This is a genomic window from Enterobacter sp. ECC-249, assembly GCF_043965265.1.
Lineage (GTDB): Bacteria > Pseudomonadota > Gammaproteobacteria > Enterobacterales > Enterobacteriaceae > Enterobacter > Enterobacter quasiroggenkampii.
The window spans coordinates 223,149-453,834 of sequence record NZ_CP143660.1 but is presented as its reverse complement, the minus strand read 5'-3'; the positions used below and the strand labels follow the sequence as shown (position 1 = coordinate 453,834).

Annotated in this window: 191 protein-coding genes, 10 tRNA genes, 6 rRNA genes, 1 pseudogene and 1 riboswitch (1 of these 209 running past the window's edge); of the genes and pseudogenes, 126 read left to right on the top strand and 82 right to left on the bottom strand. The window is 56.6% G+C overall.

Going from position 1 to position 230,686, the window contains the following annotated elements; all coding sequences use genetic code 11:
• On the top strand, window positions 1–1,086 hold the 3' end of the coding sequence (locus tag V1587_RS02235) for a bifunctional aspartate kinase/homoserine dehydrogenase II (protein ID WP_395314494.1). It extends 1,347 nt beyond the left edge of the window; only the last 1,086 of its 2,433 coding nucleotides appear in the window; its start codon lies beyond the left edge, outside the window; its stop codon occupies window positions 1,084–1,086.
• A gap of 55 nt (window positions 1,087–1,141) precedes the next feature.
• Here the strand turns inward: V1587_RS02235 and argH are convergent, their stop codons facing one another.
• The 3 genes from argH to argC form a co-directional block, all read right to left on the bottom strand.
• Complete coding sequence (gene argH, locus V1587_RS02230; RefSeq protein ID WP_371899669.1) at window positions 1,142–2,515, bottom strand: argininosuccinate lyase; 1,374 nt, start codon at window positions 2,513–2,515, stop codon at window positions 1,142–1,144.
• Window positions 2,516–2,620: 105 nt separating this feature from the next.
• On the bottom strand, window positions 2,621–3,397 hold the full coding sequence (argB, locus tag V1587_RS02225; protein WP_090420882.1) for an acetylglutamate kinase: 777 nt from the start codon (window positions 3,395–3,397) through the stop codon (window positions 2,621–2,623).
• Window positions 3,398–3,403: 6 nt separating this feature from the next.
• On the bottom strand, window positions 3,404–4,408 hold the full coding sequence (gene argC, locus V1587_RS02220; RefSeq protein ID WP_371899670.1) for an N-acetyl-gamma-glutamyl-phosphate reductase: 1,005 nt from the start codon (window positions 4,406–4,408) through the stop codon (window positions 3,404–3,406).
• Between the two features lie 88 nt (window positions 4,409–4,496).
• On the opposite strand from argC, the gene argE reads away from it, so the two are divergent.
• The 3 genes from argE to katG all read left to right on the top strand — a co-directional run bounded on the left by argE (window position 4,497) and on the right by katG (window position 9,192).
• On the top strand, window positions 4,497–5,648 hold the full coding sequence (argE, locus tag V1587_RS02215; RefSeq protein WP_023309677.1) for an acetylornithine deacetylase: 1,152 nt from the start codon (window positions 4,497–4,499) through the stop codon (window positions 5,646–5,648).
• Window positions 5,649–5,912: 264 nt separating this feature from the next.
• Window positions 5,913–6,803: a methylenetetrahydrofolate reductase gene (metF, locus tag V1587_RS02210; RefSeq protein ID WP_010436968.1), complete on the top strand. Its 891-nt coding sequence runs from the start codon at window positions 5,913–5,915 to the stop codon at window positions 6,801–6,803.
• A 208-nt stretch (window positions 6,804–7,011) separates the two neighbouring features.
• Entirely contained in the window at window positions 7,012–9,192 is a 2,181-nt protein-coding gene (katG, locus tag V1587_RS02205) for a catalase/peroxidase HPI (protein WP_371899671.1), read from the top strand.
• A gap of 91 nt (window positions 9,193–9,283) precedes the next feature.
• Here katG and V1587_RS02200 read toward each other — a convergent pair whose 3' ends face one another.
• From V1587_RS02200 to ppc, 4 genes are all read right to left on the bottom strand, one after another.
• Window positions 9,284–10,387, bottom strand: coding sequence for a glycerol dehydrogenase (locus V1587_RS02200; RefSeq protein ID WP_371899672.1), 1,104 nt, complete (start codon window positions 10,385–10,387; stop codon window positions 9,284–9,286).
• 12 nt (window positions 10,388–10,399) lie between these two features.
• Window positions 10,400–11,062 carry a fructose-6-phosphate aldolase gene (fsa, locus tag V1587_RS02195; RefSeq protein WP_371899673.1) on the bottom strand — a complete coding sequence of 221 codons (663 nt, stop codon included), beginning with the start codon at window positions 11,060–11,062 and terminating at the stop codon, window positions 10,400–10,402.
• Between the two features lie 128 nt (window positions 11,063–11,190).
• Entirely contained in the window at window positions 11,191–11,955 is a 765-nt protein-coding gene (locus V1587_RS02190) for a helix-turn-helix transcriptional regulator (RefSeq protein ID WP_371899678.1), read from the bottom strand.
• Between the two features lie 103 nt (window positions 11,956–12,058).
• The gene (gene ppc / locus V1587_RS02185; RefSeq protein WP_371899674.1) at window positions 12,059–14,710 is read right to left on the bottom strand and encodes a phosphoenolpyruvate carboxylase; all 2,652 of its coding nucleotides are present in this window, start codon (window positions 14,708–14,710) and stop codon (window positions 12,059–12,061) included.
• A 487-nt stretch (window positions 14,711–15,197) separates the two neighbouring features.
• On the opposite strand from ppc, the gene oxyR reads away from it, so the two are divergent.
• Complete coding sequence (gene oxyR / locus V1587_RS02180; RefSeq protein ID WP_133295340.1) at window positions 15,198–16,115, top strand: DNA-binding transcriptional regulator OxyR; 918 nt, start codon at window positions 15,198–15,200, stop codon at window positions 16,113–16,115.
• Here oxyR and sthA read toward each other — a convergent pair.
• The gene (gene sthA / locus V1587_RS02175) at window positions 16,098–17,498 is read right to left on the bottom strand and encodes a Si-specific NAD(P)(+) transhydrogenase (protein WP_008501785.1); all 1,401 of its coding nucleotides are present in this window, start codon (window positions 17,496–17,498) and stop codon (window positions 16,098–16,100) included. The genes oxyR and sthA overlap by 18 nt on opposite strands.
• A gap of 196 nt (window positions 17,499–17,694) precedes the next feature.
• On the opposite strand from sthA, the gene fabR reads away from it, so the two are divergent.
• Both fabR and V1587_RS02165 read left to right on the top strand, forming a co-directional pair.
• Window positions 17,695–18,333 carry an HTH-type transcriptional repressor FabR gene (fabR, locus tag V1587_RS02170; RefSeq protein ID WP_008501784.1) on the top strand — a complete coding sequence of 213 codons (639 nt, stop codon included), beginning with the start codon at window positions 17,695–17,697 and terminating at the stop codon, window positions 18,331–18,333.
• 9 nt (window positions 18,334–18,342) lie between these two features.
• A complete protein-coding gene (locus V1587_RS02165; protein ID WP_008501783.1) occupies window positions 18,343–18,702 on the top strand; it encodes a YijD family membrane protein in 360 nt (119 codons plus the stop codon).
• A gap of 90 nt (window positions 18,703–18,792) precedes the next feature.
• Here V1587_RS02165 and trmA read toward each other — a convergent pair whose 3' ends face one another.
• Window positions 18,793–19,893 carry a tRNA (uridine(54)-C5)-methyltransferase TrmA gene (trmA, locus tag V1587_RS02160; protein ID WP_371899675.1) on the bottom strand — a complete coding sequence of 367 codons (1,101 nt, stop codon included), beginning with the start codon at window positions 19,891–19,893 and terminating at the stop codon, window positions 18,793–18,795.
• Between the two features lie 104 nt (window positions 19,894–19,997).
• Window positions 19,998–20,174: riboswitch (cobalamin riboswitch) on the top strand.
• Window positions 20,175–20,239: 65 nt separating this feature from the next.
• On the opposite strand from trmA, the gene btuB reads away from it, so the two are divergent.
• From btuB to V1587_RS02115, 9 genes are all read left to right on the top strand, one after another.
• Window positions 20,240–22,087, top strand: a complete 1,848-nt coding sequence (gene btuB / locus V1587_RS02155) for a TonB-dependent vitamin B12 receptor BtuB (protein WP_371899676.1) — start codon at window positions 20,240–20,242, stop codon at window positions 22,085–22,087.
• The gene (gene murI, locus V1587_RS02150) at window positions 22,032–22,883 is read left to right on the top strand and encodes a glutamate racemase (protein WP_371899677.1); all 852 of its coding nucleotides are present in this window, start codon (window positions 22,032–22,034) and stop codon (window positions 22,881–22,883) included. Before btuB ends, murI begins: the two co-directional genes overlap by 56 nt.
• Window positions 22,884–23,266: 383 nt before the next feature.
• Window positions 23,267–24,806, top strand: a 16S ribosomal RNA gene (locus tag V1587_RS02145).
• Between the two features lie 69 nt (window positions 24,807–24,875).
• A tRNA-Ile gene (locus V1587_RS02140) sits at window positions 24,876–24,952 on the top strand.
• Window positions 24,953–24,995: 43 nt separating this feature from the next.
• Window positions 24,996–25,071 (top strand) — tRNA-Ala (locus V1587_RS02135).
• 171 nt (window positions 25,072–25,242) lie between these two features.
• A 23S ribosomal RNA gene (locus tag V1587_RS02130) occupies window positions 25,243–28,147 on the top strand.
• Between the two features lie 70 nt (window positions 28,148–28,217).
• Window positions 28,218–28,333: ribosomal RNA gene (gene rrf / locus V1587_RS02125) — 5S ribosomal RNA — on the top strand.
• The 16S, 23S and 5S rRNA genes sit together here with 4 tRNA genes alongside, the layout of an rRNA operon.
• A 56-nt stretch (window positions 28,334–28,389) precedes the next feature.
• Window positions 28,390–28,466 (top strand) — tRNA-Asp (locus V1587_RS02120).
• Window positions 28,467–28,518: 52 nt separating this feature from the next.
• Window positions 28,519–28,594, top strand: a tRNA-Trp gene (locus V1587_RS02115).
• 98 nt (window positions 28,595–28,692) lie between these two features.
• Here V1587_RS02115 and hdfR read toward each other — a convergent pair.
• Complete coding sequence (hdfR, locus tag V1587_RS02110; RefSeq protein WP_094935534.1) at window positions 28,693–29,514, bottom strand: HTH-type transcriptional regulator HdfR; 822 nt, start codon at window positions 29,512–29,514, stop codon at window positions 28,693–28,695.
• 118 nt (window positions 29,515–29,632) lie between these two features.
• Between hdfR and V1587_RS02105 the strand changes: the two genes are divergently transcribed.
• Complete coding sequence (locus tag V1587_RS02105) at window positions 29,633–29,971, top strand: DUF413 domain-containing protein (RefSeq protein WP_023309658.1); 339 nt, start codon at window positions 29,633–29,635, stop codon at window positions 29,969–29,971.
• Between the two features lie 30 nt (window positions 29,972–30,001).
• Here V1587_RS02105 and V1587_RS02100 read toward each other — a convergent pair whose 3' ends face one another.
• The gene (locus tag V1587_RS02100) at window positions 30,002–31,522 is read right to left on the bottom strand and encodes a YifB family Mg chelatase-like AAA ATPase (RefSeq protein ID WP_371899679.1); all 1,521 of its coding nucleotides are present in this window, start codon (window positions 31,520–31,522) and stop codon (window positions 30,002–30,004) included.
• A 342-nt stretch (window positions 31,523–31,864) separates the two neighbouring features.
• Here V1587_RS02100 and ilvL point away from each other — a divergent pair, with 342 nt between their 5' ends.
• The 7 genes from ilvL (at window position 31,865) to ilvA (ending at window position 38,415) form a co-directional block, all read left to right on the top strand.
• Window positions 31,865–31,963, top strand: coding sequence for an ilv operon leader peptide (ilvL, locus tag V1587_RS02095; RefSeq protein ID WP_001311244.1), 99 nt, complete (start codon window positions 31,865–31,867; stop codon window positions 31,961–31,963).
• Between the two features lie 86 nt (window positions 31,964–32,049).
• Window positions 32,050–32,100 (top strand): peptide IlvX, encoded by a 51-nt coding sequence (gene ilvX, locus V1587_RS02090; protein ID WP_166792073.1) that lies wholly within the window; start codon window positions 32,050–32,052, stop codon window positions 32,098–32,100.
• 2 nt (window positions 32,101–32,102) lie between these two features.
• Window positions 32,103–33,749, top strand: coding sequence for an acetolactate synthase 2 catalytic subunit (gene ilvG / locus V1587_RS02085; protein WP_371899680.1), 1,647 nt, complete (start codon window positions 32,103–32,105; stop codon window positions 33,747–33,749).
• Window positions 33,746–34,009: an acetolactate synthase 2 small subunit gene (gene ilvM / locus V1587_RS02080; RefSeq protein WP_006179206.1), complete on the top strand. Its 264-nt coding sequence runs from the start codon at window positions 33,746–33,748 to the stop codon at window positions 34,007–34,009. The genes ilvG and ilvM overlap by 4 nt, the downstream gene beginning before the upstream one ends.
• 18 nt (window positions 34,010–34,027) lie before the next feature.
• Complete coding sequence (gene ilvE, locus V1587_RS02075) at window positions 34,028–34,957, top strand: branched-chain-amino-acid transaminase (protein WP_023309654.1); 930 nt, start codon at window positions 34,028–34,030, stop codon at window positions 34,955–34,957.
• A 60-nt stretch (window positions 34,958–35,017) separates the two neighbouring features.
• Window positions 35,018–36,868 (top strand): dihydroxy-acid dehydratase, encoded by a 1,851-nt coding sequence (gene ilvD / locus V1587_RS02070; RefSeq protein WP_371899681.1) that lies wholly within the window; start codon window positions 35,018–35,020, stop codon window positions 36,866–36,868.
• Window positions 36,869–36,870: 2 nt separating this feature from the next.
• Entirely contained in the window at window positions 36,871–38,415 is a 1,545-nt protein-coding gene (gene ilvA, locus V1587_RS02065; protein WP_025912232.1) for a threonine ammonia-lyase, biosynthetic, read from the top strand.
• 45 nt (window positions 38,416–38,460) lie between these two features.
• On the opposite strand, the gene ilvY is transcribed toward ilvA, so the two are convergent.
• A complete protein-coding gene (ilvY, locus tag V1587_RS02060; RefSeq protein WP_008501572.1) occupies window positions 38,461–39,351 on the bottom strand; it encodes an HTH-type transcriptional activator IlvY in 891 nt (296 codons plus the stop codon).
• A gap of 152 nt (window positions 39,352–39,503) precedes the next feature.
• Between ilvY and ilvC the strand changes: the two genes are divergently transcribed.
• Window positions 39,504–40,979: a ketol-acid reductoisomerase gene (ilvC, locus tag V1587_RS02055; RefSeq protein WP_021242831.1), complete on the top strand. Its 1,476-nt coding sequence runs from the start codon at window positions 39,504–39,506 to the stop codon at window positions 40,977–40,979.
• A 93-nt stretch (window positions 40,980–41,072) separates the two neighbouring features.
• Here ilvC and ppiC (V1587_RS02050) read toward each other — a convergent pair whose 3' ends face one another.
• Complete coding sequence (ppiC, locus tag V1587_RS02050; protein ID WP_008501570.1) at window positions 41,073–41,354, bottom strand: peptidylprolyl isomerase PpiC; 282 nt, start codon at window positions 41,352–41,354, stop codon at window positions 41,073–41,075.
• 50 nt (window positions 41,355–41,404) lie between these two features.
• Window positions 41,405–41,686, bottom strand: coding sequence for a peptidylprolyl isomerase PpiC (ppiC, locus tag V1587_RS02045; RefSeq protein WP_109846499.1), 282 nt, complete (start codon window positions 41,684–41,686; stop codon window positions 41,405–41,407).
• A 112-nt stretch (window positions 41,687–41,798) separates the two neighbouring features.
• Between ppiC (V1587_RS02045) and rep the strand changes: the two genes are divergently transcribed.
• Complete coding sequence (gene rep, locus V1587_RS02040; RefSeq protein ID WP_371899682.1) at window positions 41,799–43,823, top strand: DNA helicase Rep; 2,025 nt, start codon at window positions 41,799–41,801, stop codon at window positions 43,821–43,823.
• 57 nt (window positions 43,824–43,880) lie between these two features.
• On the opposite strand, the gene gppA is transcribed toward rep, so the two are convergent.
• Entirely contained in the window at window positions 43,881–45,365 is a 1,485-nt protein-coding gene (gene gppA, locus V1587_RS02035; protein ID WP_371899683.1) for a guanosine-5'-triphosphate,3'-diphosphate diphosphatase, read from the bottom strand.
• A 6-nt stretch (window positions 45,366–45,371) separates the two neighbouring features.
• Window positions 45,372–46,640: an ATP-dependent RNA helicase RhlB gene (rhlB, locus tag V1587_RS02030; RefSeq protein ID WP_021242834.1), complete on the bottom strand. Its 1,269-nt coding sequence runs from the start codon at window positions 46,638–46,640 to the stop codon at window positions 45,372–45,374.
• Window positions 46,641–46,784: 144 nt separating this feature from the next.
• On the opposite strand from rhlB, the gene trxA reads away from it, so the two are divergent.
• The 17 genes from trxA (at window position 46,785) to V1587_RS01945 (ending at window position 61,944) form a co-directional block, all read left to right on the top strand.
• The gene (gene trxA, locus V1587_RS02025) at window positions 46,785–47,114 is read left to right on the top strand and encodes a thioredoxin TrxA (protein ID WP_006179218.1); all 330 of its coding nucleotides are present in this window, start codon (window positions 46,785–46,787) and stop codon (window positions 47,112–47,114) included.
• A 345-nt stretch (window positions 47,115–47,459) separates the two neighbouring features.
• Window positions 47,460–48,719, top strand: a complete 1,260-nt coding sequence (gene rho / locus V1587_RS02020; RefSeq protein ID WP_008501566.1) for a transcription termination factor Rho — start codon at window positions 47,460–47,462, stop codon at window positions 48,717–48,719.
• A 241-nt stretch (window positions 48,720–48,960) separates the two neighbouring features.
• A complete protein-coding gene (wecA, locus tag V1587_RS02015) occupies window positions 48,961–50,064 on the top strand; it encodes a UDP-N-acetylglucosamine--undecaprenyl-phosphate N-acetylglucosaminephosphotransferase (RefSeq protein ID WP_029739567.1) in 1,104 nt (367 codons plus the stop codon).
• 13 nt (window positions 50,065–50,077) lie between these two features.
• Window positions 50,078–51,124, top strand: a complete 1,047-nt coding sequence (gene wzzE / locus V1587_RS02010) for an ECA polysaccharide chain length modulation protein (RefSeq protein WP_371899684.1) — start codon at window positions 50,078–50,080, stop codon at window positions 51,122–51,124.
• A gap of 56 nt (window positions 51,125–51,180) precedes the next feature.
• Window positions 51,181–52,311, top strand: coding sequence for a non-hydrolyzing UDP-N-acetylglucosamine 2-epimerase (gene wecB / locus V1587_RS02005; RefSeq protein ID WP_371899685.1), 1,131 nt, complete (start codon window positions 51,181–51,183; stop codon window positions 52,309–52,311).
• A complete protein-coding gene (gene wecC, locus V1587_RS02000) occupies window positions 52,308–53,570 on the top strand; it encodes a UDP-N-acetyl-D-mannosamine dehydrogenase (protein WP_371899686.1) in 1,263 nt (420 codons plus the stop codon). The genes wecB and wecC overlap by 4 nt, the downstream gene beginning before the upstream one ends.
• Window positions 53,567–54,244, top strand: a complete 678-nt coding sequence (rffC, locus tag V1587_RS01995; protein ID WP_371899687.1) for a dTDP-4-amino-4,6-dideoxy-D-galactose acyltransferase — start codon at window positions 53,567–53,569, stop codon at window positions 54,242–54,244. The genes wecC and rffC overlap by 4 nt, the downstream gene beginning before the upstream one ends.
• A 4-nt stretch (window positions 54,245–54,248) precedes the next feature.
• Window positions 54,249–55,379, top strand: coding sequence for a dTDP-4-amino-4,6-dideoxygalactose transaminase (rffA, locus tag V1587_RS01990; RefSeq protein WP_371899688.1), 1,131 nt, complete (start codon window positions 54,249–54,251; stop codon window positions 55,377–55,379).
• Window position 55,380: 1 nt separating this feature from the next.
• A complete protein-coding gene (gene wzxE / locus V1587_RS01985) occupies window positions 55,381–56,631 on the top strand; it encodes a lipid III flippase WzxE (protein ID WP_371899689.1) in 1,251 nt (416 codons plus the stop codon).
• Window positions 56,628–57,707: a TDP-N-acetylfucosamine:lipid II N-acetylfucosaminyltransferase gene (locus V1587_RS01980; RefSeq protein WP_371899690.1), complete on the top strand. Its 1,080-nt coding sequence runs from the start codon at window positions 56,628–56,630 to the stop codon at window positions 57,705–57,707. The genes wzxE and V1587_RS01980 overlap by 4 nt, the downstream gene beginning before the upstream one ends.
• Window positions 57,704–59,056 (top strand): ECA oligosaccharide polymerase, encoded by a 1,353-nt coding sequence (gene wzyE, locus V1587_RS01975; RefSeq protein ID WP_371899691.1) that lies wholly within the window; start codon window positions 57,704–57,706, stop codon window positions 59,054–59,056. Before V1587_RS01980 ends, wzyE begins: the two co-directional genes overlap by 4 nt.
• A gap of 12 nt (window positions 59,057–59,068) precedes the next feature.
• Complete coding sequence (wecG, locus tag V1587_RS01970) at window positions 59,069–59,809, top strand: lipopolysaccharide N-acetylmannosaminouronosyltransferase (RefSeq protein ID WP_395314493.1); 741 nt, start codon at window positions 59,069–59,071, stop codon at window positions 59,807–59,809.
• 197 nt (window positions 59,810–60,006) lie between these two features.
• Window positions 60,007–61,392 (top strand): amino acid permease, encoded by a 1,386-nt coding sequence (locus V1587_RS01965; protein ID WP_395314492.1) that lies wholly within the window; start codon window positions 60,007–60,009, stop codon window positions 61,390–61,392.
• 102 nt (window positions 61,393–61,494) lie between these two features.
• Window positions 61,495–61,571 (top strand) — tRNA-Arg (locus tag V1587_RS01960).
• A gap of 67 nt (window positions 61,572–61,638) precedes the next feature.
• Window positions 61,639–61,714, top strand: a tRNA-His gene (locus V1587_RS01955).
• A gap of 22 nt (window positions 61,715–61,736) precedes the next feature.
• A tRNA-Leu gene (locus V1587_RS01950) sits at window positions 61,737–61,822 on the top strand.
• Window positions 61,823–61,867: 45 nt separating this feature from the next.
• Window positions 61,868–61,944, top strand: a tRNA-Pro gene (locus V1587_RS01945).
• A gap of 507 nt (window positions 61,945–62,451) precedes the next feature.
• Here the strand turns inward: V1587_RS01945 and V1587_RS01940 are convergent.
• The 5 genes from V1587_RS01940 to hemC all read right to left on the bottom strand — a co-directional run bounded on the left by V1587_RS01940 (window position 62,452) and on the right by hemC (window position 67,926).
• Window positions 62,452–63,663, bottom strand: a complete 1,212-nt coding sequence (locus V1587_RS01940) for an MFS transporter (protein ID WP_371899694.1) — start codon at window positions 63,661–63,663, stop codon at window positions 62,452–62,454.
• A gap of 171 nt (window positions 63,664–63,834) precedes the next feature.
• On the bottom strand, window positions 63,835–65,034 hold the full coding sequence (gene hemY / locus V1587_RS01935; RefSeq protein ID WP_008501551.1) for a protoheme IX biogenesis protein HemY: 1,200 nt from the start codon (window positions 65,032–65,034) through the stop codon (window positions 63,835–63,837).
• A gap of 2 nt (window positions 65,035–65,036) precedes the next feature.
• Window positions 65,037–66,227, bottom strand: a complete 1,191-nt coding sequence (gene hemX / locus V1587_RS01930) for a uroporphyrinogen-III C-methyltransferase (RefSeq protein ID WP_371899695.1) — start codon at window positions 66,225–66,227, stop codon at window positions 65,037–65,039.
• Window positions 66,228–66,247: 20 nt separating this feature from the next.
• A complete protein-coding gene (gene hemD / locus V1587_RS01925; RefSeq protein WP_371899696.1) occupies window positions 66,248–66,988 on the bottom strand; it encodes a uroporphyrinogen-III synthase in 741 nt (246 codons plus the stop codon).
• On the bottom strand, window positions 66,985–67,926 hold the full coding sequence (gene hemC / locus V1587_RS01920; protein ID WP_032667978.1) for a hydroxymethylbilane synthase: 942 nt from the start codon (window positions 67,924–67,926) through the stop codon (window positions 66,985–66,987). Before hemC ends, hemD begins: the two co-directional genes overlap by 4 nt.
• A 350-nt stretch (window positions 67,927–68,276) precedes the next feature.
• Between hemC and cyaA the strand changes: the two genes are divergently transcribed.
• On the top strand, window positions 68,277–70,820 hold the full coding sequence (gene cyaA, locus V1587_RS01915) for a class I adenylate cyclase (protein ID WP_024907978.1): 2,544 nt from the start codon (window positions 68,277–68,279) through the stop codon (window positions 70,818–70,820).
• A gap of 136 nt (window positions 70,821–70,956) precedes the next feature.
• Here the strand turns inward: cyaA and cyaY are convergent, their stop codons facing one another.
• A complete protein-coding gene (gene cyaY / locus V1587_RS01910) occupies window positions 70,957–71,277 on the bottom strand; it encodes an iron donor protein CyaY (RefSeq protein WP_048989629.1) in 321 nt (106 codons plus the stop codon).
• Window positions 71,278–71,412: 135 nt separating this feature from the next.
• Between cyaY and V1587_RS01905 the strand changes: the two genes are divergently transcribed.
• The 8 genes from V1587_RS01905 to corA all read left to right on the top strand — a co-directional run bounded on the left by V1587_RS01905 (window position 71,413) and on the right by corA (window position 78,342).
• On the top strand, window positions 71,413–71,616 hold the full coding sequence (locus V1587_RS01905) for a lipoprotein (protein WP_024907980.1): 204 nt from the start codon (window positions 71,413–71,415) through the stop codon (window positions 71,614–71,616).
• A gap of 35 nt (window positions 71,617–71,651) precedes the next feature.
• Entirely contained in the window at window positions 71,652–72,476 is an 825-nt protein-coding gene (dapF, locus tag V1587_RS01900) for a diaminopimelate epimerase (RefSeq protein WP_108091171.1), read from the top strand.
• Window positions 72,473–73,180: a DUF484 domain-containing protein gene (locus V1587_RS01895; protein ID WP_032646075.1), complete on the top strand. Its 708-nt coding sequence runs from the start codon at window positions 72,473–72,475 to the stop codon at window positions 73,178–73,180. Before dapF ends, V1587_RS01895 begins: the two co-directional genes overlap by 4 nt.
• Window positions 73,177–74,079: a tyrosine recombinase XerC gene (xerC, locus tag V1587_RS01890; RefSeq protein ID WP_371899697.1), complete on the top strand. Its 903-nt coding sequence runs from the start codon at window positions 73,177–73,179 to the stop codon at window positions 74,077–74,079. Before V1587_RS01895 ends, xerC begins: the two co-directional genes overlap by 4 nt.
• Window positions 74,079–74,795, top strand: coding sequence for a 5-amino-6-(5-phospho-D-ribitylamino)uracil phosphatase YigB (gene yigB / locus V1587_RS01885; RefSeq protein WP_371899698.1), 717 nt, complete (start codon window positions 74,079–74,081; stop codon window positions 74,793–74,795). Before xerC ends, yigB begins: the two co-directional genes overlap by 1 nt.
• A gap of 76 nt (window positions 74,796–74,871) precedes the next feature.
• Entirely contained in the window at window positions 74,872–77,034 is a 2,163-nt protein-coding gene (gene uvrD, locus V1587_RS01880; protein ID WP_032646073.1) for a DNA helicase II, read from the top strand.
• A gap of 149 nt (window positions 77,035–77,183) precedes the next feature.
• Complete coding sequence (gene ysgD, locus V1587_RS01875) at window positions 77,184–77,240, top strand: YsgD/CorL family protein (RefSeq protein ID WP_212743980.1); 57 nt, start codon at window positions 77,184–77,186, stop codon at window positions 77,238–77,240.
• Between the two features lie 151 nt (window positions 77,241–77,391).
• Window positions 77,392–78,342: a magnesium/cobalt transporter CorA gene (gene corA, locus V1587_RS01870; RefSeq protein WP_371899699.1), complete on the top strand. Its 951-nt coding sequence runs from the start codon at window positions 77,392–77,394 to the stop codon at window positions 78,340–78,342.
• 84 nt (window positions 78,343–78,426) lie between these two features.
• Here corA and rarD read toward each other — a convergent pair whose 3' ends face one another.
• Window positions 78,427–79,323 (bottom strand): EamA family transporter RarD, encoded by an 897-nt coding sequence (gene rarD, locus V1587_RS01865; RefSeq protein WP_045909225.1) that lies wholly within the window; start codon window positions 79,321–79,323, stop codon window positions 78,427–78,429.
• Between the two features lie 51 nt (window positions 79,324–79,374).
• Window positions 79,375–79,842 carry an acyl-CoA thioesterase YigI gene (yigI, locus tag V1587_RS01860; RefSeq protein ID WP_008501538.1) on the bottom strand — a complete coding sequence of 156 codons (468 nt, stop codon included), beginning with the start codon at window positions 79,840–79,842 and terminating at the stop codon, window positions 79,375–79,377.
• A 163-nt stretch (window positions 79,843–80,005) separates the two neighbouring features.
• On the opposite strand from yigI, the gene pldA reads away from it, so the two are divergent.
• The 3 genes from pldA (at window position 80,006) to rhtC (ending at window position 83,477) form a co-directional block, all read left to right on the top strand.
• The gene (gene pldA, locus V1587_RS01855) at window positions 80,006–80,875 is read left to right on the top strand and encodes a phospholipase A (protein WP_133295316.1); all 870 of its coding nucleotides are present in this window, start codon (window positions 80,006–80,008) and stop codon (window positions 80,873–80,875) included.
• A 90-nt stretch (window positions 80,876–80,965) separates the two neighbouring features.
• The gene (gene recQ / locus V1587_RS01850) at window positions 80,966–82,795 is read left to right on the top strand and encodes an ATP-dependent DNA helicase RecQ (protein WP_029741834.1); all 1,830 of its coding nucleotides are present in this window, start codon (window positions 80,966–80,968) and stop codon (window positions 82,793–82,795) included.
• Window positions 82,796–82,856: 61 nt separating this feature from the next.
• Window positions 82,857–83,477 carry a threonine export protein RhtC gene (gene rhtC, locus V1587_RS01845; RefSeq protein ID WP_025757538.1) on the top strand — a complete coding sequence of 207 codons (621 nt, stop codon included), beginning with the start codon at window positions 82,857–82,859 and terminating at the stop codon, window positions 83,475–83,477.
• Here rhtC and rhtB read toward each other — a convergent pair.
• Window positions 83,474–84,094, bottom strand: coding sequence for a homoserine/homoserine lactone efflux protein (gene rhtB / locus V1587_RS01840; RefSeq protein WP_111963537.1), 621 nt, complete (start codon window positions 84,092–84,094; stop codon window positions 83,474–83,476). The two genes, rhtC and rhtB, sit on opposite strands and share 4 nt — an antisense overlap.
• Window positions 84,095–84,204: 110 nt before the next feature.
• Between rhtB and pldB the strand changes: the two genes are divergently transcribed.
• From pldB to V1587_RS01825, 3 genes are all read left to right on the top strand, one after another.
• Window positions 84,205–85,197: a lysophospholipase L2 gene (pldB, locus tag V1587_RS01835; protein WP_371899700.1), complete on the top strand. Its 993-nt coding sequence runs from the start codon at window positions 84,205–84,207 to the stop codon at window positions 85,195–85,197.
• 31 nt (window positions 85,198–85,228) lie between these two features.
• Window positions 85,229–86,029 (top strand): sugar/pyridoxal phosphate phosphatase YigL, encoded by an 801-nt coding sequence (gene yigL, locus V1587_RS01830; protein WP_021242854.1) that lies wholly within the window; start codon window positions 85,229–85,231, stop codon window positions 86,027–86,029.
• Between the two features lie 82 nt (window positions 86,030–86,111).
• Window positions 86,112–87,011: a carboxylate/amino acid/amine transporter gene (locus V1587_RS01825; protein WP_008501530.1), complete on the top strand. Its 900-nt coding sequence runs from the start codon at window positions 86,112–86,114 to the stop codon at window positions 87,009–87,011.
• Here V1587_RS01825 and metR read toward each other — a convergent pair.
• Window positions 86,899–87,852, bottom strand: coding sequence for an HTH-type transcriptional regulator MetR (gene metR, locus V1587_RS01820; protein ID WP_024907993.1), 954 nt, complete (start codon window positions 87,850–87,852; stop codon window positions 86,899–86,901). The genes V1587_RS01825 and metR overlap by 113 nt on opposite strands.
• A gap of 115 nt (window positions 87,853–87,967) precedes the next feature.
• Here metR and metE point away from each other — a divergent pair, with 115 nt between their 5' ends.
• Entirely contained in the window at window positions 87,968–90,229 is a 2,262-nt protein-coding gene (gene metE / locus V1587_RS01815; RefSeq protein WP_371899701.1) for a 5-methyltetrahydropteroyltriglutamate--homocysteine S-methyltransferase, read from the top strand.
• 48 nt (window positions 90,230–90,277) lie between these two features.
• Here the strand turns inward: metE and V1587_RS01810 are convergent, their stop codons facing one another.
• Entirely contained in the window at window positions 90,278–91,084 is an 807-nt protein-coding gene (locus V1587_RS01810) for a dienelactone hydrolase family protein (protein ID WP_371899702.1), read from the bottom strand.
• 255 nt (window positions 91,085–91,339) lie between these two features.
• Here V1587_RS01810 and udp point away from each other — a divergent pair, with 255 nt between their 5' ends.
• The 9 genes from udp to tatD all read left to right on the top strand — a co-directional run bounded on the left by udp (window position 91,340) and on the right by tatD (window position 99,251).
• On the top strand, window positions 91,340–92,101 hold the full coding sequence (gene udp, locus V1587_RS01805; RefSeq protein ID WP_003860792.1) for a uridine phosphorylase: 762 nt from the start codon (window positions 91,340–91,342) through the stop codon (window positions 92,099–92,101).
• A gap of 140 nt (window positions 92,102–92,241) precedes the next feature.
• Window positions 92,242–93,699, top strand: coding sequence for a DNA recombination protein RmuC (rmuC, locus tag V1587_RS01800; protein WP_371899703.1), 1,458 nt, complete (start codon window positions 92,242–92,244; stop codon window positions 93,697–93,699).
• A 66-nt stretch (window positions 93,700–93,765) separates the two neighbouring features.
• Window positions 93,766–94,521, top strand: a complete 756-nt coding sequence (gene ubiE, locus V1587_RS01795) for a bifunctional demethylmenaquinone methyltransferase/2-methoxy-6-polyprenyl-1,4-benzoquinol methylase UbiE (protein WP_371899704.1) — start codon at window positions 93,766–93,768, stop codon at window positions 94,519–94,521.
• 13 nt (window positions 94,522–94,534) lie between these two features.
• A complete protein-coding gene (gene ubiJ, locus V1587_RS01790; RefSeq protein ID WP_371899705.1) occupies window positions 94,535–95,140 on the top strand; it encodes a ubiquinone biosynthesis protein UbiJ in 606 nt (201 codons plus the stop codon).
• Window positions 95,137–96,777, top strand: a complete 1,641-nt coding sequence (gene ubiB / locus V1587_RS01785; RefSeq protein ID WP_032641455.1) for a ubiquinone biosynthesis regulatory protein kinase UbiB — start codon at window positions 95,137–95,139, stop codon at window positions 96,775–96,777. The genes ubiJ and ubiB overlap by 4 nt, the downstream gene beginning before the upstream one ends.
• A gap of 76 nt (window positions 96,778–96,853) precedes the next feature.
• Complete coding sequence (gene tatA / locus V1587_RS01780; RefSeq protein ID WP_024908000.1) at window positions 96,854–97,108, top strand: Sec-independent protein translocase subunit TatA; 255 nt, start codon at window positions 96,854–96,856, stop codon at window positions 97,106–97,108.
• A 3-nt stretch (window positions 97,109–97,111) separates the two neighbouring features.
• Window positions 97,112–97,654 carry a Sec-independent protein translocase protein TatB gene (gene tatB / locus V1587_RS01775; protein ID WP_371899706.1) on the top strand — a complete coding sequence of 181 codons (543 nt, stop codon included), beginning with the start codon at window positions 97,112–97,114 and terminating at the stop codon, window positions 97,652–97,654.
• A 2-nt stretch (window positions 97,655–97,656) separates the two neighbouring features.
• Window positions 97,657–98,427, top strand: a complete 771-nt coding sequence (gene tatC, locus V1587_RS01770; protein ID WP_371899707.1) for a Sec-independent protein translocase subunit TatC — start codon at window positions 97,657–97,659, stop codon at window positions 98,425–98,427.
• A gap of 41 nt (window positions 98,428–98,468) precedes the next feature.
• Window positions 98,469–99,251 carry a 3'-5' ssDNA/RNA exonuclease TatD gene (gene tatD / locus V1587_RS01765; protein ID WP_371899708.1) on the top strand — a complete coding sequence of 261 codons (783 nt, stop codon included), beginning with the start codon at window positions 98,469–98,471 and terminating at the stop codon, window positions 99,249–99,251.
• Here tatD and rfaH read toward each other — a convergent pair.
• Window positions 99,248–99,739, bottom strand: coding sequence for a transcription/translation regulatory transformer protein RfaH (gene rfaH, locus V1587_RS01760; protein ID WP_371899709.1), 492 nt, complete (start codon window positions 99,737–99,739; stop codon window positions 99,248–99,250). The genes tatD and rfaH overlap by 4 nt on opposite strands.
• 173 nt (window positions 99,740–99,912) lie before the next feature.
• Here rfaH and ubiD point away from each other — a divergent pair, with 173 nt between their 5' ends.
• The gene (ubiD, locus tag V1587_RS01755) at window positions 99,913–101,403 is read left to right on the top strand and encodes a 4-hydroxy-3-polyprenylbenzoate decarboxylase (RefSeq protein WP_181899778.1); all 1,491 of its coding nucleotides are present in this window, start codon (window positions 99,913–99,915) and stop codon (window positions 101,401–101,403) included.
• Window positions 101,404–101,445: 42 nt separating this feature from the next.
• Complete coding sequence (gene fre / locus V1587_RS01750; protein ID WP_008501516.1) at window positions 101,446–102,147, top strand: NAD(P)H-flavin reductase; 702 nt, start codon at window positions 101,446–101,448, stop codon at window positions 102,145–102,147.
• 161 nt (window positions 102,148–102,308) lie between these two features.
• Here the strand turns inward: fre and fadA are convergent, their stop codons facing one another.
• Both fadA and fadB read right to left on the bottom strand, forming a co-directional pair.
• Window positions 102,309–103,472 (bottom strand): acetyl-CoA C-acyltransferase FadA, encoded by a 1,164-nt coding sequence (fadA, locus tag V1587_RS01745; protein WP_008501515.1) that lies wholly within the window; start codon window positions 103,470–103,472, stop codon window positions 102,309–102,311.
• 9 nt (window positions 103,473–103,481) lie between these two features.
• Window positions 103,482–105,671 carry a fatty acid oxidation complex subunit alpha FadB gene (fadB, locus tag V1587_RS01740; protein ID WP_371899710.1) on the bottom strand — a complete coding sequence of 730 codons (2,190 nt, stop codon included), beginning with the start codon at window positions 105,669–105,671 and terminating at the stop codon, window positions 103,482–103,484.
• Between the two features lie 189 nt (window positions 105,672–105,860).
• Here fadB and pepQ point away from each other — a divergent pair, with 189 nt between their 5' ends.
• The 12 genes from pepQ to V1587_RS01680 all read left to right on the top strand — a co-directional run bounded on the left by pepQ (window position 105,861) and on the right by V1587_RS01680 (window position 118,396).
• Entirely contained in the window at window positions 105,861–107,192 is a 1,332-nt protein-coding gene (gene pepQ / locus V1587_RS01735) for a Xaa-Pro dipeptidase (protein WP_371899713.1), read from the top strand.
• Window positions 107,192–107,806, top strand: coding sequence for an IMPACT family protein (locus V1587_RS01730; RefSeq protein ID WP_371899711.1), 615 nt, complete (start codon window positions 107,192–107,194; stop codon window positions 107,804–107,806). The genes pepQ and V1587_RS01730 overlap by 1 nt, the downstream gene beginning before the upstream one ends.
• A gap of 39 nt (window positions 107,807–107,845) precedes the next feature.
• Window positions 107,846–109,297: a Trk system potassium transporter TrkH gene (gene trkH / locus V1587_RS01725; RefSeq protein ID WP_023309600.1), complete on the top strand. Its 1,452-nt coding sequence runs from the start codon at window positions 107,846–107,848 to the stop codon at window positions 109,295–109,297.
• A gap of 10 nt (window positions 109,298–109,307) precedes the next feature.
• Window positions 109,308–109,853, top strand: a complete 546-nt coding sequence (gene hemG, locus V1587_RS01720) for a menaquinone-dependent protoporphyrinogen IX dehydrogenase (protein WP_395314491.1) — start codon at window positions 109,308–109,310, stop codon at window positions 109,851–109,853.
• Between the two features lie 353 nt (window positions 109,854–110,206).
• A 16S ribosomal RNA gene (locus V1587_RS01715) occupies window positions 110,207–111,746 on the top strand.
• Window positions 111,747–111,815: 69 nt separating this feature from the next.
• Window positions 111,816–111,892, top strand: a tRNA-Ile gene (locus V1587_RS01710).
• A gap of 43 nt (window positions 111,893–111,935) precedes the next feature.
• Window positions 111,936–112,011: transfer RNA gene (locus tag V1587_RS01705), tRNA-Ala, on the top strand.
• Window positions 112,012–112,182: 171 nt separating this feature from the next.
• Window positions 112,183–115,087 (top strand): 23S ribosomal RNA (locus tag V1587_RS01700).
• 72 nt (window positions 115,088–115,159) lie between these two features.
• Window positions 115,160–115,275, top strand: a 5S ribosomal RNA gene (rrf, locus tag V1587_RS01695).
• Between the two features lie 124 nt (window positions 115,276–115,399).
• Window positions 115,400–116,428, top strand: coding sequence for a UDP-N-acetylmuramate dehydrogenase (gene murB, locus V1587_RS01690; protein WP_371899041.1), 1,029 nt, complete (start codon window positions 115,400–115,402; stop codon window positions 116,426–116,428).
• Window positions 116,425–117,387 carry a bifunctional biotin--[acetyl-CoA-carboxylase] ligase/biotin operon repressor BirA gene (gene birA, locus V1587_RS01685; RefSeq protein WP_371898954.1) on the top strand — a complete coding sequence of 321 codons (963 nt, stop codon included), beginning with the start codon at window positions 116,425–116,427 and terminating at the stop codon, window positions 117,385–117,387. Before murB ends, birA begins: the two co-directional genes overlap by 4 nt.
• A gap of 16 nt (window positions 117,388–117,403) precedes the next feature.
• Window positions 117,404–118,396, top strand: coding sequence for a glycosyl hydrolase family 8 (locus tag V1587_RS01680; protein ID WP_371899042.1), 993 nt, complete (start codon window positions 117,404–117,406; stop codon window positions 118,394–118,396).
• Window positions 118,397–118,456: 60 nt separating this feature from the next.
• Here V1587_RS01680 and bcsG read toward each other — a convergent pair whose 3' ends face one another.
• From bcsG to bcsE, 3 genes are read right to left on the bottom strand one after another with little or no spacing between them, the layout of a single operon-like run.
• Window positions 118,457–120,136: a cellulose biosynthesis protein BcsG gene (bcsG, locus tag V1587_RS01675; protein WP_371898955.1), complete on the bottom strand. Its 1,680-nt coding sequence runs from the start codon at window positions 120,134–120,136 to the stop codon at window positions 118,457–118,459.
• Entirely contained in the window at window positions 120,129–120,326 is a 198-nt protein-coding gene (gene bcsF / locus V1587_RS01670) for a cellulose biosynthesis protein BcsF (protein ID WP_024908822.1), read from the bottom strand. Before bcsF ends, bcsG begins: the two co-directional genes overlap by 8 nt.
• A complete protein-coding gene (gene bcsE / locus V1587_RS01665; protein WP_371898956.1) occupies window positions 120,320–121,882 on the bottom strand; it encodes a cellulose biosynthesis c-di-GMP-binding protein BcsE in 1,563 nt (520 codons plus the stop codon). The genes bcsF and bcsE overlap by 7 nt, the downstream gene beginning before the upstream one ends.
• A gap of 175 nt (window positions 121,883–122,057) precedes the next feature.
• Here bcsE and bcsR point away from each other — a divergent pair, with 175 nt between their 5' ends.
• The 9 genes from bcsR (at window position 122,058) to V1587_RS01620 (ending at window position 137,923) form a co-directional block, all read left to right on the top strand.
• Entirely contained in the window at window positions 122,058–122,246 is a 189-nt protein-coding gene (bcsR, locus tag V1587_RS01660) for a cellulose biosynthesis protein BcsR (RefSeq protein ID WP_348957984.1), read from the top strand.
• A gap of 11 nt (window positions 122,247–122,257) precedes the next feature.
• Complete coding sequence (gene bcsQ / locus V1587_RS01655; protein WP_024908825.1) at window positions 122,258–123,010, top strand: cellulose biosynthesis protein BcsQ; 753 nt, start codon at window positions 122,258–122,260, stop codon at window positions 123,008–123,010.
• Window positions 123,007–125,622, top strand: a complete 2,616-nt coding sequence (gene bcsA / locus V1587_RS01650; protein WP_371898957.1) for a UDP-forming cellulose synthase catalytic subunit — start codon at window positions 123,007–123,009, stop codon at window positions 125,620–125,622. Before bcsQ ends, bcsA begins: the two co-directional genes overlap by 4 nt.
• Before the next feature lie 10 nt (window positions 125,623–125,632).
• On the top strand, window positions 125,633–128,053 hold the full coding sequence (gene bcsB / locus V1587_RS01645; RefSeq protein WP_371898958.1) for a cellulose biosynthesis cyclic di-GMP-binding regulatory protein BcsB: 2,421 nt from the start codon (window positions 125,633–125,635) through the stop codon (window positions 128,051–128,053).
• A gap of 6 nt (window positions 128,054–128,059) precedes the next feature.
• Window positions 128,060–129,166 carry a cellulose synthase complex periplasmic endoglucanase BcsZ gene (gene bcsZ / locus V1587_RS01640; RefSeq protein ID WP_371899043.1) on the top strand — a complete coding sequence of 369 codons (1,107 nt, stop codon included), beginning with the start codon at window positions 128,060–128,062 and terminating at the stop codon, window positions 129,164–129,166.
• On the top strand, window positions 129,148–132,630 hold the full coding sequence (bcsC, locus tag V1587_RS01635) for a cellulose synthase complex outer membrane protein BcsC (protein ID WP_395314490.1): 3,483 nt from the start codon (window positions 129,148–129,150) through the stop codon (window positions 132,628–132,630). Before bcsZ ends, bcsC begins: the two co-directional genes overlap by 19 nt.
• 119 nt (window positions 132,631–132,749) lie before the next feature.
• Entirely contained in the window at window positions 132,750–134,756 is a 2,007-nt protein-coding gene (hmsP, locus tag V1587_RS01630) for a biofilm formation regulator HmsP (protein WP_371898960.1), read from the top strand.
• A 159-nt stretch (window positions 134,757–134,915) separates the two neighbouring features.
• Window positions 134,916–136,202 carry a dicarboxylate/amino acid:cation symporter gene (locus tag V1587_RS01625; RefSeq protein ID WP_045909063.1) on the top strand — a complete coding sequence of 429 codons (1,287 nt, stop codon included), beginning with the start codon at window positions 134,916–134,918 and terminating at the stop codon, window positions 136,200–136,202.
• A 227-nt stretch (window positions 136,203–136,429) separates the two neighbouring features.
• Complete coding sequence (locus V1587_RS01620; protein ID WP_371898961.1) at window positions 136,430–137,923, top strand: M16 family metallopeptidase; 1,494 nt, start codon at window positions 136,430–136,432, stop codon at window positions 137,921–137,923.
• A gap of 87 nt (window positions 137,924–138,010) precedes the next feature.
• Here V1587_RS01620 and V1587_RS01615 read toward each other — a convergent pair whose 3' ends face one another.
• Window positions 138,011–138,940 (bottom strand): sugar kinase, encoded by a 930-nt coding sequence (locus V1587_RS01615; protein WP_371898962.1) that lies wholly within the window; start codon window positions 138,938–138,940, stop codon window positions 138,011–138,013.
• Between the two features lie 229 nt (window positions 138,941–139,169).
• Between V1587_RS01615 and pdeH the strand changes: the two genes are divergently transcribed.
• Window positions 139,170–139,943: a cyclic-guanylate-specific phosphodiesterase gene (gene pdeH / locus V1587_RS01610; protein ID WP_371898963.1), complete on the top strand. Its 774-nt coding sequence runs from the start codon at window positions 139,170–139,172 to the stop codon at window positions 139,941–139,943.
• Between the two features lie 65 nt (window positions 139,944–140,008).
• Window positions 140,009–142,051 (top strand): AsmA family protein, encoded by a 2,043-nt coding sequence (locus V1587_RS01605; protein WP_371898964.1) that lies wholly within the window; start codon window positions 140,009–140,011, stop codon window positions 142,049–142,051.
• 93 nt (window positions 142,052–142,144) lie between these two features.
• Here V1587_RS01605 and V1587_RS01600 read toward each other — a convergent pair whose 3' ends face one another.
• The 3 genes from V1587_RS01600 to V1587_RS01590 all read right to left on the bottom strand — a co-directional run bounded on the left by V1587_RS01600 (window position 142,145) and on the right by V1587_RS01590 (window position 145,705).
• Window positions 142,145–143,467 (bottom strand): MFS transporter, encoded by a 1,323-nt coding sequence (locus V1587_RS01600; protein WP_371898965.1) that lies wholly within the window; start codon window positions 143,465–143,467, stop codon window positions 142,145–142,147.
• A 260-nt stretch (window positions 143,468–143,727) separates the two neighbouring features.
• On the bottom strand, window positions 143,728–144,753 hold the full coding sequence (yhjD, locus tag V1587_RS01595) for an inner membrane protein YhjD (RefSeq protein WP_371898966.1): 1,026 nt from the start codon (window positions 144,751–144,753) through the stop codon (window positions 143,728–143,730).
• 52 nt (window positions 144,754–144,805) lie between these two features.
• On the bottom strand, window positions 144,806–145,705 hold the full coding sequence (locus V1587_RS01590) for a LysR family transcriptional regulator (protein ID WP_371898967.1): 900 nt from the start codon (window positions 145,703–145,705) through the stop codon (window positions 144,806–144,808).
• 119 nt (window positions 145,706–145,824) lie between these two features.
• Here V1587_RS01590 and V1587_RS01585 point away from each other — a divergent pair, with 119 nt between their 5' ends.
• Window positions 145,825–146,583 carry an SDR family NAD(P)-dependent oxidoreductase gene (locus V1587_RS01585; RefSeq protein WP_371899044.1) on the top strand — a complete coding sequence of 253 codons (759 nt, stop codon included), beginning with the start codon at window positions 145,825–145,827 and terminating at the stop codon, window positions 146,581–146,583.
• A gap of 86 nt (window positions 146,584–146,669) precedes the next feature.
• Here V1587_RS01585 and V1587_RS01580 read toward each other — a convergent pair.
• Window positions 146,670–146,768: pseudogene (locus V1587_RS01580) on the bottom strand (lysozyme); the annotation flags it as partial.
• Window positions 146,769–146,839: 71 nt separating this feature from the next.
• On the bottom strand, window positions 146,840–147,379 hold the full coding sequence (locus V1587_RS01575; RefSeq protein ID WP_371898968.1) for a GNAT family N-acetyltransferase: 540 nt from the start codon (window positions 147,377–147,379) through the stop codon (window positions 146,840–146,842).
• A 148-nt stretch (window positions 147,380–147,527) separates the two neighbouring features.
• On the opposite strand from V1587_RS01575, the gene V1587_RS01570 reads away from it, so the two are divergent.
• On the top strand, window positions 147,528–149,117 hold the full coding sequence (locus V1587_RS01570) for an STY4199 family HEPN domain-containing protein (protein ID WP_371898969.1): 1,590 nt from the start codon (window positions 147,528–147,530) through the stop codon (window positions 149,115–149,117).
• A 124-nt stretch (window positions 149,118–149,241) separates the two neighbouring features.
• On the opposite strand, the gene V1587_RS01565 is transcribed toward V1587_RS01570, so the two are convergent.
• The 4 genes from V1587_RS01565 to V1587_RS01550 all read right to left on the bottom strand — a co-directional run bounded on the left by V1587_RS01565 (window position 149,242) and on the right by V1587_RS01550 (window position 154,674).
• Window positions 149,242–150,891, bottom strand: coding sequence for an alpha,alpha-trehalase (locus V1587_RS01565; RefSeq protein WP_371898970.1), 1,650 nt, complete (start codon window positions 150,889–150,891; stop codon window positions 149,242–149,244).
• Between the two features lie 199 nt (window positions 150,892–151,090).
• A complete protein-coding gene (locus V1587_RS01560; RefSeq protein WP_371898971.1) occupies window positions 151,091–152,272 on the bottom strand; it encodes a glycoside hydrolase family 5 protein in 1,182 nt (393 codons plus the stop codon).
• 135 nt (window positions 152,273–152,407) lie between these two features.
• Complete coding sequence (gene gorA, locus V1587_RS01555; RefSeq protein ID WP_371898972.1) at window positions 152,408–153,760, bottom strand: glutathione-disulfide reductase; 1,353 nt, start codon at window positions 153,758–153,760, stop codon at window positions 152,408–152,410.
• Window positions 153,761–153,831: 71 nt separating this feature from the next.
• Window positions 153,832–154,674 carry a 23S rRNA (adenine(2030)-N(6))-methyltransferase RlmJ gene (locus V1587_RS01550; protein WP_032640380.1) on the bottom strand — a complete coding sequence of 281 codons (843 nt, stop codon included), beginning with the start codon at window positions 154,672–154,674 and terminating at the stop codon, window positions 153,832–153,834.
• A gap of 207 nt (window positions 154,675–154,881) precedes the next feature.
• On the opposite strand from V1587_RS01550, the gene prlC reads away from it, so the two are divergent.
• Window positions 154,882–156,924 carry an oligopeptidase A gene (gene prlC / locus V1587_RS01545; RefSeq protein WP_371898973.1) on the top strand — a complete coding sequence of 681 codons (2,043 nt, stop codon included), beginning with the start codon at window positions 154,882–154,884 and terminating at the stop codon, window positions 156,922–156,924.
• 7 nt (window positions 156,925–156,931) lie between these two features.
• The gene (gene rsmJ / locus V1587_RS01540; RefSeq protein WP_371898974.1) at window positions 156,932–157,684 is read left to right on the top strand and encodes a 16S rRNA (guanine(1516)-N(2))-methyltransferase RsmJ; all 753 of its coding nucleotides are present in this window, start codon (window positions 156,932–156,934) and stop codon (window positions 157,682–157,684) included.
• A gap of 133 nt (window positions 157,685–157,817) precedes the next feature.
• Here the strand turns inward: rsmJ and uspA are convergent, their stop codons facing one another.
• Complete coding sequence (gene uspA, locus V1587_RS01535) at window positions 157,818–158,255, bottom strand: universal stress protein UspA (protein ID WP_003861223.1); 438 nt, start codon at window positions 158,253–158,255, stop codon at window positions 157,818–157,820.
• Between the two features lie 283 nt (window positions 158,256–158,538).
• On the opposite strand from uspA, the gene uspB reads away from it, so the two are divergent.
• Window positions 158,539–158,874 (top strand): universal stress protein UspB, encoded by a 336-nt coding sequence (uspB, locus tag V1587_RS01530; protein ID WP_003861224.1) that lies wholly within the window; start codon window positions 158,539–158,541, stop codon window positions 158,872–158,874.
• Between the two features lie 43 nt (window positions 158,875–158,917).
• Here uspB and V1587_RS01525 read toward each other — a convergent pair whose 3' ends face one another.
• A complete protein-coding gene (locus tag V1587_RS01525; RefSeq protein WP_371898975.1) occupies window positions 158,918–159,325 on the bottom strand; it encodes a hypothetical protein in 408 nt (135 codons plus the stop codon).
• Window positions 159,326–159,506: 181 nt separating this feature from the next.
• Window positions 159,507–161,006 carry an inorganic phosphate transporter PitA gene (pitA, locus tag V1587_RS01520; RefSeq protein WP_008503116.1) on the bottom strand — a complete coding sequence of 500 codons (1,500 nt, stop codon included), beginning with the start codon at window positions 161,004–161,006 and terminating at the stop codon, window positions 159,507–159,509.
• 228 nt (window positions 161,007–161,234) lie between these two features.
• Here pitA and V1587_RS01515 point away from each other — a divergent pair, with 228 nt between their 5' ends.
• Window positions 161,235–162,431 carry an NAD(P)/FAD-dependent oxidoreductase gene (locus V1587_RS01515; RefSeq protein ID WP_371898976.1) on the top strand — a complete coding sequence of 399 codons (1,197 nt, stop codon included), beginning with the start codon at window positions 161,235–161,237 and terminating at the stop codon, window positions 162,429–162,431.
• Between the two features lie 32 nt (window positions 162,432–162,463).
• Here V1587_RS01515 and V1587_RS01510 read toward each other — a convergent pair whose 3' ends face one another.
• Window positions 162,464–163,402: an NAD(P)-dependent oxidoreductase gene (locus V1587_RS01510; protein ID WP_395314585.1), complete on the bottom strand. Its 939-nt coding sequence runs from the start codon at window positions 163,400–163,402 to the stop codon at window positions 162,464–162,466.
• Window positions 163,402–164,094: an RraA family protein gene (locus tag V1587_RS01505; protein ID WP_371898977.1), complete on the bottom strand. Its 693-nt coding sequence runs from the start codon at window positions 164,092–164,094 to the stop codon at window positions 163,402–163,404. Before V1587_RS01505 ends, V1587_RS01510 begins: the two co-directional genes overlap by 1 nt.
• Before the next feature lie 169 nt (window positions 164,095–164,263).
• Between V1587_RS01505 and V1587_RS01500 the strand changes: the two genes are divergently transcribed.
• Complete coding sequence (locus tag V1587_RS01500) at window positions 164,264–165,001, top strand: IclR family transcriptional regulator (protein WP_111963718.1); 738 nt, start codon at window positions 164,264–164,266, stop codon at window positions 164,999–165,001.
• Between the two features lie 37 nt (window positions 165,002–165,038).
• Here the strand turns inward: V1587_RS01500 and V1587_RS01495 are convergent, their stop codons facing one another.
• Complete coding sequence (locus tag V1587_RS01495; protein ID WP_371898978.1) at window positions 165,039–166,373, bottom strand: MFS transporter; 1,335 nt, start codon at window positions 166,371–166,373, stop codon at window positions 165,039–165,041.
• Window positions 166,374–166,687: 314 nt separating this feature from the next.
• Here V1587_RS01495 and V1587_RS01490 point away from each other — a divergent pair, with 314 nt between their 5' ends.
• Window positions 166,688–167,086: a potassium channel family protein gene (locus tag V1587_RS01490; RefSeq protein ID WP_023309546.1), complete on the top strand. Its 399-nt coding sequence runs from the start codon at window positions 166,688–166,690 to the stop codon at window positions 167,084–167,086.
• Between the two features lie 167 nt (window positions 167,087–167,253).
• Window positions 167,254–168,279 (top strand): TerC/Alx family metal homeostasis membrane protein, encoded by a 1,026-nt coding sequence (locus V1587_RS01485; RefSeq protein ID WP_008503109.1) that lies wholly within the window; start codon window positions 167,254–167,256, stop codon window positions 168,277–168,279.
• A gap of 95 nt (window positions 168,280–168,374) precedes the next feature.
• Here the strand turns inward: V1587_RS01485 and V1587_RS01480 are convergent, their stop codons facing one another.
• Window positions 168,375–169,037: an HAD family hydrolase gene (locus V1587_RS01480; protein WP_014885577.1), complete on the bottom strand. Its 663-nt coding sequence runs from the start codon at window positions 169,035–169,037 to the stop codon at window positions 168,375–168,377.
• 239 nt (window positions 169,038–169,276) lie between these two features.
• On the opposite strand from V1587_RS01480, the gene V1587_RS01475 reads away from it, so the two are divergent.
• Window positions 169,277–169,804 carry an NlpC/P60 family protein gene (locus V1587_RS01475; RefSeq protein WP_371898979.1) on the top strand — a complete coding sequence of 176 codons (528 nt, stop codon included), beginning with the start codon at window positions 169,277–169,279 and terminating at the stop codon, window positions 169,802–169,804.
• A gap of 5 nt (window positions 169,805–169,809) precedes the next feature.
• On the opposite strand, the gene V1587_RS01470 is transcribed toward V1587_RS01475, so the two are convergent.
• Together V1587_RS01470 and V1587_RS01465 are read right to left on the bottom strand one after the other, a co-directional pair.
• Window positions 169,810–170,604, bottom strand: coding sequence for an SDR family NAD(P)-dependent oxidoreductase (locus tag V1587_RS01470; RefSeq protein WP_371899046.1), 795 nt, complete (start codon window positions 170,602–170,604; stop codon window positions 169,810–169,812).
• Window positions 170,605–170,636: 32 nt separating this feature from the next.
• Window positions 170,637–171,518 carry a LysR family transcriptional regulator gene (locus V1587_RS01465; RefSeq protein ID WP_371898980.1) on the bottom strand — a complete coding sequence of 294 codons (882 nt, stop codon included), beginning with the start codon at window positions 171,516–171,518 and terminating at the stop codon, window positions 170,637–170,639.
• A gap of 99 nt (window positions 171,519–171,617) precedes the next feature.
• Between V1587_RS01465 and V1587_RS01460 the strand changes: the two genes are divergently transcribed.
• The 8 genes from V1587_RS01460 to arnF all read left to right on the top strand — a co-directional run bounded on the left by V1587_RS01460 (window position 171,618) and on the right by arnF (window position 179,953).
• Window positions 171,618–172,124, top strand: a complete 507-nt coding sequence (locus V1587_RS01460) for a phenolic acid decarboxylase (protein ID WP_371898981.1) — start codon at window positions 171,618–171,620, stop codon at window positions 172,122–172,124.
• A 453-nt stretch (window positions 172,125–172,577) separates the two neighbouring features.
• Window positions 172,578–173,717, top strand: a complete 1,140-nt coding sequence (arnB, locus tag V1587_RS01455) for a UDP-4-amino-4-deoxy-L-arabinose aminotransferase (protein ID WP_371898982.1) — start codon at window positions 172,578–172,580, stop codon at window positions 173,715–173,717.
• A gap of 1 nt (window position 173,718) precedes the next feature.
• Complete coding sequence (gene arnC, locus V1587_RS01450) at window positions 173,719–174,702, top strand: undecaprenyl-phosphate 4-deoxy-4-formamido-L-arabinose transferase (protein WP_371899047.1); 984 nt, start codon at window positions 173,719–173,721, stop codon at window positions 174,700–174,702.
• Window positions 174,699–176,681, top strand: coding sequence for a bifunctional UDP-4-amino-4-deoxy-L-arabinose formyltransferase/UDP-glucuronic acid oxidase ArnA (arnA, locus tag V1587_RS01445; RefSeq protein WP_371898983.1), 1,983 nt, complete (start codon window positions 174,699–174,701; stop codon window positions 176,679–176,681). Before arnC ends, arnA begins: the two co-directional genes overlap by 4 nt.
• A complete protein-coding gene (gene arnD, locus V1587_RS01440; RefSeq protein ID WP_371898984.1) occupies window positions 176,678–177,580 on the top strand; it encodes a 4-deoxy-4-formamido-L-arabinose-phosphoundecaprenol deformylase in 903 nt (300 codons plus the stop codon). The genes arnA and arnD overlap by 4 nt, the downstream gene beginning before the upstream one ends.
• Entirely contained in the window at window positions 177,577–179,232 is a 1,656-nt protein-coding gene (gene arnT, locus V1587_RS01435; RefSeq protein WP_371898985.1) for a lipid IV(A) 4-amino-4-deoxy-L-arabinosyltransferase, read from the top strand. The genes arnD and arnT overlap by 4 nt, the downstream gene beginning before the upstream one ends.
• Window positions 179,232–179,567: a 4-amino-4-deoxy-L-arabinose-phosphoundecaprenol flippase subunit ArnE gene (gene arnE / locus V1587_RS01430; RefSeq protein WP_371899048.1), complete on the top strand. Its 336-nt coding sequence runs from the start codon at window positions 179,232–179,234 to the stop codon at window positions 179,565–179,567. The genes arnT and arnE overlap by 1 nt, the downstream gene beginning before the upstream one ends.
• On the top strand, window positions 179,564–179,953 hold the full coding sequence (arnF, locus tag V1587_RS01425; RefSeq protein WP_371898986.1) for a 4-amino-4-deoxy-L-arabinose-phosphoundecaprenol flippase subunit ArnF: 390 nt from the start codon (window positions 179,564–179,566) through the stop codon (window positions 179,951–179,953). The genes arnE and arnF overlap by 4 nt, the downstream gene beginning before the upstream one ends.
• Here arnF and acpT read toward each other — a convergent pair.
• The 20 genes from acpT to V1587_RS01325 all read right to left on the bottom strand — a co-directional run bounded on the left by acpT (window position 179,901) and on the right by V1587_RS01325 (window position 196,992).
• A complete protein-coding gene (gene acpT, locus V1587_RS01420) occupies window positions 179,901–180,518 on the bottom strand; it encodes a 4'-phosphopantetheinyl transferase AcpT (RefSeq protein ID WP_371898987.1) in 618 nt (205 codons plus the stop codon). The genes arnF and acpT overlap by 53 nt on opposite strands.
• A 2-nt stretch (window positions 180,519–180,520) precedes the next feature.
• On the bottom strand, window positions 180,521–181,750 hold the full coding sequence (locus V1587_RS01415; RefSeq protein ID WP_371898988.1) for a beta-ketoacyl-ACP synthase: 1,230 nt from the start codon (window positions 181,748–181,750) through the stop codon (window positions 180,521–180,523).
• On the bottom strand, window positions 181,747–182,478 hold the full coding sequence (locus tag V1587_RS01410; RefSeq protein ID WP_371898989.1) for a 3-ketoacyl-ACP reductase FabG2: 732 nt from the start codon (window positions 182,476–182,478) through the stop codon (window positions 181,747–181,749). The genes V1587_RS01415 and V1587_RS01410 overlap by 4 nt, the downstream gene beginning before the upstream one ends.
• A complete protein-coding gene (locus tag V1587_RS01405; RefSeq protein ID WP_371898990.1) occupies window positions 182,475–182,948 on the bottom strand; it encodes a 3-hydroxy-fatty acyl-ACP dehydratase in 474 nt (157 codons plus the stop codon). The genes V1587_RS01410 and V1587_RS01405 overlap by 4 nt, the downstream gene beginning before the upstream one ends.
• Window positions 182,945–184,114 carry a beta-ketoacyl-[acyl-carrier-protein] synthase family protein gene (locus tag V1587_RS01400; protein ID WP_371898991.1) on the bottom strand — a complete coding sequence of 390 codons (1,170 nt, stop codon included), beginning with the start codon at window positions 184,112–184,114 and terminating at the stop codon, window positions 182,945–182,947. The genes V1587_RS01405 and V1587_RS01400 overlap by 4 nt, the downstream gene beginning before the upstream one ends.
• A 1-nt stretch (window position 184,115) precedes the next feature.
• Window positions 184,116–184,694, bottom strand: coding sequence for a DUF3261 domain-containing protein (locus V1587_RS01395; RefSeq protein ID WP_371898992.1), 579 nt, complete (start codon window positions 184,692–184,694; stop codon window positions 184,116–184,118).
• Window positions 184,691–187,015, bottom strand: coding sequence for an MMPL family transporter (locus tag V1587_RS01390; RefSeq protein WP_371898993.1), 2,325 nt, complete (start codon window positions 187,013–187,015; stop codon window positions 184,691–184,693). The genes V1587_RS01395 and V1587_RS01390 overlap by 4 nt, the downstream gene beginning before the upstream one ends.
• Window positions 186,984–187,589, bottom strand: coding sequence for an outer membrane lipoprotein carrier protein LolA (locus V1587_RS01385; protein ID WP_008503088.1), 606 nt, complete (start codon window positions 187,587–187,589; stop codon window positions 186,984–186,986). Before V1587_RS01385 ends, V1587_RS01390 begins: the two co-directional genes overlap by 32 nt.
• Window positions 187,586–188,008 carry a thioesterase family protein gene (locus tag V1587_RS01380; RefSeq protein WP_008503087.1) on the bottom strand — a complete coding sequence of 141 codons (423 nt, stop codon included), beginning with the start codon at window positions 188,006–188,008 and terminating at the stop codon, window positions 187,586–187,588. Before V1587_RS01380 ends, V1587_RS01385 begins: the two co-directional genes overlap by 4 nt.
• A gap of 3 nt (window positions 188,009–188,011) precedes the next feature.
• Window positions 188,012–189,703, bottom strand: coding sequence for a glycosyltransferase (locus tag V1587_RS01375; protein ID WP_371898994.1), 1,692 nt, complete (start codon window positions 189,701–189,703; stop codon window positions 188,012–188,014).
• Complete coding sequence (locus V1587_RS01370; RefSeq protein ID WP_371898995.1) at window positions 189,694–190,047, bottom strand: hydroxymyristoyl-ACP dehydratase; 354 nt, start codon at window positions 190,045–190,047, stop codon at window positions 189,694–189,696. The genes V1587_RS01375 and V1587_RS01370 overlap by 10 nt, the downstream gene beginning before the upstream one ends.
• Complete coding sequence (locus V1587_RS01365) at window positions 190,034–191,395, bottom strand: AMP-dependent synthetase (RefSeq protein ID WP_371898996.1); 1,362 nt, start codon at window positions 191,393–191,395, stop codon at window positions 190,034–190,036. The genes V1587_RS01370 and V1587_RS01365 overlap by 14 nt, the downstream gene beginning before the upstream one ends.
• Window positions 191,388–191,927 (bottom strand): hypothetical protein, encoded by a 540-nt coding sequence (locus tag V1587_RS01360; RefSeq protein WP_371899049.1) that lies wholly within the window; start codon window positions 191,925–191,927, stop codon window positions 191,388–191,390. The genes V1587_RS01365 and V1587_RS01360 overlap by 8 nt, the downstream gene beginning before the upstream one ends.
• Window positions 191,928–191,981: 54 nt before the next feature.
• Window positions 191,982–192,233, bottom strand: a complete 252-nt coding sequence (locus V1587_RS01355; RefSeq protein WP_024908875.1) for an acyl carrier protein — start codon at window positions 192,231–192,233, stop codon at window positions 191,982–191,984.
• A gap of 10 nt (window positions 192,234–192,243) precedes the next feature.
• On the bottom strand, window positions 192,244–192,501 hold the full coding sequence (locus V1587_RS01350; RefSeq protein ID WP_008503081.1) for a phosphopantetheine-binding protein: 258 nt from the start codon (window positions 192,499–192,501) through the stop codon (window positions 192,244–192,246).
• On the bottom strand, window positions 192,482–193,297 hold the full coding sequence (locus V1587_RS01345; RefSeq protein WP_371898997.1) for a lysophospholipid acyltransferase family protein: 816 nt from the start codon (window positions 193,295–193,297) through the stop codon (window positions 192,482–192,484). Before V1587_RS01345 ends, V1587_RS01350 begins: the two co-directional genes overlap by 20 nt.
• Window positions 193,294–194,016, bottom strand: a complete 723-nt coding sequence (locus V1587_RS01340; RefSeq protein WP_371898998.1) for a beta-ketoacyl synthase chain length factor — start codon at window positions 194,014–194,016, stop codon at window positions 193,294–193,296. Before V1587_RS01340 ends, V1587_RS01345 begins: the two co-directional genes overlap by 4 nt.
• Before the next feature lie 68 nt (window positions 194,017–194,084).
• On the bottom strand, window positions 194,085–195,149 hold the full coding sequence (locus V1587_RS01335) for a methyltransferase (RefSeq protein WP_371898999.1): 1,065 nt from the start codon (window positions 195,147–195,149) through the stop codon (window positions 194,085–194,087).
• Between the two features lie 67 nt (window positions 195,150–195,216).
• The gene (locus V1587_RS01330) at window positions 195,217–195,606 is read right to left on the bottom strand and encodes a hypothetical protein (RefSeq protein WP_371899000.1); all 390 of its coding nucleotides are present in this window, start codon (window positions 195,604–195,606) and stop codon (window positions 195,217–195,219) included.
• 336 nt (window positions 195,607–195,942) lie between these two features.
• Window positions 195,943–196,992 (bottom strand): AI-2E family transporter, encoded by a 1,050-nt coding sequence (locus V1587_RS01325; RefSeq protein ID WP_045909021.1) that lies wholly within the window; start codon window positions 196,990–196,992, stop codon window positions 195,943–195,945.
• A gap of 145 nt (window positions 196,993–197,137) precedes the next feature.
• Between V1587_RS01325 and V1587_RS01320 the strand changes: the two genes are divergently transcribed.
• Window positions 197,138–198,355 carry an MFS transporter gene (locus V1587_RS01320; protein WP_371899001.1) on the top strand — a complete coding sequence of 406 codons (1,218 nt, stop codon included), beginning with the start codon at window positions 197,138–197,140 and terminating at the stop codon, window positions 198,353–198,355.
• 4 nt (window positions 198,356–198,359) lie between these two features.
• On the opposite strand, the gene V1587_RS01315 is transcribed toward V1587_RS01320, so the two are convergent.
• Together V1587_RS01315 and V1587_RS01310 are read right to left on the bottom strand one after the other, a co-directional pair.
• A complete protein-coding gene (locus V1587_RS01315) occupies window positions 198,360–198,917 on the bottom strand; it encodes a DcrB family lipoprotein (RefSeq protein WP_371899002.1) in 558 nt (185 codons plus the stop codon).
• 72 nt (window positions 198,918–198,989) lie between these two features.
• Complete coding sequence (locus V1587_RS01310; RefSeq protein ID WP_008503072.1) at window positions 198,990–199,655, bottom strand: 7-cyano-7-deazaguanine/7-aminomethyl-7-deazaguanine transporter; 666 nt, start codon at window positions 199,653–199,655, stop codon at window positions 198,990–198,992.
• Between the two features lie 167 nt (window positions 199,656–199,822).
• Between V1587_RS01310 and tusA the strand changes: the two genes are divergently transcribed.
• Window positions 199,823–200,065 (top strand): sulfurtransferase TusA, encoded by a 243-nt coding sequence (gene tusA, locus V1587_RS01305; RefSeq protein ID WP_371899003.1) that lies wholly within the window; start codon window positions 199,823–199,825, stop codon window positions 200,063–200,065.
• Between the two features lie 540 nt (window positions 200,066–200,605).
• On the opposite strand, the gene V1587_RS01300 is transcribed toward tusA, so the two are convergent.
• Window positions 200,606–201,199 carry a YhgN family NAAT transporter gene (locus V1587_RS01300; protein ID WP_032614883.1) on the bottom strand — a complete coding sequence of 198 codons (594 nt, stop codon included), beginning with the start codon at window positions 201,197–201,199 and terminating at the stop codon, window positions 200,606–200,608.
• 179 nt (window positions 201,200–201,378) lie between these two features.
• On the opposite strand from V1587_RS01300, the gene asd reads away from it, so the two are divergent.
• The 6 genes from asd (at window position 201,379) to glgP (ending at window position 212,099) form a co-directional block, all read left to right on the top strand.
• On the top strand, window positions 201,379–202,482 hold the full coding sequence (gene asd / locus V1587_RS01295) for an aspartate-semialdehyde dehydrogenase (RefSeq protein ID WP_024908885.1): 1,104 nt from the start codon (window positions 201,379–201,381) through the stop codon (window positions 202,480–202,482).
• Window positions 202,483–202,730: 248 nt separating this feature from the next.
• Window positions 202,731–204,917 (top strand): 1,4-alpha-glucan branching enzyme, encoded by a 2,187-nt coding sequence (glgB, locus tag V1587_RS01290; RefSeq protein ID WP_371899004.1) that lies wholly within the window; start codon window positions 202,731–202,733, stop codon window positions 204,915–204,917.
• Complete coding sequence (gene glgX, locus V1587_RS01285) at window positions 204,914–206,887, top strand: glycogen debranching protein GlgX (protein ID WP_371899005.1); 1,974 nt, start codon at window positions 204,914–204,916, stop codon at window positions 206,885–206,887. Before glgB ends, glgX begins: the two co-directional genes overlap by 4 nt.
• 17 nt (window positions 206,888–206,904) lie before the next feature.
• Complete coding sequence (glgC, locus tag V1587_RS01280; RefSeq protein ID WP_008503066.1) at window positions 206,905–208,200, top strand: glucose-1-phosphate adenylyltransferase; 1,296 nt, start codon at window positions 206,905–206,907, stop codon at window positions 208,198–208,200.
• The gene (gene glgA / locus V1587_RS01275) at window positions 208,200–209,633 is read left to right on the top strand and encodes a glycogen synthase GlgA (protein ID WP_008503065.1); all 1,434 of its coding nucleotides are present in this window, start codon (window positions 208,200–208,202) and stop codon (window positions 209,631–209,633) included. The genes glgC and glgA overlap by 1 nt, the downstream gene beginning before the upstream one ends.
• 18 nt (window positions 209,634–209,651) lie before the next feature.
• Window positions 209,652–212,099, top strand: a complete 2,448-nt coding sequence (gene glgP / locus V1587_RS01270) for a glycogen phosphorylase (RefSeq protein ID WP_371899006.1) — start codon at window positions 209,652–209,654, stop codon at window positions 212,097–212,099.
• A gap of 95 nt (window positions 212,100–212,194) precedes the next feature.
• Here the strand turns inward: glgP and glpD are convergent, their stop codons facing one another.
• The gene (glpD, locus tag V1587_RS01265; RefSeq protein WP_371899007.1) at window positions 212,195–213,703 is read right to left on the bottom strand and encodes a glycerol-3-phosphate dehydrogenase; all 1,509 of its coding nucleotides are present in this window, start codon (window positions 213,701–213,703) and stop codon (window positions 212,195–212,197) included.
• Window positions 213,704–213,953: 250 nt separating this feature from the next.
• Here glpD and glpE point away from each other — a divergent pair, with 250 nt between their 5' ends.
• From glpE to V1587_RS01250, 3 genes are read left to right on the top strand one after another with little or no spacing between them, the layout of a single operon-like run.
• Entirely contained in the window at window positions 213,954–214,286 is a 333-nt protein-coding gene (gene glpE / locus V1587_RS01260; protein ID WP_006177908.1) for a thiosulfate sulfurtransferase GlpE, read from the top strand.
• Between the two features lie 47 nt (window positions 214,287–214,333).
• Complete coding sequence (glpG, locus tag V1587_RS01255; protein WP_371899008.1) at window positions 214,334–215,164, top strand: rhomboid family intramembrane serine protease GlpG; 831 nt, start codon at window positions 214,334–214,336, stop codon at window positions 215,162–215,164.
• A gap of 16 nt (window positions 215,165–215,180) precedes the next feature.
• Complete coding sequence (locus V1587_RS01250; protein ID WP_008503060.1) at window positions 215,181–215,939, top strand: DeoR/GlpR family transcriptional regulator; 759 nt, start codon at window positions 215,181–215,183, stop codon at window positions 215,937–215,939.
• Between the two features lie 81 nt (window positions 215,940–216,020).
• Here the strand turns inward: V1587_RS01250 and malT are convergent, their stop codons facing one another.
• Window positions 216,021–218,726 carry an HTH-type transcriptional regulator MalT gene (malT, locus tag V1587_RS01245; protein WP_045909015.1) on the bottom strand — a complete coding sequence of 902 codons (2,706 nt, stop codon included), beginning with the start codon at window positions 218,724–218,726 and terminating at the stop codon, window positions 216,021–216,023.
• Window positions 218,727–219,311: 585 nt separating this feature from the next.
• On the opposite strand from malT, the gene malP reads away from it, so the two are divergent.
• Window positions 219,312–221,705, top strand: a complete 2,394-nt coding sequence (gene malP, locus V1587_RS01240) for a maltodextrin phosphorylase (protein ID WP_371899009.1) — start codon at window positions 219,312–219,314, stop codon at window positions 221,703–221,705.
• A gap of 9 nt (window positions 221,706–221,714) precedes the next feature.
• Entirely contained in the window at window positions 221,715–223,793 is a 2,079-nt protein-coding gene (gene malQ, locus V1587_RS01235; protein ID WP_371899010.1) for a 4-alpha-glucanotransferase, read from the top strand.
• Between the two features lie 87 nt (window positions 223,794–223,880).
• Here the strand turns inward: malQ and gntT are convergent, their stop codons facing one another.
• From gntT to gntX, 3 genes are all read right to left on the bottom strand, one after another.
• Window positions 223,881–225,197 (bottom strand): gluconate transporter, encoded by a 1,317-nt coding sequence (gene gntT / locus V1587_RS01230; RefSeq protein WP_024907902.1) that lies wholly within the window; start codon window positions 225,195–225,197, stop codon window positions 223,881–223,883.
• A gap of 363 nt (window positions 225,198–225,560) precedes the next feature.
• Complete coding sequence (nfuA, locus tag V1587_RS01225) at window positions 225,561–226,136, bottom strand: Fe-S biogenesis protein NfuA (protein WP_008503055.1); 576 nt, start codon at window positions 226,134–226,136, stop codon at window positions 225,561–225,563.
• 61 nt (window positions 226,137–226,197) lie between these two features.
• Window positions 226,198–226,881 (bottom strand): DNA utilization protein GntX, encoded by a 684-nt coding sequence (gene gntX / locus V1587_RS01220; protein ID WP_371899011.1) that lies wholly within the window; start codon window positions 226,879–226,881, stop codon window positions 226,198–226,200.
• A gap of 36 nt (window positions 226,882–226,917) precedes the next feature.
• Between gntX and bioH the strand changes: the two genes are divergently transcribed.
• Window positions 226,918–227,691 carry a pimeloyl-ACP methyl ester esterase BioH gene (gene bioH, locus V1587_RS01215; protein WP_371899012.1) on the top strand — a complete coding sequence of 258 codons (774 nt, stop codon included), beginning with the start codon at window positions 226,918–226,920 and terminating at the stop codon, window positions 227,689–227,691.
• A gap of 111 nt (window positions 227,692–227,802) precedes the next feature.
• Window positions 227,803–228,072 carry a YdgH/BhsA/McbA-like domain containing protein gene (locus tag V1587_RS01210; RefSeq protein WP_023309499.1) on the top strand — a complete coding sequence of 90 codons (270 nt, stop codon included), beginning with the start codon at window positions 227,803–227,805 and terminating at the stop codon, window positions 228,070–228,072.
• A gap of 33 nt (window positions 228,073–228,105) precedes the next feature.
• On the opposite strand, the gene feoC is transcribed toward V1587_RS01210, so the two are convergent.
• Complete coding sequence (gene feoC, locus V1587_RS01205) at window positions 228,106–228,342, bottom strand: [Fe-S]-dependent transcriptional repressor FeoC (protein WP_047743474.1); 237 nt, start codon at window positions 228,340–228,342, stop codon at window positions 228,106–228,108.
• 12 nt (window positions 228,343–228,354) lie between these two features.
• Window positions 228,355–230,673: a Fe(2+) transporter permease subunit FeoB gene (gene feoB / locus V1587_RS01200; protein WP_371899013.1), complete on the bottom strand. Its 2,319-nt coding sequence runs from the start codon at window positions 230,671–230,673 to the stop codon at window positions 228,355–228,357.
• Window positions 230,674–230,686 lie beyond the last annotated feature (13 nt).

Below are 230,686 nucleotides of genomic sequence, written 5' to 3'. Positions count from 1 at the left end.
ACCTCCCTGTTCCGCGCGGAAAAACGCATCGGCCTGGTGTTGTTCGGGAAAGGCAACATCGGTTCCCGCTGGCTGGAGCTGTTTGCCCGCGAACAGGTGACGCTCTCGGCGCGCACCGGGTTTGAATTCATTCTCGCTGGCGTGGTGGACAGCCGCCGCAGCCTGCTGAACTACGAAGGGCTGGACGCCAGCCGCGCGCTTGCCTTCTTTAATGATGAAGCCGTCGAGCAGGATGAAGAGTCGCTGTTCCTGTGGATGCGCGCGCACCCTTACGATGACCTGGTGGTGCTGGACGTGACCGCCAGCGAACAGCTTGCCGATCAGTACCTTGATTTCGCCAGCCACGGTTTCCACGTCATCAGCGCCAACAAGCTGGCGGGAGCAAGCAGCACCGACAAATATCGTCAAATCCACGACGCGTTCGAAAAAACGGGGCGCCACTGGCTCTATAACGCCACCGTGGGTGCAGGCCTGCCGGTAAACCACACCGTGCGCGACCTGATTGAAAGCGGCGACAGCATTCTGGCGCTGAGCGGTATCTTCTCCGGTACGCTCTCCTGGCTGTTCCTGCAGTTTGACGGCACCGTACCGTTCACCGAACTGGTGGATCAGGCTTGGCAGCAGGGCTTAACCGAGCCCGACCCGCGCGTTGACCTCTCCGGTAAAGACGTGATGCGCAAGCTGGTGATCCTGGCGCGTGAAGCCGGTTACGACATTGAACCGGATTCCGTACGCGTAGAATCGCTGGTGCCTGCCGGCTGTGAAGAAGGTTCTGTGGACCATTTCTTTGAAAATGGTGAAGAGCTGAACGAGCAGATGGTACAGCGTCTGGAGGCGGCGAACGAGATGGGGCTGGTACTGCGCTATGTGGCGCGTTTCGAGGCTAACGGAAAAGCGCGAGTCGGCGTCGAGGCGGTGCGTCCTGAACATCCACTGGCGGCACTGCTGCCGTGTGATAACGTCTTCGCCATCGAAAGCCGCTGGTATCGCGATAACCCGCTGGTGATCCGCGGTCCTGGCGCGGGCCGCGATGTCACCGCTGGAGCCATTCAGTCCGACATCAACCGTCTGGCTAAGCTGCTGTAATCTCTCACACTAACCCTCTCCCCGCACAGTGGGAGAGGGCACCAGTCAGGACAGATTAAACCAAACGGTTTTTCGCATCCGCAATCGCCTGCGCCACCTGCTTCGGCGACACGCCGCCTTTCGCGGCACGTTTATCCAGGCAGGACTGCAGCGCAAGAATCGGATACACATCATCTCCGATAACCGCGCTAAACTTCTGCAGGTCGGCCAGCGCCAGATCTTCCAGCGGTTTACCATGACGAATAGCTTCCACCACCGCTTCACCCACAATGTGGTGCGCTTCGCGGAAAGGTACGCCTTTCGCCACAAGATAATCCGCCAGTTCGGTAGAGTTCGCATAGCCCTGCTGCGCCGCTTCCTGACAGCGCGGGCGCTTCACCTGAATGCCGTCCAGCACCAGCGCGCCCATATGCAGACAGTCCAGCCAGGTGTCGAGCGCGTCGAACAGCCCCTCTTTGTCTTCCTGCATGTCTTTGTTATACGCCAGCGGCAGCCCTTTCAGGGTCATCATCATGCCGGTCAGCGCGCCCTGCACGCGGCCACATTTGCCGCGGATCAGCTCCAGGGCGTCCGGGTTTTTCTTCTGCGGCATCAGGGATGAGCCTGAGGTCACGCGGTCGGACAGCTCGACGAAGCCCGCTTCGCCAGAGTTAAAGAAGATCAGGTCTTCCGCAAAGCGCGACAGGTGCACCATCCCGATAGAAGCATTAGAGAGCAGCTCCAGCACGTGGTCGCGGTCAGAGACGCTGTCCAGGCTGTTACGGGTGGCGGAGGCAAAGCCCAGCCAGCCTGCCAGCTGTTCGCGGTCGATTTCATACGCCGTGCCGGCCAGCGCGCCGCTGCCCAGCGGGCTGACGTCCAGACGCTTCAGGGTATCCTGCAGACGGCTTTCGTCACGCGCCAGCATCTCAACGTAGGCCAGACACCAGTGCGCGAAGGTCACCGGCTGGGCGCGCTGCAGGTGGGTATAACCCGGCATCACCGCGTCCTGGTTGTTCTGCGCGGTTTCCACCAGCGCGGTCTGCAGCTGACGGTTGGCCGCCAGCAGTTCGCCGACGGTATCTTTACACCACAGCTTCAGGTCGGTGGCGACCTGGTCGTTACGGCTGCGCCCGGTGTGCAGCTTTTTACCCAACTGGCCGACTTTGTCGATAAGTTTGCCTTCCACCCAGCTGTGAATATCTTCGGCATCGCTCTGCAGAATTTGCTGCGGATCCAGACGCACTTCTTCCAGCAGATTGTTCAGCGCCTCTTCCAGCTGCAGCTGTTCCTCTGGGGTCAATACGCCCACCGTCACCAGCGCTTTGGACCAGGCCACAGAGCCGACAATATCCTGTTCGGCCAGGCGGTAGTCGAAGCGCAAAGAGTCGTTGAACTGTTTGAACCGCTGATCCGCTGCCTGTGTAAAACGCCCACCCCAAAGTGCCATAACGAATTTCCTTAATGATGATATTTTTGCCCGGTAAGCGTAGCGCCACCGGGCCTACAAAATTCACGTAGGCCGGATAAGCGAAGCGCCATCCGGCACAGAATCTTAAGCCAGAATACGCGTGCCAATCGGCGTGCCGTTAAACAGCGCCGGCAGTTGCTCCGCGTGACGCCAGGAGGCGATATCCACCGGGCGGCCCAGCGTGCGTGCGGCATCCAGCGCGGCGTTTACTTTGACGATCATGCCGTCGGTGATGATGCCCTGCGCAATCAGCTGCTCGGCTTTCTCAGCCGTCATTTCCGCAATGCGTTGGCCTTTGCCGTCCAGAATGCCGCTCACGTCGGAGAGCAGGATCAGGTCCGCGCCCAGCGTTGCCGCCAGCGCGGTTGCCGCCTGGTCAGCGTTGACGTTCATCAGCTCGCCCTCTTCGGTCACCCCGATAGAGCTCACCACCGGCAGGAATCCTCCTTCCAGCAGCGTATTAATCAGCTTAGGCGAACCTGGCTGCGCCAGTCCAACGTGGCCGAGCTCTTCGTCGAGCTGGGTCACTTTTACGCTGTCGCCATCGCCCAGATAGAGGCCAACGGACGCAATGTGGTGTTTTTTCGCCCACGCCAGCAGCGTTTTGTTCGCCGTACCCGCAAGCGCGCCGGTAATGATGTCAATCTGGTCAGCAGGCGTCACGCGCAGGCCGTTCTTCTTTTTCACCGGCAGGTTGAGCCCTTTCATCAGCTCATCCACCACGCAGCCACCGCCGTGCACAATCACCAGCGGACGTTGATGTGATTCGCGATAGTTCACCAGCGCGGTAAACAGACGCTCCAGCGCTTCTTCGCTGTCCAGCAGTACACCACCGAGTTTGATAATTAATGGGTTCATCATCACACCTTAAATAAGAGCCTGCGTTTCAGGGAAGCCGAAACGAATATTTGCACACTGCATTGCCTGTGCGGCAGCGCCTTTCAGTAAGTTATCTTCTGCGGCCACCACGATGAGATGCTCACCCTGAACGGCAAAACCGATGTCGCAGAACGGCAGACCAACCACGTTTTTCAGCGCCGGCACGCCTTTGTCGTACAGGCGCACCAGCGGTTTATCCGCATACGCCTGGGTGAAGACCTCTTTCACCTGCTCTTTGGTCACGCCCGGTTTCAGGCGGCAGGTAATGGTTTCGAGGATCCCACGCGGGAAGCTGCCCAGGTGCGGGGTGAAAATCACCTCGGCGCCCAGATGCGTTGTGATTTCAGGGTGATGACGATGATTAAACACGCCATACGGCTGAAGGCTCACTTCGCAGAAGCTGTTGGAGATAGCGGCCTTGCGACCTGCACCGCTCACGCCGCTGGTGGCGTTGATCACCGGCCACTGGCTCAGATCCAGCAGGCCTGCGTCGATCAGCGGCTTCAGGGCAAGCTGCGCCGCCGTCGGGTAGCAGCCCGGAACGGCAATCAGGTCCGCTTCTTTTAGTTTGTCTGCGCTCCACTCCGCCAGGCCGTACACTGCTTTTTCCAGCAGCTCCGGATGCTGATGGGTGAAACCGTAATATTTTTCGTAAAACGCGCCGTCGTTCACGCGGAACGCGCCGGAAAGGTCGAAGACCACGCAGCCAGCCGCCAGGAACTGCGGCGCCAGGTCGTGGCTAACCTCGTGCGCGGTGGCTAAAAACACCACGTCAACGCCGTCGGTAAACTCGCTGATGTCAGACATGGGCTGCAGCGGCAGATCGACCATGCCCTTAAGCTGCGGATGCAAATCGGAAATTAACTTTCCTGCATCATTGCTTTGCGCTGACACGGTCAAAGCGGTTATGGTCATATGTGGATGGCGATTCACGTAGCTTACAAGCTCTGCGCCCGCATAACCGCTAGCGCCTACAATCAGCGTATTCAACATCGGGTTCCTTTATGCTCAACGTTAGTGTATTTTTATTCACATTTATTGCATGAATATTGATACTATCACGACCTAAGGTGTGTCAACAATGAAAATGAACTTACCGCCATTTATCGAGATCTACCGCGCCCTGATTGCCACACCGTCCATCAGCGCAACGGAAGAAGCGCTGGATCAGAGCAATGAGTCTTTAATCAATCTGCTGGCGGGCTGGTTCAGCGATCTTGGGTTCAACGTTGAGGTTCAGCCCGTCCCCGGAACACGTCACAAATTTAACCTGCTTGCCAGTACCGGAACCGGTGCGGGCGGCCTGCTGCTGGCCGGTCATACCGATACCGTGCCGTTTGACGATGGCCGCTGGACGCGCGATCCGTTCACCCTGACCGAGCACGACAACAAGCTCTACGGTCTGGGCACCGCCGACATGAAAGGCTTCTTCGCCTTTATCCTCGACGCGCTGCGTGACGTGGACGTGACGAAACTGAAAAAACCGCTCTACATTCTGGCGACCGCCGATGAAGAGACCAGCATGGCGGGCGCGCGCTACTTCTCTGAAAACACGTCGATTCGCCCGGATTGCGCGATCATCGGCGAGCCGACGTCTCTACAGCCGATTCGCGCGCACAAAGGCCATATCTCTACCGCCGTGCGCGTGCTGGGGCAGTCCGGCCACTCCAGCGATCCCGCGCGCGGGGTGAACGCCATTGAGCTGATGCATGACGCCATCGGCCGCATTATGACCTTGCGCGACGATCTGAAAGAGCGCTATCACTACGACGCGTTCACCGTGCCGTATCCAACGCTAAACCTCGGCAGCCTGCACGGCGGTGATGCCTCCAACCGCATCTGCGCCTGCTGCGAACTGCATATGGACATCCGCCCGCTGCCGGGCATGACCCTAAGCGATCTCGATGGCCTGCTGAATGAAGCTCTGGCCCCGGTGAGCGAGCGCTGGCCGGGTCGCCTGACGGTCTCTGAACTGCATCCGCCGATTCCGGGTTACGAATGCCCACCGGACCATCAGCTGGTTGAAGTGGTGGAAAAGCTGCTGGGTGAGAAAACCGACGTGGTGAACTACTGCACCGAAGCGCCGTTTATCCAGACCCTGTGTCCGACGCTGGTCCTTGGCCCTGGCTCCATCAACCAGGCGCACCAGCCGGATGAATATCTGGAAACCCGCTTCATCAAGCCAACCCGCGAACTGATTACACAGGTTGTGCATCACTTCTGCTGGCATTAAACCCGCACCGTACATCCCATAGGGGAGAGGACTGCGCGATGCGGTTTTTTCCCCTTTACCCAATCGGGTGTTCGGTCCTGGGGGAGGGGATGTCTCACTCCCCATCATGAACTTTCTTCATCTTTCCTGAGCAAACCTCACCGTTATTGTTGATTATTTATGTTGACGTCCCTCCGCTTTTCCGTCATTTTTACATCTGGACGTCTAAACGTATAGAAGTTCACAACACAACAGATAACGACATGCGATTGATAGAGGTAAGGTATGAGCTTTTTTCACGCCAACCAGCGGGAAGCACTGAATCAGAGCCTGGCCGAAGTAAACGGCCAGATTAACGTCTCTTTTGAATTTTTCCCGCCGCGCACCAGTGAAATGGAGCAAACCCTGTGGAGCTCTATCGATCGTCTCAGCAGCCTGAAACCGAAGTTCGTCTCCGTGACTTATGGTGCTAACTCGGGTGAGCGTGACCGTACGCACAGCATCATTAAAGGCATTAAAGATCGTACCGGTCTGGAAGCTGCGCCTCATCTCACCTGTATCGACGCGACACGCGACGAGCTGCGGGCTATCGCCCAGGATTACTGGAATAACGGCATCCGTCATATCGTCGCACTGCGCGGTGACCTGCCGCCGGGCAGCGGTAAGCCGGACATGTATGCCGCCGATCTGGTCGCGCTGCTGAAAGACGTGGCGGATTTTGATATCTCCGTTGCCGCTTATCCAGAGGTGCATCCGGAAGCGAAAAGCGCCCAGGCGGATCTGCTTAACCTCAAGCGTAAAGTGGACGCCGGCGCGAACCGCGCCATTACCCAGTTCTTCTTTGATGTGGAAAGCTACCTGCGCTTTCGCGACCGCTGCGTCTCCGCGGGCATCGACGTTGAAATTATCCCGGGTATTCTGCCGGTCTCTAACTTCAAACAGGCGAAGAAATTTGCCGATATGACCAATGTGCGTATTCCTCTGTGGATGTCTAAAATGTACGAGGGGCTGGACGATGACCCGGAAACACGCAAGCTGGTGGGCGCAAATATCGCGATGGACATGGTGAAGATCTTAAGTCGTGAAGGGGTGAAGGATTTCCACTTCTACACGCTGAACCGTGCAGAGATGAGTTACGCCATATGCCATACGCTCGGCGTTAGACCAGGCGTGTAACAAAAAGAGCCCTCTTCGGAGGGTTTTTTGATTTATAAGGGTTTTATTTTCCTGCCATATCAGCAATGCTGCCTTTGACGTACAAAACTCATGTATTTTCCATGGGAAATTAAACGGATTTAACTATCGAATCTGTGGGTTATCTCAACTATACCTTATCAACAAGGGCGTATATCGTAACGGTAACACTGTAAAAGGGAGCATAGCGATGAGCACGTCAGACGAGACCAATAAAGCGGCATCAGTCGGCAAATGCCCGTTCCATCAGGGCGGCGTCGATCACAGCGCGGGCGCAGGTACAGGCAGCCGCGACTGGTGGCCAAAACAACTCCGCATCGATCTTCTTAACCAACATTCCAATCGTTCGAACCCACTGGGTGAAGACTTTGACTACCGCAAAGAATTTAGCAAGCTTGATTACGCCGCGCTGAAAGGCGATCTCAAAGCACTTTTAACCGACTCCCAACCGTGGTGGCCTGCCGACTGGGGCAGCTATGCGGGCCTGTTTATTCGTATGGCCTGGCACGGCGCGGGTACCTATCGCTCCGTTGACGGACGCGGTGGGGCTGGACGCGGTCAACAGCGCTTTGCGCCGCTGAACTCCTGGCCGGATAACGTGAGCCTGGATAAGGCGCGCCGTCTGCTGTGGCCAATCAAGCAAAAATACGGACAAAAAATTTCCTGGGCCGATCTGTTTATCCTCGCGGGTAACGTGGCGCTGGAGAACTCCGGCTTCCGTACCTTTGGTTTTGGCGCCGGGCGTGAAGACGTCTGGGAACCAGACCTGGACGTGAACTGGGGTGATGAAAAAGCCTGGCTGACCCACCGTGACCCGGAGGCGCTGGCGAAGCGTCCGCTGGCCGCCACCGAAATGGGCCTGATCTACGTCAACCCCGAAGGGCCAAACGCCAGCGGTGAACCTCTTTCTGCTGCGGCGGCAATTCGCGCGACCTTCGGCAACATGGGGATGAACGACGAAGAGACCGTTGCGCTGATCGCGGGCGGCCACACCCTCGGCAAAACCCATGGCGCAGGTGAAGCCACGCATGTCGGCACCGACCCGGAAGCCTCACCGATTGAAGCGCAGGGCCTGGGCTGGGCGAGCACGCACGGCACAGGGGTTGGTGCAGATGCCATTACCTCCGGTCTGGAAGTCATCTGGTCGCAAACCCCGACCCAGTGGAGCAACTACTTCTTCGAGAACCTGTTCAAATATGAATGGGTGCAGACCCGCAGCCCGGCGGGTGCGATTCAGTTTGAAGCCGTGGATGCGCCGGAAATCATGCCCGATCCGTTCGATCCGTCGAAAAAACGCAAACCTACCATGCTGGTCACCGACCTGACGCTGCGTTTTGACCCGGAATTCGAGAAAATTTCCCGCCGCTTCCTGAACGATCCGCAGGCCTTCAACGAGGCCTTCGCCCGTGCCTGGTTCAAGCTGACCCATCGTGATATGGGGCCAAAAGCGCGGTACATCGGCCCTGAAGTGCCGAAAGAAGATCTGATCTGGCAGGACCCGCTGCCGCAGGCGGTGTTCAATCCGTCGAAAGAAGACATTGAAAGCCTGAAGGCGGAGATTGCTGCATCTGGCCTCACCGTGAGCGAACTGGTTTCCGTTGCCTGGGCGTCGGCTTCAACCTTCCGCGGTGGCGATAAGCGCGGCGGCGCCAACGGCGCGCGTCTGGCGCTGGCGCCTCAGCGCGACTGGGATGTGAACGCCGCGGCGGTTCGCGCGTTACCGGCTCTGGAAGCTATCCAGCGCACTACCAACAAAGCCTCTCTGGCCGATATCATCGTGCTGGCGGGTGTCGTGGGCGTTGAGCAGGCGGCGAAAGCGGCAGGCGTTTACGTTAACGTTCCGTTTACGCCAGGGCGTGTGGATGCGCGTCAGGATCAGACGGATATCGAGATGTTTAATCTGCTCGAACCGATTGCCGATGGCTTCCGCAACTACCGTGCGCAGGTGGATGTGTCCACCACGGAGTCACTGCTGGTTGATAAAGCCCAGCAGCTGACGCTGACCGCGCCGGAGCTGACGGTGCTGATTGGTGGCCTGCGCGTGCTGGGTGCAAACTTTGATGGCAGCAAGAACGGCGTGTTCACCAACCGCGAAGGCGTGCTGAGCAATGATTTCTTCGTGAATCTGCTGGATATGAACACGCAGTGGAAGGCAACCGACGAATCTAATGAGCTGTTTGCCGGAAGCGATCGTGCCAGCGGTGAAGTGAAATATACCGCCACCCGCGCCGATCTGGTCTTCGGTTCTAACGCCGTCCTCCGCGCGCTGGCAGAGGTTTATGCCAGCGATGATGCGCACGAGAAGTTTGTCCGCGACTTCGTTGCCGCATGGGCGAAGGTGATGGATCTGGACCGGTTTGACCTGCAGTAACCGTTGTGCCGGGTGGCGGCTACGCCTTACCCGGCCTACAAATCAAAGTGCCATGCAGGCCGGGTAAGCGCAGCGCCACCCGGCTTTTTTATTACTCCCACTCCTGCAGGAATCGCTGTCCATACTGGTCGGCCACCAGCAGCGCCGCATAGACCTGATCGGGCGTGACGCCGCCGGGCATGTTGTGGATGGTTTCTCCTTCCGCACAGGACGCTTCGGCGATCAGACGTATTTTCGCCGGGATATCCTCTTTTATGTTCAGCTGTGCCAGCGTGATCGGCAGCCCTACGCTGTGGCAAAGCGCGGCGACGGTCTCTATTTCTTCAACCGGCGCGTTTTCCAGCACCAGCTGCGTCAGCGTGCCAAACGCCACTTTTTCACCGTGATAGAAGTGATGCGCATCCGGTACCGCCGTCATACCGTTATGAATAGCGTGTGCCGCCGCCAGACCACCGCTTTCAAAGCCTACGCCGCTGAGATAGGTATTGGCTTCGATAATGCGTTCCAGCGCCGGGGTAACCACATGCTGTTCCGCGGCCAGCATGGCTTTTTCACCCTCTTCAACCAGCGTGTTGTAGCACAGCTCGGCCAGCGCGAGTGCAGCCTGCGTACATTTGCCGCCCGCCATGGTGGTCGCGCCGCTGCGCGAGCAGGCGCGTGCTTCAAACCACGTCGCCAGCGCATCGCCAATCCCGGCAGCCAGCAGGCGTGCCGGCGCACCCGCAACCACTTTTGTATCGACGATAACCATGTTCGGGTTGTGCGGCAGCATCAGGTAGCGATCGAACTCACCGCTGTCGGTATAAATGACGGAAAGGGCGCTGCACGGCGCATCGGTGGAGGCAATGGTTGGGGCAATAGCGACGGGGACGTCCATAAAATGGGCCAGCGCTTTGGCGGTATCCAGCGTTTTACCGCCGCCAATGCCCAGCACCGCCATACAGTCGGCGCTGTCGGCCAGTTTTTTCAGTCTATCGATTTCATTTTGTGAACATTCGCCACCAAACGGCGCGATTTCGGCATGCAGTTCGGCTTTTTTAAAACTCTGACGCAGGGTCTCTTCGGCAAAACCCAGCACAAATTTATCGCCAACAACCAGCCAGCGATTGGCCAGGGGTTTCAGATAGTCGCCGAGACGGGTAAGCACATCAGCGCCCTGGATATATTTTCCCGGCGATTGAATGATACGGTCCATAACAGTTCTCCCTTAGAGGTTGAGGTTACCAAACGCGTTTTTCCAGTCCTGCTCGAACCTCTCTATGGCTGACTCTACCGCTGGCGTGCCGAGCATTTGTTGCGCTACGTCTAAGGGAAGCGTGATTGCCTCGCATCCCGCCAACAGGCAGTCCAGCGCCTGACGCGGCGTTTTGAAGCTGGCGGCCAGAACCCTGCTTTCCGGCGCGTGCAGTTCCAGCAGGGATTGCAGCTCCTGGACCATGCGAATGCCGTCCCCGCCCTGAGCGTCAACGCGGTTTACATACGGCGCGACATATTTCGCCCCTGCGAGTGCGGCGAGCAAGCCCTGCGCCGCGCTGTAAACGGCGGTTCCCAGCGTGGTTATCCCCTCTTTTTTCAATGCTTTAATCGCGATGAGCCCTTGAGCCGTCACCGGGATTTTCACCACAATGTCCGGGATGGCGTTACTCAGACGTTTGGCTTCCGCCACCATGCCTTCTGCATCGCGGCTCATGGTTTGAGCAAACAGCGTGCCTTCCGGTCCGATGGCTTTTTGCAGACGCGGCAGCACGTCCCAGATGGATTCACGGCTGGCGGCGATGATGCTCGGGTTGGTGGTGACGCCCGCAACAGGAAAGATGCGGGCCAGACGTTCAACTTCCGCCACGTTGGCGGTATCCAGATACAGTTCCATTATTTTTCCTTAAGTCAGAAAGGTTGAATAAAGGATAAGACGCGGGCAGGCAGGGCGGATACAGGCCAATTTTGCCAAATACTGGATAAATGTAATGTCCTTAGCGAAGTGCGAGAGCGATCACAATGCTATTTTTTGGCGATCAGTTCGCTGTGATACTGGCGACGATATTCGGAGGGGGAACGTTCGGTGTGCTTGCGAAAAAGGCGGCAGAAGTAGTTGCTGTCCGTAAATCCGCAGCGTGCCGAAATATCCTTAATTTTTAAATCGTACCCCTTGAGCAGCTGGCGCGCGTGTTCCAGACGCGTCTGTGTCAGGTATTCATTGAACCCAACATTTCCGGTCTTCTGAAAAAGGTGAGAGAGATAGTTAGGGGAAATGTAAAACGCCTCGGCAACGGAATCCCGGGTCAGCGCTGAGACATGATGTTCATCAATAAAGCGACGAACGGCTTCGAAGAGAGCGCGACTGCGGCTATCAGTGTGGATCTCGCTGCCAAGAAGATCCTGGCAGTGGCTGAGCAGGCTTAATACCACCAGTCTGGCGGTATCCTGCTCGGTCGGCTGCATGTGCAGTTCGTTGAGCGTTTGTAGGAGAAACGCGCCCGTCCGGGGGCCTCGCCTGGCGACCTGCTGCTGTTGTAAAAGGACGTTATTCCGATGGCGCTGAAGCGTCAGTTGCTGTTTGCCGAAGCTTATTCTGAGAGAGTGCGAAGAATGAAGCGGGACGTGCCCGGATGTGGAAAAGAATGCCTCGCAGCGGGTTTCCAGGATAACCGAGAGACAAGGTGACGTTCCGGTATTCTTCCCGGCAGGCGCGACAAAATACACCTGACGCAGCGGCGTTGTACCGTTGATCAGGTCAGTCAGGATGCGGGTGATGTCGTATTGCATGGTGTGAATACCGAGGTATTGCCCGGCGGCGCTGGCGCTTGCCGGGCCTACGAAAAGCATATTGTAGGCCGGGTAAGCGTAAGCGCCACCCGGCAAAAACCGATTAGCCGGTGTTACGCATACCCGCCGCAACGCCTGCAATCGTTACCATCAACGCCTGTTCAACCCGCGGATCCGGCTCTTTACCTTCTTCTTCCGCCTGACGCGAACGGTGCAGCAGCTCTGCCTGCAGGACGTTCAGCGGGTCGGTGTAGATGTTACGCAGCTGAATAGACTCGGCAATCCACGGCAGGTCCGCCATCAGATGTGAGTCGTTGGCGATGTCCAGTACCACTTTGATGTCGCCTTCCAGCAGTTCGCGCAGCTCTTTACCCAGCGCCCACAGCTCTGGTTTCACCAGACGCTGGTCGTAGTATTCCGCCAGCCACAGGTCAGCTTTCGAGAAGACCATCTCCAGCATGCCCAGACGGGTAGAGAAGAACGGCCAGTCGCGGCACATGGTTTCCAGTTCGCTCTGTTTACCGTCTTCCACCACTTTTTGCAGCGCGGCACCGGCACCCAGCCAGGCGGGCAGCATCAAACGGTTCTGAGTCCAGGCGAAGATCCACGGAATCGCGCGCAGAGACTCTACGCCACCGGTTGGGCGACGCTTCGCAGGTCGTGAGCCCAGCGGCAGTTTACCCAGCTCCTGCTCAGGCGTGGCCGAGCGGAAGTAAGGAACGAAGTCTTTGTTTTCACGCACGTAGCCGCGGTATAGATCGCAGGAGATATCAGACAATTCGTCCATGATATGGCACCAGGATGCTTTCGGCTCCGGCGGTGGCAACAGGTTTGCTTCCAGGATCGCGCTGGTATAGAGCGACAGGCTGCTGATGGTCACTTCCGGCAGGCCGTACTTGAAGCGGATCATTTCGCCCTGCTCGGTGACGCGCAGGCCGCCTTTCAGGCTTCCCGGCGGCTGTGACAGCAGCGCTGCGTGAGCAGGTGCGCCGCCACGACCAATCGAGCCACCGCGTCCGTGGAACAGGGTAAGCTCAATACCGGCTTTTTCACAGGTTTTGATCAGTGCGTCCTGCGCCTGATACTGCGCCCAGGACGCCGCCATCACGCCTGCATCTTTCGCGGAGTCGGAATAGCCAATCATCACCATCTGCTTGCCCTGAATAAAGCCGCGGTACCAGTCGATATTCAGCAGCTGGGTCATGACGTCGTTGGCGTTGTTCAGGTCGTCGAGGGTCTCAAACAGCGGGGCGACCGGCAGAGCGTAGTCGATTCCCGCTTCTTTTAGCAGAAGGTGAACGCCCAGTACGTCGGACGGGGTCTTCGCCATAGAGATCACATAGGCGGCGACCGATCCTTTCGGTGCGTCCACGATCGCTTTACAGGTGTTGAGCACTTCGCGGGTTTCGTTGCTTGGCTCCCAGTTGCGTGGCAGCAGAGGGCGCTTTGAGTTCAGCTCGCGGATCAGGAAGGCCTGTTTGTCGGCTTCGGACCAGCTTTCATAATCGCCAATGCCGAGATAGCGGGTCAGCTCGCCCAGGGCTTCGGTATGACGGGTACTTTCCTGACGTACGTCGATACGCACCAGCGGCACGCCGAAGCATTTCACGCGGCGCAGGGTGTCGAGCAGTTCGCCGTTGGCGATGATGCCCATCCCGCAGGCCTGGAGTGATTTATAACAGGCGTATAGCGGCTCCCAGAGCTGTTCGTTCTGGCTGAGCAGGCCTTCTGGTTTTGGCAGGCGCTGGCCTTTCAGGCGCGCTTCCAGCCAGGCCTGAGTGGCCATCAGCTGACCACGCAGTTTCTTCATCAGGAAACGGTACGGCTCGCTGGCGCCTTCTTCGCCGGCCAGCGCGCGCAGTTCCGGCGTCGCTTCAACCATCGACAGCTCTGAGATCAGCACCTGAATGTCTTTCAGGAACAGGTCGGTCGCTTTCCAGCGGCTCAGCAGCAGGACGTGACGGGTAATTTCCGCGGTCACGTTCGGGTTACCGTCGCGGTCTCCGCCCATCCAGGAGGTGAAGCGAACCGGAACAAAGTCGACCGGCAGACGGTAGCCGAGGTTCTCTTCCAGCTGTTCGTTCAGCTCGCGCAGGTAGTTCGGCACCCCTTCCCACAGGCTGTTTTCCACCACCGCAAAGCCCCATTTGGCTTCGTCGACCGGGCTTGGACGATGCTTACGAATTTCATCGGTGTGCCAGGACTGGGCAATCAGCTGGCGCAGACGGCGCATCAGCTGGTTGCGTTCGTAGTCGGCAATGTCTTTGTTATCCAACTGCTTCAGACAGTTGTTCACTTCCACCATTTTGTGGATCAGGGTGCGACGGGTAATTTCGGTGGGGTGTGCGGTCAGCACCAGCTCCAGCGAAAGCGATTCCACCGCTTTTTTGATGGTGGCTTCGTTGAGGTCCGGCTGGTCTTTCAGTTTACGAAGGGTGCGGGCAATGACTTCCGGGTTGCTGGCCGCTTCGCCATTTGGCGAAATGCTGTGGTATTGCTCTGCGGTATTAGCCAGATTCAGGAACTGACTGAATGCGCGTGCAACGGGCAGCAGCTCATCGTTAGAGAGGTTCTGCAAGGTGGTGAGCAGCTCCTGACGACTGGCCTCGTTTCCGGCACGAGACGATTTGGACAGCTTGCGGATGGTTTCAACGCGGTCGAGGATGTTCTCCCCCAACGCATCTTTGATGGTATCTCCAAGCACTTTGCCGAGCATACTGACATTACTACGCAACGCGGAATATTGTTCGTTCATAAAAACCCAGTCACCCCATCATTTTTGTTTATGCCCAGGCGAAAATTTTCTGGACATTATTTTGTCATCTCCCTTTATAAAGCCACGTAAAACCCCCGTCGTCAATTGCTGCGAAAACGGTTCAGCAAACGAATAAATGAGGGCAATTTACGAAATTTAATTCGCATTGCGCCAGATAAGAGATGCTTATGAAAATCTTCAGGGGAAAGAGATTAATCACTAAAAATGGCAACTGCGTTTGCCATTTTGCTTTTATCTCCGGTTTTATACGCAAAAAAAAAGCGGACCACGGGGTCCGCAAAAGTTCACGTTGGCTTTAGTTGTTCGAGTTTTGAGAGAAACTCGTTGACGGTGCGGGGACGTCAAGGGTCAAACACGTGCCGCCTCGTCTATGTGGTGTATTATTCAACAGAATGCTTGATAGGGATAATCGTTCGTTGCTATGCTATCTATCGCCATGAACTATCGTGGCGACGGAGGATGAATAATGAATATTCGTGATCTTGAATACCTGGTAGCGTTAGCCGAGCATCGTCACTTTCGCCGCGCGGCAGATTCCTGCCACGTCAGCCAGCCCACGCTGAGCGGCCAGATCCGCAAGCTGGAAGACGAACTGGGCGTGATGCTGCTGGAGCGCACCAGCCGTAAGGTTCTGTTCACACAGGCAGGTCTTCTGCTGGTGGATCAGGCGCGTACCGTGCTGCGCGAGGTCAAAGTGCTTAAGGAAATGGCAAGCCAGCAGGGGGAGGCCATGTCCGGCCCGCTGCATATTGGCCTGATCCCAACCGTTGGCCCGTACCTGTTGCCGCACATCATTCCGATGCTGCACCAGACGTTCCCGAAACTCGAAATGTACCTGCACGAAGCGCAAACCCATCAGCTGCTGGCGCAGCTGGACAGCGGCAAGCTCGACTGCGCTATTCTGGCACTGGTAAAAGAGAGTGAAGCTTTTATTGAAGTGCCGCTGTTCGATGAGCCAATGATGCTGGCGATCTACGAAGATCACCCTTGGGCGAACCGCGATCGCGTGCCGATGGCCGATTTGGCCGGTGAAAAGCTGCTGATGCTGGAAGATGGCCATTGCCTGCGCGATCAGGCGATGGGCTTCTGCTTTGAAGCGGGTGCGGATGAGGATACCCATTTCCGCGCAACCAGCCTGGAAACGCTGCGTAATATGGTGGCGGCGGGAAGCGGTATCACGCTGCTGCCTGCGCTGGCGGTGCCGCACGAGCGTAAACGTGATGGCGTGGTCTATTTGCCGTGCATTAAGCCAGAGCCGCGTCGCACTATCGGCCTGGTGTATCGCCCGGGTTCACCGCTGCGCAGCCGCTATGAGCAGCTGGCAGAGGCCATCCGTGGTTCGATGGATGGCCATTTCGACAGCGCGTTAAAACAGGCGGTTTAAGCCGTTCAGCGCAGCTACCCGATAGGCTTCCGCCATGGTCGGGTAGTTAAAGGTGGTGTTAACGAAGTACTCAATGGTGTTACCACCGCCTTTCTGCTCCATTATCGCCTGGCCGATATGAATGATTTCCGCCGCGCGTTCACCAAAGCAGTGAATTCCGAGGATCTCTTTCGTCTCGCGATGGAACAGGATTTTCAGCGTTCCCACGCTCATCCCCACGATTTGCGCCCGCGCCAGATGTTTAAACTGCGCACGACCCACCTCGTAAGGCACTTTCATTGACGTCAGCTGCTGCTCGGTTTTGCCGACTGAACTGATTTCCGGGATGGTATAGATGCCCGTCGGAATATCTTCGATCAGGTGCGCCGTCGCTTCGCCTTTTACCAGCGCCTGTGCGGCTATGCGTCCCTGATCGTAAGCGGCTGAGGCCAGGCTTGGGTAGCCAATCACGTCGCCGACCGCGTAAACGTGCGGCAGGGCGGTCTGATACATGCTGTTGACCTTCAGCTGGCCGCGGCTGTCGGTTTCAAGCCCGATATTTTCCAGCTGCAGGGAATCGGTGTTGCCGGTACGGCCGTTGGCGTAGAGCAGGCAGTCTGCTTTCAGCTTCTTGCCGGACTTCAGGTGCATGATCACCCCGTCGTCACAGCCTTCGATTTTTTCGTACTCTTCGTTGTGGCGAATCACCACGCCGCTGTTCCAGAAGTGGTAGGAGAGGGAGTCCGACATCTCCTGATCGAGGAACGCCAGCAGGCGGTCACGAGTGTTGATCAGGTCAACTTTGACGTCCATTCCGCGGAAGATTGACGCATATTCGCAACCAATGACCCCCGCGCCATAGATAATGACGTGGCGGGGTTCATGGTGCAGGCTCAGAATCGAGTCGCTGTCGTAGACGCGCGGGTGCGAGAAGTCCACGTCTGCCGGATGGTACGGACGTGAGCCGCAGGCGATCACAAATTTTTCAGCCGTGATGGTTTCAACCGAACCGTCGTGGCATTCGAGTGCCAGGGTGTGTTCATCCACAAAATGCGCGTTGCCCTGCAAAATTTCACAGTGGTTACGCTCATAAAATCCCTGACGCATGCGTGTCTGCTGGTTAATAACGGTATCCGCGTGATTCAGGATGTCGGCAAAGGATGAACGAAGAAGTCGGGAGTGGTCGCTGTAAAGAGGGTTCTGGTTAAATTCGATAATGCGGCTAACGGCGTGGCGGAGGGCTTTCGAAGGGATGGTGCCCCAGTGGGTGCAACCGCCGCCGACATTATGGTAGCGCTCGATGACCGCTACTCTGGCTCCCTGTTTCACCAGACCCATAGCAGCACCTTCGCCGCCGGGGCCGGAACCAATAACTATTGCGTCGTAATCGTAGGAATGTGGCATGGCAAGGCTTACCTGTTCTTATACATAAAAGCAACAGAATCATAACATCATTGCCAGGGTAACCCAATTATCGTTGTGCTTTTTTCCGGCAGTGGAGCACAAACCGCACGTAAACAATCATTCACAAAGCCAGGCAAACAGATTAATTTTATTCTCTGGTATAGTGCCATCAGGCCTTTGGAAGGATTCAACTATCGTGATGGGCGTAAGAGCACAACAAAAAGAGAAAACCCGGCGTTCGCTGGTGGAAGCCGCATTCAGTCAACTGAGTGCTGAGCGGAGTTTTGCCAGTTTGAGCCTGCGCGAAGTCGCACGCGAGGCCGGGATTGCGCCAACGTCCTTCTATCGTCATTTCCGTGATGTGGATGAACTGGGACTGACTATGGTGGACGAGAGCGGTCTGATGCTGCGTCAGCTGATGCGCCAGGCGCGTCAGCGTATCGCCAAGGGGGGCAGCGTGATCCGCACCTCCGTGTCGACATTTATGGAGTTTATCGGCAATAACCCTAACGCGTTTCGTCTGCTTCTGCGCGAACGTTCGGGCACATCGGCAGCGTTCCGTGCCGCCGTCGCGCGTGAAATTCAGCACTTCATCGCGGAACTTGCCGACTATCTTGAACTCGAAAACCATATGCCGCGTGCCTTTACTGAAGCACAGGCTGAGGCGATGGTGACGATAGTGTTCAGCGCGGGTGCCGAAGCGCTGGATGTCAGCATTGAACAACGCAAGCAGCTTGAAGAGCGACTGGTATTGCAGCTCAGGATGATCTCCAAAGGCGCGTACTACTGGTATCGCCGTGAACAAGAGAAACTGGCACATCAAACCGAAGAGTGAAGGTGAGTAATGAAACAGTCAGGTCAGGATAAAGGGACGCTGTTGCTGGCATTGATCGCTGGCTTATCCATTAATGGTACGTTCGCCGCTATTTTTAGCTCCATCGTGCCGTTTTCGATTTTCCCGCTTATTGCGCTGGTGCTGACGGTTTACTGCCTGCATCAACGCTACCTGAACCGCACCATGCCGGTGGGGTTACCGGGGCTGGCCGCTGCCTGCTTTATTCTGGGCGTATTGCTTTATAGCACGGTGGTTCGCGCGGAATATCCGGATATCGGCTCTAACTTCTTCCCTGCGGTACTGTCTGTGGCGCTGGTGTTCTGGATTGGCTCGCGCATGCGTAGTCGTAAAAGCCAGTTGCCAGAGTAAAGAGTTTTGTCATTGTAGGCCGGATAAGCGAAGCGCCATCCGGCTTTTTTTGGCAGGTGGCGCTTCGCTTTCCTGCCCTACAAGGCCACATTACTTCGCCGTGAGCAGTACGCCGCACTCCATATGGTGCGTATACGGGAACTGATCGAACAGCGCCAGACGTTCAACCTTGTGCGTCTGGCCTAATGTTTCGAGGTTCTTGCACAGCGTCTCCGGGTTACAGGAGATGTACAAAATACGCGGGTACGCCTGCACCATCTTCTCGGTTTCGCTGTCCAGGCCACTGCGCGGCGGGTCGACAAAAATTGTCTCGCACTGGTAGCTCTTGAGATCGATCCCTTCCAGGCGGTTAAACTGGCGTACGCCATTCATGGCCTGCGTGAACTCTTCTGCGGCCATACGAATGATCTGCACGTTGTCGATATGGTTAGCGGCAATATTGTACTGCGCGGCGGCAACCGACGGTTTGGCGATTTCCGTTGCCAGAACGCGGTCGAAGTTACGCGCCAGCGCCAGCGAGAAGTTGCCGTTACCGCAGTAGAGCTCGAGCAGATCGCCCGTTGATCCTTCCGTCGCGTTCAGCGCCCACTCCAGCATCTGCACGTTCATCGCAGCATTCGGCTGGGTAAAGCTGTTCTCGACCTGACGATAAACCATCTCTTTGCCCGCTACCGGCAGACGCTCGTCGATGTAGTCCTGATCCAGCATGATTTTGGTTTTTGTCGCGCGGCCAATCAGATGAACGTTGATGTTCTGCGCGCGCAGCGCATCGCGCAGCGCTTCTGCCTGCTCGCGCCACTCGTCGTTCAGGGCTTTGTGGTACAGCAGAGAGACAATCGCCTGATTGCTTTGCGTGGTCAGGTAGTCAACCTGGAACAGCTTGTTACGCAGCACCGGATTGTTGCGCACGCCGTCCATTATCAGCGTCATCAACTGGTTGATAAGCTCACTCGCTGCCGGGAAGCTGTCCACGCGAATACGGGACTTCGTCTGCTGATCGAAAATGATGTGATACAGGTCGTCGCCGTCGTGCCAGATGCGGAACTCGGCGCGCATGCGGTAGTGACTGACAGGGGAGCGGAACACCTCGGGAACGGGCGCGTTGAAAGGCGTCATCATACTTTGCAGGCGGACGACTTTCTCTGCCAGCTGCGCGTCGTACTGTTCTGTAGGGAGGTGTTCTGGGGTCATGATGCGTCCTGAGTGATAAAGAATTACGCGGGGATTGTAGGCATTGTTCAGGGGATGTCCAGATTTAATGGGCAATAGCTGTCTGGACATCCATACGTGTCTAATTGTAGCATTCTGTTTCCGGTCTCCTGAGAGTGAAAAGGGAATCCAGTGTAAATCTGGAGCTGACGCGCAGCGGTAAAGACTGGCGGGATGAGCGTTGTAGACACTGTGAAAATGGGAAGTCTTCATCCTTATATAGCCACCTAGCCCGAAGACCTGCCGGGATCACGTCGCATTTGGTTTCATCATCGCGTGCTATCGATGAGGCCTGCGGCATCCTTCTTATATTGTGGATGCTTTAACAATGATTAAAAAAGTATCGCTGTTGACGGCGTTGTCCGTCACGGCATTTTCGGGCTGGGCGCAAGATAGCGCAGACTCGTTGGTGGTGACGGCAAATCGTTTTGAACAACCTGAAAAAACTATCCTGGCTGCAAACACGGTTGTTACGCGTGCCGATATTGACCGTTGGCAATCAACCTCGGTCCTGGATGTTATGCGTCGCCTGCCCGGTGTGGATACGGCGCAAAATGGCGGGATGGGGCAACTCTCTTCTCTCTTTATCCGTGGCACCAACTCCAGCCACGTCCTGATCCTTGTTGATGGGATCCGCCTTAACCAGGCGGGCGTTACGGGGTCGTCCGATCTCAGCCAGTTCCCAATCTCTCTGGTGCAGCGTATCGAATATGTTCGTGGACCGCGTTCGGCGGTATATGGCTCGGACGCTATCGGCGGAGTCGTAAACATTATTACCACTCGCGCAAAGGACGGTACCACGCTGAATGCAGGTGTCGGGTCGCACGGTTACCAGAATTATGGCGGCAGTAGCCAGCAAACATTGGGCGACAGCACGCGCGTCACGCTTGCGGGTGATTACACCTATACCAAAGGGTTTGATGTGGTTGCGGACGGCAATAATGGTGGCCTTGCCCAGACCGATCGCGACGGCTTTATGAATAAAACGCTCTACGGTGCACTGGAACACGCATTCTCGGAGCAGTGGAGCGGTTTTGTTCGCGGCTTTGGCTACAGCAACCGTACGGCCTACGACGGTTACTACAGCTCATTTACCCCTGACGTACTGGTCGATACCCGCCAGCTCTATAGTCAGACCTGGGATGCAGGATTGCGCTTCAACGATGACATCTTCCATTCACAACTGCTCACCAGCTATAGCCACAGCAAGGACTATAACTACGATCCAAATTTGGGGCGCTACGATTCGACAGCCACGCTGGATGAAATCAAACAGTACAACGTCCAGTGGCTTAACTCCGTTGATGTTGGCCATGGGAACATTGGCGCGGGCGTTGACTGGCAGAAGCAGAGCACCGAACCGGGTACAAACTACGTGACTAACGGCTACGACCTGCGTAACACCGGCGTCTACCTGACCGGGCTGCAGCAGTTTGGTGACTTCACCCTGGAAGGGGCGGTTCGCAGCGATGACAACTCTCAGTTCGGTCGCCATGGCACCTGGCAAAGTAGTGCGGCCTGGGAGTTCGTGGAGGGTTACCGCTTCGTTGCGTCTTATGGTACGGCCTATAAAGCACCGAATTTGGGTCAGCTCTATGGTTTCTATGGCAATGACCATCTTGATCCAGAAGAGAGCAAGCAGTGGGAAGGTGCGTTTGAAGGCCTGACGGCTGGCGTGAGCTGGCGCGTATCCGGCTACCGTAATGACGTTGATAATCTCATCGACTTCGATAATAACCTCCAGCAATATTACAACGTCGGTAAAGCACGCATTAAAGGTGTGGAAGCGACAGCATCATTTGATACGGGCCCGTTGACGCATACCGTTGGCTACGACTATGTGGATGCCCGCAATGCCGCAACCAACGAACTTCTGGACCGTCGTGCTAAACAGCAGGTGAAATATCAGCTCGATACGCAGATCTATGATTTCGACTGGAGCCTGACTTATCACTATCTCGGTACGCGTTACGACACCGACTTTGGCACTTATCCGTCTGAGAAAGTAAAAATGGGTGGTGTAAGCCTGTGGGATGTCGCAGTTTCGTATCCTGTCACCTCACACCTTACAGTTCGTGGTAAAATAGCCAACCTGTTCGATAAAGATTACGAGACAGTTTATGGCTACCAAACTGCAGGACGGGAATACACCTTGTCTGGCAGCTACACCTTCTAATCCGCGTCCCACCGTGCTGGTGTTTGATTCCGGCGTCGGTGGGCTTTCGGTCTATGATGAGATTCGGCATCTCCTGCCGGATCTCCATTACATCTACGCCTTCGATAACGTCGCTTTCCCGTATGGGGAAAAGAGCGAAGATTTTATTGTTGAGCGCGTGGTGGAAATCGTCACCGCGGTACAAAAGCGCTATCCCCTTGCGCTAGCCGTCATCGCCTGTAACACGGCGAGCACCGTTTCTCTTCCCGCCCTGCGTGAAAAATTCCAGTTCCCGGTTGTGGGCGTCGTCCCTGCAATAAAGCCTGCCGCGCGTCTGACAGCGAACGGCATTGTGGGCTTGCTGGCCACGCGAGGCACGGTAAAGCGTCCTTATACCCGCGAGCTGATCGACCGCTTTGCCAACGAATGCCAGATTGCGATGCTGGGTTCGGCTGAGCTGGTGGAGATGGCGGAAGCGAAGCTGCATGGCAAGGCGGTATCACTCGACGAGCTGCGTCGTATTCTTCGTCCGTGGCTGCGGATGCCCGAACCCCCGGATACCGTTGTGCTGGGCTGTACCCACTTCCCGCTACTCCAGGAAGAGCTATTAGAGGTACTGCCGGAGGGGACGCGTCTGGTGGATTCCGGAGCGGCTATTGCCCGTCGTACGGCATGGTTGCTGGAGCATGAAGCCCCGGATGCGAAATCTACCGATGCGAATATCGCGTTTTGTATGGCTATCACGAAAGAGACTGAGCAACTTTTACCCGTTTTACACCGTTATGGCTTTGAAACGCTCGAAAAACTGGCGCTGTAGCACGGTTTTGAGCAAAAAAGAGACGGTTGAAAGTTTTTTTTAAAAGAGGGGTTGTCAACGTCTGAGAACTCCCTATAATGCGCCTCCACTGACACGGAACAACGGCTTACAGGCCGCCGGGTTAGCGGGGTTCAGAGATGAACGCCAGCAGAGAAAAGCGAAAATAATCACTTGACTCTGAATGAGGAAAACGTAATATACGTGACCTCGCAACGGTGAGCTTAACGCCGCGTTGCAACTGCTCTTTAACAATTTATCAGACAATCTGTGTGGGCACTCAAAGTGACATGGATTCTTAATGTCTTCGGACAATAAATGAATACCAAGTCTCTGAGTGAACATACGTAATTCATTACGAAGTTTAATTCACGAGCATCAAACTTAAATTGAAGAGTTTGATCATGGCTCAGATTGAACGCTGGCGGCAGGCCTAACACATGCAAGTCGAGCGGTAGCACAGAGAGCTTGCTCTCGGGTGACGAGCGGCGGACGGGTGAGTAATGTCTGGGAAACTGCCTGATGGAGGGGGATAACTACTGGAAACGGTAGCTAATACCGCATAACGTCGCAAGACCAAAGAGGGGGACCTTCGGGCCTCTTGCCATCAGATGTGCCCAGATGGGATTAGCTAGTAGGTGGGGTAACGGCTCACCTAGGCGACGATCCCTAGCTGGTCTGAGAGGATGACCAGCCACACTGGAACTGAGACACGGTCCAGACTCCTACGGGAGGCAGCAGTGGGGAATATTGCACAATGGGCGCAAGCCTGATGCAGCCATGCCGCGTGTATGAAGAAGGCCTTCGGGTTGTAAAGTACTTTCAGCGGGGAGGAAGGTGTTGAGGTTAATAACCTCAGCAATTGACGTTACCCGCAGAAGAAGCACCGGCTAACTCCGTGCCAGCAGCCGCGGTAATACGGAGGGTGCAAGCGTTAATCGGAATTACTGGGCGTAAAGCGCACGCAGGCGGTCTGTCAAGTCGGATGTGAAATCCCCGGGCTCAACCTGGGAACTGCATTCGAAACTGGCAGGCTAGAGTCTTGTAGAGGGGGGTAGAATTCCAGGTGTAGCGGTGAAATGCGTAGAGATCTGGAGGAATACCGGTGGCGAAGGCGGCCCCCTGGACAAAGACTGACGCTCAGGTGCGAAAGCGTGGGGAGCAAACAGGATTAGATACCCTGGTAGTCCACGCCGTAAACGATGTCGACTTGGAGGTTGTGCCCTTGAGGCGTGGCTTCCGGAGCTAACGCGTTAAGTCGACCGCCTGGGGAGTACGGCCGCAAGGTTAAAACTCAAATGAATTGACGGGGGCCCGCACAAGCGGTGGAGCATGTGGTTTAATTCGATGCAACGCGAAGAACCTTACCTACTCTTGACATCCAGAGAACTTTCCAGAGATGGATTGGTGCCTTCGGGAACTCTGAGACAGGTGCTGCATGGCTGTCGTCAGCTCGTGTTGTGAAATGTTGGGTTAAGTCCCGCAACGAGCGCAACCCTTATCCTTTGTTGCCAGCGGTCCGGCCGGGAACTCAAAGGAGACTGCCAGTGATAAACTGGAGGAAGGTGGGGATGACGTCAAGTCATCATGGCCCTTACGAGTAGGGCTACACACGTGCTACAATGGCGCATACAAAGAGAAGCGACCTCGCGAGAGCAAGCGGACCTCATAAAGTGCGTCGTAGTCCGGATTGGAGTCTGCAACTCGACTCCATGAAGTCGGAATCGCTAGTAATCGTAGATCAGAATGCTACGGTGAATACGTTCCCGGGCCTTGTACACACCGCCCGTCACACCATGGGAGTGGGTTGCAAAAGAAGTAGGTAGCTTAACCTTCGGGAGGGCGCTTACCACTTTGTGATTCATGACTGGGGTGAAGTCGTAACAAGGTAACCGTAGGGGAACCTGCGGTTGGATCACCTCCTTACCTTAAAGAACCTGCCTTTGCAGTGCTCACACAGATTGTCTGATGAAAAACAGCAGTAAAAATCTCTGCAGGCTTGTAGCTCAGGTGGTTAGAGCGCACCCCTGATAAGGGTGAGGTCGGTGGTTCAAGTCCACTCAGGCCTACCAAACTCCTTTTAAAGGATGAGCGGTACAGAGATTGCAAAACGATGGGGCTATAGCTCAGCTGGGAGAGCGCCTGCTTTGCACGCAGGAGGTCTGCGGTTCGATCCCGCATAGCTCCACCATCTTTTACTGCGAACACAAGAAAACTTCAGAGTGAACCTGAAAAGGTGCACTGCGAAGTTTTGCTCTTTAAAAATCTGGATCAAGCTGAAAATTGAAACGACACATCTTTAAGGTGTGTTCGAGTCTCTCAAATTTTCGCAATCATGAAGTGAAACATCTTCGGGTTGTGAGGTTAAGCGACTAAGCGTACACGGTGGATGCCCTGGCAGTCAGAGGCGATGAAGGACGTGCTAATCTGCGAAAAGCGCCGGCGAGGTGATATGAACCTTTGACCCGGCGATGTCCGAATGGGGAAACCCAGTGTGATTCGTCACACTATCGTTAACTGAATACATAGGTTAACGAGGCGAACCGGGGGAACTGAAACATCTAAGTACCCCGAGGAAAAGAAATCAACCGAGATTCCCCCAGTAGCGGCGAGCGAACGGGGAGCAGCCCAGAGTCTGAATCAGCTTGTGTGTTAGTGGAAGCGTCTGGAAAGTCGCACGGTACAGGGTGACAGTCCCGTACACGAAAGCACACAGGTTGTGAACTCGAAGAGTAGGGCGGGACACGTGGTATCCTGTCTGAATATGGGGGGACCATCCTCCAAGGCTAAATACTCCTGACTGACCGATAGTGAACCAGTACCGTGAGGGAAAGGCGAAAAGAACCCCGGCGAGGGGAGTGAAAAAGAACCTGAAACCGTGTACGTACAAGCAGTGGGAGCACCTTCGTGGTGTGACTGCGTACCTTTTGTATAATGGGTCAGCGACTTATATTCTGTAGCAAGGTTAACCGTATAGGGGAGCCGAAGGGAAACCGAGTCTTAACTGGGCGTTAAGTTGCAGGGTATAGACCCGAAACCCGGTGATCTAGCCATGGGCAGGTTGAAGGTTGGGTAACACTAACTGGAGGACCGAACCGACTAATGTTGAAAAATTAGCGGATGACTTGTGGCTGGGGGTGAAAGGCCAATCAAACCGGGAGATAGCTGGTTCTCCCCGAAAGCTATTTAGGTAGCGCCTCGTGAACTCATCTTCGGGGGTAGAGCACTGTTTCGGCTAGGGGGCCATCCCGGCTTACCAACCCGATGCAAACTACGAATACCGAAGAATGTTATCACGGGAGACACACGGCGGGTGCTAACGTCCGTCGTGAAGAGGGAAACAACCCAGACCGCCAGCTAAGGTCCCAAAGTCATGGTTAAGTGGGAAACGATGTGGGAAGGCACAGACAGCCAGGATGTTGGCTTAGAAGCAGCCATCATTTAAAGAAAGCGTAATAGCTCACTGGTCGAGTCGGCCTGCGCGGAAGATGTAACGGGGCTAAACCATGCACCGAAGCTGCGGCAGCGACACTATGTGTTGTTGGGTAGGGGAGCGTTCTGTAAGCCGTTGAAGGTGGCCTGTGAGGGTTGCTGGAGGTATCAGAAGTGCGAATGCTGACATAAGTAACGATAAAGCGGGTGAAAAGCCCGCTCGCCGGAAGACCAAGGGTTCCTGTCCAACGTTAATCGGGGCAGGGTGAGTCGACCCCTAAGGCGAGGCCGAAAGGCGTAGTCGATGGGAAACAGGTTAATATTCCTGTACTTGGTGTTACTGCGAAGGGGGGACGGAGAAGGCTATGTTAGCCGGGCGACGGTTGTCCCGGTTTAAGCATGTAGGCGGAGGTTCCAGGTAAATCCGGTACCTTTTTAACGCTGAGGTGTGATGACGAGGCACTACGGTGCTGAAGTAACAAATGCCCTGCTTCCAGGAAAAGCCTCTAAGCATCAGGTAACATCAAATCGTACCCCAAACCGACACAGGTGGTCAGGTAGAGAATACCAAGGCGCTTGAGAGAACTCGGGTGAAGGAACTAGGCAAAATGGTGCCGTAACTTCGGGAGAAGGCACGCTGATATGTAGGTGAAGCCCCTGCGGGTGGAGCTGAAATCAGTCGAAGATACCAGCTGGCTGCAACTGTTTATTAAAAACACAGCACTGTGCAAACACGAAAGTGGACGTATACGGTGTGACGCCTGCCCGGTGCCGGAAGGTTAATTGATGGGGTTAGCGGCAACGCGAAGCTCTTGATCGAAGCCCCGGTAAACGGCGGCCGTAACTATAACGGTCCTAAGGTAGCGAAATTCCTTGTCGGGTAAGTTCCGACCTGCACGAATGGCGTAATGATGGCCAGGCTGTCTCCACCCGAGACTCAGTGAAATTGAACTCGCTGTGAAGATGCAGTGTACCCGCGGCAAGACGGAAAGACCCCGTGAACCTTTACTATAGCTTGACACTGAACACTGGTCCTTGATGTGTAGGATAGGTGGGAGGCTTTGAAGCGTGGACGCCAGTCTGCGTGGAGCCATCCTTGAAATACCACCCTTTAATGGCTGGTGTTCTAACGTAGACCCGTAATCCGGGTTGCGGACAGTGTCTGGTGGGTAGTTTGACTGGGGCGGTCTCCTCCCAAAGAGTAACGGAGGAGCACGAAGGTTAGCTAATCCTGGTCGGACATCAGGAGGTTAGTGCAATGGCATAAGCTAGCTTGACTGCGAGAGTGACGGCTCGAGCAGGTGCGAAAGCAGGTCATAGTGATCCGGTGGTTCTGAATGGAAGGGCCATCGCTCAACGGATAAAAGGTACTCCGGGGATAACAGGCTGATACCGCCCAAGAGTTCATATCGACGGCGGTGTTTGGCACCTCGATGTCGGCTCATCACATCCTGGGGCTGAAGTAGGTCCCAAGGGTATGGCTGTTCGCCATTTAAAGTGGTACGCGAGCTGGGTTTAGAACGTCGTGAGACAGTTCGGTCCCTATCTGCCGTGGGCGCTGGAGAATTGAGGGGGGCTGCTCCTAGTACGAGAGGACCGGAGTGGACGCATCACTGGTGTTCGGGTTGTCATGCCAATGGCACTGCCCGGTAGCTAAATGCGGAAAAGATAAGTGCTGAAAGCATCTAAGCACGAAACTTGCCCCGAGATGAGTTCTCCCTGACCCTTTAAGGGTCCTGAAGGAACGTTGAAGACGACGACGTTGATAGGTCGGGTGTGTAAGCGCAGCGATGCGTTGAGCTAACCGATACTAATGAACCGTGAGGCTTAACCTTACAACGCCGAAGGTGTTTCGGCGAAGAGACAGACAATCAATTTCAGCCTGATACAGATTAACAGAATTTGCCTGGCGGCTTTAGCGCGGTGGTCCCACCTGACCCCATGCCGAACTCAGAAGTGAAACGCCGTAGCGCCGATGGTAGTGTGGGGTCTCCCCATGTGAGAGTAGGGAACTGCCAGGCATCAAATTAAGTAGTAAGCCGGTGCATTAATCCGGTGGTTACAAGCAGTCTTCGGTGGAGCGGTAGTTCAGTCGGTTAGAATACCTGCCTGTCACGCAGGGGGTCGCGGGTTCGAGTCCCGTCCGTTCCGCCACTTATTAAGACATTAAGCCTGCCTTATTGGCAGGCTTAATGGCAAAAACTTTAGGGGCGTAGCTCAGTTGGTAGAGCACCGGTCTCCAAAACCGGGTGTCGCGAGTTCGAGTCTCTCCGCCCCTGCCATATAGAATCCTTTGCTTCGGCAAAGGATTTTTTTTTGCCTGAAACACGGCAGAAACGCTCTTCTTAATTTTCAGCCAGCATCCCTGCTGGCTGGTGTATTAATCCATTACATTGATTTTTAGAAGATCTTTTATCTGCGATTGCTTATCACTGTTTTGCAGCCAAATCGCATACAGCGGCCTGGTAAGCGTGGTGGAATCCATCACGGTGTGTAGCCCCGCTTTAGCGTCTGCCCAGCGAACAGGTAACCAGGTACAACCTTTCAGCAGGGACAGCTGCTGACAGGCGATCTCTGCCGAGCTGGTCGTTAACTGCGGAACATCATCAGGGGCAATCAACCCCGTCTCATGCTGCTGAAAATCCGGCCCCCACTCAAGGCGTAAATAGGTCAGGTCTGCCTTCATCATCGAAGGTTCAGACGCATAAAGTGCCAGACCAAACTGTCCCACTATCTGGCTGCTAAATTCGTCCATCTTGGGGGCTTCGGTTGTGATCAGAAGATCAAGCTGACGCTCATGAAGCTGCTTAACCAGCGACTGCCGTTGTGCAATTCTGGCCTCAAATTGCAGGTGCCCATGTGAATGATATAGCCGGGTAAGCCACTGACTTAGCATGCATTCCCACAGAGAAGCGCTGGCCCCTATCGAGAACTCATTATGCCTCGAAGTATGTGCCACCTCTTTACGTGCCGCCTGCCAGGTATTCATCAGCGTTTCTGCGTACGGCAGCAGTTTCTCGCCGGCAGGCGTTAAGCGAATATTGTTACGATGGCGGGTAAAAAGATTCACACCCAATTGATTTTCCAGCTGTCGAATACGAAAACTGACGGCTGACTGCGTCAGGTAAAGGGCTTCAGCTGCTCGCCCAAAGTGGCGTGTTCTGCTCACTTCAAGGAAAGTTTTAAGCAATTCCGTATCCACATCTTTCTCCGCAAAATTATTTGTCGTTATGATTTAAATGTTTTGTTTTACACTCTGTCAAGCGTAACTAATACTCCGCGCCATAAATAGCTCGGCCAAAGAATTAGGAGCGTGTAGGATGGCGGAAAGCTTTACGACGACTAATCGTTTTTTCGACAATAAACATTATCCGCGCGGGTTCTCTCGTCACGGCGATTTCACCATCAAAGAAGCTCAACTGCTTGAGCGCCATGGTTATGCCTTTAACGAGCTGGATCTGGGTAAGCGTGAACCTGCAACCGAAGACGAAAAACAGTTTGTTTCTGTTTGCCGTGGTGAGCGTGAGCCGGAGTCTGAAGCGGAACGTGTATGGATCAAGTACATGGCGCGCATTAAGCGTCCAAAGCGCTTCCATACGCTGTCTGGCGGCAAGCCGCAGATGGAAGGTGCAGAAGACTACACCGAGTCTGATGACTAAAATGAAAAGAAGGGGCTACGGCCCCTTTTTTTATGCCAGCAATTTCTGCAAATGCAGCAGTAAACGATCGATAGCGCGGTAGCTCAGCGCCTCCTGCAAATGTTTCCTCTCAATGTCAGTGCACCCCTCCACGTCAGCAATGGTTCTGGCCACTTTCAACAAACGCTGCCACGCACGTATGGACAGCCCGAACCGCGTCAACGTCTCCTCCAGCCATCCCGCATCCTCAACGTTAAGAGAACAAAACTGCCGGATCCCGGCATTATCCAGCCGTGCATTCAGCCTGTTCTGACGAGCGTACTGCCTCGTCTGGGCCGCAATCACCCGCTTGCGTACCTCCGCTGAGCTTTCACCCGTTATGCCCGTTTGCCTGAGCAGACCCGGAGGAGGAAGCGGGATTTCGAGAGATAAATCGAAACGGTCGAGGAACGGGCCGGATAACTTACCCAGATAGCGCAACGTCTGCTCTGGCGTACAGCGGTTATGGTTTCCCTGGTAGTGACCCGTCGGGCTGGGGTTCATCGCAGCGACCAGCTGAAACTGCGCGGGATAGCTTATTTTGGCCCGCGCGCGTGAGATATGTATCTCACCGGATTCAACAGGTTCTCTCAGCGCATCCAACACGCGGCGCTCAAACTCGGGCAGCTCATCAAGAAACAGAATGCCATTGTGTGCCAGTGAGATCTCACCCGGCCCGGGGATAGACCCGCCGCCGACCATTGCCGTCAGTGAAGCGCTATGATGTGGGGAACGAAAAGGACGGCGGCGCCACTGTTTTTGCAACGATGCAGAACTGATGAGGCTATATATGGCGGCGCTTTCCAGCGCTTCATGGTTATTGAGCGGTGGAAGCAACCCACTCAGCCTGCTCGCCAGCATCGTTTTCCCCGTACCTGGCGGACCAATCAACAGAAGATTGTGTCCACCTGCGGCCGTAATCTCCAGCGCCCGCTTCCCTTGCTCCTGCCCCATAATCTCGCTGAGATCCTCCGGAACGTCGGCTAAAACCTCGTCACACTCCTCAGGTTCGGACAGTTCATGTCGTCCTTCCAGCCAGGCACAAACTTCCTGTAAATGCCCGGCGATGAGACACCCCTTTTCGGCGATAAGACTCACTTCTGATGCGTTTTCATTGGCCACAATGATTTGCCGCCCTGCACGTATGGCTTCCAGCGCTCCCGATATCGCACCGGGAACGCCTCTTAACGCGCCTGTGAGCGCGAGTTCACCCACGAACTCATATGAGCCTAGCCGTGTCGTATTAAGCTGCTCAGAAGCCGCCAGAAGGGCAATTGCGATAGGCAAATCGTATCGTCCCCCCTCTTTAGGCAGATCGGCGGGCGCAAGGTTGATAGTGATCTTCTTCGCGGGGAAGGTATAACCGCTATTTATTATTGCGCTGCGAACGCGGTCCCTGGCTTCTTTAACCGTCGTTTCAGGTAACCCGACAAGCGTGAGTCCGGGTAGCCCGTTACTCAAATGAACCTCGACGGAAATAAGCGGTGCCTTTACCCCGAGAGCCGCACGCGTATAAACAACTGACAGTGACATTTACACTACCTCCTGGTGTGACTATGCCAGCGCCTGTTTTTTCTGTTTAGCGTCTTTTTGCGGATTTACGCCGCCTGTTCAGAGATTTTAAGCGCACACTGAAACCCTTGCATAACCGTGGAAGCCTCCTCGCAGAACGTAAAAAGCCCCCGTTTTGACGATAAGAACTGCTGTAAAAAAATGAAAAATATTCATTTTCTAATTTCCGTATATAAAACAACGGTTTTAAGAAATATGATTCGCTGCCTAATCAAATCCGTCATAAATAAATCTTGTGTTTGATTTAAAAACTGTGATAACTCTTTAGGTATTCCTTCGAACAAGATGCAAAAAGAACTGAAAATGACAGCCCTTCTACGAGTGATTAGCCTGGTCGTGATTAGCGTGGTGGTGATTATTATCCCACCGTGCGGGGCTGCACTTGGACGAGGAAAGGCTTAGAAATCAAGCCTTAACGAACTAAGACCCCCGCACCGAAAGGTCCGGGGGTTTTTTTATGACTAAAAAACGTAAATGAGGAGCAGAGAATGACGACTAGCACAAAATTCTGTTTCTCCCGATTTATGACGGGGAACTAACTATGAATGGGGCACAGTGGGTAGTACATGCGTTGCGCGCGCAGGGAGTCGAAACAGTATTCGGTTATCCGGGTGGCGCAATTATGCCGATTTACGATGCACTGTATGACGGCGGCGTGGAACATCTCTTGTGCCGACACGAGCAGGGCGCAGCGATGGCAGCCATCGGCTATGCCCGAGCGACGGGTAAAACCGGCGTGTGTATGGCGACTTCAGGCCCGGGCGCAACTAATCTCATCACCGGCCTGGCTGACGCGCTGCTGGATTCCGTTCCCGTTGTCGCCATCACCGGGCAGGTGGCGTCTCCGTTCATCGGAACCGATGCTTTCCAGGAAGTGGACGTCCTCGGTTTATCGCTGGCCTGCACCAAACACAGCTTCCTCGTCCAGTCTCTGGAAGAGCTGCCGCGCGTAATGGCAGAAGCATTCGAAGTGGCAAGCTCCGGCCGTCCTGGTCCGGTTCTGGTAGACATCCCGAAAGATATCCAGGTGGCAGTTGGCGATCTGGAACCGCACTTCTCTACCGTTGAAAGCGACGATGCGTTTCCGGATGCGGAAGTTGAAGAGGCCCGTCAGATGATGGCGCAGGCGAAACAGCCGATGCTGTATGTCGGCGGTGGCGTAGGCATGGCACAGGCCGTTCCAGCCCTGCGTGAATTTATCGCAACAACGCAAATGCCAGCGACCTGCACGCTGAAAGGTCTCGGTGCTGTCGACGCGGATTACCCATATTATCTGGGCATGCTGGGGATGCACGGCACCAAAGCGGCAAACCTGGCGGTGCAGGAGTGCGACTTGCTCATCGCCGTAGGGGCCCGTTTTGACGACCGCGTCACCGGCAAGCTGAATACCTTTGCGCCGAACGCCAAAGTCATCCATATGGATATCGACCCGGCGGAGATGAACAAGCTGCGCCAGGCGCATGTCGCCTTGCAGGGCGATCTCAACGCGCTGTTACCGGCATTGCAGCAGCCGCTGGATATCAACGCATGGCGTCAGCACACCGCAGATATGCGCGCCGAGCACGCCTGGCGTTACGACCATCCCGGCGAGGCCATCTACGCGCCGCTGCTGTTGAAGCAGTTGTCAGACCGTAAACCGGCTGACAGCGTCGTCACCACCGACGTCGGTCAACACCAGATGTGGTCCGCGCAGCACATGACCTACACGCGCCCGGAAAACTTCATCACCTCCAGCGGGTTAGGGACGATGGGCTTCGGTCTGCCTGCCGCCGTTGGCGCGCAGGTTGCCCGCCCGAACGATACCGTTATCTGTATCTCCGGTGACGGCTCCTTCATGATGAACGTTCAGGAGCTCGGCACCGTTAAGCGCAAGCAGTTACCGCTGAAAATCGTATTGCTCGACAACCAGCGTTTAGGGATGGTTCGCCAGTGGCAACAGCTGTTCTTCCAGGAGCGCTATAGCGAAACGACGCTCACCGATAACCCCGATTTCCTCACGCTGGCCAGCGCCTTCGGTATCCCTGGCCAGCACATCACCCGTAAAGATCAGGTTGAAGCGGCACTCGACACCATGCTGAACAGCGATGGGCCTTACCTGCTTCATGTCTCAATCGATGAACTCGAGAACGTCTGGCCGCTGGTGCCGCCTGGTGCCAGTAACTCACAAATGATGGAGAAATTATCATGATGCAGCATCAGGTCGCCGTACAGGCTCGCTTCAACCCGGAAACCTTAGAGCGCGTTTTGCGTGTGGTGCGTCATCGTGGCTTTCAGATTTGCTCTATGAATATGGAGACGGCCACTGACGCCCAAAACATCAGTATCGAATTAACCGTTGCCAGCCCGCGGTCGGTCGACTTACTGTTTAGTCAGTTATCAAAGCTGGTAGACGTTGCCCATGTTGCCATCTGCCAGAGCACAACCACATCACAACAAATCCGCGCTTAAGCGCGACAGGACGAAAAAATGACGACAAAAAAAGCTGATTACATTTGGTTCAACGGTGAGATGGTTCGCTGGGAGGACGCGAAGGTCCACGTGATGTCCCACGCGCTGCACTACGGTACCTCCGTATTTGAAGGCATCCGCTGCTACGATTCTCACAAAGGGCCAGTGGTGTTCCGCCATCGCGAACACATGCAGCGTCTGCATGACTCAGCCAAAATTTATCGTTTTCCGGTTTCCCAGAGCGTCGACGAGCTGATGGAAGCCTGCCGCGACGTGATTCGCAAGAACAACCTGACCAGCGCTTATATCCGTCCGCTGGTCTTCGTGGGCGACGTCGGTATGGGCGTTAACCCGCCCGCTGGCTATACCACAGATGTGATCATTGCCGCGTTCCCGTGGGGTGCCTACCTGGGTGCAGAAGCCCTGGAGCAGGGGATCGACGCAATGGTCTCTTCCTGGAACCGCGTGGCGCCAAACACCATCCCGACCGCCGCTAAAGCAGGTGGTAACTACCTCTCTTCACTGCTGGTGGGTAGCGAAGCGCGCCGTCACGGCTATCAGGAAGGTATCGCCCTGGACGTGAACGGCTACATCTCTGAAGGTGCGGGCGAAAACCTGTTTGAAGTGAAAGACGGTATCCTGTTCACGCCGCCGTTCACCTCTTCCGCGCTGCCGGGCATCACCCGCGACGCCATCATCAAGCTGGCGAAAGATCTGGGTATCGAAGTGCGCGAGCAGGTGCTGTCCCGCGAATCCCTGTATCTGGCGGATGAAGTGTTTATGTCCGGTACGGCGGCTGAAATCACGCCGGTGCGCAGCGTAGACGGTATCCAGGTGGGCGAAGGCCGCTGTGGCCCGGTCACCAAACGTATTCAGCAAGCGTTCTTTGGCCTCTTCACCGGCGAAACAGAAGATAAATACGGCTGGTTGGATCAGGTTAATCACTAAGCATAAATTTGGGACGGCACGCACCGTCCCATTAAATAGTCAGACGGGAGTAAATAAAGCATGCCTAAGTATCGTTCAGCCACCACCACCCACGGCCGTAATATGGCGGGTGCCCGCGCACTGTGGCGCGCCACCGGAATGACCGACGCCGATTTTGGCAAGCCGATTATCGCCGTGGTGAACTCCTTCACCCAGTTCGTACCAGGCCACGTGCACCTGCGCGATCTCGGTAAGCTGGTTGCCGAGCAAATCGAAGCCTCTGGCGGCGTGGCGAAAGAGTTCAACACCATTGCGGTGGATGACGGTATCGCGATGGGCCACGGGGGCATGCTCTATTCACTGCCGTCGCGCGAGCTGATCGCCGATTCGGTGGAGTACATGGTTAACGCCCACTGCGCCGATGCGATGGTCTGCATCTCCAACTGCGACAAAATCACCCCGGGGATGCTGATGGCCTCCCTGCGCCTGAATATTCCGGTGATCTTCGTCTCCGGTGGCCCAATGGAAGCGGGGAAAACCAAGCTCTCCGACAAAATCATCAAGCTCGACCTGGTCGATGCGATGATTCAGGGCGCGGACCCGAAGGTTTCTGACGAGCAGAGCGACCAGGTGGAACGCTCCGCGTGCCCGACCTGTGGCTCCTGTTCCGGGATGTTCACGGCGAACTCCATGAACTGCCTGACCGAAGCGCTGGGCCTGTCCCAGCCGGGCAACGGCTCGCTGCTGGCGACCCACGCCGACCGTAAGCAGCTGTTCCTCAACGCCGGTAAGCGCATCGTTGAGCTGACCAAACGCTACTACGAGCAGGACGACGCCAGCGCGCTGCCGCGCAGCATCGCCAGCAAAGCGGCGTTCGAGAACGCCATGACCCTGGATATTGCTATGGGCGGTTCCACCAACACCGTTCTGCACCTGCTGGCAGCCGCGCAGGAAGCCGAAATCGACTTCACCATGAGCGACATCGACAAGCTTTCCCGTAAAGTGCCGCAGCTGTGTAAGGTCGCGCCGAGTACCCAGAAGTACCATATGGAAGACGTGCACCGTGCCGGTGGCGTAATCGGTATTCTGGGCGAGCTGGACCGCGCCGGGCTGCTGAACCGTGACGTGAAAAACGTGCTTGGCCTGACGCTGCCTGAGTCGCTGGACCAGTACGACGTAATGCTGACCAAAAACGACGCGGTGAAAAAGATGTTCCGCGCTGGCCCTGCCGGTATTCGTACCACCCAGGCGTTCTCGCAGGATTGCCGCTGGGATACCCTGGACGATGACCGCGCCGAAGGCTGCATCCGCTCGCTGGAACACGCCTATAGCAAAGACGGCGGTCTGGCCGTGCTGTACGGAAACTTTGCGGAAAACGGCTGCATCGTGAAGACCGCTGGCGTGGACGACAGCATCCTGAAATTCACCGGCCCGGCGAAAGTGTACGAAAGCCAGGATGAAGCGGTAGACGCTATCCTGGGCGGTAAAGTGGTGGAAGGCGACGTGGTGGTCATCCGTTATGAAGGGCCAAAAGGCGGCCCGGGCATGCAGGAGATGCTCTACCCAACCACCTTCCTGAAATCGATGGGCCTCGGTAAAGCCTGCGCGCTGATCACCGACGGGCGTTTCTCCGGCGGGACTTCCGGTCTCTCCATCGGTCACGTTTCGCCGGAAGCGGCAAGCGGCGGCAACATTGCCATCATCGAAGACGGCGACCTGATCGAAATCGACATTCCGAATCGCGGCATTCAGCTCAAGCTGAGCGACCAGGAGATCGCGGCCCGTCGTGAAGCGCAGGAAGCGCGCGGCGACAAAGCCTGGACGCCGAAAGATCGTCAGCGTGAAGTCTCCTTCGCCCTGCGCGCCTACGCGAGCCTTGCCACCAGTGCAGATAAAGGCGCGGTGCGCGATAAATCGAAACTTGGGGGCTAACGATGGCCGAGTCGCAACCCTTATCCGCCGCCCCCGAGGGGGCGGAATATCTCCGGGCGGTGCTGCGCGCGCCGGTCTATGAAGCCGTGCAGGTCACACCCCTGCAGAAAATGGAAAAACTCTCTTCGCGCCTCGACAACGTTATCCTGGTGAAGCGTGAAGACAGGCAGCCGGTGCACAGCTTTAAGCTGCGCGGCGCCTACGCGATGATGGCTGGCCTGACCGACGAGCAAAAAGCGCGCGGCGTGATTACCGCCTCGGCGGGCAACCACGCGCAGGGCGTGGCGTTCTCGTCTGCTCGCCTGGGTCTGAAAGCGCTGATCGTGATGCCGGTTGCTACCGCGGATATTAAAGTCGACGCGGTGCGCGGGTTCGGCGGCGAAGTACTGCTTCACGGCGCCAATTTTGACGAAGCGAAAGCCAAAGCGATCGAGCTGGCGCAGCAGCAGGGTTTCACCTGGGTGCCGCCGTTCGACCATCCGATGGTGATTGCCGGGCAGGGCACGCTGGCGCTGGAATTGCTGCAGCAGGATGCCCATCTCGACCGCGTCTTCGTCCCGGTGGGCGGCGGTGGCTTAGCCGCAGGCGTGGCGGTGCTGATCAAACAGCTGATGCCGCAGATCAAAGTCATTGCCGTGGAGGCGGAAGATTCGGCCTGTCTGAAAGCGGCGCTGGATGCCGGTCATCCGGTCGACCTGCCGCGCGTCGGGCTGTTTGCCGAGGGCGTGGCGGTGAAGCGCATTGGTGATGAGACCTTCCGCCTGTGCCGGGAATATCTCGACGATATCGTCACCGTGGACAGCGATGCTATCTGCGCGGCGATGAAAGATCTGTTCGAAGACGTTCGTGCGGTGGCGGAACCGTCCGGCGCGCTGGCGCTGGCGGGGATGAAAAAATACATCGCGCAGCACAACATTCGCGGCGAGCGTCTGGCGCACGTGCTTTCCGGTGCCAACGTGAACTTCCACGGTCTGCGCTACGTGTCCGAGCGCTGCGAGCTGGGCGAACAGCGGGAAGCGCTATTGGCGGTGACCATTCCGGAAGAGAAGGGCAGCTTCCTGAAGTTCTGTCAGCTGCTGGGCGGCCGTTCGGTGACGGAGTTTAACTACCGTTTTGCCGATGCCAAAGACGCCTGCATTTTTGTCGGCGTGCGTCTGAGCCGTGGCGTGGAGGAGCGCAAAGAGATCCTCAGCCTGCTGCATGAGGGCGGCTACAGCGTGGTCGATCTCTCTGACGATGAGATGGCGAAGCTGCACGTGCGCTACATGGTCGGCGGGCGTCCATCGAAGCCGCTCAGGGAACGCCTGTTCAGCTTCGAGTTCCCGGAATCGCCAGGCGCGCTGCTCAAGTTCCTGCATACGCTGGGCACGCACTGGAACATCTCTCTGTTCCACTACCGCAGCCACGGCACCGACTACGGACGCGTGCTGGCGGCGTTTGAACTGGGTGAACATGAGCCAGATTTCGAAACGCGGCTGAACGAGCTGGGCTATGAGTGTCACGACGAAACCCATAACCCGGCGTTCCGTTTCTTCCTCGCGGGCTAAGGGTTGAACTGCGTGTAGGCCGGGTAAGCGCAGCGCCACCCGGCTTCAGTGGTTCGGCAATATCGTCCAGAACGCATCAATAAGCGGCTCATGAAGCCGCTTTTTTTGTGCGCATACGCCAAGCTCAAACGGCGTTTTCTCGTCGCTGCGCTCCAGTATCATCACGCGATTGCGCACCGGTTCCGGGCTATTTTCCAGCACCACTTCCGGCAGTAGCGCCACGCCGCAGCCGAGCGCCACCATCGACACCATCGCCTCATGGCCGCTGACGGTGGCGTAAATCGACGGGTTGCTGATTTTCTGTCGACGGAACCACAGCTCAATGCGACGTCGCACCGGCCCCTGATCGGCCATGATAAACGGTACCGTTGACCAGTCCGGTTTTTCCACCGACACCTGATTACGCACCGGGCAGGGCAGCGCTGGGGCAATCAGCACCACCGCTAGATTCTCCAGCATCGAGAACGCCACCGCGCCAGGCAGAGTTTCGGGCTTCCCGGCAATGGCGAGATCCGCTTCGCCCGTCACCACTTTTTCCATTGCGTCGGCGGCGTCGCCGGTAGTGAGCTTAATTTCAACCGACGGATGCGCCGCGCGGAAGCGGTCAAGGATGGGCGGCAGATGGCTGTAGGCGGCGGTCACGGAGCAGAAAATATGCAGCTCGCCGGAGAGTGACGGCCCCTGCTGATCGATAGAGTGCCGCAGCTGCTGGTACTGCAACAGCGTCTGCTGGGCAAAAATGCGCAGCTCTTCGCCCGCTTCCGTGAGGGTGACGGTGCGGTTATCGCGCACGAACAGCGGCTGGCCGAGGTCTTCCTCAAGGCGCTGGATTTGGCGCGACAGCGTGGAAGGGCTAACGTGCATCGCCCGCGCGCTGCGGCCAAAATGACGGCTTTCCGCCAGGTGAAGAAACATTTTCAGATCGCGTAAATCCACCGATTCCACTCCCTCGTTTTATATTGCAAAAATTGCAATGTGACGTTGTGAATATATCAATTTCCGCAATAAATTTCCTGTTGTAATGTGGGTTCATTCTCGCTGAAACGCGAACCGAACAATAAGACACACAACATCACGAGGTATCACCCATGGCTAACTACTTTAATACACTGAACTTGCGCCAGCAGCTGGCGCAGCTGGGCAAATGCCGCTTCATGGCGCGCGACGAATTTGCCGATGGCGCGAGCTACCTTCAGGGTAAAAAAGTGGTCATCGTCGGCTGTGGCGCACAGGGTCTGAACCAGGGCCTGAACATGCGTGACTCCGGTCTGGATATCTCCTACGCTCTGCGCAAAGAAGCGATTGCCGAGAAGCGTGCTTCCTGGCGTAAAGCGACCGAAAACGGCTTCAAAGTGGGTACCTACGAAGAGCTGATCCCGCAGGCGGATCTGGTGGTTAACCTGACGCCAGACAAGCAGCACTCAGACGTTGTGCGTTCCGTACAGCCGCTGATGAAAGACGGTGCCGCGCTGGGTTACTCCCACGGCTTTAACATCGTTGAAGTGGGCGAGCAGATCCGTAAAGACATCACCGTGGTGATGGTGGCGCCGAAGTGCCCGGGTACCGAAGTTCGTGAAGAGTACAAGCGTGGTTTCGGCGTGCCGACCCTGATTGCGGTTCACCCGGAAAACGATCCGAAAGGCGAAGGTATGGCGATTGCCAAAGCATGGGCAGCGGCGACCGGCGGCCACCGTGCGGGCGTTCTGGAATCGTCCTTCGTTGCGGAAGTGAAATCTGACCTGATGGGTGAGCAGACCATCCTGTGCGGCATGCTGCAGGCCGGTTCTCTGCTGTGCTTCGACAAGCTGGTGGAAGAGGGTACCGACCCGGCATACGCGGAAAAACTGATTCAGTTCGGCTGGGAAACCATCACCGAAGCGCTGAAGCAGGGCGGTATTACGCTGATGATGGACCGTCTGTCCAACCCGGCAAAACTGCGTGCTTACGCGCTGTCTGAACAGCTGAAAACCATCATGGCACCGCTGTTCCAGAAACACATGGACGACATCATCTCCGGCGAGTTCTCTTCCGGCATGATGGCGGACTGGGCGAACGACGATAAGAAACTGCTGACCTGGCGTGAAGAGACCGGTAAAACCGCATTCGAAACCGCGCCGCAGTATGAAGGTAAAATCGGCGAGCAGGAGTACTTCGATAAAGGCGTCCTGATGATCGCGATGGTGAAAGCAGGCGTTGAGCTGGCGTTCGAAACCATGGTGGATTCCGGCATCATCGAAGAGTCTGCGTACTACGAATCACTGCACGAGCTGCCGCTGATTGCGAACACCATCGCCCGTAAGCGTCTGTACGAAATGAACGTAGTTATCTCTGATACCGCAGAATACGGTAACTACCTGTTCTCTTACGCCTGCGTACCGCTGCTGAAAGAGTTTATGACTACTCTGCAGACGGGCGATCTGGGTAAAGCGATTGCCGAAGGTGCCGTGGATAACGCGCAGCTGCGCGATGTGAACGAAGCGATTCGCAGCCACCAGATCGAGAAAGTGGGCCATAAACTGCGTGGCTACATGACCGATATGAAGCGTATCGCGGTAGCGGGCTAACACCAGGTGCGGGCTGATGCCCTCACCCCGACCCTCTCCCACGGGGAGAGGGTGCAAACATTAAAGGCCTTCTCTTAGAGAAGGCCTTGCTGTTTATTTCCGATACAGCACTTTAATCACGTGGTAGCCGAACTGCGTGTGCAGCGGGCCGGTTGGCTCCAGCACCGGGCAGGAGAAGACCACTTTATCGAACGCCGGTACCATCTGACCCTGGCGGAATTCACCCAGATCGCCGCCGCGTTTGCCTGACGGACAGATGGAGTGCTTCTTCGCCAGTTTGCCGAAGTCGGCGCCGTTTTTGATCTGCTCCAGAAGGTCCAGAGCCAGTTTCTCTTCTTTAACAAGAATATGCAGTGCTGCTGCTGTTTTTGCCATGATCGTGCCTTGAATAGGTTGAGATAAATCGGGGCGCAATATACCACGCGTCAGCGGCGATAAAGCACCTTAATGATATGGTAGCCAAATTTGGTTTTTACCGGGCCGCAGGGCTTCAGAAGCGGGCAGCTAAAGACCGCCTGATCGAACGGGCCGACCATCGCACCTTGTTGAAACTCGCCGAGATCCCCGCCATTGCGACCGGATGGGCATTTAGAGTAGCGCTTTGCCAGATGATCAAAGCTGATGCCGCGCTCCAGCTTGGCCAGGATCTCCTGGGCCAGTTTCTCTTCTTTTACCAGAATATGCAGGGCTGCTGCGGTCTTTTTCATGGTTCTGCTCTACGGGTTAAACGCGATTTCTCCACTTTATCATTAGCCGGTAAATCTGCGCCCGGCTTTCTGCTACAATCCACACCCCGTTCGAAGATTGAGCAACACTCCCATGCGTTTAAACCCTGGACAACAACAAGCGGTCGAATTCGTTACTGGACCATGCCTGGTGCTGGCAGGGGCCGGTTCGGGTAAAACCCGCGTGATCACCAACAAAATCGCCCATCTGATCCACAACTGCGGGTATCAGGCGCGTCATATTGCGGCGGTCACCTTTACCAATAAAGCGGCGCGCGAGATGAAAGAGCGCGTCGGTCAGACGCTGGGGCGAAAAGAAGCGCGCGGCCTGATGATCTCCACCTTCCACACGCTGGGGCTGGATATCATCAAGCGCGAGTATGCGGCGCTGGGAATGAAGTCTAACTTCTCGCTCTTCGATGACACCGATCAGGTGGCGCTGCTCAAAGAGCTCACCGAGGGGTTGATCGAAGATGACAAGGTGCTGTTGCAGCAGCTGATCTCGACGATCTCGAACTGGAAAAACGATCTGATGACGCCGGCCCAGGCCGCGGCGATCGCCAAAGGCGAACGGGATCGGATCTTCGCCCACTGCTACGGTCTGTACGATGCACATATGAAAGCGTGTAACGTGCTGGACTTTGATGACCTGATCCTGCTGCCCACGCTGCTGCTGCAGCGCAATGAAGAGGTGCGCGAGCGCTGGCAGAACAAAATCCGCTACCTGCTGGTGGATGAATATCAGGACACCAACACCAGCCAGTACGAGCTGGTGAAGCTGCTGGTGGGGCAGCGCGCGCGTTTCACCGTGGTAGGTGATGACGACCAGTCAATTTACTCCTGGCGCGGTGCGCGTCCACAAAACCTGGTGCTGCTGAGCAAAGATTTCCCCGCCCTGCAGGTGATAAAGCTGGAGCAGAACTATCGCTCCTCCGGGCGTATCCTGAAGGCGGCAAATATCCTGATTGCCAATAACCCGCACGTATTTGAGAAGCGTCTCTTCTCCGAACTGGGCTACGGCACGGAGCTGAAAGTGCTCAGCGCCAACAATGAGGATCATGAAGCGGAGCGCGTGACGGGCGAACTCATCGCTCACCACTTCGTCAACAAAACCGCATATAAGGATTATGCGATCCTCTATCGCGGCAATCACCAGTCGCGCGTCTTTGAAAAGATGCTGATGCAAAACCGCATTCCGTACAAAATCTCGGGCGGCACGTCGTTCTTCTCACGGCCAGAAATCAAAGATCTGCTGGCCTATCTGCGCGTGCTCACCAACCCGGATGACGACAGCGCGTTTCTGCGCATCGTGAATACGCCTAAACGCGAGATTGGCCCGGCGACGCTGCAAAAGCTCGGCGAGTGGGCGATGACGCGCAACAAAAGTATGTTTACCGCCAGCTTCGACATGGGGCTAAGCCAGACGTTAACCGGTCGCGGCTATGATTCGCTAACGCGATTCACCCACTGGCTCGGCGAAGTGCAGCGTCTCGCGGAGCGCGAGCCGGTGGCGGCAGTGCGCGATCTCATTCACGGCATCGATTATGAGTCCTGGCTGTACGAAACTTCGGCCAGCCCGAAAGCGGCTGAGATGCGCATGAAAAACGTTAACCAGCTCTTCAGCTGGATGACCGAAATGCTTGAGGGCTCTGAAATCGACGAGCCGATGACCCTGACGCAGGTGGTTACTCGCTTTACCCTGCGCGACATGATGGAGCGCGGCGAGAGCGAAGAAGAGGCCGATCAGGTACAGCTGATGACGCTGCACGCGTCAAAAGGTCTGGAGTTCCCGTATGTCTATCTGGTCGGTATGGAAGAGGGGTTGTTACCGCATCAGAGCAGCATTGATGAAGACAACGTCGACGAGGAGCGCCGTCTGGCCTACGTGGGGATCACCCGCGCGCAGAAAGAGCTGACGTTCACGCTGTGTAAAGAGCGCCGTCAGTATGGCGAACTGGTCCGCCCGGAGCCGAGTCGTTTCCTGCTGGAGCTGCCGCAGGATGACCTGATCTGGGAACAGGAGCGCAAAGTGATTACTGCAGAAGAGCGGATGCACAAGGGGCAGGCTAACGTGGCGAACATTCGCGCCATGCTGGCAAAAGCCAAAGAGAAAGGATAAGTCCGAAGGGCTTGTAGGCCGGGTAAGCACAGCGCCACCCGGCATTTTTTCACAATGTTATTTTACTTCCAGCACCCAGTGCACATAGCTCTGCCACTGGCACTCCTGCTCGATCATCTCAGCCCCAAGCGGGTGACGTTCAATCCAGTTTTCCGGCAGCGTCAGCGACAGTTTTTCGTCATCGGCCACCAGGCCGATCGCAGGCAGCAAATCATCGCGACGGCGGCTGGCAAACAGGATCGCAAGACGCAGCAGGCGGCACAGATGCTCGGCCACGCGCGGCGGTACGGCGTTTTGCTGATGCAAAGACGAGAGATCGACGGCATTGGTCTGGTTCAGCAGCAGCGTGGCCAGCAATTTTTTCTGCGCGGGCGTATAGCCCGGTAAATCCAGGTTGCGCACCAGATACGCTGCATGAGCAGGAGCCTGCTTGAAATCAATGCTCAGCCCCACTTCATGTAGCGCACAGGCGCTCAGCAGTAAATCGCGGCTCAGTGGTTCAAGATCCCAGACGTTAGCGACCCGATCGGCGAAGCGTGACGCCAGCTGCGAGACGCGTCCTGCCTGATCGATATCAACCAGAAAACGACGCTGCACGTTGCGCAGGGTACGGCTGCGGATGTCCTGATCGACCGACAGATGCAGCATCCCGTAGACCAGACCTTCGCGCAGCGCGCCGCCGGCCAGGGTCATACATTGAATATTCAGCTCGGTGAAAATGGCGATCAGAATGGCCAGCCCGCTCGGGAAGACCAGCGCACGTTCCAGCGTCAGGCCTTCAATTTCCAGCTCTTCCAGGCGTCCGCACTGAATGGCGCGCTGTTTTAGCTGCTGAAGCTTGGCAAGCGTAATCCGCTCGTCCATTCCCTGCGCCATCATGATTTCCTGCAGGGCCTGCACGGTCCCGGACGCTCCCACGCAGACTTTCCAGCCGTGATAGCGCAGCTCGTCCATCACCGGGCGTAACACCTCGCGCGCGGCGTTTTCTGCCTCGTCGAAGTTCTCTTTCCCCAGATTACGATCGGTAAAGTAGCGCTCAAGCCAGGTCACGCAGCCCATCGACAGGCTGAACAGCGACGTTGCCTGCGCGCCGGTGCCGGTCACCAGTTCGGTACTGGCACCGCCGATATCCACCACCAGGCGGCGATCGTCACCCCCTGTGGTGTGTGCAACTCCCTGATAAATCAGGCGAGCTTCTTCTTCACCGCTGATAACCTGAACCGGACAACCGAGAATTTCCTGCGCTCTGGCAATAAAATCCACGGCGTTAACCGCCAGGCGAAGTGTCGCAGTGGCGACGACGGTGATTTGGGCATGCGGGATATCCTGCAGACGCTCGGCAAAGAGTCGCAGACACTGCCAGCCACGTTCCATGGCTTCAGGTGAGAGGTGATTGTCGCTGCTCAGGCCCGCCGCGAGGCGGACCTTGCGCTTAATGCGCGTCAGCGTTTGTATGCTTCCCGCCACCTCGCGCACAACCAGCATATGAAAACTATTCGAACCGAGATCAATTGCCGCATAAAGCGAGGTGGAGCTGAGCATATTTTCTTAACCTGAACGACGACGATTACGCGGTGCGCCGCCTGAACGACGCGGTCCATTGCCGGAGCGTGGGCGTGTTAGACGCTTAGGCGGCGGCAGTTCGCTTAACAGCGCTTCCGGATTGTATTTGCTCTGCGGAATAGAGTGACCGATATAAGTCTCAATGGCTGGAAGATTCAGCGCATACTCTTCACACGCAAGGCTAATCGAGTGACCGCTTGCGCCCGCACGACCGGTACGACCGATACGGTGTACGTAGTCTTCGCAGTCGTCTGGCAGATCGTAGTTAAAGACGTGCGTCACGGCCGGAATGTGTAAACCACGAGCCGCCACGTCGGTTGCGACCAGAATATCGAGATCGCCACGGGTAAATTCTTCAAGAATGCGCAGGCGTTTTTTCTGCGCCACGTCGCCGGTCAACAGGCCAACACGGTGACCGTCTGCAGCCAGATGGCCCCAGATGTCTTCACAACGGTGTTTAGTGTTCGCGAAGATAATGGCGCGATCTGGCCACTCTTCTTCAATCAGCGTTTGCAGCAGACGCATCTTCTCTTCATTGGAAGGATAGAAGAGCTCTTCTTTAATGCGGTGACCCGTTTTCTGCTCCGGTTCCACTTCCACGTACTCAGCGTTGTTCATCTGTTCGAACGCCAGTTCGCGCACGCGGTAGGAGAGGGTTGCAGAGAACAGCATATTCAGGCGCTGGTTAGCCGGAGGCATACGGCGGAACAGCCAGCGGATGTCTTTAATGAAGCCCAAATCGTACATGCGATCAGCTTCATCGAGTACCACAACCTGGATTGCGCCGAGGTTAATGTGGTTCTGTTTGGCGTAATCGATAAGACGGCCGGTGGTACCGATCAGGATATCCACACCGCTTTCCAGCACTTTCAGCTGTTTATCGTAGCCGTCGCCGCCATAGGCCAGGCCCAGCTTCAGGCCGGTAGCCTGCGCCAGGGGTTCAGCGTCTGCGTGGATCTGTACCGCCAGTTCTCGCGTCGGGGCCATAATTAGCGCGCGCGGCTGGTTAACTTTGCGGTCTGCAATCGCTGGGTGAGAAAGTAAATAATGAAACGTTGACGTTAAAAACGCCATCGTTTTGCCGGTACCGGTTTGCGCCTGCCCGGCAACATCGCGACCGGCCAGCGTTAGCGGCAGCGCGAGGGCCTGAATGGGCGTGCAGTTATGAAACCCTTTATTTTCAAGGGCTTCAATCACCTTCGGGTGCAGCGCGAAGTCGGAAAACTTCTGTTCTGTTAAATGTGTTTTGCTCATAGTGTGGTAGAATATCAGCTTACTATTGCTTTACGAAAGCGTATCCGGTGAAATAAAGTCAACCTTTAGTTGGTTAATGCGACATCAACACGTCGTTGGTGGAGACAAAACCAACGTACCAGGCTTATTCCTGTGGAGTTATATATGAGCGATAAAATTATTCACCTGACTGACGACAGTTTTGACACGGACGTACTTAAGGCTGACGGGCTGATCCTCGTCGATTTCTGGGCTGAATGGTGTGGTCCTTGCAAAATGATCGCCCCGATTCTGGATGAGATCGCCGACGAATATCAGGGCAAACTGACCGTTGCCAAGCTGAACATCGACCAGAACCCGGGCACCGCACCAAAATACGGTATCCGTGGCATTCCGACCCTGCTGCTGTTCAAAAACGGCGAAGTGGCGGCGACCAAAGTGGGCGCGCTGTCCAAAGGTCAACTGAAAGAGTTCCTGGACGCTAACCTGGCGTAAGGTTTCTCCGCTGTGCGTTCAGAGCTCCCGGCTAAATGATGTGGAACTCTGGACGCCCGGCTTAAGTCGTGCTAAGTTAGCTATGACTTCGTTTTAAACATATCTTGTTGTTTGAATCTTGTTTTACCCGATACTTCCCGTTGTTAACATGAACAGTGCGTGAAGTGGCTAAATTCCGGGCTTGTCACTCAATCCGTCTTGTCGTTTCAGTTCTGCGTTCTTTCCCTGTGACCAGACAGCGAACAGACATGAGTTGATGGCCGCTAAACAGGCATGGATGACCCTGCCATACCATTCACAACATTAAGTTCGAGAATCACCCCGAGTTTAAGAACCCACACCATTATGAATCTTACCGAATTAAAGAATACGCCGGTTTCTGAGCTGATCACTCTCGGCGAAAATATGGGGCTGGAAAACCAGGCTCGTATGCGCAAGCAGGACATCATTTTCGCCATCCTGAAGCAGCACGCTAAGAGTGGCGAAGATATCTTTGGCGACGGTGTGCTGGAGATATTGCAAGACGGATTTGGTTTCCTCCGCTCTGCAGACAGCTCCTACCTCGCCGGCCCTGACGACATCTACGTATCCCCCAGCCAAATCCGCCGTTTCAACCTCCGCACTGGTGACACCATTTCAGGTAAGATTCGTCCTCCTAAAGAGGGTGAACGCTACTTTGCGCTGTTGAAAGTCAATGAAGTTAACTTCGACAAACCGGAAAACTCGCGTAATAAGATCCTCTTTGAGAACTTAACGCCGCTGCACGCGAACTCTCGCCTGCGTATGGAGCGTGGTAACGGTTCTACTGAAGACTTAACCGCGCGTGTTCTGGATCTGGCATCACCAATTGGTCGCGGCCAGCGTGGTCTGATTGTGGCACCGCCAAAAGCGGGTAAAACCATGCTGCTGCAGAACATCGCGCAGAGCATCGCCTATAACCACCCAGACTGCGTGCTGATGGTGCTGCTGATTGACGAACGTCCGGAAGAAGTGACCGAGATGCAGCGTCTGGTTAAAGGTGAAGTGGTTGCTTCTACCTTCGACGAGCCAGCATCTCGCCACGTTCAGGTTGCGGAAATGGTTATCGAGAAGGCGAAGCGCCTGGTAGAGCACAAGAAAGACGTGATCATCCTGCTTGACTCCATCACCCGTCTGGCGCGTGCCTACAACACCGTGGTTCCGGCGTCTGGTAAAGTGCTGACCGGTGGTGTGGATGCTAACGCCCTGCATCGTCCGAAACGCTTCTTCGGTGCTGCACGTAACGTGGAAGAGGGCGGCAGCCTGACCATCATCGCAACGGCGCTGATCGATACCGGTTCTAAAATGGACGAAGTGATTTACGAAGAATTTAAAGGTACAGGTAACATGGAACTGCACCTTTCCCGTAAAATCGCTGAAAAACGCGTCTTCCCGGCTATCGATTACAACCGTTCCGGTACCCGTAAAGAAGAGCTGCTCACCACGCAGGAAGAGCTGCAGAAAATGTGGATCCTGCGCAAAATCATCCATCCAATGGGTGAAATTGACGCGATGGAGTTCCTCATTAATAAACTGGCAATGACCAAAACCAACGACGATTTCTTCGACATGATGAAACGCTCGTAACGCAAATAAAGCCAGCGAACGCCACGTTTTTACGTGGCGTTTTCCTTTTATGGACTATACGCTAGTACCACCAACTCTCAATTTTGACTGGTCAGTGCGACAATAAGATAATTCGCACAGTAAAAACATTAATAGCTTGAATAATAAACAAATGGAATTGTAAGAGGTTTGCTTTATAACTTCAGGCTCGGCGCCTTGATGGTTATACTTCCTTGACTAACATTTGTTGAGAACATCCATTGTGAACCTACTTGATACGTTTACTGAACTAACCAGTATTTTCTTGTTTACCACCTGCTTTTTGTTTCTGGCACGTAAGGTGGCGAAATATCTGGGGTTAGTGGATAAACCCAACTTCCGTAAGCGTCATCAAGGTATGATTCCTTTGGTCGGGGGTATCTCTGTTTTCGCGGGGATCTGCTTCACGTTTGCCATCGCGGATTACTATATTCCACATGCCAGGCTGTACCTGACCTGTGCGACGGTGCTTGTGGTGGTTGGCGCTCTTGACGACCGTTATGACATTAGCGTCAAAATCCGCGCCTTCGTTCAGGCTGCAGTGGCTATCGCTATGATGGTATTCGCTAAGCTGCATTTGAGTAGCCTGGGCTATATTTTTGGCTCGTGGGAGATGGAACTCGGTCCGTTCGGCTATTTCCTGACACTTTTTGCCGTGTGGGTGGCGATTAACGCATTCAACATGGTTGACGGTATTGATGGTTTGCTGGGTGGCCTGTCCTGCGTCTCATTTGCCGCAATTGGTTTCATTTTATGGTTCGATGGGCAATATAGCCTTGCTATGTGGTGTTTTGCCATGATTGCGGCCATCCTGCCTTATATCCTGTTAAATCTCGGCGCATTGGGCCGACGCTATAAAGTATTCATGGGTGATGCGGGTAGCACGCTTATCGGCTTTACTATCATTTGGATCTTGCTGGAAACCACTCAGGGTGATGTACACCCCATTAGCCCGGTAACGGCATTATGGATTATCGCTATCCCGTTAATGGATATGGTTGCGATCATGTATCGCCGCCTGCGTAAAGGGATGAGTCCTTTCTCTGCTGACCGTCAGCACATTCATCATTTGATCATGCGAGCCGGATTCACTTCCCGGCAGGCATTTGTGCTTATTACGCTGGCTGCTGCTATTCTAGCGGGGATTGGCGTAACGGCAGAATATACACATTTTGTGCCTGAATGGGCTATGTTGGTATTGTTCTTGCTAGCTTTTTCTCTCTACGGCTACTGCATCAAGCGCGCATGGAAGGTAGCACGCTTTATTAAACGAATTAAACGCAGGATGCGTCGTAACAGTGGCAAACATACAACATTAACTAAGTAAAACCGGGACTATGATGACTCAACCGTTGGCGGGAGCGAAATCAGTGGTAACAGAGAATGAGCTGGATATTCGGGGTTTGTTTCGCGTGTTATGGACAGGCAAACTTTGGATTGCGGGGATCGCGCTGGGGTTTGCACTGTTAGCGCTGGCCTATACGTTCTTTGCAAAACAAGAGTGGAGCGCCACGGCAATCACGGACAAACCAACGGTTAACATGCTCGGGGGATACTATTCCCAGCAGCAATTCCTGCGAAACCTGGATATCAAAGCCAGTCTTGCCACACCTGACCAGGCCTCCGTTATGGATGAAGCCTATAAAGAGTTTGTGATGCAGCTGGCTTCGTGGGATACCCGCCGCGACTTCTGGTCCCAGACGGATTACTACAAGCAGCGCCGGGTTGATAATACTAAAGCCGATGCCGCCCTGCTGGACGATCTGATTAATAATATTCAGTTTATGCCGGGCGACGCGCTGCGTAACGTGAATGACAGCGTCAAGTTAATTGCAGAAACTGCGCCGGATGCCAACAACCTGCTGCGTCAGTATGTCGCGTTTGCCAGCCAGCGTGCCGCAAGCCATCTTAACGAAGAGCTTAAAGGTGCCTGGGCGGCTCGTACCATCCAGATGAAAGCACAGGTGAAACGTCAGGAAGAGGTGGCGAATACCATTTTCGGTCGTCGCGTGCATAACATTGAGCAGGCGCTGAAAATTGCGGAACAGCACAATATTTCCCGCACTGAGACGGACGTGCCAGCCGATGAGCTGCCTGATTCAGAGATGTTCCTTCTTGGCCGCCCCATGCTGCAGGCGCGTCTGGAAAACCTGAAGGCCGTTGGGCCTGATTTTGACCTCGATTACGATCAAAATCGCGCGATGCTAAATACGCTTAATGTTGGCCCATCCCTGGACCCGCGTTTTCAGACCTATCGTTATTTGCGAACGCCTGAAGAACCTGTAAAACGCGACAGTCCGCGCCGCGCATTCCTGATGATCATGTGGGGGATTGTAGGCGCACTCGTTGGTGCTGGCGTGGCGTTAACGCGTCGTCGTACAAACTAAGAATGCCTTTTACGATGAAGGCTGCGGCCTTCATCGCCTAATCGAAGAGAATCGATGTGAAAGTACTTACCGTATTTGGCACCAGGCCGGAGGCCATTAAGATGGCGCCTCTGGTTCATGCGCTGGCCAGCGATCCTGATATTGAAGCGAAAGTCTGCGTCACGGCCCAGCACCGTGAGATGCTCGACCAGGTTTTAACGCTCTTTTCCATTCTCCCGGATTACGACCTCAATATAATGAAACCGGGGCAAGGGTTGACGGAAATAACCTGCCGCATACTGCAAGATCTCAAGCCGATCCTGGAGTCATTTAAGCCCGACGTCGTGCTGGTACACGGTGACACCACCACTACCGTGGCGACAAGCCTGGCCGCGTTTTACCAGCGAATTCCCGTGGGGCATATTGAGGCGGGTCTGCGTACCGGCAATCTTTATTCGCCGTGGCCGGAAGAGGCCAACCGCACGTTAACGGGCCATCTGGCGATGTACCACTTTGCGCCAACGGAAAACTCTCGTCAGAACCTGCTGCGTGAAAATATCGCCGATAACAAAATCTTTGTGACCGGCAATACGGTCATTGACGCATTAATTTGGGTACGTGACCGCGTCCTGGCAAACAGCGATCTGCAGAAAGAGCTCGCCGCCCGTTATCCGTTCCTTCACAACGGCAAAAAAACCATTCTGGTTACTGGCCACCGTCGCGAAAGCTTTGGCCGGGGTTTTGAGCAAATATGCCACGCGCTGGCTGAAATCGCCGCGCAGAACGACGATGTGCAAATTGTCTATCCAGTACACCTTAACCCTAACGTCAGCGAGCCGGTTAACCGGATCCTGGGCCATGTCGAGAATGTCCTTCTGATTGAACCTCAGGACTACATGCCATTTGTCTGGCTGATGAACCACGCCTGGCTGATCCTCACCGATTCCGGCGGAATTCAGGAAGAAGCGCCATCTCTCGGCAAACCGGTGCTGGTGATGCGTGAAACGACCGAACGTCCGGAAGCCGTCAAGGCCGGTACGGTGCGTCTGGTCGGCACCAACGCGCAGCTCATCGTCGAAGAGGTCACGCGCCTTCTGCATGACGATGAAGCGTATCAGGCGATGAGCCGGGCCCATAATCCGTATGGAGACGGGCAGGCTTGTGGTCGTATTTTGCATGCACTTAAACACAATCGGGTATCGCTATGAGTTTTACTACCATCTCTGTCATTGGTCTTGGCTACATTGGCTTGCCTACTGCAGCCGCGTTTGCCTCTCGTCAGAAACAGGTTGTCGGTGTGGATATCAACGCACGGGCGGTAGAAACCATTAACCGTGGCGAGATTCATATTGTTGAGCCCGATCTTGACCGCGTGGTGAAAGAGGCGGTAGAAGGAGGCTTCCTGCGTGCCAGCACGAAGCCAATTGAAGCAGATGCCTACCTGATTGCCGTCCCCACCCCGTTTAAAGGCGACCATGAGCCCGACATGGTCTACGTCGAGGCGGCGGCGAAATCCATTGCCCCTGTGCTGAAGAAAGGGGCGCTGGTGATTCTGGAATCGACCTCTCCCGTCGGTGCTACCGAGCAGATGGCACAGTGGCTGGCCGACGCGCGCCCTGATTTAAGCTTCCCGCAGCAGGCGGGTGAGCAGGCGGATATCAATATCGCCTACTGCCCGGAGCGCGTGCTACCGGGCCAGGTTATGGTCGAACTGATTAAAAACGACCGCGTCATTGGCGGTATGACGCCCGTCTGTTCCGAACGCGCCAGCGCGCTGTACAAGATTTTCCTGGAAGGTGAGTGCGTGGTGACCAACTCCCGCACCGCCGAGATGTGCAAGCTGACGGAGAACAGCTTCCGCGACGTTAATATCGCTTTTGCGAACGAACTGTCGCTGATCTGTGCCGATCAGGGGATTAACGTCTGGGAGCTGATTAGCCTGGCGAATCGCCATCCGCGCGTCAACATACTCCAGCCTGGCCCGGGCGTGGGAGGTCACTGTATCGCCGTCGATCCGTGGTTTATCGTGGCGCAAAATCCGGCGCAGGCGCGTCTGATTCGCACCGCGCGTGAGGTGAACGACAGCAAGCCTCACTGGGTGCTCAACCAGGTTAAAGCGACGGTAGCAGATTGCCTGGCAGAGAGCGGAAAGCGCGCCAGCGAGCTGAAAATTGCCTGCTTTGGTCTGGCATTTAAACCCAATATTGACGATCTGCGTGAAAGCCCGGCGATGGAAATTGCTGAGATGATTGCCGAATGGCACAAGGGTGAAACGCTGGTGGTTGAGCCGAATATCCATGAATTGCCGGCAAAACTGGCGGGACACTGCACGTTGACGGCGCTGGACGACGCGCTGGCGACGGCGGACGTGCTGGTGCTGCTGGTAGATCATAAAGAGTTTATAGCAACGTCCGGTGATGCTGTTCGTCAGCAGTATATTGTGGATACCAAAGGTGTCTGGCGTTGAATAGCCTGAATGGGGTGCTTGAGTCCCTGCAGTGGGAGAGTACCTTTTTCGGCCTGCCGTCGGCCATCGTGCGTCTGCGCGATAACGCGCCGGTGCTGGCTGAATCGGATTTTATCGCCTGGCAACGGGTGCAGGCTAAGATCCCGGCTGAGCGTGCCGATCTGCTTGACGCGCTCCAGCAACATGGCTTTCAGCTGGTTGAAGGTGAGGTAGACCTTTCCATTACCCTTACCCGACACGATGCGTCCGGCGCGGAAATTGCAACGGATCAGGACATCCCCGTGCTGCGTAAGATGGCGGCCCAGGCATTTGCGCAGAGCCGCTTTCGTGCGCCCTGGTATGCACCTGACGACAGCGGACGTTTCTATGCCCAGTGGATAGAGAACGCGGTCAAAGGCACTTTTGACCACGTCTGCCTGGTTTTCCGTGCAGGGGACGGTCAAGTCCAGGGGTTCGTCTCGCTGCGTAAGCTCAACGAGCGCGAGGCGCGTATTGGCTTATTAGCCGGGCGCGGCATGGGTGAGAAACTCATGCAGGCGGCGCTGCACTGGGCGCAACAGCAACAGCTTGTGACGCTGCGGGTAGCGACCCAACTGGGCAACACCGCCGCGCTTAAACGTTATATTGCGAGTGGTGCCAACATCGACGCCACCGCCTACTGGTTATACAGGTGACAAGATGATTCCATTTAACGCACCACCCGTTGTCGGAACTGAACTCGACTATATGCAGTCTGCCATGGGCAGCGGCAAACTCTGCGGTGACGGCGGTTATACCCGCCGCTGTCAGCAGTGGATGGAACAGCGTTTTCGCAGCGCCAAAGTGCTGCTGACCCCGTCCTGTACTGCATCGCTGGAAATGGCGGCCCTGCTGCTGGATATCCAGCCCGGCGATGAAGTGATCATGCCAAGCTACACCTTCGTTTCCACCGCGAACGCGTTTGTTCTGCGCGGGGCGAAAATCGTCTTTGTGGATATCCGCCCGGATACCATGAACATCGATGAGACGCTGATTGAAGCGGCGATCACCGATAAAACACGCGCGATCGTGCCGGTTCACTATGCGGGCGTGGCCTGTGAAATGGACACCATCATGGCCATCGCCAAAAAATATAATCTGTTCGTGGTGGAAGATGCCGCGCAGGGCGTGATGTCCACCTACAAGGGACGCGCGCTGGGCACCATCGGCCATATCGGCTGCTTTAGCTTCCACGAAACTAAAAACTACACGGCGGGTGGAGAAGGTGGCGCGACGCTGATTAACGACCGGGCGCTCGTGGAGCGTGCGGAAGTGATCCGCGAAAAAGGCACCAACCGCAGCCAGTTCTTCCGGGGCCAGGTAGATAAATACACCTGGCGCGATATCGGCTCCAGCTATCTGATGGCGGATCTCCAGGCCGCGTACCTGTGGGCGCAGCTGGAAGCCGCGGAGCGTATCAACCTGCAGCGTCTCTCCCTGTGGCAAACCTATTACGATGCGCTTGAGCCTCTGGCCAAAGCCGGGCGTATTGAGCTGCCAACCATTCCGGCAGATTGCGTCCACAACGCGCACATGTTCTACATCAAGCTGCGTGACAACGACGACCGCAGCGAGCTCATCGCCTGGCTGAAAGAAGCCGAAATTATGGCGGTGTTCCACTATATCCCGCTGCACTCCAGCCCGGCGGGCGAAGCGTTTGGGGTGTTCGCGGGTGAAGACCGTTACACCACAAAAGAAAGTGAGCGTTTGCTGCGTCTGCCACTGTTCTACAACCTCGCGCCAGTTAACCAGCGTACGGTGATTAATACCCTTCTGAGTTATTTCGGCTGATATGTCTCTGGCAAAAGCATCGGTGTGGACCGCCGCGTCCACGCTTGTAAAAATTGGCGCCGGGCTGCTGGTCGTCAAGCTGCTGGCCGTCTCATTTGGCCCCTCTGGCGTGGGGCTGGCGGGGAATTTCCGCCAGCTTGTCACCGTCCTTGGGGTGCTGGCAGGTGCCGGTATCTTCAACGGCGTGACCAAATACGTTGCGCAGCATCACGATGATGCAGCTCAGCTGCGCAGGGTAGTGGGTACCTCCTCGGCGATGGTCACGGGTTTTTCGACCCTGATGGCGATTATCTTTCTGCTGGCGGCGGTGCCCATCAGCCAGGGATTGTTCGGGCACACCCATTATCAGGGGCTGGTGCGTCTGGTCGCGTTGGTTCAGATGGGTATTGCCTGGGCTAACCTGCTGCTGGCGCTGATGAAAGGGTTTCGTGATGCTGCCGGGAATGCGCTTGCCTTAATCCTGGGCAGCGTTATCGGCGTGATTGCCTATTATTTCTGCTATCGCCTGGGTGGCTATGAAGGCGCACTGCTGGGGCTGGCGCTGGTCCCGGCGCTGGTTGTTGTGCCTGCGGCGCTTATGCTGATGCGTCGGGGCGTCATCCCGCTGAGCTACCTGAAGCCGCAATGGGATAAAGTGCTTGCCAGCCAGTTGGGTAAATTTACCCTGATGGCGCTCATCACCTCCGTCACGCTGCCGGTGGCCTACGTGATGATGCGAAACCTGCTGGCGGCGCATTATAGCTGGGATGAAGTCGGGATCTGGCAGGGCGTAAGCAGCATTTCCGACGCCTACCTCCAGTTTATTACGGCTTCCTTTAGCGTTTATTTGCTGCCAACATTATCGCGTCTGACGTCCAGGCAGGATATTACCCGCGAGATTTTCCGATCGCTGCGCTTTGTGTTGCCAGCCGTCGCGGCGGCCAGTTTTACCGTCTGGTTATTGCGCGATGTCGCCATCTGGCTGTTGTTTTCGGCGAAGTTCACCGCCATGCGCGATCTCTTTGCCTGGCAGTTGGTGGGTGATGTGCTGAAAGTGGGTGCTTACGTTTTCGGCTATCTGGTGATAGCAAAAGCGTCCCTGCGGCTGTATATCCTGGCGGAAATAAGCCAGTTTGCGTTGCTGACAGCATTTTCACACTGGCTGATACCCGCACACGGTGCGCTGGGGGCGGCTCAGGCCTACATGGCAACCTATATCGTTTATTTCGCCGCCTGTTGCGGCGTATTTTTATTGTGGCGTAAACGCGCATGACTGCACTGATTCACATCCTGGGATCGGATATCCCACACCATAACCAGACCGTTTTGCGGTTCTTCAACGACGAGCTGGCATCGGGTAATCCTGATGCGCGTGAGTTTATGGTTGCAGGTCAGGATAAGGGCCTGAGCGAGGCGTTTCCGGCGCTGACGATTCGCTTCTGGCCGGATAAGGCCGCGCTGGCGAAGGCGGTCGTTGCCGAAGCCAAAGCGGATCGTAAGCAACGTTTCTTTTTCCACGGACAGTTCAATACCGGCCTGTGGCTGGCACTGCTCAGCGGGGGGATTAAACCCTCCCAGTGCAGCTGGCATATCTGGGGAGCCGATCTCTATGAAGTCTCCCGCGGCTGGAAATTCCGTCTTTTCTATCCGCTGCGCCGCATGGCGCAGGGGCGCGTGGGCTGTGTGTTTGCCACCCGCGGCGATCTCAACTACTTTGCTAAACAGCACCCGAACGTGCGCGGAGAACTCCTCTATTTCCCAACACGCATGGATCCGGCGCTGAACGCCATGGCGAATGATACGGTGCGTGAAGGCAAGCTGACGATCCTGGTGGGGAATTCTGGCGATCGCAGTAACGAACACGTCACGGCGCTCAGGACGGTGCATCAGCAGTTTGGCGACACGGTGAACGTGGTAGTGCCGATGGGCTATCCTGCCAACAACGACGCCTATATTGCTGAAGTTCGCCAACAGGGGCTTGCGCTGTTTAGCGCTGAAAATTTGCACATCCTCAGCGATAAGCTGGAATTTGATGAATATCTTGCGCTGCTGAGAAAATGCGATCTCGGCTATTTCATTTTTGCCCGACAGCAGGGAATTGGCACGCTGTGTCTGCTGATTCAGGCGGGGATACCGTGCGTGCTCAACCGCGACAACCCGTTCTGGCAGGACATGGCCGAACAGAATATTCCGGTGCTGTTTACCTCAGACACCCTGAACGTCGAGGTGGTACGTGAAGCTCAGCGCCAGCTCACGCTGGTGGATAAAAACAGCATCGATTTTTTCAGCCCGAATTACCTCACGCCGTGGCACCGCGCGCTGCGTATCGCTTCAGGAGACAAAGCATGAGTCAGTTGCAATTCAGCGGCTTACTGGTTGTCTGGCTTCTGAGCACCCTGTTTATCGCCACGCTCACCTGGTTTGAATTCCGCCGCGTGCGCTTCAACTTTAACGTCTTCTTCTCGTTATTGTTTCTGCTGACGTTCTTTTTCGGCTTCCCGCTCACCAGCATTCTGGTCTTCCGTTTTGACGTGAGCGTCGCGCCGCCGGAAATTCTGCTCCAGGCGCTTCTGGCGGCGACCTGCTTCTACGCGGTTTACTACGTCACCTATAAAACGCGTCTGCGTTCAGCGCAGGCCGCAGCCCCGCGTCGGGCGCTCTTTACCATGAATCGGGTGGAAACCCACCTGACATGGGTGATGCTGATGACCATCGCCCTGGTCAGCGTCAGTATCTTCTTCATGCATAACGGCTTTCTGCTGTTTAAGCTCCATTCCTATAGCCAGATTTTTTCGGCCGAAGTCTCGGGCGTGGCGCTTAAGCGTTTCTTCTACTTTTTCATTCCGGCGATGCTGGTGATCTTCTTCCTGCGCCAGGACAGCAAAGCGTGGCTGTTCTTCCTGGTCAGTACCGTCGCGTTTGGCATCCTGACCTACATGATTGTGGGCGGGACGCGCGCGAACATTATCATCGCCTTCGCCATCTTTCTGTTTATCGGCATCATCCGCGGCTGGATCTCGCTGTGGATGCTGGTTGCAGCAGGCGTGTTTGGCATCGTGGGGATGTTCTGGCTGGCGCTGAAGCGCTACGGGATGAACGTGGCGGGTGATGAGGCGTTTTACACGTTCCTCTACCTGACGCGCGATACCTTCTCGCCGTGGGAAAACCTGGCGTTACTGCTGCAAAACTACGACAAGATTGATTTCCAGGGTCTGGCGCCGATTGTTCGCGACTTCTACGTCTTTATCCCTTCCTGGCTATGGCCGGACCGGCCCGGCGTGGTGCTTAACACGGCGAATTACTTTACCTGGGAAGTGCTGAACAATCATTCAGGCCTGGCAATCTCCCCAACGCTGATCGGTTCCCTGGTGGTGATGGGGGGGGCGTGGTTCATTTTGCCCGGTGCGGTTGCCGTGGGGCTGATTATCAAGTGGTTCGACTGGCTTTACCTGCGCGGCAATGAAGAGACAAACCGCTATAAAGCCGCCATTTTGCACAGTTTCTGCTTTGGTGCCATTTTCAATATGATCGTGCTGGCGCGCGAAGGGCTGGATTCGTTCGTTTCGCGCGTGGTGTTCTTCATGGTTGTTTTCGGCCTCTGCCTGTTACTGGCCAAACTGCTGTACTGGCTGTTTGACAGCGCAGGGCTTGTGCACAAGCGCGAGCGGCAAGGCAGCACAACGCTGTCACAAGTCTGAGTAAGGATAGTAATGACTGATAAAATTTCTGCACCGCGCTATGCGCTACGTGGCCTGCAGCTTATTGGCTGGCGCGACATGCAGCACGCGCTGGACTTTCTGTTCGCCGACGGCCAGATGAAATCCGGTACGCTGGTGGCTATCAACGCGGAAAAAATGCTGGCGGTTCAGGACAATGCGGAAGTCAAAAGCCTGATTGAAGCGGCTGAATTTAAATACGCGGACGGGATCAGCGTGGTCCGCTCGATCCGTAAAAAGTATCCTGACGCTAATGTATCCCGCGTGGCGGGGGCCGATCTCTGGGAGCAGCTTATGGCCCGCGCAGGTGCGCAGGGCACGCCCGTGTTCCTGATTGGCGGAAAGCCGGAGATACTGGCCCAGACGAAGGAGAAACTGCGTCGTCAATGGAATGTTAATATCGTCGGCAGCCAGGATGGTTACTTTAAACCGGAAGATCGGCAGGCTCTGTTTGAGCGCGTTCGTGACAGCGGGGCGAAAATTGTCACCGTGGCGATGGGGTCCCCGCGCCAGGAGATCCTGATGCGTGACTGCCGTCTGGTCTGTCCGGATGCCCTCTACATGGGCGTCGGCGGCACGTACGACGTCTTTACCGGCCACGTTAAGCGTGCGCCCAGGGTCTGGCAAAATCTGGGGCTGGAGTGGCTGTACCGCCTGCTATCGCAACCGACGCGCATTAAACGACAGATCCGTCTGCTTCGCTACCTCGCCTGGCATTACACCGGGAAAATGTAATCAAAATGTAGCGCGATATGCTATTCGCGCTGCAACTCGCCTGCAAAACTGCTGATAATCTGTGCAATGCATTCATTTTTTTAATGCATCGTTTGCCATTTGGCAGATTTTAAGAAACCATTCGCTCCGTATTTTAGTACCCCTAAAAAACAATACCCGGTCTTAAGCCGGGAAACAGCAAACACAATCGAGGATCTATGGCAGAGAAAAAACCGGAGCTACAGCGTGGGCTGGAAGCTCGTCATATTGAACTGATAGCGCTGGGCGGCACTATCGGCGTGGGCCTGTTTATGGGCTCCGCAAGCACGCTCAAGTGGGCAGGCCCTTCCGTATTACTGGCGTATATTATCGCCGGGCTGTTTGTTTTCTTCATTATGCGTTCCATGGGCGAAATGCTCTTCCTGGAGCCGGTAACCGGCTCTTTCGCCGTTTACGCGCACCGTTATATGAGCCCGTTCTTCGGCTACCTGACGGCCTGGTCATACTGGTTTATGTGGATGGCGGTGGGTATCTCAGAGATCACCGCGATAGGGGTCTACGTCCAGTTCTGGTTCCCGGACATGGCCCAGTGGATACCCGCGCTCATTGCCGTGGGGCTGGTGGCGCTGGCAAACCTGGCTGCCGTGCGCCTGTACGGTGAAATAGAGTTCTGGTTCGCAATGATTAAAGTCACCACGATTATCGTAATGATTGTCGTCGGCCTGGGCGTAATTTTCTTCGGCTTTGGCAACGGCGGACACGCGATTGGCTTCGGCAATCTGACCGAAAACGGCGGCTTCTTCGCCGGCGGCTGGAAGGGCTTCCTGACGGCGCTGTGTATCGTTGTGGCCTCGTATCAGGGCGTGGAGCTGATCGGTATTACCGCCGGTGAAGCGAAAAACCCGCAGGTCACGCTGCGTAGCGCGGTAGGCAAAGTGCTGTGGCGTATCCTGATTTTCTATGTGGGCGCGATCTTCGTCATCGTGACCATCTTCCCGTGGAACGAAATTGGCTCGACCGGTAGCCCGTTTGTCTTAACCTTCGCCAAAATTGGTATCACGGCGGCGGCGGGTATCATCAACTTTGTGGTCCTGACTGCAGCGTTGTCAGGCTGTAACAGCGGGATGTACAGCTGCGGACGTATGCTCTATGCGCTCTCGAAGAACAACCAGCTGCCTGCGGCGATGAGCAAAGTCTCACGTGCCGGCGTGCCGGTGTCGGGTGTGGCGGTCTCCATTGTGATCCTGCTGATTGGCTCTTGCCTGAATTACATCATTCCTAACCCGCAGCGGGTGTTCGTTTACGTCTACAGTGCCAGCGTCCTGCCGGGCATGGTGCCGTGGTTCGTTATCCTCATCAGCCAGCTGCGTTTCCGTCATGCGCATAAAAAGGCGATTGAAAGCCATCCGTTCCGATCAATTCTGTTCCCCTATGCGAACTATTTGACGATGGCGTTTCTGATTTGCGTATTAATCGGCATGTACTTTAATGAAGATACCCGCATGTCGCTGTTTGTCGGGGTGATCTTCCTTGCGGCTGTAACGGCTGCATATAAGCTTTTTGGCCTGGGCCGCCGTGCCACCACGCAGAAAGTGGAGGAATAAGCGGCAAAATGTGCAAACCATAACCAAACGCGCATTTTTTTCAAAAAAGCACTAGACAGCGGGGACGGAGGTACGTAATATCCAGCCCCGCAACGGCGCTAAGCGCCCGTAGCTCAGCTGGATAGAGCGCTGCCCTCCGGAGGCAGAGGTCTCAGGTTCGAATCCTGTCGGGCGCGCCATTTTAGTCCCGGCGCTAGAGCTGCGGTGGTCTGAGAAGTAGTCAGTACCGCGTGAAAGAATACAGTGGTGGCTATAGCTCAGTTGGTAGAGCCCTGGATTGTGATTCCAGTTGTCGTGGGTTCGAATCCCATTAGCCACCCCATTATTTGAAAGAGTTGTGAATTGCGAAGGTGGCGGAATTGGTAGACGCGCTAGCTTCAGGTGTTAGTGTCCTTTGGATGTGGGGGTTCGAGTCCCCCCCCTCGCACCACGACTTTTTAAATGAATTGAACTAAAAATTCAAAAAGCAGTACATCGGCGAGTAGCGCAGCTTGGTAGCGCAACTGGTTTGGGACCAGTGGGTCGGAGGTTCGAATCCTCTCTCGCCGACCAATTTTGAACCCCGCTTCGGCGGGGTTTTTTGTTTTCTGTTGTTCCTCATCTCTGTAGCCATTCTCCGACAGCGTCCTTTTTCTTTGTCGCAATCCAACGACACACAACTCATTGAAAATTAAATAAATAACAATTTATGGGTTTTGCTGTCTCCATCTGGCGACATATTCCTGCCTTTTCCCGATACGTTGTAGAGCTTAAGACGGCGCTTAACAGCATATTTTCCTTTTATCTTAAAATGTTGCGTCATGTAAAACTTCTGGGTGTTATGTTGGCACGTTACGTGCAATAATATGCGTGTAGATGCTCATTCCATCTCTTATGTTCGCCTTAGTGCCTCATAAACTCAGGAATGACGCAGAGCCATTTACGGTGCTTATCGTCCACTGACAGATGTCGCTTCGGCCTCATCAGACACCATGGACACAACGTTGAGTGAAGCACCAAATATGTTGTCTTACAGACCTGTTTTAACGCCTGCTTTTATAGCAGGCGTTTTTTTATGTCTTATTCCCGATACAGGCGCATGATCAGGGCAACCATTAGCAGGGCTGATGCAGAGACAGCATAGAGCGCCTGTACTGAGCCAAACCCTGAAGCCACCGCCGCTGCAATGCCGGTGAAAAGAGAGGCGCTGAGCGTTTGCCAGCGCCAGGCTTTCCCACTGGCTGAAGCGGTTTGCGTGAGATGAAAGCTACTGAGTACCCCAAACGTCCCGGCTGCGAAGAGAATATTCGAGGCCAGATGCGCGATAAAGATCGTCCCCAGCGCACATGCCGTCCACCCGGACAAAAATGGCAGCATGCCATAAGCGGTCAGAAAGATGCTGAGGCAAATGATTATTTGCGGCGTATGAGCCGCAACGCGCGTCAGGCTCTCTTTTTTTAGCAGCAGGGGGCCGCAAAGCTGTCCCATGCTCCTCGCGAAAAGCAGCGGCAGAGCAAGACCCGCCGCATCCTGAGGACGGAGCTGCTGGGCAAGCGCCGGAAGCAGCGCCATGGCCGGTGAGCCGACGGCAGCCAGCGCCGGCAGGATGAGCAGGCTGCGTTTCTGCCGAACGGTCAACGCCTGCCAGCGTAATGTTGCAGAAATTCCCTTTTCCATAGTGGTGGAGCCTGGTGCCGGAGAAAAGCGGCGTCCAGCCAGCCATAGCATAAGCAGTGACGAGAGAAAGCTGGCGGCATCAATAGCCAGCAGGGTAAACACGGATGCCTTTTGAAACAGCACCACGCCCAGGCCGGTCCCTAACAACACCTGAGAAGCAAAAATCACATTTTCCAGACAGGTTGCAGCGGGCAGCTCTGCTTCGCTCAGTCCGCGCTTAAAGAGCAACGTCAACGCGGGCCAGCTCATCCCGCTGAGCAGCGCCTCGGTGGATTGTACGGCGAGTAACGCGGTAACGCTGTGGTAACCCACGCCAAGCAGGGGAAAGAGCAGGGCAAGCAGGCCCAGCCCTTCGGTCAGTATCAGCAGGGATATTGGAGAACAGCGTGAGCACAGCTTTTCGCCGATCGTACTGCCGATAAATCCAGGTACCGTAGCGAAAAGAAAAGCAAGGGTTAGCAGGGCGGGCGGAGCTGACCATGCTAACAGCAAGCCGAAGACCACAACCTGGGTTAAGCCATTCCCCAGCGAAGAAAAGATAAAAGCACAGGCAAGCAGGCGTAGCCAGCGGTGGCAGCGCAGCGCTTCAATAAGCGCATATAAAAGAGAGTTCATGACGATTTCCTTTCAAAAACGATTTAGTCCACGCTGCAGAAAATGCGCGTGTGTGAAAAAAGTTAATGAAAAGACATCGTTACATTGGCGGGTTCGTTTGCAGATGCGGGTGTAAAGAATGTAGCAGGAGAAAGGCGATAAAAAAAGGAGGCCATTCGGCCTCCTGATTAATTACTGCTGCGTACCGTTATTTTGCAGCGTCAGCAACAGCCCATCACGCCGCATGGCGGCCGCCTCTTCCGGCTTATGCTGCTTGTCCAGCGTATCGGCAAGCCATGCGTAGTCAAACGCGTCCGGACGCTGCTTCAGCGCCGCGCGGAAGGCGAGGCTCGCCTCCTGCCATTCGCCGTGCTTCATCAGCGATTGACCGAGCGTGCTCCACAGCAGCGGGCGGTCACCGACGGTTTTAATCTGCTGACGCAGCACTTTTTCGATTTGCTCAGGATTATTGGTTTTCAGGCGCGGGATCACCATCACCAGACGATCGTCGTACTGGCGCTTCAGACCGTCGAGGAGGATCTCCTGTGCGGTATCGTGATCGTCGCATTCAATCAGGTGTTCCGCCATCGCTACCTGCAGAGGAACCTGCTGGCGCGTTTTACGGCTCTGATTCTTCCACCACGTTTTCAGACCGTCGCTGCCCAGGTCGGCGCGCGCCTGATCCATCAGGCCAATCCATGCCAGACGCTGAAGCTCGTCACGATGTTCATCGTCGCCTACCTCGGCTTTCGCCATTGACGGAATGATGTCCAGCAGTGAACCCCAGGCACCGGTACGAATATACGCCTGCTCGGCAAGACGCAGCACTTCCGGATGACGTGGCGCGACTTCCAGCAGACGGTCGATACCGTGGCGAGCCGCGTGATTCTCATTACGTGCCAGCTGCAGACGAACGCGCGTAATTTCTACCGGAATCGGGTCGCCATGAGCCAGCTCTGCCGCCCGCTCCAGATGCTGATTGGCGCGGGCTTCGTCACCGCGCTGCTGCGCCGCTTCGGCAGCGAGCAGATAGTTCACCACCGGCTGTTCGGCGTGGTCGGCGTTTTTCGACATCAGCTTTTCAACCTGCTGATAGTCACCCTCGGCAAGCTTAAGCAGCGCCTGCTCGGTCTGCTTACGGGCGCGGCGGCGCTTACGGCCAACGAACCAGCCGCGGGTGTGGGCACCGGTACGGAAAATACGGCGCAGGATCCACTCGATCGCAAACAGCACCACCACGCCGAGGATCAGAATGATCGTCAGGCCCGTTACGCTGGTTTCAATGTTGTAGTTATCGGTCTGGATCAGGACGTAACCCTGATGGCCCGCAAGCATGGGTCCCAGCACGATCCCAGCGATCAGCAGGATGAAGAGTAAGAGGACTTTTAGCATCATTACTCTCCCTGCGGTGCGCTTTCAGGCGCAGGAGCCGGAGCCGCTCCGCTCGTCTGCTCTGCCGGTACGCCCGGCTGCGCCAGAAGGTTACGTACGCGCGTCTGCATCAGTTTCTCCAGAATCGGCTGGCTGGCCAGCTTATCCGGCACGTTCATGGTGATGTTCTGCTGGCTCAGCTTATCAATGTCTTCGAGGAAGGCGGTGGTCGTCGCATCGTCGGTGTTGTAGTAGGCGCGTACCCACGTTGAGACGTTATCCAGCGCCTGTTTGTAGGTCTCTTCCTGATGACGCGGCACGGCCTGAGCAGCGACCAGCAGGCGGGAACGAATGTTCTCACGCAGATAGATGTCCTGGTTCGGTGCGAGCAGCGGTACGGCAGTTTCGTCGCGACGGCGGACAGTGATAAAGCTGTCCATAAAGTTCTGCCAGCTTTTCTGCAGGTTTATGCGCCATTCGCTCAGGGAGCTGGAAAGCTCGGTACCGTCGGAATCCATCGGGGAGTCGTCGTCGTTATTATCCGCCAGCTGCAGGTTATCAATCTGATTCGAAAGCTGGTTCACCTTGAGGATAATGCCGTCGTAATCCACCTGCGAAACGGCAGAGAGGCTGGCGATATCTTCGGTAATCGCGCGACGGGCGGTGATAAGGCTTGGATCGTTCATGTCTGCCAGACTCGCATCGGCGCTTTTCAGCAGCGCGGCGGCGGTGGTGACGTCCTGATCGCTCCAGAGCTTACGTCCGGCGAGCTTCACCAGAAAGTCAGCCTGCGAGAGCAGCCAGGTTTTGGCATCGGTGCCGGAAATGGTAGCGACTTTCTGCTGAACTTCGCCCAGCTGTTTGGTCAGCTCTTCCTGTTTGCTGTTCGCTTCGGCAAGCGCGGCGGCCTGCTGCTTAACCACGGCTTCCAGCTCGGTTTTCTGCGTCTCCTGCGCTTTTTGCAGGGCAGTGAGCTGATTCACCAGCGCATCGCTGGTGGACGTCTGGTTAGCGCCCTGTTGCTTCACCAGCCCGTACAGGCCAACCCCCGCAGCCAGCGCAATGGCGATGGCAATCGCACTCAGCGCGAGGCTCGTTTTGTTGCTGCCGTTTTTCTTCTCAGCGGTTTTCTCTGTCGTCTCTGGCTGTGGCGTCGTCTCCACAGTCTCCCTGGTCTCTTCAACCACGGCGGAGGATTTGTCGTGTTCCGTCATTATGGCTTCCCATTTGAGAGTTATTGTAATGCGCGCAGCAGCGCATCGTTGTCGGCGTTATCAGCGATCCGAATATCCTGCCAGCCCAGTTCCCGGGCCTGGTTCGCCAGACGCTCACTGACGACCAGAAGCCGACAGCGGAGTAACCAGTTTTCGCGATACCAAAGCGGTATCAGCGACCAAAGCTGTTGTAACATTTCACCGCTGGTGACCACCAGCGTATTAATGCCGCGCGCGTGCCAGCGCATCGCCTCTTCCGCGCCATCGTAGTGTTTTGCACAACGCTGATAGCACTCAATGAACGTCACGTCTGCACCACGTTCACGCAGCGTTTCACCCAGCAGCTCGCGACCACCGTTACCGCGCAAAATGAGCGCACGCTTTCCGGCAATGGTTTGTAATTCAGGTAATTGTAGCAAGACTTCACTGATTTCCCGATCTAACGGGTAACGAACGTCCGCGCTGCTTACGGTATGCAGCGCCAGTGCCGTTGTGCGGCCAATCGCGAAATAGCCGGGGACAACTGGCCAGGCCAAACCCTGCTGTTGCAGCTGCGCGTTGGCAAATTCCACGGCATGTTGCGACAGCGCAAACAGCAGGTCGCCGTCCTGAAGGGTATTCATCTGGTCGGCGAGCGCAGAGAGCTCCCGACCGGGGGAGAATTCAATGAGCGGAAAACTCCAGGCCACCTGCCCCAGTGCGCGCAGACGGCTCACTAATTGCTCTCCTGCGGGAGAAGGGCGGGTGACGAGAATACTCATGCAGGGGGTTCTCCGTTGTAAACGTCAGCCAGAATCTCGCGGGCGCCGTTATCCAGCAGCTCTTCAGCCAGCGACACGCCAAGCTGCTCGGCATCTTGCGCTTTACCGCGACGTTCGCCGCGCACCATCTGCGAACCGTCCGGGGCGCCCACCAGCGCGCGCAGCCACAGTTCACCTTCTGTTAATTCAGCATAGCTGCCAATCGGAACCTGACATCCTCCTTCGAGGCGGGTATTCATCGCACGCTCGGCTTTTACGCGGATAGCGGTCTCGTCATGGTTTAGCGGTGCGAGCAGTTCGCGGGTACGCGCATCGTCCAGGCGGCACTCGATGCCGACGGCACCCTGTCCCACGGCCGGGAGCGACAGCTCTGGCGGCAACGCCTCGCGAATGCGCGACTCAAGCCCCAGACGCTTAAGGCCGGCAACGGCGAGGATAATGGCATCGTAATCGCCGTTATCCAGCTTGCCCAGACGCGTGCCGACGTTACCGCGCAGCGAGCGAATGATCAGGTCAGGGCGACGTTCCGCCAGCTGACACTGACGGCGTAAACTGGACGTGCCAACCACGCTACCTTCTGGCAGCGCGTCGAGGGAGTCATAGTGGTTAGAGACAAATGCATCGCGCGGATCTTCGCGCTCGCAGATGGTCACCAGCCCCAGCCCTTCCGGGAACTCAACGGGCACGTCTTTCATCGAATGTACGGCGATATCGGCGCGGTTCTCAAGCAATGCCAGTTCCAGTTCTTTGACAAACAGGCCTTTGCCGCCCACTTTCGCCAGGGGCGTATCGAGGATCACGTCACCGCGGGTGACCATCGGCACCAGCTCGACGCGCAATCCACTGTGGCAGGCTTCAAGGCGCTGCTTCACATAATGTGCCTGCCAGAGCGCGAGAGGGCTTTGGCGTGTGGCAATTCTCAAAACATTGTCTAACATGCTTGTTACCGTCATTATCAATCGCTAACCATCCTAACATTGTTGACTCTGGGATGGCAGTTTTACGGTTGATGAAGCGTGAGAGGGACAAGGCGGCGTATTCGTCAGCCATAGCCGTATTCAGGAATTTACACGTACAGAACGGTGCTACACTTGTATGTAGTGCATCTTTCTTTACGGTCAACCGGCAAGGTGTTAAATTGATCACGTTTTAGACCATTTTTTCGTCGGTACCACCAAAAATGATAAGGGCGAAAAAGGGTAACGGTTATCTTTTTGAAATACTGCGGGTCCGCTGTCATTCGTGTTTTGAATAGCTTGCGACACCCGGAAACATCAGGCGATACGTCTTGTACCTCTATATTGAGACTCTGAAACAGAGACTGGATGCCATAAATCAACTGCGTGTGGATCGCGCGCTTGCTGCCATGGGCCCTGCTTTCCAGCAGGTATACAGTCTGCTGCCGACATTATTGCACTATCACCACCCGCTGATGCCTGGCTACCTTGATGGTAACGTTCCCCAGGGCATTTGCCTTTTCACGCCTGATGAAACCCAACAGCATTATCTGAACGAGCTGGAACTCTACCGCGGCATGCCGCCACAGGAGTCCCCAAAAGGTGAACTGCCGATTACCGGCGTTTATTCAATGGGGAGCACCTCATCGGTAGGGCAAAGCTGTTCTTCGGACCTGGACATCTGGGTCTGCCATCAGTCCTGGCTCGATAACGAAGAGCGTCAGCTGCTGCAGCGTAAATGCAGCCTGCTGGAGAGCTGGGCGGCATCGCTCGGCGTGGAAGTGAGCTTCTTCCTGATTGATGAAAACCGTTTCCGCCATAACGAAAGCGGCAGTCTGGGTGGTGAGGACTGCGGCTCGACCCAGCACATCCTGTTACTGGATGAATTTTACCGTACTGCTGTGCGTCTGGCCGGGAAGCGTATTCTGTGGAATATGGTCCCGTGCGAAGAAGAAGAGCACTACGATGACTACGTCATGTCGCTTTACGCGCAGGGCGTACTGACGCCAAACGAATGGTTGGACCTCGGCGGTCTCAGCTCTCTATCTGCGGAAGAGTACTTCGGCGCAAGCCTCTGGCAGCTCTATAAGAGTATCGACTCGCCGTACAAAGCGGTGCTGAAAACGCTGCTGCTGGAAGCCTATTCCTGGGAATACCCGACGCCGCGCCTGCTGGCGAAAGATATCAAGCAGCGCCTGCACGACGGGGAAATCGTCTCCTTCGGGCTGGACGCCTACTGCATGATGCTGGAGCGCGTGACCGAATACTTGAAAGCCATTGATGACACCACGCGTCTTGACCTGGTGCGTCGATGTTTCTATCTCAAAGTCTGTGAGAAATTGAGCCGCGAGCGCGCCTGCGTTGGCTGGCGTCGTGAAGTGGTCAGTCAGTTAGTTAAAGAGTGGGGATGGGACGAAGCGCGCCTGTCTATGCTCGACAACCGGGCCAACTGGAAAATCGATCAGGTGCGTGAAGCGCACAACGAACTGCTCGATGCGATGATGCAAAGCTACCGTAACCTGATCCGCTTTGCGCGCCGTAACAACCTCAGCGTTTCCGCCAGCCCGCAGGACATCGGGGTATTGACCCGTAAGCTGTACGCCGCGTTTGAAGCGCTGCCGGGTAAAGTCACCCTGGTTAACCCGCAGATTTCGCCCGACCTGTCAGAACCGAACCTGACCTTTATCTACGTACCGCCGGGCCGCGCGAACCGCACCGGGTGGTATCTGTACAACCGTGCGCCAAGCATGGATTCAATCATCAGCCATCAGCCGCTGGAATATAACCGCTATCTGAACAAGCTGGTGGCCTGGGCCTGGTTTAACGGCCTGCTGACCTCGCGCACGCGCCTGTTTATCAAAGGCAACGAGGTGGTCGATCTCGCTAAGCTGCAGGAGATGGTTGCGGATGTGTCGCACCACTTCCCGCTGCGTCTGCCTGCCCCAACGCCGAAAGCGCTCTACAGCCCGTGCGAGATTCGCCATCTGGCGATCATCGTCAACCTGGAATACGACCCGACGGCGGCCTTCCGCAATCAGGTGGTCCATTTTGACTTCCGCAAGCTGGACGTCTTCAGCTTTGGCGAGCAGCAAAACTGCCTGGTCGGCAGCGTGGACCTGCTCTACCGCAACTCGTGGAACGAAGTGCGTACCCTGCACTTCAACGGCGAGCAGGCGATGATCGAGGCGCTGAAAACCATTCTCGGCAAGATGCACCAGGATGCCGCGCCGCCGGACAGCGTGGAAGTGTTCTGCTACAGCCAGCATCTGCGTGGGTTGATTCGTACCCGCGTGCAGCAGCTGGTCTCGGAATGTATCGAGCTGCGTCTCTCCAGTACCCGTCAGGAAACCGGGCGCTTTAAAGCGCTGCGCGTCTCCGGCCAGACCTGGGGCCTGTTCTTCGAACGCCTGAACGTGTCGGTACAGAAGCTGGAAAACGCCATCGAATTCTACGGCGCGATTTCACACAACAAGCTGCATGGCCTGTCGGTGCAGGTGGAAACCAACCACGTTAAGCTCCCGCAGGTGGTGGACGGCTTTGCCAGCGAAGGGATTATTCAGTTCTTCTTTGAAGAGTCGGGCGACGATGCCGGGTTCAACATCTACATTCTGGATGAGACCAACCGCGCCGAGGTGTATCACCATTGTGAAGGCAGTAAAGAGGAGCTGGTGCGCGACGTCAGCCGCTTCTACTCCTCTTCGCATGACCGTTTCACCTACGGCTCAAGCTTTATCAACTTTAACCTGCCGCAGTTCTACCAGATTGTGAACGTCGACGGTCGTACGCAGGTGATCCCGTTCCGTACACAGGCCGTCACGCCTGCCGCGCCTGCCAATCAGGACACCGCGCCGCTGTTGCAGCAGTATTTCTCCTGAGTCTTTTCGCCGGGTGGCGCTAACGCTTACCCGGCCTACGGTCAGTGTCGCTGTTGCCTGGTGGCTAATGCTTACCCGGCTCACGGTTCGAGCCGTTGTAGGCCCGGTAAGGCGTAGCCGCCACCGGGCGACAAAACTACCTGAAACTCACCGCCTCACCCGCCTGCGCGGTCGCCGCCTGTTCCAGCAGATCCCAGAATGTTACGCCGCTGCGGTCGCAAACCCATTCCCCGTCTTTCAGATCGAAATGATAGCCGCCCTGTTTCGCAGCCAGCCAGACCTGGTGAAGCGGCTCCTGGCGGTTAATAATAATTTTGCTGCCATTTTCGAAGCTCAGGGTCAGAATACCGCCGTTGATTTCACAATCGATATCGCTGTCGCCGTCCCAGTCGTCAATACGCTCTTCGATGGTCATCCACAGGTTGTCGGCAAGGCGATGGAATTCACTGTCGTTCATGGTTTTGTTCCTGTTTTTCGTGATGCCGGCAGTATAACCCTAAATAATTCCCGTTGCAGGAAAGCGGCAAACTCTTGCTTTTGTGTCTTCTCCTGCGATGATAGAAACAGATTTGAACTTACGGGCAACTTTATAATGAAAAACGCTTTCCGAACGCTTGCCGTTCTCATCACGCTGTTTAGCCTGACTGGCTGCGGACTGAAGGGACCACTGTACTTCCCACCTGCGGATAAAACAGCACCGCCGCCGACGAAACCGGTTAACAGCGGCATTGAGTCTACCACGCCAAATACTAACGACCGTGGCGACAACGGTGGCCCGACTCAGGTTAATCTCTGACGACAACGTTCTGTACCCGCGCAATGGAGCAAATGATGCAGTTCTCTAAAATGCATGGCCTTGGCAACGATTTTATGGTCGTCGACGCGGTAACGCAGAATGTGTTTTTCTCCCCGGAACTGATCCGTCGCCTTGCGGATCGGCATCTGGGCGTGGGGTTCGATCAGCTGCTGGTGGTTGAGCCGCCGTACGATCCCGACCTCGATTTCCACTACCGTATTTTTAACGCGGACGGCAGCGAAGTTAACCAGTGCGGCAACGGCGCGCGCTGTTTTGCCCGCTTTGTCCGCCTGAAAGGGCTGACCAACAAACGTGATATTCGCGTCAGCACGGCCAATGGTCGCATGGTGCTCAGCGTCACCGATGATGAGCTGGTGCGCGTGAATATGGGCGAGCCTAACTTCGAGCCCTCCGCCGTGCCGTTTCGCGCAAACAAAGCGGAAAAGACCTATATTATGCGTGCGGCCGAGCAGACAGTATTGTGCGGCGTCGTCTCAATGGGTAACCCACACTGCGTGATTCAGGTAGATGATGTGGAAACCGCCGCGGTCGAAACGCTCGGCCCGGTGCTGGAAAGCCACGAACGTTTCCCGGAGCGCGCGAACATCGGCTTTATGCAGGTGGTAAAGCGCGAGCACATTCGCCTGCGGGTTTACGAGCGCGGCGCGGGCGAGACTCAGGCCTGCGGAAGCGGTGCCTGTGCGGCGGTGGCCGTGGGCATCTCTCAGGGGTTACTGGCAGAAGAGGTTCGCGTGGAATTACCGGGCGGTCGGCTTGATATCGCCTGGAAAGGACCGGGTCATCCACTGTATATGACTGGCCCGGCGGCACATGTCTATGACGGGTTTATCCATCTATGAAACAACCAGGGGAAGAACTGCAGGAAACAGTGACGGAACTGGACGACAGAGCTGTTGTTGATTATCTGCTGCGCAATCCTGAGTTTTTTATTCGCAATGCACGCGTCGTCGAAGAGATGCGCGTGCCGCATCCGGTTCGCGGGACCGTGTCGCTGGTGGAATGGCACATGGCGCGCGCGCGCAACCATATCAATCAGCTTGAAGAGAATATGACGCTGCTGATGGAGCAGGCCAGCACCAACGAAAGCCTGTTCTATCGTCTGCTGCATCTGCAGGCGCGTCTGGCGTCGGCGCACAGCCTTGACGAGTTCCTCAGCCGCTTCCACCGCTGGGCGCGCGAGCTGGGGCTGGCGGGCGCAACGATTCGTCTTTTCCCTGACCGCTGGCGCATCGGCGCGCCGTCGGGATTTACCCATCTGGCACTGAGCCGTCAGGCGTTTGAACCGCTGCGCATACAGCGTCTGGGCCATGAACACCACTATCTGGGGCCGCTTAATGGACCTGAGCTGCTGGTGGTGTTGCCGGAGGCCAAAGCGATTGGCTCGGTGGCGATGTCGCTGATGGGGCGCGATGGCGATCTGGGCGTCATCTTATTTACCAGCCGCGACGCGCATCACTATGAGCAGGGGCAAGCCACGCACCTGCTGCAGGAGATCGCCCTGATGCTGCCCGAGCTGCTGGAGCGCTGGATTGAGCGCGTATGACGGACGGACTGCTCGCCACTGACGTCTCGCGCTTTCTGCGCTATCTGGGCGTGGAGCGTCAGCTTAGCCCCATTACTCTGCTCAACTACCAGCGTCAGCTTGATGCCATCATGCAGATTGCCGACGAAATCGGCCTGAAAAGCTGGCAACAATGTGACGCTGCGACGGTACGCGGGTTCGTCGTGCGTAGCCGTAAAAAAAATCTCAGCCCGGCGAGCCTGGCGCTCAGGCTCTCAGCGCTGCGCAGCTTCTTCGACTGGCTGGTCAGCCAGGGGGGCTTAAAAGCCAACCCGGCAAAAGGGATCGCCACGCCGAAAGCGCCGCGCCATCTGCCTAAAAATATCGACGTTGACGACGTAAACCGCCTGCTGGATATCGACCTTAACGATCCGCTGGCCGTGCGCGACCGCGCGATGCTGGAGGTGATGTACGGCGCAGGCCTGCGTCTTTCTGAACTCGTCAACCTTGACCTCAAGCATCTCGATCTGGAATCGGGTGAAGTGTGGGTGATGGGTAAGGGCAGCAAAGAGCGCCGCCTGCCGATTGGCCGCAACGCGATCTCCTGGATTGAGCACTGGCTTGACCTGCGCGGGCTGTTTGGCACCGAAGAGGATGCGCTGTTCCTGTCGAAACTCGGCAAGCGGATCTCGGCGCGTAACGTGCAGAAGCGCTTTGCGGAGTGGGGCATTAAGCAGGGGCTGAACAGCCACGTGCATCCGCACAAGCTGCGCCACTCCTTTGCAACACATATGCTGGAATCGAGCGGCGATCTGCGCGGCGTGCAGGAACTGCTTGGCCACGCGAACCTGTCGACCACACAAATTTATACCCACTTAGACTTCCAACACCTTGCCTCGGTGTATGACGCGGCGCATCCACGCGCCAAACGGGGGAAATAATGCGTTTTTACCGCCCACTCGGTCAGATCTCAGCCCTGACGTTTGACCTTGATGACACTCTTTATGACAACCGCGAGGTGATCCTGCGTACCGAGCAGGAGTCGCTGGCGTTTGTGCAGAACTACCATCCCGCGCTGAAGGCGATACAGAACAAGGACTTCCAGAAGCTGCGCCAGTCCCTGCGGGAGACCGAGCCGGACATTTACCACGACGTGACCGAATGGCGTCGTCGCGCGGTTGAGCAGGCGATGCTGAACGCGGGTCTGAGCGCGCAGGATGCCGCCATTGGGGCGGAAGCGGCCATGGAAAACTTCGCTAAATGGCGCAGCCGTATCGACGTGCCGCAGGAAACCCACGACACGCTGGCGAAGCTTGCCGAAAAGTGGCCGCTGGTGGCCATCACCAACGGCAATGCCCAGCCGGAGCTGTTTGGCCTGAGCGATTACTTTGAATTTGTGCTGCGTGCGGGTCCTCACGGGCGCGCGAAGCCGTTCAGCGACATGTACCATCTGGCGGCAGATAAGCTTAACCTGCCGCTGGGTGAGATCCTGCACGTGGGGGATGACCTGACCACGGACGTGGCGGGCGCTATCCGCTGCGGCATGCAGGCCTGCTGGATCAAGCCGGAAAACGCTGACCTGATGATCGCCTCCGATAGCCGTCTTCTGCCGCACGTGGAAATTTCGCGGTTGGCATCCCTCACGACGCTGATATAATCATCAATTGTTCTGTATAAATTAACAGGGTTTTGGCGAATGCTCTTCGCCTGCCCGACATGACGTGACGGTGCCAATGGACGTTTCTTACCTGCTCGACAGCCTTAATGACAAACAGCGTGACGCGGTTGCCGCCTCGCGCACCAACCTGCTGGTGCTGGCTGGAGCGGGCAGTGGTAAGACGCGCGTGCTGGTTCACCGTATTGCCTGGCTGCAGAGCGTGGAAAACTGCTCCCCGTACTCCATCATGGCGGTCACGTTTACCAACAAGGCGGCGGCGGAAATGCGCCACCGCATCGCCCAACTGATGGGCACCAGCCAGGGCGGCATGTGGGTCGGTACCTTCCACGGTCTGGCGCACCGCCTGCTGCGCGCGCACCATATGGACGCCAACCTGCCGCAGGATTTCCAGATCCTTGACAGCGAAGACCAGCTCCGTCTGCTGAAGCGCCTGATCAAGGCGATGAACCTCGACGAGAAGCAGTGGCCGCCGCGTCAGGCGATGTGGTACATCAACGGTCAGAAAGACGAGGGGCTGCGCCCGCACCATATTCAGAGCTTCGGCAACCCGGTCGAGCAGACCTGGCAGAACGTCTACAAGGCCTATCAGGAAGCGTGCGATCGCGCCGGTCTGGTGGATTTCGCTGAGCTGCTGCTGCGCGCCCACGAGCTGTGGCTCAACAAGCCGCACATCCTGCAGCACTACCGTGAACGCTTCACCAATATCCTGGTGGACGAATTCCAGGATACCAACAACATCCAGTACGCATGGATCCGCCTGCTGGCCGGTGATACCGGCAAGGTGATGATCGTTGGCGATGATGACCAGTCTATCTACGGCTGGCGCGGGGCGCAGGTAGAAAACATCCAGCGCTTCCTCAACGATTTCCCCGGCGCGGAAACCATCCGTCTGGAGCAGAACTATCGTTCAACCAGCAACATTCTGAGCGCGGCCAACGCCCTGATTGAGAACAACAACGGGCGTCTGGGTAAAAAGCTGTGGACCGACGGCGTCGATGGCGAACCGATTTCGATTTACTGTGCGTTCAACGAGCTCGACGAAGCCCGCTTCGTGGTCAACCGCATTAAAACCTGGCAGGACAACGGCGGCGCGCTGGAGCAGTGTGCCATTCTCTATCGCAGCAACGCCCAGTCGCGCGTGCTGGAAGAGGCGCTGCTGCAGGTGAGCATGCCGTACCGCATTTACGGCGGCATGCGCTTCTTCGAACGTCAGGAAATCAAAGATGCGCTCTCGTATCTGCGTCTGATTGCCAACCGTAACGACGACGCGGCGTTTGAACGCGTGGTGAACACCCCAACCCGCGGGATTGGCGACCGCACGCTGGACGTGGTGCGACAGGCATCGCGCGATCGCCAGCTGACGCTTTGGCAGGCGTGCCGCGAGCTGCTGCAGGAAAAAGCCCTCGCCGGACGTGCCGCCAGCGCATTACAGCGCTTCCTTGAGCTGATTGACGCCCTGGCGCAGGAAACCGCCGACATGCCGCTGCACGTGCAGACCGACCGGGTGATTAAAGACTCCGGCCTGCGCACCATGTACGAGCAGGAGAAAGGTGAAAAGGGCCAGACCCGTATTGAGAACTTAGAGGAACTGGTGACGGCAACGCGCCAGTTCAGCTACAACGAAGAAGACGAAGACCTGATGCCGCTGCAGGCGTTCCTCTCCCACGCCGCGCTGGAAGCGGGTGAAGGGCAGGCGGACACCTGGCAGGATGCGGTTCAGCTCATGACCCTGCACTCCGCCAAAGGCCTGGAGTTCCCGCAGGTGTTCATCGTTGGCATGGAAGAGGGGATGTTCCCGAGCCAGATGTCGCTGGATGAGGGCGGGCGTCTGGAAGAGGAGCGTCGACTGGCCTACGTGGGCGTGACGCGCGCGATGCAAAAGCTGACGCTAACCTACGCTGAAACCCGCCGCCTGTACGGTAAAGAGGTCTATCACCGTCCGTCGCGCTTTATCGGTGAACTGCCGGAAGAGTGCGTGGAAGAGGTGCGTCTGCGGGCGAGCATCAGCCGTCCGGTCAGCCATCAGCGCATGGGCTCGCCGATTGCGGAAACCGACACCGGCTACAAGCTGGGCCAGCGCGTGCGCCATTCGAAGTTTGGCGAAGGTACCATTGTGAATCTGGAAGGCAGCGGCGAGCACAGTCGCCTGCAGGTGGCGTTCCAGGGGCAGGGGATCAAATGGCTGGTGGCGGCCTACGCGAAGCTGGAAACAGTGTAACATTCAGAAAAATATCATTATTTTGCAATAATCTGCTAGCCTTATACAGTGAAGGTCAATTAATGCCCTTCAGCGTTCCGTTGCGTGTTGACGCCACAGTTATAGCTGGCGTAACATGCGCGCACGATTACGCTAAGAGGACATTCGCCTTGGACACACCCAGTAGATACTGGCTCAATTCCCTGTCATCCAGGAACAACTCCTAAGGCTATCTCCTCTTGCTGATGGCCTTAGTGGTTGTCAGCGACTGCTCTATTCCCGTCGCGCTGAGTCAGGCTGTTTAATGGTCTGAAACCCAATTTGTTTCTGTGTGCCCACCGAACTGTCCGATATTTTTTTGCATTGGGAGTCCCGGTCATGTTGAGCGCATTTCAACTCGAAAATAACCGACTGACTCGGCTTGAAGCCGAAGAGTCACAGCCCCTCATTGATGCCGTATGGGTGGATTTGGTCGAGCCGGACGACGATGAGCGCCTTCGCGTACAATCTGAGCTGGGGCAAAGCCTGGCAACGCGCCCTGAACTGGAAGACATCGAAGCCTCTGCGCGTTTTTTTGAAGACGAAGACGGTCTGCATATTCACTCCTTCTTCTTCTTTGAAGATGCCGAAGACCACGCGGGCAACTCCACCGTGGCGTTTACCATTCGTGACGGTCGTCTGTTTACCCTGCGCGAGCGTGAGCTACCGGCATTCCGCCTCTACCGCATGCGTGCCCGCAGCCAGGCGATGATAGATGGCAACGCGTACGAGCTGCTGCTCGATCTGTTCGAGACCAAAATTGAACAGCTGGCGGATGAAATTGAAAACATCTACAGCGACCTGGAAAAGCTGAGCCGCGTGATCATGGAAGGCCATCAGGGCGATGAGTACGACGAAGCGCTTTCGACGCTGGCGGAGCTGGAAGATATCGGCTGGAAGGTGCGCTTGTGTCTGATGGATACCCAGCGCGCGCTGAACTTCCTGGTGCGCAAGGCGCGTCTGCCGGGCGGTCAGCTGGAGCAGGCGCGTGAGATCTTACGAGATATCGAATCCCTGTTGCCCCACAACGAATCCCTTTTCCAGAAGGTCAACTTCCTGATGCAGGCGGCGATGGGCTTTATCAACATCGAGCAGAACCGCATCATCAAGATCTTCTCGGTGGTGTCCGTGGTGTTCCTGCCGCCGACGCTGGTGGCATCCAGCTACGGGATGAACTTCGAGTTTATGCCGGAGCTGAAGTGGAGCTTTGGTTACCCGGGGGCGATTATCTTTATGATCCTCGCGGGCCTGGCACCGTATCTCTATTTCAAGCGCCGGAACTGGCTGTAAAAATCTGGCGGGTGGCGCTACGCTTACCCGCCCTACAGATCTTGTAGGCCGGATAAGGCGCAGCCGCCATCCGGCAAAAAGGCACTACAGCCCTTTACGCACTCTGCGTTGGGTATAAATCGCATCCGCAACGAAAATCGCCAGCGCTACCCAGATAAAGGCGAACGTCACCATCTTATCAGCCCCCGGCACTTCGCCGTAGAACACCACTGCCAGCAGGAACATCAGCGTCGGGCCAATGTACTGGAAGAAGCCCAGAGTTGAGAGACGCAGGCGCGTCGCTGCACCGGTGAAGCACAGCAGTGGAATAGTGGTTACCACGCCCGCCGCCATCAGCATCAGGTTCAGCGACCACGGGTTGCTGCCCATGTGGCTGGTTGGGCTGTCGGCGATGCCGAAGAGATAAATCGCCGCCACCGGCAGCAGCCAGAGGGTTTCAAACAGCATCCCCGTCTGCGCTTCCACCGCAATCTTCTTGCGTACCAGGCCGTAGAAGGCAAAGCTGAACGCCAGACCGAGGGCGATGATCGGCAGCGAGCCGAATGTCCACAGCTGCACCAGCACGCCGCAGAAGGCCAGAATCACCGCTAACCACTGCATACGGCGGAAGCGTTCGCCGAGGAAAATCATCCCCAGCACAATATTCACCAGCGGGTTAATAAAGTACCCCAGGCTCGCCTCGAGCATGTGATGGTTATTCACCGCCCAGATAAACAGCAGCCAGTTGCCGCCAATCAGCACGGCAGAAAGTGCCAGCAGGAAGATCTTCTTCGGGGTCTGCAGCAGCGTTTTGACGCCCGACCACTGGCGGCTGAGGCTCATCAGCGCAATCATAAAGAAGAACGACCAGATGACGCGGTGAGTGAGGATCTCGTCAGCCGGAACGTAGGCGATAAGCTTGAAGTACGCCGGGGCGATACCCCAAATAAAATAAGCGGCAAGGGCGAGTAAAACGCCCTGCCGCGTCTGTTTAGCATCCATCGGGAAAATCCGTTACAAAAAAGTGAATCAATTTTACCCGATTTTGCCGCCTCAACCCACCATATAAGTGGCGGTTGCGCTGGCGATATAAACCTGTTCTTCGTTGTGTAACTCAACGCGCGCCACGGCAACTTTATTCCCCGCGCGCAGCAGGCTGCTGGTACAGGTAAAGCGATTTCCGCGCCCCGGACGAAGATAGTCGACGCGTAAATCAATGGTGCCCATGCGCGCCAGACGCTGACGGAGTTCGTCTTCATTTATGGTGTCATGGCGGGTCAGCGTACTGCCCACGCAGACCAGGCCTGCCGCCACGTCCAGCGCGGAGGCAATCACGCCGCCGTGCAAAATACTTTGCGCCCAGTTACCCACCATCATCGGCTGGTTGTTGAAGCTCAGCTGAGCAAAGTCCTTCTCGTAACGCTCCAGCTCCAGTCCCAGCGCGCGGTTAAACGGCATATGGTAAACAAAAATCTCGCCCACGAGTTTTAATACTTCTTCGGCGGTAAGCATGGCTGACATGAGGCATCACATCCTTATTGTTAACGAAATGTTGATTTTATGCCGCAGCAACAAGGAATGCCACTTTCAGAAACGAGGATGCAGCAGTTGTCGCAGAAGTCTGTAGAATGTCCGCCACATAACTATTCAATCAATTTTACTCTTTTGCAGGAGAACACCACCGATGCGGACGTATCTGGCCTGGTTACTGGCGGCGGTTGCGCTGCCCCTCACAGCATATGCGCAGGAAGCGACAATCAAAGAGGTGCACGATAAGCCTGCCGTTCACGGTAGCATTATCGCAAACCTTCTTCAGGAGCATGACAATCCGTTCACGCTCTATCCGTATGACACCAACTACGTGATTTATACTCAGACCAGCGATCTCAACAAAGAGGCGATAAGCTCCTATAACTGGTCTGATAATGCGCGTAAAGATGAGGTGAAGTTCCAGCTCAGCCTCGCCTTCCCGTTCTGGCGCGGCATTCTGGGACCGAACTCGGTGTTTGGTGCCTCTTATACGCAGAAGTCCTGGTGGCAGCTCTCTAACAGCGGGGAATCCTCGCCGTTCCGCGAAACCAACTATGAGCCGCAGCTGTTCCTCGGTTTTGCAACGGATTATGAGTTTGCGGGCTGGACGCTGCGTGATGTCGAAGTGGGCTTTAACCATGATTCTAACGGACGTTCCGATCCGACATCCCGTAGCTGGAACCGCGCCTATACGCGCCTGATGGCGCAGAACGGTAACTGGATGGTGGAAGTGAAGCCGTGGTATGTGGTCGGCAGCACGGATGACAACCCGGACATCACCAAATATATGGGCTACTACCAGCTTAAAGTCGGCTACCAGCTGGGTGATGCCGTGCTGAGTGCGAAAGGTCAGTACAACTGGAACACCGGCTACGGCGGTGCGGAAGTAGGCTTAAGCTATCCGGTAAGCAAGCATGTTCGCCTTTATACGCAAGTCTACAGCGGTTACGGCGAGTCGCTTATCGATTACAACTTCAACCAGACCCGCGTCGGCGTGGGCGTGATGCTGAACGATATTCTCTAGGTTGCTCGAATGTTTTTGCGTTAAACGTTGAAGTTTCTCTCTCAGGCGCTGAAAATAGCGCCTGTTTCATTTCAGGCATATGGGGTTAACGTGGCGCAGGCGGAAGTATTGAATCAGGAGTCGCTGGCTAAACAGGTTTTGCATGAAACCTTTGGCTACCAGCAGTTCCGCCCTGGCCAGGAAACCATCATTGAAACGGTGCTGGAAGGCCGTGACTGCCTGGTGGTGATGCCGACCGGCGGCGGTAAATCCCTCTGTTATCAGGTGCCCGCGCTGGTGCTTAACGGCCTGACGGTCGTGGTATCCCCGCTCATTTCTCTGATGAAAGACCAGGTTGACCAGCTGCTCGCCAACGGCGTCGCGGCAGCCTGTCTTAACTCCACGCAAACCCGGGAGCAGCAGCAAGAGGTGATGGCCGGGTGCCGCACCGGGCAGATCCGCCTGCTGTATATCGCCCCGGAACGCCTGATGCTGGATAACTTCCTCGATCATCTGGCGCACTGGAACCCGGTGCTGCTGGCGGTGGATGAAGCGCACTGTATTTCCCAGTGGGGACACGATTTCCGCCCGGAATACGCTGCGCTCGGCCAGCTGCGTCAGCGCTTCCCCGAGCTGCCGTTTATGGCGCTAACCGCCACGGCGGATGACACCACGCGTCTGGATATCGTTCGTCTGCTGGGGCTGAACGACCCCTATATTCAGGTCAGCAGCTTCGACCGCCCGAACATCCGCTACATGCTGATGGAAAAGTTCAAGCCGCTGGATCAGCTCCTGCGCTATGTCCAGGAGCAGCGCGGCAAGTCCGGCATCATCTACTGCAACAGCCGCGCGAAGGTGGAAGACACCGCCGCGCGGCTGCAAAACCGCGGCTTTAGCGCCGCCGCGTATCATGCCGGGTTAGAGAACCACATCCGCGCCGACGTGCAGGAGAAATTCCAGCGCGATGACCTGCAAATTGTGGTCGCGACGGTGGCGTTCGGCATGGGCATCAACAAGCCCAACGTGCGCTTTGTGGTGCACTTCGACATCCCGCGCAACATCGAATCCTACTATCAGGAAACCGGCCGCGCCGGGCGTGACGGCCTGCCTGCGGAAGCGATGCTGTTTTACGATCCGGCCGATATGGCGTGGCTGCGCCGCTGTCTGGAAGAAAAGCCGCAGGGGCAGCTGCAGGATATCGAACGCCACAAGCTCAACGCGATGGGCGCGTTTGCCGAAGCGCAAACGTGCCGTCGTCTGGTGCTGCTCAACTACTTTGGTGAAGGGCGACAGGAGCCGTGCGGCAACTGCGATATCTGCCTGGATCCGCCGAAACAGTACGATGGTCTGATGGACGCGCGTAAGGCGCTCTCGACCATTTACCGCGTGAACCAGCGCTTCGGGATGGGCTACGTGGTGGAGGTGCTGCGCGGTGCCAACAACCAGCGTATCCGCGACATGGGCCACGACAAGCTGCCGGTTTATGGGATTGGCAAGGAGCAGAGCCACGAGCACTGGGTCAGCATTATTCGCCAGCTGATTCACCTCGGCTTCGCCACGCAGAATATTGCCCAGCACTCCGCCCTGCAGCTGACCGAAGCGGCGCGTCCGGTGCTGCGCGGTGACGTTGAACTGAAGCTCGCCGTGCCGCGCGTCATCGCTCTGAAGCCCCGCGTGATGCAGAAATCCTACGGCGGCAACTATGACCGCAAGCTTTTCGCCAAACTGCGCAAGCTGCGTAAAGCCATCGCCGACGAAGAGAACATCCCTCCTTACGTGGTGTTCAACGACGCGACGCTGATTGAGATGGCCGAGCAGATGCCGCTCAGCGCCAGCGAAATGCTCAGCGTCAACGGGGTTGGCACGCGCAAGCTGGAGCGCTTCGGTAAAGAGTTCATGGCGCTCATCCGCTCTCACGCCGACGGTGACGATGAGGAGTAGTCAGCCGGGCGAAAAAGTGCCAGGATGATGACTCACTAAATTATTTCCCCGCGAGCTAATTATGTTAATGCTATTTCTCACCGTGGCATTAGTGCACATCGTTGCGCTGATGAGCCCGGGACCTGACTTTTTCTTCGTGTCGCAAACGGCTGTAAGCCGCTCCCGCAAAGAGGCGATGATGGGCGTGCTCGGTATCACCATGGGCGTTATGGTCTGGGCGGCCGTTGCGCTGCTCGGTCTGAACCTGATCCTGGCGAAGATGGCCTGGCTGCATAACATCATTATGGTCGGCGGCGGTCTGTACCTGTGCTGGATGGGCTACCAGATGCTGCGCGGGGCGCTGAAAAAAGAAGAGAAAAAACCGCAAGAGCCAAAGGTGGAGCTGGCAACGGGCGGCCGCAGCTTTGTAAAAGGGCTGCTGACCAATCTGGCAAACCCAAAAGCGATTATCTATTTCGGATCGGTGTTTTCGCTGTTTGTCGGCGATAGCGTCGGTGCGGGCGCACGCTGGGGCATCTTCCTGCTGATCGTCGTTGAAACCTTTGCCTGGTTTACCATCGTGGCCAGCCTGTTCGCCTTACCGGCGATGCGCCGCGGCTACCAGCGTATCGCGAAGTGGATTGATGGCTTCGCCGGCGCGCTGTTCGCCGGCTTCGGCATTCATCTCATCATTTCTCGCTAAGCATGACGCGCTGACGCAAGCAGCGCGCCAACCAGCATAAACAGCGAGCCAAAGACTTTATTCAGGGCCTTCATCTGCTTAGGCCCTTTAATCCACGCCGCAATTCGCTGTGCCAGCGTCGCGTAACCAATCATCACGATGATATCGACGATAATGGTGGTCGCGCCCAGCACCACGTACTGCATCACCTGGGGCTGATGCGGAACGATAAACTGCGGGAACAGCGCGGCGAGGAACACAATGCTCTTCGGGTTGGTCAGATTGACGAACACCGCACGCTTAAACAGATGGCCGCGGTTTTGCGTCTGCGCGAGCGTATTCAGGTTGATGGAGCCTGCCGCGCGCCACTGCTGGATGCCGAGCCAAATCAGATACGCCGCCCCGGCCCATTTCAGTACTTCAAACGCCAGCACCGAGCGGGAGAACAGGGTACCCAGACCAATCCCGACCAGCACGATATGGATGCCCAGCCCGGCCTGCAAACCGGCAATCGACGCCACCGCACCGCGGTAACCGTGGTTGATGGAGGTCGTCATGGTGTTAATAGCACCCGACCCCGGAGAAAGGCTGAGGATAATGGATGTCAGCAGGTAGGCGAACCACCACTCGAAGGTCATTTGAAACTCCCGAACCGTCTATTTTTATGCCACAATACGCTATTATTGAGTCATTTTGTGACCGGTGACGAAAAAAACGATATTCCCTGGATTACGTGAGTGGATACCCAATGTTTCAGCAGAAAAAGGACTGGGAAACACGAGAAAACGCTTTTGCTGCTTTCTCTATGGGGCCGCTGACCGATTTCTGGCGGCAACGTGAGGAAGATGAGTTTACGGGCGTCGGGGGCATCCCGGTGCGTTTCGTTCGTTTCCGAAATGAAAAAAATGACCGGGTGATTGTGGTCTGCCCCGGGCGTATTGAAAGCTACGTTAAATATGCCGAGCTGGCCTATGACCTGGTCCATATGGGGTTCGATGTACTGATCATCGACCATCGTGGGCAGGGGCTGTCCGGGCGCATGCTTCCGGACACGCACCGTGGCCACGTCGATCGCTTTAGCGATTACGTCGACGATTTTGCCGCGTTCTGGCAGCAGGACGTTCAGCCCGGTCCCTGGCGTAAACGGTACATCCTTGCGCACTCCATGGGGGGCGCGATATCAACGCTGTTTTTGCAGCGTTACGCGCACCAGTGCGACGCCATTGCGCTCACCGCGCCGATGTACGGTATCGTCATCCGATTCCCCGACTGGATGGTGCGTCATCTTCTTGACTGGGCTGAGGGCCATCAGCGCATTCGTGAAGGTTACGCCATAGGCACAGGACGCTGGCGCGCGCTGCCGTTCGCCATCAACGTCTTAACCCACAGCCGGCAGCGTTATCGCCGCAACCTGCGCTTTTATGCCGATGAACCACGCTTACGCGTCGGCGGCCCGACCTGGCACTGGGTGCGGGAGGGTATTCTGGCCGGTGAGCAGGTGCTGGCGGGCGTAGGCGATGATGACACGCCGACGCTTCTGATTCAGGCGGAAGAAGAGCGTGTGGTGGATAACCGCATGCATGACCGGTATTGTGAACTGCGCGCTGCAGCCGGTCACCCTTGTGAAGGGGGTAAACCGCTGGTCATTCACGGCGCGTTCCATGAGATCCTTTTTGAAAAGGACGCTATGCGCTCAGTCGCGCTCAACGCCATTGTTGAATTTTTCAACAGGCATAATTGATTCTTGTTTTTCACCAGAGGCTGAAATTCCTATGTACCAGGTTGTTGCATCTGATTTAGATGGCACGCTGCTTTCCCCCGACCACACCCTGTCGCCGTACGCGAAAGAGACGTTAAAACTCCTGACTGCCCGAGGCGTGAACTTTGTGTTCGCCACCGGCCGCCACCACGTGGACGTGGGGCAGATCCGCGATAATCTTGAGATCAAATCGTACATGATCACCTCCAACGGTGCTCGCGTGCATGATACCGACGGCAACCTGATCTTTACTCACAATCTGGATCGCGATATTGCCGCCGATCTGTTTGGCGTGGTGCACAATAATCCGGCTATCGTCACGAACGTTTACCGTGACGACGACTGGTTTATGAACCGCCACCGCCCGGATGAAATGCGTTTCTTCAAGGAAGCGGTATTCAATTACTCCCTGTACGAGCCGGGTCTGCTTGAGCCGGAGGGGATCAGCAAGGTGTTCTTCACCTGTGATAGCCATGAAGAGCTGCTCCCGCTGGAACAGGCGATTAACGCCCGCTGGGGCGATCGCGTCAACGTGAGCTTCTCAACCCTGACCTGTCTGGAAGTGATGGCGGGTGGCGTCTCCAAAGGCCACGCCCTGGAAGCGGTCGCGAAACGTCTGGGCTTCGAGCTGAAAGACTGTATCGCCTTTGGTGACGGCATGAACGATGCCGAAATGCTGTCGATGGCGGGCAAGGGCTGCATCATGCAGAACGCACATCAGCGTCTGAAAGATTTGCACCCGGAGCTGGAGGTGATTGGTTCTAACGCTGACAACGCGGTACCGAAATACCTGCGCAAACTGTTCCTTGAATAATCTTCATTTGATTGTTTATTACTCAGATGTCAACTAAAGAGTTCGCTACAATGCCTGTCCTTCTTTCTGAGAGACAAGCATTGTGGCGCTACTCATTATCACCACTATCCTGTGGGCCTTCTCCTTTAGCCTGATTGGCGAATACCTTGCCGGTTCAGTCGACAGCTATTTCTCGGTGCTGATGCGCGTGGGGCTGGCGGCGCTGGTGTTCCTGCCGTTTCTGCGCACGCGCGGACAGTCGCTGAAAACGATCGTGCTGTACATGCTGGTGGGGGCGATGCAGCTCGGCATCATGTATCTGTTCAGCTTTCGGGCTTACGTCTATCTGTCCGTCTCGGAATTCCTGCTCTTTACCGTGCTGACGCCGCTCTACATCACGCTGATATACGATCTGCTGAGTAAACGCCGTCTTCGCTGGGGATACCTGCTGAGCGCGGCGCTGGCGGTGATCGGCGCGGCGATTATTCGCTACGACAAAGTGAGCGATCACTTCTGGACCGGGCTGATGTTCGTCCAGCTCGCCAACATCAGTTTCGCCATCGGCATGGTGGGCTACAAACGCCTGATGGAAACCCGTCCGATGCCGCAGCATAACGCGTTCGCCTGGTTCTACATGGGAGCGGCGATTGTCGCGGTGGCGGCGTGGTTTATGCTCGGTAACCCGCAAAAACTACCGACCACCACCGTGCAGTGGGGCGTTCTGGTCTGGCTGGGCGTGGTAGCGTCAGGGCTGGGGTACTTCATGTGGAACTACGGCGCGACGCAGGTCGACGCCGGTACGCTGGGGATCATGAACAACGTGCATGTCCCGGCTGGGCTGTTGGTCAACCTCGCCATCTGGCAGCAACAGCCTCACTGGCCGAGCTTCCTTATTGGGGGAGCGGTGATCCTGGCTTCGCTGTGGGTCCATCGCCGCTGGGTCGCTCCGCGCTCCGCACAAACGGAAGATGGTCGCACGCGTGGTTCCGCGCTGAGCGAATAAACGCCTCCGTAATCGGCTGACGCTGCTCGCCATCGCGCACGGCGGCGTACAGCCGGCTCCACAGTCCTTCACCCAGGGTTTTGGTCACCACCAGACCCTGGCGCTCAAAGCTTTCTACCACCCAGTGCGGCAGCGCCGCGATACCCATTCTGGCCGCCACCATCTGAATCAACAGCAGGGTGTTATCCACGCTTTTTAGCTGTGGGCTAATGCCCGCGGGCTGCAGGAAGTGGCGCCAGATATCCAGACGACTGCGCTGGACCGGATAAATCAGCAGCGTTTCCGTCGCCAGGTCTTCCGGCGTGATGCGCGTTTTGGCCGCCAGCGGGTGGTCCGGCGCCAGTACCAGGCGCACTTCATAATCAAACATTGGCGAATAATGCAGGCCACTGCGCGGCAGAATATCGGACGTCATCACCAGATCCAGCTCGCCCTGCTGCAGCGAGGGCTGCGGGTCAAAGGTCACGCCGGATTTAAAGTCCATCTCCACCTGCGGCCACTTCTGGCGGAAGTTCTCAAGCGCGGGGGTCAGCCACTGAATACAGCTATGGCACTCAATGGCGATACGTAGCGTTGTCTGCTGCGGTTCGTTACACGCCTGCAGCGCGCTGGCGATCTGCGGCAGGACCTGATTCGCCAGCTGCAACAGGATCTCGCCCTGGGGCGTAAAGCGCAGCGGCTGGCTCTTACGCACAAAAAGACGGAAGCCGAGGCGTTGTTCCAGATCGCTGAACTGGTGAGAAAGGGCGGACTGGGTCTGGTGCAGCGTGGCCGCCGCCGCCGCGAGCGAGCCGCAGTTCCGCAACGCTTGTAGCGTTTTCAGGTGTTTTATCTCGATCATGAAAGTCCTTCACTTCGCCATGAACATTTTGCGCTTGAGGAATATACAGTACCTGCCAATTATAGAAGTGTAAACATCTGGACGTCTAAATAACGAATTTCACAAGGGGTACACCATGACAATCCGCAATCACACTCTCGGTTTCCCTCGCGTTGGCCTGCGTCGCGAGCTGAAAAAAGCGCAAGAAAGCTACTGGGCTGGGAACGCAACCCGCGAAGAACTGCTTGCGGTGGGACGCGAGCTGCGCGCCCGTCACTGGGAGCAGCAAAAACAGGCGGGCATTGACCTGCTGCCGGTGGGCGATTTCGCCTGGTACGACCATGTTCTGACGACCAGCCTGCTGCTTGGCAACGTGCCGGCTCGTCATCAGAACAACGATGGATCGGTAGATATCGATACCCTGTTCCGCATCGGCCGTGGCCGTGCGCCAACGGGTGAGCCAGCGGCAGCGGCGGAAATGACTAAGTGGTTTAACACTAACTATCACTATATGGTGCCGGAGTTCGTAAAAGGCCAGCAGTTCAAACTGACCTGGACGCAGCTTCTGGATGAAGTGGACGAAGCGCTGGCGTTGGGCCATCAGGTGAAACCGGTGCTGCTCGGGCCGGTGACGTACCTGTGGCTGGGCAAAGTAAAAGGCGAGTCGTTTGACCGACTCAGCCTGCTGAAGGATATTCTGCCGGTCTACAAACAGGTGCTGATTGAGCTGGGCAAACGCGGCATTCAGTGGGTGCAAATCGACGAACCCGCGCTGGTGCTCGAACTGCCGCAGGCATGGCTCGATGCCTTCAAACCGGCGTATGACGCGCTCACCGGTCAGGTAAAACTCTTGCTGACGACCTATTTTGAAGGCGTGACGCCGAACCTGAACACAATTACCGCGCTGCCGGTTCAGGGCCTGCACGTTGACCTGGTTCACGGCAAAGACGATGTGGCGGAGCTGCATAAGCGTCTGCCTTCGGACTGGCTGCTCTCCGCTGGCCTGATTAACGGTCGAAACGTCTGGCGTGCCGATCTCACCGAGAAATACGCACAAATAAAAGACATCGTCGGCAAACGTGAGCTATGGGTGGCCTCTTCCTGTTCCCTGCTGCACAGCCCGATCGATCTGAGCGTGGAGACCCGCCTGGATGCCGAGGTGAAAAGCTGGTTTGCCTTCGCCCTGCAAAAATGCGAAGAGCTGACGCTTCTGCGCGACGCGCTGAACAGCGGCGACACGGCGGCGATTACCGAATGGAGCGCCCCGATCCAGGCGCGTCGCCATTCGGCACGCGTGCACAATCCGGCGGTGGAAAAACGCCTGGCGGCCATCACCGCCCAGGACAGCCAGCGTAAGAGTACGTATGAGGTGCGCGCCGAAGCGCAGCGTGCCCGCTTCAACCTGCCTGCATGGCCGACCACCACGATCGGTTCCTTCCCACAAACCACCGAAATCCGCGGCCTGCGTCTGGACTTCAAAAAGGGTAATCTGGATGCGAATTACTACCGCACCGGTATCGCCGAACACATCAAGCAGGCGATCATCGAGCAGGAGCGGCTGGGGCTGGACGTGCTGGTGCACGGTGAGGCCGAGCGTAACGACATGGTGGAATACTTTGGTGAGCATCTCGACGGCTTCGTCTTTACACAGAACGGCTGGGTGCAGAGCTACGGCTCCCGCTGCGTGAAGCCGCCGGTCGTGATCGGCGACGTCAGCCGTCCGGAAGCAATCACCGTGGAGTGGGCAAAATACGCGCAGTCTCTGACCGACAAGCCGGTGAAAGGCATGCTCACCGGTCCGGTGACGATTCTTTGCTGGTCCTTCCCGCGCGAAGACGTGACCCGTGAAACTATTGCGAAACAAATCGCGCTGGCGCTGCGTGATGAAGTGGCGGATTTGGAAGCGGCAGGTATTGGCATTATTCAGATTGACGAACCGGCTCTGCGCGAAGGCTTGCCGCTGCGCCGTAGCGACTGGGATGCCTACCTGCAATGGGGCGTGGAGGCATTCCGCATCAACGCCGCGGTGGCGAAGGACGACACCCAGATCCACACCCACATGTGTTACTGCGAATTTAACGACATCATGGATTCGATTGCCGCGCTGGACGCCGACGTAATCACCATCGAGACATCGCGCTCAGACATGGAGCTGCTGGAGTCGTTCGAAGAGTTCGACTACCCGAATGAAATCGGGCCGGGGGTGTACGACATTCACTCCCCGAACGTGCCGAGCGTGGAGTGGATTGAAGCCCTGCTAAAAAAAGCGGCCCAGCGCATTCCGGCAGAGCGCCTGTGGGTGAACCCGGACTGCGGACTGAAAACCCGCGGCTGGCCGGAGACGCGCGCCGCGCTCGCCAACATGGTAAAAGCGGCGCAGAACTTGCGTCAGGCGTAGGTGCTGGATTGCCCGGTAAGGCGTAGCCGCCACCGGGCTTTTTTGTTGTTACGCTTTCTTTCCGCCGTACTGGCTAAACCACCCCAGCATCCTCTGCCAGCCATCTTTGGCCGATTCCGCGTGATAGCTCGGACGATAGTCGGCGTTAAAAGCATGCCCGGCATCCGGGTAGACCACAATCTCCGCCTTCGCATTTGCCGCACGGAGCGCATGGCGCATGGTCTCTACCGAATCCAGAGAAATACCGGTGTCCTGACCGCCGTAAAGCCCTAACACGGGGGCGTTTAACTCAGTGGCGATATCGACCGGATGTTTCGGTGAATTCAGCGTTTTTTCACCTACCAGTTTTCCGTACCAGGCGACAGCGGCTTTGAGCTGCGGGTTATGCGCCGCATACAGCCAGCTAATGCGTCCGCCCCAGCAGAAACCGGTGACCAGCAGACGATGCGGATCCCCGCCGTTGCGCGCCGCCCAGCTGGCGACGTGGTCCAGATCGGCCAGCACCTGCGCGTCCGGGACTTTGCTGACCAGGTTGCTGAGCAAGGTGGGAATATCGCTGTAGTCGTTCGGATCGCCCTGACGGAAGTAGAGCTCTGGCGCAACGGCCAGATACCCTTCCAGCGCCAGTCGGCGGCAGAGGTCGCGAATGTGTTCGTGAACACCAAATATCTCCTGAATCACAATCACTATGGGCAGCGGGCCGTCTGCCGATTTTGGCCGTGCGTGATAAGCAGGCATATTCTCCCCCTGCGAGGGAATGGAGGCCTCGCCCGCGGTAATTGCCGCTTCTGGCGTCGACACGATGGTTGAAGCATGTGGGGCCGCAGCAGGTGCAAAACCGGTTTTTTCAGTCATGGCATTCTCCGTACCAATCAGTTAGCGCAAAGGTAAATATAGACACCAGGTTAACAACTCACAGTGCCTTAAACGGTCTATCTTTTGTGCAGCACCTGACGATATAACTTGTTAATGTGATGTAAATCACTTTTTGATGGAAAATCAATGCAATAATTTTCATTCATGGTGAGATGCGTCACGAAATTATGCTTACCGCTTCTGTAAAGTACCGTTTTACTTCTTCTGACTAACCGACCCACAGAGGAGTCACCTATGTCTAAGTCTGATGTTTTTCATCTCGGCCTCACTAAAAACGATTTACAAGGGGCTACGCTCGCTATCGTCCCTGGCGATCCTGAGCGTGTGGAAAAGATCGCCGCGCTGATGGATAAGCCGGTCAAGCTGGCTGCCCATCGTGAGTTCACCACCTGGCGCGCTGAGCTGGATGGCAAAGCGGTGATCGTGTGCTCTACCGGTATCGGTGGTCCGTCTACGTCTATTGCTGTTGAAGAGCTGGCACAGCTGGGCATTCGTACTTTCCTGCGTATCGGCACCACCGGCGCTATTCAGCCGCACATTAACGTCGGCGACGTGCTGGTTACGACCGCATCTGTACGTCTGGACGGTGCAAGCCTGCACTTTGCACCGATGGAATTTCCGGCAGTGGCTGATTTCGAATGCACCACCGCGCTGGTTGAAGCCGCGAAGTCCGTGGGTGCTACCACTCACGTGGGCGTAACTGCTTCTTCCGATACCTTCTACCCGGGCCAGGAGCGTTACGACACCTTCTCTGGCCGCGTAGTTAGCCGCTTCAAAGGCTCAATGGAAGAGTGGCAGTCGATGGGCGTAATGAACTACGAAATGGAATCCGCCACGCTGCTGACCATGTGCGCAAGCCAGGGTCTGCGTGCCGGTATGGTTGCGGGCGTAATCGTCAACCGTACCCAGCAGGAGATCCCGAACGCTGAAACCATGAAGCAGACCGAAAGCCATGCGGTGAAAATCGTGGTTGAAGCCGCGCGTCGCCTGATCTAGTCCCCTCCTTTCGAAATCAAAGGCCGACACGTTCGGCCTTTATTTTTTGCGTAGCGCCTCGCAGGAAAACCCTTTCAAACTGGACGTTTATACAGCACAATTCTATTTTGTGCGGGTAATACGTTGATGCAGGGGGCATTGTGGATATCTCAATCCTGATTTATGCGGTGATTGCGCTGGCGGGCGTGGCGATAGGCTGGCTGATGTCCAGCTATCAGCATGCGCAGCAGAAGGCCGATCAGCTGGCTGAACGCGAAGAGATCGTCGCCGATTTAAGCGCGGCCAGGCAGCAGCTTGCCCTGAGTGAACACTGGCGCGACGAGTGTGAACTGCTCAACAACGAGCTGCGCAATCTCCGCGATATCAACACCTCGCTGGAGGCCGATCTCCGTGAAGTGACCACCCGCCTGGAATCCACTCAGCTGCATGCGGAAGATAAAATCCGCCAGATGATCAACAGCGAGCAGCGCCTCAGCGAACAGTTTGAAAACCTCGCGAACCGCATTTTTGAGCACAGCAACCGACGCGTTGACGAACAAAACCGCCAGAGCCTGAACAGCCTGCTGACGCCGCTGCGCGAGCAGCTGGACGGTTTTCGTCGTCAGGTGCAGGACAGTTTTGGTCAGGAAGCTCGTGAGCGGCACACCCTGGCGCATGAGATTCGCAATCTTCAGCAGCTGAATGCCCAGATGGCGCAGGAAGCGGTCAACCTGACCCGCGCGCTTAAAGGGGATAACAAAACCCAGGGCAACTGGGGAGAAGTAGTGCTGACCCGCGTACTGGAAGCCTCTGGTCTGCGGGAAGGGTATGAATACGAAACGCAGGTAAGTATCGAAAACGATGCCCGCTCCCGCATGCAGCCGGATGTGATTGTGCGGCTGCCACAGGGTAAAGATGTGGTGATTGACGCCAAGATGACCCTAGTGGCGTATGAACGTTACTTCAACGCGGAGGATGACTACACCCGCGAATCGGCGCTGCAGGAGCACATTGCCTCCGTGCGCAATCATATTCGCCTGCTCGGCAGAAAAGACTACCAGCAGCTGCCGGGTCTGCGCTCGCTGGACTATGTCCTGATGTTTATCCCGGTAGAGCCCGCATTTCTGCTGGCCCTCGACAGGCAGCCTGAGCTTATCACCGAAGCGCTCAAAAATAACATTATGCTGGTCAGCCCCACCACGCTGCTGGTGGCCTTACGCACCATTGCGAACCTGTGGCGCTATGAGCACCAGAGCCGCAACGCGCAGCAGATTGCCGATCGCGCCAGCAAGCTGTACGACAAAATGCGCCTTTTCGTGGACGACATGTCCTCAGTCGGGCAGAGCCTGGACCGCGCGCAGGATAACTACCGTCAGGCGATGAAAAAACTCGCCTCGGGACGTGGCAATCTGCTGGCGCAGGCTGAATCATTCCGCAGCCTGGGAGTAGAAGTTAAACGCGAGATTAATCCGGAATTGGTTGAACAGGCCACCGCTCAGGACGACGAGTTTCGCCTGCGTGAAGGTGCTGACGAACAAAAGACAAACAGTGAAGACAACACGTTAGCGGCGGATTTATCACCAGACGAGACTCCGGCGCGTTTCTTTCGCGGTGGTTGAAACGTAGGGCAAACGCGCCCAATCTGTTACACTTCACGAACATTTTACTGATAAGCAGGCTCTAAGATGGCTGACGAATCACAAGACACAACGCACTTTGGCTTTCAGACTGTCGCCAAAGCGCAGAAAGCTGACATGGTGGCCCACGTATTTCATTCCGTGGCGGCGAAGTACGATGTGATGAATGACCTGATGTCGTTCGGCATTCATCGCTTGTGGAAGCGCTTCACCATTGACTGTAGTGGCGTACGTCGTGGACAAACGGTGCTGGATTTAGCCGGCGGTACGGGCGATTTAACCGCGAAATTCTCCCGTCTGGTGGGCGAAACCGGTCGCGTTGTTCTTGCCGATATTAATGACTCCATGCTGAAAATGGGACGCGAAAAGCTGCGTAACATCGGCGTGGTGGGTAATGTAGAATATGTGCAGGCAAATGCCGAAGCGCTGCCGTTCCCGGACAATACCTTTGACTGCATCACGATTTCCTTCGGTCTGCGTAACGTGACCGACAAAGAAAAAGCGCTGCGCTCCATGTACCGCGTGCTGAAACCGGGTGGACGTCTGCTGGTTCTCGAGTTCTCCAAACCGATCATTGAGCCGCTGAGCAAAGCTTACGACGCCTACTCCTTCCACGTGCTGCCGCGCATCGGTGAGCTGGTGGCTAACGACGCTGAAAGCTACCGCTATCTGGCTGAATCTATCCGTATGCACCCGGATCAGGACACATTAAAAGCCATGATGCAGGATGCAGAATTTGAAAATGTTGAATATTTCAACCTGACGGCGGGTGTCGTCGCGCTGCATCGCGGTTACAAATTCTGAGTGGAGGTGTCCCGTGCCCTTTAAACCCTTAGTCTCCGCAGGCATCGAGAATGTACTGAACGCTTTCCTGTATCGCGCTCCGGCGCTGAAAGCTGCGCGTCAGCGGCTAAACGGGAAGGTATTGCGCATTGTTTTAAAAGAGTTCTCGACGCCGCTAGTACTGGTATTCAGCGAACGCCAGCTTGACGTACTGGGGGAGTGGGAAGGTGAAGCCGACTGCTCGGTCATCACGCACATGAGCGTGCTGCCAAAACTGCGCGATCGTCAGCAATTAACGGCGCTTATCCGCAGCGGTGAGCTTGAAGTAGAAGGCGACATTCAGGTCGTGCAGAACTTCGTTGCGCTCACCGATCTGGCGGAGTTCGATCCGGCAGAGCTGCTCGCGCCTTTTATCGGCGACATCGCCGCTGAAGGCATCGGGAAAGTCCTTCATGGTGGCGCCTCCTTTGCGCGTAAAAGCCTCCAACGCCAGCAACGCTATACAGCGGAAGTGCTGACTGAGGAGTGGCGAATGGCGCCCGGGCCACTGGAAGTTGCGTGGTTTGCGGAAGAGACCGCTGCTGTTGAACGCGCGGTTGATGCGTTAACCAAACGGCTGGAAAAACTGGAGGGCAAATGACGCCTGGTGAAATTCGGCGCCTCTATTTTATTATTCGCACCTTTTTGAGCTACGGGCTCGACGAGCTTATCCCCAAAATGCGTATTACGCTGCCGCTTCGCATCTGGCGGCGGATGCTCTTCTGGATGCCTAATCGCCATAAAGGTCAGCCGCTGGGTGAGCGTCTGCGCCTGGCGCTGCAGGAGCTCGGTCCGGTTTGGATTAAATTCGGACAGATGCTGTCGACACGCCGCGATCTCTTCCCGCCTCTGATTGCCGATGAGCTCGCGATGCTGCAGGATCGTGTCGCACCGTTTGACGGCGCGCGCGCGAAAAAGCAAATCGAAGAGGCGATGGGAAATGTACCCGTCGAGACCTGGTTTGACGATTTCGACATTAAGCCACTGGCATCGGCCTCTATCGCACAGGTGCACACCGCGCGTCTGAAAGAAAACGGCAAAGAAGTCGTTATTAAGGTCATTCGTCCGGACATCCTGCCAATCATCAAAGCGGATATGAAGCTGATTTATCGGCTGGCGCGCTGGGTGCCACGCTTGCTGCCGGACGGACGTCGCCTTCGTCCACTGGAAGTGGTGCGGGAATATGAAAAAACGCTGATTGATGAGCTAAACCTGCTGCGCGAATCGGCGAATGCCATTCAGCTGCGTCGCAACTTTGAAAACAGCCCGATGCTCTATGTCCCTGAAGTCTATTCTGACTACTGCAGCCAGAACATGATGGTGATGGAGCGTATCTACGGTATTCCTGTTTCGGATGTGGTGGCCCTGGAGAAACAGGGAACGAACATGAAGCTCCTGGCCGAACGTGGCGTCCAGGTCTTCTTTACCCAGGTGTTCCGCGACAGCTTTTTCCATGCGGACATGCACCCGGGCAATATCTTCGTGAGCTACGAACATCCTGAGGATCCGAAGTATATCGGTATTGACTGCGGGATTGTGGGGTCGCTGAACAAAGAAGATAAACGGTATCTGGCTGAGAACTTCATCGCGTTCTTCAACCGCGACTACCGTAAGGTGGCCGAGCTGCACGTCGATTCCGGCTGGGTGCCGCCGGATACCAACGTCGAAGAGTTCGAGTTCGCGATCCGGACCGTTTGTGAACCGATTTTTGAAAAACCGCTGGCGGAAATCTCCTTCGGGCACGTGCTGTTAAACCTGTTCAACACGGCACGCCGCTTTAATATGGAAGTTCAGCCACAGCTAGTTTTACTTCAGAAAACATTACTTTACGTTGAGGGTGTAGGCCGACAGCTCTATCCTCAGTTAGACTTGTGGAAGACCGCGAAACCTTTCCTTGAATCCTGGATTAAGGATCAGGTGGGCATTCCGGCGCTGGTGCGCTCGCTGAAAGAGAAAGGCCCGTTCTGGATAGAGAAAATGCCTGAAATTCCTGAACTGGTTTATGACAGTTTGCGTCAGAGCAAGAATCTTCAGCACAGCATGGATAAAATCGCCCGCGAGCTTCAGTCAAGCCGTGTTCGCCAGGGACAGTCACGCTATCTCTTTGGGATTGGCGCAACGCTGCTGCTGAGCGGTACGCTGCTGCTGATCAACCGTCCGGACTGGCAGATGATGCCCGCCTGGCTGATGGCTGGCGGAGTGGTAGTCTGGCTGGCAGGGTGGCGAAAAACGCGCTAAGCATGCGTCGCTATCGACGGGTCGCATACGTATAATGCGACCTGACTCTTTAATCATCTATCCCTGAGGAACATGTATGGGTGGTATCAGTATCTGGCAATTGTTGATCATTGCCGTCATCGTCGTGCTGCTGTTTGGCACCAAAAAGCTCGGTTCTATTGGTTCCGATCTGGGCGCGTCTATCAAAGGCTTCAAGAAAGCGATGAGCGATGATGAGAGCAAGCAGGATAAAACCAGCCAGGACGCTGATTTTACTGCTAAATCCATCGCCGATAAGCAAGAAGAAGCCAAAAAGGAAGACGCTAAACGCCACGATAAAGAGCAGGTGTAAGTCGTGTTCGACATTGGTTTTGGTGAGCTCCTGCTGGTCTTTGTGATTGGCCTGATTGTGCTGGGGCCGCAGCGTCTGCCGGTGGCAGTGAAAACCGTTGCGGGCTGGGTTCGTGCGCTGAGATCGCTGGCATCGACCGTTCAGAATGAACTGGCGCAGGAGCTTAAGCTGCAGGAATTTCAGGAAAGCCTGAAAAAGGTCGAGAAGGCGAGCATGGATAATCTGACGCCGGAACTGAAAGCCTCAATGGATGAACTGCGTGAAGCGGCGGAATCCATGAAGCGCTCTTACAGCGTCAACGATCCTGAAAAAGCGAGCGACGAAGCGAACACCATCCATAACCCGGTGGTGAAGGGCAGCGAGGAGCAGCGCGAGGGCGTAACGCCAGCCAGCGCTGAACATCAGGCTGCCGCGCCAGAACAGACGCCGCAGGAAACTGAAGTGAAAAAACAGGCGCAGCCGGAAGACCACGCGGTAAAAATGGCTGAAGCGAAGCCCGTCGCACCTGTTTCCGAATCATCCCCCTCGTCGAGTGATAAAGCGTAAACATGGCAGTAGATGATACTCAACCACTCATTACGCACCTCATTGAGCTGCGTAAGCGCCTGTTAAACTGCATTATTGCAGTTTTCGTTATTTTTCTATGCCTGGTTTATTTCGCCAACGATATCTACCAGGTTGTCTCTGCACCCTTAATTAAGCAGATGCCGCTGGGTGCAACGATGATTGCGACGGATGTGGCTTCTCCGTTCTTTACCCCCATCAAGCTGACCTTCTGGGTGTCGTTGATTGCCTCTGCACCGGTCATTCTTTACCAGGTGTGGGCGTTTGTGGCGCCAGCACTGTATAAGCACGAACGCAAGCTGGTGATCCCGCTGCTGGTCTCGAGCTCGCTGCTGTTCTACATCGGCATGGCGTTTGCCTATTTCGTTGTCTTCCCGCTGGCCTTCGGCTTCCTGACGCATACCGCGCCGGAAGGGGTACAGGTGTCGACGGATATCGCCAGCTATCTCAGCTTTGTGATGGCGCTGTTTATGGCGTTTGGCGTGGCATTCGAAGTGCCGGTGGCCATTGTGCTGCTTTGCTGGGTAGGGGTAACAACCCCGGATGACCTGCGTAAGAAGCGTCCGTATATCCTGGTCGGCGCCTTCGTGGTCGGCATGCTGCTGACGCCGCCGGATGTATTCTCGCAGACGCTGCTGGCCATACCGATGTACTGCTTGTTTGAGGTCGGCGTATTCTTCTCGCGTTTCTACGTGGGTAAAGGGCGTCGAGCGGATGACGAAGACGATACGTCCGACAAGACCACTCAAGAGTAAAACCAGCCGCCCGTCAGGGCGGTTGTTATATGGGGATTTGCATGTTTGATATCGGACTCAATCTGACCAGCTCGCAGTTTGCGAAAGATCGTGATGAGGTGGTTGCGCGCGCTTTAGCCGCCGGGGTGAAAGGACTATTGCTGACGGGCACCAACCTGCATGAGAGCGAACACGCGCAGCAGCTGGCGCAACGCTACGACCGCTGCTGGTCTACCGCTGGCGTGCATCCACATGACAGCAGCCAGTGGACCCCTGAAAGTGGAGAAACCTTACGCAGGCTGGCAAAGACACCAGAAGTTGTGGCGATTGGCGAATGCGGCCTCGATTTCAACCGAAACTTTTCCACGCCTGCAGAGCAGGAAAAGGCGTTCACTGCCCAGCTTGCGCTGGCCGCAGAGCTTGGAATGCCCGTATTTATGCACTGCCGCGACGCGCATGAGCGTTTCCTTGCACTTCTGGATCCGTGGCTGGAGAAACTGCCCGGCGCGGTACTGCACTGCTTCACCGGTTCACGGCACGAAGCGCTGGACTGCCTGAAGCGAGGGCTTTATCTGGGTATTACCGGCTGGGTTTGCGATGAGCGTCGCGGGCTTGAACTTCGGGAGCTGTTGCCAGCGATCCCGGCAGACCGGTTGCTCCTTGAAACCGATGCACCTTATCTGCTGCCGCGCGATATGAAACCCAAACCGGCATCGCGGCGAAATGAGCCCGCGTATCTGGGGCACATTGTTGAGAGCGTTGCGAAGTGGCGCGGAGAGGATCCGCGCTGGCTTTCGGCGCAGACGGATGACAACGTGCGTAATCTGTTCGGAATAAACGTTTAAAGTTTGCGGAAGTCGGTGTTTTTAACGCTCTGCAGCACCTGCTTGTTCAGCAGATTAAGCAACAGCATCGAGCGCGCTTCCCCGTCCGGCTCGGCAAAAATTGCCTGCAGGCCTTCGAAAGCGCCTTCGGTAATCACGACGCTATCGCCCGTGTAAGGGGTTTCGGGGTCGGTGATCCCTTCAGGCTGTTGATAAACGGACAGCTGATGAATGACCGTTGTCGGAACCGTTGCCGGGTGGGCGCCGAAACGAACGAAGTGGCTGACGCCGCGCGTTGCGCTGATGGTGGTGGTGTGGATGACTTCCGGGTCGAACTCCACGAACAGGTAGTTCGGGAACAACGGCTCACTGACGGTTGTGCGCTTCCCGCGCTGCATTTTTTCAAGCGTGATCACGGGCGTCAGGCAATTGACAGACTGACGTTCAAGATGTTCCTGCGCGCGCTGAAGTTGCCCGCGTTTGCAATACAGTAAATACCAGGCCTGCATAATCACTCTTTCCCTTAGTTCGGGGCGCAAGCATATCAAAACCCTGGCGGGATCGCTAAGTTGATTATAATGGGGGAAAATGGAACAGAGCGCATAAGTTCACGCTTATTTAACAAAATTACAGCATCAAGCAGGCTTACGCCGTATAATGAAGCGCTTACAGAGAGGCCATGATTAACTGCATGAAATACCACGATCTCCGCGACTTCCTGACGCTGCTGGAAAAGCAGGGTGAACTCAAACGTATTACACTTCCTGTTGATCCTTATCTGGAGATGACAGAAATTGCTGACCGCACCCTGCGTGCCGGTGGCCCCGCTTTACTGTTTGAAAATCCTAAAGGGTACTCAATGCCGGTGCTGTGCAACCTGTTTGGTACACCGCGTCGCGTCGCGCTGGGGATGGGGCAGGAAGACGTCACGGCCCTGCGTGAGGTCGGTAAGTTGCTGGCCTTCCTGAAAGAGCCGGAACCGCCGAAAGGCTTCCGCGATCTGTTCGACAAACTGCCGCAGTTTAAGCAGGTGCTGAACATGCCCACTAAACGCCTGCGCGGTGCGCCGTGCCAGCAGAAGGTGCTGGAAGGCGATGCGGTTGATTTGACTAAAATCCCTATCATGCAGTGCTGGCCGGAAGATGCCGCGCCGCTGATCACCTGGGGACTGACCGTCACGCGCGGCCCGCACAAAGAGCGCCAGAATCTCGGTATTTACCGCCAGCAGTTGATTGGCAAGAATAAGCTTATCATGCGCTGGCTGTCGCATCGCGGCGGCGCGCTGGATTTTCAGGAGTGGTGCGCTGCGCATCCGGGGGAACGTTTCCCGGTATCTGTTGCGCTGGGCGCCGATCCGGCCACCATTCTGGGAGCCGTCACCCCCGTACCGGATACGCTCTCGGAATATGCCTTTGCAGGCCTGCTGCGCGGGACGAAAACGGAAGTTGTGAAGTGTATCTCTAACGATCTCGAAGTCCCGGCCAGTGCAGAAATTGTGCTGGAAGGTTACATTGAGCAGGGTGAAATGGCGCCAGAAGGCCCTTACGGCGACCACACCGGCTATTACAACGAAGTGGATAATTTCCCGGTGTTTACCGTGACGCACATTACGCAGCGTGAAGATGCGATTTATCACTCCACGTATACCGGACGTCCACCGGATGAACCGGCGGTGCTGGGCGTGGCGCTGAACGAAGTGTTTGTGCCGATCCTGCAAAAGCAGTTCCCGGAAATTGTTGATTTTTATCTGCCGCCTGAAGGATGCTCGTATCGTATGGCGGTAGTCACGATGAAGAAGCAGTATCCTGGTCATGCTAAACGCGTGATGATGGGCGTGTGGTCTTTCCTGCGCCAGTTTATGTATACCAAATTTGTTATTGTCTGCGATGATGACGTTAACGCCCGCGACTGGAATGACGTAATCTGGGCCATTACCACGCGAATGGACCCGGCGCGCGATACGGTGTTAGTCGAAAACACGCCGATTGATTACCTGGATTTTGCCTCGCCGGTTTCCGGTCTTGGCTCAAAGATGGGACTGGATGCCACAAATAAATGGCCTGGCGAAACCGACCGTGAATGGGGTCGCCCGATCAAAAAAGATCCTGCTGTGACCGCGCGCATTGACGCGATCTGGGACGAGCTGGCCATAATGAATAACGGTAAACCCTGAGCTGACCGTTAAGCCCTATAGACTTCCCGACAGAGAGAGCGAATGACAACCTTAAGCTGTAAAGTGACCTCGGTAGATGCCATCACCGACACCGTATATCGCGTCCGTTTAGTGCCAGAAGCGCCATTCTCTTTCCGCGCGGGTCAGTACCTGATGGTTGTGATGGATGAGCGTGATAAGCGTCCTTTCTCTATGGCCTCCACGCCAGCGGAGCAGGAATTTATTGAGCTTCATATTGGTGCGTCAGAGCTTAACCTGTATGCGATGGCCGTCATGGACCGCATTCTGAAAGAGCGCGAGATCGTAGTGGATATTCCGCACGGTGATGCGTGGCTGCGCGATGACGAAGACCGTCCGCTGATCCTGATTGCCGGTGGTACAGGCTTCTCCTACGTGCGCTCCATTCTGCTGACCGCGCTGGCGCGTAACCCGGACCGTGATATCACGATCTACTGGGGTGGCCGCGAAGAGAAACACCTGTACGACCTGTCTGAACTGGAAGCGCTGAGCGTCACGCACCCCAACCTGCGCATTGAGCCGGTGGTTGAGCAGCCGGAAGAGGGCTGGCGCGGGCGTAGCGGTACGGTGCTGACGGCAGTGCTGCAGGATCACGGTACGCTGGCGGGGCATGATATCTACATTGCAGGGCGCTTCGAGATGGCGAAAATCGCCCGCGATCTGTTCTGTAACGAACGTGACGCGCGTGAAGACCGGCTGTTTGGCGATGCGTTTGCCTTCATTTAAATAAAAAACCCGCCCCTGACAGGCGGGAAGAACGGCAACTAAACTCTTTCTCTTCGCCAGTGAAGCCAGTGGCGGTGAGATGCCTCTCGTAGGCCGGGAAAGCGCAGCGCCTCCCGGCAAAAGCCCGATGGCGCGATGCTTATCGGGCCTACGTTATAGCCTTACACTCTCTCAAATACCGTCGCGATACCCTGACCCAGCCCGATACACATCGTTGCCAGACCAAACTGGGCATCTTTGCGTTCCATCAGGTTGATCAGCGTCGTGCTGATACGCGCCCCGGAACAGCCCAGCGGGTGACCGAGGGCAATCGCGCCGCCGTTGAGGTTAATCTTCTCGTCGATCTGCTCCATCAGCCCCAGATCTTTAATGCACGGCAGGATCTGCGCGGCGAAAGCTTCGTTCATTTCGAACAGGTCAATGTCGCTGGCGGTTAATCCCGCTTTTTTCAGCGCCAGCTTCGAGGCCGGAACCGGGCCGTAGCCCATGATTGAAGGATCGCAGCCCACGACCGCCATCGAGCGTACCCGAGCGCGAGGGGTTAAGCCCAGCTCGCGGGCGCGGCTTTCGCTCATCACCAGCATCGCGGCGGCACCGTCGGACAGCGCCGATGAAGTGCCTGCCGTTACCGTACCGGTGACCGGATCAAACGCTGGGCGCAGGGTTGACAGCGCTTCTACAGTGGTTTCCGGGCGGATGACTTCGTCGTAGCTGAACTGCTTCAGAACGCCGTCTGCATCGTGGCCGCCGGTAGGGATGATCTCGTTCTTAAAGGCACCAGACTGCGTGGCGGCCCATGCGCGGGCGTGAGAGCGCGCGGCAAAGGCATCCTGCATTTCTCTGCTGATGCCGTGCAGACGAGAGAGCATCTCGGCGGTCAGACCCATCATCCCCGCAGCTTTCGCCACGTTACGGCTCATGCCCGGGTGGAAATCTACCCCGTGGCTCATCGGCACGTGACCCATGTGCTCAACGCCGCCCACCAGGCAGGCCTGCGCATCGCCGGTCATGATCATGCGGGCCGCGTCGTGCAGAGCCTGCATTGACGAACCGCACAGGCGGTTAACGGTGACGGCCGGAACCGAATGCGGAATTTCTGCCAGCAGCGACGCGTTGCGGGCGATGTTGAAGCCCTGCTCCAGGGTCTGCTGCACGCAGCCCCAGTAGATATCGTCGAGCGCAGCCGGATCCAGCGCCGGGTTACGCGCCAGCAGGCTACGCATCAGGTGCGCGGAGAGGTCTTCCGCACGCACGTTACGGAACGCACCGCCTTTTGAACGGCCCATCGGGGTGCGAATCGCATCAACAATGACAACCTTTTCCATTGTGACTCCTTAAGCCGTTTTCAGCTCGCCAACCGGACGGGCTGGCTCAACTGCAGGATAGTAGGGTTCGTTATGGCGCGCTTTGTTACGCAGTCCTTCCGGCACCTCATACAGCGGGCCGAGGTGCTGATACTGCTGAGCCATATCGAGATAGCGGGCGCTGCCGAGCGTGTCCAGCCAGCGGAACGCGCCGCCGTGGAACGGAGGGAAGCCCAGGCCGTATACCAGCGCCATATCCGCTTCCGCCGGGCTGGCGATAATGCCTTCTTCGAGACAACGCACCACTTCGTTTATCATCGGGATCATCATGCGGGCGATGATCTCATCGTCGGTGAAGTCGCGTTTTGGCTGGCTAACGTCGACCAGCAGGCCATCCACCGCGGCATCTTCTTCTTTCTTCGGTTTGCCCTTGCTGTCTTCTTTATAGCGCCAGAAGCCCAGGCCGTTTTTCTGACCGAAGCGGTTAGCGTCGAACAGCGCGTCAATCGCGTCGCGATAGTCTTTCTGCATGCGCTGCGGGAAGCCTGCCGCCATCACCGCCTGAGCGTGGTGGGCGGTATCAATGCCGACTACGTCCAGCAGATACGCCGGACCCATCGGCCAGCCGAACTGTTTTTCCATCACTTTGTCGATTTTGCGGAAGTCCGCGCCGTCGCGCAGCAGCTGGCTAAAACCGGCGAAGTAAGGGAACAGCACGCGGTTGACGAAGAAGCCCGGGCAATCGTTAACGACGATCGGCGTTTTGCCCATCTTGCTGGCCCACGCCACCACTTTGGCGATGGTTTCGTCAGAGGTTTTTTCCCCACGGATCACTTCGACCAGCGGCATACGGTGTACCGGGTTGAAGAAGTGCATCCCGCAGAAGTTTTCCGGGCGCTTCAGCACGCTCGCCAGTTCGCTGATTGGAATGGTGGAGGTGTTAGAGGCCAGCACGGTATCCGGGCGAACCTTGTCTTCCGTTTCCGCCAGCACCGCTTTTTTAACCTTCGGGTTCTCGACGACGGCTTCGACCACCACGTCGACACGATCAAAACCGCTGTATTCCAGCACGGGCTGAATGGTGGAAATCACACCTGCAAGCTTCAGACCGTCAATTTTGCCGCGCTCAAGCTGTTTATTCAGCAGCTTGGCCGCTTCGGTCATGCCCAGCGTCAGGGATTTCTCGTTGATGTCTTTCATCACAACCGGTACGCCTTTCCAGGCTGACTGGTAAGCGATGCCGCCACCCATAATCCCCGCGCCGAGTACCGCCGCATGTTTTGGCGTCTCAACGTTTTTGGTCAGCTGTTTGGCTTTGCCTTTCACGAACTGATCGTTAAGGAAGATACCGACCAGCGCACGAGCCTCATTGGTGTGCGCCAGCGGGACAAAGCTCTGATTTTCGAGCTTCAGCGCTTCATCGCGTCCGAGACGGGCAGCCGCTTCAATGGTTTTCACCGCCGTGATTGGCGCCGGGTAGTGTTTACCCGCCGTCTGCATCACCATGCCTTTGGCGATGGTGAAGCTCATGGTGGCTTCAATCTTGCTGAGTTTTAATGGTTCCAGCTTCGGCTGGCGTTTGGCTTTCCAGTCTAGATCGCCGTTAATCGCCTGACGCAGAATGGCGAGTGCACCTTCAACCAGCTTCTCAGGCTTCACGACGCCGTCGACCAGGCCAATTTTCTGCGCCTGTTCTGCGCCGACGTCTTTTCCTGCAGCAATGATCTCCAGCGCGCTGTCGGCACCCAGCATGCGCGGCATACGGACGGAGCCGCCAAAGCCCGGCATAATGCCCAGCTTGGTTTCCGGCAGGCCGATGCGCAGGTCCGGCGTCGCCAGACGGTAGTCGGTCGCCAGCACGCACTCGCAGCCACCGCCCAGCGCATAGCCGTTAACGGCGGAAATGGTCGGGACAGGCAGATCTTCCAGACGATTAAAGACGCTGTTGGCGAAGTGCAGCCACTGGCTCAGCTGTTCTTCCGGCACCAGGAACAGCGAAAGGAATTCGGTGATATCGGCACCGACGATAAAGGCCGCTTTGTTCGAACGCAGCAGCAGCCCTTTTAATTCAGGTTGTTTTTCAAGAACATCCAGCGCCTGGCCAAGACTGGCCACCGTCGCGGTATCAAGCTTGTTCACTGAGCCGGGGGCATCGAACACCAGTTCGGCAATGCCATCTTCCAGCCAGTTGAGGTACAGGGTGTCGCCTTTGTAGAGCATGTCAGTCTCCTGAATCCAGCAATTGGATCTGGTCATACCAGATGAATCGGAGTGTGGGATTTATGTTAATAAAATGCAAATTACTCATTAAGAAATTGCTGCATTGATCACGGTCGGTGGAAATCACGCAGCTGGAGTGAGGTGTGCTAAGATGCGATGACTTGAGGTCAAAAAACGAAAGGAATAATGATGGACTCACTGGCTTCGCTTTATAAAAATCATATCGTTACCCTACAGGAACGTACCCGCGATGTACTGGCCCGCTTTAAGCTGGATGCGCTGCTGATCCACTCCGGCGAGCTGATGAATACCTTTCTGGATGACCACGCTTATCCGTTTAAGGTGAACCCGCAGTTTAAGGCGTGGGTACCGGTGACGCAGGTGCCAAACTGCTGGCTGCTGGTGGATGGCGTGAACAAGCCGAAACTGTGGTTCTACCTGCCGGTCGATTACTGGCACAACGTTGAGCCGCTGCCGACCTCTTTTTGGACGGAAGAGATTGAGGTTATTGCGCTGCCAAAAGCGGACGGCATTGGCGGTCAGCTGCCTGCGGCGCGTGGCAACATCGCCTATATTGGCCCTATTCCGGAGCGTGCATTAGGTCTGGATATTGCGGCAGACAAACTCAACCCGAAAGGGGTGCTGGATTACCTCCACTACTATCGCGCCTATAAAACCGACTACGAACTTTACTGCATGCGTGAAGCGCAAAAAACGGCGGTGAACGGTCACCGTGCGGCGCATGAAGCCTTCCAGTCCGGCATGAGCGAGTTCGACATCAACCAGGCGTACCTGACCGCCACCGGTCATCGCGATACCGACGTGCCGTACAGCAATATTGTCGCGCTGAACGAGCATGCTTCCGTACTGCATTACACTAAACTTGACCACCATGCACCATCTGAGATGCGCAGCTTCCTGCTGGACGCTGGCGCCGAGTACAACGGCTACGCGGCCGATCTGACCCGTACCTGGGCGGCGAATGCGGACACCGATTTCGCGCAGCTGATCAAAGACGTGAACGATGAACAGCTGGCGCTGATTGCCACCATGAAGGCGGGCACCAGCTATGTGGATTACCACATCCAGTTCCATCAGCGCATCGCCAAACTGCTGCGTAAGCACCAGATTGTGAAAGACATGAGCGAAGAGGCGATGGTTGAGAACGATCTGACCGGGCCCTTCATGCCGCACGGCATTGGTCACCCGCTGGGCCTGCAGGTGCACGACGTTGCGGGCTTTATGCAGGATGATACCGGTACACATCTGGCGGCACCGTCTAAATATCCTTACCTGCGCTGCACCCGTATTCTGGAGCCGCGCATGGTGCTGACGATTGAACCGGGGATCTACTTTATCGAATCCCTGCTGGCACCATGGCGTGAAGGCCAGTTCAGCAAGCACTTCAACTGGGAAAAAATTGAGGCGCTGAAGCCGTTTGGCGGTATTCGTATTGAAGATAACGTGGTGATTCACGAAAACGGTATCGAGAATATGACGCGAGACCTGAAGCTGGCCTGATGGAAAGCTGGCTGATACCGGCTGAACCGGTCACCTTTGTTGAGGAAATCAAGAAAAGCCGCTTTATTACGCTGCTGGCGCATACCGACGGCGTAGAGGCGGCAAAAGCGTTTGTCGAGTCCGTCCGGGCTGAGCATCCTGACGCCCGTCACCACTGCGTGGCGTGGGTAGCAGGGCCGCCGGACGATTCACAGCAGTTGGGGTTTTCCGATGACGGTGAACCGGCGGGCACGGCCGGTAAACCCATGCTCTCCCAGCTAATGGGCTGCGGCGTGGGCGAAATAACCGCCGTGGTGGTGCGCTACTACGGCGGCATTTTGTTAGGTACCGGTGGGCTGGTTAAAGCTTATGGCGGGGGCGTGCAGCAGGCGCTTAATATGCTGGTCACTATCCGCAAAACGCCGCTTACCGAATATACTTTATTGTGCGATTACGCTCAGCTATCGGGCATTGAAACGCTGCTCAAACAATTTAACGGCGTGATTGCGCACAGTGATTACCAGGCAATGGTGCAATTACGCGTGGCGCTTCCTCAGGCGGAACTGGCTGCTTTTTCAGCAAAACTGGCTGATTTTAGTCGTGGTTCGTTGCAATTGCTGCCGATTGAAGAATAATCCCCACCTCACTTTTGAATACCAAAGGAAGCGGCAGAGATGCATTTTCGTGCCATAACCCGAATCGTTGGACTGCTGGTCATACTCTTTTCCGGGACGATGATTCTCCCTGGACTGGTGGCGCTTATCTACCGGGACGGCGCGGGGCGGGCATTTACCCAGACCTTCTTTGTCGCGCTGGCGATCGGTTCGCTGCTGTGGTGGCCAAACCGTCGTCAGAAAGGTGAACTGAAATCTCGCGAAGGCTTTCTGATTGTGGTGCTGTTCTGGACGGTGCTGGGGAGCGTCGGTTCGCTGCCCTTTATCTTCTCTGAACAGCCTAACCTGAGCATCACGGATGCCTTTTTTGAATCGTTCTCCGGTTTAACAACCACCGGGGCGACGACGCTGGTGGGGCTGGATTCACTCCCGCACGCCATTCTCTTTTATCGCCAGATGCTGCAGTGGTTCGGCGGTATGGGGATCATCGTCCTGGCAGTGGCTATTCTCCCTATTCTGGGCGTTGGTGGGATGCAGCTTTACCGCGCTGAAATGCCCGGCCCGCTGAAAGACAATAAGATGCGGCCGCGTATTGCCGAGACGGCAAAAACCCTCTGGCTGATTTATGTTCTGCTGACGGTAGCCTGTGCGCTGGCGCTATGGTTTGCCGGGATGCCCGCGTTCGATGCTATCGGGCACAGCTTTGCGACGATTGCGATTGGCGGGTTTTCTACCCACGATGCCAGCGTGGGCTACTTCGACAGCCCAACGATTAACACTATCATTGCAATTTTCCTGCTGATCTCTGGCTGTAACTACGGTCTGCACTTCTCTTTACTGAGCGGGCGCAGCCTGAAGGTGTACTGGCGTGACCCTGAGTTCCGCATGTTCATCGGCGTCCAGCTGACGCTGGTGATCATCTGCACACTGGTGCTCTGGTTCCATGATGTCTACAACTCCGCGTTGACCACGCTAAACCAGGCCTTTTTCCAGGTGGTATCGATGGCGACGACCGCCGGGTTTACCACCGACAGCATCGCCCGTTGGCCGCTGTTCCTGCCGGTGCTTCTGCTCTGTTCCGCGTTTATCGGCGGCTGTGCGGGGTCGACGGGCGGCGGCCTGAAGGTGATCCGTATTCTGCTGCTGTTCAAGCAGGGCAACCGTGAGCTGAAGCGTCTGGTTCACCCGAACGCGGTCTACAGCATCAAGCTGGGGAACCGCGCGCTGCCGGAACGTATCCTCGAAGCGGTATGGGGATTCTTCTCGGCGTATGCGCTGGTCTTTATCGTCAGTATGCTGGCGATTATCGCGACGGGAGTGGATGATTTCTCCGCTTTTGCGTCCGTCGTCGCAACATTGAATAACCTCGGGCCAGGCCTGGGCGTTGTGGCGGATAACTTTGCCAGTATGAACCCGGTCGCGAAATGGATCCTCATCGCCAATATGCTGTTTGGTCGTCTTGAGGTCTTTACGCTGCTGGTGCTGTTCACCCCTACATTCTGGCGCGAGTAAGGAGCCGTTGATGAAAACACTGATTCTTTTCTCTACGCGAGACGGGCAAACGCGTGAGATTGCCGCCTATCTGGCATCTGAACTCAAAGAGCAGGGGATTTACTCGGATGTGGTAAACCTGAACCGTGCGGATCAGATTACCTGGCAGGATTACGATCGCGTGGTGATTGGTGCATCTATTCGTTACGGACATTTCCATCCGGCGCTGGATCGCTTTGTGAAAAAGCACACGGCGGTGCTCAATAAACTGCCCGGTGCGTTTTACTCGGTCAATCTTGTCGCACGTAAAGCCGAGAAGCGCACGCCGCAGACCAACAGCTACACGCGCAAGTTTTTACTCAGCTCGCCGTGGCAGCCAGAACTGTGCGCCGTCTTTGCCGGCGCGCTGCGCTATCCTCGCTACCGCTGGTATGACCGCTTTATGATCCGTCTTATTATGAAGATGACGGGTGGTGAAACCGACACGCGTAAAGAAGTGGTTTATACCGACTGGTCGCAGGTAGCCAGTTTTGCGCGGGAAATCGCACATTTAACGGGCGATTCGCGACTTAAATAAGCGTTAAGTTTGAAAAGTGAGCGAACGAAAAGTTTTTTGTATTTTGTGCTTGTCACTTCAGAATAACTCCCTATAATGCGCCTCCACTGACACGGAACAACGGCACACACGCCGCCGGGTCAGCAGAGAATAGCGAAAATAAACGCTTGACTCTGAAGCGGGAAAGCGTAATATGCACACCCCGCGCCGCAGCGAAAACGAAGCGGCACTGCTCTTTAACAATTTATCAGACAATCTGTGTGGGCACTCAAAGTGACATGGATTCTTAACGTCCTCGGACGAAAAATGAATACCAAGTCTCTGAGTGAACATACGTAATTCATTACGAAGTTTAATTCACGAGCATCAAACTTAAATTGAAGAGTTTGATCATGGCTCAGATTGAACGCTGGCGGCAGGCCTAACACATGCAAGTCGAGCGGTAACACAGGGAGCTTGCTCCTGGGTGACGAGCGGCGGACGGGTGAGTAATGTCTGGGAAACTGCCTGATGGAGGGGGATAACTACTGGAAACGGTAGCTAATACCGCATAACGTCGCAAGACCAAAGAGGGGGACCTTCGGGCCTCTTGCCATCAGATGTGCCCAGATGGGATTAGCTAGTAGGTGGGGTAACGGCTCACCTAGGCGACGATCCCTAGCTGGTCTGAGAGGATGACCAGCCACACTGGAACTGAGACACGGTCCAGACTCCTACGGGAGGCAGCAGTGGGGAATATTGCACAATGGGCGCAAGCCTGATGCAGCCATGCCGCGTGTATGAAGAAGGCCTTCGGGTTGTAAAGTACTTTCAGCGGGGAGGAAGGTGTTGAGGTTAATAACCTCAGCAATTGACGTTACCCGCAGAAGAAGCACCGGCTAACTCCGTGCCAGCAGCCGCGGTAATACGGAGGGTGCAAGCGTTAATCGGAATTACTGGGCGTAAAGCGCACGCAGGCGGTCTGTCAAGTCGGATGTGAAATCCCCGGGCTCAACCTGGGAACTGCATTCGAAACTGGCAGGCTAGAGTCTTGTAGAGGGGGGTAGAATTCCAGGTGTAGCGGTGAAATGCGTAGAGATCTGGAGGAATACCGGTGGCGAAGGCGGCCCCCTGGACAAAGACTGACGCTCAGGTGCGAAAGCGTGGGGAGCAAACAGGATTAGATACCCTGGTAGTCCACGCCGTAAACGATGTCGACTTGGAGGTTGTGCCCTTGAGGCGTGGCTTCCGGAGCTAACGCGTTAAGTCGACCGCCTGGGGAGTACGGCCGCAAGGTTAAAACTCAAATGAATTGACGGGGGCCCGCACAAGCGGTGGAGCATGTGGTTTAATTCGATGCAACGCGAAGAACCTTACCTACTCTTGACATCCAGAGAACTTTCCAGAGATGGATTGGTGCCTTCGGGAACTCTGAGACAGGTGCTGCATGGCTGTCGTCAGCTCGTGTTGTGAAATGTTGGGTTAAGTCCCGCAACGAGCGCAACCCTTATCCTTTGTTGCCAGCGGTCCGGCCGGGAACTCAAAGGAGACTGCCAGTGATAAACTGGAGGAAGGTGGGGATGACGTCAAGTCATCATGGCCCTTACGAGTAGGGCTACACACGTGCTACAATGGCGCATACAAAGAGAAGCGACCTCGCGAGAGCAAGCGGACCTCATAAAGTGCGTCGTAGTCCGGATTGGAGTCTGCAACTCGACTCCATGAAGTCGGAATCGCTAGTAATCGTAGATCAGAATGCTACGGTGAATACGTTCCCGGGCCTTGTACACACCGCCCGTCACACCATGGGAGTGGGTTGCAAAAGAAGTAGGTAGCTTAACCTTCGGGAGGGCGCTTACCACTTTGTGATTCATGACTGGGGTGAAGTCGTAACAAGGTAACCGTAGGGGAACCTGCGGTTGGATCACCTCCTTACCTTAAAGAACCTGCCTTTGTAGTGCTCACACAGATTGTCTGATGAAAAACAGCAGTAAAAATCTCTGCAGGCTTGTAGCTCAGGTGGTTAGAGCGCACCCCTGATAAGGGTGAGGTCGGTGGTTCAAGTCCACTCAGGCCTACCAAACTCCTTTTAAAGGATGAGCGGTACAGAGATTGCAAAACGATGGGGCTATAGCTCAGCTGGGAGAGCGCCTGCTTTGCACGCAGGAGGTCTGCGGTTCGATCCCGCATAGCTCCACCATCTTTTACTGCGAACACAAGAAAACTTCAGAGTGAACCTGAAAAGGTGCACTGCGAAGTTTTGCTCTTTAAAAATCTGGATCAAGCTGAAAATTGAAACGACACATCTTTAATGGTGTGTTCGAGTCTCTCAAATTTTCGCAATCAGAAGTGAAACATCTTCGGGTTGTGAGGTTAAGCGACTAAGCGTACACGGTGGATGCCCTGGCAGTCAGAGGCGATGAAGGACGTGCTAATCTGCGAAAAGCGCCGGCGAGGTGATATGAACCTTTGACCCGGCGATGTCCGAATGGGGAAACCCAGTGTGATTCGTCACACTATCGTTAACTGAATACATAGGTTAACGAGGCGAACCGGGGGAACTGAAACATCTAAGTACCCCGAGGAAAAGAAATCAACCGAGATTCCCCCAGTAGCGGCGAGCGAACGGGGAGCAGCCCAGAGTCTGAATCAGCTTGTGTGTTAGTGGAAGCGTCTGGAAAGTCGCACGGTACAGGGTGACAGTCCCGTACACGAAAGCACACAGGTTGTGAACTCGAAGAGTAGGGCGGGACACGTGGTATCCTGTCTGAATATGGGGGGACCATCCTCCAAGGCTAAATACTCCTGACTGACCGATAGTGAACCAGTACCGTGAGGGAAAGGCGAAAAGAACCCCGGCGAGGGGAGTGAAAAAGAACCTGAAACCGTGTACGTACAAGCAGTGGGAGCACCTTCGTGGTGTGACTGCGTACCTTTTGTATAATGGGTCAGCGACTTATATTCTGTAGCAAGGTTAACCGTATAGGGGAGCCGAAGGGAAACCGAGTCTTAACTGGGCGTTAAGTTGCAGGGTATAGACCCGAAACCCGGTGATCTAGCCATGGGCAGGTTGAAGGTTGGGTAACACTAACTGGAGGACCGAACCGACTAATGTTGAAAAATTAGCGGATGACTTGTGGCTGGGGGTGAAAGGCCAATCAAACCGGGAGATAGCTGGTTCTCCCCGAAAGCTATTTAGGTAGCGCCTCGTGAACTCATCTTCGGGGGTAGAGCACTGTTTCGGCTAGGGGGCCATCCCGGCTTACCAACCCGATGCAAACTACGAATACCGAAGAATGTTATCACGGGAGACACACGGCGGGTGCTAACGTCCGTCGTGAAGAGGGAAACAACCCAGACCGCCAGCTAAGGTCCCAAAGTCATGGTTAAGTGGGAAACGATGTGGGAAGGCACAGACAGCCAGGATGTTGGCTTAGAAGCAGCCATCATTTAAAGAAAGCGTAATAGCTCACTGGTCGAGTCGGCCTGCGCGGAAGATGTAACGGGGCTAAACCATGCACCGAAGCTGCGGCAGCGACACTATGTGTTGTTGGGTAGGGGAGCGTTCTGTAAGCCGTTGAAGGTGTGCTGTGAGGCATGCTGGAGGTATCAGAAGTGCGAATGCTGACATAAGTAACGATAAAGCGGGTGAAAAGCCCGCTCGCCGGAAGACCAAGGGTTCCTGTCCAACGTTAATCGGGGCAGGGTGAGTCGACCCCTAAGGCGAGGCCGAAAGGCGTAGTCGATGGGAAACAGGTTAATATTCCTGTACTTGGTGTTACTGCGAAGGGGGGACGGAGAAGGCTATGTTAGCCGGGCGACGGTTGTCCCGGTTTAAGCATGTAGGCGGAGGTTCCAGGTAAATCCGGTACCTTTTTAACGCTGAGGTGTGATGACGAGGCACTACGGTGCTGAAGTAACAAATGCCCTGCTTCCAGGAAAAGCCTCTAAGCATCAGGTAACATCAAATCGTACCCCAAACCGACACAGGTGGTCAGGTAGAGAATACCAAGGCGCTTGAGAGAACTCGGGTGAAGGAACTAGGCAAAATGGTGCCGTAACTTCGGGAGAAGGCACGCTGATATGTAGGTGAAGCCCCTGCGGGTGGAGCTGAAATCAGTCGAAGATACCAGCTGGCTGCAACTGTTTATTAAAAACACAGCACTGTGCAAACACGAAAGTGGACGTATACGGTGTGACGCCTGCCCGGTGCCGGAAGGTTAATTGATGGGGTTAGCGGCAACGCGAAGCTCTTGATCGAAGCCCCGGTAAACGGCGGCCGTAACTATAACGGTCCTAAGGTAGCGAAATTCCTTGTCGGGTAAGTTCCGACCTGCACGAATGGCGTAATGATGGCCAGGCTGTCTCCACCCGAGACTCAGTGAAATTGAACTCGCTGTGAAGATGCAGTGTACCCGCGGCAAGACGGAAAGACCCCGTGAACCTTTACTATAGCTTGACACTGAACACTGGTCCTTGATGTGTAGGATAGGTGGGAGGCTTTGAAGCGTGGACGCCAGTCTGCGTGGAGCCATCCTTGAAATACCACCCTTTAATGGCTGGTGTTCTAACGTAGACCCGTAATCCGGGTTGCGGACAGTGTCTGGTGGGTAGTTTGACTGGGGCGGTCTCCTCCCAAAGAGTAACGGAGGAGCACGAAGGTTAGCTAATCCTGGTCGGACATCAGGAGGTTAGTGCAATGGCATAAGCTAGCTTGACTGCGAGAGTGACGGCTCGAGCAGGTGCGAAAGCAGGTCATAGTGATCCGGTGGTTCTGAATGGAAGGGCCATCGCTCAACGGATAAAAGGTACTCCGGGGATAACAGGCTGATACCGCCCAAGAGTTCATATCGACGGCGGTGTTTGGCACCTCGATGTCGGCTCATCACATCCTGGGGCTGAAGTAGGTCCCAAGGGTATGGCTGTTCGCCATTTAAAGTGGTACGCGAGCTGGGTTTAGAACGTCGTGAGACAGTTCGGTCCCTATCTGCCGTGGGCGCTGGAGAATTGAGGGGGGCTGCTCCTAGTACGAGAGGACCGGAGTGGACGCATCACTGGTGTTCGGGTTGTCATGCCAATGGCACTGCCCGGTAGCTAAATGCGGAAAAGATAAGTGCTGAAAGCATCTAAGCACGAAACTTGCCCCGAGATGAGTTCTCCCTGACCCTTTAAGGGTCCTGAAGGAACGTTGAAGACTACGACGTTGATAGGTCGGGTGTGTAAGCGCAGCGATGCGTTGAGCTAACCGATACTAATGAACCGTGAGGCTTAACCTTACAACGCCGAAGGTGTTTTGGCGAAGAGACAGACAATCAAATTTCAGCCTGATACAGATTTAACAGAATTTGCCTGGCGGCTTTAGCGCGGTGGTCCCACCTGACCCCATGCCGAACTCAGAAGTGAAACGCCGTAGCGCCGATGGTAGTGTGGGGTCTCCCCATGTGAGAGTAGGGAACTGCCAGGCATCAAATAAGTGAAGAGGCCATCCGAAAGGATGGCCTTTTTGCGTTTATACGCTGCACAAACTGATCCCCCATCACCCTGCTTATACGGTAAACTACCTGCGTTTTTGCATCAGGATAGCGTCTATGAACCACTCCCTTAAGCCCTGGAATACCTTTGGCATTCAACGCAATGCTAATCAAATTGTACGTGCCGATACTGCACAGCAGTTGCTGGATGCATGGCAAAGCGCAACAGAAAAAAACGAACCCGTACTGATTCTGGGCGAAGGAAGTAATGTCCTGTTTCTCGACGATTTTGCGGGAACGGTGATCGTTAACCGCATCATGGGCATTGATGTGGAAGAGCGTGCCGACAGCTGGCACGTGCACGTGGGTGCCGGGGAAAACTGGCATCAGTTGGTGCAATTTACCCTCGAGAAAGGGATGCCGGGTCTGGAAAACCTTGCGCTTATTCCAGGCTGCGCCGGATCGTCACCTATTCAAAACATCGGCGCCTACGGTATCGAACTGAAACATGTCTGTGAATATGTCGACTGCATCGAGCTGGCGACCGGAACGGCTAAGCGTTTAAGCGCAGAACAGTGCCGATTTGGCTATCGTGACAGTATCTTCAAGCATGAATATCAGGACCGCTACGTGATTGTCGCAGTGGGTCTGCGCCTGTCGAAGAACTGGCAGCCAGTGCTGACCTACGGAGATTTAACGCGTCTCGATCCGGCTACCGTTACCGCCCGCGACGTTTTTGACTCGGTTTGCCATATGCGGATGACCAAGCTTCCCGATCCCAAAGTTAACGGGAATGCAGGAAGCTTCTTCAAAAACCCGGTTATCAGCGGCGAAAATGCAAAAGTCTTTCTTGAAGGATGGCCAACCGCACCACATTACCCCCAGGCGGATGGCAGCGTGAAGCTGGCCGCGGGGTGGCTTATCGATCAATGCCAGCTAAAAGGCACTTCAGTTGGCGGTGCAGCCGTTCACCGACAGCAGGCTCTGGTGCTGATTAACCAACACGATGCGACCAGCGATGATGTCGTACAGCTGGCTCACTACGTTCGCCAGCGTGTGGGCGAAAAATTCAACGTTTGGCTGGAGCCAGAAGTTCGCTTCATTGGCCGCACAGGTGAAGTCAATGCCGTGGAGACTATCGCGTGAAGGATAATACTATCCCCTTAACCCTGATTAGCATCCTTGCCGACGGTGAGTTTCATTCCGGCGAACAGCTGGGTGAACGGCTTGGCATGAGCCGTGCTGCTATCAATAAACATATCCAGACGCTCCGTGACTGGGGTGTTGATGTGTTCACGGTTCCCGGAAAAGGCTATAGCCTGCCGGAGCCGATTCAATTGCTGAATGAAGAAGCGATCCGCAGCCAGATTGGACACGGCAACGTGGCGGTGCTGCCGGTGATTGATTCGACGAACCAGTATCTTCTGGATCGTCTGCCTGAGCTGAAATCCGGTGATGCCTGCGTTGCTGAATATCAACAGGCCGGTCGTGGCCGCCGCGGCCGCAAGTGGTTTTCGCCTTTTGGCGCTAACCTCTATCTGTCCATGTACTGGCGACTGGATCAGGGCCCGGCCGCTGCCATTGGCCTTAGTCTGGTCATCGGTATCGTCATGGCGGAAGTGCTGCACGATCTGGGGGCGGATCAGGTGCGAGTTAAATGGCCTAACGATCTGTATCTCAACGATCGTAAACTTGCCGGCATTCTGGTCGAACTGACGGGAAAAACGGGTGATGCGGCACAAATTGTCATTGGCGCAGGCCTCAATATGGTGATGCGTAATGTCCAAAATGATGTGGTGAATCAGGCCTGGACTAACCTCCAGGAGGCGGGGATCGTCATCGATCGTAACACCCTTGCCGTACGTATGATTAAAGAGCTGCGCAGCTCGCTCACGCTTTTTGAGCAGGAAGGGCTGGCACCGTTCATGTCGCGTTGGGAAAAGCTGGATAACTTCATCAACCGCCCGGTGAAATTGCTGATTGGTGATAAAGAGATCTACGGCACTTCCCGCGGTATTGACGCTCAGGGCGCGCTGCTCCTGGAGCAGGATGGCGCGATCAAACCCTGGATGGGCGGTGAGATTTCCCTGCGGAGTGCCGAATAACCGGATGGAGTGAATGATGCGAAAACCCGTCTGCGCGACGCTGGCCGTCATGATGAGCTTGTTGTTCTCACCCCTCTCTCAGGCGGGACAGGCCTGGGAGAGTTACAAGGCACGCTTTTTCAAACCGGAAGGCCGCATTGTCGATACCGGCAATGGCGGCGTGTCGCATACGGAAGGTCAGGGCTTTGCCATGCTGATGGCAGTCGCCAACGACGATAAAGCCACGTTCGATAAGCTCTGGCAATGGACAAACCGTGAGCTGAAGAACAAAGAGAACGGTCTGTTTTACTGGCGCTATAACCCCGCAGAGTCCAACCCGGTCGCTGACAAAAACAACGCCGCCGATGGCGATGTGCTGATTGCCTGGGCGCTGCTTAAAGCCTATGCCCGCTGGCATGACAAACGCTACAGCGCCGCATCGGATGCCATTACAAAAGCGCTGGTTGCCCATAGCGTCATCCGCTATGCGGGTTACCGCGTGATGCTGCCCGGCGTCCAGGGATTTAAGCTTGACGGTGAAGTGGTCCTTAATCCTTCCTATTTCGTGTTTCCGGCCTGGCAGGCCTTCGCCGGACGCAGTCATTTGCCGGTCTGGCGCGATTTGATTAAGGACGGGAAACGCCTGCTGGGAAAAATGGGCTCGGGTAAAGCGGATCTGCCCGCTGACTGGGTTTCACTGGCATCAGATGGCAAGCTGGTGCCCGCTAAAGGCTGGCCGCCGCGAATGAGCTATGACGCGATTCGTATTCCGCTGTACGTTGCCTGGTCTGATAAACAAAGCCCGCTCCTGACGCCGTGGAAAGCGTGGTTTGGTCAATTCCCCCGGGAGCAAACGCCCGCCTGGGTTAACGTCACCACTAACGAATATGCGCCTTACATGATGGAAGGCGGCCTGTTGGCTGTACGCGATTTAACGATGGGGCAGCCTTCCGGAGAACCCGAAATCACCTCTAAAGACGACTACTATTCGGCAAGTCTGAAAATGCTGGTGTGGATTTCAGCGCAATAATAACGCACTGGCTATCCCCTCTCCCCGATGGGGAGAGGGTTAGGGTGAGGGGGAAATCAGTTACTGCGGATACGGTACCCAATCCCCGCCGTTCAGGCGAACGTACGGTTTGTTCTGATACTGAATCACCACCGCGTTGGCGTTCTCGGAGACTTCTGCCGTTTGCGGCAGTTTGCTGGTGAGCTGATCCCAGTTCACGCTATCTTCCACAAACAGCTTCCCGTCAACGGCACGGGCAACCAGTTCTGAGATTGCCAGATAGCTTGTCGGCTGGGTGATTTCAATCGGTGCGCCCTGATGCGGTACCTTCATACCAAAGAATTTAATGCCTGCAGGTACGTTGGTAATCGACGGGCTTGGGATATCACGCAGGCCTGACACCTGCATTCTGTCGCCTTTCAGCGCGCCACCGTGCTCAGGCACCACAACCACCATCACTTTACGACCTGATTTTTCCAGCTCCGTGAAGAACGCGTCCAGCTCGTCAAAGAACTTCTGCGCACGCACTTTATAATCAGCCGTTTTGCTCACGCCCGGGAAATGGTTGCCGTCGTGAAGCGGCAGGGTGTTAAAGAATGTCGCACTGCGCGGATTACTGTCTTTTTCGATGGTCTGCAGCCAGCGTTGCAGGACAGCGGAATCGTCATAGACAGGCGAGCCGTCAAAGCCCAGCAGAGAGACAGGAAGACCGGTTTGGTCCATCAGCGGTGACTGCATGCCACCCTCTTCGCGCACCTCTTTCAGGAAGTTACCGAACTGGCCGTTATGTCCCAGCATCAAATGCTGCGTAAAGCCCAGCTTTGCGAGGTTATCGAACAGATAACACTGGTTGCCAGCGGGTTGATACAGGTTTTTATGCGATGCCTGACCGCAGCTTGCACGCAGCAGACGTATCGCCGCCGGGCCGCTGTACGAGGTGGCAGAGTTGAAATCTTTAAACTGAATATCGAAGTGTGACCACAGCGGATGAGACATCAGTCCGGCGGCGTCCACGTCGGCCCAGGAGAGAGAGCAGATGTTGATCACCAGCAGTTCAAACGGCTGAGCATCCGCTGGCAGCGCATCCGGGAATTTAGTCTGTCGCTTGTCTTCCGCGGTGTAGAAACTGGAAAGCCAGGCGTTCAGGTTTGTCGAGGTCGGCGGTGCGGTCTGGGTTGGGATATCACCCACTACAGGCGTATCGCCTGCTGTGGTGACGGTGGCCGCTGCGCTTCCTCCGGTGGTGGTCACCGTGGTGGTCGGTTGACCGGCAGGCCACAGCGAAAAGTTTGGCCCAGCCAGCGTCAGCACGTTAAGCCAGATCATAATCGCGACGACAAACACCGTGACGCGGATCCACTGTGACAGGAACAGCCAGGCAACCAGCAGCACAAATACCGCGCCGATCATCTGCCAGTTAATAAAGCGCTCGGTCAGATCGAGGACATAGCTGGCGCTAAAGCCCGCCACCTGCGACCCCTGGCTCATAATGCTGTCCGGCCCCGGTAGCCAGGTATCATGCCAGAACAGCGCAAAGCCGACAGGTATAGCGACCCAGTGGCGTAAGCGGTGCAGCCTGATATTCGGCAGCGGCATTAGCAGGAAGGCCATAAACACGAGGTTGAGAAGGGGATGGAAATTCAGATAGCCTGCCCACAGCAGGCCAAACTTCACCAGAAAGTAGAAGTTCCAGCCGGAAAGGCCGCGCCAGTATTGCCAGAGCGGCGAGGGTGACGAAGCGGTATAGGTAGAATTAGTCATGTTTTCGGTCTGCCTTGACGTGTGATGCCCGTGTCAGTGTTCCGGCTGGTTTTACATAGCGAGGTTTAATAAACAGCACTCTGGCCGTATCACGGATACGGCGTATGGAATGGCGCGCATAGTAGCCAAGCGGGAAAAAGATCAGCGCACAGAATATAACCAGTTGAATGATATCGCTGATATTCATGATGATGCGTTCTCCGCGTTGTCTGTTAATAAGCGAAGGGGTTCCGGAACCCGACGCCAGACGTGTCCATCATGTCTGGCATTGACGATCGGTTTGGCATCGCTCTTGATAGCGAGCGGTTTAGCCCATTGTTCCGGCTGGAGCGCACGCATCTGCACCAGCTCCGCGCTAATCGTATTATCTTCGAACCAAATCATACGGTTCGAGAAAATATCCCCCGTAGGCAGGGGGAAGATGTGGTTAAGCGCCGTATCGAGATCGTTTACCCGGCAGAAGGACAAAAATAGCACCAGGCGATTGTCGCCAATCGTCATGATGTCCCCTGTACGGTTCGGACGGCATAAGGTAAGCGCCTGTTCAACGCGGATACCCGGAACAGGGCGCAGGGCAACCATAACCCCTTTTCCGTCAGCAGGAAGAAGCGTGTTGTTCATCATGTTGCCCACGGCGTCGCAGAAGGTATCCCATTTTTGGTATCCACGCAGCTTCATCGGCTGCGTCATAGAGAGCAGCGTAGAAATGTCTTCCGGCACATGGCGGCTAAACTGCTGGCCCTGAACGCTTTCGATAAGCGTCAGGCAGCGTGACAGCGGCGCGTTCCAGGGAATGACCATATTTGCACCACAGCCCAGGAGCAGACGTTCATCAGTAGCGCGCAGGCTGGTATTGTTTTCGCGCACGATGATTTTTAACGCGCTTCCGCGCTGGCGGCGCAAGGTGTGGATCTGCCTTGCCAGCGTCTCAATCTGGTTATTCTGCATCAATGAGAAAATAAGGGTTGCCGCCTGGGTTGTGCGGGCTTCATGAAAAAGGTCTTCGTTAGATTCAAACAGCGACCAGTTTTCCGACAGGGCGGGCGCCCCCTCTAAAACCGCGATATGGCTCAGAATGCGTTTTTCATCACTGCGCGGCTGCACCACGGTTTCTTCCTGCTGTGCCAGGTGCCACTTACCCTCGATTTGTTTCAGCGTAAGTTGTTGTCTGGCGCTCACGCCTTTTTCATTACACCAGAAAGCAATATCGTAGAGATAGCTTCCCACCTGGTCACGAACGCTTGCCAGACCGAACAGGGAACGATATTCACCCATTAAAAGTGAAAACAGCTTGTCATTATTACTGCCGGGATTGACTATCAATAGCGTGCAATTTTGAAATTTTGCCCATTTATTGATTTTTTCCAGCCACGGCAGCAGTTTTTCAGCAGGGATATTTTGCAGGACGTTATTTGCGCATTTAAGGATCACTAAATAGTGATCCGGATCAATAGTGCACTGAACATCGCGGGACAGAAAGTATAGACTATCGGCATCCGGTGTCATGGAAAATAATCGCACCGTCTGAGGCCCGCGATCGTTTTCCAGCGTGATAATTTTCTTCGGATCTTCGCCCATGCTAATGACTGCCACGCGGGAATCCTCATCCTGGGCAGCAATTGTCTGGTTTACCAGACTGATAGCATCTTCATTTCGGTCCGTATTAATCCACCAGACTCCTCCGACTGGCATGTGGCTCAATTCGTCCCATAATGACTGGATGCCAATAGAAAATATGGAGTCCACGGTGTCCCTCTTTTCGTCTAATTTATCTGTATCTCAGTTTACTAGCGAAAGCGTAGAAATAAACCTAACATTGAAATTAAAGAACATCAGATTTAGCATGTAAATGAAATTTGTCAGGGCAGGAAGCCCCGCAACTTCTTTAGCGTGCGATTTTCCTCAAAGGGATGGAAAAAGAATGGATAATAATGAATCTGGTACCCCAGTCGACTCGACCCTGGGTTACACATTCCAAAACGATTTTCTGGCGCTGACGCAGGCCTTTTCTTTACCTGAAATAGATTACACCGATATTTCCCAGCGGGAACAGTTGGCCGCGGCTATTAAACGCTGGCCGTTATTAGCTGAATTCGCCCATCAACAATAAGGGAGCCATTGATGGCCATACTCGGATTACAGGGTGTCCGTGGGGGTGTGGGTACCACATCTGTTACCGCGGCGCTGGCGTGGTCATTACAGCTTTTAGGTGAATCGGTGCTGGTTATTGACGCCTGCGCCGATAATTTGTTGCGTATGTCGTTTAACGTCGACTTTACTCGCGAAGAGGGCTGGGCCCGCGCGCTGCTTGATGATAAAGACTGGCAGGATGCAGGGATGCGCTATACCTCCCAGCTCGATCTGCTGCCGTTTGGTCAGCTGACCACCACGGAACGCGAGAATGAAGCCGCGTATCAGCGCCTGTTTTCGCAGTTCACACTGGCGCTGCAAACCCTGAAAGAAAAGGGGCACTACAAGTGGATCCTGCTGGATCTGCCGCACGGTGCCGGCACGCTGACCCGACAGCTTATCGCCCAGTGCGATCACGTCCTCTCGATCGTCAACGTCGATGCGAACTGCCATATCCGCCTGCATCAGCAGGGGCTGCCTCAAAATGGCCATATCCTGATTAACGATTTGCGCATTGGCAGCCAGATCCAGGACGATCTGTATCAGGTCTGGCTGCAAAGCCAGCGCCGTCTGCTCCCTATTGTCATCCATCGTGATGAGGGGATGGCGGAATGCCTTGCGTCGAAGCAACCGCTCGGCGAATACCGCAGCGATTCACTGGCGGCAGAAGAGATCCTGACGCTGGCTAACTGGTGTCTGCTGAACTTCGCCAACAGGGCGGAGCATGCAGGGAGTGATGTATGAGTCGTCTCGCCAGCTGGTTACTCATCCCACCGGTCAGTTCGCGTTTGAGCGAACATTACCGGCATTTTCGCCGTCACGGCGCGTCGGCATTTAGCGCCGCGCTCGGCTGTTTCTGGATGATTCTGGCCTGGATGTTTATTCCACTCGAACACCCGCGCTGGCAGCGCATACGTGCCCGGCACAGTGAGCTATATCCGCACATTAATCCCAACCGGCCGCGTCCTCTGGATCCAGCACGTTATCTCATTCAGGCTATCTGGCTGGTGGTCACGTCATCCCGCTCAGAGAAAATAACGCCGCACTGGCGAAGCTTCTCCCGCGTGCAGCAGTTACGTGAACGCTACCATCAGTGGCTCGACAGATTGCCCAACAGCGTCAGCGATAAGACCAGCCATCTGGATAACCATAAAGAGCTCGGGCATCTCCACCCGGGCTTGCGGCGTTTTATTCTCGGCGTGATCGTCGTGTTCTCGCTCATTCTGGCGCTGGTCTGTATTACGCAGCCTTTCAACCCTCTGGCGCAGTTCACCTTCCTGATCCTGCTGTGGGGCGTGGCGCTGCTGGTGCGCCGAATTCCGGGCCGCTTCTCGGCGCTGATGCTGATCGTATTGTCGCTGACCGTCTCCTGTCGCTACATCTGGTGGCGTTATACCTCGACGCTGAACTGGGACGACCCGGTGAGTCTGGTGTGCGGCCTGGTGCTGCTGTTTGCTGAAACCTACGCCTGGATCGTGCTGGTGCTGGGCTATTTCCAGGTGATTTGGCCGCTCAACCGCCAGCCGGTTCCGCTGCCAAAAGATACGACCCAGTGGCCAACCGTCGATCTCTTCGTGCCGACCTACAACGAAGACCTGAGCGTGGTGAAGAACACCATCTACGCCGCGCTGGGCATCGACTGGCCGAAAGATAAGCTTAAGGTCTGGATTCTGGATGACGGCAACCGTCCGGCGTTCCGCCAGTTCGCGGAGGAGGTCGGCGTCGAATACATCGCCCGTCCGACGCACGAACATGCTAAGGCCGGCAACATCAACAACGCGTTGAAGTATGCCACCGGGGAGTTTGTTTCGATTTTTGACTGCGACCACGTGCCGACGCGCTCGTTCCTGCAGATGACCATGGGCTGGTTCCTGAAGGAGAAAGAGCTGGCCATGATGCAGACGCCGCACCACTTCTTCTCGCCGGACCCGTTTGAACGTAACCTTGGCCGTTTCCGTAAGACCCCGAACGAAGGCACGCTGTTCTATGGCCTGGTACAGGACGGAAACGACATGTGGGATGCCACCTTCTTCTGCGGCTCATGCGCGGTTATCCGCCGTAAACCGCTGGATGAAATTGGCGGCATCGCCGTCGAAACGGTCACTGAAGATGCGCACACCTCGCTGCGCCTGCACCGTCGTGGCTACACCTCAGCCTATATGCGTATTCCGCAGGCTGCCGGTCTGGCAACGGAGTCACTGTCGGCGCACATTGGTCAGCGTATTCGCTGGGCGCGCGGGATGGTGCAGATTTTCCGTCTCGATAACCCCCTGATCGGGAAAGGGCTCAAGCTGGCGCAGCGTCTTTGCTACGTCAACGCCATGTTCCACTTCTTATCCGGTATCCCGCGGCTGATCTTCCTGACCGCGCCGCTGGCGTTCCTGCTCCTTCACGCTTATATCATCTACGCCCCGGCGCTGATGATTGCGCTGTTTGTTCTGCCGCACATGATCCACGCGAGCCTGACGAACTCGAAGATACAGGGTAAATACCGCCACTCCTTCTGGAGTGAAATCTACGAAACGGTGCTGGCCTGGTACATTGCGCCGCCGACGATGGTGGCGCTGATTAACCCGCATAAAGGGAAATTCAACGTCACCGCGAAGGGCGGTCTGGTGGAAGAGGAGTACGTCGACTGGGTGATCTCCCGGCCGTATATCTTCCTGGTGCTGCTGAATATCGTGGGCGTCATCGCCGGTATCTGGCGTTACTTCTACGGCCCGGAAAACGAAATCCTGACCGTCTTCGTCAGTATGGCCTGGGTCTTCTACAACCTGATTATCCTCGGCGGCGCGGTGGCTGTGTCGGTGGAGAGCAAACAGGTTCGTCGCGCGCATCGCGTTGAAATCTGCATGCCTGCGGCGATCGCCCGTGAAGATGGTCATCTCTTTTCCTGTACCGTGCACGACTTCTCTGACGGCGGTCTGGGGATCAAAATCAACGGTCAGGCGAAGGTGCTGGAAGGACAGAAAGTTAACCTGCTGCTCAAGCGCGGTCAGCAGGAGTATGTCTTCCCCACGCAGGTCGTTCGCGTGGTGGGCAATGAAGTCGGCCTGCAGCTGATGCCGTTGACCAAAAAGCAACATATCGATTTTGTGCAATGTACGTTTGCCCGCGCGGATACGTGGGCTCTCTGGCAGGACAGCTTCCCGGAAGATAAACCTCTGGAAAGCCTGCTGGATATTCTGAAGCTGGGGTTCCGTGGCTATCGTCACCTTGCAGAATTTGCCCCGTCGTCGGTGAAATTAATATTCCGGTCACTTACTTCGCTGGTTTCCTGGGTCGTGTCGTTCATTCCTCGTCGTCCTGAGCGGGATGAGGCGAAGCAGGCGGACCCGGTTATGGCTCAACAATGATGATAACGCGATGAAAACAAAACTTTCCTGGTTATGTGCAGTGGCAATGGGGATGAATGTTATCCCCGCAACAATGGCTAACGCAGCTCCTGGTAACGCAGCGGCAACGCCTGCGCCAACGGTACCTGTCGTCGCGCAAGCAACCGATCCGGTTGTCACCGCGGCACCTGGTCAAACAGAAAATATCACGCCGAACCAGCCAACGGAGGGGAACACCCTGCCGGCAGACGGCCAGGTCATCGGGCAGGTAATGCCGGGCGTCCCGGGGGCGAATGCGCCCGTCGTCGCGGACAATGCGCCGTCGCGGGACGTGAAGCTGACCTTCGCGCAAATCGCGCCGCCTCCGGGCAGCATGGTGCTGCGCGGCATCAACCCTAACGGCGGCATTGAGTTTGGCATGCGCAGCGATGAGGTTGTCTCTAATGCAGTGCTGAACCTTGAATACACGCCGTCACCGTCGCTGCTGCCGACTCAGTCTCAGCTGAAGGTCTATCTGAATGATGAGCTGATGGACGTTCTGCCGGTCACCAAAGAGCAGCTGGGCAAGAAAACCCAGGCTCAGGTGCCGATTAACCCGCTGTTCATCACCGACTTTAACCGCATCCGCCTGGAGTTTGTCGGTCACTACCGCGATGTCTGCGAAAACCCGGCCAGCAACACGCTGTGGATGGACGTCGGGCGTAACTCCTCGCTGCAGATGACCTACCAGTCGCTGGCGCTGAAAAACGATCTCTCGGCCTTCCCGGTTCCGTTCTTCGATCCGCGGGATAACCGCCCGCTCACGCTGCCGATGGTATTTGCCTCGTCCCCGGACGTGACTGAGCAGCTGGCGGCGACCATTGTGGCGTCCTGGTTTGGTTCGCGTGCGGGCTGGCGTGGTCAGAGCTTCCCGGCGATGTATGACAAACTGCCGGACAGAAATGCCATTGTGTTTGCGACCAACGCGAAACGCCCGGCCTTCCTGCGCGACCATCCGGACGTCAAAGCACCGACCATTGAGATGATTAGCCACCCGGAAAACCCGTACGTGAAGCTGCTGGTGGTCTTTGGTCGTGATGATAAAGATCTGGTGCAGGCAGCAAAAGCCATTGCCCAGGGTAACGTCCTTTTCCGTGGCAACAGCGTTGTGGTGGATGAGGTCAAACCGCTGCTGGCGCGTAAACCTTATGATGCGCCAAACTGGGTGCGTACCGACCGTGCGGTGACATTCGGTGAGCTGAAAACCTATGAAGAACAGCTGCAGGCGACGGGGCTTGAGCCAGCGCCGATTAGCCTGTCGCTGAATCTGCCGCCGGATCTGTATCTGCTGCGTACCAACGGTATTGATATCAATCTGAACTACCGCTATACCGCGCCAGCGACCAAAGACAGCTCGCGCATGGATATCAGCCTGAACAACCAGTTCCTGCAGTCATTCAGCCTGCAAAGCACGCAGGATACTAACCGCCTGATGCTTCGCCTGCCGGTCTTGCAGGGGCTGCTGGACGGTAAAACGGATGTCTCCATCCCGGCTCTGAAGCTGGGTGCGATAAACCAGCTGCGCTTTGACTTCCAGTACATGAACCCGATGCCTGGCGGCTCGGCGGAAAACTGCATCACCTTCCAGCCGGTTCAGAACCACGTGGTGATTGGCGATGAGTCGACCATCGACTTCTCGAAGTACTATCACTTCCTGGCGATGCCGGACCTGCGCGCGTTTGCTAACGCGGGCTTCCCGTTCAGCCGCATGGCCGATCTCTCTGAGTCCATTGTGGTGATGCCAAAAGCGCCAAACGAAGAGCAGGTCACGACCCTGCTGGACACCATGGCGACCGTCGGGGGACAGACGGGATTACCGGCGATTAACGTCACGTTGACGGACGATGGCAGCCAGATTCAGAATAAAGACGCTGACATCATGGTGATCGGTACCATTCCGGACAAGCTGAAGGATGACAAGCGTATCGATCTGCTGGTGAAAGCGGCCCAGTCCTGGGTTAACACGCCGCTGCGCCAGACCGAGTTCCCGAGCATTATGCCGGATGTGAACGACCGTCAGGCCAGCGCGCAGACGACGGTAACGTCTCAGGGGGCAATGGCCGCGGTGGTGGGCTTCCAGTCACCTTACAACGAACAGCGTAGCGTGGTGGCACTCCTGGCGGACAGCCCGCGCGGGTATGAACTGCTTAATACGGCCATGAACGACAGCGGTAAACGTGCCGCGATGTTTGGTTCCGTGTCGGTGATCCGTGAGTCCGGCGTCAATAGCCTGCGCGTGGGCGATGTGTACTACGTAGGCCATCTGCCGTGGTTTGAACGCCTGTGGTATGCGCTGGCTAACCATCCGGTTCTGCTCGCAATCCTGGCTGCGGTTAGCGTGGTCTTGCTGGCATGGGTGCTGTGGCGTCTGCTGCGAATCATCAGCCGTCGTCGTCTGAACCCGGATGAGTAAGATGTGATGAAAGCCTTTCGCTGGTGTGTATTAGCAGCGGTAATGCTGGCGGCGCTTCCTCTTCGCGCGGCCTGTACCTGGCCTGCCTGGGAGCAGTTTAAAAAGGACTACATCAGCGAGGGCGGGCGTGTCGTTGATCCCAGCGACACGCGCAAAATTACGACCTCGGAAGGGCAAAGCTACGCCTTGTTCTTTGCCCTTGCGGCGAACGATCGCAAAGCCTTTGACCAGCTTCTGACGTGGACGCGCGATAATCTTGCCGGTGGCGATCTCAACGACCATCTGCCTGCCTGGCTATGGGGTCAGAAAGATAAAGAGACGTGGGCGGTGATTGATACCAACTCCGCCTCTGATGCCGATGTCTGGATCGCCTGGTCACTGCTTGAAGCGGGTCGGCTGTGGAAACATCCGGACTATACCCGTACGGGTAAAGCGCTGCTGAAACGCATTGTCAGCGAGGAAGTGGTGAAAGTCCCGGGGCTTGGCGCAATGCTGCTTCCCGGTAAAGTCGGCTTTGCCGATGAACACGCCTGGCGCTTTAACCCCAGCTATCTTCCTCCGCAGTTAGCGAGTTATTTCACGCGTTTTGGTACCCCGTGGACCCAGCTTCGTGAAACCAATCTGCGCCTGCTGCTGGAGAGTGCGCCGAAAGGCTTCTCGCCGGACTGGGTGCAGTATCAGAAAAACAGAGGCTGGCGGTTACAGCAGGATAAGGCGCTGGTGGGCGGCTACGACGCCATTCGCGTGTATCTCTGGGTGGGCATGATGAGTGATAAAGATCCTCAGAAAGCCCAGCTACTGACGCGCTTCCAGCCGATGGCGGCAAAGACCATGAAACGGGGTGTACCGCCGGAGAAAGTGGATGTGGCGACGGGGAAACGCATCGGCGACGGCCCGGTCGGGTTCTCTGCCGCTATGCTGCCGTTTTTACAACAACGTGATGCCCAGGCGGTTCAGCGCCAGCGCGTTGCGGACCATTTTCCCGATAACAACGCCTATTACAGCTACGTGCTGACTCTTTTTGGGCAAGGATGGGATCAGCATCGTTTTCGCTTCACCGCAAAAGGTGAATTAATACCGGATTGGGGCCAGGAATGCGCAAGTTCACAGTAAATCTACTCAGTTTATCGCTTGGCCTGGCGCTTATGCCGTGGGCCCAGGCCGCCAACTCTCCGCAGCAAAAACAGCTGCTGGAGCAGGTGAGGCTGGGCGAATCGACACAGCGTGAGGATTTGGTTCGTCAGTCGCTCTATCGCCTTGAGCTGATTGACCCGAACAACCCTGACGTCATTGCCGCACGCTTTCGCTACCTGCTGCGTCAGGGCGATAACGCCGGCGCGCAAAAAGAGCTGGATCGTCTGAAAGGGATCGCGCCGGGCTCAAGCGCGTACCAGTCATCACGCAACACGATGCTGCTTTCCACTCCGGATGGCCGCCAGCAGCTCCAGCAGGCGCGACTGCTCGCCACTACGGGGCATACGCAGGAGGCGATTGCCGCCTATGACAAGCTGTTTGACGGCAACCCGCCGGGTGGCGACGTGGCGACGGAATACTGGAACGTCGTGGCGAAAGACCCCGCTCGCCGGAATGCGGCCATTAACCAGCTCAAGAAAATAAACAGCAGCAGTCCCGGAAATACGCAGCTGCAGGCGACGTTGTCCCAGCATTTGTTCCAGAGCGGACGCCGTGATGAAGGCTTTGCGGTATTGCAGGAGATGGCCAAATCTACCAATGGGCGTAACCAGGCGTCTGATATGTGGTATGACCAAATCAAAGGTCAGCCTGCCAGCAGCGCCAGCGTCAGCGCGCTGCAAAAATACCTGAGCGTCTTCAGCGACGGTGATAGCGTCGCGGCGGCGCGTGCCCAGCTTGAAGCGCAGCAAAAACAGCTCGCTGACCCGGCGTTCCGCGCGAAAGCGGAAGGGCTGGCGGCGGTGGATGCCGGGCAGGGGAGTAAGGCGGTAGCTGAGCTGCAAAAAGCCGTCAGCGCCAACCATGCCGACAGTGAAGCGGTGGGTGCCCTTGGACAGGCTTATTCCCAGAAGGGTGACCGCGCTCGCGCGGTGGCGCAGTTTGAAAAGGCAATTGCCCTCGATCCCCAGAGCGATAACCGGGGTAAATGGGACAGTTTGCTGAAGGTTAACCGTTACTGGCTGCTGATCCAGCAGGGCGACGCGGCGCTTAAGGCGAATAACCCGGCGCAGGCGGAGCGTTACTATCAGCAGGCACGCGGTATCGACAATGCCGACAGCTATGCCGTGCTGGGGCTGGGCGATGCCGCCGCGGTGCGTAAAGATAACGACGCGGCGGAACGTTATTATCGCCAGGCGCTGCGTATGGACAGCGGCAACAGCAATGCGGTCCGCGGCCTGGCCAATATTTACCGCGCGCAGTCCCCTGAGAAGGCCTCGCAGTTTATCCAGTCTCTCTCAGCCAGCCAGCGTCGAAGCATTGATGATATTGAGCGTAGTCTGACCAACGAGCAGCTTTCCTCCCAGGCCGAACAGCTTGAGAGCCAGGGGAAATACGCGCAGGCGGCAGATATTCAGCGCCGTCGTCTGGCGCTCTCTCCCGGCGACGTGTGGATAACCTATCGTCTCGCGCGCGATCTCTACAGCGCGGGTCAGCGCAGCCAGGCGGATACCCTGATGCGTCAGCTTGCAAGCCAGAAACCGTCCGACCCGGATCAGGTGTATGCCAACGGGCTCTATCTTTCCGGCAACGATCAGGACCGGGCCGCGCTGGCGCATCTGGAGACGCTGCCGCGCAGCCAGTGGAACGGCAATATTCAGGAGCTTGCCGACCGCCTGCAAAGCAACCAGGTGCTGGAAACCGCCAACCGCCTGCGCGACAGCGGCAAAGAGCAGGACGCAGAGAATCTTCTTCGCCAGCAGCCAACCTCCACCCGTATCGATCTGACGCTGGCGGACTGGGCACAGCAGCGCGGCGATCTGGACTCGGCGAAAACGACGTACAACGCCGTGCTACAGCGTGAACCGCAGAACGAAGACGCGATCCTCGGCCTGACCGAAATTTATAGCGCGCAGGGTGACAAAGATGCCGCGCGTGCAGAGCTGGCGAAACTGCCCGCCGCGCAAAACGGCCAGCCGCTTTCGCTCAATATGCAGCGCCGGATCGCGATGGCACAGGCGGGTCTGGGCGATTCCGCCGCCGCAGAACAGACCTTCAATAAAATTATTCCGCAGGCTAAATCGCAGCCCGGCTCCATGGAAAACTCGCTGGTGTTACGTGACGCCGCGCGTTTCCAGGCGCAGAATGGCCAGCCTCAACAGGCGTTGGAAACCTATAAAGATGCGATGGTGTCGTCCGGCATCACCACGACGCGTCCGGTGGATAACGACAGTTTCACCCGTCTGACGCGTAACGATGAAAAAGACGACTGGCTGAAGCGCGGCGTTCGCAGCGATGCCGGTGACTTGTACCGTCAGCAGGATGTTAACGTCACGCTGCAGCACGACTACTGGGGCTCCAGCGGCACGGGCGGTTATTCGGACCTGAAAGCGCACACCACCATGCTGCAGGTGGATGCCCCGCTCTCAGACGGGCGCATGTTCTTCAGAAGCGACCTGGTCAACATGGACGCCGGTTCATTTGATAACAATAACGGGACTTACGATCCAAAATGGGGTACCTGCTACGAAACGCCGTGTAGCGGTAACACCCATCAGTCCGACAATGGTGCAAGCGTAGCCGTCGGCTGGCAGAATAAAACCTGGGCGATGGATATTGGCACCACGCCAATGGGCTTTGACGTCGTCGACGTGGTGGGCGGCATCAGCTACAGCAGCGATCTGGGTCCCATCGGCTATACCGTTAACGCCCATCGCCGCCCAATCTCCAGCTCTCTTCTGGCCTTTGCGGGACAAAAAGATACCAACACCGGCACCACCTGGGGCGGCGTACGTGCCACCGGTGGCGGGGTAAGCATGAGCTATGACAAAGGGGAAGCGAACGGCGTCTGGTCAAGCCTGAACGCGGAAACGCTGACGGGTAAAAATGTGGAAGATAACTGGCGCGTCCGCTGGATGACGGGTTACTACTACAAGCTCATTAATAAAAACAATGAGCGCCTGACGGTCGGCGTCTCCAATATGCTCTGGCACTACGACAAAGACCTGAGTGGTTATACCCTGGGTCAGGGCGGTTACTACAGTCCGCAGGAGTATGTCTCCTTCGCGTTGCCGGTGACCTGGCGTAAACGCACGGAGAACTGGTCCTGGGAGCTGGGCGGCTCGGTGTCCTGGTCCCACTCCAAAACCAAAGACGAGCTGCGTTACCCGATCCAGAATCTGATCCCGACCGATGAGCCAGACCGCTATACCGACCGGGGCGTGATGGAAACCGGCAGCAGTTCCTCAGGCACGGGTTATACCGCGCGAGCCATTATCGAACGCCGCGTAACGTCCAACTGGTTTGTGGGCATGGGCGTGGATATTCAGGAAGCGAAAGACTATACCCCAAGCCATGCGTTGATCTATGTGCGTTACTCTGCTGCAGGCTGGCAGGGCGATATGGACTTACCGCCGCAGCCGCTCATACCTTACGCGGACTGGTAATCGGATTTTCCTTAATCCATTTGTAAGTCTCTCTTAATAGCGCGGCAATCGGGTATACTCAGGCGCGCCAGGTTTACACCCTGGCGCGCCCTGCGCTTCGAGTTTTGTGGAGAGTCATTTTGCGTGTCAGCCGTTCCTTAACAATCAAACAGATGGCGATGGTTTCTGCCGTCACCATGCTGTTTGTCCTGCTTTTCTGCGTAATTTTGCTGTTTCATTCCGTACAGCAGAATCGCTATAACACGGCTTCGCAGTTAGAAAGTATCGCCCGTTCGGTACGCGGCCCGCTCTCTGCCTCTATCCTGAAAGGGGATATTCCTGAAGCGGAAACCATTTTAAAACGCATTCAGCCTGCCGGCGTTGTTAGCCGCGCCGATGTCGTCTTGCCCAACCAGTTTCAGGCGCTTCGGATGAGCTTTATCCCGGAGCGTCCCGTCCCAATGATGGTAATGCGCCTGTTTGAAATGCCGGTGCAGATTTCGCTGCCCGTTTATTCACTCGAACGCCCCGCCAATCCGCAGCCGCTGGCCTACCTGGTATTACAGGCGGACTCCTACCGCATGTATAAATTCGTCATGAGCTGGGTAGTTACGTTAGTGACCACTTGCTTACTTATGACGCTTATTCTCAGCGTGGCGCTCACCTGGTGCATTAACCGGCTGATTGTTCATCCGCTGCGCCGTATCGCCCGCGAGCTGAATGCGCTTGCGCCGCAGGATCAGATGGGGCATCAGCTTGAGCTGCCGCGCCTGCATCATGACGATGAGATAGGTATGCTGGTGCGCAGCTACAACCTCAACCAGCAGCGCATTCAGCGTCAGCAGGATGAGTTAAACAGCAGCGCCACGCACTTCCCGGTGTCGGAGCTTCCCAACAAAGCCTTCCTGATGGCGATGCTGGAGCAGACCGTTGCCCGTCAGCAAACCACGGCGCTGATGGTTATCGCCTGTGAAACCCTGCAGGACACGGCTGGCGTGCTCAAGGAGAGCCAGCGCGAAATGCTGCTGCTGACCCTGGTGGAAAAAGTGAAGTCTGTCCTTGCCCCGCGTATGGTGTTGACCCAGGTCAGCGGTTACGACCTGGTGGTGATTGCCAACGGCGTAAAAGAACCCTGGCATGCGATCACTTTAGGTCAGCAAGTACTCACTGTCATTAATGAGCGGTTGCCCATTCAGGGTATCCAGCTTCGTCCAAGCGCCAGTATTGGTATCGCCATGTACTACGGTGATTTAACGGCAGAGCAGCTTTATCATCGCGCGTTCTCGGCGGCGTTCACCGCCCGGCGCAAAGGGAAAAATCAGATCCAGTTCTTCGACCCGGAGCAGATGGAAAAGGCGCAGCAGCGCCTGACGGAAGAGAGCGACATCCTGACCGCGCTGGATAACCGCCAGTTTGCCCTCTGGCTACAGCCACAGGTGAATTTGCTGACGGGAGAAGTAAAAAGCGCCGAGGCGCTGCTACGCGTTCAGCAGCCGGATGGTTCATGGGAGCTGCCGGAAGGGCTGATTGAGCGCATTGAGTCCTGTGGACTGATGGTTACCGTCGGCTACTGGGTGCTGGAGGAGTCCTGCCGTCAGCTTGCCGCCTGGCAGGAGCGCGGCGTGGCGCTGCCGCTGTCGGTTAATTTGTCTGCCGTGCAGCTGATGCACCCAACTATGGTTTCAGAGATGCTGGAGCTGATCCATCGTTACCGAATCAAGCCTGATACGTTAACTCTGGAAGTGACGGAGAGCCGACGCATCGACGACCCCAATGAGGCGGTCGCGATTCTCAAGCCGCTGCGTAATGCCGGTATTCGCATTGCCCTGGACGATTTCGGCATGGGGTATGCCGGGCTGCGTCAGCTTCAGCACATGAAGACCCTTCCGGTGGATGTGCTCAAAATTGACAAAGCGTTTGTCGACGGTCTGCCGGGCGACAGCAGCATGGTACAGGCGATTATCCAGATGGCACGCAGCCTCAACCTGCATCTTATTGCCGAGGGGATTGAAACCGAAGCGCAACGCGCCTGGCTGGCAGAGGCGGGCGTGGAGAGCGGGCAAGGCTTCCTGTTTGCCCCCGCGGTCCCTTCGGATGTCTTTGAAGAGCGATACCTTTCTGGCGCTGACCATCACGCAAAAGTGTAATTTTGTTGCTGGCTTGTGCGAGCCAGCTCAAAGTTCTTAACATTTGTGTTTCAAATTTGAACTGAGTTTATTTCTGTCCTGTTATGTGGGTGTTATTTTAAAGCCGCAGGTTAACCATAACCTTACAAAGCCTGTGGTTTTTCTTCCCAAGGACACCTTATGAAAACCTCACTCTTCAAAAGTCTTTATTTCCAGGTCCTGACAGCCATCGCCATCGGTATTCTGCTGGGTCACTATTACCCTGAACTGGGCGCGCAAATGAAACCGCTTGGCGACGCGTTCGTTAAGCTCATTAAAATGGTCATCGCTCCGGTGATCTTCTGTACGGTAGTCACGGGCATCGCTGGCATGGAAAGCATGAAGGCGGTAGGTCGTACCGGTGCAGTGGCGCTTCTCTATTTTGAAGTGGTCAGTACCCTTGCGCTGATTATCGGTCTGATCATCGTCAACGTGGTGCAGCCAGGCGCGGGGATGAACGTCGATCCGGCGACGCTGGATGCCAAAGCGGTTGCGGTCTATGCCGAGCAGGCGAAGGATCAGGGCGTGGTCGCTTTCCTGCTGGACGTCATTCCTGGCAGCGTCATTGGCGCGTTCGCCAGCGGAAATATCCTCCAGGTGCTGCTGTTTGCCGTGATGTTTGGCTTTGCCCTGCACCGTCTGGGCAGCAAAGGCCAACTTATCTTTAATGTGATCGAAAGCTTCTCGCAGGTCATCTTCGGCATCATCAATATGATCATGCGCCTGGCGCCCATCGGTGCCTTCGGTGCGATGGCCTTCACCATCGGTAAGTATGGCGTCGGTACGCTGGTCCAGCTGGGTCAGCTGATTATCTGCTTCTATATCACCTGTATTCTTTTCGTGGTGGTGGTGTTGGGCTCCATCGCCCGTGCGACCGGTTTCAGCATCTTCAAATTTATCCGTTACATCCGCGAAGAGCTGCTGATTGTTCTGGGAACCTCCTCGTCAGAATCGGCGCTGCCGCGTATGCTCGACAAGATGGAAAAGCTGGGGTGCCGTAAATCGGTGGTCGGGCTGGTGATCCCGACGGGCTACTCCTTCAACCTGGACGGCACCTCGATATACCTGACGATGGCGGCCGTATTTATCGCTCAGGCGACCAACAGCCATATGGATATTTTCCATCAGATTACCCTGCTGGTGGTGCTCCTGCTCTCCTCTAAAGGCGCGGCAGGCGTAACGGGCAGCGGCTTTATCGTGCTGGCAGCCACCATTTCTGCCGTGGGTCACCTACCGGTGGCGGGTCTGGCGTTGATTCTGGGTATTGACCGCTTCATGTCTGAGGCCCGTGCGTTAACCAACCTGGTGGGTAACGGCGTGGCAACGGTAGTGGTGGCGAAATGGGTGAAAGAGCTGGATCACAAAAAGCTCGACGATACTCTGAATAATCGTTCAACTGACAGCAAAAATCCTGGCTTATCCTCTTAATCTTGTCACAAATGCCCGTATTCCCTTGTGGGGATGCGGGCTCCTGCGCATAATAACTGTTCATACCTGTCATAATTCGACAAGATTTTTTTTGGGTATATTTCACTTCGGACCGTGACGTTTTGCCGAACGCGCGGTCTAATCGACGTGTTTTCATCGTCATCTTTAAGAGTGAAGCGCGTCGCGAGGCACTCTTTTTTAACCAGGAATGTTGATCAGGGGTTCACATGCAGGGCACAAAAATTCGACTCTTAACCGGCGGTTTGCTGATGATGGCAGCAGCCAGTTATGTGCAGGCAGATGCGCTCCAGCCAGACCCGGCCTGGCAACAAGGGACATTAGCGAACGGTTTTCAGTGGCAGGTTTTAGCCACGCCGCAACGTCCCAGTGACCGTATTGAAATCCGTCTGTCTGTTAATACCGGTTCCCTCACGGAAAGCACCCAGCAAACCGGTTTCAGCCATTTTATTCCCCGGCTGGCGCTCACGCAGAGCGGCAGCCTGCAAGCGGTTCAGGTGCGTTCGCTTTGGCAGCAGGCCATCGATCCAAAACGCCCACTCCCGCCGGCGGTGGTCTCGTATGACTACACCATGTTTAACCTGAGCCTGCCTAATAACCGTAACGACCTGCTTAAAGAAGCGCTTACGTATCTCTCTGATGCCTCTGGCAATCTGGCAATTACGCCGGACACCGTCAACTATGCGTTGAGCAACAGCGACATGGTGGCGACCTGGCCCGGGGATACCAAAGAGGGCTGGTGGCGTTACCGCCTGAAGGGCTCAACGTTACTGGGACATGACCCGGCCGAACCGCTGAAGCAGCCGGTGGACGCTGAACAGGTAAAATCGTTCTACCAGAAGTGGTACACCCCGGACGCGATGACGCTGATCGTGGTGGGTAACGTGGACAGCCGCGCGGTAGTGGAGCAGATCAACAAAGCGTTTGGCGATCTGAAAGGCAAGCGTGAAACGCCAGCCCCTGTCCCGACGCTCTCTCCGCTGCGTGCAGAGCCTGTCAGCATTATGACGGACACCGTGCGTCAGGATCGCCTCTCCGTTATGTGGGACAACGCCTGGCAGCCCATCCGTGAGTCCGCGGCGATGTTGCGCTACTGGCGTGCCGATCTGGCGCGTGAGGCGCTGTTCTGGCACGTTCAGCAGACGCTGAGCAAGAACAACGTGAAGAATATTGGTCTTGGCTTTGACTGCCGCGTGCTGTTCCAGCGTGCGCAGTGCGCCATCAACGTTGAATCGCCGGGCGATAAGCTGAATGCCAATCTGGGTGTGGTGGCGAAAGAGCTGGCAAAAGTGCGTAAAGAGGGGCTTTCCGAAGAGGAATTCAACGCGCTCGTGGCGCAGAAAAAACTCGAGCTGCAGAAGCTGTTTGCAACCTACGCTCGCGCCGATACCGACATTCTGATCAGCCAGCGTATTCGTTCCCTGCAGAATCAGGTGGTGGACATTGCACCGGAACAGTACCAGAAGCTTCGTCAGGACTTCCTGAGCGGTCTGACCGTCGATATGCTCAACCAGGAGCTCCGCCAGCAGCTGTCGCAGGAGATGGCGTTGATTCTCCTGCAACCGAAGGGCGAGCCGGAGTATGACATGAAGGAACTTCAGACGACCTGGGATTCCATTATGGCGACCGCGCCGCAGCCAGCGCAGGCCGTCTCGGCGGATGATTTACATCAAGACGCGACGGATATTCCGCAAGGGCAGTAATCCCCTCACCCCAAAGGGGAGAGGGTGTTCATAGTCCCCTCTCCCTGTGGGAGAGGGTTAGGGTGAGGGCATCAGCCCGCACCCTACTTAAACAGGCATCGCCTCGCGCGGAATAATCGCCCCGCGATACTGAATCACCGTGCTGGCCGTCAGGTGCCCGCGCTGTGCCGCCGCTTCCGGCGTTCCACCCGTCAGGCGTACCGCCAGATAGCCCGCGCTAAATGAATCACCCGCCGCCGTGGTATCAATCACTTTCTCTTTGGCAAGCTTCACCGCCGGAACGTCAACCAGCGCTTCACCCGCCACCGAGACCAGGCACGAATCCGCACCGCGCTTAATCACCACTTCGCTCACGCCTGCCGCCTGCGTGCGCGCAATCACGTCTTCTACCGGTTTCTCACCCCAAAGGGCGTCTTCATCGTCGAGCGTCAGGAAGGCGATGTCGGTGCACTGCAGCATCTGCTGATAGACCTGCTGCGTCTCTTCGCGGCTGGCCCACAGGCGCGGGCGGTAGTTGTTATCGAAAATGACTTTGCCGCCGTTAGCACGGCATTCGCGCAGCAGTGAGAGCAGCTTGTCTCGGCTGGCGGGGCTTAAAATCGCCAGGCTAATGCCGCTCAGATAGAGATAGTCAAATGTCGCCAGCTCTTCGCAGATGGCCGCGGCCGCGTCGCTCTCCAGCCAGAATTTAGCCGCGGCTTCGTTACGCCAGTAATAAAACGTGCGTTCGCCTGTACTGTCGGTTTCGATGTAATAAAGCCCCGGGAGGCGGTTTTCCATACGCTGAATCAGCGACGTTTCAACATGTTCACTCTGCCAGGCCTCCAGCATTTGCTGGCTGAAGCTGTCCGTGCCCAGGGCGGTAACGTAGTTCACGGTGAGCGCCTCAGGTGCGACCTGACGGGCAATATAAACCGACGTGTTTAACGTATCGCCACCAAATCCGCGGCTGACTTCCGCGCCTTTTTGTGACAGCTCAATCATGCATTCGCCAATCACGGCAATTTTTTTAGACATAATCGTGAACCTGAACAGAAGAATTAACAGCAGTGTGCGCTGAGTGAATTAACCGGTCAACTATATTAAAACAACGTTCCATTATTTTATTTGAGCCAGCGCGTGTTCCTGCGCATTTCTGTCATCTTAATTTCATTTTCCCGGTGAATTGAACATAAAGTTCTCAATTGTCGCGCCGATAATCCTGTGACGAGTCCAGAAAGGCTATCCCAACAACAGGACATCTGAAATGAAGTCAGAGCAGGTTATCCAGCGGCTGAGCACTACGCCTGAGGCAAGTATTGAGAACTTGCAGGAGCATCGCTACTGGCTGCAATGTGAGCGTGCGTACACCTATCAGCCGATCTACCGAACAGATGGTCGACTGATGGCCATCGAAATTTTGACCGTCGTTACGCACCCCTCAAACCCTACTCAGCGCATCGCGCCGGATCGCTATTTTGCTGAAGTTGCCGTTCGCCAGCGTCTGGACGTGCTGGAAGAGCAGCTTCGCATGCTGGCAACGAAGCACGCCTTTTTCGAACAGCACGATATCCTCGCCTCGGTGAACGTCGATGGCCCAACCCTGCTGGCGCTGCGCCAGAACGCGAAATTGCAGGAGCTGATCGCCACCCTGCCGTGGATGCGCTTTGAGCTGGTGGAGCATGTCCGTCTGCCGCAGGATTCCTCGTTTGCTTCGATATGCGAATACGGCCCGCTGTGGCTCGATGACTTTGGCACCGGCATGGCGAACTTCTCCGCCCTGAGTGAAGTGCGCTACGACTACATTAAAGTGGCCCGCGATCTGTTCATTATGCTGCGTCAGACCCCGGAAGGGCGGAACCTGTTTACGCTGTTATTACAGCTGATGAACCGCTATTGTCAGGGCGTGATTGTTGAAGGTGTGGAAACGCTGGAAGAGTGGCGTGATGTGCAAAGCTCTCCCGCAGCGGCGGCGCAAGGCTATTTCCTCTCCCGTCCGGTACCCATGGATCGCCTCGATAGCGTGATAACTACCCTCTGATAAGCCCGCTTCCCTTTGTCTGGACTATAGTTTTACAGGACAGGTCATCAGGAAAGGGGATAAAAATGACGAGAACAACCAGGGTAATCTCCTGGACAGCAGGGATTTTCTTGTTGTTGATCGTGGTCGTCGCCATCATTATTGCGACGTTTGACTGGAACCGTCTCAAGCCGACCATCAACCAGAAAGTCTCAACCGAACTGAATCGCCCCTTCGCCATACGCGGTGATTTAGGTGTGGTATGGGAGCGTCAGAAAGAGGAGCCCGGCTGGCGAAGCTGGATCCCCTGGCCACACGTCCATGCTGACGACATCATTCTCGGTAACCCGCCGGATATCCCGGACGTCACAATGATCCACCTGCCGCGCGTTGAAGCCACGCTGGCTCCGCTCGCGCTCTTCACCAAAACGGTCTATCTGCCGTGGATCAAACTTCAACAGCCCGACGCGCGCCTGATCCGCCTCTCAGAAAAAAATAACAACTGGACGTTTAACCTTGCCAGCGACGGCGAAAAGGATCCGAATGCCCAGCCTTCGTCATGGTCATTCCGTCTCGACAATATTCTCTTCGATCGCGGGCGGATCGCCATCGACGACAAAGTCAGCAAGGCCGACGTGGAGATCCTGGTCGATCCGCTGGGCAAGCCGCTGCCGTTTAGCGAGGTTACCGGGACGAAAGCGAAAGGCGACGCGGCAAGCGTGGGCGACTATGTCTTCGGCCTGACGGCAAAAGGACGCTACAACGACCAGCCGCTCAGCGGTAAAGGGAAAATCGGCGGCATGCTGGCGCTCCGGAGCGAAGGCACGCCGTTCCCGGTGCAGGCGGACTTCCGTTCCGGTAACACCCGCGTGGCGTTCGTGGGCACGGTCAACGACCCGATGAACATGGGCGGCGTCGACCTTCAGCTTAAATTTGCCGGCGATTCGCTGGGCGAGCTGTATGAACTGACCGGCGTGCTGCTGCCGGATACCCCACCGTTCGAAACGGACGGGCATCTGGTCGCCAAAATCGATACCGAAAAAGCGTCCGTTTTTGACTACAGGGATTTCAACGGCCGCATCGGCGACAGCGACATCCACGGCACGCTGACCTACACCACCGGAAAACCGCGTCCGAAGCTGGAAGGGGACGTTGAGTCCCGTCAGCTGCGTCTGGCCGATCTTGGTCCGTTGATTGGCGTGGATTCGGGCAAAGGCACAAAGTCCAAAGAGGTCAAAAAAGACGTTCAGCCTGCGGGTAAAGTATTGCCTTACGATCGTTTCGAAACCGATAAATGGAACGTGATGGATGCGGATGTGCGCTTCAAAGGCGGGAAAATTGAACATGGCAGTACGCTGCCGATCAGCAATCTTTCGACCCATATCCTCCTCAAAAACGCCGACCTGCGCCTGCAGCCGCTTAAGTTCGGCATGGCGGGCGGGACGATTTCCTCAAATATTCACCTGGAAGGCGATAAGAAGCCGATGCAGGGGCGGGCGGAGATCCAGGCGCGTCGATTGAAGCTGAAAGAGCTAATGCCGAACGTAGAGCTGATGCAGAAAACCCTCGGTGAAATGAACGGTGATGCCGACATTCGCGGCGTGGGGAACTCCGTGGCGGCGCTGCTGGGCAGCGGTAATGGTAACCTGAAGCTGCTGATGAACGACGGGCTGGTGAGTCGCAACCTGATGGAGATCCTGGGGCTGAACGTCGGTAACTACGTCATCGGGCAAATCTTCGGTGATGACGAGGTGCGGGTGAACTGCGCGGCGGCCAATCTGGATCTGGTGAACGGCGTGGCGCGCCCGCAGATTTTTGCCTTCGATACGGAAAACGCGGTGATTAACGTGACCGGTACCGCCAGCATGGCCTCGGAGCAGCTTGATCTGACGATTGATCCGGAAAGTAAGGGGATCCGCATTATCACGCTGCGCTCGCCGCTGTACGTGCGCGGGACCTTCAAAAATCCGCAGGCGGGCGTGAAGCCGGGACCGCTGATTGCGCGCGGCGCGGTCGCAGCCGCGCTTGCGACGCTGGTCACTCCAGCCGCAGCGCTGCTGGCCTTGATTTCGCCGTCAGAAGGCGAGGCGAATCAGTGCCGGACTATTTTGTCGCAGATGAAGAAGTAAGGTGCGGCCTGTTATTGCCGGGTGGCGCTGCGCTTACCCGGCCTACATTTGAATCGTAGGCCGGGTAAGGCGTAGCCGCCACCCGGCATTAGCTTACAGAGCCTGATGTTTCGTCTCGTGCGTCAGCAGCAGCGCAATCAGCGTCAGCGCCGCCATGGCTGCCAGATAGACGCCCACATAGAACAGGCCATAGTTTGCCTGCAGCCAGGTAGCGATATACGGCGCAACGGAGGCACCCAGAATAGACGAGACGTTATACGAGAACGACGCGCCGGTATAACGCACTTCAGTCGGGAACAGCTCTGGCAGCAGCGCACCCATCGGGCCGAAGGTCAGCCCCATCAGGCTCAGGCCAATCAGCAGATAGGCCATCACCAGCGCCGGGCTACCGGAACCCAGCAGCGGCGGGAAGACGAACAGGGCAAACAGGATGATCAGCGTGGTGATGGTAATCATGCTTGCACGACGACCGAACTTATCCGCCAGCAGGCCGGCAATCGGAACCATCACGCCAAACCCGATCACCGCCATCATCAGCATCCACAGCACTTCGTTACGCGGCATGCCCAGCCCAACCGGCGCGGCGGCGGTACTGAAGGTCATGGAGTAAACGGTCATGATGTAGAACAGCGTGTAGGTGGCTAGCATGATAAACGTGCCCAGCACGGTCACGCGGACGTGTTTGGTCAGCAGCGTGCCCAGCGGGACTTTCACCTGTTTGTTCGCTGCGGCCACTTTCGCGAAAACTGGGGTCTCATGCAGAGAAACGCGCACGTACAGGCCAATCAGCACCAGCACGGCTGAGAAGATAAACGGGATACGCCAGCCCCAGCTCATGAACTGTTCATCCGTCAGCAGCCAGGAGAGCAGCAGGAACGTTCCGTTGGCAAAGAAGAAGCCAATCGGTGCGCCAAGCTGCGGGAATGACCCGTACAGAGCGCGCTTGCGCGCCGGGGCGTTCTCGGTGGCCAGCAGCGCAGCTCCACCCCATTCACCACCCAGGCCCAGACCCTGACCAAAGCGCGCCAGCGCCAGCAGGACCGGCGCCAGAATGCCGATGGTCTCATACGTAGGCAGCAGGCCGATAGCCACGGTGGAGATCCCCATCGTCAGCAGCGAGGCCACAAGCGTCACTTTACGTCCGATGCGATCGCCAAAGTGCCCAAACAGCGCGGAGCCAATCGGACGCGCAACAAACGCGATAGCGAAGGTCGCCAGGGACTGCAGCGTGGCTGCCGTCGGATCGCCCTGCGGGAAGAAAATGTGCGGGAAGACGATGACCGCGGCGGTGGCGTAAATATAAAAGTCGAAGAACTCGATGGCGGTGCCAATCAGCGAGGCGACGACGACTTTATTGCGCGAATTTACCGGAACGTTTTCCGTTTCAGAGTCGAGTGTGGTGGCGGTTGCTTGCATAATATTTTCTTATTTTTGTCGAACGAAAGGCCATATTACGCACAGCAAAAGCGACATTTCAATCTGTAACAAAGCCGCTGGCTGGTTATAAAATCAACAAAAAGCGGATAATGTTCAGGCCAGCCAAAACACGTCTATGAAATGCTTCACAGATTTTAAATATTAGTCAATAAAACTGGTTTTCGGTTAAATAAAAGTTACGGACTGGATTTATATGCTGAAATGAACAATCGGGCTGAAATTTCAGCCCGGGAGTGACTTTACCGATGCGTTTTTCCCGGCATTCGCGGGTCGTCTTTGTACTCGGCGGTGGCAATCCACGCCGCGCAGAACAGGGTTAAACGCGCGAAGAAGTAGAAAAACGCCATCAGCCCCAGCACCGAGCCAAACGCCGCGCCGGACGGGGATTTCACCAGTGACGGCAGCGTGTAGGTCATCACGATTTTAATCACTTCAAAGCCGATTGCCGCAATCAACGTGCCGCGGATCAGCGCCTTCTTGCGCGGACGATGGCGGGGCAAGCGCCAGAAGATCCAGAAGAACAGCAGGTAGTTGGCGAAGATGGAAATCGCCAGCCCAATGCCGCGCCAGGCGGGCTTCAGCCATTCGATGTAATCAAGATAGAGCGCGGAGATAATCATCTGCTGCGCCGAGCCCGCCACGGAGGTAATGGAAAGCGTCACGATGAGCGCGACGAGCAGGCCAATCAGCGAAACAAAATCGCGGAGATACTTAACCCAGATTTTCTCCTGGTCCTGCGGCTTACGCTCCCAGACGTCGCGCGACTGGGCGCGGATGGCCTCGCGAAGGTTGCCCATCCAGTTAACGCCGGAGTATAGGGCAATCAGCAAACCGACGATGCCGACGGTAGTACGCTGCTGAACGGCGGTATTGATGGTGCTTTTGAGCGTGCTGGCAAGGGTCGGGTCACTGACGTTATTCAGGATCTTATTGAAGATATCCTGCAACAGCGTCGGGTGTGAGGCGAGCACAAAACCGGCCGCCGCAAACGAGACCATCAGGATTGGGATCATCGACAGGAAGGAGAAATAGGTGATGGCGGCACCAAACTGGTTCCCCATGCGATCATTAAAACGCTCGGTCGCGCGTATCAGATGCGCAACCATGGGAAACTGCTGAATTCTCGCGGCGATGCCGGTGACAGTCCCCAGCGCTTTGCTGGCGGTGCCTGGCGTTTTGGCCTCTTCGGGCCCGGTTTCCATCTTTTTGACGGGCTCATACTCTAAATCTTGGGTGGGTCGTTGCGGGTTGTTTTCCGGCGTCACGCGCATTTTCCTTTTCGTTGAGCTGGATATGTTTTTGAATTATAGCTTGCGACTAGTCCACGTAAGCTTTTGTGAGTTCAGTTAGCCACTCCATGAACAGATGGACCCGGCGGGAGAGGTTGCGGCGATGGGGATAAATCAGGGAGACAGGCATCGGTTCGGCCCGGTATTGCGGGAGGATTTCAATCAGTTTCTTCGCGCGCAGTAAATCGCGCACCCCAACGCGCGGCACCTGAATAATGCCCAGCCCGGCGAGACAGGCAGCCTGGTAAGTTTCCGTGCTGTTGACGGTTAACACCCCGCCCGTTTTTATCCACTGCGTCGCACTGCCGTTATAAAACTCAAAGCCCTGCGGGCGGGTTCCCAGCATTGCGGCGTAGTGGATGACGGCATGTGAGCCTAAATCGTCCAGGGTTTCCGGATAGCCAAATCGCGCCAGATAATCCGGACTGGCGCAGTTAATCACCGACAGCTTGCCCAGCGGACGGGCAATCAGCCCTGAATCCTTCAGCGTTCCGACGCGAACGACGCAATCAAACCCTTCGCGGATCACATCCACCAGGCGATCGCTGCTGCTGAGCTCCAGTTCAATGCCCGGATAGTGCTGCAGAAAAGCAGGCAGTTTAGGGATGACTAAATTTCGAGCAACGCTGACGGGCATATCCACGCGGAGACGGCCGCTGATGCTTGAGGGATCGTGCTGAAACATACCGTCGAGTTCATCAAGGTTTGCCAGCAGATCTTTCGCCCGTTCGTAATAGACCATGCCGTCCTGCGTCAGGCTGACGCGGCGCGTGGTGCGGTGCAATAGCTGGGTGCCAATCCGATTCTCCAGGGCCTGAATTTGTCGCGAGACGCTGCCTTTCGGCAGGGTTAATGTTTCGGCCGCGCGGGAAAAACTCTCCAGTTCCGCGACGCGGACGAATAACTGCATTGCGTGAATTTTATCCATAGCGAAAGCTCATTGTTGTCGCTGTTGAAACAGTGAAGCGCTTTAACCCATCTTTATTGATTTTCTATCACCTAATAAGCTCTTTCTCAATCTCCTTAACAGCCAAAACGAGGTTTATGATGAGTGAACGTATCGCATTAGTGACGGGTGGTAGCCGTGGCTTGGGTAAAAACGCTGCATTAAAGCTGGCGGCAGACGGCACGGGAATTATCCTGACATACAACCGTAGCCAGCAGGAAGCGCTGGATGTTGTGCATGAAATTCAGCAAAAAGGCGTCAACGCAGCGGCATTACAGCTCAACGTCGGGGATATCTCGGGTTTTGATCATTTTGCCCAACAGCTTCAGGAAACCCTTAGTACCGTCTGGCAGCGTGAAACCTTTGACTATTTATTGAACAATGCCGGAACGGGTTTATATGCGCCCTATGCCGACACGACGGAAGCCCAGTTTGATGAAGCGCTGAACATTCATTTCAAAGGACCTTTCTTCCTGACCCAGCGCCTGCTGCCGCTGCTTAACGACGGCGGACGTATCCTCAACGTCTCCAGCGGGCTGGCCCGCTTTACCCAGCCGGGCTCAGGGACCTACGCGGCCATGAAGGGGGCGATGGAAGTGCTGACGCGTTATCAGGCGAAAGAGCTGGGCGCGCGCGGAATTTCCGTCAATATCATTGCGCCGGGCGCGATAGAAACTGACTTTGGCGGTGGACGCGTGCGCGACAACGCGGAGTTGAATCAGATGCTGGCATCGCAGACGGCGCTGGGACGGGTGGGACTGCCGGACGATATTGGCGATGCCATTGCGGCACTGCTCAGCGATAAGCTGGGCTGGATGAATGCGCAACGTATTGAAGTGTCTGGCGGAATGTTCCTGTAATGCACGCGCGTAAGGGGAAGGAACCCCTTATTATGAATGTGTCTGCATACCGACAGTGATTAAAGAACGCATGCAGCCATAGCCGATAACCCATTTTCATCAGGATATTTCTCCAGAGAAAGATCCTGATGTTTTTTTATTAACGCAATGGCCGCAGAAAATATTTTCCGCGAATGACGTTTGATATTCGTTTCCTCTTAATAGCGACACTGTAGAGGAAACGACGTCCGGGAAATATCTGCTAAAAAGGCGTTGGTCAGGAATTATTATTCAGGTATTCCTGCTGCAATAAACCAAATAGCCAGTCATTTTGCCAGCGCCCTGCAAGGTAATAGCTCTCGCGTAATTCACCTTCCAGGCGAAAGCGGGCTTTTTCCAGCAGGCGTTTTGACGCGACATTCCCCGCGGTGACGGTGGCGGTGAGTCGCCGTATACCGCCCTCATGAAAAGCGTAATCGCAAAGCGCTTTCAGAGATTCAAAACCGTAACCTTTCCCCTGCGCCTCGGGTGCGAAAAGGAAGCCCACTTCGGCGCAGTCCTCCTCCCGATGAATATACCCGGTAACGCCCAGCGGGGCCTGCGAGGCGGTGTCACGTACGACGAGACAAAGCCAGTGCGCGCTGCCCGGTGCCCATTGCGTCAGGCGCGAATCAAACGCCTCTCGGATTGCCGCGACGGGGCGGTCTTCCGCCACAAAGCGCATAACGTCCGGGTGCTGCTGGAGCGCCAGAAAAAAGGGCCAGTCTTGCTCCTGCAGGGGTGAACAGGTAAGGCGAGAGGTAATTAAAACCGGCATTCAGATTCTCCTGAAACATTTTAAATCATTTTAGGGTTGTCACTTTATTTCAACAGAAAGTCAGGTATGGTTAACCGCGTATAAATAAAAAGAAAAAAGGGCGTCTCGTGCCCATTCCGGATGTCTTCGTTGTCGCTTAAGGAAAACAATGAGTCTCAGCACATCACATCATATTCGCGAACAGTTCGAACACTGTCTGGCGGTCATTCGCCATGCGTCGGTTGAAATTTTACTCCTTCTGAATGTACATGCTTCTGAGGGCAAAGATCCACGCTGGTTCCTGGAACAACTCGACAGCGCGCGATTAGCGCTGGGCGGCTGGGGAGCCGTTGCGAAAAAACTCAACCTGAATGATGCCGAGATGTCGGAATTTACGCTCCAGCTGCGCCTGCTACAGCAGCGCGTTCCGCAGTATGAAAGCGGACAGGATGTGAGTGAAAACCAGCTTATTGCGGCGATGCGGTTTGTGACCGCGCTGGAACACCTTCGCCTGCAGCAGCCGCTGTTGACCTATAGCACCGATCTGGCACCGGGAAGCGAACTCCAGCAGCAGCAGGCGCACAAGCAGGTGCGCGCGATCGAGCTGATGATTAAAGGGCTCATCCAGCAGGCCTGGCCCGATCAGGTGCGGCTGAACAACCATCTTAAGACCCTGTTTAACGCCGATCGCGTTCGGCGCTGGCTGAAGCTTGGCGAAATCAACGATGTCCTGAGCGGCATGATGTTCAGTGAACTGGCGCAGATGCTGGTGGATAAAAAAGAGTTCAGCCGCTATTACGCTTCGCTGTTCAGCGACCCGTCCATGCTGACGCTGCTGGTTGAACCGCGCAAAACGCTGCAAACCTTTCTCGATGACATTCGGCAAATCCGCAACAGCATCACCGTTCAGAAAACGTTAAGCTCGGCGCAAATTCAGCTGCTTGATAACTACTATGCGCAGATCGCGCGGCCCGTTCAGCGCGCGTTTGAAGAGGGGAGAACGCGCGTCAATCCCGCGGGATTTATGGCGGTAGATGCCAGCGAACTGCATACCTTCTGGGAAAAGGCGCAGAAAATGGATCGGGTCACCGGCGGGGATCTGTTTGAAGTCCGTGACACCATTGAAAAGCCGACCCAGCGCGCGCCGCGCACCCCCGAACAACGCGAGCAGCTCATTTCCGGTGCGCTATGGGGGGCGGTTGGCGTCATGGTGATTGCCATCGTAGCGGGGGGATTCTGGCTGGTGACCAGCAGCAAACCGCAGCCTGCAACTGCCAGCGCGGCTGAAGCGGCTCCTCCGCAGGAAATGCGCGAGACCCCTTCTTCGCGCGAAACGCTCACGCGCATGGGGGTCACGTGGGACGAGAATAATTTCCGCTCGGCCATTAACCGCAACGATACCCGCGTGACCCTGCTATTTTTGCAGGGCGGTATGGACTGGAAGCTGTCCTGGACCGAAGAGGCGATGTCGGCAGGCTATGACGACGTGCTGGAGCTGATGTTACGCTACCGGCAGAACATGGTGGAAGAGAAGCCGTGTCGCCGCTTCATCAACACGCTCAGCCACGCCATGTCGAACGGCGAGTCTCTGACCTCGGTACGTAAAGAGTATCTCAAAGCTTTCTGCACCGTGCCTGCGGTGGTGAAACGCCAGCAGCACGATCTCGACATGGCTACACGTCGCGCGCAGTCTCAGCCGGATGCCGCCACCAAAAAATGGCAGTCCATTCAGAGCGCCATTTATGAGGTGATCCGCTAACATTTTCCCCTCACCCTAACCCTCTCCCCAAAGGGGAGAGGGGACTGCGCGGTGCGGTCTTTTCCCCCTCGCCCCTTTGGGGAGAGGGCAGGGTGAGGGGTGAGGGCACCAGACCGCACCCCACTTAAGGTTCCCCATACAACCCGATCAGCCGCCGCACCACGCCGTTTGTCCAGCCAAAACCATCCTGCAGCGGATACTCACCCCCGCCACCTTCTCGCGGCGTGCTGCTGGCGATGTGGTATTTCTCAATCAGCTTGTGGTGCGTCTTGTAGAAATGGTTCACCGTATGCAGCCAGCTCCAGGCGATCTCATCGCCCAGCGAATCGTTGCCGTACTGCTTGAACCCCTGAATCGCCATCCACTGCAGCGGCGCCCAGCCGTTGGGTTTATCCCACTGCTCGCTGGTTTCGTACTCGGTCGCCAGAATACCGCCCGGCGTGAGCAGTCGCGCCTTGACCGCATCCGACAGGCGCTCGGCCTGCTCGTGGGTCGCCATGCCAACGTACAGCGGCACAATGCTGGCGGCAGAAAACAGCGCCAGCTCTTCGCGTCGCCAGTCGTAATCGCGGTAACAGCCGCTCTCCTCGTCCCACAGGTAGCGGTTCACCGCCTCGCGGCGATCGCTGGCTTTCTGGCGGAACAGGTCGGCCGTCTCTTTGTCCCCTTTCGACGCCGAGATGTTGGCAATGGCGCTTTCCAGCTTGAACAGGAAGGCGTTCAGGTCGATGGGGATAAACTGCGTCGTGCGGATGCTGGCGAGCCGCGACGGATCGCGCAGCCAGCGGGACGAGTAATCCCAGCCGGACGCCGCACCCGCGCGCAGGTCGCGATAGACCTCGTTTGGCGGACGGCCCGAGTGGCGCGCGGTTTCCACGTCCTCAATCCACGATTCGTCGCGCGGGGTATCGCGGTCATCCCAGTAGCGGTTGAGCAGTGAACCGTCCGGCATACGCACGGCGCTGCGGTAAGCCTGGTTTAGCAGCAGCGACTCCGCGCCGTCCATCCAGAAGGCATATTCCATTTTGAGGTGATCCAGATAGCGTTTCGCACCGCGCACGCCGTCCTCCTCGAACAGTTCCACCATCAGGGCAAAGACCGGCGGCTGGGAGCGGCTGAGATAATAGGTGCGGTTACCGTTGGGGATATGCCCGTAGCGTTCAATCAGCCAGGCGAAGTTGTCCGCCATACACTTGAGCAGATCGTTACGACCGCTCTCCGCCAGCCCCAGCATGGAGAAATAAGAATCCCAGTAGTAAGTCTCGCTGAATCGCCCGCCGGGTACGATATAGGCCTGTGGCAGCGCCAGCAGGGAAGACCAGGGAATATGATCCTGCGGCTCGCGCGTCAGCACCGGCCACAGGTTATCAATATGCTCTTTCAGGGAGAGTCCCGGGTCGGAGACATATTCTGTGCCGTACGTTTCCGGCATCCAGAAGTGATTCTCCACAAACTGGCGCAGGTCGAAATCCCGGTGGCGTCTGACCTTGCGGTAGCGGATCAGGATATCCAGCGGATCCATCTTCGGCGCGCAGTCGGGGAAGGTTTTGCTGTCCGCAAACAGCCGCGTCGACTGAACATGCTCGAACAGTTCAAGATAGCGGTCTGCGGGCGTCAATGCATCGGAGGCGGGTAGCCCCTCGATCATTTCGGGTTCCGGCTCCGCCTCAATCATTTCATCCAGTTTCAACTCGCAGGGATCGGTCTCGTAGCGCAGCTCTTCTGCAATCTCGAACTCGATGTTCTCGGTAGCCTGTAGTTTCTGGTTGAACATGGTGATAGGGACCTCCGGTTGTGTGTTCAAAAGACAGGTTTATCCGGGCGTCTTATAAGCGTAGACATTCGCTTCGGTAGATGGGGAGGAATATGTGCGGTAGATCACTATTTTCGGAGCATTCGTTTTGCAACGATTTATGTATGTTAACAGTAGCCTCTTCAAAAGAGGCTACTGAACAAGAGGCGAGTTTCCCGGATCAAAGGCCTTGTTTTAGCCGCTTAGCAATCGGTTCAAATTCCTCGGTAGAATGGCGCTTGAGCGTATCGGGTGCGTTATCCTCGATGGCTTTCCAGTAGGCCCACGGCACCGGTTTTTTCCCCAGCTCATAGTCCATGGCGTCCCAGGCATCTTCACGAAAAGCATAAAATGCCCAGTGTGCATGATGTTTGTCGAGGACGGTCAGGACATCATTAAGCCACTGCCTGCAGCCCTGCAGCGTGCGAACGCAGCCAAACTCTCCCGCGACAATCCGGTTTGCCGGAATACCGTGCTGTTTCGCCCAGTCAAAGGGCGCGTCCATCCATTTCGCTATGGCCGTTGCGTCCCATTTCACCTTTTTACCGCCGAACGTGACCATGCCAGGATAGTCGAACGGCACCTTACGGCGTGCATTTGGCGCGCTGGTGAAATCATAGGGCTCGTACATGTGGAAGCTGTATAGCACCCGCTTATCCTCAAGCGCGGATGGCCAGCCAGAAAAACCGCGCGCGGAGGCGTACCAGCCTCCATCGACCATAATCGGTGTGGTGGCATCAACCTCGCGGATGGCGGCAATAATCTGATTGTAGAGTGCGGGGAGGTTACGCGCCGTGCTTTGCTGCTGCTGATACCAGGTTTTTAACGCCTCTGGCGACGCCTGCTCGCTAATGTTGCCTCCTTTTTCAGGCGCGGGTTCATTGACCAGGTTCCAGGCCGCAATGCCCGGTTCGTCCTTCAGGGCCAGGGCCAAATCACGCCAGAACCGAGCGGCTTCCTGCCAGTATTTTTTGTCCTGCCAGATGCGGTCATCAAACTGGTTATTGTTATTTTGCGCCCAGCGCATGCCGGGTAAAGAGAGTGGGGCAATGACAACCTGTAGCCCGGCCGCGCGTGCTTTCCTGATGGAAGCTTTGAGCGTCGCGAGGTCTGTGGCCTCGAGCCCACGGTAGCCGTCGGCGTTGCCGAGAAGAAAATCTCTCCCGGCAGGTTTCCATTTGTCATAAGAGAGGCGAACCCACGTCGCGCCATAGCCACGCAGCGCGTCATAGTATTCCTGCGTGGGCGGCAGGCGGTTAAAGCTGTTTCCACCGTGCTGAGGGGTATCCCAGAAGGTGATTTGATCAGATGAGGAGGCAGCAAAGCAAAAAAGAAGCAGGGTCAACCCAATAAGCGCTTTCATCTCAATTCCTTTTTAGCGTGGTGATGATTTTATATTCACTGGGATGATGAAGCTTTGTCTTTAAATTATCGAGCCATATAAAAAAACTGGCCCGCGAAGGCCAGTTTTTATGACGTGCTTTCCTGCGAAAAGCCCTTAACGCATGGTCACAAACTCTTCCGCCGCCGTTGGGTGGATTGCCACGGTATTATCAAAGTCTTTCTTCGTGGCGCCCATCTTCAGCGCCACGGCGAAGCCCTGCAGGATCTCATCCATGCCGAAACCGATGCCGTGAATACCGACAATCTTCTCGTCCGGACCGACGCAGACCAGCTTCATGCGGCACGGCTGACGGTGCGAGGTGACGGCGGTATACATCGCGGTGAAGGCCGATTTATACACTTTCACCTGGTCGTCGCCATACTTCTCGCGCGCCTGCGGCTCCGTTAAGCCGACGGTGCCGATTGGCGGGTGGCTGAAGACCACGGTCGGGATGTTACTGTAGTCCAGATGCTCGTCCGGCTTGTTGTTAAACAGGCGCTCGGAGAGACGACGACCTGCCGCAACGGCTACAGGGGTCAGCTCAACCGCTCCGGTATTATCACCGACAGCGTAAATGCCCGGTACGCTGGTATTCTGGAATTTATCGACGACGATGTAGCCCTTTTCGTCGGTTTTCACGCCCGTCACGCCCAGGTTGAAGTTATCGTTAGCCGGTTCACGGCCAATCGCCCAGATCAGGCAGTCGACGGTCTGGCTGCGGCCATCTTCCAGTTCCAGGGTCAGGCTGCCGTCTGCATTTTTCACGACCGCTTTTGGCACGGCGTTGGTGTGCAGGGTTGGGCCTTCGGTGTTCATCACTTCAACCAGCGTATCGACGATCAGCGGGTCAAAGCTGCGCAGCGGCGCGTGTTTACGCACGAACAGGTGTGCTTCTGCACCCAAACCGTTAATCACGCCGGCCAGCTCAACCGCGATGTACCCCGCGCCAACAACGGCAACGCGTTTTGGCAGGGCTGGCAGCTCGAAGAAGCCGTCGGAGTCGATGCCGTATTCCACGCCCGGGATGTTCGGGTGGCTCGGACGACCGCCGGTGGCGATCAGGATGTGATCGGCGGTGATCGTCTCGCCGTTCACTTCGATCGTTTTCGCGTCCACAAAGCGGGCGAAGCCGTGGATAACGTCGACGTTATTTTTGCCCAGCACGTTGTCGTACGAGGTGTGAATGCGGTCGATGTAGGCGGTACGGCTGGCGATCAGCTTGTCCCAGTCAAAGTTATTGATGGTGGTGTCAAAGCCGTAGTCCGGGCCATACATATGGATAGCTTCACGGATCTGCGCCGCATGCCACATCACCTTCTTCGGTACACAACCCACGTTCACGCAGGTGCCGCCCAGCGCTTTGGCTTCAATCAGCGCGCACTTCTGGCCGTACATGGCCGCGCGGTTGATGGAGGCGATGCCGCCGCTGCCGCCGCCGATTGCGATGTAGTCATAATGCTTAGTCATAGCTTTTGTCCTTAATCGTGAATTGCCGCGATTGTATACCTGAAATCAATAGTTTCCACCGATGGCTGCGATTACTCCGGCACGATCCAACTGACGGTGGCGTGGCCTGTACCCGCAGGCACCAGCGTTTTGTGCAGCCACGGCAGCACGTTGTTCATTTGCGCTTCGAGCTTCCACGGCGGGTTGATTACAATCATGCCGGATGCTGTCATGCCGCGCTGATCGCTGTCCGGACGTACCGCCAGCTCGATCTGCAGAATTTTGCGGATACCCGTGGCTTCCAGGTCTTTGATCATGCGCTTGATTTGCGCGCGCAGCACCACCGGGTACCACAGGGCATAGGTGCCGGTAGCAAAGCGTTTGTAGCCTTCGTGGATGCCGGTTACCACTGCCTGATAGTCGGTTTTGATTTCGTACGGCGGGTCGATCAGCACCAGACCGCGACGGGAAACCGGCGGCAGCTTGGCTTTCAGCTGCTGGTAGCCGTCGGCTTTTTCCACGCGGGCGCGGCTGTCTTTCTGAAATTCAGAACGCAGCAGCGGGAAGTCGCTCGGATGCAATTCGGTCAACTGGAGGCTGTCCTGCTCGCGCAGCAGCTGGCGTGCAATCAGCGGCGAGCCCGGGTAGTAGCGCAGCTGGCCGTTGCGGTTGAAGTGATTCACCACGCCGATATACGGCTCCAGCTCCGCAGGCAGGTCGTCCTGCTGCCAGATGCGGGCAATCCCTTCCAGATATTCACCGGTACGCTCGGCATGCTCGCCGCTCAGCTGATAACGGCCCGCGCCCGCGTGGGTGTCCAGATAGAGAAACGGCTTCTCTTTCTCTTTGAGCGACTCGATGATCAGGCTCTGAACGGTGTGTTTAAGGACGTCGGCGTGGTTGCCTGCGTGGAAGCTGTGGCGATAACTGAGCATGGGTAATGATATTCCGCTGAATTGACGATTTGCCACAGTTTACAGCAGAACGGCAAAGATTACCCGTAGGCCCGGCAAGCGCAGCGCCACCGGGCTCTTTTCGACAACGTCCGGCATTGAAATCCTCTACACTTAACCCCATTCTAGATCCCATATGCACAGCGCCGGATGCGCGCTTCATTCACCTATTTCAACAGGACAGCGTTTATGACCAATCCATTACTGACGCCTTTTTCGTTGCCGCCGTTTTCTAAAATCCTCCCCGAGCATGTGGTTCCAGCCGTTACGCAATCGCTGGACAACTGCCGCGCGGCGGTAGAAAGCGTGGTAGCGCAGGGCGGGCCGTACACCTGGGAAAATCTGTGTCAGCCGCTGGCCGAAGTGGACGACGTGCTGGGGCGCATCTTCTCCCCGGTAAGCCACCTGAACTCGGTAAAAAACAGCCCGGAGCTGCGTGAAGCCTACGAGCAAACCCTGCCGCTGCTCTCTGAGTACAGCACCTGGGTCGGCCAGCACGAAGGGCTCTACAAAGCCTACCGCGACCTGCGCGACGGCGACCATTATGCCGAACTGAACACGGCGCAGAAAAAATCGGTCGATAACGCCCTGCGTGATTTTGAGCTGTCCGGGATTGGCCTGCCAAAAGAGAAACAGACCCGCTACGGTGAAATCGCCGCGCGCCTGTCCGAGCTCGGCAACCAGTACAGCAACAACGTGCTGGACGCCACCATGGGCTGGACGAAGCTGATTACCAACGAAGCGGAGCTGGCAGGCATGCCGGAAAGCGCTCTGGCGGCGGCAAAAGCGCAGGCCGAGGCGAAAGAGCAGGAAGGCTTCCTGTTGACGCTGGATATCCCGAGCTATCTGCCGGTGATGACCTACTGCGACAACCAGGCGCTTCGCGAAGAGATGTACCGCGCCTACAGCACCCGCGCCTCCGATCAGGGGCCGAATGCCGGTAAGTGGGACAACAGCCCGGTCATGGCGGAGATCCTCGCCCTGCGCCACGAGCTGGCCCAGCTGCTGGGCTTTGAAAACTATGCTGATAAATCCCTCGCCACCAAAATGGCGGAAAATCCGCAGCAGGTGCTCGACTTCCTGACCGATCTGGCGAAACGCGCCCGTCCGCAGGGTGAAAAAGAGCTGGCCCAGCTGCGCGCCTTCGCGAAAGCGGAGTTCGGTGTGGACGAGCTGCAGCCGTGGGACATTGCTTACTACAGCGAAAAACAGAAGCAGCACCTCTACAGCATCAGCGACGAGCAGCTGCGCCCGTACTTCCCGGAAAACAAAGCCGTTAACGGCCTGTTCGAAGTGGTGAAGCGCATCTACGGCATCACCGCCAAAGAGCGTACCGATATCGACGTCTGGCATCCGGACGTGCGCTTCTTCGAACTGTATGACGAGAAAAACGAACTGCGCGGCAGCTTCTACCTCGATCTCTACGCGCGTGAGAACAAGCGCGGCGGGGCGTGGATGGACGACTGCGTGGGCCAGATGCGTAAAGCAGACGGTTCTCTGCAGAAGCCGGTCGCCTACCTGACCTGTAACTTCAACCGTCCGGTAAACGGCAAACCTGCGCTCTTTACTCACGATGAAGTGATCACCCTGTTCCACGAGTTCGGACACGGTCTGCACCATATGCTGACCCGCATCGAAACCGCAGGCGTGGCAGGCATCAGCGGTGTGCCGTGGGATGCGGTCGAACTGCCGAGCCAGTTTATGGAAAACTGGTGCTGGGAGCCGGACGCGCTGGCGTTTATCTCCGGTCACTACGAGACCGGCGAACCGCTGCCGAAAGAGCTGCTGGATAAAATGCTGGCAGCGAAGAACTACCAGGCGGCGATGTTTATCCTGCGTCAGCTGGAGTTCGGCCTGTTCGATTTCCGCCTGCACGCCGAGTTCAGCCCGGAGCAGGGCGCGAAAATTCTTGAAACCCTGGCCGAGATTAAAAAGCAGGTCGCCGTGATCCCTGGGCCAACCTGGGGCCGCTTCCCGCACGCGTTCAGCCACATTTTTGCAGGCGGCTACGCGGCGGGTTACTACAGCTACCTGTGGGCCGACGTGCTGGCGGCGGATGCCTTCTCTCGTTTCGAAGAAGAGGGGATCTTCAACCGCGAAACTGGCCAGTCGTTCCTCGATAACATCCTGACCCGCGGCGGTTCCGAGGAGCCAATGGTGCTGTTCAAACGCTTCCGCGGTCGCGAGCCGCAGCTGGATGCGATGCTTGAGCATTACGGGATCAAAGGCTGATTGTTACGTGAAGATCTGCTTAGTAGATGAAACGGGCGCCGGAGACGGCGCCTTATCTGTTCTGGCCGCCCGCTGGGGGCTGGAGCACGATGAAGAAAACCCGATGGCGCTGGTGATGACGACAGCGCATCTGGAGTTACGCAAGCGCGACGAACCGAAGCTCGGCGGGATTTTCGTCGATTTTGTCGGTGGGGCGATGGCGCACCGGCGCAAGTTCGGCGGCGGTCGCGGCGAGGCGGTAGCTAAAGCGGTCGGCATCAAAGGGAGCTACCTCCCGGACGTGGTCGATGCCACCGCGGGGCTGGGGCGCGATGCCTTTGTGCTGGCGTCTGTTGGCTGTCGGGTGCGGATGCTTGAACGTAATCCGGTGGTGGCGGCCCTGCTCGACGACGGTCTGACTCGTGGCTACGCGGACCCGGAAATCGGCGCGTGGTTGCAGGAACGGTTGCAGCTGATCCACGCCTCGAGCCTGACGGCGCTGACCGATATCACCCCGCGCCCGCAGGTGGTCTATCTCGACCCGATGTTCCCGCACAAGCAGAAAAGCGCGCTGGTGAAGAAAGAGATGCGGGTGTTTCAGTCGCTGGTGGGGCCTGATTTGGACGCGGATGGCCTGCTTGAGCCGGCTCGTCAGCTGGCGACGAAGCGGGTGGTGGTGAAACGCCCTGACTACGCGCCTCCCCTGGCGGACGTGGCGACGACTAACGCGGTGACCACCAAAGGGCATCGGTTTGACATTTATCCGGGGACGCCGGAATAGTGCGGGCTGATGCCATCACCCTAACCCTCTCCCTGTGGGAGAGGGAACAAATATTAAAAACGGCAACTATGTTGCCGTTTTGCTTTTACCTTGTAGGCCCGGTAAGCGTTAGCGCCACCGGGCTTTTTTGCACTTACTCGTCTTCTTCGTCACGCAGTGGGACAATCAGCATATCCACGTGAACGGTGTTAATCAGCTGGCGCGCTGAAGACATCAGCTTGCTCCAGAAGTCCTGATGGTGACCGCAAACCACCAGGTCCATATCGTATTTCTTGATCGCATCAACCAATACCTGACCGAGGTCGCCGCTGCCGCTCAGGGTTTCGGTAATCGGGTAGCCCGCGTTGGTGGACAGTTCGCTCAGGGCGTGGTGCGTCTCTTCGGAGATACGCTTCTGCATATCGCCCAGATTGACGTCGATCAGACCGGTGTAAAGGTCGGAGTAATTCACATCAACGTGAATCAGCGAAACTTTCGCGTTGTAGGGACGTGCCATGGATACCGCTTTATCAACCAGCACTTTGCTCTCCGGGGAGAGGTCTACCGCGATGAGAATGTGTTTGTAAGCCATAGTGTTACTCCTTCCTTAAGTTATCGATGACTAAATAGGAAAGCCGTCGTCTGATGCTTTCATTACGGCCCAGTTAAACATATTTTTCAAGCTTTGGTGTTGATAACGATTAACCTTGTGGCAAAAAAATTAACGGATCTCCTACACTATTAAATGAGCCGTTCGGATATTAAAACGCGAACCGGATCGACTTTTGGTCATTCTTTCACTGAACTGTCTGTCAGGGCATTGGGGTGCGGTAGCTCAGAAGCCTTGCTTCATGGGCGGACGCCGGGGAGGATGTATGATTAGCACCGTCGCATTGTTTTGGGCGTTATGCGTGGTTTGCATAGTGAATATGGCGCGCTATTTCTCATCGTTACGTGCGCTGTTAGTGGTACTTCGTGGTTGCGATCCGTTGCTTTATCAGTATGTGGACGGTGGAGGGTTCTTCACCTCGCATGGACAGCCCAGCAAACAGATGCGTCTGGTGGGATATATCTACTACCAGCGCTACCGCGATCATCACGATGAAGAGTTTATTCGTCGCTGCGAGCGCCTGCGTCGTCAGTTCATTTTAACCAGCGCCCTGTGTGGCCTGGTCGTGGTCAGCATGATTGCATTGATGATTTGGCACTGAGCATCTCAACAGGCGGGGTCAGCCCCGCCTTCTTTCCTCTGGCTCAGGGCTTAACCGTGAACCGGAGATCGGAGATATCGCTCTCAATCGAAATAACCTTCCCGCTATAGGCGATATTAACGTCTCCGTTTGTATCAATGCTGGCCGCAGTGATTGTACCCGTACCTTCAATGACAGGATGTTTTATTGCCAACTGATGGATAATGTCGGTGTCTTTCCCTGTTATCTTTTCCGAGAGATAGTAACGGTAGATTGTAGGTACGGTGGCGCCACCCTGATTGTTCACGGTCATATAGAGCCAGACGCTGTCAGATAATTTATAAACGCGCTGAAGTGCATCGTTATTTCGCTGATTAGGCTGGTGGTTTAGCCACACAAATCCAATGACCAGGGCCAGAAGCGAAACCGTAACAAGGCGATGAATCCATTTAGTAGCCGTTTTGAATGGCATAGTCTATTCCGTCATGGGGGGGGCTGAGAACATTCGCGAGGATAATAGTTATTTGTGCAGTTTAAATCTGAACAGATAGTGTTCAGATTGTCCTGATTACAGCAATGGGGTGAGTAATAACAACAGCCATAAAAAAAGCGGGTCAGTTTCCTGACCCGCTTTTTTTGTCGCCTTCAACCGATTAAATCAGCTTCAGCGAAATCCAGTACAAACCGCCAGACAGCAGGATAGAGGCCGGGAGGGTAAATACCCAGGCCATCAGAATGTTGGTCACGGTTTTGCGCTGCAGGCCGCCACCGTCAACAATCATGGTACCTGCCACGGACGAGGAGAGTACGTGGGTGGTCGATACCGGCATACCGGTGTAGCTCGCCAGACCGATAGAAACTGCCGCCGTCATCTGCGCGGACATACCCTGCGCATAGGTCATGCCTTTCTTACCGATCTTCTCGCCGATGGTGGTCGCCACACGACGCCAGCCAATCATCGTACCGATACCGAGCGCCAGCGCGACGGCCATAATGATCCAGATTGGCGCGTACTCAATGGTGTTGAGCATATCGCCTTTCAGTTTCTTCAGCAGACGCTGGTCGTCAGCATTCACGTCAGGCAGCTTCGCCACTTTATCCGTCACATCAGAGATGCACAGCATAATGCGACGCAGCTGACCACGCTGCTCAACGGTCAGTTTGTCATAACTTTCGATATTGCCCAGCATGCCTTTCGCACGTTCCAGCGCGTTAATCGCGTTTGCCGGATGGCAGTGGAATTCGCCAGGCGCGGTGGTTGCACCGGCTTCCGGAGACGGGATCAGCTGGTCAACGCCGGTCGCTTTTTTCAGCAGCTCAGGGTGCTGCTGGAAATAGGTTTCAACGTTGTTGACCGCATCACGGGTACGGGTGATTTCGTAGCCGGAGGCATTCATGTTAACCACGAAGCCTGCCGGAGCAACGCCAATCAGTACCAGCATCACCAGACCAATGCCTTTCTGACCATCGTTCGCGCCGTGTGAGAAAGCCACACCAATAGCGGAAATGATCAGGGCGATACGCGTCCAGAATGGCGGCTTTTTCTTACCGTCTTTCTTTTCACGCTCTGCCGGCGTCAGGTGAATACGGGAGCGTTTTTTGGTATTGCTCCAGTAACGACGCAGGATGAAGATCAGCCCGCCCGCCACCACCAGACCCACGATAGGGGAGACGATGAGTGAGGCAAAGATCCCGAGTACTTTCGGGATATTCAACGCATCAACAACCGAGGTACCGGTCATAAGGGCGTTGGTTAACCCGATACCGATAATCGCGCCGATGAGGGTGTGAGAACTGGATGCAGGCAGGCCGAAATACCAGGTACCGAGGTTCCAGATAATTGCAGCAAGCAGCATTGAGAACACCATAGCGAGGCCATGGCCAGAACTAACGTTAAGCAGCAGATCCGTTGGCAACATATGCACGATTGCATACGCAACGCTCAGCCCGCCCAGGAGAACACCAAAAAAGTTAAATACCGCCGCCATAACAACCGCAAGCTGCGATCGCATTGCGCGAGTGTAGATAACCGTTGCTACTGCGTTTGCAGTGTCGTGGAAGCCGTTGATCGCTTCGTAAAACAGTACAAAAACCAGAGCAAGCAATAATAAAAGCCCGGTATGTAAATCCAGGCCGGCAAACAAATGTAGCATAGGACGTTACGCCATTTTGAGGACATGAACGCGGCGCATTATCCAGGACAAATGCGCGGCGGGCAAAGTGAAATATAGACTTTTTTTTAAATACCACCTGATTTGAGAAAAGCACCAGCAAGGATATTCTTTAAATTTCAATGGAATGGCTTTGTAATATCTTTTTGCGCTGGTGTGACCACAGAGGAAACTTTACAATCCGCGGCAGTTAACAAAGAGGGTTTTGACGTGGAAAGGTTTGATGCCGTGGTAATTGGCGCCGGTGCGGCGGGTATGTTTTGTGCGGCAATGGCCGGACAGGCGGGTCGTCGCGTGCTGCTGCTGGATAACGGTAAAAAGCCAGGCCGTAAGATCCTGATGTCCGGCGGCGGGCGCTGCAACTTTACTAATCTGTATGTTGAACCCGCGGCCTATTTGAGCCAAAACCGTCATTTTTGTAAATCTGCGCTGGCGCGTTATACCCAGTGGGATTTTATCGACCTGGTGGGTAAGCACGGTATCGCATGGCATGAGAAGACGCTGGGCCAGCTGTTCTGTGACGACTCCGCGCAGCAGATTGTCGATATGCTGGTGGCCGAGTGCGAGAAGGGCGGCGTGGTCATGCGCCTGCGCACCGAGGTGCTGGAGGTTTCCCGCGACGACCAGGGCTACACGCTGCAGCTGAACGGTGAAACCGTCAGCGCCGATAATCTGGTGATCGCCAGCGGCGGCCTGTCTATGCCGGGGCTGGGCGCTTCCCCGTTCGGCTATAAGATTGCCGAGCAGTTTGGCCTGAAAGTCTTGCCTACGCGCGCCGGGCTGGTGCCGTTCACGCTGCATAAACCGCTTCTCGAACAGCTTCAGACGCTTTCTGGCGTGTCTGTTCCCTCCGTCATTACCGCCGAAGACGGCACGGTGTTTCGCGAAAACCTGCTCTTTACCCATCGCGGCCTCTCCGGCCCGGCGGTACTGCAAATTTCCAGCTACTGGCAGCCGGGGGAATTCGTCACGGTTAACCTGCTCCCGGAGTGCGATCTCGACGCGTTCCTCAACGAGCAGCGTACCGCGCACCCGAACCAGAGCCTGAAAAACACGCTGGCAATGCAGCTGCCGAAGCGTCTGGTGGAATGTTTGCAGGTGCTGGGTCAGATCCCCGACGTGTCGCTTAAGCAGCTTAACAGCCGCGAGCAGGAAGTGCTGGTGGAGACCCTGACAAACTGGCGCGTTCAGCCAAACGGCACGGAAGGCTACCGCACCGCGGAAGTGACGCTGGGCGGGGTCGACACGAATGAACTCTCGTCCCGTACCATGGAAGCGCGTAACGTGCCGGGGCTCTACTTTATTGGCGAAGTGATGGACGTCACCGGCTGGCTCGGTGGGTACAACTTCCAGTGGGCATGGGCAAGTGCCTGGGCGTGTGCTCAGGCGCTGGCAGAAGACAAGTGACATAAGCGCGCTGCCACTCGTCGCGGTTGGCTTTACGGGCTGACGGTGGTGACGTCCGTCACGGCCAGAATATTGCTCGCGGCCACGGTCCCCATCCTGATATATGACGCTGCGGTAACGCCGCCAATATGCGGTGAAATAACCACGTTTTCTACCGACTGCCAGAGGTGCGGCGCGGTCAGCGGCTCGTGGGGAAAGCTGTCCAGCGCCGCGCTGTGCAGCGTGCCATCCCGGAGCGCCGCCAGTAACGATTCACTGTGGATCAGCCCGCCGCGTGCCGTATTAACCAGAATGGCGTTCCGCTTGCAGTGTGCGAGCGTCTCGCTATTGATCATCCCCCGATTCTCATCGGTCAGCGGACAGTGCAAAGAGATGACATCGGAACGGGAAAGAAGTCCGGTCAGCGTCTCTGCGCGTTCGCACAGGGCAGGCATGGACTTAGCATAGGGATCGTAAGCCAGCACCTTCATGCCGAAAGCGTGACCAATATTCGCAACGCGCGAGCCGATAGCGCCCAACCCGATTAGCCCCAGCGTTAAGCCCTCCAGTTCAATGGATTTATGCGTCGCCTTATCCCAGTGCCCGTCCCGCAGCCGCTTGTCCAGCGGCACCACGGACTTTGCGCAGGCGAGGATTAGCGCCCAGGTATGTTCTGCCACTGCCGCCGCGTTTGCCCCGGGGGCAGCGCGGACGGCGATATTGCGCTCGGCCGCTGCCGTCTGGTCTATCACATCGATCCCGCTCCCGTGCTTGGAAATAACCTGCAGAGCCGGGGCTGCATCCATCACTTTCGCGGTGATCCGGCCGTAACGAACCAGAATCGCCACGGGATTGTGTCGTTCACACAGCGCGATCAGGTCATCTTCTGTCGGCTGGCGGCCCGCAAACACCACCTTAAAGCCCTGCAGCATCACCATGGCCTGCTCCGCCAGGTCGCTTCCGGTAACCAGAACTACGTCTTTGCCCCCCATCACAGCGTCTCCCCGTCAGCTAACATACCTGCCTTACGAAGCGCGTCATCAAGCCAGTGTGGACGCAAATCGCCTTCACGGATGGCGGCAAGACGCCGGGTCTCCATCTCCAGCTTTTCTTTTGCCAGCGCGATAACTTCCTGAACCTCATCGCGCGGGATAACGACCACGCCGTCGATATCCGCGACAATCAGATCCCCGGCCTGAACCGTCGCCCCGGCGACTGAAATGGGATGATTAACCCGGCCAGAAATTAACTTTGTCGGGCCGCAGGGATTCAGACCGGCAGAAAAGACAGGATAGTGACCTTTGTTCAGGGAATCGGCGTCACGTACAGCGCCGTCGATAATGATGCCCGCAATGCCGCTCGCCTGAGCCTGAGTAGCCATGATTTCGCCAAGCAGCGCGCAGCTCAGGTCGCCTTTGCCATCGACGACCAGAACATCGCCGGGCTGTGCAACCGCCATCGCGGCATGAATCGCCAGATTATCTCCCGGACGGACTTCCACGGTGATGGCTGGACCCGCAACGGACATGTGTGGGGCCAGCGGTTTGATGCGGCCATGAAGCGTACCGCGGCGCCCGGCCACGTCGGCCAGAATGGCTGCCTGATACTCGGCAGCCCGGCGAACGTCCTCGGCAGAAACGCGTTCGAACTGGCGATTAATCGGTTTTCTTTCAGAAACGGACATGAATGCCTCCATATTGTTTTACTGAGTACAATGCAGGTGTACAGTACAAAACAACTATAGCGGTGTTGCTTTCCTTTTAGCCAGACCCGAGACGGCGTTTGTGATGTAAACACGAAGTGACTCACAAAATTTGAGGTACACTCACTGCCGGGCTAACAAGGAGATAATGATGGGGAATGAAGGCGTTGTAGCGGTTGAAAAAGCGCTGGCTTTACTGGATTGCTTCCGTCCTGGGGATGAAAGCCTGACGCTGACCGCGCTGGCACAGCTGTCGGGTTATCACAAAACCACGGTTTACCGCTTGATGAATTCTCTTGAACGGATGAATTACGTCGTCAGGCATGAAGACGGCAATTATGCGCTTGGCCCACGTCTGCTTTACCTCGGCAAGCTGTATGAACAATCTTTCCATCTTTCCCGGGTAGTTCAGCCAGAGCTTCAGGCGCTATCTCTGGCGTCTCAGGAGAGTGCCAGCTGGTATGTGCTTGAGGGCGGGCAACGCCTTTGTCTGTTTCGCGCTGAAGCGTCGCACGGCCTGCGACACAGCAATCTTCCCGGCAGCCAGTTCCCGCTCGATAATTCGGCCATCAGTAAAGTATTGCGCCATTGGGGGCTCAATGAGAGCCTGCCGGAGGGAGAAGCTGAACTCCCTTTCTACACCTCAGGCGCACGCGATCCCCACACCGCTGCGTTTGCAATGCCCGTCTTCGGCGTTCACGACAAGCTGGTTGCGGCGTTAGCCCTGACCGGGCCCATCTCGCGTCTGACGGAAGATCGTCGTGAGAAGGAGATAGGGCCGTTGATGAAGGCGGCGGCCAGCCGTCTGTCGCAGAAAATGGGAGCCAGTAAGCCCTTCTGTCAGCAGTTCTTTGGTGAAACGAGCGACGCGGCGGAAGAAAATCTTTAAACGCAGAAGCGGGACATTTGTCCCGCTTCTGTCATCACTAATGTGTAGCCTGTTTTTCATGTAGCGCCGCGTTGCGGGCCTGCCGTCCCATAATGAGCACCGCAATACCCCCGGCCAGGCACAGCACGGCCAACGGAAGCATTGCCAGCGTGTAGCTGCCCGTCCGCTCGCTGATCATGCCGTAGGCATTTACCATTACCGCCCCGCCAATCAGATTCGCGATGGCGCCAATCGCGGCCAGCCCCGCCGCCGCCGAGGAGCTGCTCATCCAGCCGGATGCCAGCGCCCAGAAAGGCCCTTTCATAGAATACGCGCCCGTCAGGATAATGCTCAGGATCACGATAGTGGCAAAGAGCGAGACGCTTACAAAGGCAGCGAACACGCCTGCGGCAATCATGAACAGCGTCAGCGCGGTATGCCAGCGGCGTTCGTTGGTGCGATCGGAGTGTCGTCCCCAGACAATCATCAGAATCGATGCCAGACCGTAAGGGATGGCGTTAAACAGACCTGTCTCAAGATTATCGAGATGGAAGGATTTCAGCAGTTGAGGAGACCAGACGCTGATCGTGGTGCCCGCGGAGGATGCGCCCGCGTAAATCAGCGCCATCAGCCAGATCTGACGATGCTTCAGCAGCTGCCACGTCGTCTGGTGTCCAATGTTCTTTTGCTGGCTCCGCTCGGTCTCAAGCGTAGTTTCCAGCCATTTTTTCTGTTCATCACTGAGCCATTTCGCCTGATGAGGGCGATCCCGGAGAATAAACCAGGCCGCAATACCCAGCAGTACCGCAGGTAAGCCTTCAATAATGAACAGCAGATGCCAGCCGCGAAGACCCAGCCAGCCATCCAGCGACAGTATCAGCCCGGAAAGCGGGGAGCCGATGAAGTTAGCGAGCGGGATGGCGACCATAAAGGACGCAATAATGCGCGCGCGGTAGCGGGACGGGATCCACCAGGTCAGATACAGCACGACGCCCGGGAAGAAGCCTGCTTCCGCTGCCCCGAGGAGAAAACGGACGATATAGAGCGACGTGGTATTTTGAACCAGCGCCATGCCCATGGAGACGATGCCCCAGCTGATCATAATGCGTGGTATCCACAGCCGGGCGCCGACTTTCTGCATGGCCAGGTTACTTGGGACCTCAAACAAGAAATAGGCCACGAAGTACAGGCTGCTGGCGAAGCCAAACGCCGCTTTGCTGAGGCCAAGGTCCTCATTCATCTGCAGCGAAGCCATGCCGATATTCCCGCGATCGATAATGGAGACCAGGTAACTGACAATCAGAAACGGGAGAATACGCCAGATCACCTTCCGCATCGTCTCTCTTTCTATGTCCTCGGTGGCGCTAGCGCCGTTACGTAAATGTTCTGTCATTGTATCCTCGCAGGGTGTGTTCTTTGTTTTATTAGGTACAACTTAGTTTTATTAAACAAAACCACTATAGCGACGGCGTGTTCTTTTTATCCAGTTAATGGAAGGTTTAAATGATGTAAATAAGAGGTGACTCACAGATAGTGCGCTGCGGATATCGCTTACGGCTGCTGACCAGCCGCAAGCAGGACGGGCTGGCAGAGAAATAATCACGCAACGCAATTATTGCACCAACTTTTCTGCCCCGTTCAACTAAGCTTCGCCCAGATGTCCCGCCGCGTTAGCGGGGCCATACTCCTTTTGGTCGAGCACGCATCATGCAGCTACTCAGTATTATTATTTTGCTTACCCTTACCGTGGTGATCCATTCGCTGTGGATGTTTGGCGTTTTGAAATTCATCAAATTAGAAGTCGATTCTGCGGTACGCATTGTTTTACGCAATGTCGGTATCGTGATCTCCATGATCTTCGCCCATCTCCTTGAGGCCGGGCTGTTTGCTGCGTTTTATTTTGTCATCGACGCGTTTAATGACTGGAACACCAGCTTCTACTTTTCGCTGGTGAGCTATGCGACGGTAGGGTACGGCGACGTCACGTTACCCCAGCACTGGCGGCTCATTGGCGGGGTGGAAGGGCTGGTGGGCGCGTTGATGGTAGGCTGGTCTGTGGCGGTTCTGGTCGCGGTGCTGCAGCGTTTGCGCGGCATGAGCGCCTAAACGGCAGATGCGCAATCCCCACCTGGTAAGGTAAAGTACCCCTCCTTGCGTAGCCGATTGGGCTGCGGCTTTGAGGGTGAAGAGGCTGATTAACGGCCCGCCCTGTCTCGTTCCTGGTTTACGCCAGTTTGCATGGTTCTGTGTTTTGTCTGCCAAAAGGGTTTTGTATGTCTGCTGCTCATCTCGGTTTCCCGACGGAAACCGTTGTTGTCTTTGTGGTGATGGCCGTTGGGGCGATGTTTATCGACCTCTTTATGCACCGTCACGATAAACCGATCTCGCTGAAAAGCGCGGCGATGTGGTCCCTTTTTTGGGTCATGATGGCGATGGCCTTCGCCGGGTTCCTGTATGTTCACCACGGCGCCGAGATGGCGAGCCTGTTCCTCACGGGCTATGCGCTGGAAGAGGTGCTCTCCGTCGATAACCTGTTCGTGATGATGGCGATCTTCGCCTGGTTCGGCGTGCCGGATAAGTACCGTCACCGCGTGCTCTACTGGGGCGTGCTGGGGGCGATTGTCTTCCGCGGCATCTTTGTGGCTATCGGCACCAGCCTGCTAAGCCTGGGGCCGTACGTTGAGGTGATCTTCGCGCTGGTCGTCGGCTGGACGGCGGTGATGATGCTCAGACGTAATGAAGAGAGTGACGAAGTGGAAGATTACTCGGGTCATCTCGCCTACCGCCTGGTAAAACGCTTCTATCCGGTCTGGCCGAAAATCAGCAGCAACGCCTTTATTCTGACGCAGAAGGAGGTGGATGCGGAGCTTGAAAAGCCGGAAAACCAGGACGTGATGGTTGGCCGCGTGAAGAAGGCGAAGCGCTATGCGACGCCGCTGCTGCTGTGCGTGGCCGTGGTCGAACTCTCTGACGTGATGTTCGCGTTTGACTCCGTGCCGGCCATTATTGCCGTGAGCCGCGAGCCGCTGATTATCTACAGCGCCATGATGTTCGCTATTCTCGGTCTGCGTACGCTTTACTTCGTGCTGGAAGCGCTGAAGCAGTATCTGGTGCACCTCGAGAAAGCCGTGGTGCTGCTGCTGTTTTTCGTGGCGTTTAAGCTGGGGTTAAATGCCACCGATCACTTCTGGCATCACGGTTACAGCATTGGCGCGACGGCCAGCCTGTTTGTGGTATTAGGCGTGCTGGCGCTGGGGATTATTGCGAGCGTGATGTTCCCGGGGAAACGTGAGGCCTGATGTACCGCCCGGTGGCGCTTCGCTTACCGGGCCTACAGTTTGGTTTTCTCCCTCTCCCTGTGGGAGAGGGCTGGGGTGAGGGCACCAGACCGCACCTAACCCTTAATCGGTGAATTCCGGCGCTTGCGCGGGTGATGGAAGTGCCGCCAGTGCGGATCCTGCGCCGCCGCCAGCAGCTCGTGGTCGCCGCGGGTGTCTCCCCAGGCGCGCAGGTGATAGGCGTTCAGATCGCCATACACTTTTTCCAGCCTTGCCACCTTCTGGGCGCAGCGGCAGTTATTGCCCGTAATGCGCCCCGTCAGCTTGCCGTCTTTCACTTCCAGCTGCGTGCCAATCAGCTTAATGCCCAGTTTGTCAGCCCACGGCTGAAGCACCAGCGCCGGGGACGCGGAACAGATGGTCACCTCGGCACCGGAATTTACCTCAGCCGCCACCGCCAGAACCCCTTCGGGGCGCATCAGCTTGTTCCAGTATTTTTCGCAAAACGCTTCCGCCTGCTGGCGCAACCAGTGTTCATCCACGCCCGTCAGGAACGTTTTAATCAGCACTTCCTTTAGCTCATCGCGCGTCAGCTTGCGACGCACGCAGTGGAGCGTGGGCAGCGCCATGCGCACCAGGCGGCCCGCGAAGTAACGTTTCCCGAAGGCAAAACGCAGGAAAGGAATAAAGCTGTCGTGGTGCGTTAATGTCCCGTCAAAGTCAAAGACAGAGAGCACGCTGGATTTCGCCACCGTCTCGTCGGCAATCATATTGGTCATAAATACGTCTTAGCTGAAATACACATTCTGTGGATCAGTTTACCTGCTTTACCAGGACAGTCCTTACATCACCACCATTTTTTTCTCGATCTTGCGATCTCAAAGTGAGTCCATTTTTGGTCTCGATAACAATTGGTGAAAAAACGAACTGTCTATATTATCGCCACATCGCAAGATATTTAGGGGAACCACTTGGCCCCACAGGTAAGGAAAAACTCACTCACTACTTCTTTCTTGATATGACTCTTAGATCGCTTATTTCAATCCTCACGTTAAGTTTTGCTTCGTTTTCTGCGTTCAGCTTTCAACTTCCAGCGTCGATGCTATCGATGAACAGTGAACTGGCTGTATCACCGGCGAAATCTGCGCTGGTGCATCAGGAAACAGGCCCGCTGCGCTCGCGCATTCTCGATCAATACCAGAAATGGAAAGGTACCCACTACCAGTGGGGCGGAACCACGCATCGCGGGGTGGATTGTTCCGCTCTGATGCAGCATCTGTTCAGCGATGCGGCACACCTGAATTTACCCCGCACGACGCACGAGCAAATCCATCGCGGCGTGCAGGTGGCACAATACCGCCTGAGGCCCGGAGACCTGGTGTTCTTCCAGACGGGTCCGAACCGCAAGCACGTTGGCGTTTATATTGGCGAAAACCAGTTTATTCACGCCTCAACCAGTCAGGGCGTAACGGTTTCAACCCTGACGGATGATTACTGGCAAGCACACTACATTACCGCCCGTCGCATCGCAGGCAGCGCGGCCTGACAGCATCAGATGATGTCATCCACGACGCCACCGTCGACGCGCAGCGCCGCGCCCGAGGTGGCGGAGGCCTGGGTCGAACAGACATAAATCACCATATTAGCTACCTCTTCAACCGTGGCCGCGCGCTGGATAACCGAGCTGGGGCGGTTGGCCATTACAAACTCTTTCGCCAGTTGCTCCAGCGATTTGCCGGTTTTTTCGATTTCATCTTTCATCATCTCAGCGAAACCGTCGGACATCGTCGGGCCCGGCAGTACGCTGTTAACCGTCACGCCGCTCCCCGCCACGAACTTCGCCAGCCCGCGCGCCAGCGAAAGCTGGGCCGTTTTGGTCACGCCGTAGTGGATCATATCTGCCGGAATATTGCAGGCCGACTCGGACGAGATAAACACCACGCGTCCCCAGCCTTTCTGCACCATGCCCGGCAGCAGGGCGCGGGAAAGGCGTACGCCGGACATCACGTTGGTTTGCCAGTAGCGCTCCCAGGTATCATCGTCGGTGGCATAGAAATCCTGTGGGCCGTAAATCCCGGCGTTGTTGACCAGAATATCGACGTTATTCGCCACCTTCAGCAGCGACTCGACCCCTTCCGCCGTGCTGAGATCGGCAATCGCGGCGCGCACCTGTACGCCCGGCACCACCTGCTGGAGCTGCTGAATGCCTTTATTTACCGATTCCGTGCTCCGGCCATTGACGATCACTTCCGCACCGCTTTCTGCCAGACCTCTGGCAATGGCGAACCCGATCCCGCCGGTTGAGGCGGTCACCAGCGCCACTTTCCCCGCAAAGTCGATTTTCATCATCTGCTCCTTATCGTTTTAACGTTCGGACCTTAAAGCGTAGCAGGTGAGGATGACGGTTCCTGGCTAAAAAGGCGCAGCAGCGTCTCAACCTGTTCATCAAGCGGGGCGAGAGAGCGCTTTACAATCAAATGTAGCGGCGTTGCCCTGCGTGCGCCGTGGCTCAACGGCAGGCGTTTCAGTACGCCCTGATCCAACTGGTTCTGGATACGTTCCTCTGGCAGCCAGCCGTAGCCGACCTGAGAGACAACGGCCTCGATGGCGGCATCGATGGTGGAGAAGGTCCACGACTCGCCGGCAGCACGCGCGGCGGGCTGGCTGTCCGCAATCTGAATAAGTGGCCACGGGCGTAGCATGTCGTCGTTAAGCGGTGCGTCGAGGTGAAAGAGGGGATGCTGATGGTGGGCCACGGCAACAAAGTCGATATTCATCAGCCATTCGCCGAGCCCGGTCATGTCCTGGCGGCGGGTGAGGACCATCACATCAGCTTCGTCGTTAATGGCGTCGGCACGGGTATTTTCCAGCACTTCGGTGAGACGGACCTGGGTCTGCGGATACTGCTGCTGGAACTGACGCAGGATGGCGAACAGGCGGCGGCGCGGGAAAATGGAGTCCACCACCAGATCCAACCGCGTGCGCATCCCGTTGCGAAGGGTTGCTGCGCGCGTCTCAACATACGAAAAGGCTTTCAGCAGCGGTTTAACCTGGCTGAGAAGCAGTTCTCCTGCCGGCGTTAACACCGCCCGTCGTCCTTCCGGCACCAGGAGGGCCACGCCGAGCCGCTCCTGCAGCAGCGACAGGTTATAGCTCACCGAGGACTGGCTGCGGTGGGTTTCTTCCGCGGCTTTGGCAAAGCTGCCCGCGTCCACCACTCGTTCCAGTAAGGACCATTGTTCAAGCGTCGTCTTATGCATAATTTATCTAAAATTTGGATGAATTTGATTAAAAAATAGCGTTATTCATTCATTTTTTGAAGGGGTACGATCGTCTCATCAAAACAAAGGAGACATCTTATGAACACCTTCGACAAACACGACTTAAGCGGCTTCGTTGGCAAACACCTTGTTTATACCTACGACAACGGCTGGAACTACGAGATTTACGTCAAAAATGAGACGACCCTGGATTACCGTATTCACAGCGGCCTGGTGGCAAACCGTTGGGTAAAAGATCAGCAGGCTTACATCGTGCGGGTAGGGGAGAGCATCTATAAAATTTCCTGGGCCGAGCCAACCGGTACTGACGTCAGCCTGATTGTGAACCTGGGCGACAAACTGTTCCACGGCACCATCTTCTTCCCGCGCTGGGTGATGAACAATCCGGAAAAAACCGTCTGCTTCCAGAACGACCATATTCCACTGATGAACAGCTACCGCGATGCGGGCCCGGCGTATCCAACGGAAGTGATTGATGAATTTGCCACGATCACCTTTGTGCGCGACTGCGGTGCAAATAATGAAAGCGTTATTGCCTGCGCGGCCAGTGAATTGCCGAATGATTTTCCTGCTAATCTTAACTAAACGCGACAGTTGATTTCGCGACAATTCAAATTAATAAAAAGTTCCCGGAGGAGGTCGGAATTCCCGCCCAAACCTTCGGGATTTTTATTTTGGTTGAGTATTCATTTACTTTTCCTATAATTTTTAGTGTAAAACAAATGAAATATTATAGTTACTGCTGTGAGTGGCCCCACAAAAAACACAAAAATTTGCTATAATCGCTATATGGCTGTTGTAAAACAAGTTTTTGTGCTTTTCTATATGCTGTTCCTCTTCTGCTTTCCCCCTGTCTTAATTTTTTCCTAAGAAAACGACGCTACTTTTGCTTCAGTTGATGGTTTGTTGACATAACTGTTATAGCGACTTAATTTTATTTGGTCTTTATTTAATAACCATCTTGCATGATTCCATTGAGCTGCCCATTACGACAGCGCAGTAATAGATGACGCCTTTAATACAGCAAGGAAATTAATAATGAGTGATTTTCTGCCTTTTTCGCGACCGTCGATGGGCGCTGAGGAAATTGCGGCGCTTCAGGACGTTTTGATGTCGGGCTGGATCACCACGGGGCCTAAGAATCAGGAACTTGAAGAGGCATTCTGTCAACTTACCGGGAATCAGCATGCGATTGCCGTCTGTTCAGCCACCGCGGGCATGCACGTCACGCTGATGGCGCTGGATATTGGCCCGGGCGATGAAGTCATTACCCCTTCCCAGACCTGGGTCTCCACGCTGAATATGATCGTATTGCTGGGCGCCACGCCGGTCATGATTGATGTGGATAAAGACACGTTAATGGTGACGCCAGAAGCCGTTGAAGCCGCCATTACCCCGCGCACTAAAGCCATTATTCCCGTTCACTATGCCGGCGCGCCGTGTGAAATCGACGCTATCCATGCCATCGGTGAACGTCACGGTATTCCGGTAATTGAAGATGCGGCCCATGCCGCCGGAACGTACTACAAGAACCGTCATGTAGGCTGGAAAGGAACGGCAATTTTCTCCTTCCACGCCATTAAAAATATGACCTGCGCGGAAGGCGGTTTAGTCGTCACGGATAATGCCCAGCTGGCACGGCGGATCCGCAGCCTGAAATTCCATGGCCTGGGCGTAGACGCCTATGACCGCCAGACGCACGGCCGCGCGCCGCAGGCGGAAGTGATCGAGCCGGGCTATAAATACAACCTGGCGGACATCAACGCCGCGCTGGCGCTGGTGCAGTTAGGCAAACTGAAAGAGGCCAACAGGCGCCGCCAGGAAATCGCTGAACGCTACCTGCGGGAGCTTGCCGATACGCCGTTCCAGCCGCTCACTATTCCGTCATGGCCGCACGTGCACGCCTGGCACCTGTTTATTATTCGCGTTGATGAAGCGCGCTGCGAGATCTCACGCGACAACCTGATGGCGGCGCTGAAAGAGAAAGGCATCGGTACCGGCCTCCACTTCCGCGCGGCGCACACCCAAAAATACTACCGCGAGCGTTTTCCTGATGTATCGCTCCCGAATTCTGAATGGAATAGCGCGCGTATTTGTTCTCTCCCTCTTTTCCCGGACATGACTCATGACGACACAACCCGCGTCATTACCGCACTCCATCAGCTTGCAGGACATTGATATGTTCAGTGCACCACCTGTACAAAAAGTATCCGTGGTAATCCCGGTTTATAACGAGCAGGAGAGCCTGCCCGAACTGATCCGCCGGACAACGGCCGCCTGCGACACGATGGGCAAGGCCTATGAAATTCTGCTAGTGGATGATGGCAGTAGCGATAATTCCGCGCTGATGCTGACCGAAGCCGCGCAGGCTGAAGGCAGCCACATTGTGGCCGTGCTGCTCAACCGCAACTACGGCCAGCACTCGGCGATTATGGCGGGGTTTAGCCACGTCACGGGCGATCTGATCATCACCCTGGACGCGGACCTGCAAAACCCGCCGGAAGAGATCCCGCGCCTGGTCGCCAAAGCCGATGAGGGCTATGACGTGGTGGGCACGGTACGTCAGAACCGCCAGGACAGCATGTTCCGTAAGCTGGCGTCACGCACCATTAACCGCCTGATCCAGCGCACCACCGGTAAAGCGATGGGCGATTACGGCTGCATGCTGCGCGCCTACCGCCGCCATATTGTCGACGCCATGCTGCATTGCCATGAACGCAGCACCTTCATTCCGATTCTGGCGAATACCTTCGCCCGTAAGGCAACGGAAATCCCGGTCCTGCACGCCGAGCGCGAGCACGGGGAATCGAAGTACAGCTTTATGCGTCTCATCAACCTGATGTATGACCTCATCACCTGCCTGACCACCACGCCGCTGCGTCTGCTGAGCGTGTTCGGCAGCATTATTGCGCTGGCGGGCTTTGCGATTTCTGTCCTGCTGGTGGTACTGCGCCTGGTCTTTGGCCCGCAGTGGGCGGCGGAAGGGGTCTTCATGCTCTTTGCCGTGCTGTTTATGTTCATCGGCGCCCAGTTTGTCGGGATGGGTCTCCTCGGTGAATACATTGGCCGTATCTATAACGATGTTCGCGCGCGTCCGCGCTACTTTATTCAACGTGTTGTCCGTCAGGAACACAAAGCATCTCAAGAGGAAATTCACCCATGAAAGCTGTTGTATTTGCCTATCACGATATGGGGTGCACGGGCACGCTGGCCCTGCTGGAAGCGGGCTATGACATTGCGGCAATCTTTACCCATCCGGACACGGCTGGAGAAAACAACTTTTTCGGCTCCGTGGCGCGTATCGCCGCCGAGCGCGGTATCCCGGTTTATGCGCCGGACGACGTTAACCACCCGCTTTGGGTGGATCGCATCCGCGCCCTCGCGCCTGACGCGATCTTCTCGTTCTACTATCGCAACCTGCTTTCCGATGAGATCTTAGGCCTGGCCGCGAAAGGCGCCTTTAATCTTCACGGTTCTCTGCTGCCTGCCTACCGTGGCCGCGCCCCGCTAAACTGGGTGCTGGTGAACGGTGAAACGGAAACGGGCGTGACGTTGCACCGCATGGTGCGCCGTGCGGATGCGGGCGCTATCGTGGCGCAGCAGAAGGTCGCTATTGATGCGGACGATACCGCGCTGCAGCTGCATCAAAAGCTGAACGCGACGGCACAGATGCTGCTGCGTGATGCGCTTCCTGCCATCCTTAACGGCACCTTCAGCGAAACCGCGCAGGATGAGAGCAAGGCAAGCAGCTTTGGCCGCCGCGCGCCGGAAGATGGTCGTCTGGACTGGAACAAACCGGCCCGCCAGCTGCACAACCTGGTGCGCGCCGTGACCGACCCGTGGCCGGGCGCGTACAGCTTTGCGGGCGTAAGCAAGTTCATCGTCTGGAAATCCCGCGTGCGTGACGACATTCCTGCCGCGAAACCGGGCACCGTCGTCTCCGTCTCCCCGCTGATTGTGAGCTGCGGCGAGCAGGCGCTGGAGATCGTTACCGGACAAACCGACAACGGCCTGTACGTTCAGGGCACCCAGCTGGCACAGTCTCTGGGCCTGGTGGCCGGGGCGCTGATCACCAGCGCACCGGTTGTTGCCATCAAACGCCGTACCCGCGTGCTGATCCTCGGCGTGAACGGCTTTATCGGTAACCACCTGACCGAACGTCTGCTTAAAGACGATAACTACGAAATCTACGGCCTGGATATTGGCGCGGACGCGATCAGCCGTTTCCTCGACAACCCGCGCTTCCACTTCGTGGAAGGGGACATCAGCATCCATTCCGAGTGGATCGAATATCACATTAAAAAATGCGACGTGGTGCTGCCGCTGGTCGCCATTGCCACGCCAATCGAGTACACCCGTAACCCGCTTCGCGTGTTCGAACTGGACTTCGAAGAGAACCTGAAGATCATCCGCGACTGTGTGAAATACGACAAGCGCATCATCTTCCCGTCCACCTCTGAAGTGTACGGTATGTGCACCGATAAAAACTTCGACGAAGACACCTCCAACCTGGTGGTCGGGCCGATCAACAAACAGCGCTGGATTTACTCCGTCTCCAAACAGCTGCTGGACCGCGTGATTTGGGCCTACGGTGAGAAAGAGGGCCTGCGCTTTACCCTGTTCCGTCCGTTCAACTGGATGGGGCCACGTCTGGATAACCTGAACGCGGCGCGTATCGGCAGCTCACGTGCGATCACCCAGCTGATCCTGAACCTGGTGGAAGGCTCGCCAATCAAGCTTATCGAAGGCGGGAAACAGAAACGCTGCTTTACGGATATCAGCGACGGTATCGAAGCGCTGTTCCGCATCATCGAAAACAAAGATAACCGCTGCAACGGTGAGATCATCAACATCGGTAACCCGGACAACGAAGCGAGCATTCGCGAGCTGGCCGAGATGCTGCTGGCCAGCTTTGAGCGTCATCCGCTGCGCGATAAATTCCCACCGTTTGCCGGTTTCCGCGAAGTGGAAAGCAGCAGCTACTACGGTAAAGGGTATCAGGACGTTGAGCACCGTAAGCCAAGCATTCGCAATGCGAAGCGCTGCCTGAACTGGACGCCGACGGTGAAGATGGAACAGACCATTGATGAAACGCTTGATTTCTTCCTGCGCACCGTGGAGCTGTCGGAACAGGTCTCATGAAAAAAGTCGGTTTACGTATTGATGTCGACACCTTCAGGGGAACGCGTGACGGCGTACCCAAACTGCTGGAACTGCTGAGCAAGCACGGTGTGCGCTCCAGCATTTTCTTCAGCGTGGGGCCTGACAACATGGGACGCCATTTATGGCGTCTGATTAAACCGGCATTTCTCTACAAAATGCTGCGCTCGCGCGCAGCATCCCTCTACGGCTGGGATATTTTGCTGGCAGGCACCGCCTGGCCCGGCAGACGCATCGGCGCGGGTAATGAAGCGGTTATCCGCGAGGCGGCTCAGCATCATGAGGTGGGTCTGCACGCCTGGGATCACCATGCCTGGCAAGCCTGGGCAGGCGTCTGGGATATCCCGCGCCTGTCCCGTGAGGTCGAGCGTGGGATGCTGGAGCTGGAGGCCATTACCGGTCAACCCGTGCGCTGCTCCGCCGTGGCGGGATGGCGTGCGGATCAGCGCGTCGTGAAGGCCAAAGAAGCCTTCGCGTTTCGCTACAACAGCGATTGCCGCGGCACCGGGCCCTTTTTGCCGCTGTTAGGCGAAAACCGCTACGGTACGGTGCAAATTCCGGTCACGCTTCCCACCTGGGATGAAGTAGTCGGGTGCGAGGTCAAGGCGGATGAGTTCAATCGCTACATCCTGGACCGCATCCATCGTGATACCGGCACGCCGGTGTACACCATCCATGCCGAAGTGGAAGGGATTGCGTATCAGCATGATTTCGACGAACTGCTGACGATGGCCGCTCAGGAGGGCATTGAATTCTGCCCGTTGAGCGAGCTGCTGCCGGACGACCTCAGCACCCTGCCCGTGGGCAAAGTCGTACGTAATGAACTGGCTGGCCGGGAAGGCTGGCTTGGCTATCAACAAACCGTGAGTCCGGTCCCATGAAAACAGCCCGTTATGGCTTAGCGCTTCTCGCACTGTTTATCGTTTACTACCTCATTCCGGTCGATATCCGCCTGCTCTGGCAGCCTGATGAAACGCGCTATGCGGAAATCAGCCGCGAAATGCTGGCCTCCGGAGACTGGGTTGTCCCGCATTTTCTGGGGCTGCGTTACTTTGAAAAGCCGATTGCCGGTTACTGGATCAACAGCATCGGGCAGATGCTGTTCGGGCACTCGAACCTCGCGGTACGCGCCGGGTCCATCTTCTCCACCGGTTTAGCCGCGCTGCTGGTCATCTGGATGGCCTGGCGTATCTGGCAGGATAAGCGGACAGCCATTTTCTCCGGCCTGATCTTCCTTACCTTGTTCCTGGTGTACGGCATCGGCACGTATGCGGTGCTGGATCCTATCATCACCCTGTGGCTGGTGGCGGCGATGTGCAGCTTCTGGCTGGCGTCACAGGCCCAAACCGTTGCCGGAAAAGCGGGCGGATATGTGCTGCTTGGACTGGCCTGCGGGATGGGGGTGATGACCAAAGGCTTCCTGGCGCTGGCGGTACCGGTGATTGGCGTGCTGCCGTGGGTGATCGCCCAGAAGCGCTGGAAAGAGGTGCTGATTTTTGGCTGGCTCGCGATCCTGAGCTGCGTGCTGATTGTTCTGCCGTGGGGGCTGGCCATTGCGCAGCGTGAGCCTGACTTCTGGCGTTACTTCTTCTGGGTTGAGCATATTCAGCGTTTTGCCCAGAGCGACGCGCAGCATAAAGCCCCGTTCTGGTACTACATACCGTTCCTGATTGCGGGCAGCCTTCCGTGGCTGGCACTGCTGCCCGGCGCGTTTCGTCTCGGCTGGAATGACCGGCAAAACGCGGGTGGCGGGTTCTATCTGCTGGGATGGGTGGTGATGCCGCTGCTGTTCTTCAGCATCGCCAAAGGCAAGCTGCCGACCTATATCCTGCCGTGCTTTGCCCCGCTGGCGATCCTGATGGCGCGCTATGCCTGCCTCGCGGCGGAAAAAGGCGCCAGAGCGTTACGCATTAACGGCGGGATTAACCTGGCGTTTGGCGTTATCGGCGTGGTGGCGGCGCTGGTGGTCTCGCCGTGGGGACTATCTAAGCATCCGGTCTGGACGTCGGTCGAACTGTATAAAGTGTTCTGCGCGGTTGTCGCGTTCCTCATCTGGGCGGCGGTAGGCTGGTTTACGCTCAGGCAGAGCCAGCAGCGCTGGTGGCTGGCGGCACTGTGTCCTGCAGGGCTGGCGCTGCTGATTGGTTTTGCCATTCCTAACCTGGTGGTGGATTCCAAACAGCCGCAGTCGCTGGTCGACACCGTGCGCGAGCCGCTTCAGGACAGCCGTTATGTACTGGTCAATAACGTGGGCGTGGCCGCTGGCCTGGCGTGGGAGCTGAAGCGCAATGACATCACGATGTTCGATCAGAGCGGCGAACTGCGTTACGGGCTGGATTATCCTGATGCGAAAGATCGTTATGTCGACAAAGATGACTTCGCGCAGTGGCTGGCGGAGCACCGTCAGCAGGGACGCGTATCGCTGGTGATGCTGCTGTCAAAACATGACGATATCGCGCGCGCAAATCTGCCAGAACCGGACAGCCTGTATATCCAGGGCCGTCTGGCCTACCTGCAGTATCTGCCGAAGTGATGACCTGGATCTGGCTGATACTGGCAAGCCTGCTCAGCTGCGCGGGGCAACTGTGCCAGAAACAGGCTACCCGTCCGGCGAAAGCCGGGCGGCGTGGCGTGCACATCGCGCTGTGGCTGGGTCTGGCACTGCTGGCGCTGGGTAGCGGGATGCTGGTCTGGCTGGTGGTGCTGCAGCGCCTGCCTGTCGGTATCGCGTACCCAATGCTGAGCCTCAATTTTGTCTGGGTGACGCTGGCGGCGAAGGCATTCTGGCGTGAAAACGTCGCGCCGCATCACTGGCTCGGGGTGGGGTTCATCATCATTGGGATTATTGTGCTGGGAGGGAGCCTGTGAAAGGAGCGTTCTGGGCCTTATGCAGCGTGCTGTTAGTCAGCGCGGCGCAGTTGTTGCTGCGCGAGGCCATGCAGGCATTGCCACCGGTCAGTGAGATCCTGGTGTTTGTTTCCGCGCTATGGCACTTCTCGTCCGGCACGGGTGCGCTGCTGCTGGGGTTGACGGGGTATGTGGCCTCCATGGGCTGCTGGTATCTGGCGCTGCATCGCATGGCGCTCAGCAAAGCGTATGCCCTGCTGAGCCTCAGCTATATTCTGGTGTGGGGCGCGGCGATCCTGCTGCCCGGCTGGGGGGAACGCTTCTCCTGGCACGGACTGGTGGGCGTCGGGTTTATTATTCTGGGTGTGTTAGTGATTTTTCTGCCCCGAGCGTCCCGACGTGAATAATCGACTCGTGGGTCAGGGTATAAGGGGTCGATGTGCAGACGGCAAGGCTCAGCGAGCCGACCTGTAGCTGACTGACCGCGTGCGTCTGCGCAGTGCTGTCAATGCTGACAATCTGCCAGGCGCTGCCGCCACGCTGTTTCACAATCGCTTCTTTCCGCGTCCAGATACGCCAGAACGCGGAAAGCCGTTCCTCCGGCGCTTCACGCTCCAGTTCGTCATGCTCGGTCATGCTGAATACCGCATTAGCCAGCGCCTGCCAGTTCTTCCTCGGGCGAATCACTTCGATATCACAGCCGACTTCGCCTTCATCGCTCATCAGCAGGGCAATATCGTCACCGCTGTGGCTCAGGTTGAACCACAGCGGATCCCCCTTCGCAAAGGCTGGTTTGCCCTGCTCGCCGTAAATGATGTCGGGGAGCGGGCGAGGGGATAGCGTTCTGGCGAGCAGCGTCCTCCCGGCCAGCCAGGAGGCCTGTCGGGCACCCTGAGGTGCCCCGTCCGCGAGCGTTGACGCCAGCGGGTCAGCGCAAAGAGTGGAGATTTTTCCCAGTACAAACTGGTACATAGCTACGCCCAGCGTTTAATGATAATCGAGGTGTTGATGCCGCCAAACGCGAAGTTATTGCTCTGCAGATACTCGCAGTCAATCTGACGGGCTTCTCCCATAATATAATCTAAAGCACCGCATTGCTCATCCGGCTGCGTTAAATTGAGCGTCGGGGCAAACCAGCCTTCACGCATCATCTGCAAACTCATCCATGCTTCCAGCGCGCCGCAGGCCCCCAACGTATGGCCAAAATAGCTTTTCAGCGAGGAAACTGGCACGTTGTCACCGTAGATGGCGGCGGTGGCCAGGCTTTCGGCGATATCACCGCGATCGGTGGCGGTACCGTGCGCGGAGATATAACCCATATCTCGGGCGCTCAATCCCGCCATGGCCAGCGACTGCTCCATGCAAATCTGCATGGTTTCACGCTGAGGCTGGGTGATATGTGCCGCGTCACAGTTAGTGGCAAAGCCTACGATTTCGCCGTAGATTGTGGCGCCGCGCGCTTTGGCGTGCTCCAGCTCTTCCAGAATCAGGGTGCCAGCGCCTTCCCCAATGACCAGACCATCGCGCTGCGTATCGAACGGTGAAGGGGTGGTTTTAGGTTCGTCGTTACGCTGGCTGGTGGCAAACAGCGTGTCAAACACCGCCGCTTCAGACGGACAAAGCTCTTCCGCGCCCCCCGCGACCATCACGGTCTGATACCCGTGGCGAATCGCCTCCCAGGCGTAGCCAATCGCCTGGCTGCCGGAGGTACACGCGCTCGACGTCGGGATCACGCGGCCACGTAACCCAAAGAACAGGCCGGTATTCACCGCGGTCGTGTGCGGCATCATCTGGACGTAGGTTGTCCCGGTGATGTTATTGGTGTGCTTTTCGGTGAGCATGGTCGCAAATTCGCTGACCGGGCCGGTGCTGCCTGTCGAAGAACCGTAGGCGATACCGGTTTGACCGTTGGTGAGCACCGCTTCGCCAATCAGTCCCGCCTGCTCCAGCGCCAGCTCGGTAGCGCGGGTCGACATCAGCGACACCCGGCCCATGGCGCGAATACGCTTGCGGGTATAGTGTTCCGGCAGCGTGAAATCATCGATCGGCGCGCCCAGGAGGGTATGCAGGCCATCATACACCTGCCATTCCGGCATTTTACGCACCGCGTTTTCATACGCCAGCAGCCTGCTGGAAACGGATTGCCAGCTTTCGCCAAATGCGGTCACGCCGCCCATGCCCGTAATCACCACGCGACGCGTCATAGCATTCCTCCGTTAATGGAAATGACCTGGCGGGTGACGTAGCCCGCAATATCCGACATCAGATAGCTTGCCAGCCCGGCGACTTCCTCAGCCTGGCCCATACGTTTCATTGGGATGATGGACATCGCTTCCTTCAGCGCGGCTTCTTCCATCTCAATCATGCCGGTATCAATCAGCCCCGGGGCAATGCAGTTCACGGTGATCTTGCGTTTTGCCAGCTCGATCGCCAGCGCTTTGGTGGCGCCGATAATGCCCGCTTTGGCCGCGCTGTAGTTCACCTGCCCGCGGTTGCCCATCACGCCGGACACGGACGATAAGGTGATAATGCGCCCCCCTTTACGGGTGCCAATCATCGGCATAATGCAGGGGTGAATGACGTTATAAAAACTGTCGAGATTGGTGTGGATCACGCTGTACCAGTCGTCTTCGCTCAGCGCCGGAAAGGCGCCGTCGCGGGTAATTCCGGCGTTGCTGACCACGCCATACCACGCGCCATGGGTTTCAATCTCCTGCTCCAGCACCTCGCGGCACTGTTCGCGGTTGCCCACATCAAAGGTGAGTAAACGACCGTTGCCACCCGCCTGCGTGATGGCGTCCAGCGTCTCCTGAGCGCCTGCGGCATCACGATGGTAATGCACGCCTACGGTAAACCCGTCGGCGGCAAGCTGGCGGGCGATGGCGCGCCCTATGCCTTTGCTGGCCCCGGTGACCAGTACGGAACGACTCATGCGTTAGATCCCTGATTAAAAAGCGATGTTAATTCTTCTGCGCTCGGCTGGAAGGTGTTGACCCGGCCCGTGGCCAGCGTCTCTTCATTAGCGGAAATCGCGCATTCAAAACTGCCGAAGCGTTCGTCCTGCATCAGCAGCTTAACGGTAATGTCCAGCGTCAGGTCTGCGGCGAAATGCCCGCTGGTGCAGACCAGCTCGCGCGCGCCGAGCACCATGCCCAGCGCGATATGTTCCTGGCCCTGCTGCTGACGATGCCAGCCTGACCAGACGCCAACGGTCTGCGCCATAAGCTCGAGCGCGTACCAGCCCGGCAGGTCGCCATCGGCATTGAGAAACGGCGCCAGCACGCTTTTCCCGTTGACCGCCACGCGGCAGACCGCCGTATCGTCCGTAACTTTCTCAACGGACCCCAGCAGCATCATCGGCGCCTCGTGCGGCAAATAGGCTTCGGGTGATAAATAGCTCATGAGGCTCTCCCCAGCAGAATGCTGGCGTTGTTGCCGCCAAACGCGAACGAGTTAGACAGAATGACCGGCTTTTTCAGGGCGGTGCGCTGGCGCAGCAGGCCGCACGGCGCCAGCGTGTCGTCGGGCGCGTAGCGGGCGAAGTCCTGCGGCGGTAAGGGCAGGTCGCGCGTCAGAATCAGCCAGCTCAGGGCCGCTTCGGTAATACCGGCAGCGCCCAGCGTATGGCCGGTAAGGTGTTTGGTTGAGCTGCACGGCACGCTTTCCCCGAAGAGATCGTGTACTACCTGTGATTCAATCTGATCGTTAAGCGGCGTGGCCGTGCCGTGCAGGTTGATGTAGCCGATATCCTCCGGCTGCATACCCGCTTCGTTAAGCGCCTGTTTGATAGCCCTTATCGCCCCTTCACCCTGAGGATGCGGAGCGGAAATATGGTACGCATCGCTGGATTCGCCCGTTCCGAGCAGCGCCACGTCGGCGGGCTCCCGGCTCAATACCATCAGCGCGGCGGCTTCACCAATGGTGATACCCTGGCGGTCGCGACCAAAGGGTTCGCAGAGCGTAGGGGAGAAGGATTCAAGGCTGTTAAAGCCGTTGACGGGCATTCGGCTCAGGGTATCGGCCCCGCCGACAATGGCGATATCCACCAGCCCGGCTTCAATCAGACGTTTGCCACCGATCATCGCCCGCGCGCTGGAAGAGCAGGCCGTGGAGATCGTATAGGCCGGGCCTTCGAGCTGAAGCCAGTTGGCGAGGAAGCGGGACGGATCGCCCAGCTCCTGCTGCGGATACTGCCAGCGCGTGCTCGCTTCGCCATGGGTCATGCGCTGTACGTGCTCATCGCCTTCATCCAGCCCGGAGGTGCTGGTTCCCAGCACCACGGCCACGCGGTCGCGACCGACGCGGGCGATAGCCTCGTCGACGGCGAGCTGCATCTGCGCCAGTGCGGCCAGCAGCAGCTGGTTATTGCGGGTGCGGTGTGCGGAGAAGGTGTCCGGGATGGGCGGCAGTTCGCCTTCCACGCCGCCCAGAACGGCTTCGGGCGAGTCCTGCAACCAGCCGGTCCGGGCGTGCATACCCGGCGCCACGCCTGCCGTCAGGTTCGCGGCTATCTCGTCAGGCGAGTTGCCCAGCGCGTTGACCATGCCAACAGCGGAAATATAAATCATCTCAGTCACCCAGATATTGAATGGTGATGTGGTATTTGAACACGTGCTGCTCGATGCCGATCGGCTCACGCTTGCCTTTGCGCAGGAGGTAGACAATCTCCGTCACCAGCTTGCCGCTGGCGTTGCGCAGCTCGCGCCGATCGCCATTGTCCGTTAACGTCCAGCCCTTCGGCAACTGCGGCTGCCAGGCGCTAATTGGCCAGTGGCTGAGCATCACGTCAGCCAGCACCTGGCTGGCGGGCGGCAGATTCGGCACGACGATCGACTGCTCGGTATGAATACCGGTCTCATCGTACGTCGCGAGGAACAGACGAATGCCCACGGAAGAGAGCCCGGCCAGCGTCACCTTATGCGCATCCGCGTTGAGCATCACCAGCAGGGACTGCGTTTGTCCGTTAAAGCTGCCGGTCAGCAGCTGTTGGGAGTTGACCGCCGGGCTGATGCCGGGCGGCGGCAGCGTCACTTGGGTGCCCGGCTGGAGCCAGGCCTGAGGCCGCGTCTCTTTGGTATCGGTCGAATGGCTGCAGCCTGCCAGCAGCAGCGCCGCGGCCAGCGCGAGCGCGCGGTAAAAAGCGTTCATTTACGTTTTCTCTCTTTCTTATCTGGCATCGCCAGCGGAGCCAGCAGGAAGGCGGTAAAAATACCGCTCACCAGCACGATACCAAAGCTGCTGATGGCCTGGGTGGCGCTGAAGACGAGCATGCCCAGCGTCAGCAGCGTGGTCATCATGGCCAGCGTAATCGCCAGCATTGAGGTCAGCGGCGTACCGCGCGGGTTGCTGAAAAACAGCGTGTAGTTAATGCCAATGCCGAGCACCAGTACCAGCGCCAGCAGTGAGAACAGATTCACCGGGTGGCCCGTTGCGGCCAGGACCGCCAGCCCGCAGCTCAGCGACAGAACGGACGGTACCAGGCTTATCAGCCCTTTACGCCAGCCGAGGCGCAGCATCGCCCCGCAGGCAATCACTGCCAGCGCGGCAAACAGTAGCCCCGTCAGCAGCGTGCGGTAGAGGGCAAACAGGCTGTCAAAGCTGGCTTTGCGATCGACCCAGACGACGCCGTCATGGCGCGCGGCCAGTTCACCGAGGTACGCGCTGTTTTTCGCGCCGTCAACCGGTACGAGCACGCCGCTTTCCCCGTCGGGCAGGGTCAGCCAGAGCAGACGCCAGCCTTCGCTGGCCGGGCTTTCAAGCCACGCGTCCACGCTGACCGGCATGGCGTCGAGATTCGGGGATACGGTGTTGAGCCCGGCGCTTTTCAGCACGTTCGTTACCGCAGGGGCAGCGTCGCGTAGCAGCATAAGATCGCTTTTCTGGCGGGCCAGCGAGTTCAGCGGCAGGGTACGCCAGCGGGCGATCTCTCCCGCTTTTTGCGCCTCCGCCAGCGCCGGGGTAAAGGCTTCCAGCCGTTCCAGCGTTTGCTGTGGCGAGGCGCCATGAACCACAAACCATTTTTGATCGACGCTCTGTCCGGTCAGGGCGGTAATGGCCTTCTCCTGCGCCAGAATATCTTTCGGCAGCGCCTGAAGCTGGGCGATGTCGTCGTCCACCCTCAGGGTGCTCATCCCCACGGCGGAGAGCAGCGCCAGCGCGACGGGGAGACCAACGGACAATTTTTTATTGCGTCGCCAGGCGGCCAGCCAGCGCAGCATCAGGACCATCAGCGGAACCGGGCGCACCGGTAAACCCCGGCACAGCCACGGATGCCAGAAAATCACCGTCAGGCAGGAGGCGCTCAGTCCCACGGCGGCGAACACCGCCATCTGGCGGATCCCGGGGAAGGGAGCCAGCATCATAATCAGGTAGGCGGCGACGGTCGTCAGCAGCGCCAGCAGCAGCGCATTGCGTACTTTCGCCAGGCTTTGCCAGGGGGAGTGCTCCGCGCCGTGTACCATCCGTTCGGTCAGGTAGTAGAGCGTATAGTCGGCTGAAATACCGATAATGCTCATGCTCATCACCAGCGTCATCAGGTGCAGTTCGCCAAAGAGCAGCAGCGTCACCACCGTGCCCGCCAGCGCGCCGATGGCAATCGAGAGCACGCTCAGCAGCAGCGGGCGCAGAGAGCGGAACACCGCCACGATGAGCAGGAACACGCCAAGCAGAGTGGCGATACCCAGCGTCGAGACGTCGCGTTTGGCCTGCTGACTGGCGTAATCGCTGTAGAACACGGTCCCGCGGGAAAGCAGCTGCGCCTGCGGGTAACGCGCTTTTAGCGTCTCCTGCAGCGCGTTAAGCGTCGTCACGAGCCGGTGGGTCTGCTGCATATCAAATGACGAGCCCGCCAGCTCGCCGTGGAGCAGATACCAGTAGTTTCCCGCCTCATCTTTTGTGACCAGCCAGCCGTCCATCAGCCGCAGCTTCTGGCCGTTTTGCGCCAGGGCGAGCTGCGAGCCGCGCATGAGCATCAGGGGATCGTTTTGCAGCTCTTTGCCGCTGACGCCGGAAAAGGCCGAGTAGAGCTGAGATAAAATCCACTGCGCCTGCGCTTCACCGCCGTTTTGCAGGCGTGCGCGGGTGGCGGGATCGATCAGGCCATTTCGGTGCTGCCAGAAGAACTCTCCCCAGGCCTTTTGCCCGGCGGCGTCCATCGGGCCTTTGACCTCGCTGAGCGCGTCGCTGCTTTGCAGCATCGCCAGCCACTGCTGCGCCACGCGCGAATCCGGCTCTTTGCCGGGGCTGACCAGCCAGACCAGCTGGCGGTCGAGACGCTGCATAAATCCGTCGTTAAGCGCCGGCGGGATCGCCCCCAGCGTCTGTTTCGGCAGCATGGCCAGCACGCTGCTGTTCAGACGCGCGCCGGGCAGCAACGACAGCAGCACGCCCAGCAGAATCAGGCATAACGTGGCCCACAGCAGCGCCGGGCGCAGGGATTTACGGTGCGGCAAAGCGTTGGCGTTCGTCATCGGTCAGGCTGGCGGGCGTCAGTTGGTGGCGTGAAAGGGCAATATCGGTACGGTCGCCCTGCTTGTCGTTGAGACGAATCGTCTCCAGATAGGTCGCGCCGCCCAGATCGAGGGTGGCGAAAATCTTGTCCAGCGGCGTCGTTTTGGGCGTAAGCACCAGCGACCAGCGGCCCGCTCCCAGGTCTTTAAAATCAATGCGGAAGTTCTCTTCCAGCACCTTGCGGTCGGCCTGGAACAGGGCGCGCAGAAGATGGTTGAACTGGAACATCTGCGGATTATTGTCGGCAGTGATGGTCTGCGGCGGCTGGCCGTTGATCGCCTGAACCATCCGTTTGTCATCGAGCAGGAGCGTCATCGGAAACGGCGCTTTTTGATCCCACAGCAGGCCGCTGTCGCGGGCGATCAGCATCTCCCCCTGCGAGCGCAGCGGCTGCGGCATATCTTTTATCGTGCGAACCTGTTCGAAGTGCGCGCGCACGACGGGCTGCTCGGTGAAGCGCTGCTGCAGCTCATCCAGGGTTACGGCGCTGACCAGCGGGCTGACGATCAGCGCCAGCAAAGGCAACCATTTCATGGCGTCACTCCCATTCGTTCAAACAGTATTGCCGGACTCACAAAGCACATTTCGCGGGTGGCTTCTTCTACCGCCACCTGGATGGTATAACCGGTGGTCGTGCGTTTGCCGGTCTGCGCATCGAAAATTTGATAGGCAATGCGCAGGCGGTTTTCATACTCTTCAATGTGCGCGCGGACGCGAATACGCTGCTCAAAGGTCACCGCATCGCGGTATTTCACTCGGGTATCGACGACGGGCCAGACGTAGCCGGAGGCCTTCATCTGGCGATAGCCATAGTCAAACTGATTGAGCAGCGCCTCGCGGGCGATCTCAAAGTAGCGGAAATAGTTACCGTGCCAGACCACGCCCATCATATCGACGTCGTGGAACGGAACGGTGATCTCGACTTCAGTCGTAAAGCGGGGATCGGTCAGCACCCTTTACTCCTTCTCTCTGGACTCTGGCAGATGCCAGAAATCAAAAAAATTAAACCAGTCGAGCGGCGACATGAGGGCGTAATGTTCCAGCCGCTGCGCGTAGCGATCGACGGCATCCTGCAGCGCCTGCTGGCGTTCACCGCGCGGCAGGCGCAGCGGGTCGGCGAACGGTTCGCAGTGCAGGACGAGCTTATCCTGCTGGCGCAGGGCGAAAATCAGCACCACCGGGCAGCGCAGGATGGAGGCCAGGATAAACGGCCCCTGAGGAAACGGCGCTGGCTGGCCCATAAACGGACTCCAGATCACGCGCCACTCGCCGCCACGCTGCGGATTCACCGCGATGCGATCGCCCACAATCGCGACCCATTCTCCGCGCTCAAGCTTCTCTTTGATGGCAATGGCCGTATCGGGGCCGATGTCGGTGACCGACATCAAATTCACGCTGGCCTGAGGTGCCATTTCGCTCATGATTTGCTTAAAGCGCCGGGCGTTCTCGCTGAAGACCAGGGCGGTAATAATTTTGCTGCCGTCCAGCTGGGCCAGCGCCCGGCAGGCTTCTACGTCGCCAAGGTGCGAGGCGAGCAGCAGCTTGCCCTGCGGCGCCGCGATATCTAGCGTTTCGCTCGCGCCGGGAGCAAAGACCACGTCGCGATCAAACTTCAGCTCACCGCGCCAGCTGGCGACTTTATCCAGCATCGCGTTGCCGAAGCGCATGAAATGGAAAAAGCTGTTGAGCCGCGGGGGGACGGACATGTTCCGCTGACGCAGTTCTTGCTTGACCCTTCCAGTCCACTGCCGCGAGGCCTGCCGCGCCGTACGCGCGCTAAGCCAGTACACGCCGATCACCGGCCACAGCAGTACGGTAAAGGCCCGCCGCCCCAGCAGTTCCCAGACGCGCAGCATCAGGCGCATCCCCCGCAGACCCTTGACCTCGTCCTGCTGAGCCCAGTGCTGGCGGCGTCGACGGAAAAGCAGGCCGGGCATGCGGGGCAGCATGCCGAAGAACAGTCGGGTATGCATCAGGGAGATACGCACGTTATCTTTTAACGCATCGAAGTGGGACAACCCGTCCTGCGGGTAGGTCACGCGCGTGGGCAGAAAGACGCTGGTGTTGCCCTGCCAGTAGAGACGGACCATCACTTCGGTGTCAAAGTCCATCCGTTTACCGAGCGTTTCACGCGCCGCCAGCCGCAGCGTGGGCGAGACCGGGTAGACCCGAAAGCCGCACATGCTGTCTTTAAGCTGCAGGGATAACGTCTCAATCCACACCCAGACGTGGGTTACCCAGCGCCCGTAGAGTCGCGAGCGCGGTATGGAATCATCGTAAATGGGCTGACCGGAAATCAGCGCGTCCGGGTGACGCTCCGCCAGCGCCAGCAGTTTGGGGATATCTTCGATGGCGTGTTGGCCGTCCGCGTCCACCTGCACGGCGTGGGTAAAGCCCGCGCGCGCGCACTCCTCCAGCCCCCTGATGACTGCGGCACCTTTCCCGGCGTTTTGCGCCAGACGGACCAGCGTCATCTGCGGCTGCTCCGCCGCCAGGCGTTCGAGCTCCTGACGGGTGATCGCTTCGCTGCCGTCATCCACCACCAGGCACGGCAGGCCGAACGGTGCGAGACGCGACAGCACGCTGGCGATCATCGCGCCGTGGTTGTAGCACGGGATCAGCACGCAGGGACGAAAGATTACTGACATAGCCGAATTTTCCCGCTGCTGGCGGTATGGCGCTCAGCCCCGGCGTGACGCTGGTAGCTGAAGGTCAGCATCTGACGTTCGGCATGCCACTCAAGCGCCAGCGTCACCGTGGTTTCCGGCAGCAGAGGCGCCTGGAACTTCACGTTTTGAATGCTGTGAAAGCGGTAGCCCGGAGCCAGTAATGTCGTGGCGTAGTGCATCACCCAGTCAAGCTGCGCAACGCCGGGCAGCAGCGGTTGTACGGCAAAATGGCCCTGAAACCAGAACAGCGCCGCGTCGAGATGCAAAATGATTTCCAGCTTCTCCGGCTGTGTCTGGTGGCGCTCAATTTCATGAATTCTCATGAAATAACTCCTCTAACTGCGCATAGACACGCTTGTTCATACTGTTTACCGGCATTTCATCGACAATACGCCAGTAGCGTGGAACGGCGACCGGCTCAAGCCACGGCAGCAGGGCGCGACGCCAGGCGAATTCCTGCGCTTTTTTATCCTGCATATACCCGCGCTGACGAACCGCTTCGTCCAGCACCAGCAGCGCGCCAATCCCCTGACGGCCTCCGCGCGTGACCGGCAGTACAGCCGCCTCGCAAATGCCGTCGAGCTCCAGCAGGCGACGTTCGATCTCGTTAAGCGAGATGCGCTTTTCTTCAATTTTGACCACCCGCCCGCGACGCCCGGCGATGCTGAACAGCCCCTCGCTGTCGAAGTGGAGGATATCGTCCAGCTGGAGTCCTTCAGCCTCATGGATCAGTGGCGACGTGACGCGACAGGCTTCATCTTCCTGATGGAAGATAACGCCGGGGAACGCCAGCCACGGGACGTTATCCTGCTGGCGATGGCGCCAGGCGAGGATCCCGGTTTCGGTGCTGCCATAGATTTCGTCCGGCCAGATGTTAAGCCAGCCAGCGGTGGTGGCGACGTCACACCAGGGCAGCATTCCGCCTGCGGAAATCAGCGCCCTGACGGGCGGCGCGGCCAGCTCGGTATCCAGGCGCTTCAGAAACGCCGGGCTGCTGATGAACAGGTAATGCCGGTCATGAGGAAGGGCGGCCAGCTGTTCAGCGTAGTAGAGCATCGCGGCATGCAGCGGCAGACCCAGCGCCATCGGCAATACGATGCGGAAGGTCAGACCGTACAGATGTTGCGGTACCACCGAGGCGACAACGCTGCATCCTGCCAGACGCTCGCCGAAGCGGTCAGCCAGCAGACGGGCCTCGCGATCCAGGCTGACGATGTGCTTAACCACCCGGCGCGGCGCCCCCGTGGAGCCGGAGGTGAACAGTTCAACGAAGCGGCTTTCGTCAATCTCCGGCAGAGGCGTCCAGTCGCTGGCTGTCTGATGGCTGGAGGCCACCACAATCAGCTTTCCATGGAGATCGAGAGTCCGATCGCTCAGAACGCCGCTAAACAACGACTGCTGTTCTTCAAGCTGCGAGACGCGGCTATGGCCGGGAATGACCGGTGTTTTACCGGCATGCAGCGAGGCCAGCAGCGCAACGATAAACAGGTAGCTGTTTTCAAAGCACAGCGCCCAGCGCTCGCCTTCCTGCTGATGCAGGGTGTTGACCAGTAAGGTCACGTCGTGGCGCAGCTGGCCCAGCGTCCAGGTACGATCGTCAAGCCAGGCTACGGGCGTATCGTCAGGGCGCGGCGCGTTTAACCACTGGCCCAGCGGAAGGGGGTTAGTCATTGTGCATCTCTTTTTTTATCACCCGTTGGCGCACCAGCCACTCGGTCGCCATCAGCGTTCCCATCAGGATATAAGCCACCATGCCGTTCCACAGCGTCCATAGATGCATGTCGCCGTGGAGAACGGTGAACAGCGCCATCGCGCCGTTTCCGATGAAAAAACCGCACCAGACGAGGGTCACCTTGCGGGTATAGCGCACGCCCTCCGGGGGCAAATCTGGCTCGCGCAGGCGCGCCAGTCGCTCGACCAGCGGCATCGCAGTCCACAGCGAACCGCCGAACACGGCCAGCATCACAAGGTTGACGACCACAGGGTAGAACAGCAGCCACTGGTGGGTTTTCAGCAGGTAGCTTGCCGCGCAGAGCGCGATGCCCGCCAGCGCCACGCACTGCACCACATACCGCATCGGGCCGGTGTTCCGCTGCGCCTGACGCAGCCGCAGCAGCAATACCAGCGCCATCACCGGTAACAGCCACTGCAGGCTGTTATGCGTCAGCCCAAATCCAATCAGGAAGGGCCACGCCAGCAGCATCAACCCCGTCAGCAGTGGGATGAGCGGGAACGTCCGTCCACCACGCACGACGTCTTACTCTTCGCGCAGAAGCTGTTCGACGGCGTCTACCACATCCTGAACGGTACGAACCGACTTGAAGGTTTCCGGCTTGATTTTCTTGCCCGTTTTCTTCTGCAGATGAACAATCATGTCCACCGCGTCAATGCTGTCCAGCTCCAGGTCTTCGTAAAGACGGGCTTCGGGCGTAATGTCCTGCGGGTCGATTTCAAAGAGCTTGGTCAGAAGGCCGCAAACTTCCTGATAAATGGTTTCTTGTTCAGTCATCGTTCACATCTCAGGCGCGTTGAGCGTTGATAAAGGACGCCAGCGTGGCGACGGAAAAGAAGTGCTGGCGCATCTCTTCGCTTTCGGCAGAAAGCACCACGCCATACTGGTTTTTCACGGCCAGACCCAGTTCCAGCGCGTCAATGGAGTCGAGACCCAGCCCATCGCCAAACAGCGCGGCATCGGTATCAATATCCTCTGCGGTAAGCTCGTCCAGATTCAGCGTGGTGATAATGAGATTCTTAATTTCAAGATAAAGCGCTTGCATCATTAATTCCTGACAAAGATTGAAGGCCTGATGTTAATCGATGCTCCAGATGCCGGTTTAACTGCCTTGCCGCCAGCGCCGGTTCTTGTTCATTTGCATCGTAAAATTCGTCGATGTTCACGCGGTCGCGGACATCCACGGTGAAAACAGGTTTTTCTGGCGGTACATCATACCAGTGACTTTTTTTATCCAGCAGGTGCTCACTGCAGTGGATCAGCACCACCCGCAGATCGCTGTTACAGCGCACGGCGATATTAGCCGCGCCGCGCTGGAGGGAGATTGCCTCGCCAAAACGGGTGCGCGTGCCTTCCGGGAAGATCAAAAGCGTGTCGCCCTGAGCCAGACGCTGCTGGCTGGCCGCGAGCAGGGGCTCGGCTTCGCTGTTAATCAGGTAATCCGCCGCGCGGATGACGCCGCTGACAAACGGATTGCGCAGCAGCGCGCTCTTCACCAGACAGTCGGTTTCGGGCATTACCGACGCCAGAATCACGTAGTCAATTAACGTGGGGTGGTTAGCCACCACCAGACAACCCCGATCGCTGCGCAGCGCGTCAAGATTGTGAATGCGGTAGTCCAGTACTCCGAGGCCGCGCGCAACGGTCAGGAAGAAGCGGAAGCTGGCCGCAATGCTGCGACGCGCCAGGCGACGACGGTTGGCGCGGTCGCGCTGGACGATTAGCAGCAGGTTGAACCAGACCAGAGACAGCATCAGCCCGCCCACGCCAAACAGCGCGAAGCATAATCCGGTCATCACCAGACGCCATAACCAGTTGATACGGGCGGCCAGGCGGTTCATGCGCGCGTCCATTGCCACAGCAAACGTTCGCCGGGCACCACAAACTGACGTTCCTCGCTGAGATAGCGTTGCAGGAACATCAGGCTTTGTGGCAGGGCAGGCTCTTCACCCGTACTGCCGCTGCGGGTTTCACACTGCAACCCGTTGCCGGATTCAATCACCAGCGCCAGCGCGTACGGCCAGGTGGGCATCTGCGGCGGTAACGCCGGATGGTAAAATTCCGGCAGCGCGCCGTCAAAATCGACCAGCAGGACGCGGGAATAGCCCGCATGCAGCAGGCTCAGCACTTCACATAGGGCCTGCTGGAAAGTGTCCAGCCCGGCAGAAATGGATGACGAGACGATGGCCTGGCGTGCGGTAATCGTGAGATTGCCGACCGCGGAATTGTGCACGGACATCGCGAAGTCGGTGGGGGAAACGGACTGCCCGGTCGCCAGAGCATGCAGAATACGGTAGTTGCGCTCCAGCTCGCCGTGACGGCTGGCATAGACGACGGCATCAATGGCGTGGTTTTGCAGCATGGCAAGACCAATGTCCACCGCCAGCTTGCTGCCTGAATTGAGGCGGCGTGCGGTCATCATGGGTAAAGCGGTCAGCCGGGGAAGCGGGGCCGCTGGGTCAACGGCCAGCTGCAGGCGCGACCACGCCTGCCACTCTGTGGCATCGCTGAGTCCTGGCGCTCTCGCCTGCCAGTCGATAATGTTCAGTGAAAATTTCATCTACGCGCGTCCGCGAAAAAAAACCGTATTCAAAGGGCAGACTGGACCACCCGGGCAGCCAGGCTGCTCTATTGTTCACGTTTGGTGCATATCAGCAGGGTATGACCGACCCCAAGGTTGTCCAGCCGCTGTTCAACGCTGAAACCTGCGCTCTCCAGGTAGCGATAAAACTTCTCTACGCTGTAAAAACGGCTATTGCCATTCGCCATACAGGTGAAATAGAGCGAGGTGGCATTCAGGCTGAAAGAGGCTGCTTCAAATTTCTGAGCATCCCAGAAAAGCTCCATGATGCACAAACGTGCGCCTGGCTTCATAGCCTGTGCGACGCGCGTCAGCATGGCGACAATCTGATCCGGAGAGAAACAATCCAGGAACTGGCTCATCCACCAGACGTCGGCGTCACCCGGCAATGCTGCTGGGCTAAGCATATCGACAGCATGGAATCCAATACGATGAGAAAAACCTGCTTTTGCGATGTTTTCCTGCGCCAGCGCTATCTGCTGCGGCAGATCGAGGATCGTCACGGCAACATTTTCGTCATAGCGGCAGCAGCGTAACGACCATTTACCCGTATTTCCGCCCACATCGTACAATTTTGTCGGCGAGCTTGCGAATATATATGGCAAAGCGGCGTCAAACGCGGCGTCAGAATAGTAATGATCAAAGGCGAACCAGCTCTCTTTCGCCGGAGCGGGTAATTGGGATAACGCCGGGTAGATGGTTGGCCAGTTGCCAAACACGGCTAATCCGGCAGGTTTTTCCTCCTGCAGGGCGTCCGCCAGATGAAATAGCCCCTGGTAACAAACGTCCTGGGTGAAATTCATATTTACGCGGGTCATTTCGTCGTGCAGCAAAAAATGGCCCACTTTTGCCAGGAAATAACGTCCATCCTGTTGGGTAACGATTCGACCGCTTAATCCCATATCCAGCAGTACGCTGACGCCATAGCTGCCGAGCGTGCTGTGTTCTGTTATTTCCTCAAGGCTTGATCCCTCTTTACCTTGTTTATCGAGCCAGGCGAGAACGCCTGAGTTACGCAGACAAAGCGCTGTCTGGAATAACATCGGGGCAAAGGCGATGCGTTGCGCTTCGGTAATGGCATCCAGTGCGCTGAGTGTGTCCTTTTCGTACATTACTACGTAACCTTTGAGGGCAATAAGAGAGGTTATCGGGCCATATGCGGCCCGACTTTAGAAAAATTTACAGCGCGGCGCCAGCGGAGAGGTTCAGCTGAATATCGTGGTCGAGGTTATTGACCCAGCGGTTATAATTTTTGTGGATTTTACCGTCTGCCGCTTTCAGGTTAAGGCTGTTTTCATAGTTGATTGAAAAGCTTGTCGCCGTGTACGGAATACTCACCTGTACCGAGTGATCGCGTGACTGCAGACGCCCCTTAATCATTCCCGGGCCAGTTTCCGTCATGATCCAGTCACGTTTTTGGCCAGCTTTCAAAATTGCCGTTTTTACCTGATCGGCTGTATGGCCCGCGCTTACGATAGAGTGAACCTGAGCGATTGGGGCGGTACGCGCGCAGCCTGCCAGTGCACCAACGAATACGGCAGCAGCACACCATTTAACGATCTTTTTCATCAACAACTCCATATCAATAATAACAATTAAAGGTAGTGGTTTTTACAAATAATATTCATCCGGCTTTTGTTAGCGCCAGATGTGTTTTTAATCAATATTAATGTTTGCATTACGTTGACGCGAAGGCGGGCATAATAACATGGAAAATAAATGAGAATTTCATTTTTTTATAATTTGCGTTAAATCATTAATTGCGCTTGAACGTAATGCGCGCGACGTAATTAAAAACAGAATGAATATCGCCTTAACGCAAATGAAAATACCGCGCCGGATTAGGGACGCGGTAATTTACGGTGTATTGCTGACGGTTTAAACCTACCTGTACAGGGAGGTTCATTACCCGGGTAATCGGCTTTTCGGCCTCCCCGGCCCGAGCAGGATCGCCAGCTTGCTGCCGCCTTTGGTGGTCTCCATCCAGATTTTACATACGCTGGTCAGAGGGACCGACAGCAGCATGCCAACCGGGCCCAGCAGCCATCCCCAAATCAGCAAGGATAAAAATACCACCAGCGTCGACATGCCCAGACGGTGTCCCATCATGCGCGGTTCAAGAATATTGCCCAGCACCATATGCACGACGAGGAACAGCGCGCCGACCAGCATGCATTCGTAGAAGCCGTTAAACAGAAACGCCTGAATCATCGGCGGCACGGCGGAAAGTACCGCGCCAATATTGGGCACGTAGTTCAGCAGAAAGGCCAACACGCCCCACATCAGCGCGAACTGCACGTCCATCAGCATCAACCCCAGCCAGACAATTACCCCGGTCCATACGCTCAGGAGTGTTTTCAGCGCCAGATATTTGGAGACGCCTTTCAGCGCCCGGTGTAATCCGGCAATGTGAATTTGTGGATTGTTCAATGCAAAGCGCAGCTTATAGGGGACGTGGCGGACTTCGAACAGCATGAACACCACCGTCATGACCAGCAGCAAAATGCTGGCCATCGCGCCGGAAAGCCCCGTCATCAAGGTGGTGGCGTAGGTCATGACTTTCTCTGAATCCATCCGGCGCAGCATCCGTTCGGGTGAGATATGCAGATTAAGGAAGGGTACCATCTCCTGCAGCGCCACAATCTTACGCGTCAGCTCTTTGTTGTACTGCGGCAGCATAGTGGAGAATTCGCTCAGCGATGCCGCCAGCACGCCGAAGAGCGCCGTCAGGGCAATCAGCATCACGATGACGACGATGGTGATGGCTACCGGACGGCTGACGCCCCGGCGTAAAAACCAGGTGACCAGAGGATTAAGCACAATGGCAAAAAAGAGCGCCAGCAGGAGCTGAACAATAATGTCAGCGGCAGCATGGATACCCGCAAGGATAACTACCAGACAGGCGAGTTTTAATAAGATGTGGAGTCCTGCTTTGTCGGACGGGTTAGCGATCATGCGTGTTCCTTAATATGATGACCCGGTAAGTGTAGTGCCCGGGCTCCGCTTCGTCTGGAGCCGTTAATCTGAAAGTCGGTGCTGATTTTCTTATTGCGCCGTGGTAATAGTGAAACACTGTTGTAAAAAATCCAGGTAGAACCCCATGCCCGAACCTGCCGCTGAACCGGCGCTGAGCGGACTGCGCCTCAATCTGCGCATCGTTTCCGTTGTGATTTTCAACTTTGCCAGCTATCTGACCATTGGCCTGCCGCTGGCGGTCCTGCCGGGCTATGTCCATGACGTGATGGGCTTCAGCGCCTTCTGGGCGGGGCTGGTGATTAGCCTGCAATATTTCGCCACGCTCATCAGCCGCCCGCATGCCGGGCGCTACGCAGACACGTTCGGTCCCAAAAGCATCGTGGTGGTGGGACTGTGTGGCTGTTTCCTCAGTGGCCTGAGCTATCTGCTGGCTGCCTCAACCAGCCACTGGCCGCTGGTCAGCCTGGCGCTGCTTTGCCTGGGGCGCGTCATTCTGGGTATTGGGCAAAGTCTGGCGGGAACCGGCTCAACGCTGTGGGGCGTGGGGGTGGTAGGCGCGCCGCACATTGGCCGGGTGATCTCCTGGAACGGGATTGTCACCTACGGTGCGATGGCGCTCGGTGCGCCGCTCGGCGTGGCCTGCTATGCGCTGGGCGGGCTGCATGGGCTTGCTATCACCATTATGGCGGTCGCGCTGCTGGCGATCCTCTTTGCGCTGCCGCGCCCGAAAGTGAAGGCCAGCAAAGGCAAGCCGCTGCCATTTCGGGCGGTGCTGGGGCGCGTCTGGCCGTACGGCATGGCCCTGGCGCTGGCGACCACCGGCTTCGGCGTCATCGCGACCTTCATTACTCTGTTTTACGACGCCAAAGGCTGGGACGGCGCGGCCTTTGCGTTAACCCTGTTCAGCTGCGCGTTTGTTGGCGCCCGCCTGCTTTTTCCTAACGGCATCAACCGTCTGGGTGGGCTGAATGTGGCGTTAATCTGCTTTGCGATAGAGATTGTCGGGCTGCTGCTGACCGGAATAGCGATGGTGCCCTGGGTCGCGAAAGTGGGCGTGTTCCTCGCGGGGGCTGGCTTTTCTTTGGTCTTCCCGGCGCTGGGCGTGGTGGCGGTAAAAGCCGTGCCGCAGCAGAATCAGGGGGCGGCGCTGGCGACCTATACGGTGTTTATGGATATGTCTTTAGGCATTACCGGCCCGCTGGCGGGGCTGGTGATGGCCTGGGCAGGCGTTCCGGTGATCTATCTTGCCGCGGCGGGTCTGGTGGTGATTGCGCTGCTGCTGACGTGGCGGCTAAAAAAATGGCCCCCGGTGCAGGCACCGGAGGCCACGTCATCGCCGTGAAGTGTTACTGGATCACGATGGTGTTAATGATGTTTTCAGCAGCCGTCTGCGCTTTCTGCTGATCTTCCGCTGGCAGGGTGATCTGCAGGGTCAGCAGTTTGTTATCAACCTTACCCAGCACAACCGAAGACCAGGCGGTCTGGCCTTTTGCAGAGATGATGCTGTCCAGCTGCTGCAGCTTATGACCTTTCAGTTCGATGGATTTATTGGTCACGACCTGCAGCTGCGGGTCGCGGCCACGCTGCTGATCTTCCAGACGTTTGGACAGGACCGCCAGATCTTCGTTGGTGTCGTCGCCCACAATCACAATGACCGCTTTCTGCCCGGTTGCGTCGGAGTAAACGTGCATGTTGTTCGCCTGAGTGCCCAGCTTGCCGCTCTGGTCAGTCATATCGGCTGGCAGAGAGAAGCTGAGTTTGCCATCCATCAGATTCACCGGCTGGCCGGTCGCATTGCTTTCTGCGGATGCGCCCTGAGCAGGCGTTTTCGTGTCGCTGTTATCACAGGCTGCAAGACCCACAACCAGCAGGCCAATCCCGACATATTTAACCAGATTGCGCATTGACTTCTCCCTTTCGATAAACGGCCATAACGGCTCATTCGCTCATCTTATCACAACTGATAAAGCGAACCCTTAACCAGCCTGCAATGCCGTGATTTCAGATTTATCTGCCAGCCTTTTCAGCAGCATATTGAGCAGCACGCCGTACATCGGCAGGAAGAACACAATGCTGATGAGAACCTTAAAGCAGTAGTCTACCAGCGCGATTTCCATCCAGTGTTCGGCCATAAACGCATCCGGGCTACGCCAGAAGGCGATGAAGAAGAAGGCCAGCGTATCGCTCACGTTACCGAACAGCGTGGAGGCGGTGGGTGCCATCCACCAGCGATGATTCTGACGCAGGCGGTTAAACACGTGCACGTCGAGGATCTGCCCCAGCGCGTAGGCCATAAAGCTTGCCGCGGCGATACGGGCAACAAACAGGTTGAAGTGGGTTAACGCCTCAAAGCCCTGCCAGCTTCCCATATAAAACAGAGACGAAACCCCGTACGAGATGAACAGGGCCGGGAGCATGACCGCAAAAATAATGCGGCGAGCCAGCGGTGCGCCAAAGATACGCACGGTCAAATCGGTTGCGAGGAAAATAAACGGAAAACTGAACGCGCCCCAGGTGGTATGGAAACCAAAGATGGAGATCGGGAGCTGCACCAGATAGTTGCTGGAGGTGATCACCAGCAAATGGAAAAGCGAAAGCCAGAACAACGCTTTTACGCGCTGTGATTCAGAAAACTGCGTCATATTGTGACCTTTTTATACGTTGGGGTGAGGGAACCCAATAAAAACCGCAGCATGATACTGCTTTGGCAGGACATTGCAATGGTTGTTTTTTACGCAATCGTTAACCTGGTTTGCATTGATCGCAACCGGGCGTAAACTACAGCCGTTTTTACCTGACCGAGAAGATCATGACCGACCTGTTTTCCAGCCCAGACCAAACCCTTGATGCCCAGGGCCTTCGCTGCCCGGAACCGGTAATGATGGTACGTAAAACCGTGCGCAATATGCAGACCGGTGAAACGCTGCTGATTATTGCCGACGACCCGGCCACGACCCGCGATATTCCCGGTTTTTGCACCTTTATGGAACATGAACTGGTAGCACAGCAGACCGAGGCGCTTCCGTACCGGTATTTGATTCGTAAGGGGTAGGTTTTGTAGGCCGGGTAAGGCGAAGCCGCCACCCGGCAAAAAAAGGCCTCTGCGGCCTGATGCCCTCACCCCGGCCCTCTCCCACGGGGAGAGGGAGAAAGTCAGCCTTTCACCAGAATAAGGCTCCGGCACGTTAGTTGTAGGCCGGGTAAGGCGAAGCCGCCACCCGGCAAAAAAGGCCTCTGCGACCTGATGCCCTCACCCCGGCCCTCTCCCACGGGGAGAGGGAGAGAGTCGGCCTTTCACCTGAATAAGGATCCGGCGCGTTAGTTGTAGGCCGGGTAAGGCGAAGCCGCCACCCGGCAAAAAAGGCCTCTGCGGGCTGATGCCCTCACCCCAGCACTCTCACAGGGAGAGGGAGAGAGTCGGCCTTTCACCTGAATAAGGATCCGGCGCGTTAGTTGTAGGCCGGGTAAGGCGAAGCCGCCACCCGGCAAAAAAGGCCTCTGCGGCCTGATACCCTCACCCCGGCCCTCTCCCACGGGGAGAGGGGGCAAACACTAAAATTGGCCACGCAGTGGCCAATTTGCTTTTACCTTGCTAGCCCTTCATCCACGCCCTGATCCCGTCCAGGAACATCTGCGTTGCCATCATGACCAGAATCAGCCCCATCAGGCGCTCGAGTGCGTTTACCCCTTTTTCGCCCAGCAGGCGCAGGAACAGGGACGACTGGAGCAGGATGATAAACGTCCCGCCCCAGGCAATCAGCAGTGCAATCACCAGATGGCTCATCTGATTCGGATACTGATGCGACAGCAGCATCAGCGTGGCCAGAATGGTCGGCCCGGCGACGAGGGGGATCGCCAGCGGCACAATAAACGGCTCTTCACCCGCAGGCAGGCCGCTGCTGCTGCCTTCTGAGCTCGGGAATATCATCTTAATGGCAATCAGGAACAGAATAATCCCGCCGGAAATCGACACGGTTTCGGCGCGCAGATTCAGGAATGCGAGGATTTTTTCCCCGGCAAACAGGAAGATAAACATCACCAGCAGGGCGATGAGCAGCTCGCGGATCATGATCGCCCGGCGGCGCTTCGGCTCGGTGTGCTTCAGCACCGACATGAAGATAGGCAGGTTTCCGAGTGGATCCATAATTAGGATCAATAAAACCGCCGCGGAAATGATTTCACTCATCTTTAAATTATCCCTGATACTTAGTAGTGTTATTTCGATGATTAGCGCTTTTTCTGATTGCCGGGCAATCATCGATTAATTTCGCTTGCGACTTTGGCAGCATTTTGTAATGTGAAGCATATCCCAGTTCAATACTGGCTTGCACAATCAGCACACACCTTCAGCAGGAAAAAAATGCTATGAAAAACGTTGGTTTTATCGGCTGGCGCGGTATGGTCGGCTCTGTACTCATGCAACGCATGGTTGAAGAGCGCGATTTCGACGCTATCCGCCCGGTCTTCTTCTCCACTTCCCAGCTCGGCCAGGCTGCTCCGTCCTTTGGTGGTACCACAGGCACGTTGCAGGATGCTTACGATCTGGAAGCGCTGAAGGCACTCGACATTATTGTGACGTGCCAGGGCGGCGATTATACCAACGAAATCTATCCAAAGCTGCGTGAAAGCGGCTGGCAGGGCTACTGGATTGACGCGGCTTCTTCGCTGCGCATGAAAGATGATGCCATCATCATTCTCGACCCGGTTAACCAGGGCGTGATCACCGACGGCCTGAACAACGGCGTGAAAACCTTTGTTGGCGGCAACTGCACCGTCAGCCTGATGCTGATGTCTCTTGGCGGCCTGTTCGCACAGGATCTGGTGGAGTGGGTCTCCGTGGCGACCTATCAGGCGGCGTCCGGCGGCGGTGCGCGCCACATGCGCGAGCTGCTGACCCAGATGGGCCAGCTGCACCAGAGCGTCGCGACCGAGCTGGCAAACCCGGCGTCGGCGATCCTCGATATTGAACGTAAAGTGACTCAGCTGACCCGCAGCGGCGAGCTGCCGGTGGATAACTTTGGCGTACCGCTGGCCGGCGGCCTGATCCCGTGGATCGACAAACAGCTTGATAACGGCCAGACCCGCGAAGAGTGGAAGGGCCAGGCCGAGACCAACAAAATCCTTAACACCGCGAACACCATTCCGGTTGACGGTCTGTGCGTGCGTATCGGCGCGCTGCGCTGCCACAGCCAGGCCTTCACCATTAAACTGAAAAAAGATGTGTCTATTCCGACCGTGGAAGAGCTGCTGGCCGCGCACAACCCGTGGGCGAAAGTGGTGCCAAACGATCGCGATATCACCATGCGCGAGCTGACCCCGGCTGCTGTTACTGGCACGCTGACCACGCCGGTTGGCCGTCTGCGCAAGCTGAACATGGGGCCGGAGTATCTCTCCGCGTTCACCGTCGGCGACCAGCTCCTGTGGGGCGCCGCCGAGCCGCTGCGCCGCATGCTGCGCCAGCTCGCGTAATAATTTGTTAACTACCGGGGGTGATTTTCACCCCTTTTTTTTGCGTACTACATGGAGTAACACGCGTATGTCTTATTTTTATCAGGAGTCATCTAGAGCGTTGGCTATGCTTTAAGGAAGAGTCATTTCTTACCTGAGGTTCGAACGGAGCAGAATGGATGCACATTTTTGTGCTGTCCCGTTCAGGTCACATTAAAAGTCGTCCCGGAGCGCTTAAAAAGGACGACATAAAAAACAGGATGAATACCATGTCCGATCGTGTGGATAGAGACGTGATTAATGCGCTTATTGCGGGTCATTTCGCTGACCCCTTTTCTGTGCTTGGGATGCACCGTACTGAGGCGGGCCTGGAAGTTCGGGCACTGTTGCCGGATGCCACAGAAGTCTGGGTGATTGAACCCAAAACTGGCCGCAAGGTCGGTAACCTGGAATGCCTCGATTCCCGTGGCTTCTTCTCGGGCGTAATGCCCCGTCGTAAAAACCCTTTTCGCTATCAGCTCGCCGTTCTCTGGCACGGTCAGCAAAACCTGATTGACGATCCCTACAGCTTTGGCCCTCTGCTTAAAGAGATGGACGCCTGGCTGCTCTCCGAAGGGACGCATCTTCGCCCTTATGAAACGCTGGGTGCCCATGCCGATACCATGGACGGCATTACCGGCACGCGGTTCTCCGTGTGGGCGCCCAATGCTCAGCGCGTCTCCGTCGTCGGTCAGTTCAACTACTGGGACGGCCGCCGCCACCCGATGCGCCTGCGTCGGGAAACCGGTATCTGGGAGCTGTTTATCCCCGGGGCGCACCACGGGCAGCTTTATAAATTCGAGATGATTGACGCCCACGGCAAGCTGCGTATTAAAGCCGACCCGTATGCCTTCGAAGCGCAGATGCGCCCGGATACCGCGTCGCTGATTTGCGGCCTGCCGGAGAAGGTTATCCAGACGGAGGAGCGTAAGCAGGCTAACCGCTTTGATGCGCCGATCTCCGTCTATGAAGTCCATCTCGGCTCCTGGCGTCGCCACACCGATAACAACTTCTGGCTAAGCTACCGGGAGCTTGCCGACCAGCTGGTGCCGTATGCCAAATGGATGGGCTTTACCCACCTTGAGCTGCTGCCGGTCAACGAGCACCCGTTCGACGGCAGTTGGGGCTATCAGCCCACCGGGTTGTATGCGCCGACCCGCCGATTCGGCACGCGCGACGACTTCCGCTATTTCATTGATGCCGCGCACGCCGCCGGGCTGAACGTCATCCTCGACTGGGTGCCGGGCCATTTCCCTGCGGATGATTTCGCGCTGGCAGAGTTTGACGGTACGAAGCTGTATGAGCACAGCGATCCGCGCGAAGGCTATCACCAGGACTGGAACACGCTGATCTACAACTACGGCCGCCGTGAAGTCGCAAACTACCTGGTCGGGAATGCCCTGTACTGGATCGAGCGGTTTGGCATCGATGCCCTGCGCGTGGATGCGGTGGCGTCGATGATCTACCGCGACTACAGCCGCAAAGAGGGGGAGTGGATCCCGAACGAGTTTGGCGGCCGCGAAAACCTGGAAGCGATTGAATTCCTGCGTAATACCAACCGTATTATCGGCGAGCAGGTGGACGGTGCTGTGACCATGGCGGAAGAGTCGACCGACTTTGCGGGCGTCTCCCGTCCGCCGTCATCAGGCGGCCTGGGGTTCTGGTATAAGTGGAACCTGGGCTGGATGCACGACACGCTCGACTACATGAAGCTGGATCCGGTCCACCGCAAGTATCATCACGACAAGCTGACGTTCGGGATGCTCTACAACTACACCGAAAACTTCATGCTGCCGCTGTCGCACGATGAAGTGGTGCACGGCAAAAAATCCATTCTCGACCGCATGCCGGGCGACGCGTGGCAGAAGTTCGCCAACCTGCGCGCCTACTACGGCTGGATGTTTGCCTTCCCGGGCAAGAAACTGCTGTTTATGGGCAATGAGTTCGCCCAGGGGCGCGAGTGGAACCACGACGCCAGCCTCGACTGGCATCTGCTGGAAGGCGGTGACAACTGGCACCACGGGGTGCAACGCCTGGTACGCGATCTGAACCTGACCTATCGTCACCACAAAGCGCTGCACGAGCTCGACTTCGATCCGTACGGCTTTGAGTGGCTGGTGGTGGACGACCACGAGCGCTCGGTGTTTGTCTTTGTGCGTCGTGACAAGGCGGGTAACGAAATCATCGTCGCCAGCAACTTCACGCCGGTGCCGCGCGAACACTACCGCTTCGGCATTAACCAGCCGGGTAAATGGCGCGAGATTCTGAATACCGACTCGATGCACTACCACGGCAGCAACGCCGGTAACGGCGGGCTGGTACAGAGCGACGCCATCGAAAGCCACGGGCGACCCAACTCCCTGAGCCTGACGCTGCCGCCGCTTGGCACCATCTGGCTGATGCGGGAGGGCGAATGACGCAGCTTACGGCAGGTAAACCCGAACCGCTCGGGGCGCGTTTTGACGGAAAGGGGGTCAATTTCACCCTCTTTTCCGCTCACGCTGAGCGGGTAGAACTGTGCGTGTTTGACGGGGAAGGTAACGAGCACCGTTACGATTTACCCGCGCGCACGGGGGATACCTGGCACGGCTACCTGGCCGGAGGACGGCCAGGCATGCACTATGGCTTTCGCGTACACGGTCCGTGGGATCCGGCGCAGGGCCACTGGTTTAACCCGGCAAAGCTGTTGATTGACCCGTGCGCGCACCGCGTGGACGGTGAATTTAAAGATGACCCGCTCTTCCACGTGGGCTACGGCGAGCCCGACCACCGCGACAGCGCGCCCGTCGCGCCAAAAAGCGTGGTGGTGAACGATCTTTATGACTGGGAAGACGATGCCCCGCCGCAGACGCCGTGGGGCAATACCGTTATTTATGAAGCCCACGTCAAAGGGCTGACGTACCTGCATCCGTCGATCCCCAAAGAGATGCGCGGCACCTATAAGGCGCTCGGGCATCCCACCATGATCGCCTACCTGAAACACCTCGGCATCACCGCCCTGGAACTGCTCCCTGTTGCCCATTTTGCCAGCGAGCCGCGCCTGCAGCGGCTGGGGCTGAGCAACTACTGGGGTTACAACCCGCTGGCGATGTTCGCGCTCGAACCGCGCTATGCCGTTCATCAGGAAAAGGCGCGAGACGAGTTCCGCGATGCGGTGAAGGCGCTCCACGCGGCGGGTATTGAGGTCATTCTGGACGTGGTGCTGAACCACAGCGCAGAAAGCGATCTCGACGGCCCGACGCTCTCCATGCGCGGAATTGATAACCGTAGCTATTATTGGATCAGGCACGATGGCGATTACGAGAACTGGACCGGCTGCGGAAACACGCTCAACCTCAGCCATCCGGCGGTCACGCATTTTGCGTATGAATGCCTGAAATACTGGGTGGAAACGTTCCACGTCGACGGTTTTCGTTTCGATCTGGCGCCCGTCATGGGACGCACGCCGGCGTTCAGCCAGCAGGCGCCGCTGTTTGAGGCGATAAAAAACTGCCCGGTGCTCTCGCAGGTGAAGCTCATTGCCGAGCCGTGGGACATCGGTGAAGGCGGTTATCAGGTCGGGAATTTCCCACCGCTGTTTGCCGAGTGGAACGACCACTACCGCGACGCCGCGCGCCGGTTCTGGCTGGAGCGGAATCTGTCTCTGGGGGAATTTGCCGGGCGCTTTGCCGCGTCGAGCGATCTGTTTAAGCGCGACGGTAAACGCCCCTCGGCCACCGTCAATTTGTTGACGGCGCACGACGGTTTTACGCTCAGGGACTGCGTTTGTTTCAATCAGAAACACAATGAGGCGAACGGAGAAGAGAATCGCGATGGCACTAACAATAACCATAGCTTCAATCATGGTATAGAAGGGTTAGGCGGAAGTCTGGATGTGATAGAGCGGCGACGCGCCAGCGTTCATGCGCTGCTGACAACGCTTTTACTGTCGCAGGGCACGCCGATGCTGCTGGCAGGCGACGAGCATGGTCACAGCCAGCACGGTAACAACAACGCCTATTGCCAGGACAACACATTAACCTGGCTCGACTGGGGTGAGGCCAACAGCGGGCTGATTCATTTCACCGCTGCGCTGATCCATCTTCGCCAGCAGATCCCCGCGCTGACCGCCAACAGCTGGTGGGAAGAGGGTGACGGCAACGTTCGCTGGCTGAATAAAGACGCGCAACCGTTAAGCGCGCAAGAGTGGCAACACGGCATACCACGCCTGCAAATCCTGCTGTCGGATAAATGGCTGGTCACGCTGAACGCGACGGATGACGTCGCAGAGATTGTTTTACCTGACGGGGAGTGGCGAGCCGTTCCCCCCTTTGCCGGAGCGGATAATCCGGTAGTAATGGCTGTCTGGCACGGGCCTGCGCACGGAGTGTGCGTATTCCAAAGATGATAAAAAAGGAGTTAGTCATGGTTAGATTAGAGAAGAACGATCCCTTAATGTTGGCACGCCAGCTACCATTAAAAACGGTTGCCCTGATACTTGCGGGCGGGCGTGGTACCCGTCTGAAAGATTTGACCATCAAGCGCGCCAAACCGGCTGTTCACTTTGGTGGTAAGTTCCGTATCATCGACTTTGCGCTCTCCAACTGCCTGAACTCGGGCATTCGCCGCATCGGCGTCATTACGCAGTATCAGTCGCACACGCTGGTTCAGCATATCCAGCGCGGCTGGTCTTTTTTCAGCGAAGAGATGAACGAGTTTGTCGATCTCCTTCCCGCTCAGCAACGCGTCCACGGCGAGAACTGGTACCGCGGTACGGCGGATGCGGTGACGCAAAACCTGGACATCATTCGCCGCTATAACGCGGAATACATCGTGATCCTCGCCGGGGACCACATCTACAAGCAAGATTACTCCCACATGCTGATCGACCACGTCGAAAAAGGGGCGCGCTGCACCGTGGCGTGTCTGCCTGTGCCCGTTGCTGAAGCGACGGCGTTTGGCGTCATGCACGTGGATGCCGACGACAAAATTATCGACTTCGTTGAAAAACCGGCGAACCCGCCAACCATGCCGGGCGATGACACCAAATCGCTCGCCAGCATGGGGATCTATGTCTTTGACGCAGATTATCTTTATGAGCTGCTGGAAGAAGACGACAAAGACGAAAACTCCAGCCACGACTTCGGTAAAGACATCATTCCGAAAATCACGAAAGCTGGCATGGCGTATGCACATCCTTTCCCGCTGTCCTGCGTGCAGTCCGACCCGAATGCGGAACCCTACTGGCGCGACGTAGGCACGCTGGAAGCGTACTGGAAAGCGAACCTCGATCTGGCATCGGTCACGCCTGAACTGGATATGTACGACCAGAACTGGCCGATCCGTACCCATATGGAGTCGCTGCCGCCGGCCAAGTTCGTGCAGGACCGCTCCGGCAGCCACGGTATGACGCTGAACTCGCTGGTGTCCGGCGGGTGCATTATCTCCGGTTCGGTCGTGGTGCAGTCGGTGCTGTTCCCGCGCGTGCGGATAAATTCATTCTGTAATATCGATTCGGCAGTCTTGTTGCCGGATGTCTGGGTAGGGCGCTCGTGTCGTCTACGTCGTTGCGTGATCGACCGTGCCTGCGTCATCCCTGAAGGGATGGTTATTGGGGAGAATGCGGAAGAAGACGCGCGTCGTTTCTACCGTTCGGAAGAGGGGATCGTGTTAGTCACACGGGAAATGTTGCGGAAGCTGCAGATCAAACAGGAGCGATGATGCAGGTTTTACACGTATGTTCTGAGATGTTCCCGTTATTAAAAACGGGCGGACTGGCAGATGTGCTTGGCGCATTACCGGCGGCGCAAATCGCCGGAGGCGTGGATACCCGAGTCCTGCTGCCCGCCTTTCCGGATATCCGGCGCGGTATACCCGATGCAAAAGTGGTGACCCGCCGTGAAACGTTTGCCGGACGCATTACTCTGCTGTTTGGACATTACAATGGCGTAGGGATTTACCTGATCGACGCGCCGCACTTATACGATCGCCCGGGTAGCCCGTATCACGATACGAACCTGTTCGCCTACACCGACAACGTGCTGCGCTTTGCGCTGCTCGGCTGGGTCGGCGCCGAAATGGCGACGGGGCTGGATCCGTTCTGGCGTCCGGATGTGGTGCACGCGCACGACTGGCACGCCGGGCTTGCCCCGGCGTATCTCGCCGCGCGCGGCCACCCGGCGAAATCGGTCTTTACCGTGCATAACCTGGCCTATCAGGGGATGTACTATGCCCATCACATGAATGACATCGATCTGCCATGGTCGTTCTTTAACATGCACGGTCTGGAGTTTAACGGGCAGATCTCGTTCCTGAAGGCGGGTCTGTACTACGCCGATCACATCACGGCGGTGAGCCCAACCTACGCGCGTGAGATCACCCAGCCGGCGTTTGGCTACGGCATGGAAGGGTTGCTGCAGCAGCGCCATCGCGAAGGCCGTCTGTCGGGCATTCTGAACGGCGTTGATGAACAGATCTGGAGCCCGGAAACCGATCTCCTGCTGGCGGCGCGCTACGGCCGTGATTCCGTGGAAGACAAAGCGGAAAACAAACGCCAGCTGCAGATTGCGATGGGCCTGAAGGTTAACGACAAAGTGCCGCTGTTCGCCGTCGTAAGCCGCCTGACCAGCCAGAAAGGGCTGGATCTGGTGCTGGAGGCGCTGCCCGGCTTACTGGAGCAGGGCGGGCAGCTGGCGCTGCTCGGCGCGGGCGACCCGGTGCTGCAGGAAGGTTTCCTTGCCGCCGCCGCGGAACACCCGGGGCAGGTGGGCGTGCAGATTGGCTACCACGAAGCGTTTTCGCACCGCATTATGGGCGGCGCGGACGTCATTCTGGTGCCAAGCCGTTTCGAACCCTGCGGCCTGACGCAGCTGTACGGCCTGAAATACGGCACGCTGCCGCTGGTACGCCGCACGGGCGGACTGGCGGATACCGTATCCGACAGCTCTCTGGAAAACCTGGCGGACGGTATCGCCAGCGGATTTGTCTTTGAGGACAGTAATGCCTGGTCGCTGCTTCGGGCGATTCGGCGTGCTTTCGTCTTGTGGTCCCGTCCATCGCTGTGGCGTTACGTACAACGTCAGGCGATGTCCATGGACTTTAGCTGGCACGTCGCGGCGCAGTCATACCGCGATCTCTATCAACGCTTGATGTAACGAGGCGAAGTTACTGATATGAACGCTCCATTTAGCTACTCTTCACCCACGCTCAGCGTTGAGGCGTTAAAGCACTCCATCGCCTACAAGCTGATGTTCACCATCGGGAAAGATCCGGTTATTGCCAACAAGCACGAGTGGCTGAACGCCACCCTGTTTGCCGTGCGTGACCGCTTAGTTGAACGCTGGCTGCGCTCAAACCGCGCCCAGCTCTCGCAGGAAACGCGTCAGGTTTACTACCTGTCGATGGAATTTTTGATTGGCCGCACGCTGTCCAATGCGCTGTTGTCGCTCGGTATTTATGACGACGTCAAAACCGCACTGGAAGAGATGGGGTTAGATTTAGAAGAGCTGATCGACGAAGAGAACGACCCGGGCCTCGGTAACGGCGGTCTGGGACGTCTCGCCGCCTGCTTCCTCGACTCGCTGGCGACGCTGGCGCTGCCGGGCCGCGGCTATGGTATTCGCTACGATTACGGCATGTTCAAGCAGAACATCGTCGACGGGCGCCAGAAAGAGTCCCCGGACTACTGGCTGGAGTACGGCAACCCGTGGGAGTTCAAGCGCCACAACACGCGCTACAAGGTGCGCTTTGGCGGACGTATCCAGCAGGAAGGCAAAAAATCCCGCTGGGTAGAAACGGAAGAGATCCTGGCCGTGGCTTACGACCAGATTATCCCCGGCTACGACACCGACGCCACCAACACGCTGCGCCTGTGGAGCGCCCAGGCCAGTAGCGAAATTAACCTCGGTAAATTTAACCAGGGTGACTACTTTGCGGCGGTGGAGGATAAAAACCACTCCGAGAACGTGTCCCGCGTGCTGTACCCGGATGACTCGACCTACTCGGGCCGCGAGCTGCGCCTGCGTCAGGAGTATTTCCTCGTTTCGGCGACCATTCAGGACATCCTCAGCCGCCACCATCAGCTGCATAAAACCTACGCCAACCTGGCGGAGAAAACCGCGATCCACCTTAACGACACCCACCCGGTGCTCTCCATTCCTGAGCTGATGCGTCTGCTGATCGACGAGCATAAGTTCAGCTGGGATGACGCGTTTGAGGTGACCTGTCAGGTGTTCTCATACACCAACCACACGCTGATGAGCGAAGCGCTGGAGACGTGGCCGGTGGACATGCTCGGCAAAATCCTGCCGCGCCATCTGCAGATAATCTTTGAGATTAACGACTACTTCCTAAAGACGCTGCAGGAGCAGTACCCGAACGATACCGGGCTGCTGAGCCGCGCGTCCATCATTGATGAATCGAACGGCCGCCGCGTGCGCATGGCCTGGCTGGCGGTCGTCATCAGCCACAAGGTTAACGGCGTATCCGAGCTCCACTCGAACCTGATGGTGCAGTCGCTGTTTGCGGACTTCGCGAAGATCTTCCCGACGCGCTTCTGCAACGTGACCAACGGCGTCACCCCGCGCCGCTGGCTGGCGCTGGCCAACCAGCCGCTCTCTGAGGTGCTGGACGAGAATATTGGCCGCACCTGGCGTACCGATTTGAGCCAGCTGAGCGAGCTGGAACAGCATATTGATTTCCCGACGGTGAACAAAGCCGTGCGCGAAGCCAAGCTGCTGAACAAAAAGCGTCTGGCGGTCTGGCTGGCGATGCACCTCAACGTGGTGGCAAACCCGAAAGCGCTGTTCGACGTTCAGATCAAACGCATCCATGAATACAAGCGTCAGCTGATGAACGTGCTGCACGTGATCACCCATTACAACCGCATCAAGGCCGATCCGACGGCCGAATGGGTGCCGCGCGTGAAGATCTTCGCCGGTAAGGCGGCGTCGGCCTATTACATGGCGAAGCACATCATTCATCTCATCAACGACGTGGCGAAGGTGGTTAACCAGGATCCGGACATTGGCGACAAGCTGAAGGTGGTGTTCATTCCGAACTACAGCGTCAGCCTGGCGCAGCTGATCATCCCGGCGGCGGATCTCTCTGAACAGATTTCTACGGCGGGGACGGAGGCATCCGGCACCAGTAACATGAAGTTTGCCCTCAACGGCGCGCTGACCATCGGTACGCTGGACGGGGCGAACGTCGAGATGCTGGAGCACGTGGGCGAAGACAATATCTTTATCTTCGGTAATACGACGGAAGAGGTGGAGGCGCTGCGCAGGAAAGGCTACTCGCCGCGTCAGTATTACGAAGAGGATGAAGAGTTGCGTCAGGTGCTGACGCAGATCGCGACCGGCGTGTTTAGTCCTGATGAACCGAGCCGCTATCGCGATCTGGTGGATTCGCTGATTAACTTTGGCGATCACTACCAGGTGCTTGCGGATTATCGCAGCTACGTGGACTGTCAGGATAGGGTGGACGAACTGTATCGTCAGCCGGAGAAGTGGACCAGCGCCGCGATGTACAACATCGCCAATATGGGCTATTTCTCGTCAGACAGGACCATCAAGGAGTATGCCGATACGATCTGGCATATTGATCCGGTGAGGTTGTAAAAGCAAAACGGCAACCTCGGTTGCCGTTTTTAGTGTTTGTTCCCTCTCCCTGTGGGAGAGGGTCAGGGTGAGGGCATCAGCCCGCACCGATCGCATCAGGACGCCAGCGACAGCTCACGCTTTCCCGCATGTTGCAGTAACCACTGCGCCACGCGAGACTGCTGTTCGGCGTTGAGCCACATCCCTTCTTTGGTACGGCGCCAGATAGCATCGTCCAGACGACGCACCCACTCGTTCTCAACCAGGTAACGCAGCTCGGCTTCGTACAGCTCGTGGCCGAAATGCTCGCCCAGATCCGCAATGTCCTTCGCATCGGCCAGGAACAGCTCGGTATTGCTGCCGTAGGTGCGGGCATAGTGGCGCGCCATCCCTTCGGTGATGAACGGGAAGCGACGGCGCAGCTTCGCGGCGTAATCATCGCGGTTATCGCCGATATCACCGCCGGGCAGTACCGCGCCCTTAGTCCATGCCGGGCCAATGCCTTTGTAGTACGGCGCCAGTTTTTCCAGTGCGTGCTCGGCCAGCTTGCGGTAGGTGGTGAGCTTGCCGCCAAACACGGACAGCAGCGGCGCCTGACCGTCAACGTCGTGAATATCGAGCGTATAGTCGCGGGTGATGGCCTGCGGAGAATCCGATTCGTCATCGCACAGCGGACGCACGCCGGAGTAGGTCCAGACCACGTCATCGCGCGACAGCTGTTTCTTAAAGTGCGCGTTATACACTTTAAGCAGGTAGTTCACTTCGCTCTCGTCGATCTCGACGTTCTTCGGATCGCCTTTGTACTCCACGTCGGTGGTGCCGATGATCGAGAATTCGTCCATCCACGGGATCACAAACACGATGCGCTTGTCTTCGTTCTGCAGAATGTAGGCCTGCTTCTGGGTATGCACGCGCGGCACCACAATATGGCTGCCCTTGATCAGGCGGATGCCGTACGGGGAAGGCAGATGCATGCCCTCGTCAAAGAACTGTTTCACCCACGGGCCGGTGGCGTTCACCAGGCCGCGCGCTTTCCAGCTGAATTTCTCGCCGGTATCGATATCTTCCGCCTCGACAATCCACAGGCCGTTTTCACGACGGGCAGAGGTCGCGCGGGTGCGGGTTTTCACCTCGCCGCCTTTCTTCTCAACCATCTGCGCATTCGCCAGCACCAGGCGGGCATCGTCCACCCAGCAGTCGGAATATTCGAATCCGCGCACGATTTCAGGCTTAAGGACCGATTCTGAGCCAAAACGCAAACCTTTCGAACCCGGGAGGCTGGTGCGTTTACCCAGATGATCGTACATAAACAGACCAATTCGGATCATCCACGCCGGACGCAGATGCGGGCGATGGGGCAGGCGGAAGCGCATCGGAATCGCCAGATGCGGGGCCATTTTCAGCAGCACTTCACGTTCGGCCAGCGCTTCACTGACCAGGCGGAATTCGTAGTGTTCCAGGTAGCGCAGGCCACCGTGAATCAGTTTGGAGCTGGCGGACGACGTCGCGCAGGCGAGGTCGTTAGCTTCCAGCATCAGTACGGATAAACCGCGTCCTGCGGCATCGACCGCAATACCGGCACCGTTGATGCCACCGCCTATCACAATCAGATCTTTGGTTTCCATAACACCCTCATGCACTTTCGTTAAAGCTCAGAAATGTTCGATATCGCTCATAATAGCAAAGGAACGCGCTTTTGGTAACATCAAAAAAACAATTTAGAGTGATATGGATAACATAATGGCGTTTACCCGCCGCCAGGACGTACACTACGGGGTAAAATAGTGCGACTAACTTTTCTCCCTCTCCCCGTGGGAGAGGGCTGGGGTGAGGGCATCAGAGCGCACCCAACCTGAACAACAGAAAGAGAACACCATGGATCAGTTTGAATGTATTAACGTAGAAGAAGCCCACCAGAAGATGCACCAGGGAAAAGCGGTGCTGGTGGACATCCGCGATCCGCAGAGTTTTGCGATGGGCCACACGCCGGGCGCGTTCCATCTCACCAACGACACGCTGGGCGCGTTTATGCGCGATAACGACTTCGAGACGCCGGTGATGGTCATGTGCTATCACGGCAACAGCAGCAAAGGCGCGGCGCAGTATCTGCTTCAGCAGGGTTACGACGCGGTTTACAGCGTCGACGGCGGCTTCGATGCCTGGCATCGTCATTTCCCGGCGGAAGTGGAATACGCTTTTGAGCGCTGATCCCGCTATACTGTCCCCTTTTGTGTGGAAATAAGCGACCGCTGCCCATGTTGATGATCACCTCTTTTACCAACCCGCGCGTCGCCCAGGCGTTTGTCGACTATATGGCGACGCAGGGCGTTATTCTGACTATTCAGCAACATACGCAGACCGACGTCTGGCTGGCCGATGAGAGCCAGGCCGGGCGGGTAAACGAGGAGCTGGCGCGTTTTCTTGAGAACCCTGGCGACCCGCGCTATCTGGCGGCAAGCTGGCAATCCGGGCAGACCGGCAGCGGATTGCACTACAGCCGCTTTCCCTTCCTCGCCACCATTCGCGAGCGCGCGGGCCCGTTTACGCTGCTGCTGATGGCGGCCTGCATCGTCGTTTTCATTATCATGAACGTGGTCGGCGACCAGAGCGTGATGATTGCCCTGGCGTGGCCCTATGACCCATCTCTTGAGTTTGACGTCTGGCGCTACTTTAGCCACGCGCTGATGCACTTCTCGGTGATGCATATCCTCTTTAACCTGCTCTGGTGGTGGTATCTCGGCGGTGCCGTTGAAAAGCGTCTGGGCAGCGGCAAGCTGATCGTTATCACCATTATCAGCGCCCTGTTGAGCGGCTACGTGCAGCATAAGTTCAGCGGGCCGTGGTTTGGCGGGCTGTCGGGTGTCGTGTATGCCCTGATGGGCTACGTCTGGCTTCGCGGGGAGCGCGATCCGGAAAGCGGCATCTATCTGCAACGCGGATTAATAACCTTTGCGTTAATATGGCTAATTGCCGGATGGTTTGATCTGTTTGGTATGTCTATCGCCAACGGTGCGCACGTCGCCGGGCTGGCCGTGGGGCTGGCGATGGCCTTTGCCGACACGCTCCATGCGCGAAAACGAACATAATTCTCAGGGATAATTGATGAAACAAACACAACGTCATGACGCCATTATCGAACTGGTAAAAAAACAGGGATACGTCAGCACCGAAGAGCTGGTGGAGCAGTTTGCCGTCAGCCCACAAACCATCCGTCGTGACCTGAACGATCTGGCCGATCAGAACCGTATTCTTCGCCACCACGGCGGCGCGGCGCTGCCGTCCAGCTCGGTTAACACATCATGGCACGACCGTAAAGCCACGCAGACGGCGGAGAAAGAGCGCATTGCCCGCAAGGTCGCCAGCCAGATCCCGAACGGGGCGACGCTGTTTATTGATATCGGCACCACGCCGGAAGCGGTCGCCCATGCTCTGCTGGATCACGAGAACCTGCGCGTGGTCACCAACAACCTGAACGTGGCCAATACCCTGATGCAGAAAGACGACTTCCGCATCATCCTCGCGGGCGGCGAACTGCGTAGCCGCGACGGCGGAATTATCGGTGAGGCCACTCTCGACTTTATCTCTCAGTTCCGCCTCGACTTCGGCATTTTGGGGATCAGCGGCATCGACAGCGACGGCTCGCTGCTGGAGTTTGATTACCACGAGGTGCGCACCAAGCGCGCGATCATTGAAAACTCACGCCACGTGATGCTGGTGGTGGACCATTCGAAGTTTGGCCGTAACGCGATGGTGAACATGGGCAGCATCAGCATGGTGGATGCGGTCTATACCGACGTGATGCCGCCGGCGGGCGTCATGCAGGTGATTAAAGATAATAATTTGCAGCTGGAATTGTGCTAACGGTTGTGTCGGGTGGCGCTGCGCTTACCCGACCTACAACACCCGTAGGCCCGTGCAAGCGTAGCGCCGCCGGGCAATGAATTACACTCCGTACCCCATCATCTTCAACAGCTGCTGTGCATGCTGTACCGCATCCTGACGATGCGCCACGCCCAGCTTCTGGTACAGGTTGCGGATATGCGTTTTAATCGTAGTCGCCGCCACAGCAAGCTCACCGGCAATCTGCTCGTTGCTGTAGCCTGAATAGATCAGTCCCAGAACCTGCCATTCGCGTTGGGTTAGCGGGCTGGTGCGGATAAGCTCCGGTACTTCCGGGTGGTTCAGCAGACGTTCAACGAAGTTCTCATCGAAATGCGCGAACTTGTGGCGATGATGCTGGTTAATCTCGCGCAGAATGCGCTGGGCGCGATGCTGATCCAGCTCAGGCAGCGTGTTGAGCTGAATAAGCTGGCGCAGCTGCTGCGCCATCACCTCACCCTCAATCACAAAGTGGCTGATAAACCCGGTGCGGTTAGCCAGCTGCAGCGCTTCCAGCAGCACGCGCTGGGCATCGTTTTTACGACCCGCCTGCCAGTAGAGCTGGTTCTGCAGCAGCAGGTTGCGGTTCAGGTCGCTCATCAGGCGCAGGCTGCGCGCGTTCTCGTTCAGCTCTTCCAGCACAATCTCAGCGGGCTCTAATTCACCCAGCAGGATCTGCGCGCGGGCAATGTTCCGCCACTGGCTCTGCAGGAAGTGGTTGTTAGCAAATTCCGGTTTTGGCGTCTGACGCAGCCAGTTGGCGGCGGATTTTTTATCGCCGGTCATCTGCCAGTAAATCACCCGGACCTTATCGGCATTAGAGACCCAGTCGCTATGATACTGTCCGTTGCCGAGCAGGTTTTCCAGGCGGTTAAGATGGTTACGGGCGTTATCAAGATCGCCGCGCGCCAGCGAGCACTGCACCAGCAGCGCCAGGCACTGCAGCTGCTGCTGAGGCTGGAAGCTGGAAAGAACATCCACACCCTGGCGGGCGCAGCTTTCCGCTTCATCCAGACGCGACCATGCCCACAGCAGCTGGGCGCGAATACGCAACAGGAACTCGTGCATCGGCAGCTGTTCCAGATGCTGTTCACGAATCAGCTGGAACGCTTTTTCCTGGTTTTCCCAGGCGGCCTGCAGGAACCCCTGTGCGAATAAAATCTCGCTCTGCTGGATCAGGCTCCACAGCGCGTAATGCCAGACATCATGACGACGCGCCATCTGTTCGGTTTGTTGCATCAGTGAAAGCGAACGCGTGAGGTCGCCCTTGCAGTGCAGCACTTCGCCGTGCACGGAGGTCGCCACGATGCGGCTGTAGAAGTTGGCCAGCGGCAGTTCATCCAGCGCGACCATCGCCAGCCGTTCTGCTTCATCCGGGTCCCCGTCGTTAATGGCTACCTGAGCGCGCAGCGCGTTGAACTCGCCGTGCAGGGTGGTATCCATCTCGCTTTCCATCTCCTGCTCGGCGCGCGCCAGCAGGGTGTTCACTTCGCTGTAGCGATGCTGGCTCTGCATCAGCCAGGCCTGCAGCAGCACCAGACGCGGATTTTCCAGCAGGCTTTCCCACGGCAGGGCTTTGAGGGACTCTTCCAGCAGCGTCAGCTCGCTGTGGTTAAACAGGCCCCACGCATGATTGAGGAGGATATCGCGCAGCATGCTGGCATCCCCGGCGGCGAGCGCGTGGTGGATGGCCTCGCTCGGGAAGCCCTGTGCCATCCAGCTTTCGGCAGCGGCGCGGTGGATCTCCGGCAGTTCAACCGCCAGTTCCCACTGGCAGCGCTGGCGCAGGAAGCTACCAAACAGCGGATGATAGCTAAACCACTCGCCGGGATCGTCCATGCGCGTCAGGAAAAGGCCCTGACGTTCAATCTCTTCGAGCTGCAGCTGACCGTTTTCACAGCCCGTCACCCGCACGATGAGCGCATCGTTCATGGAGCGCAGCAGCGAGCTTTTCAGCAGGAAGTTACGCGTCGAGGGATCGACGCTGTTCAGCACCTCATCCACCAGGTAGTCAGAAAGGTGGCTGGCGTTGATGCCCGCCAGACGCCGCGCGGACTGATGCGCCGGACTGTTATTTTGCCTGGCAGAGAGCGCGATGAGCTGCAGCGCCGTGGCCCAGCCCGCGACATCATCACACAGGCGGCTGCTTTCAGCGGCCTCAATGGGTGAGGTCAGGCGACAGTCAAAGAACTGTTTCGCTTCCTGGTGAGTAAAGGCCAGCTGCTGGCTGCCCACTTCCAGAAGCTGATCGCGCACGCGCAGATTGGCAATACCCAGCTGCGGGAGGTTGCGTGACAGCACCACTAAAGTCAGGTTTTCCGGCTGATGGCGCAGGAAGAAACGCATTGATTCATGAATCACCGGGTTAGTGATGAGATGGTAATCATCAATCACCACGTAAAGCGGGCGATGCCATTCAGCCAGTTCAATAAACAGCTGAGAGAAAAGGGAGGACAGGCTGGCGTACTGGCGCTTTTGCACCATCACCTCACTGGCGACGCAGTGTCCATGGGTGGCTTGCTGTATTGCGGCAATCAGATAGCTGGCAAAGCGCTCCTGCTGGTTATCGCCCTCATCAAGAGAGTACCAGCCAAGATCGCTCTTACCTGCGGCCCATTGCGAAATGAGCGTTGTTTTTCCATAACCTGCAGGGCTCGTAACCAGCGCCAGTCGGAAATTATGCGCGCCGGAAAGTTTAGCCAACAGACGCTCGCGGACCACTGTATGGTCAAGACGAACCGGGCGACTTAATTTAGACGGAATCAACATAGGTTTCACTTCACTGTGGGTAACGAGAGATTTTATTTTTTTTGCGCTTCGTAATTAATGGATATAAGGTCGGCCAATAAGTTAACTATTGCAAGTTATGTCTGGATTTGGTGGCTGTGAATTTGCACTCTGTCACAAAACATTCAGGCAGAGGAGGGAACTTTCCGAAAAGGTCTTTGATGCCCCGTCAATGCTGGCTTGTATGGCTGTGCTGCGGCTGCGCTGAAACTGGTTTCAGAAAGGGATAGTGTCGTCAAATTTAATATACTCCTGGTAAAGTTAAGGGAGATTAATAACCTCCTTAGCGATTACCCGATTGCAGAAATATTATTCTACGTAAGTAATTATTTCGGCGGGTTTTAATTTCACCCGAAACCGCATTTCATTTCTTTGACATTCTCCTCGGTTACTTTTTTATCTTCCGGGCACACTCGAACTATGCTCTGAGAGTGGCCTTGATCACACTTTTCTGCTCATCCCCGCTACTCCTCCCTGTCTAATCCCCCTCGGGAGGAGGAAGAGGGGAAATGAGCCAGGCACACTAGCGCCAACTTGTGTTTTCTTTCTAAAGGATGCCGATCCCCTATGTCACAGCCTACCTTCAACAAAGCTCAATTCCAGGCTGCCCTGACGCGTCAGTGGCAGCGTTTTGGCCTTCATGCTGCAAACGAGATGACGCCTCACCAGTGGTGGCAGGCAGTGAGCGGTGCGCTCGCAGAGCAGCTGGATGCTCAACCCCTGGCAAAACCGGTAAAAGGCCAGCGCCATGTAAACTACATTTCAATGGAATTCCTGATTGGCCGCCTGACGGGCAACAACCTGTTGAACCTCGGCTGGTATCAGGAGGTGGGTGACGTTCTCAAAGAACACGACATTAACCTGACCGACCTGCTGGAAGAAGAGATTGATCCGGCGCTGGGCAACGGCGGCCTGGGGCGCCTGGCGGCCTGCTTCCTTGACTCTATGGCGACCGTCGGCCAGTCGGCGATTGGCTACGGTCTGAACTACCAGTACGGCCTGTTCCGTCAGTCGTTTGCTGACGGCCACCAGATGGAAGCGCCGGACGACTGGCATCGCAATACCTATCCGTGGTTCCGCCACAACGCGCAGCTGGATGTGCAGGTCGGCATTGGCGGGAAAGTGACGAAACAAGGTCTCTGGGAACCGGCGTTCACCATCACCGGCGAAGCCTGGGATCTGCCGGTGCTTGGCTACCGTAACGGCGTGGCGCAGCCGCTGCGTCTGTGGCAGGCGAAACACGCCCATCCGTTTAACCTGACCAAATTCAACGACGGCGATTTCCTGCGTGCCGAGCAGCAGGGCATCGACGCCGAGAAGCTGACTAAAGTCCTCTATCCGAACGACAATCACCTGGCCGGTAAAAAGCTGCGCCTGATGCAGCAGTACTTCCAGTGCGCCTGCTCCGTGGCGGACATTCTGCGTCGCCATCACCTGGCGGGCCGCAAGCTGGCGCAGCTGCCGGACTTCGAAGTGATTCAGCTCAACGACACGCACCCGACCATTGCCATCCCGGAACTGCTGCGCGTGCTGATCGATGAGCATCAGCTGAGCTGGGACGACGCCTGGGCCATTACCAGCCGTACCTTTGCCTACACCAACCACACCCTGATGCCAGAAGCGCTGGAGTGCTGGGATGAGAAGCTGGTGAAAGCGCTGCTGCCGCGCCACATGCAGATCATCAACAAGATTAACGACCAGTTTAAAAAGCTCGTGGATAAAACCTGGCCGGGCAACAAAGCGGTCTGGGCGAAGCTGGCGGTGGTTCACGATAAGCAGGTACGCATGGCGAACATGTGCGTGGTGAGCGGCTTTGCGGTCAACGGCGTGGCGGCCCTACACTCGGATCTGGTGGTCAAAGATCTGTTCCCGGAATACCACCAGCTGTGGCCGACCAAATTCCACAACGTGACCAACGGCATCACGCCGCGTCGCTGGATCAAGCAGTGCAACCCGCTGCTGGCCGGCCTGCTGGATAAGACCCTGAAGAAAGAGTGGGCCAACGATCTGGACCAGCTCATCAACCTGGAAAAATACGCTGACGACGCAAAATTCCGCGAGCAGTACCGCGCGATCAAGCTGGAGAATAAGGTTCGCCTGGCGGAGTTCGTGAAAGTGCGTACCGGGATTGAGATCAACCCGAACGCGATTTTCGATATTCAGATCAAACGTCTGCACGAGTACAAACGCCAGCACCTGAACCTGCTGCACATCCTGGCGCTGTACAAAGAGATCCGCGAGAATCCGCAGGCCGACCGTGTCCCGCGCGTGTTCCTGTTCGGTGCGAAAGCGGCGCCGGGCTACTACCTGGCGAAAAATATTATCCTCGCCATCAATAAAGTGGCGGCGGCGATCAACAGTGATCCGAAAGTGGGCGACAAGCTGAAGGTAGTGTTCCTGCCGGATTACTGCGTCTCGGCGGCTGAAATGCTGATCCCGGCGGCAGATATCTCCGAGCAGATCTCAACCGCAGGGAAAGAAGCCTCCGGTACCGGCAACATGAAGCTGGCGCTGAACGGCGCATTGACCGTCGGCACGCTCGACGGGGCTAACGTCGAAATCGCCGAGAAGGTGGGCGAAGAGAATATCTTTATCTTCGGCCATACCGTGGAAGAGGTGAAAGCCATCAAGGCCAAAGGCTACGATCCGGTGAAGTGGCGTAAGAAAGACAAAGTGCTCGATGCGGTGCTGAAGGAGCTGGAGAGCGGCAAATACAGCGACGGCGACAAGCACGCGTTTGACCAGATGCTGCACAGCATGGACAAACACGGCGGTGACCCGTATCTGGTGATGGCGGACTTCACGGCCTATGTCGACGCGCAAAAGCAGGTCGACGTGCTGTACCGCGACCCGGAGGCGTGGACCCGCGCGTGCATCCTGAACACCGCTCGCTGCGGTATGTTCAGCTCTGACCGCTCAATCCGTGATTATCAGGCCCGTATCTGGCAGGCAAAACGCTAAGGAAGCGCGATGGAGAGTAAACGTCTGGACAGTGCCGCGCAGGCGGCGGGAATAAGCCTCAGTTACATTAATGCTCACGGCAAACCACAGTCTATTGGCGCCGACACCAAAAGACGTTTGCTGGACGCTATGCACAAAACCGACGCGAAAGCGTCGGCTGCACCGGTGCCGAACGTGAAGGTATTCACCGCAGGCAAAAAGATGCCGCTCGCGGTTGAGGGGCGCGGCGAGTTTAGCTGGCTGCTCACGACCGAAGAGGGGCATCAGCACAAAGGCCACGCCACCGGCGGCAAAACGCTAAACCTTCCGGCGAAGCTGCCGGAGGGCTATCACACCTTAACGCTCACTCAGGACGATCGACGTTTTCACTGCCGGGTGATCGTCGCGCCAAAACGCTGCTACGAGCCGCAGGCGCTGCTCGAAGGCAAAAAGCTGTGGGGCGCCTGCGTGCAGCTCTATACGCTGCGTTCCGACAGCAACTGGGGCATCGGTGATTTTGGCGATCTGAAAAAGATGCTGGCATCCGTGGGCGAGCGCGGCGGCGCGTTTATCGGCCTCAACCCGATCCACGCCCTCTACCCGGCCAACCCGGAGAGCGCCAGCCCGTACAGCCCGTCGTCCCGTCGCTGGCTGAACGTGATTTATATCGACGTTAACGCCTTAGATGATTTCAAAAACAGCCAGGAGGCGCAGGCCTGGTGGAAACTCACTACCACGCAGCAGGCGCTGAAGCAGGCCCGCGAAGCCGACTGGGTGGATTACTCCACCGTCACGGCGCTGAAAATGGCCGCGCTGCGCCTGGCGTGGAAAGGCTTTTCGCAGCGTGATGACGAGCAGATGGCGGCGTTCCGCCAGTTCGTAACGCAGGAGGGCGAGAGCCTCTACTGGCAGGCGGCGTTCGATGCGCTGCACGCGTATCAGGTGAAAGAGGACGAAATGCGCTGGGGCTGGCCGGTCTGGCCTGAAGCGTATCAATCCGTCGACACGCCGGAAGTGAAAGCGTTTTGTAAAAAATATGCCGATGAAGTGGATTTCTACCTGTGGCTGCAGTGGCTGGCGTACAGCCAGTTTGCCGCCTGCTGGCAGGTGAGCCAGGGCTATAAAATGCCGATCGGCCTGTATCGCGATCTGGCCGTGGGCGTGGCGGAAGGCGGCGCGGAAACCTGGTGCGACCGTGAGCTTTACTGTCTGAAAGCCTCCGTCGGCGCGCCACCGGATATTCTTGGTCCGCTCGGCCAGAACTGGGGATTGCCGCCGATGGATCCGCACGTTATGGCCGCACGCGCCTACGAGCCGTTCATCGACCTGCTGCGCGCTAACATGCAGAACTGCGGCGCGCTGCGTATCGACCACGTGATGTCCGTGCTGCGTCTGTGGTGGATCCCGTACGGTGAAACGGCCGATCACGGGGCGTACGTGCAGTATCCGGTTGACGATCTGCTGTCGATCCTGGCCCTGGAAAGCAAGCGCCACCAGTGCATGGTGATCGGTGAAGATCTCGGTACCGTACCGGTGGAAATTGTCAGCAAGCTCCGCGACAGCGGCGTCTACTCCTATAAAGTGCTCTATTTTGAAAACGACCATGAGAAAACCTTCCGCGCGCCGCAAGCGTACCCTGAACAGTCAATGGCAGTCGCGACGACGCATGACCTTCCTACGCTTCGTGGCTATTGGGAAAGTGGCGATCTGACGCTCGGCAAAACGCTGGGCCTGTATCCTGATGAAGAGGTGTTACGCGGCCTGTATCAGGATCGCGAACTCTCCAAACAGGGGCTGCTGGATGCGCTGCACAAGCAGGGCTGTCTGCCGAAACGTGCGGGACATAAAGCGTCATTGATGTCGATGACCGCGACCCTCAACCGTGGTTTGCAGCGCTATATTGCCGACAGCAACAGCGCTCTGCTGGGTCTGCAGCCGGAAGACTGGATTGATATGGCGGAGCCGGTGAACATCCCGGGCACCAGCTATCAGTACAAGAACTGGCGTCGCAAGCTGTCTACAACGCTGGAGAAGATGTTTGCCGATGACGGGGTGAACAAGCTGATTAAGGATTTGGACAAGCGGCGAAAAGCAGCCGGTAAGAAGTAATAAAAAACCCGCCAGTGGCGGGTTTTTTATTATCCGGTAGTGCTCATGTAGGTCGGGTAAGGCGTAGCCACCACCCGACTTATCGCATCAGACCACCATATTCAACAGCAGCACCCCGACCAGACCGCACACCGAAATAATGGTTTCCAGCGCGGACCAGGACTTGATGGTTTCACCGATAGTCAGGTTGAAGTACTCCTTGAACAGCCAGAAGCCAGGGTCGTTAACGTGAGAGAAAATCACGCTACCGGAACCGACGGCGATAACCATCAGCTCAGGGCTCACGCCCGTGGTGGCAATCAGCGGGGCAACGATACCGCCTGCGGTGATCGCCGCAACGGTCGCAGAACCCAGCGCAATACGCAGAACCGCGGCGATAGACCAGGCCATCAGGAGCGGCGACACGTTGGTTTCATGCATCATGGCGGCGATGTATTTGTCCACGCCGCTGTCGACCAGAACCTGCTTGAATGCACCGCCACCGCCGATGATCAGGAGCATCATGGCAATGATTTTGATGGACGAGGTCAGCGTGTCGTTGATCTGATCCATAGAGCGGCCGCGGTTCAAACCGAAGGTGAACATCGCGATCAGCACGGCAATCAGCGTTGCCATCACCGGGTCACCAAGGAATTCCGCCACGGACAGAAACGCATGACCTTTCGGCAGGATCATCTCTGCCACGGCGCGCATCGCCATCAGGATCACCGGTACCAGAGAGGTCCAGACGCTGACGCCAAAGCCAGGCATCTCTTCTTCGGTGAAGGTTTTGGCGCTGTAGAGACCTTCCGGGATAGGCTTATCAATACCTTTCAGGAAGCGGGCATAAACCGGGCCGGCCAGAATCACCGTCGGGATCGCCAGAATCGTACCGAACAGCAGGGTTTTACCCATATCCGCGTGGAAGATGGTGGCGATAGCGGTTGGACCCGGGTGCGGCGGCAGGAAGCCGTGAGTCACGGACAGCGCCGCAGCCATTGGCACACCGACATACAGCAGCGGGATGCTCGCTGCAGCCGCAATGGTGAACACCAGCGGCAGCATCAGCACGAAGCCTACTTCATAGAACAGCGCGAAACCGACGGTAAAACCGGTTAACACCACTGCCCACTGAATGTTCTTCTTACCAAATTTGTCGATAAGCGTGGTAGCAATACGCTGGGCGCCACCGCAGTCCGCCAGCATTTTACCGAGCATGGCGCCGAAGCCCATGATCAACGCCAGGCTGCCGAGCGTACCGCCGACACCGGCTTTAATCGAGCTGATAACCTTAACCAGCGGCATCCCCTGCATCAGACCGACTGCAAGTGCCACCAGAACCAGAGCGATAAATCCATTCATTTTGAAACGGATCATCAAGAGCAGTAATAACACAACACCGATAGCAACGATGACTAATGGCATGATTTACCTGGCCTTTGAATTGTTATGGGTAACGTCATTGTTTCAACGACAAATTCCGATTGTCCCAACTGGGAACAGAGAAGTAACGGCACTAATACTGATGCCTTTTAAACGATTAAGTTTAGTCGGCTGTTATGAGTGTGCTTAGTGCCCATGGGAATGATACGGGTAACATGACGTGATTGAGAATCACCCTGGGAGGCAAAATGTGAATTATGAGACGCAGGTCAACATCTAGAGGGGGAGCGGTGGGAAAATAAAAGCCGGGTGGCGGCTTCGCCTTACCCGGCCTACGACTCGTGCAGACTGTTTTAGTAGGCCCGGTAAGCGCAGCGCCACCGGGCAATACAGACGGGCACTGAATCAGTAGTAGGAGTGCTCGCCGCGCTGGTGTTCGGTCAGGTCACGCACGCCTTTCAGTTCCGGGAATTCATTCAGCAGCTGCTTCTCGATCCCTTCTTTCAGCGTTACATCAACCATTGAGCAGCCGTTACAGCCGCCGCCAAACTGCAGAATGGCAAAACCTTCGTCGGTGATTTCCATCAGGGAAACACGGCCGCCGTGGCCCGCCAGCTGCGGGTTGATCTGGGATTGCAGCAGATACTCAACGCGCTCCATCAGCGGGGCATCGTCAGACACTTTACGCATTTTCGCGTTCGGCGCTTTCAGGGTCAGCTGAGAACCCAACTGGTCAGTGACGAAGTCGATCTCCGCATCTTCAAGATACGGTGCGCTCAGCTCATCAACGTAGGCGGTGAGCTGTTCAAATTTAAGGGCAGTGTCGGTGGCTTCCACAGCGTCCGGAGGACAATAAGAAACACCACATTCTGCATTCGGAGTGCCTGGATTAATCACAAACACGCGGATCTGCGTCCCTTCTTCCTGATTTGCCAGCAGTTTGGCAAAGTGCGCTTGTGCAGAATCGGAAATACGGATCATAGCTTTGGCCTAATAGTTGACTAAATTACCTGGGTATAATCATACGCCCATTGAAGAAGGGCTACAAGGTACGGCACAGACACCATACCTGAACCGACGCGGCGCCGCTTCGCAAAAGCAGTCGGGAAAGTTCAGCAACGGTACTGCCCGTGGTGACGACATCATCCACAATCGCGATATGGAGACCGTTGACCGGCAATTCAAGGCGAAAGGCATTTTTGAGGTTTCTTTTGCGCAGCCGGGCGCTGAGCTGATGCTGGATGGCGGTGGCGTGAACACGTGTGAGCGCGCGGGCCTCATATCGGCAGCCGAGCCACCGGGCGAGGGGGCGGCAGATCAGGTCACTCTGGTTATAGCCGCGCCGCCAGAGACGACGTCGGTACAGGGGGACATTCACCACCATGTCGATTTTCGGCAGTGCCCGGTGACGTCGCGCCTGCAAAACCGCCAGCAACAGCAGGCGGGCAAGGGGCTGCGCCAGCGAGCTCTGCCCGGAAAACTTCAGCGCGTGAATCAGCCTGTTCAGCGGCGGAACATAATCATCCACCGCCACCAGAGCGCTCCACGGCGGGGACTTTTTCAGGCAACGACCACAGGGCAAAGAGGGATTAGTGGCCGGTAAACCACATTGTGGACAGATCCCGATACGCCGTTGCAGCGCTCGCGTACAGACGGAGCAGACGCCCCACCCGCTGAGCGCCAGCGGCATTTGGCATAGCCAGCACAAGCCGGGTACTGTTAGCATGTGCAACCTCCATGTGAAAAAAGAGAACAGTAACTGATGAAGACGCTGTGGTGGCAGACCGTAGGGACAGGAAATTGCCATCTTGTGCTGCTGCACGGATGGGGCCTGAATGCGGAGATATGGCATTGCATACGTGAGGAACTTGCCTCGCATTTCACGCTGCATCTGGTGGATTTACCCGGCTTTGGCCGCAGCCGCGGTTTTGGGGCCATGTCGCTTGATGAGATGGCACAGCAGGTTCTGGACGCTGCGCCGCAAAACGCGGTCTGGCTGGGCTGGAGCCTGGGCGGGCTGGTGGCGAGCCAGATTGCGCTGTCGCGGCCTGATCGCGTAAAAGCGCTGGTGACGGTAGCGTCGTCGCCCTGTTTTAGCGCGCAGGAGGCGTGGCCAGGGATCAAACCTGACGTGCTGGCGGGCTTCCAGCAGCAGCTGAGCGAAGATTTCCAGCGGACCGTAGAGCGGTTCCTTGCCTTGCAGACAATGGGCACTGAAACCGCGCGTAAGGATGCCCGAACGCTGAAGCAGACCGTGCTTTCGCTGCCGATGCCGGAAGTTGAGGTGCTTAACGGCGGTCTTGAACTCCTGAAAACGGTTGACCTGCGCGAGCCGCTGGCCGCCCTGACGCTGCCGCACCTGCGTATTTATGGTTACCTCGACGGAATTGTGCCGCGCAAAGTGGTTCCGCTACTGGATTCACTCTGGCCAGACAGCGAATCGCAGATCATCGCCAAAGCCGCACATGCCCCGTTTATCTCCCATCCGACGGAGTTTTGTTCAGCGCTCATTGCGTTAAGTCAACGTTTAGACTGATTATTTTCTATCCAGCCTGGAAAAAGTAACACACCGCAACCATACTCCAGATGTCGTTGCGGTTGTTCTGCCTACGATAATCAAAACAACAATCCTATGGAGAGTCAGGTTATGAAACTTGTTACAGGTATTGTCACTTCTCTGGTTATTGGGTCACTGTCATTTGGCGTCTTTGCGGCAAAAGAGCTGGAAAAAGATAAAGTTGCCGGCATGAATCTGACGAAAATTGGTGAAATTTCCACGTCTGACACCACCGCGCCGATGGACGCGAGAAAAGAGCTGTCGAAGAAAGCGGATGAGCTGGGCGGAACGTACTACGTCGTCACCAGCGCTGAAAAGCAGACCAAAAACGTACGTGCAACGGCGGACGTCTACAAGTAATACGATAAAGCCAGGCAGCGATGCCTGGCTTTATTAACGCAGTGCCCACCACTCCCTGAGGCAGGCCTTTCCTTCCGGACAGCTTTTACAACTGCCGGAGAGACAGCCTTCCGCGTCTTCCTGAATCCGCACGGCTTTCCCCATGGCTTCCAGTCTTTCCAGCATGGCATCGATCATCGGCTGCGGCGTATGCAGGCTGAGGCTCAGCTGTTTCGCCTCCATTCGCCCCTGCAGAGCAAGCAGGTCACGAACCTGAATCAACGATGCCATGCGGTGTACTCCTTAGTGACATTCGCCCGCCGGGCTGCTGCAGCAGGTCGCGGCGGTTTTACGGTTTGCCAGCAGGTCGATGTCGACGCGGCTGCGCGCCCGCCGCAGCAGACCGAGCACGACCACGTTAAACAGCACAACCGCGAGAATGCAGACCAGGCTGTAGCGCGGGTGCTGGCTGAAATTGACGGTTTGATAAAACAGCGTCGCCAGCGAGTAAGCGATATTCAACCCCCACAGGATGGAGAAGCCCATCCAGCCGCGGCTGGATTCACGGGCAATCGCCCCCATCACCGAGATGCACGGAATGTAGAGCAGAACGAAGATGAGATAGCTGTAGGCCGCAGACGCGCTGCCAAATTTCTCGCTCATCACGCCCATGGCACCCGTCGCCATTTCGCCGTCGCCTTTGCTCGCCTCAATTGGGTTCGCAAGCACGCTCAGGCTGAAGGTGTCCTTCAGGCTCTGCCAGGTCTCCTCTACGGCACCCAGCAGTTCATCACCGAGATGAAACTCAGCCGGATTAAATTCCTGCTCCTGAATGTTCTCGGCGGTGTAGAGCGTATTCAGGGTACCGACAACCACCTCTTTTGCCATCGCGCCGGTAAACAGCCCGACGGTTGCCTGCCAGTTATCCTCATGCACGCCAATCGGTTTGAAAACCGGCGTGATGACGCGGCTGACGGAGGCGAGGGCAGAGTCATTAATGTTATCCGCCGCCTGTCCGCTGAGGGTGAAGCTGTTCAGCGCGCTCAGGAAAATGCTGACGATGACAATCACCTTACCGGCGCGCAGGACGAAGCCTTTCAGGCGCTGCCAGGTCTGGATCGCCAGGCTTTTCAGATGGGGGACGTGGTACACCGGCAGCTCCATCACGAACGGTGACGCTTCACCGCGCATGATGGTGTGTTTCAGCATTAAGCCGGTGAGGATCGCCATCACGATGCCCAGCACATACAGCGAGAAGACCGCCAGCGCGCCCTGCTGGCCAAAGAAGGCTGCCGCAAAGACCGCGAAGATCGCCAGTCGGGCACCGCAGGACATAAACGGCGCCATCATAATGGTCATCAGACGCTCACGCGGCGCATCCAGGGTGCGTGCGCCCATCACCGAAGGCACGTTACAGCCGAAGCCGACAATCAGCGGGACGAAGGATTTACCCGGCAGGCCCAGCGCCTGCATCAGACGATCCATCACGAACGCGGCGCGGGCCATGTAGCCGGAATCTTCCAGGAACGAGAGAAACAGATACATCATGCCGATCTGCGGCACCAGAGGCAGAACGGTATTGATACCGCCGCCGATCCCCTGCGCGAGGAAGATGGTTAACCATTCCGGGAAGTGAAGGGTGTATCCCACCCACTGAATACCGTGGACGAAGACCGCGACGGAACCGGCGTCAAAAATCGGCTGCAGTGCGCCACCGATGTTAATGGCGAGCAGGAACATCACGTACATCACCAGCAGGAAGATGGGCAAACCGAGGAAGCGGTTAAGCACTATCTTATCCACTGCCGCCGTAAAGCGGCTGGGTTCTGCCGTCAGCGCGTTGCTGACAACGTCGCAAATCGAGGCGATGGCCTGATAACGGGCGTCGGCGATGTGCAGCGCCGGGTCGTCCAGCTCGTCGCTAAGACGGGCTACCGTCGCGTCCAGCTTATCGGCCGCATGGCCGGCGTAGGCGCGGCTGTAGATATCCCCTTCCAGCATCTGCAGTCCAAGCCACAGCCGCTGTTTCGCAGGCATACTGTTGTCCATCTCCTGCGCCAGCACGTTGGCTTCACGCAGGAGAGGCTGCGCGTAATGCACAAGCTCAACGTCGCGATTTCCCGCGTGACGGTCAATGGCCAGCTTCAGCGCATCAATACCGCGAGCGCGCGTCGAGACCAGCGGAACGACCGGGCACCCCAGGCGCGCGGAGAGGGCATCGACGTCGATGCGCAGCTTTTGTTTCTCTGCGATATCGAGCATGTTGAGCGCCACGATGCAGGGAATACCCAGCTCAAGCAGCTGCAGCGTCAGATAAAGGTTACGCTCGAGATTGGAAGCGTCGACCACGTTGATCAGCAGATCCGCGTCGCCGCCAAGAATATAGTGACAGGCGATTTGCTCATCGAGCGAGGTTTGCGACGAAATGGTGGTTAAGGAGTAGGTGCCGGGAAGGTCAACCAGCGTCACCTGGTTGTCTGTCGTCGTGAACTGGCCCTCTTTACGCTCAACCGTCACGCCCGCCCAGTTGCCCACGCGCTGGCGAGCCCCGGTCAGCTGGTTAAAAAGCGTGGTCTTGCCGGAATTAGGATTGCCAATTAAGCCAATAGTTAACTTTTTCATTTTTTTAGACTCA

What these genes read in the sequence shown, in the direction of transcription:
- argH (WP_371899669.1), bottom strand. Translation starts at nt 2,515, where the DNA reads ATGGCACTTTGGGGTGGGCGTTTTACACAGGCAGCGGATCAGCGGTTC.
- argB (WP_090420882.1), bottom strand. Translation starts at nt 3,397, where the DNA reads ATGATGAACCCATTAATTATCAAACTCGGTGGTGTACTGCTGGACAGC.
- argC (WP_371899670.1), bottom strand. Translation starts at nt 4,408, where the DNA reads ATGTTGAATACGCTGATTGTAGGCGCTAGCGGTTATGCGGGCGCAGAG.
- argE (WP_023309677.1), top strand. Translation starts at nt 4,497, where the DNA reads ATGAAAATGAACTTACCGCCATTTATCGAGATCTACCGCGCCCTGATT.
- metF (WP_010436968.1), top strand. Translation starts at nt 5,913, where the DNA reads ATGAGCTTTTTTCACGCCAACCAGCGGGAAGCACTGAATCAGAGCCTG.
- katG (WP_371899671.1), top strand. Translation starts at nt 7,012, where the DNA reads ATGAGCACGTCAGACGAGACCAATAAAGCGGCATCAGTCGGCAAATGC.
- V1587_RS02200 (WP_371899672.1), bottom strand. Translation starts at nt 10,387, where the DNA reads ATGGACCGTATCATTCAATCGCCGGGAAAATATATCCAGGGCGCTGAT.
- fsa (WP_371899673.1), bottom strand. Translation starts at nt 11,062, where the DNA reads ATGGAACTGTATCTGGATACCGCCAACGTGGCGGAAGTTGAACGTCTG.
- V1587_RS02190 (WP_371899678.1), bottom strand. Translation starts at nt 11,955, where the DNA reads ATGCAATACGACATCACCCGCATCCTGACTGACCTGATCAACGGTACA.
- ppc (WP_371899674.1), bottom strand. Translation starts at nt 14,710, where the DNA reads ATGAACGAACAATATTCCGCGTTGCGTAGTAATGTCAGTATGCTCGGC.
- oxyR (WP_133295340.1), top strand. Translation starts at nt 15,198, where the DNA reads ATGAATATTCGTGATCTTGAATACCTGGTAGCGTTAGCCGAGCATCGT.
- sthA (WP_008501785.1), bottom strand. Translation starts at nt 17,498, where the DNA reads ATGCCACATTCCTACGATTACGACGCAATAGTTATTGGTTCCGGCCCC.
- V1587_RS02165 (WP_008501783.1), top strand. Translation starts at nt 18,343, where the DNA reads ATGAAACAGTCAGGTCAGGATAAAGGGACGCTGTTGCTGGCATTGATC.
- trmA (WP_371899675.1), bottom strand. Translation starts at nt 19,893, where the DNA reads ATGACCCCAGAACACCTCCCTACAGAACAGTACGACGCGCAGCTGGCA.
- btuB (WP_371899676.1), top strand. Translation starts at nt 20,240, where the DNA reads ATGATTAAAAAAGTATCGCTGTTGACGGCGTTGTCCGTCACGGCATTT.
- murI (WP_371899677.1), top strand. Translation starts at nt 22,032, where the DNA reads ATGGCTACCAAACTGCAGGACGGGAATACACCTTGTCTGGCAGCTACA.
- V1587_RS02105 (WP_023309658.1), top strand. Translation starts at nt 29,633, where the DNA reads ATGGCGGAAAGCTTTACGACGACTAATCGTTTTTTCGACAATAAACAT.
- V1587_RS02100 (WP_371899679.1), bottom strand. Translation starts at nt 31,522, where the DNA reads ATGTCACTGTCAGTTGTTTATACGCGTGCGGCTCTCGGGGTAAAGGCA.
- ilvL (WP_001311244.1), top strand. Translation starts at nt 31,865, where the DNA reads ATGACAGCCCTTCTACGAGTGATTAGCCTGGTCGTGATTAGCGTGGTG.
- ilvG (WP_371899680.1), top strand. Translation starts at nt 32,103, where the DNA reads ATGAATGGGGCACAGTGGGTAGTACATGCGTTGCGCGCGCAGGGAGTC.
- ilvM (WP_006179206.1), top strand. Translation starts at nt 33,746, where the DNA reads ATGATGCAGCATCAGGTCGCCGTACAGGCTCGCTTCAACCCGGAAACC.
- ilvE (WP_023309654.1), top strand. Translation starts at nt 34,028, where the DNA reads ATGACGACAAAAAAAGCTGATTACATTTGGTTCAACGGTGAGATGGTT.
- ilvD (WP_371899681.1), top strand. Translation starts at nt 35,018, where the DNA reads ATGCCTAAGTATCGTTCAGCCACCACCACCCACGGCCGTAATATGGCG.
- ilvA (WP_025912232.1), top strand. Translation starts at nt 36,871, where the DNA reads ATGGCCGAGTCGCAACCCTTATCCGCCGCCCCCGAGGGGGCGGAATAT.
- ilvC (WP_021242831.1), top strand. Translation starts at nt 39,504, where the DNA reads ATGGCTAACTACTTTAATACACTGAACTTGCGCCAGCAGCTGGCGCAG.
- ppiC (WP_008501570.1), bottom strand. Translation starts at nt 41,354, where the DNA reads ATGGCAAAAACAGCAGCAGCACTGCATATTCTTGTTAAAGAAGAGAAA.
- ppiC (WP_109846499.1), bottom strand. Translation starts at nt 41,686, where the DNA reads ATGAAAAAGACCGCAGCAGCCCTGCATATTCTGGTAAAAGAAGAGAAA.
- rep (WP_371899682.1), top strand. Translation starts at nt 41,799, where the DNA reads ATGCGTTTAAACCCTGGACAACAACAAGCGGTCGAATTCGTTACTGGA.
- gppA (WP_371899683.1), bottom strand. Translation starts at nt 45,365, where the DNA reads ATGCTCAGCTCCACCTCGCTTTATGCGGCAATTGATCTCGGTTCGAAT.
- rhlB (WP_021242834.1), bottom strand. Translation starts at nt 46,640, where the DNA reads ATGAGCAAAACACATTTAACAGAACAGAAGTTTTCCGACTTCGCGCTG.
- trxA (WP_006179218.1), top strand. Translation starts at nt 46,785, where the DNA reads ATGAGCGATAAAATTATTCACCTGACTGACGACAGTTTTGACACGGAC.
- rho (WP_008501566.1), top strand. Translation starts at nt 47,460, where the DNA reads ATGAATCTTACCGAATTAAAGAATACGCCGGTTTCTGAGCTGATCACT.
- wzzE (WP_371899684.1), top strand. Translation starts at nt 50,078, where the DNA reads ATGACTCAACCGTTGGCGGGAGCGAAATCAGTGGTAACAGAGAATGAG.
- wecC (WP_371899686.1), top strand. Translation starts at nt 52,308, where the DNA reads ATGAGTTTTACTACCATCTCTGTCATTGGTCTTGGCTACATTGGCTTG.
- rffA (WP_371899688.1), top strand. Translation starts at nt 54,249, where the DNA reads ATGATTCCATTTAACGCACCACCCGTTGTCGGAACTGAACTCGACTAT.
- wzxE (WP_371899689.1), top strand. Translation starts at nt 55,381, where the DNA reads ATGTCTCTGGCAAAAGCATCGGTGTGGACCGCCGCGTCCACGCTTGTA.
- V1587_RS01980 (WP_371899690.1), top strand. Translation starts at nt 56,628, where the DNA reads ATGACTGCACTGATTCACATCCTGGGATCGGATATCCCACACCATAAC.
- wzyE (WP_371899691.1), top strand. Translation starts at nt 57,704, where the DNA reads ATGAGTCAGTTGCAATTCAGCGGCTTACTGGTTGTCTGGCTTCTGAGC.
- wecG (WP_395314493.1), top strand. Translation starts at nt 59,069, where the DNA reads ATGACTGATAAAATTTCTGCACCGCGCTATGCGCTACGTGGCCTGCAG.
- V1587_RS01965 (WP_395314492.1), top strand. Translation starts at nt 60,007, where the DNA reads ATGGCAGAGAAAAAACCGGAGCTACAGCGTGGGCTGGAAGCTCGTCAT.
- V1587_RS01940 (WP_371899694.1), bottom strand. Translation starts at nt 63,663, where the DNA reads ATGAACTCTCTTTTATATGCGCTTATTGAAGCGCTGCGCTGCCACCGC.
- hemY (WP_008501551.1), bottom strand. Translation starts at nt 65,034, where the DNA reads ATGCTAAAAGTCCTCTTACTCTTCATCCTGCTGATCGCTGGGATCGTG.
- hemX (WP_371899695.1), bottom strand. Translation starts at nt 66,227, where the DNA reads ATGACGGAACACGACAAATCCTCCGCCGTGGTTGAAGAGACCAGGGAG.
- hemD (WP_371899696.1), bottom strand. Translation starts at nt 66,988, where the DNA reads ATGAGTATTCTCGTCACCCGCCCTTCTCCCGCAGGAGAGCAATTAGTG.
- hemC (WP_032667978.1), bottom strand. Translation starts at nt 67,926, where the DNA reads ATGTTAGACAATGTTTTGAGAATTGCCACACGCCAAAGCCCTCTCGCG.
- cyaY (WP_048989629.1), bottom strand. Translation starts at nt 71,277, where the DNA reads ATGAACGACAGTGAATTCCATCGCCTTGCCGACAACCTGTGGATGACC.
- V1587_RS01905 (WP_024907980.1), top strand. Translation starts at nt 71,413, where the DNA reads ATGAAAAACGCTTTCCGAACGCTTGCCGTTCTCATCACGCTGTTTAGC.
- dapF (WP_108091171.1), top strand. Translation starts at nt 71,652, where the DNA reads ATGCAGTTCTCTAAAATGCATGGCCTTGGCAACGATTTTATGGTCGTC.
- V1587_RS01895 (WP_032646075.1), top strand. Translation starts at nt 72,473, where the DNA reads ATGAAACAACCAGGGGAAGAACTGCAGGAAACAGTGACGGAACTGGAC.
- xerC (WP_371899697.1), top strand. Translation starts at nt 73,177, where the DNA reads ATGACGGACGGACTGCTCGCCACTGACGTCTCGCGCTTTCTGCGCTAT.
- yigB (WP_371899698.1), top strand. Translation starts at nt 74,079, where the DNA reads ATGCGTTTTTACCGCCCACTCGGTCAGATCTCAGCCCTGACGTTTGAC.
- uvrD (WP_032646073.1), top strand. Translation starts at nt 74,872, where the DNA reads ATGGACGTTTCTTACCTGCTCGACAGCCTTAATGACAAACAGCGTGAC.
- corA (WP_371899699.1), top strand. Translation starts at nt 77,392, where the DNA reads ATGTTGAGCGCATTTCAACTCGAAAATAACCGACTGACTCGGCTTGAA.
- rarD (WP_045909225.1), bottom strand. Translation starts at nt 79,323, where the DNA reads ATGGATGCTAAACAGACGCGGCAGGGCGTTTTACTCGCCCTTGCCGCT.
- yigI (WP_008501538.1), bottom strand. Translation starts at nt 79,842, where the DNA reads ATGTCAGCCATGCTTACCGCCGAAGAAGTATTAAAACTCGTGGGCGAG.
- pldA (WP_133295316.1), top strand. Translation starts at nt 80,006, where the DNA reads ATGCGGACGTATCTGGCCTGGTTACTGGCGGCGGTTGCGCTGCCCCTC.
- rhtC (WP_025757538.1), top strand. Translation starts at nt 82,857, where the DNA reads ATGTTAATGCTATTTCTCACCGTGGCATTAGTGCACATCGTTGCGCTG.
- rhtB (WP_111963537.1), bottom strand. Translation starts at nt 84,094, where the DNA reads ATGACCTTCGAGTGGTGGTTCGCCTACCTGCTGACATCCATTATCCTC.
- pldB (WP_371899700.1), top strand. Translation starts at nt 84,205, where the DNA reads ATGTTTCAGCAGAAAAAGGACTGGGAAACACGAGAAAACGCTTTTGCT.
- yigL (WP_021242854.1), top strand. Translation starts at nt 85,229, where the DNA reads ATGTACCAGGTTGTTGCATCTGATTTAGATGGCACGCTGCTTTCCCCC.
- metR (WP_024907993.1), bottom strand. Translation starts at nt 87,852, where the DNA reads ATGATCGAGATAAAACACCTGAAAACGCTACAAGCGTTGCGGAACTGC.
- metE (WP_371899701.1), top strand. Translation starts at nt 87,968, where the DNA reads ATGACAATCCGCAATCACACTCTCGGTTTCCCTCGCGTTGGCCTGCGT.
- V1587_RS01810 (WP_371899702.1), bottom strand. Translation starts at nt 91,084, where the DNA reads ATGACTGAAAAAACCGGTTTTGCACCTGCTGCGGCCCCACATGCTTCA.
- udp (WP_003860792.1), top strand. Translation starts at nt 91,340, where the DNA reads ATGTCTAAGTCTGATGTTTTTCATCTCGGCCTCACTAAAAACGATTTA.
- ubiE (WP_371899704.1), top strand. Translation starts at nt 93,766, where the DNA reads ATGGCTGACGAATCACAAGACACAACGCACTTTGGCTTTCAGACTGTC.
- ubiB (WP_032641455.1), top strand. Translation starts at nt 95,137, where the DNA reads ATGACGCCTGGTGAAATTCGGCGCCTCTATTTTATTATTCGCACCTTT.
- tatA (WP_024908000.1), top strand. Translation starts at nt 96,854, where the DNA reads ATGGGTGGTATCAGTATCTGGCAATTGTTGATCATTGCCGTCATCGTC.
- tatC (WP_371899707.1), top strand. Translation starts at nt 97,657, where the DNA reads ATGGCAGTAGATGATACTCAACCACTCATTACGCACCTCATTGAGCTG.
- tatD (WP_371899708.1), top strand. Translation starts at nt 98,469, where the DNA reads ATGTTTGATATCGGACTCAATCTGACCAGCTCGCAGTTTGCGAAAGAT.
- rfaH (WP_371899709.1), bottom strand. Translation starts at nt 99,739, where the DNA reads ATGCAGGCCTGGTATTTACTGTATTGCAAACGCGGGCAACTTCAGCGC.
- fre (WP_008501516.1), top strand. Translation starts at nt 101,446, where the DNA reads ATGACAACCTTAAGCTGTAAAGTGACCTCGGTAGATGCCATCACCGAC.
- fadA (WP_008501515.1), bottom strand. Translation starts at nt 103,472, where the DNA reads ATGGAAAAGGTTGTCATTGTTGATGCGATTCGCACCCCGATGGGCCGT.
- fadB (WP_371899710.1), bottom strand. Translation starts at nt 105,671, where the DNA reads ATGCTCTACAAAGGCGACACCCTGTACCTCAACTGGCTGGAAGATGGC.
- pepQ (WP_371899713.1), top strand. Translation starts at nt 105,861, where the DNA reads ATGGACTCACTGGCTTCGCTTTATAAAAATCATATCGTTACCCTACAG.
- V1587_RS01730 (WP_371899711.1), top strand. Translation starts at nt 107,192, where the DNA reads ATGGAAAGCTGGCTGATACCGGCTGAACCGGTCACCTTTGTTGAGGAA.
- trkH (WP_023309600.1), top strand. Translation starts at nt 107,846, where the DNA reads ATGCATTTTCGTGCCATAACCCGAATCGTTGGACTGCTGGTCATACTC.
- hemG (WP_395314491.1), top strand. Translation starts at nt 109,308, where the DNA reads ATGAAAACACTGATTCTTTTCTCTACGCGAGACGGGCAAACGCGTGAG.
- murB (WP_371899041.1), top strand. Translation starts at nt 115,400, where the DNA reads ATGAACCACTCCCTTAAGCCCTGGAATACCTTTGGCATTCAACGCAAT.
- V1587_RS01680 (WP_371899042.1), top strand. Translation starts at nt 117,404, where the DNA reads ATGCGAAAACCCGTCTGCGCGACGCTGGCCGTCATGATGAGCTTGTTG.
- bcsG (WP_371898955.1), bottom strand. Translation starts at nt 120,136, where the DNA reads ATGACTAATTCTACCTATACCGCTTCGTCACCCTCGCCGCTCTGGCAA.
- bcsR (WP_348957984.1), top strand. Translation starts at nt 122,058, where the DNA reads ATGGATAATAATGAATCTGGTACCCCAGTCGACTCGACCCTGGGTTAC.
- bcsQ (WP_024908825.1), top strand. Translation starts at nt 122,258, where the DNA reads ATGGCCATACTCGGATTACAGGGTGTCCGTGGGGGTGTGGGTACCACA.
- bcsA (WP_371898957.1), top strand. Translation starts at nt 123,007, where the DNA reads ATGAGTCGTCTCGCCAGCTGGTTACTCATCCCACCGGTCAGTTCGCGT.
- bcsB (WP_371898958.1), top strand. Translation starts at nt 125,633, where the DNA reads ATGAAAACAAAACTTTCCTGGTTATGTGCAGTGGCAATGGGGATGAAT.
- bcsZ (WP_371899043.1), top strand. Translation starts at nt 128,060, where the DNA reads ATGAAAGCCTTTCGCTGGTGTGTATTAGCAGCGGTAATGCTGGCGGCG.
- bcsC (WP_395314490.1), top strand. Translation starts at nt 129,148, where the DNA reads ATGCGCAAGTTCACAGTAAATCTACTCAGTTTATCGCTTGGCCTGGCG.
- V1587_RS01625 (WP_045909063.1), top strand. Translation starts at nt 134,916, where the DNA reads ATGAAAACCTCACTCTTCAAAAGTCTTTATTTCCAGGTCCTGACAGCC.
- V1587_RS01620 (WP_371898961.1), top strand. Translation starts at nt 136,430, where the DNA reads ATGCAGGGCACAAAAATTCGACTCTTAACCGGCGGTTTGCTGATGATG.
- V1587_RS01615 (WP_371898962.1), bottom strand. Translation starts at nt 138,940, where the DNA reads ATGTCTAAAAAAATTGCCGTGATTGGCGAATGCATGATTGAGCTGTCA.
- pdeH (WP_371898963.1), top strand. Translation starts at nt 139,170, where the DNA reads ATGAAGTCAGAGCAGGTTATCCAGCGGCTGAGCACTACGCCTGAGGCA.
- V1587_RS01605 (WP_371898964.1), top strand. Translation starts at nt 140,009, where the DNA reads ATGACGAGAACAACCAGGGTAATCTCCTGGACAGCAGGGATTTTCTTG.
- V1587_RS01600 (WP_371898965.1), bottom strand. Translation starts at nt 143,467, where the DNA reads ATGCAAGCAACCGCCACCACACTCGACTCTGAAACGGAAAACGTTCCG.
- V1587_RS01590 (WP_371898967.1), bottom strand. Translation starts at nt 145,705, where the DNA reads ATGGATAAAATTCACGCAATGCAGTTATTCGTCCGCGTCGCGGAACTG.
- V1587_RS01585 (WP_371899044.1), top strand. Translation starts at nt 145,825, where the DNA reads ATGAGTGAACGTATCGCATTAGTGACGGGTGGTAGCCGTGGCTTGGGT.
- V1587_RS01575 (WP_371898968.1), bottom strand. Translation starts at nt 147,379, where the DNA reads ATGCCGGTTTTAATTACCTCTCGCCTTACCTGTTCACCCCTGCAGGAG.
- V1587_RS01570 (WP_371898969.1), top strand. Translation starts at nt 147,528, where the DNA reads ATGAGTCTCAGCACATCACATCATATTCGCGAACAGTTCGAACACTGT.
- V1587_RS01565 (WP_371898970.1), bottom strand. Translation starts at nt 150,891, where the DNA reads ATGTTCAACCAGAAACTACAGGCTACCGAGAACATCGAGTTCGAGATT.
- V1587_RS01560 (WP_371898971.1), bottom strand. Translation starts at nt 152,272, where the DNA reads ATGAAAGCGCTTATTGGGTTGACCCTGCTTCTTTTTTGCTTTGCTGCC.
- gorA (WP_371898972.1), bottom strand. Translation starts at nt 153,760, where the DNA reads ATGACTAAGCATTATGACTACATCGCAATCGGCGGCGGCAGCGGCGGC.
- V1587_RS01550 (WP_032640380.1), bottom strand. Translation starts at nt 154,674, where the DNA reads ATGCTCAGTTATCGCCACAGCTTCCACGCAGGCAACCACGCCGACGTC.
- prlC (WP_371898973.1), top strand. Translation starts at nt 154,882, where the DNA reads ATGACCAATCCATTACTGACGCCTTTTTCGTTGCCGCCGTTTTCTAAA.
- uspA (WP_003861223.1), bottom strand. Translation starts at nt 158,255, where the DNA reads ATGGCTTACAAACACATTCTCATCGCGGTAGACCTCTCCCCGGAGAGC.
- uspB (WP_003861224.1), top strand. Translation starts at nt 158,539, where the DNA reads ATGATTAGCACCGTCGCATTGTTTTGGGCGTTATGCGTGGTTTGCATA.
- V1587_RS01525 (WP_371898975.1), bottom strand. Translation starts at nt 159,325, where the DNA reads ATGCCATTCAAAACGGCTACTAAATGGATTCATCGCCTTGTTACGGTT.
- pitA (WP_008503116.1), bottom strand. Translation starts at nt 161,006, where the DNA reads ATGCTACATTTGTTTGCCGGCCTGGATTTACATACCGGGCTTTTATTA.
- V1587_RS01510 (WP_395314585.1), bottom strand. Translation starts at nt 163,402, where the DNA reads ATGGGGGGCAAAGACGTAGTTCTGGTTACCGGAAGCGACCTGGCGGAG.
- V1587_RS01505 (WP_371898977.1), bottom strand. Translation starts at nt 164,094, where the DNA reads ATGTCCGTTTCTGAAAGAAAACCGATTAATCGCCAGTTCGAACGCGTT.
- V1587_RS01500 (WP_111963718.1), top strand. Translation starts at nt 164,264, where the DNA reads ATGGGGAATGAAGGCGTTGTAGCGGTTGAAAAAGCGCTGGCTTTACTG.
- V1587_RS01495 (WP_371898978.1), bottom strand. Translation starts at nt 166,373, where the DNA reads ATGACAGAACATTTACGTAACGGCGCTAGCGCCACCGAGGACATAGAA.
- V1587_RS01490 (WP_023309546.1), top strand. Translation starts at nt 166,688, where the DNA reads ATGCAGCTACTCAGTATTATTATTTTGCTTACCCTTACCGTGGTGATC.
- V1587_RS01485 (WP_008503109.1), top strand. Translation starts at nt 167,254, where the DNA reads ATGTCTGCTGCTCATCTCGGTTTCCCGACGGAAACCGTTGTTGTCTTT.
- V1587_RS01480 (WP_014885577.1), bottom strand. Translation starts at nt 169,037, where the DNA reads ATGACCAATATGATTGCCGACGAGACGGTGGCGAAATCCAGCGTGCTC.
- V1587_RS01475 (WP_371898979.1), top strand. Translation starts at nt 169,277, where the DNA reads ATGACTCTTAGATCGCTTATTTCAATCCTCACGTTAAGTTTTGCTTCG.
- V1587_RS01470 (WP_371899046.1), bottom strand. Translation starts at nt 170,604, where the DNA reads ATGAAAATCGACTTTGCGGGGAAAGTGGCGCTGGTGACCGCCTCAACC.
- V1587_RS01465 (WP_371898980.1), bottom strand. Translation starts at nt 171,518, where the DNA reads ATGCATAAGACGACGCTTGAACAATGGTCCTTACTGGAACGAGTGGTG.
- V1587_RS01460 (WP_371898981.1), top strand. Translation starts at nt 171,618, where the DNA reads ATGAACACCTTCGACAAACACGACTTAAGCGGCTTCGTTGGCAAACAC.
- arnB (WP_371898982.1), top strand. Translation starts at nt 172,578, where the DNA reads ATGAGTGATTTTCTGCCTTTTTCGCGACCGTCGATGGGCGCTGAGGAA.
- arnC (WP_371899047.1), top strand. Translation starts at nt 173,719, where the DNA reads ATGTTCAGTGCACCACCTGTACAAAAAGTATCCGTGGTAATCCCGGTT.
- arnA (WP_371898983.1), top strand. Translation starts at nt 174,699, where the DNA reads ATGAAAGCTGTTGTATTTGCCTATCACGATATGGGGTGCACGGGCACG.
- arnD (WP_371898984.1), top strand. Translation starts at nt 176,678, where the DNA reads ATGAAAAAAGTCGGTTTACGTATTGATGTCGACACCTTCAGGGGAACG.
- arnT (WP_371898985.1), top strand. Translation starts at nt 177,577, where the DNA reads ATGAAAACAGCCCGTTATGGCTTAGCGCTTCTCGCACTGTTTATCGTT.
- arnE (WP_371899048.1), top strand. Translation starts at nt 179,232, where the DNA reads ATGACCTGGATCTGGCTGATACTGGCAAGCCTGCTCAGCTGCGCGGGG.
- acpT (WP_371898987.1), bottom strand. Translation starts at nt 180,518, where the DNA reads ATGTACCAGTTTGTACTGGGAAAAATCTCCACTCTTTGCGCTGACCCG.
- V1587_RS01415 (WP_371898988.1), bottom strand. Translation starts at nt 181,750, where the DNA reads ATGACGCGTCGCGTGGTGATTACGGGCATGGGCGGCGTGACCGCATTT.
- V1587_RS01410 (WP_371898989.1), bottom strand. Translation starts at nt 182,478, where the DNA reads ATGAGTCGTTCCGTACTGGTCACCGGGGCCAGCAAAGGCATAGGGCGC.
- V1587_RS01405 (WP_371898990.1), bottom strand. Translation starts at nt 182,948, where the DNA reads ATGAGCTATTTATCACCCGAAGCCTATTTGCCGCACGAGGCGCCGATG.
- V1587_RS01400 (WP_371898991.1), bottom strand. Translation starts at nt 184,114, where the DNA reads ATGATTTATATTTCCGCTGTTGGCATGGTCAACGCGCTGGGCAACTCG.
- V1587_RS01395 (WP_371898992.1), bottom strand. Translation starts at nt 184,694, where the DNA reads ATGAACGCTTTTTACCGCGCGCTCGCGCTGGCCGCGGCGCTGCTGCTG.
- V1587_RS01390 (WP_371898993.1), bottom strand. Translation starts at nt 187,015, where the DNA reads ATGACGAACGCCAACGCTTTGCCGCACCGTAAATCCCTGCGCCCGGCG.
- V1587_RS01385 (WP_008503088.1), bottom strand. Translation starts at nt 187,589, where the DNA reads ATGAAATGGTTGCCTTTGCTGGCGCTGATCGTCAGCCCGCTGGTCAGC.
- V1587_RS01375 (WP_371898994.1), bottom strand. Translation starts at nt 189,703, where the DNA reads ATGTCAGTAATCTTTCGTCCCTGCGTGCTGATCCCGTGCTACAACCAC.
- V1587_RS01370 (WP_371898995.1), bottom strand. Translation starts at nt 190,047, where the DNA reads ATGAGAATTCATGAAATTGAGCGCCACCAGACACAGCCGGAGAAGCTG.
- V1587_RS01365 (WP_371898996.1), bottom strand. Translation starts at nt 191,395, where the DNA reads ATGACTAACCCCCTTCCGCTGGGCCAGTGGTTAAACGCGCCGCGCCCT.
- V1587_RS01360 (WP_371899049.1), bottom strand. Translation starts at nt 191,927, where the DNA reads ATGCTGCTGGCGTGGCCCTTCCTGATTGGATTTGGGCTGACGCATAAC.
- V1587_RS01355 (WP_024908875.1), bottom strand. Translation starts at nt 192,233, where the DNA reads ATGACTGAACAAGAAACCATTTATCAGGAAGTTTGCGGCCTTCTGACC.
- V1587_RS01350 (WP_008503081.1), bottom strand. Translation starts at nt 192,501, where the DNA reads ATGCAAGCGCTTTATCTTGAAATTAAGAATCTCATTATCACCACGCTG.
- V1587_RS01345 (WP_371898997.1), bottom strand. Translation starts at nt 193,297, where the DNA reads ATGAACCGCCTGGCCGCCCGTATCAACTGGTTATGGCGTCTGGTGATG.
- V1587_RS01340 (WP_371898998.1), bottom strand. Translation starts at nt 194,016, where the DNA reads ATGAAATTTTCACTGAACATTATCGACTGGCAGGCGAGAGCGCCAGGA.
- V1587_RS01335 (WP_371898999.1), bottom strand. Translation starts at nt 195,149, where the DNA reads ATGTACGAAAAGGACACACTCAGCGCACTGGATGCCATTACCGAAGCG.
- V1587_RS01330 (WP_371899000.1), bottom strand. Translation starts at nt 195,606, where the DNA reads ATGAAAAAGATCGTTAAATGGTGTGCTGCTGCCGTATTCGTTGGTGCA.
- V1587_RS01325 (WP_045909021.1), bottom strand. Translation starts at nt 196,992, where the DNA reads ATGATCGCTAACCCGTCCGACAAAGCAGGACTCCACATCTTATTAAAA.
- V1587_RS01320 (WP_371899001.1), top strand. Translation starts at nt 197,138, where the DNA reads ATGCCCGAACCTGCCGCTGAACCGGCGCTGAGCGGACTGCGCCTCAAT.
- V1587_RS01315 (WP_371899002.1), bottom strand. Translation starts at nt 198,917, where the DNA reads ATGCGCAATCTGGTTAAATATGTCGGGATTGGCCTGCTGGTTGTGGGT.
- V1587_RS01310 (WP_008503072.1), bottom strand. Translation starts at nt 199,655, where the DNA reads ATGACGCAGTTTTCTGAATCACAGCGCGTAAAAGCGTTGTTCTGGCTT.
- tusA (WP_371899003.1), top strand. Translation starts at nt 199,823, where the DNA reads ATGACCGACCTGTTTTCCAGCCCAGACCAAACCCTTGATGCCCAGGGC.
- V1587_RS01300 (WP_032614883.1), bottom strand. Translation starts at nt 201,199, where the DNA reads ATGAGTGAAATCATTTCCGCGGCGGTTTTATTGATCCTAATTATGGAT.
- asd (WP_024908885.1), top strand. Translation starts at nt 201,379, where the DNA reads ATGAAAAACGTTGGTTTTATCGGCTGGCGCGGTATGGTCGGCTCTGTA.
- glgB (WP_371899004.1), top strand. Translation starts at nt 202,731, where the DNA reads ATGTCCGATCGTGTGGATAGAGACGTGATTAATGCGCTTATTGCGGGT.
- glgX (WP_371899005.1), top strand. Translation starts at nt 204,914, where the DNA reads ATGACGCAGCTTACGGCAGGTAAACCCGAACCGCTCGGGGCGCGTTTT.
- glgC (WP_008503066.1), top strand. Translation starts at nt 206,905, where the DNA reads ATGGTTAGATTAGAGAAGAACGATCCCTTAATGTTGGCACGCCAGCTA.
- glgA (WP_008503065.1), top strand. Translation starts at nt 208,200, where the DNA reads ATGCAGGTTTTACACGTATGTTCTGAGATGTTCCCGTTATTAAAAACG.
- glgP (WP_371899006.1), top strand. Translation starts at nt 209,652, where the DNA reads ATGAACGCTCCATTTAGCTACTCTTCACCCACGCTCAGCGTTGAGGCG.
- glpD (WP_371899007.1), bottom strand. Translation starts at nt 213,703, where the DNA reads ATGGAAACCAAAGATCTGATTGTGATAGGCGGTGGCATCAACGGTGCC.
- glpE (WP_006177908.1), top strand. Translation starts at nt 213,954, where the DNA reads ATGGATCAGTTTGAATGTATTAACGTAGAAGAAGCCCACCAGAAGATG.
- glpG (WP_371899008.1), top strand. Translation starts at nt 214,334, where the DNA reads ATGTTGATGATCACCTCTTTTACCAACCCGCGCGTCGCCCAGGCGTTT.
- V1587_RS01250 (WP_008503060.1), top strand. Translation starts at nt 215,181, where the DNA reads ATGAAACAAACACAACGTCATGACGCCATTATCGAACTGGTAAAAAAA.
- malT (WP_045909015.1), bottom strand. Translation starts at nt 218,726, where the DNA reads ATGTTGATTCCGTCTAAATTAAGTCGCCCGGTTCGTCTTGACCATACA.
- malP (WP_371899009.1), top strand. Translation starts at nt 219,312, where the DNA reads ATGTCACAGCCTACCTTCAACAAAGCTCAATTCCAGGCTGCCCTGACG.
- malQ (WP_371899010.1), top strand. Translation starts at nt 221,715, where the DNA reads ATGGAGAGTAAACGTCTGGACAGTGCCGCGCAGGCGGCGGGAATAAGC.
- gntT (WP_024907902.1), bottom strand. Translation starts at nt 225,197, where the DNA reads ATGCCATTAGTCATCGTTGCTATCGGTGTTGTGTTATTACTGCTCTTG.
- nfuA (WP_008503055.1), bottom strand. Translation starts at nt 226,136, where the DNA reads ATGATCCGTATTTCCGATTCTGCACAAGCGCACTTTGCCAAACTGCTG.
- gntX (WP_371899011.1), bottom strand. Translation starts at nt 226,881, where the DNA reads ATGCTAACAGTACCCGGCTTGTGCTGGCTATGCCAAATGCCGCTGGCG.
- bioH (WP_371899012.1), top strand. Translation starts at nt 226,918, where the DNA reads ATGAAGACGCTGTGGTGGCAGACCGTAGGGACAGGAAATTGCCATCTT.
- V1587_RS01210 (WP_023309499.1), top strand. Translation starts at nt 227,803, where the DNA reads ATGAAACTTGTTACAGGTATTGTCACTTCTCTGGTTATTGGGTCACTG.
- feoC (WP_047743474.1), bottom strand. Translation starts at nt 228,342, where the DNA reads ATGGCATCGTTGATTCAGGTTCGTGACCTGCTTGCTCTGCAGGGGCGA.
- feoB (WP_371899013.1), bottom strand. Translation starts at nt 230,673, where the DNA reads ATGAAAAAGTTAACTATTGGCTTAATTGGCAATCCTAATTCCGGCAAG.